187 protein-coding genes, 2 tRNA genes and 3 pseudogenes (2 of these 192 running past the window's edge) are annotated in these 230,686 nt (G+C 68.6%); 91 read left to right on the top strand and 101 right to left on the bottom strand.

Going from position 1 to position 230,686, the window contains the following annotated elements; all coding sequences use genetic code 11:
* The 7 genes from POL67_RS31230 to POL67_RS31200 all read right to left on the bottom strand — a co-directional run.
* Positions 1–168, bottom strand: the beginning of a protein-coding gene (locus POL67_RS31230) for a DUF4118 domain-containing protein (RefSeq protein ID WP_271923765.1). Its footprint begins 2,538 nt before the window's first position; 168 of the gene's 2,706 nt are visible here — the first part of the coding sequence; its start codon is at positions 166–168; its stop codon lies beyond the left edge, outside the window.
* Complete coding sequence (gene kdpC / locus POL67_RS31225; protein WP_271923763.1) at positions 165–746, bottom strand: potassium-transporting ATPase subunit KdpC; 582 nt, start codon at positions 744–746, stop codon at positions 165–167. The genes POL67_RS31230 and kdpC overlap by 4 nt, the downstream gene beginning before the upstream one ends.
* A gap of 12 nt (positions 747–758) precedes the next feature.
* Positions 759–2,834: a potassium-transporting ATPase subunit KdpB gene (kdpB, locus tag POL67_RS31220; protein ID WP_271923762.1), complete on the bottom strand. Its 2,076-nt coding sequence runs from the start codon at positions 2,832–2,834 to the stop codon at positions 759–761.
* 13 nt (positions 2,835–2,847) lie between these two features.
* Positions 2,848–4,593 carry a potassium-transporting ATPase subunit KdpA gene (gene kdpA / locus POL67_RS31215; protein ID WP_271923761.1) on the bottom strand — a complete coding sequence of 582 codons (1,746 nt, stop codon included), beginning with the start codon at positions 4,591–4,593 and terminating at the stop codon, positions 2,848–2,850.
* Complete coding sequence (gene kdpF, locus POL67_RS31210) at positions 4,590–4,682, bottom strand: K(+)-transporting ATPase subunit F (protein ID WP_271923760.1); 93 nt, start codon at positions 4,680–4,682, stop codon at positions 4,590–4,592. Before kdpF ends, kdpA begins: the two co-directional genes overlap by 4 nt.
* Positions 4,683–4,770: 88 nt before the next feature.
* Positions 4,771–5,019, bottom strand: a complete 249-nt coding sequence (locus POL67_RS31205; RefSeq protein WP_271923759.1) for a hypothetical protein — start codon at positions 5,017–5,019, stop codon at positions 4,771–4,773.
* 2 nt (positions 5,020–5,021) lie between these two features.
* Positions 5,022–6,188: an outer membrane beta-barrel protein gene (locus POL67_RS31200; RefSeq protein WP_271923758.1), complete on the bottom strand. Its 1,167-nt coding sequence runs from the start codon at positions 6,186–6,188 to the stop codon at positions 5,022–5,024.
* A 138-nt stretch (positions 6,189–6,326) separates the two neighbouring features.
* On the opposite strand from POL67_RS31200, the gene POL67_RS31195 reads away from it, so the two are divergent.
* A complete protein-coding gene (locus tag POL67_RS31195; RefSeq protein WP_271923757.1) occupies positions 6,327–8,255 on the top strand; it encodes a potassium transporter Kup in 1,929 nt (642 codons plus the stop codon).
* 63 nt (positions 8,256–8,318) lie between these two features.
* Here the strand turns inward: POL67_RS31195 and POL67_RS31190 are convergent, their stop codons facing one another.
* On the bottom strand, positions 8,319–11,486 hold the full coding sequence (locus tag POL67_RS31190) for a beta-propeller domain-containing protein (protein WP_271923756.1): 3,168 nt from the start codon (positions 11,484–11,486) through the stop codon (positions 8,319–8,321).
* Positions 11,487–12,402: 916 nt separating this feature from the next.
* On the opposite strand from POL67_RS31190, the gene POL67_RS31185 reads away from it, so the two are divergent.
* The 8 genes from POL67_RS31185 to POL67_RS31150 all read left to right on the top strand — a co-directional run bounded on the left by POL67_RS31185 (position 12,403) and on the right by POL67_RS31150 (position 22,351).
* Positions 12,403–12,867, top strand: coding sequence for a hypothetical protein (locus tag POL67_RS31185; RefSeq protein ID WP_271923755.1), 465 nt, complete (start codon positions 12,403–12,405; stop codon positions 12,865–12,867).
* 128 nt (positions 12,868–12,995) lie between these two features.
* Entirely contained in the window at positions 12,996–13,331 is a 336-nt protein-coding gene (locus POL67_RS31180) for a hypothetical protein (protein ID WP_271923754.1), read from the top strand.
* A gap of 1 nt (position 13,332) precedes the next feature.
* Positions 13,333–14,724, top strand: coding sequence for an efflux RND transporter periplasmic adaptor subunit (locus POL67_RS31175; protein WP_271923753.1), 1,392 nt, complete (start codon positions 13,333–13,335; stop codon positions 14,722–14,724).
* 6 nt (positions 14,725–14,730) lie between these two features.
* Positions 14,731–17,817: an efflux RND transporter permease subunit gene (locus tag POL67_RS31170; protein ID WP_271923752.1), complete on the top strand. Its 3,087-nt coding sequence runs from the start codon at positions 14,731–14,733 to the stop codon at positions 17,815–17,817.
* Between the two features lie 163 nt (positions 17,818–17,980).
* On the top strand, positions 17,981–19,399 hold the full coding sequence (locus POL67_RS31165; protein WP_271923751.1) for a tetratricopeptide repeat protein: 1,419 nt from the start codon (positions 17,981–17,983) through the stop codon (positions 19,397–19,399).
* A 200-nt stretch (positions 19,400–19,599) separates the two neighbouring features.
* Positions 19,600–20,259: a tetratricopeptide repeat protein gene (locus tag POL67_RS31160; RefSeq protein ID WP_271923749.1), complete on the top strand. Its 660-nt coding sequence runs from the start codon at positions 19,600–19,602 to the stop codon at positions 20,257–20,259.
* Between the two features lie 146 nt (positions 20,260–20,405).
* Positions 20,406–21,674 (top strand): c-type cytochrome, encoded by a 1,269-nt coding sequence (locus tag POL67_RS31155; RefSeq protein WP_271923747.1) that lies wholly within the window; start codon positions 20,406–20,408, stop codon positions 21,672–21,674.
* 107 nt (positions 21,675–21,781) lie between these two features.
* Positions 21,782–22,351 carry a cytochrome C gene (locus POL67_RS31150; RefSeq protein ID WP_271923745.1) on the top strand — a complete coding sequence of 190 codons (570 nt, stop codon included), beginning with the start codon at positions 21,782–21,784 and terminating at the stop codon, positions 22,349–22,351.
* A 3-nt stretch (positions 22,352–22,354) separates the two neighbouring features.
* Here the strand turns inward: POL67_RS31150 and POL67_RS31145 are convergent, their stop codons facing one another.
* The 8 genes from POL67_RS31145 to POL67_RS31110 form a co-directional block, all read right to left on the bottom strand.
* On the bottom strand, positions 22,355–22,723 hold the full coding sequence (locus tag POL67_RS31145; protein WP_271923743.1) for a VOC family protein: 369 nt from the start codon (positions 22,721–22,723) through the stop codon (positions 22,355–22,357).
* On the bottom strand, positions 22,711–23,508 hold the full coding sequence (locus POL67_RS31140) for a hypothetical protein (RefSeq protein WP_271923741.1): 798 nt from the start codon (positions 23,506–23,508) through the stop codon (positions 22,711–22,713). The genes POL67_RS31145 and POL67_RS31140 overlap by 13 nt, the downstream gene beginning before the upstream one ends.
* Before the next feature lie 8 nt (positions 23,509–23,516).
* On the bottom strand, positions 23,517–24,401 hold the full coding sequence (locus POL67_RS31135) for a phytanoyl-CoA dioxygenase family protein (protein WP_271923739.1): 885 nt from the start codon (positions 24,399–24,401) through the stop codon (positions 23,517–23,519).
* A gap of 78 nt (positions 24,402–24,479) precedes the next feature.
* Positions 24,480–25,544 (bottom strand): hypothetical protein, encoded by a 1,065-nt coding sequence (locus POL67_RS31130; RefSeq protein ID WP_271923737.1) that lies wholly within the window; start codon positions 25,542–25,544, stop codon positions 24,480–24,482.
* A gap of 18 nt (positions 25,545–25,562) precedes the next feature.
* Positions 25,563–27,227, bottom strand: coding sequence for a hypothetical protein (locus POL67_RS31125; RefSeq protein WP_271923735.1), 1,665 nt, complete (start codon positions 27,225–27,227; stop codon positions 25,563–25,565).
* A gap of 63 nt (positions 27,228–27,290) precedes the next feature.
* Positions 27,291–29,903: a bifunctional serine/threonine-protein kinase/ABC transporter substrate-binding protein gene (locus tag POL67_RS31120; RefSeq protein ID WP_271930916.1), complete on the bottom strand. Its 2,613-nt coding sequence runs from the start codon at positions 29,901–29,903 to the stop codon at positions 27,291–27,293.
* A 571-nt stretch (positions 29,904–30,474) separates the two neighbouring features.
* The gene (locus POL67_RS31115; protein ID WP_271923733.1) at positions 30,475–31,839 is read right to left on the bottom strand and encodes a restriction endonuclease; all 1,365 of its coding nucleotides are present in this window, start codon (positions 31,837–31,839) and stop codon (positions 30,475–30,477) included.
* Between the two features lie 121 nt (positions 31,840–31,960).
* Entirely contained in the window at positions 31,961–32,725 is a 765-nt protein-coding gene (locus POL67_RS31110) for a glutathione S-transferase family protein (RefSeq protein WP_271923731.1), read from the bottom strand.
* A gap of 27 nt (positions 32,726–32,752) precedes the next feature.
* Here POL67_RS31110 and POL67_RS31105 point away from each other — a divergent pair, with 27 nt between their 5' ends.
* Positions 32,753–33,943: a ferritin-like domain-containing protein gene (locus tag POL67_RS31105; RefSeq protein ID WP_271923729.1), complete on the top strand. Its 1,191-nt coding sequence runs from the start codon at positions 32,753–32,755 to the stop codon at positions 33,941–33,943.
* A gap of 31 nt (positions 33,944–33,974) precedes the next feature.
* Here POL67_RS31105 and POL67_RS31100 read toward each other — a convergent pair whose 3' ends face one another.
* On the bottom strand, positions 33,975–35,576 hold the full coding sequence (locus POL67_RS31100) for a glycosyltransferase family 39 protein (protein WP_271923727.1): 1,602 nt from the start codon (positions 35,574–35,576) through the stop codon (positions 33,975–33,977).
* A gap of 363 nt (positions 35,577–35,939) precedes the next feature.
* On the opposite strand from POL67_RS31100, the gene POL67_RS31095 reads away from it, so the two are divergent.
* The 3 genes from POL67_RS31095 to POL67_RS31085 all read left to right on the top strand — a co-directional run bounded on the left by POL67_RS31095 (position 35,940) and on the right by POL67_RS31085 (position 39,454).
* Entirely contained in the window at positions 35,940–37,445 is a 1,506-nt protein-coding gene (locus POL67_RS31095; RefSeq protein ID WP_271923724.1) for a sugar ABC transporter ATP-binding protein, read from the top strand.
* A complete protein-coding gene (locus tag POL67_RS31090; RefSeq protein WP_271923722.1) occupies positions 37,442–38,467 on the top strand; it encodes an ABC transporter permease in 1,026 nt (341 codons plus the stop codon). The genes POL67_RS31095 and POL67_RS31090 overlap by 4 nt, the downstream gene beginning before the upstream one ends.
* 153 nt (positions 38,468–38,620) lie before the next feature.
* Entirely contained in the window at positions 38,621–39,454 is an 834-nt protein-coding gene (locus POL67_RS31085; RefSeq protein ID WP_271930914.1) for a substrate-binding domain-containing protein, read from the top strand.
* A gap of 589 nt (positions 39,455–40,043) precedes the next feature.
* Here POL67_RS31085 and POL67_RS31080 read toward each other — a convergent pair.
* Together POL67_RS31080 and POL67_RS31075 are read right to left on the bottom strand one after the other, a co-directional pair.
* Positions 40,044–40,775: a tetratricopeptide repeat protein gene (locus tag POL67_RS31080; RefSeq protein ID WP_271923720.1), complete on the bottom strand. Its 732-nt coding sequence runs from the start codon at positions 40,773–40,775 to the stop codon at positions 40,044–40,046.
* Positions 40,776–40,826: 51 nt separating this feature from the next.
* On the bottom strand, positions 40,827–41,213 hold the full coding sequence (locus POL67_RS31075; protein ID WP_271923718.1) for a hypothetical protein: 387 nt from the start codon (positions 41,211–41,213) through the stop codon (positions 40,827–40,829).
* A gap of 783 nt (positions 41,214–41,996) precedes the next feature.
* On the opposite strand from POL67_RS31075, the gene POL67_RS31070 reads away from it, so the two are divergent.
* The 4 genes and pseudogenes from POL67_RS31070 to tnpC form a co-directional block, all read left to right on the top strand.
* Positions 41,997–42,674, top strand: coding sequence for a transposase (locus tag POL67_RS31070; RefSeq protein ID WP_271923716.1), 678 nt, complete (start codon positions 41,997–41,999; stop codon positions 42,672–42,674).
* Between the two features lie 753 nt (positions 42,675–43,427).
* Positions 43,428–43,889, top strand: coding sequence for a hypothetical protein (locus POL67_RS31065; protein WP_271923714.1), 462 nt, complete (start codon positions 43,428–43,430; stop codon positions 43,887–43,889).
* A gap of 120 nt (positions 43,890–44,009) precedes the next feature.
* Positions 44,010–44,168 (top strand): hypothetical protein, encoded by a 159-nt coding sequence (locus POL67_RS31060; RefSeq protein ID WP_271923711.1) that lies wholly within the window; start codon positions 44,010–44,012, stop codon positions 44,166–44,168.
* Positions 44,169–44,479: 311 nt separating this feature from the next.
* A pseudogene (tnpC, locus tag POL67_RS31055) lies at positions 44,480–45,082 on the top strand (IS66 family transposase); the annotation flags it as partial.
* 3 nt (positions 45,083–45,085) lie between these two features.
* Here the strand turns inward: tnpC and POL67_RS31050 are convergent.
* Positions 45,086–46,087: a helix-turn-helix transcriptional regulator gene (locus POL67_RS31050; RefSeq protein WP_271923709.1), complete on the bottom strand. Its 1,002-nt coding sequence runs from the start codon at positions 46,085–46,087 to the stop codon at positions 45,086–45,088.
* A 100-nt stretch (positions 46,088–46,187) separates the two neighbouring features.
* On the opposite strand from POL67_RS31050, the gene POL67_RS31045 reads away from it, so the two are divergent.
* The 3 genes from POL67_RS31045 to POL67_RS54335 are packed head-to-tail and all read left to right on the top strand — an operon-like array spanning position 46,188 to position 47,916.
* Positions 46,188–46,643, top strand: a complete 456-nt coding sequence (locus POL67_RS31045) for a VOC family protein (protein WP_271923707.1) — start codon at positions 46,188–46,190, stop codon at positions 46,641–46,643.
* A 60-nt stretch (positions 46,644–46,703) separates the two neighbouring features.
* Entirely contained in the window at positions 46,704–47,114 is a 411-nt protein-coding gene (locus POL67_RS31040; RefSeq protein WP_271923705.1) for a thiamine pyrophosphate-binding protein, read from the top strand.
* Positions 47,092–47,916: a transposase gene (locus POL67_RS54335; RefSeq protein ID WP_373372374.1), complete on the top strand. Its 825-nt coding sequence runs from the start codon at positions 47,092–47,094 to the stop codon at positions 47,914–47,916. The genes POL67_RS31040 and POL67_RS54335 overlap by 23 nt, the downstream gene beginning before the upstream one ends.
* 1,398 nt (positions 47,917–49,314) lie before the next feature.
* On the opposite strand, the gene POL67_RS31035 is transcribed toward POL67_RS54335, so the two are convergent.
* The 8 genes from POL67_RS31035 to POL67_RS31000 all read right to left on the bottom strand — a co-directional run bounded on the left by POL67_RS31035 (position 49,315) and on the right by POL67_RS31000 (position 57,463).
* Positions 49,315–49,803, bottom strand: a complete 489-nt coding sequence (locus POL67_RS31035) for a hypothetical protein (protein ID WP_271923703.1) — start codon at positions 49,801–49,803, stop codon at positions 49,315–49,317.
* 331 nt (positions 49,804–50,134) lie between these two features.
* Positions 50,135–50,272: a hypothetical protein gene (locus POL67_RS31030; protein ID WP_271923701.1), complete on the bottom strand. Its 138-nt coding sequence runs from the start codon at positions 50,270–50,272 to the stop codon at positions 50,135–50,137.
* A gap of 468 nt (positions 50,273–50,740) precedes the next feature.
* The gene (locus tag POL67_RS31025) at positions 50,741–51,904 is read right to left on the bottom strand and encodes a hypothetical protein (RefSeq protein ID WP_271923699.1); all 1,164 of its coding nucleotides are present in this window, start codon (positions 51,902–51,904) and stop codon (positions 50,741–50,743) included.
* A gap of 141 nt (positions 51,905–52,045) precedes the next feature.
* Complete coding sequence (locus POL67_RS31020; protein WP_271923697.1) at positions 52,046–52,444, bottom strand: hypothetical protein; 399 nt, start codon at positions 52,442–52,444, stop codon at positions 52,046–52,048.
* A 487-nt stretch (positions 52,445–52,931) separates the two neighbouring features.
* Positions 52,932–53,255: a four helix bundle protein gene (locus POL67_RS31015; protein WP_271923695.1), complete on the bottom strand. Its 324-nt coding sequence runs from the start codon at positions 53,253–53,255 to the stop codon at positions 52,932–52,934.
* A gap of 668 nt (positions 53,256–53,923) precedes the next feature.
* Positions 53,924–54,622 (bottom strand): hypothetical protein, encoded by a 699-nt coding sequence (locus POL67_RS31010; protein WP_271923694.1) that lies wholly within the window; start codon positions 54,620–54,622, stop codon positions 53,924–53,926.
* A gap of 86 nt (positions 54,623–54,708) precedes the next feature.
* Positions 54,709–56,262 (bottom strand): DUF308 domain-containing protein, encoded by a 1,554-nt coding sequence (locus tag POL67_RS31005; protein ID WP_271923692.1) that lies wholly within the window; start codon positions 56,260–56,262, stop codon positions 54,709–54,711.
* Between the two features lie 427 nt (positions 56,263–56,689).
* Positions 56,690–57,463: a helix-turn-helix domain-containing protein gene (locus tag POL67_RS31000; protein ID WP_308789594.1), complete on the bottom strand. Its 774-nt coding sequence runs from the start codon at positions 57,461–57,463 to the stop codon at positions 56,690–56,692.
* 117 nt (positions 57,464–57,580) lie between these two features.
* Between POL67_RS31000 and POL67_RS30995 the strand changes: the two genes are divergently transcribed.
* Positions 57,581–58,561: an SDR family NAD(P)-dependent oxidoreductase gene (locus tag POL67_RS30995; protein ID WP_271923687.1), complete on the top strand. Its 981-nt coding sequence runs from the start codon at positions 57,581–57,583 to the stop codon at positions 58,559–58,561.
* 93 nt (positions 58,562–58,654) lie between these two features.
* On the opposite strand, the gene POL67_RS30990 is transcribed toward POL67_RS30995, so the two are convergent.
* On the bottom strand, positions 58,655–59,197 hold the full coding sequence (locus tag POL67_RS30990; protein WP_271923685.1) for an RNA polymerase sigma factor: 543 nt from the start codon (positions 59,195–59,197) through the stop codon (positions 58,655–58,657).
* Between the two features lie 244 nt (positions 59,198–59,441).
* Here POL67_RS30990 and tnpB point away from each other — a divergent pair.
* Positions 59,442–59,771: pseudogene (tnpB, locus tag POL67_RS54330) on the top strand (IS66 family insertion sequence element accessory protein TnpB); the annotation flags it as partial.
* Positions 59,772–59,823: 52 nt separating this feature from the next.
* Here tnpB and POL67_RS30985 read toward each other — a convergent pair.
* The 6 genes from POL67_RS30985 to POL67_RS30960 form a co-directional block, all read right to left on the bottom strand.
* On the bottom strand, positions 59,824–61,683 hold the full coding sequence (locus tag POL67_RS30985) for a spermidine synthase (protein WP_271923683.1): 1,860 nt from the start codon (positions 61,681–61,683) through the stop codon (positions 59,824–59,826).
* 204 nt (positions 61,684–61,887) lie between these two features.
* Positions 61,888–62,448 (bottom strand): dihydrofolate reductase family protein, encoded by a 561-nt coding sequence (locus tag POL67_RS30980; protein ID WP_271923681.1) that lies wholly within the window; start codon positions 62,446–62,448, stop codon positions 61,888–61,890.
* 180 nt (positions 62,449–62,628) lie between these two features.
* Positions 62,629–63,756, bottom strand: a complete 1,128-nt coding sequence (locus POL67_RS30975; RefSeq protein WP_271923679.1) for a cytochrome P450 — start codon at positions 63,754–63,756, stop codon at positions 62,629–62,631.
* Positions 63,737–63,940 (bottom strand): hypothetical protein, encoded by a 204-nt coding sequence (locus POL67_RS30970; protein ID WP_271923677.1) that lies wholly within the window; start codon positions 63,938–63,940, stop codon positions 63,737–63,739. Before POL67_RS30970 ends, POL67_RS30975 begins: the two co-directional genes overlap by 20 nt.
* An 89-nt stretch (positions 63,941–64,029) precedes the next feature.
* Positions 64,030–64,911 carry an alpha/beta hydrolase gene (locus tag POL67_RS30965; protein ID WP_271923674.1) on the bottom strand — a complete coding sequence of 294 codons (882 nt, stop codon included), beginning with the start codon at positions 64,909–64,911 and terminating at the stop codon, positions 64,030–64,032.
* Positions 64,912–64,965: 54 nt separating this feature from the next.
* A complete protein-coding gene (locus tag POL67_RS30960; RefSeq protein WP_271923672.1) occupies positions 64,966–66,297 on the bottom strand; it encodes an NHL repeat-containing protein in 1,332 nt (443 codons plus the stop codon).
* A 119-nt stretch (positions 66,298–66,416) separates the two neighbouring features.
* On the opposite strand from POL67_RS30960, the gene POL67_RS30955 reads away from it, so the two are divergent.
* Positions 66,417–68,039, top strand: coding sequence for a cryptochrome/photolyase family protein (locus POL67_RS30955; RefSeq protein WP_271923670.1), 1,623 nt, complete (start codon positions 66,417–66,419; stop codon positions 68,037–68,039).
* 57 nt (positions 68,040–68,096) lie between these two features.
* A complete protein-coding gene (locus POL67_RS30950) occupies positions 68,097–68,342 on the top strand; it encodes a hypothetical protein (RefSeq protein WP_271923666.1) in 246 nt (81 codons plus the stop codon).
* 198 nt (positions 68,343–68,540) lie between these two features.
* On the opposite strand, the gene POL67_RS30945 is transcribed toward POL67_RS30950, so the two are convergent.
* Together POL67_RS30945 and POL67_RS30940 are read right to left on the bottom strand one after the other, a co-directional pair.
* On the bottom strand, positions 68,541–69,515 hold the full coding sequence (locus POL67_RS30945) for a quinone oxidoreductase family protein (protein ID WP_271923664.1): 975 nt from the start codon (positions 69,513–69,515) through the stop codon (positions 68,541–68,543).
* 53 nt (positions 69,516–69,568) lie between these two features.
* The gene (locus POL67_RS30940) at positions 69,569–70,456 is read right to left on the bottom strand and encodes a PAS domain S-box protein (RefSeq protein WP_271923662.1); all 888 of its coding nucleotides are present in this window, start codon (positions 70,454–70,456) and stop codon (positions 69,569–69,571) included.
* A gap of 222 nt (positions 70,457–70,678) precedes the next feature.
* Between POL67_RS30940 and POL67_RS30935 the strand changes: the two genes are divergently transcribed.
* From POL67_RS30935 to POL67_RS53785, 6 genes are all read left to right on the top strand, one after another.
* Positions 70,679–72,214: a phytoene desaturase family protein gene (locus POL67_RS30935; protein WP_271923659.1), complete on the top strand. Its 1,536-nt coding sequence runs from the start codon at positions 70,679–70,681 to the stop codon at positions 72,212–72,214.
* A 389-nt stretch (positions 72,215–72,603) separates the two neighbouring features.
* Positions 72,604–73,851, top strand: a complete 1,248-nt coding sequence (locus tag POL67_RS30930; protein ID WP_271923656.1) for a TolC family protein — start codon at positions 72,604–72,606, stop codon at positions 73,849–73,851.
* Positions 73,848–74,927 (top strand): efflux RND transporter periplasmic adaptor subunit, encoded by a 1,080-nt coding sequence (locus POL67_RS30925; RefSeq protein WP_271923654.1) that lies wholly within the window; start codon positions 73,848–73,850, stop codon positions 74,925–74,927. The genes POL67_RS30930 and POL67_RS30925 overlap by 4 nt, the downstream gene beginning before the upstream one ends.
* The gene (locus POL67_RS30920) at positions 74,924–78,061 is read left to right on the top strand and encodes an efflux RND transporter permease subunit (RefSeq protein ID WP_271923652.1); all 3,138 of its coding nucleotides are present in this window, start codon (positions 74,924–74,926) and stop codon (positions 78,059–78,061) included. The genes POL67_RS30925 and POL67_RS30920 overlap by 4 nt, the downstream gene beginning before the upstream one ends.
* Positions 78,058–78,750 carry a response regulator transcription factor gene (locus tag POL67_RS30915; protein WP_271923650.1) on the top strand — a complete coding sequence of 231 codons (693 nt, stop codon included), beginning with the start codon at positions 78,058–78,060 and terminating at the stop codon, positions 78,748–78,750. Before POL67_RS30920 ends, POL67_RS30915 begins: the two co-directional genes overlap by 4 nt.
* Positions 78,747–80,117 carry a sensor histidine kinase gene (locus POL67_RS53785; RefSeq protein ID WP_271923648.1) on the top strand — a complete coding sequence of 457 codons (1,371 nt, stop codon included), beginning with the start codon at positions 78,747–78,749 and terminating at the stop codon, positions 80,115–80,117. The genes POL67_RS30915 and POL67_RS53785 overlap by 4 nt, the downstream gene beginning before the upstream one ends.
* A 776-nt stretch (positions 80,118–80,893) precedes the next feature.
* Here POL67_RS53785 and POL67_RS30905 read toward each other — a convergent pair.
* Complete coding sequence (locus tag POL67_RS30905; protein WP_271923646.1) at positions 80,894–81,709, bottom strand: metallophosphoesterase family protein; 816 nt, start codon at positions 81,707–81,709, stop codon at positions 80,894–80,896.
* Positions 81,710–81,850: 141 nt separating this feature from the next.
* Between POL67_RS30905 and POL67_RS30900 the strand changes: the two genes are divergently transcribed.
* The 4 genes from POL67_RS30900 to POL67_RS30885 all read left to right on the top strand — a co-directional run bounded on the left by POL67_RS30900 (position 81,851) and on the right by POL67_RS30885 (position 85,935).
* Entirely contained in the window at positions 81,851–83,050 is a 1,200-nt protein-coding gene (locus tag POL67_RS30900) for a glycosyltransferase (RefSeq protein WP_271923644.1), read from the top strand.
* A 182-nt stretch (positions 83,051–83,232) separates the two neighbouring features.
* Positions 83,233–84,228 (top strand): PEGA domain-containing protein, encoded by a 996-nt coding sequence (locus POL67_RS30895; protein WP_271923641.1) that lies wholly within the window; start codon positions 83,233–83,235, stop codon positions 84,226–84,228.
* 23 nt (positions 84,229–84,251) lie between these two features.
* Complete coding sequence (locus POL67_RS30890) at positions 84,252–84,653, top strand: hypothetical protein (protein ID WP_271923639.1); 402 nt, start codon at positions 84,252–84,254, stop codon at positions 84,651–84,653.
* A 19-nt stretch (positions 84,654–84,672) separates the two neighbouring features.
* Complete coding sequence (locus POL67_RS30885; protein WP_271923637.1) at positions 84,673–85,935, top strand: type 2 periplasmic-binding domain-containing protein; 1,263 nt, start codon at positions 84,673–84,675, stop codon at positions 85,933–85,935.
* Positions 85,936–85,954: 19 nt separating this feature from the next.
* On the opposite strand, the gene POL67_RS30880 is transcribed toward POL67_RS30885, so the two are convergent.
* Positions 85,955–87,835, bottom strand: coding sequence for a serine/threonine protein kinase (locus POL67_RS30880; protein ID WP_271923635.1), 1,881 nt, complete (start codon positions 87,833–87,835; stop codon positions 85,955–85,957).
* 241 nt (positions 87,836–88,076) lie between these two features.
* Between POL67_RS30880 and POL67_RS30875 the strand changes: the two genes are divergently transcribed.
* From POL67_RS30875 to POL67_RS30855, 5 genes are all read left to right on the top strand, one after another.
* Positions 88,077–90,473 (top strand): alkaline phosphatase PhoX, encoded by a 2,397-nt coding sequence (locus POL67_RS30875; protein WP_271923632.1) that lies wholly within the window; start codon positions 88,077–88,079, stop codon positions 90,471–90,473.
* A gap of 4 nt (positions 90,474–90,477) precedes the next feature.
* A complete protein-coding gene (locus tag POL67_RS30870; protein ID WP_271923630.1) occupies positions 90,478–92,145 on the top strand; it encodes an Aq_1262 family (lipo)protein in 1,668 nt (555 codons plus the stop codon).
* 63 nt (positions 92,146–92,208) lie between these two features.
* On the top strand, positions 92,209–93,114 hold the full coding sequence (locus POL67_RS53780; protein ID WP_271923628.1) for a helix-turn-helix transcriptional regulator: 906 nt from the start codon (positions 92,209–92,211) through the stop codon (positions 93,112–93,114).
* A 26-nt stretch (positions 93,115–93,140) separates the two neighbouring features.
* Positions 93,141–93,818: a putative quinol monooxygenase gene (locus tag POL67_RS30860; RefSeq protein ID WP_271923626.1), complete on the top strand. Its 678-nt coding sequence runs from the start codon at positions 93,141–93,143 to the stop codon at positions 93,816–93,818.
* A gap of 103 nt (positions 93,819–93,921) precedes the next feature.
* Positions 93,922–94,812 carry an alpha/beta fold hydrolase gene (locus tag POL67_RS30855; protein ID WP_271923624.1) on the top strand — a complete coding sequence of 297 codons (891 nt, stop codon included), beginning with the start codon at positions 93,922–93,924 and terminating at the stop codon, positions 94,810–94,812.
* A 24-nt stretch (positions 94,813–94,836) separates the two neighbouring features.
* Here the strand turns inward: POL67_RS30855 and POL67_RS30850 are convergent, their stop codons facing one another.
* From POL67_RS30850 to POL67_RS30825, 6 genes are all read right to left on the bottom strand, one after another.
* A complete protein-coding gene (locus POL67_RS30850) occupies positions 94,837–97,311 on the bottom strand; it encodes an ATP-binding protein (RefSeq protein ID WP_271923622.1) in 2,475 nt (824 codons plus the stop codon).
* 297 nt (positions 97,312–97,608) lie between these two features.
* The gene (locus POL67_RS30845) at positions 97,609–98,727 is read right to left on the bottom strand and encodes an alpha/beta hydrolase (RefSeq protein ID WP_271923619.1); all 1,119 of its coding nucleotides are present in this window, start codon (positions 98,725–98,727) and stop codon (positions 97,609–97,611) included.
* 10 nt (positions 98,728–98,737) lie between these two features.
* Positions 98,738–99,514 (bottom strand): tetratricopeptide repeat protein, encoded by a 777-nt coding sequence (locus POL67_RS30840; protein ID WP_271923617.1) that lies wholly within the window; start codon positions 99,512–99,514, stop codon positions 98,738–98,740.
* Positions 99,515–99,601: 87 nt separating this feature from the next.
* The gene (locus tag POL67_RS30835) at positions 99,602–100,462 is read right to left on the bottom strand and encodes a hypothetical protein (RefSeq protein ID WP_271923615.1); all 861 of its coding nucleotides are present in this window, start codon (positions 100,460–100,462) and stop codon (positions 99,602–99,604) included.
* A gap of 253 nt (positions 100,463–100,715) precedes the next feature.
* Positions 100,716–101,177 (bottom strand): hypothetical protein, encoded by a 462-nt coding sequence (locus POL67_RS30830; protein ID WP_271923613.1) that lies wholly within the window; start codon positions 101,175–101,177, stop codon positions 100,716–100,718.
* A 522-nt stretch (positions 101,178–101,699) separates the two neighbouring features.
* Entirely contained in the window at positions 101,700–103,238 is a 1,539-nt protein-coding gene (locus POL67_RS30825; protein WP_271923611.1) for a PQQ-binding-like beta-propeller repeat protein, read from the bottom strand.
* A gap of 70 nt (positions 103,239–103,308) precedes the next feature.
* On the opposite strand from POL67_RS30825, the gene POL67_RS30820 reads away from it, so the two are divergent.
* Complete coding sequence (locus POL67_RS30820; RefSeq protein ID WP_271923609.1) at positions 103,309–104,307, top strand: YihY/virulence factor BrkB family protein; 999 nt, start codon at positions 103,309–103,311, stop codon at positions 104,305–104,307.
* 116 nt (positions 104,308–104,423) lie between these two features.
* Here the strand turns inward: POL67_RS30820 and POL67_RS30815 are convergent, their stop codons facing one another.
* On the bottom strand, positions 104,424–104,867 hold the full coding sequence (locus POL67_RS30815) for a gamma-glutamylcyclotransferase family protein (RefSeq protein ID WP_271923607.1): 444 nt from the start codon (positions 104,865–104,867) through the stop codon (positions 104,424–104,426).
* A gap of 131 nt (positions 104,868–104,998) precedes the next feature.
* Between POL67_RS30815 and POL67_RS30810 the strand changes: the two genes are divergently transcribed.
* The 5 genes from POL67_RS30810 (at position 104,999) to POL67_RS30790 (ending at position 114,423) form a co-directional block, all read left to right on the top strand.
* Positions 104,999–106,735 (top strand): hypothetical protein, encoded by a 1,737-nt coding sequence (locus POL67_RS30810; protein ID WP_271923605.1) that lies wholly within the window; start codon positions 104,999–105,001, stop codon positions 106,733–106,735.
* A complete protein-coding gene (locus POL67_RS30805) occupies positions 106,732–109,773 on the top strand; it encodes a hypothetical protein (protein WP_271923603.1) in 3,042 nt (1,013 codons plus the stop codon). Before POL67_RS30810 ends, POL67_RS30805 begins: the two co-directional genes overlap by 4 nt.
* A gap of 108 nt (positions 109,774–109,881) precedes the next feature.
* Positions 109,882–112,524, top strand: coding sequence for a DNA mismatch repair protein MutS (gene mutS / locus POL67_RS30800; protein ID WP_271923601.1), 2,643 nt, complete (start codon positions 109,882–109,884; stop codon positions 112,522–112,524).
* A gap of 335 nt (positions 112,525–112,859) precedes the next feature.
* On the top strand, positions 112,860–113,705 hold the full coding sequence (locus POL67_RS30795; RefSeq protein WP_271923598.1) for a serine/threonine-protein kinase: 846 nt from the start codon (positions 112,860–112,862) through the stop codon (positions 113,703–113,705).
* A gap of 172 nt (positions 113,706–113,877) precedes the next feature.
* A complete protein-coding gene (locus POL67_RS30790) occupies positions 113,878–114,423 on the top strand; it encodes a hemerythrin domain-containing protein (RefSeq protein ID WP_271923596.1) in 546 nt (181 codons plus the stop codon).
* A 39-nt stretch (positions 114,424–114,462) separates the two neighbouring features.
* Here the strand turns inward: POL67_RS30790 and POL67_RS30785 are convergent, their stop codons facing one another.
* Together POL67_RS30785 and POL67_RS30780 are read right to left on the bottom strand one after the other, a co-directional pair.
* Positions 114,463–114,960: a DUF2752 domain-containing protein gene (locus tag POL67_RS30785; RefSeq protein ID WP_271923594.1), complete on the bottom strand. Its 498-nt coding sequence runs from the start codon at positions 114,958–114,960 to the stop codon at positions 114,463–114,465.
* Positions 114,961–114,962: 2 nt separating this feature from the next.
* The gene (locus POL67_RS30780; protein ID WP_271923592.1) at positions 114,963–116,168 is read right to left on the bottom strand and encodes a zinc ribbon domain-containing protein; all 1,206 of its coding nucleotides are present in this window, start codon (positions 116,166–116,168) and stop codon (positions 114,963–114,965) included.
* 476 nt (positions 116,169–116,644) lie between these two features.
* Between POL67_RS30780 and nuoE the strand changes: the two genes are divergently transcribed.
* From nuoE to POL67_RS30740, 8 genes are all read left to right on the top strand, one after another.
* Complete coding sequence (nuoE, locus tag POL67_RS30775) at positions 116,645–117,124, top strand: NADH-quinone oxidoreductase subunit NuoE (protein ID WP_271923590.1); 480 nt, start codon at positions 116,645–116,647, stop codon at positions 117,122–117,124.
* A gap of 4 nt (positions 117,125–117,128) precedes the next feature.
* Positions 117,129–118,481: an NADH-quinone oxidoreductase subunit NuoF gene (nuoF, locus tag POL67_RS30770; RefSeq protein ID WP_271923588.1), complete on the top strand. Its 1,353-nt coding sequence runs from the start codon at positions 117,129–117,131 to the stop codon at positions 118,479–118,481.
* A complete protein-coding gene (locus POL67_RS30765; RefSeq protein WP_271923586.1) occupies positions 118,478–119,086 on the top strand; it encodes an NADH-quinone oxidoreductase subunit J family protein in 609 nt (202 codons plus the stop codon). Before nuoF ends, POL67_RS30765 begins: the two co-directional genes overlap by 4 nt.
* A complete protein-coding gene (nuoK, locus tag POL67_RS30760; protein WP_271923584.1) occupies positions 119,083–119,391 on the top strand; it encodes an NADH-quinone oxidoreductase subunit NuoK in 309 nt (102 codons plus the stop codon). Before POL67_RS30765 ends, nuoK begins: the two co-directional genes overlap by 4 nt.
* A gap of 1 nt (position 119,392) precedes the next feature.
* Positions 119,393–122,005 carry an NADH-quinone oxidoreductase subunit L gene (gene nuoL / locus POL67_RS30755; RefSeq protein WP_271923582.1) on the top strand — a complete coding sequence of 871 codons (2,613 nt, stop codon included), beginning with the start codon at positions 119,393–119,395 and terminating at the stop codon, positions 122,003–122,005.
* The gene (locus POL67_RS30750) at positions 122,002–123,864 is read left to right on the top strand and encodes a complex I subunit 4 family protein (protein ID WP_271923580.1); all 1,863 of its coding nucleotides are present in this window, start codon (positions 122,002–122,004) and stop codon (positions 123,862–123,864) included. Before nuoL ends, POL67_RS30750 begins: the two co-directional genes overlap by 4 nt.
* Positions 123,861–125,393: an NADH-quinone oxidoreductase subunit N gene (locus POL67_RS30745; RefSeq protein ID WP_271923578.1), complete on the top strand. Its 1,533-nt coding sequence runs from the start codon at positions 123,861–123,863 to the stop codon at positions 125,391–125,393. Before POL67_RS30750 ends, POL67_RS30745 begins: the two co-directional genes overlap by 4 nt.
* A 207-nt stretch (positions 125,394–125,600) precedes the next feature.
* Positions 125,601–126,608, top strand: coding sequence for a hypothetical protein (locus POL67_RS30740; RefSeq protein ID WP_271923576.1), 1,008 nt, complete (start codon positions 125,601–125,603; stop codon positions 126,606–126,608).
* Positions 126,609–126,610: 2 nt separating this feature from the next.
* Here the strand turns inward: POL67_RS30740 and POL67_RS30735 are convergent, their stop codons facing one another.
* From POL67_RS30735 to hemW, 9 genes are all read right to left on the bottom strand, one after another.
* Positions 126,611–127,756, bottom strand: coding sequence for a tetratricopeptide repeat protein (locus POL67_RS30735; protein ID WP_271923574.1), 1,146 nt, complete (start codon positions 127,754–127,756; stop codon positions 126,611–126,613).
* Positions 127,753–128,841: a histidinol-phosphate transaminase gene (hisC, locus tag POL67_RS30730; RefSeq protein WP_271923572.1), complete on the bottom strand. Its 1,089-nt coding sequence runs from the start codon at positions 128,839–128,841 to the stop codon at positions 127,753–127,755. The genes POL67_RS30735 and hisC overlap by 4 nt, the downstream gene beginning before the upstream one ends.
* A gap of 35 nt (positions 128,842–128,876) precedes the next feature.
* A complete protein-coding gene (locus tag POL67_RS30725; RefSeq protein ID WP_271923570.1) occupies positions 128,877–130,097 on the bottom strand; it encodes a hydroxymethylglutaryl-CoA reductase, degradative in 1,221 nt (406 codons plus the stop codon).
* Positions 130,098–130,248: 151 nt separating this feature from the next.
* Positions 130,249–131,157 (bottom strand): mevalonate kinase family protein, encoded by a 909-nt coding sequence (locus POL67_RS30720; RefSeq protein WP_271923568.1) that lies wholly within the window; start codon positions 131,155–131,157, stop codon positions 130,249–130,251.
* The gene (gene mvaD, locus POL67_RS30715) at positions 131,154–132,143 is read right to left on the bottom strand and encodes a diphosphomevalonate decarboxylase (RefSeq protein WP_271923566.1); all 990 of its coding nucleotides are present in this window, start codon (positions 132,141–132,143) and stop codon (positions 131,154–131,156) included. Before mvaD ends, POL67_RS30720 begins: the two co-directional genes overlap by 4 nt.
* Positions 132,140–133,177, bottom strand: coding sequence for a mevalonate kinase (mvk, locus tag POL67_RS30710; RefSeq protein ID WP_271923564.1), 1,038 nt, complete (start codon positions 133,175–133,177; stop codon positions 132,140–132,142). Before mvk ends, mvaD begins: the two co-directional genes overlap by 4 nt.
* A complete protein-coding gene (locus POL67_RS30705; protein WP_271923562.1) occupies positions 133,174–134,274 on the bottom strand; it encodes a polyprenyl synthetase family protein in 1,101 nt (366 codons plus the stop codon). Before POL67_RS30705 ends, mvk begins: the two co-directional genes overlap by 4 nt.
* Positions 134,275–134,329: 55 nt before the next feature.
* Positions 134,330–134,959 carry a tetratricopeptide repeat protein gene (locus tag POL67_RS30700; protein ID WP_271923560.1) on the bottom strand — a complete coding sequence of 210 codons (630 nt, stop codon included), beginning with the start codon at positions 134,957–134,959 and terminating at the stop codon, positions 134,330–134,332.
* Between the two features lie 259 nt (positions 134,960–135,218).
* Complete coding sequence (gene hemW, locus POL67_RS30695; RefSeq protein ID WP_271923558.1) at positions 135,219–136,448, bottom strand: radical SAM family heme chaperone HemW; 1,230 nt, start codon at positions 136,446–136,448, stop codon at positions 135,219–135,221.
* 338 nt (positions 136,449–136,786) lie between these two features.
* On the opposite strand from hemW, the gene POL67_RS30690 reads away from it, so the two are divergent.
* Positions 136,787–138,952, top strand: a complete 2,166-nt coding sequence (locus POL67_RS30690) for a RelA/SpoT family protein (protein WP_271923556.1) — start codon at positions 136,787–136,789, stop codon at positions 138,950–138,952.
* A gap of 6 nt (positions 138,953–138,958) precedes the next feature.
* Here the strand turns inward: POL67_RS30690 and POL67_RS30685 are convergent, their stop codons facing one another.
* Positions 138,959–139,555: a YkgJ family cysteine cluster protein gene (locus tag POL67_RS30685; protein WP_271923554.1), complete on the bottom strand. Its 597-nt coding sequence runs from the start codon at positions 139,553–139,555 to the stop codon at positions 138,959–138,961.
* Between the two features lie 97 nt (positions 139,556–139,652).
* Between POL67_RS30685 and amrB the strand changes: the two genes are divergently transcribed.
* Positions 139,653–140,891 (top strand): AmmeMemoRadiSam system protein B, encoded by a 1,239-nt coding sequence (gene amrB, locus POL67_RS30680; protein ID WP_271923552.1) that lies wholly within the window; start codon positions 139,653–139,655, stop codon positions 140,889–140,891.
* A 40-nt stretch (positions 140,892–140,931) separates the two neighbouring features.
* Here the strand turns inward: amrB and POL67_RS30675 are convergent, their stop codons facing one another.
* Positions 140,932–142,197: an FHA domain-containing protein gene (locus POL67_RS30675; RefSeq protein WP_271923550.1), complete on the bottom strand. Its 1,266-nt coding sequence runs from the start codon at positions 142,195–142,197 to the stop codon at positions 140,932–140,934.
* A gap of 305 nt (positions 142,198–142,502) precedes the next feature.
* Here POL67_RS30675 and POL67_RS30670 point away from each other — a divergent pair.
* From POL67_RS30670 to POL67_RS30660, 3 genes are all read left to right on the top strand, one after another.
* Positions 142,503–142,574: transfer RNA gene (locus POL67_RS30670), tRNA-Gly, on the top strand.
* Positions 142,575–142,605: 31 nt separating this feature from the next.
* Positions 142,606–142,677 (top strand) — tRNA-Gly (locus POL67_RS30665).
* 120 nt (positions 142,678–142,797) lie between these two features.
* Complete coding sequence (locus tag POL67_RS30660) at positions 142,798–143,964, top strand: AAA family ATPase (RefSeq protein WP_271923548.1); 1,167 nt, start codon at positions 142,798–142,800, stop codon at positions 143,962–143,964.
* A gap of 9 nt (positions 143,965–143,973) precedes the next feature.
* On the opposite strand, the gene POL67_RS30655 is transcribed toward POL67_RS30660, so the two are convergent.
* Positions 143,974–144,957: a pseudouridine synthase gene (locus POL67_RS30655; RefSeq protein WP_271923546.1), complete on the bottom strand. Its 984-nt coding sequence runs from the start codon at positions 144,955–144,957 to the stop codon at positions 143,974–143,976.
* 64 nt (positions 144,958–145,021) lie between these two features.
* On the opposite strand from POL67_RS30655, the gene POL67_RS30650 reads away from it, so the two are divergent.
* Entirely contained in the window at positions 145,022–145,375 is a 354-nt protein-coding gene (locus tag POL67_RS30650; RefSeq protein ID WP_136931847.1) for a cupin domain-containing protein, read from the top strand.
* Positions 145,376–145,392: 17 nt separating this feature from the next.
* Here POL67_RS30650 and POL67_RS30645 read toward each other — a convergent pair whose 3' ends face one another.
* Positions 145,393–146,238, bottom strand: coding sequence for a hypothetical protein (locus POL67_RS30645; protein WP_271923543.1), 846 nt, complete (start codon positions 146,236–146,238; stop codon positions 145,393–145,395).
* Positions 146,235–147,026: a hypothetical protein gene (locus POL67_RS30640; protein WP_271923542.1), complete on the bottom strand. Its 792-nt coding sequence runs from the start codon at positions 147,024–147,026 to the stop codon at positions 146,235–146,237. Before POL67_RS30640 ends, POL67_RS30645 begins: the two co-directional genes overlap by 4 nt.
* 233 nt (positions 147,027–147,259) lie before the next feature.
* Here POL67_RS30640 and POL67_RS30635 point away from each other — a divergent pair, with 233 nt between their 5' ends.
* From POL67_RS30635 to POL67_RS53775, 5 genes are all read left to right on the top strand, one after another.
* Positions 147,260–147,451: a ribbon-helix-helix domain-containing protein gene (locus POL67_RS30635; protein WP_136918444.1), complete on the top strand. Its 192-nt coding sequence runs from the start codon at positions 147,260–147,262 to the stop codon at positions 147,449–147,451.
* Between the two features lie 76 nt (positions 147,452–147,527).
* Positions 147,528–149,330 carry a translation elongation factor 4 gene (gene lepA / locus POL67_RS30630; RefSeq protein ID WP_271923538.1) on the top strand — a complete coding sequence of 601 codons (1,803 nt, stop codon included), beginning with the start codon at positions 147,528–147,530 and terminating at the stop codon, positions 149,328–149,330.
* A 49-nt stretch (positions 149,331–149,379) separates the two neighbouring features.
* Positions 149,380–149,991, top strand: a complete 612-nt coding sequence (locus POL67_RS30625; protein WP_271923536.1) for a hypothetical protein — start codon at positions 149,380–149,382, stop codon at positions 149,989–149,991.
* Between the two features lie 94 nt (positions 149,992–150,085).
* Positions 150,086–151,531 carry a M16 family metallopeptidase gene (locus POL67_RS30620; protein WP_271923534.1) on the top strand — a complete coding sequence of 482 codons (1,446 nt, stop codon included), beginning with the start codon at positions 150,086–150,088 and terminating at the stop codon, positions 151,529–151,531.
* Positions 151,528–152,808 (top strand): M16 family metallopeptidase, encoded by a 1,281-nt coding sequence (locus tag POL67_RS53775; RefSeq protein ID WP_271923532.1) that lies wholly within the window; start codon positions 151,528–151,530, stop codon positions 152,806–152,808. Before POL67_RS30620 ends, POL67_RS53775 begins: the two co-directional genes overlap by 4 nt.
* 37 nt (positions 152,809–152,845) lie before the next feature.
* Here POL67_RS53775 and POL67_RS30610 read toward each other — a convergent pair whose 3' ends face one another.
* From POL67_RS30610 to POL67_RS30595, 4 genes are all read right to left on the bottom strand, one after another.
* Positions 152,846–153,790: an RNA polymerase sigma factor gene (locus POL67_RS30610; RefSeq protein ID WP_271923530.1), complete on the bottom strand. Its 945-nt coding sequence runs from the start codon at positions 153,788–153,790 to the stop codon at positions 152,846–152,848.
* Positions 153,791–153,890: 100 nt separating this feature from the next.
* Positions 153,891–154,850, bottom strand: a complete 960-nt coding sequence (locus tag POL67_RS30605; RefSeq protein WP_271923528.1) for an aspartate carbamoyltransferase catalytic subunit — start codon at positions 154,848–154,850, stop codon at positions 153,891–153,893.
* Positions 154,847–155,386, bottom strand: coding sequence for a bifunctional pyr operon transcriptional regulator/uracil phosphoribosyltransferase PyrR (pyrR, locus tag POL67_RS30600; protein ID WP_271923526.1), 540 nt, complete (start codon positions 155,384–155,386; stop codon positions 154,847–154,849). Before pyrR ends, POL67_RS30605 begins: the two co-directional genes overlap by 4 nt.
* A gap of 61 nt (positions 155,387–155,447) precedes the next feature.
* Entirely contained in the window at positions 155,448–156,767 is a 1,320-nt protein-coding gene (locus tag POL67_RS30595; protein ID WP_271923524.1) for a hypothetical protein, read from the bottom strand.
* A gap of 114 nt (positions 156,768–156,881) precedes the next feature.
* Here POL67_RS30595 and POL67_RS30590 point away from each other — a divergent pair, with 114 nt between their 5' ends.
* The 9 genes from POL67_RS30590 to ribD all read left to right on the top strand — a co-directional run bounded on the left by POL67_RS30590 (position 156,882) and on the right by ribD (position 164,054).
* Positions 156,882–157,646, top strand: coding sequence for a YceD family protein (locus POL67_RS30590; protein WP_271923522.1), 765 nt, complete (start codon positions 156,882–156,884; stop codon positions 157,644–157,646).
* A 3-nt stretch (positions 157,647–157,649) separates the two neighbouring features.
* A complete protein-coding gene (gene rpmF, locus POL67_RS30585; RefSeq protein ID WP_271923521.1) occupies positions 157,650–157,841 on the top strand; it encodes a 50S ribosomal protein L32 in 192 nt (63 codons plus the stop codon).
* 193 nt (positions 157,842–158,034) lie between these two features.
* The gene (locus POL67_RS30580; protein ID WP_271923519.1) at positions 158,035–159,033 is read left to right on the top strand and encodes a beta-ketoacyl-ACP synthase III; all 999 of its coding nucleotides are present in this window, start codon (positions 158,035–158,037) and stop codon (positions 159,031–159,033) included.
* 77 nt (positions 159,034–159,110) lie between these two features.
* A complete protein-coding gene (gene fabD / locus POL67_RS30575; RefSeq protein WP_271923517.1) occupies positions 159,111–160,061 on the top strand; it encodes an ACP S-malonyltransferase in 951 nt (316 codons plus the stop codon).
* A 3-nt stretch (positions 160,062–160,064) separates the two neighbouring features.
* Entirely contained in the window at positions 160,065–160,811 is a 747-nt protein-coding gene (gene fabG, locus POL67_RS30570) for a 3-oxoacyl-[acyl-carrier-protein] reductase (protein WP_271923515.1), read from the top strand.
* A gap of 81 nt (positions 160,812–160,892) precedes the next feature.
* Complete coding sequence (gene acpP, locus POL67_RS30565; protein ID WP_136931833.1) at positions 160,893–161,141, top strand: acyl carrier protein; 249 nt, start codon at positions 160,893–160,895, stop codon at positions 161,139–161,141.
* Positions 161,142–161,196: 55 nt separating this feature from the next.
* Complete coding sequence (fabF, locus tag POL67_RS30560; protein WP_271923512.1) at positions 161,197–162,441, top strand: beta-ketoacyl-ACP synthase II; 1,245 nt, start codon at positions 161,197–161,199, stop codon at positions 162,439–162,441.
* A gap of 3 nt (positions 162,442–162,444) precedes the next feature.
* The gene (gene nrdR / locus POL67_RS30555; RefSeq protein WP_136931831.1) at positions 162,445–162,906 is read left to right on the top strand and encodes a transcriptional regulator NrdR; all 462 of its coding nucleotides are present in this window, start codon (positions 162,445–162,447) and stop codon (positions 162,904–162,906) included.
* Positions 162,907–162,923: 17 nt separating this feature from the next.
* Positions 162,924–164,054, top strand: a complete 1,131-nt coding sequence (ribD, locus tag POL67_RS30550; protein ID WP_271923509.1) for a bifunctional diaminohydroxyphosphoribosylaminopyrimidine deaminase/5-amino-6-(5-phosphoribosylamino)uracil reductase RibD — start codon at positions 162,924–162,926, stop codon at positions 164,052–164,054.
* Positions 164,055–164,131: 77 nt separating this feature from the next.
* Here ribD and def read toward each other — a convergent pair whose 3' ends face one another.
* The 3 genes from def to POL67_RS30535 form a co-directional block, all read right to left on the bottom strand.
* Positions 164,132–164,641 (bottom strand): peptide deformylase, encoded by a 510-nt coding sequence (gene def, locus POL67_RS30545; protein ID WP_271923507.1) that lies wholly within the window; start codon positions 164,639–164,641, stop codon positions 164,132–164,134.
* Between the two features lie 133 nt (positions 164,642–164,774).
* Positions 164,775–166,832, bottom strand: coding sequence for an ATPase, T2SS/T4P/T4SS family (locus POL67_RS30540; protein WP_271923505.1), 2,058 nt, complete (start codon positions 166,830–166,832; stop codon positions 164,775–164,777).
* Positions 166,833–166,941: 109 nt separating this feature from the next.
* Entirely contained in the window at positions 166,942–167,235 is a 294-nt protein-coding gene (locus POL67_RS30535; protein ID WP_271923503.1) for a hypothetical protein, read from the bottom strand.
* Between the two features lie 310 nt (positions 167,236–167,545).
* On the opposite strand from POL67_RS30535, the gene POL67_RS30530 reads away from it, so the two are divergent.
* Entirely contained in the window at positions 167,546–167,764 is a 219-nt protein-coding gene (locus POL67_RS30530) for a cold-shock protein (RefSeq protein WP_271923501.1), read from the top strand.
* A gap of 94 nt (positions 167,765–167,858) precedes the next feature.
* Here POL67_RS30530 and POL67_RS30525 read toward each other — a convergent pair whose 3' ends face one another.
* The 3 genes from POL67_RS30525 to POL67_RS30515 all read right to left on the bottom strand — a co-directional run bounded on the left by POL67_RS30525 (position 167,859) and on the right by POL67_RS30515 (position 171,564).
* Positions 167,859–168,761 carry a metallophosphoesterase family protein gene (locus POL67_RS30525; protein WP_271923500.1) on the bottom strand — a complete coding sequence of 301 codons (903 nt, stop codon included), beginning with the start codon at positions 168,759–168,761 and terminating at the stop codon, positions 167,859–167,861.
* Between the two features lie 32 nt (positions 168,762–168,793).
* Positions 168,794–169,702 carry a formylglycine-generating enzyme family protein gene (locus POL67_RS30520; protein ID WP_271923498.1) on the bottom strand — a complete coding sequence of 303 codons (909 nt, stop codon included), beginning with the start codon at positions 169,700–169,702 and terminating at the stop codon, positions 168,794–168,796.
* A 170-nt stretch (positions 169,703–169,872) separates the two neighbouring features.
* Positions 169,873–171,564 carry a PQQ-binding-like beta-propeller repeat protein gene (locus tag POL67_RS30515; RefSeq protein ID WP_271923496.1) on the bottom strand — a complete coding sequence of 564 codons (1,692 nt, stop codon included), beginning with the start codon at positions 171,562–171,564 and terminating at the stop codon, positions 169,873–169,875.
* Between the two features lie 413 nt (positions 171,565–171,977).
* Here POL67_RS30515 and POL67_RS30510 point away from each other — a divergent pair, with 413 nt between their 5' ends.
* The 3 genes from POL67_RS30510 (at position 171,978) to POL67_RS30500 (ending at position 173,803) form a co-directional block, all read left to right on the top strand.
* Positions 171,978–172,778 (top strand): hypothetical protein, encoded by an 801-nt coding sequence (locus tag POL67_RS30510; RefSeq protein WP_271923494.1) that lies wholly within the window; start codon positions 171,978–171,980, stop codon positions 172,776–172,778.
* Between the two features lie 152 nt (positions 172,779–172,930).
* Entirely contained in the window at positions 172,931–173,101 is a 171-nt protein-coding gene (locus POL67_RS30505; protein ID WP_271923492.1) for a hypothetical protein, read from the top strand.
* 234 nt (positions 173,102–173,335) lie between these two features.
* The gene (locus tag POL67_RS30500; RefSeq protein ID WP_271923490.1) at positions 173,336–173,803 is read left to right on the top strand and encodes a hypothetical protein; all 468 of its coding nucleotides are present in this window, start codon (positions 173,336–173,338) and stop codon (positions 173,801–173,803) included.
* Positions 173,804–174,131: 328 nt separating this feature from the next.
* On the opposite strand, the gene POL67_RS30495 is transcribed toward POL67_RS30500, so the two are convergent.
* From POL67_RS30495 to POL67_RS30480, 4 genes and pseudogenes are all read right to left on the bottom strand, one after another.
* Complete coding sequence (locus tag POL67_RS30495) at positions 174,132–174,920, bottom strand: STAS domain-containing protein (RefSeq protein ID WP_271923488.1); 789 nt, start codon at positions 174,918–174,920, stop codon at positions 174,132–174,134.
* 497 nt (positions 174,921–175,417) lie between these two features.
* Positions 175,418–179,056: pseudogene (locus POL67_RS54460) on the bottom strand (ATP-binding protein); the annotation flags it as partial.
* 370 nt (positions 179,057–179,426) lie between these two features.
* The gene (locus POL67_RS30485) at positions 179,427–180,467 is read right to left on the bottom strand and encodes an FG-GAP repeat protein (protein ID WP_271923486.1); all 1,041 of its coding nucleotides are present in this window, start codon (positions 180,465–180,467) and stop codon (positions 179,427–179,429) included.
* A complete protein-coding gene (locus POL67_RS30480; RefSeq protein WP_271923484.1) occupies positions 180,422–181,864 on the bottom strand; it encodes a ferritin-like domain-containing protein in 1,443 nt (480 codons plus the stop codon). The genes POL67_RS30485 and POL67_RS30480 overlap by 46 nt, the downstream gene beginning before the upstream one ends.
* A 293-nt stretch (positions 181,865–182,157) precedes the next feature.
* Between POL67_RS30480 and POL67_RS30475 the strand changes: the two genes are divergently transcribed.
* The gene (locus POL67_RS30475) at positions 182,158–182,601 is read left to right on the top strand and encodes a hypothetical protein (RefSeq protein WP_271923482.1); all 444 of its coding nucleotides are present in this window, start codon (positions 182,158–182,160) and stop codon (positions 182,599–182,601) included.
* A 13-nt stretch (positions 182,602–182,614) separates the two neighbouring features.
* Here the strand turns inward: POL67_RS30475 and POL67_RS30470 are convergent, their stop codons facing one another.
* From POL67_RS30470 to POL67_RS30455, 4 genes are all read right to left on the bottom strand, one after another.
* On the bottom strand, positions 182,615–183,154 hold the full coding sequence (locus POL67_RS30470; RefSeq protein WP_271923480.1) for an RNA polymerase sigma factor: 540 nt from the start codon (positions 183,152–183,154) through the stop codon (positions 182,615–182,617).
* Positions 183,155–183,463: 309 nt separating this feature from the next.
* The gene (locus tag POL67_RS30465; RefSeq protein ID WP_271923478.1) at positions 183,464–183,781 is read right to left on the bottom strand and encodes a GNAT family N-acetyltransferase; all 318 of its coding nucleotides are present in this window, start codon (positions 183,779–183,781) and stop codon (positions 183,464–183,466) included.
* A 198-nt stretch (positions 183,782–183,979) separates the two neighbouring features.
* A complete protein-coding gene (locus POL67_RS30460) occupies positions 183,980–184,552 on the bottom strand; it encodes a hypothetical protein (RefSeq protein ID WP_271923475.1) in 573 nt (190 codons plus the stop codon).
* A 184-nt stretch (positions 184,553–184,736) separates the two neighbouring features.
* Positions 184,737–185,057 (bottom strand): hypothetical protein, encoded by a 321-nt coding sequence (locus POL67_RS30455; RefSeq protein WP_271923473.1) that lies wholly within the window; start codon positions 185,055–185,057, stop codon positions 184,737–184,739.
* Positions 185,058–185,548: 491 nt separating this feature from the next.
* Between POL67_RS30455 and POL67_RS30450 the strand changes: the two genes are divergently transcribed.
* Entirely contained in the window at positions 185,549–186,016 is a 468-nt protein-coding gene (locus POL67_RS30450; RefSeq protein WP_271923471.1) for a hypothetical protein, read from the top strand.
* A gap of 83 nt (positions 186,017–186,099) precedes the next feature.
* Here the strand turns inward: POL67_RS30450 and POL67_RS30445 are convergent, their stop codons facing one another.
* The 5 genes from POL67_RS30445 to POL67_RS30425 all read right to left on the bottom strand — a co-directional run bounded on the left by POL67_RS30445 (position 186,100) and on the right by POL67_RS30425 (position 192,768).
* The gene (locus tag POL67_RS30445; RefSeq protein ID WP_271923469.1) at positions 186,100–187,773 is read right to left on the bottom strand and encodes an N-acyl-D-amino-acid deacylase family protein; all 1,674 of its coding nucleotides are present in this window, start codon (positions 187,771–187,773) and stop codon (positions 186,100–186,102) included.
* A 53-nt stretch (positions 187,774–187,826) separates the two neighbouring features.
* A complete protein-coding gene (locus tag POL67_RS30440; RefSeq protein WP_271923467.1) occupies positions 187,827–190,631 on the bottom strand; it encodes a hypothetical protein in 2,805 nt (934 codons plus the stop codon).
* Between the two features lie 218 nt (positions 190,632–190,849).
* Positions 190,850–191,518 carry a glutathione S-transferase N-terminal domain-containing protein gene (locus POL67_RS30435; RefSeq protein WP_271923466.1) on the bottom strand — a complete coding sequence of 223 codons (669 nt, stop codon included), beginning with the start codon at positions 191,516–191,518 and terminating at the stop codon, positions 190,850–190,852.
* Between the two features lie 15 nt (positions 191,519–191,533).
* Positions 191,534–191,926 (bottom strand): hypothetical protein, encoded by a 393-nt coding sequence (locus POL67_RS30430; RefSeq protein ID WP_271923464.1) that lies wholly within the window; start codon positions 191,924–191,926, stop codon positions 191,534–191,536.
* Positions 191,927–192,015: 89 nt separating this feature from the next.
* The gene (locus POL67_RS30425; protein WP_271923462.1) at positions 192,016–192,768 is read right to left on the bottom strand and encodes a 3-oxoacyl-ACP reductase family protein; all 753 of its coding nucleotides are present in this window, start codon (positions 192,766–192,768) and stop codon (positions 192,016–192,018) included.
* A 110-nt stretch (positions 192,769–192,878) separates the two neighbouring features.
* On the opposite strand from POL67_RS30425, the gene POL67_RS30420 reads away from it, so the two are divergent.
* The 4 genes from POL67_RS30420 (at position 192,879) to POL67_RS30405 (ending at position 196,955) form a co-directional block, all read left to right on the top strand.
* Positions 192,879–193,811, top strand: a complete 933-nt coding sequence (locus tag POL67_RS30420; RefSeq protein WP_271923460.1) for a LysR family transcriptional regulator — start codon at positions 192,879–192,881, stop codon at positions 193,809–193,811.
* Positions 193,812–193,882: 71 nt separating this feature from the next.
* A complete protein-coding gene (locus tag POL67_RS30415) occupies positions 193,883–194,761 on the top strand; it encodes a hypothetical protein (RefSeq protein ID WP_271923458.1) in 879 nt (292 codons plus the stop codon).
* 103 nt (positions 194,762–194,864) lie between these two features.
* Positions 194,865–196,163, top strand: coding sequence for a polyhydroxyalkanoate depolymerase (locus POL67_RS30410; RefSeq protein WP_271923456.1), 1,299 nt, complete (start codon positions 194,865–194,867; stop codon positions 196,161–196,163).
* Positions 196,164–196,175: 12 nt separating this feature from the next.
* Complete coding sequence (locus POL67_RS30405; RefSeq protein WP_271923454.1) at positions 196,176–196,955, top strand: 3-hydroxybutyrate dehydrogenase; 780 nt, start codon at positions 196,176–196,178, stop codon at positions 196,953–196,955.
* Positions 196,956–196,979: 24 nt separating this feature from the next.
* Here the strand turns inward: POL67_RS30405 and POL67_RS30400 are convergent, their stop codons facing one another.
* From POL67_RS30400 to POL67_RS30385, 4 genes are all read right to left on the bottom strand, one after another.
* On the bottom strand, positions 196,980–197,477 hold the full coding sequence (locus tag POL67_RS30400; protein ID WP_271923452.1) for an ArsI/CadI family heavy metal resistance metalloenzyme: 498 nt from the start codon (positions 197,475–197,477) through the stop codon (positions 196,980–196,982).
* Between the two features lie 48 nt (positions 197,478–197,525).
* The gene (locus tag POL67_RS30395) at positions 197,526–197,897 is read right to left on the bottom strand and encodes a type II toxin-antitoxin system PemK/MazF family toxin (protein WP_271923450.1); all 372 of its coding nucleotides are present in this window, start codon (positions 197,895–197,897) and stop codon (positions 197,526–197,528) included.
* Complete coding sequence (locus POL67_RS30390) at positions 197,863–202,554, bottom strand: hypothetical protein (protein WP_271923448.1); 4,692 nt, start codon at positions 202,552–202,554, stop codon at positions 197,863–197,865. The genes POL67_RS30395 and POL67_RS30390 overlap by 35 nt, the downstream gene beginning before the upstream one ends.
* 138 nt (positions 202,555–202,692) lie before the next feature.
* Positions 202,693–207,294 (bottom strand): sigma 54-interacting transcriptional regulator, encoded by a 4,602-nt coding sequence (locus POL67_RS30385; RefSeq protein ID WP_271923447.1) that lies wholly within the window; start codon positions 207,292–207,294, stop codon positions 202,693–202,695.
* A gap of 120 nt (positions 207,295–207,414) precedes the next feature.
* Here POL67_RS30385 and POL67_RS30380 point away from each other — a divergent pair, with 120 nt between their 5' ends.
* From POL67_RS30380 to POL67_RS30370, 3 genes are all read left to right on the top strand, one after another.
* Positions 207,415–208,119, top strand: a complete 705-nt coding sequence (locus tag POL67_RS30380; RefSeq protein WP_271923445.1) for a hypothetical protein — start codon at positions 207,415–207,417, stop codon at positions 208,117–208,119.
* A 34-nt stretch (positions 208,120–208,153) separates the two neighbouring features.
* On the top strand, positions 208,154–208,624 hold the full coding sequence (locus POL67_RS30375) for a Kazal-type serine protease inhibitor domain-containing protein (RefSeq protein WP_271923443.1): 471 nt from the start codon (positions 208,154–208,156) through the stop codon (positions 208,622–208,624).
* A 149-nt stretch (positions 208,625–208,773) separates the two neighbouring features.
* On the top strand, positions 208,774–210,834 hold the full coding sequence (locus POL67_RS30370) for a phosphocholine-specific phospholipase C (RefSeq protein ID WP_271923441.1): 2,061 nt from the start codon (positions 208,774–208,776) through the stop codon (positions 210,832–210,834).
* A 33-nt stretch (positions 210,835–210,867) separates the two neighbouring features.
* Here the strand turns inward: POL67_RS30370 and POL67_RS30365 are convergent, their stop codons facing one another.
* Positions 210,868–211,290 carry an STAS/SEC14 domain-containing protein gene (locus POL67_RS30365; protein WP_271923439.1) on the bottom strand — a complete coding sequence of 141 codons (423 nt, stop codon included), beginning with the start codon at positions 211,288–211,290 and terminating at the stop codon, positions 210,868–210,870.
* Positions 211,291–211,401: 111 nt separating this feature from the next.
* Here POL67_RS30365 and POL67_RS30360 point away from each other — a divergent pair, with 111 nt between their 5' ends.
* The 3 genes from POL67_RS30360 to POL67_RS30350 are packed head-to-tail and all read left to right on the top strand — an operon-like array spanning position 211,402 to position 214,430.
* Positions 211,402–212,472: a cation diffusion facilitator family transporter gene (locus tag POL67_RS30360; protein WP_271923437.1), complete on the top strand. Its 1,071-nt coding sequence runs from the start codon at positions 211,402–211,404 to the stop codon at positions 212,470–212,472.
* On the top strand, positions 212,429–213,805 hold the full coding sequence (locus POL67_RS53770; protein ID WP_506333375.1) for a hemolysin family protein: 1,377 nt from the start codon (positions 212,429–212,431) through the stop codon (positions 213,803–213,805). The genes POL67_RS30360 and POL67_RS53770 overlap by 44 nt, the downstream gene beginning before the upstream one ends.
* A 40-nt stretch (positions 213,806–213,845) precedes the next feature.
* Complete coding sequence (locus POL67_RS30350) at positions 213,846–214,430, top strand: hypothetical protein (RefSeq protein ID WP_271923435.1); 585 nt, start codon at positions 213,846–213,848, stop codon at positions 214,428–214,430.
* 20 nt (positions 214,431–214,450) lie between these two features.
* Here POL67_RS30350 and POL67_RS30345 read toward each other — a convergent pair whose 3' ends face one another.
* Genes POL67_RS30345 through POL67_RS30335 form a run of 3 tightly spaced genes read right to left on the bottom strand, consistent with a single transcriptional unit; the run spans position 214,451 to position 217,446 of the window.
* Positions 214,451–215,608: a hypothetical protein gene (locus POL67_RS30345; RefSeq protein ID WP_271923433.1), complete on the bottom strand. Its 1,158-nt coding sequence runs from the start codon at positions 215,606–215,608 to the stop codon at positions 214,451–214,453.
* 51 nt (positions 215,609–215,659) lie between these two features.
* The gene (locus tag POL67_RS30340; RefSeq protein WP_271923431.1) at positions 215,660–216,406 is read right to left on the bottom strand and encodes a LytR/AlgR family response regulator transcription factor; all 747 of its coding nucleotides are present in this window, start codon (positions 216,404–216,406) and stop codon (positions 215,660–215,662) included.
* Positions 216,403–217,446: a sensor histidine kinase gene (locus POL67_RS30335; RefSeq protein ID WP_271923429.1), complete on the bottom strand. Its 1,044-nt coding sequence runs from the start codon at positions 217,444–217,446 to the stop codon at positions 216,403–216,405. The genes POL67_RS30340 and POL67_RS30335 overlap by 4 nt, the downstream gene beginning before the upstream one ends.
* A 154-nt stretch (positions 217,447–217,600) precedes the next feature.
* Between POL67_RS30335 and POL67_RS30330 the strand changes: the two genes are divergently transcribed.
* On the top strand, positions 217,601–219,067 hold the full coding sequence (locus POL67_RS30330) for a B12-binding domain-containing radical SAM protein (protein WP_271923427.1): 1,467 nt from the start codon (positions 217,601–217,603) through the stop codon (positions 219,065–219,067).
* Positions 219,064–219,627: a M23 family metallopeptidase gene (locus POL67_RS30325; protein ID WP_271923425.1), complete on the top strand. Its 564-nt coding sequence runs from the start codon at positions 219,064–219,066 to the stop codon at positions 219,625–219,627. The genes POL67_RS30330 and POL67_RS30325 overlap by 4 nt, the downstream gene beginning before the upstream one ends.
* Before the next feature lie 27 nt (positions 219,628–219,654).
* Here the strand turns inward: POL67_RS30325 and POL67_RS30320 are convergent, their stop codons facing one another.
* From POL67_RS30320 to POL67_RS30285, 8 genes are all read right to left on the bottom strand, one after another.
* On the bottom strand, positions 219,655–221,109 hold the full coding sequence (locus POL67_RS30320; RefSeq protein WP_271923423.1) for a serine/threonine protein kinase: 1,455 nt from the start codon (positions 221,107–221,109) through the stop codon (positions 219,655–219,657).
* A gap of 10 nt (positions 221,110–221,119) precedes the next feature.
* A complete protein-coding gene (locus POL67_RS30315) occupies positions 221,120–221,824 on the bottom strand; it encodes a cellulose binding domain-containing protein (protein ID WP_271923421.1) in 705 nt (234 codons plus the stop codon).
* 9 nt (positions 221,825–221,833) lie between these two features.
* Positions 221,834–222,919, bottom strand: coding sequence for a tetratricopeptide repeat protein (locus tag POL67_RS30310; protein ID WP_271923419.1), 1,086 nt, complete (start codon positions 222,917–222,919; stop codon positions 221,834–221,836).
* Between the two features lie 355 nt (positions 222,920–223,274).
* The gene (locus POL67_RS30305; protein WP_271923417.1) at positions 223,275–226,709 is read right to left on the bottom strand and encodes a WD40 repeat domain-containing protein; all 3,435 of its coding nucleotides are present in this window, start codon (positions 226,707–226,709) and stop codon (positions 223,275–223,277) included.
* Positions 226,710–226,795: 86 nt separating this feature from the next.
* A complete protein-coding gene (locus POL67_RS30300; RefSeq protein ID WP_271923415.1) occupies positions 226,796–227,560 on the bottom strand; it encodes a hypothetical protein in 765 nt (254 codons plus the stop codon).
* 354 nt (positions 227,561–227,914) lie between these two features.
* Entirely contained in the window at positions 227,915–228,883 is a 969-nt protein-coding gene (locus POL67_RS30295) for a hypothetical protein (RefSeq protein WP_271923413.1), read from the bottom strand.
* A gap of 4 nt (positions 228,884–228,887) precedes the next feature.
* Entirely contained in the window at positions 228,888–229,982 is a 1,095-nt protein-coding gene (locus tag POL67_RS30290) for a DUF3696 domain-containing protein (protein ID WP_271923411.1), read from the bottom strand.
* On the bottom strand, positions 229,979–230,686 hold the 3' portion of the coding sequence (locus tag POL67_RS30285; RefSeq protein ID WP_271923409.1) for a DUF262 domain-containing protein. It continues 570 nt past the right edge of the window; only the last 708 of its 1,278 coding nucleotides appear in the window; its start codon lies beyond the right edge, outside the window; it ends in the stop codon at positions 229,979–229,981. Before POL67_RS30285 ends, POL67_RS30290 begins: the two co-directional genes overlap by 4 nt.

Here is a 230,686-nt window from a genome sequence, read left to right as displayed (position 1 = left end):
CTGCTCGATCGCCCGCTCCCGCGCGACCTGGAGCATGCGGTACGTCTTTCCGACGCCGGGGGCGAACCCGAAGAAGACGCGGAGCCGCGCGCGTTGTTCGCGCCCCTCTTCGGCGTGCGCCCTTCGGACGAGCGCGTCGGGATCGGGTCGGCTTTCGGGATCGGTCATGGATGAGCTGCCGCCTGGTCGAGCGCGAGGTTCAGGCGTAACACGTTCACGCGTGGTTCGCCGAGGACGCCGAGGACACGGCCCTCCACGTGCGCGTCGACGAGGGCACGGACGCGGGCCTCGTCGAGCCCGCGGGCCCGCGCGACACGGGCGATTTGGAAAGAGGCGGCGGCTGGCGAGATGTGCGGGTCGAGGCCGCTGCCCGAGGCCGTGACGAGGTCGACGGGGATGGGCGCGGCATTGCCCGGATCCGCCTCGCGGAGCGCCGTGATCCGTGCCGCGACGGCGTCCCGGAGCGCGCCGTTCGTCGGCCCGAGGTTCGATCCGCTCGACGCCGCCGCATTGTAGGGATGGCTCGGCGTCGCGGACGGGCGACCCCAGAAGTACCGCGGATCGTCGAACGGCTGCCCGATCAGCTCGGAGCCGATGACCCGCCCGCTTTCGCGAATCAGGCTGCCGTTCGCGCGTGCCGGGAAGGCCGCCTGCGCGACGGCGGTGACGAGCAGCGGATACAGCACGCCCGTGAGGAGCGTGAATGCGGCGAGCAACGTGATCGCGGGACGGAGGAGCGATTTCATCGTCGATTCCTTTCAGCCGACGCCGAGGGCCGCGAGCACGAGGTCGATGACCTTGATGCACGGGAAGGGCAGCACCACGCCGCCGAGCCCATACACGAGCAAATTCCGCCGCAGCAGCGCGGGCGCGGGCGCCGGGCGGTACCGGATGCCGCGGAGCGCGATGGGGACGAGCGCGATGATGACGAGCGCATTGAAGATCACGGCCGAAAGGATGGCCGTGGCCGGCGAATGCAGCCGCATCACGTTCAGCGCGCCGAGCGCCGGGTAGGTCGCGGCGAACGCGGCCGGGATGATGGCGAAGTATTTGGACACGTCGTTCGCGATGCTGAACGTCGTCAATGCGCCGCGCGTCATCAGCATCTGCTTTCCGATCTCCACGATGGCGAGCAGCTTCGTCGGGTTGGAGTCGAGATCCACCATGTTCCCCGCCTCCTTCGCGGCCTGCGTGCCCGTATTCATCGCCACGGCCACGTCGGCCTGCGCGAGCGCCGGCGCATCGTTCGTCCCGTCGCCGGTCATCGCGACGAGGTGCCCTTCTTGCTGATACGAGCGGATCATCGCGAGCTTTTGCTCGGGCGTGGCCTCGGCGAGGAAATCGTCGACGCCCGCCTCGGCCGCGATCGCCGCGGCGGTGAGCGGGTTGTCGCCCGTGATCATCACCGTGCGAATGCCGATGTGGCGCAGCTCCGCGAATCGCTCCTGGATCCCGCCCTTCACGATGTCCTTGAGCTCGACCACGCCGAGCACCCGCGCCCCGTCCGCGACGACGAGCGGCGTCGATCCCTGCTTCGCGACCTCGTCCACGAGCGCCTTCACTTCGGCCGGGAGGCTGCCGCCCTGCGCCTCGATGAACTTCGTGACCGCGTCGGTCGCGCCCTTCCGGATGAGGCGCCCGTCGAGATCGACCCCGCTCATCCGCGTCTGCGCGGTGAACGGCACGAACGTCGCGCCGAGCGCGTGCACGTCCCGCGCCCGCAATGCAAAACGCTCCTTCGCCAGCACCACGATGCTGCGGCCCTCCGGCGTCTCGTCGGCGAGGGACGAGAGCTGCGCCGCATCCGCGAGCTCGCTTTCTTTGACGCCCGGCGCGGGCAAGAAGGCCGTCGCCTGCCGATTGCCGAGCGTGATCGTGCCCGTCTTGTCGAGCAAGAGCACGGTCACGTCCCCGGCCGCCTCGACAGCGCGGCCCGAGGTCGCGATCACGTTTGCCTGGACCATTCGATCCATCCCCGCGATGCCGATCGCGGAGAGCAGCCCGCCGATCGTCGTGGGAATGAGGCAAACGAGCAACGCGCAGAGCACGGTGAGGCCCACGGGCGCGCCTTGCCCGGAGCTCGCGACGGCATACTTCGAGAAGGGCAGCAGCGTCACGGTCGCGAGCAAAAACACGATCGTCAACGCCGCGAGCAGGATGTCGAGCGCGATCTCGTTCGGTGTCTTTTTCCGTTTGGCGCCCTCGACCATGGCGATCATGCGGTCGAGAAAGGTCTCGCCCGCGTTCTCCGTGATGCGCACGAGCAGCCAATCCGAGAGCACGCGTGTCCCGCCCGTGACGGCGCTGCGATCCCCGCCGCTCTCGCGAATGACGGGGGCGCTCTCGCCCGTGATGGCGCTCTCGTCGACCGACGCGACCCCCTCGATCACCTCGCCGTCGCTGGGCAGGGTATCTCCGGCCTCGACCAGCACGATGTCGCCGCGGCGGAGCGTCGAGGAATCGACCTCCTCGCGCCGCGCGTCGAGCCGCGGCGCCTCCAGCCGCTTCGCGCTCACGTTCTTCCGCGTCTTCCGGAGCGCGTCCGCCTGCGCCTTGCCGCGCCCTTCGGCCATCGCTTCGGCGAAATTGGCAAACAGGACGGTGAACCAGAGCCAGAGCGAAACCGCAAGAATGAAACCGGCGGGCGCTTCGCCGCGTCCGGTGATCGCCGCGTGGAGGAAGAGCACCGTCGTGAAGGCGCTGCCGATCTCCACCACGAACATGACCGGGTTTTTGATCATGCGCCGCGGATCGAGCTTGCGGAATGCGTCGACGGCAGCGCGGCCGACGATGGCGGTCTCGAAGAGCGGACGAGCCTGGGTTCGGGTCGTCATGGGGGGGCTCCATTCACCTTGCAAACAGGGAGAGATGCTCGACCACCGGGCCGAGCGCGAGCGCCGGGACGAACGTGAGCGCACCGACGAGCAGAATCGTCCCGACGAGCAAAAGCACGAAGAGCGGCGTGTGCGTCGGCAACGTCCCGGCGCTCGCGGGGACCGATTTTTTACGTGCGAGGGACGCCGCAAGGGCGAGGACGGGGACGAGGACCCAGTAACGACCGATCAGCATGCAGAGGCCGATCGCCGTCGTGTAAAACATCCCGCTCACGGTCAGCCCGCCGAAGGCGGATCCATTGTTGTTCGCGCCGGACGAGAAGGCATAAAGCATCTCGCTGAAGCCATGGGCGCCAGGGTTTCCGAGGGCCGCCGTGCCTGCGGGCGTGGCGCTCGCGAGGGCCGTGCCGATGAGCGTGGCCGCGGCCGGGATCAGGATGACGAGCGAGGCCATTTTCATCTCGAACGCCTCGATCTTCTTGCCGAGGTACTCCGGTGTGCGCCCGACCATCAGGCCGGCGATGAACACGGCGATCACCGCGTACATCAGCATCCCGTAGAGCCCCGAGCCCACGCCGCCGAACACGATCTCGCCGAGCTGCATGAGCCACATCGGGACGAGCCCGCCGAGCGGCGTGAAGCTGTCGTGCATCGCATTCACGGATCCATTCGAGGCCGCCGTCGTCGCGGTCGCCCAGAGCGCGCTGTCGACGATGCCGAAGCGCGCCTCCTTGCCCTCCATGTTCCCGCCGGGCTGGAGCACGCTCGCGCCCTGATCGACGCCGAGGCTCGAAAGGATGGGATTTCCGTGCTGCTCGGCCGCCACCGCGACGAAAAGCAGGGGCACGAAGATCACGAGCATCGCCGCGAAGACGGCAAAGCCCTGCCGTTTGTCCTTCACCATCGCCCCGAACGTGAAGCAGAGCGACGCGGGGACGAGGACGATCGAGATCACCTCCAGCAGGTTCGTGAGGGCGTTCGGGTTCTCGAACGGGTGCGCCGAGTTCACATTGAAAAAGCCGCCGCCGTTCGTCCCGAGCTGCTTGATGGCGACCTGCGAAGCCGCGGGCCCGAGCGCGAGGATCTGCCGGGCGACGCCGGTCCCGTCGCCGGTGCTCGTCGGATCGAGCAGCTCCGCGACGTGATGCGCGGCGAACGTCTGCACGACGCCCTGCGACACGAGCAAGAGGGCGAGCACGAACGAAAGCGGCACGAGCACGTAGAGCGTGCTCCGCGTCAGGTCGACCCAGAAGTTTCCGATGCCCTCGGCCGTGCGCCGCGTAAACCCTCGTATCAACGCGACGAGGACGGCCATTCCCGTGCCCGCGGAGACGAAGTTCTGCACGGTGAGCCCGAGCATCTGCGTGAGGTGCGAGAGCGTCGTTTCCCCTGCGTACGCTTGCCAGTTCGTGTTGCTCGCGAAGCTCACGGCCGTGTTCCAGGCGACCTCCGGCGACACCGCGCCGAACCCGGCCGGGTTCACGGGCAAGAGGGCCTGGAATCGCTCGAGGCCGTACACCACGAGCAGGCCGAACAAATTGAAGAGGAGGACGGCCGCGGCATACCGAGGAAAAGGCATGTCCTCGTCGACACGAATCCCCGCGGCGCGATAGAAGAGGCGCTCGATCGGCCCAAACACGCGCGCGGCGATCTTCGCGTTCCCCTCGTACACGCGGGCCATGTACGAGCCGAGCGGAACGGCGAGCGCGACGAGCACGAGCAGGAAAAGCCCGCCCCGGAAGACGGCATTCTCGATCACGACAACTTCTCCGGATAGAGGAGCGCGAACAGGAGGTAGCCAAAAAGAAGGACGGCGAGCACGCCGCCGACGTTCGTCAGGGTCGCCATGGCGTCAGACTTTCTCGCAGAGCCGCACGAGGCCCCACGACACGAGGAAAAACGCTGCGGTGAGGGCCAGAAACACGGCGTCCATGGCTCAACTCCTCCCGCGCCGTCCGCGGCTGCGGAGGCGCGTGATGCAGGGGCCGAACAGGCCCTTCAGCGCGAAGAACGACATCAACATGCCGACCGAGCCCACGGCGCCCCAGGGCCCCGGCCGGCCGGCGTCGTACACCACGAGCAAGAGCCCGAGCCCGAGCCCTATCCAGAGGAGGCTCCTCTGCTCGGCGCTCCCGTCGGGATCTCGATCGACTCCAGCCGTTTCGTTTCGTCGGTAGGGATTCATGGTCAAAACCACGTCGTCGCGCCGAGCGTGACGGTGTCCTGTGTGTTGCGGTTCGGCACGAACGGCGTATCCACGCCATTTCCAGAGACGTCGCCGCTGAAATACATGTCTCCCGCCGCGTGATCGTGGCGGTATTCGAGCCGGAAGGAGGCTCGCTCGTGCGGGCGGACGTCCGCCGTCGCCGTACCGGACGCGACCCACGAGACCGGCCAGAAGAGCGCGGCGGCCGTGCCCTCGGCGCTGCTCGGCACGCGCTCGTGGAACACGTCCCCCCGCGCCGCGAGGAAGAGCTTGTCCGAGACGCGAAACCGCGCATAAAGCGCGCCCGCGATCCAGGCGCTCGTGCCAAACCGGTTGGGCTCCGTCCCGCCATTGACGTGCGCGAGGAACGAGAGCCGGTTCGTCGGGTGGACCGTGGCGTGCACGTCCACGAGGTGCCGCCACGCGCGCCCCTCGGGAGCGCCGCGGGGCCGCTCCACGCCCGTGAAATAGAGGAACGAGAGCGCGAGCTGGTCCGGCCGTGTATACGTGACCTGCGCGGAGAGCGATTTCTCCTCGTTGTTGTCGACGACGCTGTTCCAGCCGTTGTAACAGGCGACCGTCAAGGCCCAGGCGTCGCTCAGCGGATACGTGACGCGCGCGCCGGTGTGGTAGAACGGAAGCCCGAAAAACAGGTTCGAGCGGGAGAAGTTCCAGTTGTCGCGCACGGCCATCCCCTCGGGGCCGATCGGCGAGAGGAAGAGGCCGGCCTGGACGAGGAGCCCGCGCCCGAGATCAAACCGATACCCGGCGTACGCTTGCTGGACGTACTTCCAGAGCTCCGCGCCCGTGGCGTTCGTCCCGCTCGCGCCCGCGAGCGCCGGCTCGGCGAGGTAATACGTGCTCGGCGTGTGCCCCACCTGGAGCGTCACCAGGCCCGAGAGCCGCTGCACGTCCCAGGCCGCGGAGAGCGCGACATTCGAGAGCGTGAACGTATTGTGTCGGTTGTCGAACCCTCGGTAGTGCGTGATGCCATTCGAGGGCCGCTCGAAATTCCACTGGTAGAACGCCTCTGCATATCCGCCGAGCTGGAACGTGGCGGGGGCCTGGGCCTCGTCCGCGCGGGCTTCCGGGACGGAGCCGAGGAGCAGGGCCGTCACGCCGAGGACGGCGCGAGGAGCTGGGAACATGCCGGCGAGCTGCATGCACAGGGTATACGGCGTTCCGTGTCAGGGGGACGTCAAGGTCCCGCAGCCCCGTATCAAGAAAGTATCAAGATTGCCTGGGTGACGTCGGGGACTGCCGGAATGGGGTTACCCTCGGGCCCCATGACGATCGACCCCTCCCAGGTGCCATCTACGAGCGTGCATGCGCCGTCCGTGGCGCATGCAGCGCACGCAGCTCGCTGGCCGCTCCTCCTCGGCGCCCTCGGCGTCGTGTTCGGCGACATCGGCACGAGCCCGCTTTACGCCATCAAAGAATGCTTCAGCCCCGCGAGCACGCACCGGGTGGACGCCACGCCGGAGAACGTCCTCGGCGTCCTGTCGCTCGTCTTCTGGTCCCTCTTGATGGTCGTGACGGTCAAGTACCTGACCTTCATCCTCAAGGCCGACAACCAAGGCTCGGGCGGCATCCTCGCGCTGCTCGCGCTCGTCCCCCCGCGCAAGGACGGCAGCGCCATTGCGGGCCCGCTCGTGCTCCTCGTCCTCTTCGGCGCGGCCCTTCTTTATGGGGACGGCGTCATCACGCCGGCCATCTCGGTGCTCTCCGCGATGGAAGGGCTCGAGGTCGCGACGACGTCCCTCAAACCGGCCGTCGTCCCGCTGACCGTCGTGGTCTTGCTCTCGCTCTTTTTCGTGCAGAAACGCGGCACGGCGGGCATTGGCAACATCTTTGGTCCGATCACGCTGGTCTGGTTCGTGACAATCGCGGCGCTCGGCGTCCGCTGGATCTGGCTCGAGCCCTCGGTGCTCGCGGCGGTCGACCCGCGGCACGCCTTCGCGTTTTTCCTTTCGCACAAGACCCACGGCTTCTTGCTGCTCGGCGCCGTCGTCCTTTGCATCACCGGCGGTGAGGCGCTGTATGCCGACATGGGGCATTTCGGCCGGGGCCCGATCCGCACGGTCTGGTATGCGGTCGTCTGGCCGGCGCTGCTCCTCAACTACTTCGGCCAGGGCGCGTGCCTCCTCCGGAATCCCTCGGCGGCGGCGAACCCCTTTTATGCCCTCGTCCCCTCCTGGGCCCTCTATCCGACGGTCGCCATCGCGACCGCGGCCACGATCGTCGCCTCGCAGGCGCTCATCTCCGGGGCCTTCTCCCTCACGCAGCAGGCCGTCCAGCTCGGCTATTTCCCGCGCGTGACCATCGTCCACACCTCGAAGGAGACCGAAGGCCAGATCTTCATCCCCGAGATCAACCGCGCGCTCTGCGTCGCCTGTGTCTTCCTCGTGCTCTGGTTCCAGAACTCCAGCGCGCTCGCCGCCGCGTACGGCATCGCGGTCACGGGCACGATGGGCATCACGACGGTCGTTTATTTCGTCGTCGTGACGCAGCGCTGGAAGTGGCCGCTCTGGAAGGCGCTCCCGCCCGTCCTGCTCTTCCTCAGCATCGATCTCGCGTTCTTCGGCGCGAACGCGGCGAAGTTTTTCCACGGCGGCTGGTTCCCCATCGTGATGGGCGCCGGGATCTACGCCGTGATGACGACCTGGAAGACGGGCCGCCGCATCCTCGGCGAGGCCTTCAAGGCGAACCTCCTCCCGCTCGAATCGTTCCTGCGTGACGTGGAAGAGAAAAAGCCCCACCGCGTGTCGGGCACGGCCGTGTTCATGGCGTCGAACCCGCAGGGCACGCCGCCCGTGCTGCTCCACCATTTCATCCACAACAAGATCCTCCACGAGCAGGTCGTGCTCCTCTCCGTGGTGAACGAGCGTGTCCCCGAGATCGCGCCCGAGGCGCGCGTCTCCGTGGACGACATGGGCCACGGGTTTTACCGGGTGACGGCGCGGTACGGCTTCATGCAGACGCCCCACGTGCCGAGCGTGCTCGCCGCCTGCAAGGACCACGGCATCGACGTGGACCTCAGGAACACGAGTTATTACCTCGGCCGCGAGACCTTGTTGCCGACAGGGAGATCACGAATGATGAAGTGGCGCAAGGACCTCTTCGCGTTCATCTCGCGGAATGCCCGCCCGGCGACGGCCTACTTCGGCCTGCCGCCGGGCCGGGTCGTCGAGCTGGGAATGCAGATCGATCTGTGACGGGCGGGGCGCGGCGCTCGCGAACCCGGGCGGGCTCGCGAGCGTGCCGCGGGGAGAGCGTGATCAGTTGCCGGTCGAAAGCAGGTTGTGCGTGTCGAGGTCGGCCTCATGAATGCCGTAACGACCGCCCGGGATCAGCACCTCGTCGTCGTCGATGATCGGCCTGAGGTTCGAGCTGCTGTACGAGTACATCGCCGGGAAGTAGGCCGTGGAGGTCGGCGTCGTCGGATCGTCCAGGTCCGCCATGAGGACGCCGCCGTACAGGTAGAAGAAGGCGCGGCGCTCGGCGGCGCTGAGCAAGATCGCGTTTGCCGGGCGATTCACGGTCGACAGGACCTGGAACGTATCGTTGTTGCCGCTCCTCGGCTTGAGGATGCTGAACCGTTGGGAGTGGCTCGGGTACCACACGAGGTCGTGCGTGGCGACGGGCCTGTCGTCGTCGACGACCAGCTCGCGCACGATGCGGTTCGCGAACTGGTGCCTGTTTTCGAGCTCCGCCTTGTTGCTCTTGAGCTTCAGCCTCGAGACGGCGGTCTCGATGTACTGCGGGCCCCAGACCTGATCCCGCGTGAAGATCGTCGAGCCATCCTTCGCGAGGATCGTGCCGGGCACGTTGATCCCTGCTTCGAGCTTCGGCTGCGCGGGCTTCTTCAGTTCGAGCTTCTTCAGGAAATAACGGGCATGCGGCCGCGTGTCGCCCGCGACCTGCTCCGGCTTCTTGACGGTGATGTAGAGGTCGTCGTCGTGCCCGCTCATCGCGACGAACTCCTCGTCCTGCGCCGGCGTCACGTCGATCGCGGGCAGGATCGTCGGCTGCGAGGGGTTCGACAGGTTCACGAGCTTGACCTGGGCCTTTTGCCGGGTGTGCTCGCCTTCCGTCCCATACCAGGCGCCGTAGCAGTATTCATACACCTGCCCCTGCTCCGGGGTGATCGGCGTGCAGGTCGTCTCGTTGTTCGTGATGACGCATTCGGCGAAGCCGCCGTTGCAGGACAGGCTGCCGTTGACCTTCGTGCAGTTCTTCCTGCCGGCGAGGAAGCAGCCCGCCGCGCCGTTGCAGCTCGAATAGCTCGTGGGGTAGCTCGAGCAGATATCGAGCTCCACCGGTTCCGTGACCTGGCTCGTCTGGACGAATCCGAGGGTCTTGTTCCCGACGACGCCCGTGGCGATGTAATAAGCAGAGGCGTCGCTCGGCAGCTCCGTCGTGACGAGCGTACCACGCTCGACCGGGTGCTTCGGGTTCGAGAGATCCCAGACCTTGAGGGTCGTCTCGTAGGTCGGGTAGGAGAGCCACTTGCCGGACACGGCGACGAACAGATCATCCACCTGGTAATGCTGCGCGTTCGCCGGGACCTCGATCGTCGCCGCGGGCGTGCCGGTGTCGACGGGCTGGTTGTTCCGGATGATGTCGACCTTCGCCTTCGCGCTCGGATCGTACCAGTACCAGTAATCTTCGTTGTCCGGGCTGCGCAGGCGCGCGCGGTAATTGCCGTAGACCCAGACCTTCGTGTAATCCGGCGCCACGCTGAGCTCGCCGACCTTCTCGGGCGCGTCGAGGTTCGATTGATCCCAGATGCGGAGCTGCGTCTCGGACAGGTTCGCCCCGTTTGTCGCGTCGAGCTTGAACGTGCGACGGACCGAGTCGGGATGGTTCATGATGCCGCGACGCGTGATCGTCGACGCCGAGAACGTGAAGATCTGGACGGCGGACTCGTAGGTCCAGTTGCTCCAGGTGTCGTCCGTGTACTTGTAGCCGGCGAAGGGCAGGAGCACGAGGCCCGTCTCGGTCTCGCCCGTCGGCGCCTGCACGTTCACTGCGTTGTGGAGCACGCTGAATGCGCGGTGGTCCCAGTTCGCCTCGGACCAGTTCCAGCCGTTCTCATCGCCTTGCACCTCTTTGCGCGCGACCAGCGGGTTCGGGTTTTCGAGGTCCGTGATGTCGTAGAGGCTGACGGCGAGCTTGCGGCCGTTCTGCGTATCGACGCCGATGCCGACGAGGCGCGTGTTGTCGAACGCGGGCCGGAAGAAGTCGTTCCAGCCGGAGACGATGAACTCGCTCTTCTCCTCGGCGTGGCCGTTCGCATCGATCGAGAAGGCGTGGAACGGATCGACATTCCGGAACGTCACGGCGAACGCCCGATCGTCGAGGAAGATCGCGGCGAAGAGGTTCATGTCCGCGCCGAAGGGCACGGAGTCGACGGGCGTGACGTTGTCGAGGTTCGTCGCGTCGAACGTCTGGAGGTAGCTATGCTGGCCCCAGCCCCATTGCGGGCCCGAGAAGATCCGGAGCTGGTCGTTCCGGTAGTCCATGTGGAATTGCGACCGGATGTAGCCATTGACGGTCACCTCGTCGCGCTGGACCATCGTGCCGCCGTTGTCGGAGATGTCGATGATCGCGACGTCGCTCTGATGTTGCGACCACCAGTCCCTCTGGCGCGCCACGAGGAGCACCTCGTTCTCCGCGTGAATGGCCGAGACGTAGCCGCCGAGGGGCAACTCGCTCTTCTCCGTCAAGCCCGTCGGGCCGACGTCGAAGCTCTTCACCGTGCTGCCCATGACCCACTCCCAGTCGTTCTGGGCATTGATGAACCAGTCGTAGTAGCTCGACGCGATGAAGAGCGCGTCCTCGGTCGCGCCGTTCGCGTAGCGGCTCGTCTGGATGTTGCCCGGCACGGCGTGCTGCGAGAGCACGACGGGCTTTGACGGGTTCGAGATGTCGACGAGCAGGGCGGTGCTGCCCGAGAGTTGGTCGACTTCGAGGCTGTTCGGCCTGCCCTTGAAGCCGTTCCAGCCGTTCATCAAGAGGATCGCGCGTGTCCCGTCGACGTACATTTCGACCGGCGCGCCGGCCACCTGGAGCTGGCCGACGACCTTGGGCGCGGTCACGTCACTGACGTCGATCACCTGCAGGCCGCGATACGCGTTGAGGTTCAGGAGGGTGCCATTGTTCATGACACGGTAGATGTCGCCCTCCTCGAGCTCCTGCTCCTCTTCTTCCTCCTCCTCTTCCTCCTCTTCTTCCTCTTCCTCCTCCTCGCCCCAGTAGAACCGGTAGGTCGGCTCGTCGGCCGAGAGGAACGAGGTCGTCGCCTTTGCGGCCTCCTTGCTCTCGCCCGTATTCTCTTCCCCGTCGCCTGTATTCGTGGCGCATCCTTGCCCCGCCACGAACAGGAGCGCGGTCAAGAGACCCGCCGTTCGTGCCGTGGGACCACGATTCAAAAAGCTGCGCATCGATTCGTTCCCTTCTTCCTTCACACAAGATGAAGGAATAAAAGCATTCTTACCTAACCGACGCCTCCGGGAGGGTCAAGGCGCCTACGTGCCGCGCTCACACGCGCCGATGTGCCACCCTGTTGCACAAGCGGTTTGGGGGGGCTGCGTCAATCGCGGACGTTTCGACGGTTCGTACAGGTGTGGAAGAAAAAAACATCGCGGCAGGGCTGCGGCGATTTCGTGCTTTCACACGAAGGCATGTGCGCGCTCGGATGGGGCGGCGTTGCGTTCAGGAACCCGTCCTTGCGAAATCATCGCATGGGACACAGGGGAGGGACGTCACGCGGCGGCGCGTCGCTCCGGAATCGCGTGCGTCGATGCGACATGCGCGCGCGTGTCCCGATGGCCGCTGCGGCACGCGCGCGACGGGGCGCGTGCCGCTTGCGCGGTCGTCCTTGCATCGGCGCAAAGGCGACCGGGACATGTGCACAGCGGGGGATGCATCGGCGCAAAGGCGGCTGTGACGGTGGGATCGGAGCGCTTGCGTCGATGCAAACGCCGACAGGACCACGTCACGGCGGCGTTTGCATCGACGCAAGCGCTCCCGCGCCGCGGGCTCGACGTTCCTTGAACAGGTGCAAGGCACGCTGTGCAGATCGTTTGGTGTGCCTTGCACGCGTGCAACACCCACCGAGCGACCGCCCTCGGGCTTTTTGCGTGCATGCAAGGCGCGTCGCGCACCTGGCGGAGGGGCTTCTGCGCTCCGCAGCCGCTGCTTTTCTCGCTTCCGCTGCGGATGCGACGCGCGTGCAATGGGCCTCGTCCGGGGTCGACCGGCTTGCCCGCGTGCACGCGTGGCGGCACCTCTCCTTGCGTCCTCTCCCAGAAACGCGACCCTGGACGTGCTCTTCCGCCGCGGGTAGGCTCCCGCCCCGTGATGACGCGCCGAGCCCTCGCGCTCTCCACGCAGGCCCCTGGGCCTCGCCGTGTGTTCGCGGTGCTCCTCGTCGCCGTCGTCGCGCTCGCCGTGTTCTTCTCCGGCCGGAGCTACTACTTCTGCGTCGCGGTCCAGGAGGTCGTCGAGCACGCCTGCGAATCCGACGACTGCTCCGCCCACGGCGCGGAGGACGACCAAGGTCCCAGCGTCGGAGAAGACTGCTGCGAGGAACATCAGGTCGGCGAGTTGCCCCCCGCGCACAAGCGCGTCGAGCTGCCGCAAGTACCTCCGGCGCCCGTCACGACGCTCCCAGGCGAGGGGGTGCCGGCCGCGTTCGGCCCTCCGCGCGGATCCCGGTACCTCGCGCCATTGCCGCGGATCGTCGCTCGCCCCGCGCTCCCTCGTGCAGGACCACGCTCCTCGGCGGAGCGTTGCATCGCCCTTCAAGTCTTCCACTGCTGATCGGAGCCCCCGGCACCACCGGAGGAGGCTCCATCGATCGGTCGTTCCGGCGCGCGAGCTCGCGTTCTCGTGGCGCGCGCGGGGCGACATGTCCGCAGTTGGCAAAGACGAATTCGAAGAGGCTCATCATGATGCATCGTTCCCTGATCCTTCCGCTCCTCGCCGCCCTCTCCCTCGCCGCGTGCTCCAAGGACGTGGGCTCGACGGCCAAGCCCGAGCCGGCCGCGGCCGCGTCCGCGAAGCAGGACGGCGCCCACGCGCCGAGCACCGTCAAGCCCGGCTCGCACGAGGACTGGTGCGGGGAGCATGCGGTCCCCGAGTCGCAGTGCACCCGGTGCAACCCCGAGCTCGTCCCCGCCTTCAAGGCCACGGGGGATTGGTGCCCCGAGCACGGCCTCCCCGAGTCGCAATGCTTGAAGTGCAACCCGGGCCTGAAGATCGTTCGACCTCCCAAGGGGAGCTGACGTGCGTCCCCTCCTCGTGGCCCTCCTGGCGCTCCTCCTGGGGCTCGCCGGGTGCGGCCGAGATCCGAAGGCGTCGCCCGCGGGTCCCGCGAGCTCCACGCAGCCGGCGTCCGCGAAGGCGGACGGCGAAGGGAAGCTCTGCGCGCACGGCGTGCTCGACGTGGTGTGTCCCAAGTGCCACCCGAAGCTCGCGGCCGTGTTCCAGGCGAAGGGCGATTGGTGCGCCGAGCATGGCTTTCCGGCGTCGTTTTGCCCGGTCTGCCACCCAACGCGCGGCGGACGCCCCGCCGCCGACGTGAGCGGCAAGAGCGGAGGCAAGAGCGCCCCCGAGGCGGAAGCGCCCGCCGATGGGACCAAGGTCCGCTTCAAGACGAAGGAGACCGCGCGGCTCGCCGGCATCCAGACGGTGAAGGCCGAAGAGCGGAAAAACGCGGGCGGCATCCTCGTCACGGCCCGGGTCGTGTACGACGCCACGCGCCTCGCACACATCAATGCGCGGGCGCCCGGCGTCGTGCGGGCCATGAAGGTCGACATCGGCTCGCAGGTCAAAAAGAGGGATGCGCTCGCCGTCCTCGACAGCGCGGAGGTCGGGGCGGACCGCTCCAAGCTCCAGGCCGCGCGGGCGCGCGTCGGCATTGCGCAGAAGAACCACGAGCGGCTCGCGGCGCTCCAGAAGTCGGGCTTTAGCTCCGAAAAGGACGTGCTCGCGGCAGAGCAGGAGCTCGAAACCGCCAAGGCAGAGCAAGCGGCGCTCGCCACGGCGCTCTCCATCATCGGGGCGGGCGCCGGGGCAGGGGGTTCGTACACGCTCACTTCGCCCATCGACGGCGTCGTGACGCAGCGAAGCGCCACCGTGGGCAAGCTCGTCGGGCTCGAAGAGATGCTCTTCGAGGTCGTGGACACGTCCGCGATGTGGGCGGAGCTCGACGTCCCGGAGGCCGAGCTCGCGGCGGTCGCCGTGGGGCAATCCGTGACGCTCGACGTCGACGGGCTCGTGGGGCGCACCTTCCGCGGGAAGATCACGTATCTGAGCCCGCAGATCGACCTCGCGACGCGCACGGTCCGGGCGCGTGTTCCGCTGGAAAACGTGGATGGGGTGTTGCGAGGCAATATGTTCGGGCGGGCGCGTGTCGACGTCGGCGCGGCGCGCGCGAGCGTCATGGTCCCGGACGCGGCCGTGCAGCGCGCGAAGGACGTGCACCTCGTCTTCATTCGGCTCGCGGAGGACGAATACGAGGCGCGGCGCGTCGAGATGGGCCTTCGCGAGGGCAACCTCGTCGAGATCCGCAAAGGCATACGCCCCGGCGAGGACGTCGCGACGACGGGCAGCTTCCTGCTGAAGACCGAGACGTTGAAGGAGAGCATCGGCGCCGGCTGCTGCGACGCCGACTGAGAAGGGATGCTGAGTCGCATCATCACGTGGTCGCTCGGCCACCGCACCCTCGTCCTTCTCGCGACGCTCGTGGTCGCGATCCTGGGGGCGCTCTCTTTTCGACGCCTGCCGATCGACGCCTTCCCCGACACGACGCCGGTGCAGGTGCAGATCAACACCGTGGCGCCCGCGCTCTCGCCGCTGGAGATCGAGCGGCAGATCACGGCGCCGATCGAGCAAGCCATTGCGGGGCTCCCGGGGCTCGACGAGGTGCGCTCGATCTCGCGATTTGGTCTGTCGCAGGTGACGGTCGTGTTCGAGGACGGGACGGACATTTACCTCGCGCGGCAGGTCGCCATGGAGCGGCTGCAAAGCGTCTCGCTTCCGCCGCAGATCGAGCGGCCGACCCTCGGGCCCGTCGCGACGGGGCTCGGCGAGGTCTTCCATTACATCGTGTCCGGCGAGGACAAGAGCCTGAGCGAGCTGCGCACCGCGCACGACTGGATCGTCAAGCCGCAGCTCCGCTCGGTCCGCGGCGTCGCCGAGGTGAACGCCTGGGGCGGCGACGAGCGGCAGATCCACGTGGTCGTCGACCCCAAGAATCTCCAGCGCCGTGGCCTCACGCTCGCGGATCTCGCCGAGGCGATCGAGCACAACAACACGAATGTCGGCGGCGGCAGCCTCGATCGCGCCGGCGAAGCGACGCTCGTCCAGGGGATCGCCCTTGCGACGCGCCCGAGCGACATCGAGGACATGGTGATCACGGCGCACGAGGGCGTGCCGGTCCGGGTCCGCGACGTGGCGAAGGTCGTCGAGGGGCGCGAGATCCGGCGCGGCGCGGTGACGGCGGATGGGAAAGGCGAAGTGGTCCTCGGTCTCGGCTTCATGCTGATGGGCGAGAACAGCCATGACGTGACGAGCCGGCTCAAGGTGCGGCTCGACGAGATCAAGAAGAGCCTCCCGCCCGGGATCGAGGTCGCCACGGTCTACGACCGCACGGAGCTCGTGGACCACGTACTACGGACGGTTCGAACGAACCTCCTCGAAGGCGCGATCCTCGTCATCGCGGTCCTCTTCGTCTTCCTCGGCAACCTGCGCGCGGGGCTCGTGGTCGCTTCGGCCATTCCGCTCTCGATGCTCTTCGCGTCGAACCTCATGCTGCGGTTCGGGATCGCGGGGAGCCTCATGAGCCTCGGCGCGATCGACTTCGGCCTCGTCGTCGACAGCTCCGTGATCATGGTCGAGAACGCGACGCGGCGGCTCGCGGAGGACAAGGGCGCGCGGCCTGTGATCGAAGTCGTGCGGGAAGCGGCGCTCGAAGTGCGCAAACCGACGATGTTCGGCGAGCTCATCATCATGATCGTTTATCTGCCGATTCTTTTCCTCGAAGGGGTCGAGGGAAAGCTCTTCCGGCCGATGGCGCTGACGGTGATCTTCGCGCTCGCGGGTTCGATGTTGCTCTCGCTCACGTTGATGCCGGTGCTGGCGAGCTTCCTCCTGCCGCGCCGGATCGTGGAGCGGGAGAACGTGGTGGTGCGGGCACTTTTGCGCGTGTATCGACCGGCGCTCCAGTTCGCCCTGCGCCGGCGACGGTTCGTGATGGCCGCGGCCGTGGCGATGCTGGGCGGGGCCATGGCCCTCTCCACGCGGCTCGGCTCGGAGTTCGTCCCGCGGCTGAATGAAGGCGCCATCGTGGTCAATACGATCCGCCTCGCGGGTGTCTCCGTGGAAGAGTCGACGCGGTATGGCCTCCAGATCGAGAAGACGCTGCGGGAGAAGTTTCCGGACGAGATCGAGCGCGTCTGGACGCGCACGGGCACGGCGGAGGTGGCCACGGATCCGATGGGGATCGAGCTCTCGGACGTGTTCGTCACGCTCACGCCGCGGGATCGATGGAAGCGCGGGGCGACGCAGGACGAGCTCGTGCGTGCCATGCAGGGCGAGCTCGAAAGCTTGCCCGGGATGCGAATGGTGTTCACCCAGCCCATCGAGATGCGGGTGAACGAGATGATCGCCGGGGTTCGATCGGACGTCGGGGTGAAGCTCTTCGGGGAAGACTTCGAGATCCTGAAGGAGAAGGCGCGTGCGATCGAGGCGGTCCTGAAGGCGATTCCGGGCGCCGCCGACGTGGTGACGGAGCAAGTGACGGGACAACCGCTGCTCCAGGTCGAGGTGGATCGCGCGGCGATTGCGCGGCACGGGATTCCGGCGCACGAGGTGCTGGATGTCGTCGCGTCGCTCGGGACGCGTGAGGTCGGCCAGATGCAGGAGGGGGAAAAACGCTTCCCGATCACGCTGCGGCTCGACGATCGATATCGGACCGACGTCGAAGCTGTCGGGCGCATCCTGATCACGGCCGCGAATGGCACGCAGATCCCCCTTTCGAGCGTGACCCACCTGCGCCTCGTCGAGGGGCCTTCCTCCATCCAACGGGAGTGGGCCAAACGGCGGATCGTCGTGCAAGCCAACGTGCGAGGCCGGGACGTGGGTTCGTTCGTGCAGGAGGCGAGCACTCGCATCGACGAGAAGGTCGTGTTGCCGTCCGGTTATTACGTGCGTTATGGCGGCCAGTTCGAGCACCTCGAGCGCGCCCAGGGGCGGCTCCTCGTCGTCGTGCCCGCGGCGCTCGCGCTGATCTTCGTGCTGCTTCATTTCACCTACGGGCGCCTCCTCGACGCGGCGCGGGTGTTCACGGGCGTTCCGTTTGCCGCCATTGGCGGGATCGTCGCGTTGTGGCTGCGCGGGCTTCCGTTCAGCATCTCGGCGGGCGTGGGCTTCGTCGCCCTGTCCGGGGTCTCGGTCCTCGCGGACATGGTGCTCGTGTCGACCGTGCGGCAGCTCCTCGCGACCGGCATGCCCGTACGCGAGGCCGTCGAGCAGGCCGCGGAGCGGAGGCTTCGTCCGGTCCTGATGACGGCCCTCGTCGCGAGCCTCGGGTTCTTGCCGATGGCGCTCAACACCGGGGTGGGCGCGGAGGTGCAACGTCCGCTGGCGACAGTCGTCATCGGCGGGGTCCTCTCCTCGACGCTCCTCACCCTCCTGGTCTTGCCGGCGCTTTACGTGAGCTTCGGCGGCGGCAAACCCATGACCCCAAAGGCTTCGGATCCGGTATGAACACGAAAATGGCCGCGTTCTTGAAGGCAGAGCTCGACGCATCCGCCGCCGCCGAGTCCCTTCGCCCTTTCCGCGGCCGATGGGGGACTGACGACGACCTGAATTCGCTCGCGCTCGCGCTCGCGCTTCCGCTCCCGTCCCCCCTCGACTACCTTCGCGCCCGATGCAGCCGCTCTCCCCCGACGCCCTCCGCGAGGCCCTCTTCAACGCCGTCGACGAAGGCGACCTCGACCGCCTCTCCTCCCTCTGCGAGGCGCACGAGCAAGCCATCTGCGACGCCTTCCCCGGCTGGCGCACCGTCCCCGAGCCGTTTCGCGAAGGCCCGTCGCTGCGCTGGTACATCCAGGGCATGACCTCCGTCGCGCAGCACATGGCCGCGATGCGAGGGCGGCCCGAGCTCTTCGCGGCCCTCACCACCGTCCCCGAGGGCACCCAGGCCCTCCTCCGGCGCCTCGAACAGGCCCTCGCCGACATCGACGCCCTCGCCGCGGAGGGCCGGTATGCCGAGGCCGAGGTCCAGGCCCGCGCCGCGCTCGCCGAGACCGAGGGCTCCAAGAGCGGCCATCAGGCCATGCTCGTCGGCCGCCTCGGCGAGTGCCTCTTCCACACCGGCCGCGTCGCCGAGGCCCGCGCGCCCTTCGAGCAGACCCTCACCCTTTGCGAAGAGTCGGGCGACGACCAGGGCGCCCTCGCCGCCCTCTTCTCCCTCTTCGAGGTGCACCGGTACCTCGGCGAGACGGCCGAGGCCGCGGGGAGGGCCGAGCGAATCGCCTCCGTCCTCGACCGACTCGGCGACGCCGACGAGGCCCGCGCCTTCCGCCGCCGCGCCGAGCGTGTCCGGGCCGGCGAGCCCCGCTGCCGCGTCGTCGCCCTCGTCGACGGCAAGCCCGCCGAGATTGACGAGCTCGGCGGCCTCCAAGGCTCCGTCCAGTTCATCTACGAGCGCGATCGGCCCGAGCTTCGCGCCTCGTCCATCGCCACCGAGGAAGGGGAGCGCCTCGGCGCGGCCGGCGAGTTCGTCCGCGCGCTCGAAGCCTTCCGCCGCGGCGCCGTCGCCGATCGGCACGCCCCGTCGCCCGTCTACCAGGCCGGCGTGACGTGCCTCTTCATGGGCCGCGCCGCCGAGGCCGCGGGGCTCTTCCGCAAAACGGAAGAGCTCGCCCCCGGCTGGTTCCGCTGCCGGGCCTACCGCTTCCTCGCCGAACGGATCGCCGCCGGCGCCGTCGAACCGGCCGTCTTCGCCCTCGTCTCCGACTTCGACCGCCCCGACCTCGACCCCGCGGAAAAGGTCCGACGCGCCCGGGAGGCCCTCACGAAGGCCGACCTCGGCTTGCTCCACGTCGGCCTCGGTGACGCCCTCGCGGCCCAGCGAAAACCGATCGAAGCGCGCGCCGCCTACCGCCGCGGCCTCGACGTCGCCGAGGAGCCCGACGTCCGCACCCAGCTCCTCGTCAAGCTCGGCAACCTCGTCGACGACCCCGCCGAGCGCATTCGCCTCTACCAGGAGGCTGTCGTCCTCGACGGAAACCTCCTCTTCGCCGCCGTCGCCCGCCTCTCGCTCGCCTCTCTTCCATCGGCCTGACCTGAAAGATCCTGCCCCCGAGCGGCGTTTGTCGTTCAACGCTCAGGGCTTCGGGTCGCCTTCGGCGCCCTTCGCCCCGAACCCCGTGCTCGCGGAAGCCGGAACTTCTCGCAAAACTTTTTTCGTCGGCCGCTGTCACAGAAGAACCGCCCGCCCCGATACCCGGGTTGAACCGCTCGTCGCACCAGGAGGAGGTTTCGATGCTCACCATCAAGGGTCTCGCCGTTCGTTTCGCCCTCGGTCTCGCTGCCCTCGCCGCCATTCCGGCCGTGTCGAACGACGCGGCGGCCTGCGGCGACGTCTTCATCCCCGAGATCGACCACCGCATCCAGGGCCTCGCGAACGCCGAGAAGACCATGCGTGACGGCAAGATCGTGGCCTCGGCCCAGTCGGTCGTGCGCATGTTCCCCGAGATCCGCAGCATCAACCCGGGCCGGGACGGCATGCTCCAGCGCGCCCAGCGCACGCTCGCCGTCGCCCTCGTCCGCGCCGACGGCGGCATCGACCTCGACCCGACGTGGCGGGGCAAGTCGCCCGAGCAGCGCGCCAAGAACGTCGCCTGGGCCGTCGCGGCCCTCGAGCGGCTCCGCGAGCAGCGCAAGAACGATCCTTCCGTCGACACGGATCTCGGCGAGGCGCTCGCCAAGGTCGAGGGCCGCAAGGACGAGGCGCGCAGCTTGCTCCAGGGCCTCGCCGACCGTGACCTCATGGCCACGCCGCAGGGCTACGCCGCCCTCGGCCGCCTCCAGCAGGAGGCCGGCAACACGACGGCCCGTGACGCCGCCGTCCAGCGCTGCAACACGATGGCCAAGGACAGCTCCGTCTGCCAGGTGCCCACGAGCCAGGGGGGCCAAAGCTAGCAGGCTGTTGATAAACTTGCGGAGAGCCCTGGATCGTCGGTCGTCGTCCTCGGAATACTCTCGTATTCCTGCGTCCTCCTCCCTAGCTCCAGGGCGCTCGCGGCGTTTCTCAACAGCCTGCTTGTCCGCTCGAAAGGATGTCCTCCGTGCCCCGCGCGCTCGTCCTTGTCAGTCTAGTCCTCCTCCTTCTCGGCTGTCGCAAGGACGAGCGCGCGGAGGCACCTTCTGCCGCTCCTTCCGCGAGTTCGAGCTCCACCACCCTCGCGCATTCCGCCCCGAGCCCCGAGCCGCCGCTCGGCGACCCCGCAAAAGGGAAAAGCCTCGTCGCCAAGTTCCAGTGCAACCGTTGCCACGAGGGCACCGGCCTCGATAAACCCGCGCTCGACCAGGATTGCGTCCGCTGCCACCAGGAGATTCACGCCGGCACGTACCAGGCCTCGGCCACGTCGCTCGCGAAGTGGCAAAAGAGCATCGTCCATTTCCGCGAGACCCCGTCGCTCGCCAATATCGGCGGCCGGTTGCGCCGCGGCTTCCTCGAAACATTCCTCCTCGAACCACACGACGTGCGCCCGCACCTCGACACGACGATGCCGCGCCTCGCGATCACCCCGGAGGAGGCGCGTGACGTCGCCGCGTGGCTCACGTCCTCGGCGACGCCGGCCCCGGCGGTCGCGCTCGAAGGTGCCAGCGTCGAGAAGGGCAGCGCGCTCTTCGAGGCGAAGGGCTGCCGCCAGTGCCACGAATACTCTGGCGCGCCGCGCGCGGCGCTCCCGGCCGGCGTGGCCGATCTCGAAGGCAAAGGCGAGCGCATGGCCCGCGCGCTCGCGCCGGATCTGCGGTACGTCCGGGAGCGCATGGCCCCGGGCGAGCTCGTCCGCTGGCTCGACGATCCGAAGGCGCAGAAGCCCGACACGCTCATGCCGAAGACGCCGCTCACGCCCGACGAGCAGCGAGACCTTTCCGCTTTCCTTTTGCGCGCCGATCTCGCGCCCAAGATGGCCAAGATCATTCCGCCGCGCCTGCCGGTGCTCGACCGCAAGGTGACGTACGAGGAGGTCAGCCGCCGCGTCTTCCGCAACACGTGCTGGCATTGCCATGCCGAACCGGATTATGCGATCGGCGACGGCGGGCCTGGCAACACGGGTGGCTTCGGCTATCGGCCCCGCGGGCTGAACCTCGCCGAGTACGAGGGCATCCAGGCGGGGTACGTCGACGACAAGGGCGAACGCCGCAGCATCTTCTCGCCGATGCCCGACGGCACGCCGCGCCTCGTGTACGCCATGCTCGCCCGGTACCGCGAAGAGGCGGGACAAACCGATCCGGTCGTCCGCGGAATGCCGCTCGCGCTTCCGCCCGTCACGCCCGAGGACATCCAGCTCGTCGAGACCTGGATCGCGCAGGGCCGGCCGCAATAACGCCCGACTCCAGGGGCCGCCGTTCGTGCTCCCCGCGCACGGACGGACGGGCGCCACGCTTGCATGGGCCGAGGCGGAGCCGCGGGCTCCGGGGGAGGGGTTCATCCATGCAATGGCGGCATTTCATCACGCTCGGATTCGTGGGGCTCCTCCTCTCCTGCGCCTCCGAGGAGATGGGAACCGGAGACCCCGGAGAGGCGCCTGCGCCGCTCGACCCGCGGGTCGTGATCGGGCTGCGATTCGCCCCCGTGCCGCTGAACCTGGAGAACGCGGATCGGGCCCTCGTCGGGCTCGGAAGTTATTTCGTCAACGCCGCGTCCGGGTGCGTCGATTGTCATAGCTGCCCGACGTATCGACCCGGCGAGTCCCCGTTCACCGGCGGACGCGGACGCCTCGACGCCGCGCATTACCTCGCGGGTGGCGTGCCCTTCGGGCAGAACCTCAAGGCGCCGAGCCTCGCGCCCGACGCGAAGGGCTTGCCCGGCGGGCTCACGCGCGAGCAATTCATGTCGGTCATGCGCACGGGGAAGGATCCCGAGAACCCGGAGCGAATCCTCAAGATCATGCCCTGGGCCCTTTACAGGATCATGGCCGACGAGGACCTCCTCGCCATGTACGAATACCTGCGCGCCATCCCGCCCGCGCAGCCGGGCGCGTGCACCGGCCCGGGGCAATGAACGTCAGCCCGGCGTGTGCTCCAGAAGCTCGATGCGATTGCCGAACGGATCCTCCACGAAGACCCGCGCGATGCCGTCGAGCGGCTGCCCGTCGGCCACCGTCACGCCCGCGGCCCGCAAGCCCTCGACGAGCGCGGCGAGCCCCTCCACGCGCAGGCCTGGATGCGCCTTTCGCGCCGGGTGAAACTCGGCCTCCACCCCGAGGTGGATCTTCACGGCGCCCGCCTCGAACCACGCGCCGCCGCGCTTGGCCATGTCGGCCGGCTTCGGCACCTCCGCGAGCCCGAGGAGCTTTCCGTAAAACACGCGCGCCTCGTCCTCGCGCCCCGCGGGCATGGCGAGCTGCACGTGATCGATGGCTACGATGGGCATGAAAGGGTCCCTCCCTCGTCCTTGCTTGGATTTGGCTCCCCGAGGTGCCGCGGGAATTCCTTCACCGTGAGGAGATGCCGCGCCGCCGACATCGGATCCGTCGGCAGCCTGCAGAAGTACCGCATCGAGGTCCGGAGCGAGCCAAACGTGCGCTCGAGATCCTCCCAGTGGGCGCTTCCTTCCACGTTCGCGCGCAGGGGAGGGGGCGCGGCCGGGTCCTTGCGGAAGACGCGCACGTACGCGAGCAGCCGCGCGTGGTATTCGGGCTCCTCCACGATGGCCGCGATCGCCTCGCCCCGCGGATGTGTCCCGGCGATCATCGATTCGACCTGCCGTTCGAGCTCGGCGAGCCCGTCGTCCCACATCGTGAGCAGCTCCAGATCGTACCGCGGATTCGCGTGCACGACCTGCATCAGGTGGCCAATCACGTTGTCCCGGGTGCTGAAGAACCCGACGGGATCGGCGAGCGAGGCCGGCTCTTCGAGGAATCGCAGGATCTGGTGGAACGTGTAATCGATGCCGATGGTCTGGTAATACTCGGTCGACGCGGGCGAGATCCAGAACCGCAGCATGTCGATCGAGCCCACGACGAGCTGGATCCGCGTCGGCGCCGCGTCGAGGATCCCCGCTCGAAGGAGGCGCGCGAGCCGCGCGTCGAGCTCGCGCCCATTGCCGTACGCCGCCAGCATCCTGCCGAAACGTGCGATTTTCCCGGCGAGCGCCGCCGGGCTCCCTGCCGCGCGTGCGAGGAGCTGCAGGGATGAATCCGTGCGTCGCGGCGTCACGTGTTGCCTCAGAACCGCGCGAATCGCCGGAGCCGGAAGTACACCGGCGTCGGGCTGTTCTCGTCCTTCAGCTTCTCCGGCCCCTCCATCAGGGGCACGTACATCACGCGCCGCTGGCTCGCGTCGCCCGTCGCGCTCGCCTCCGCGACCCGATGCCAGATGCGGCCGTCGTGGATCGTCAGATCCCCCGCCTCGGCCACGAGCGCATACTCGGCCGGATCCGCGTCCGTATCCATGAAATGCGCCTTCCGCGTCAGCATCGGCCAGAGCCCCTGCTGGTGCGAGAACGGAATCAGCCGCACCCCGCCCTTCTCGATGGGCGAGTCGTCCAGGTAAAACCCGACGTTCAGGTACCGCCGCGGCATCTCGAAATAGAAGAGATCCCGCAGGCTGTCCGTATGCCAGCCGAGCCGCTTGTAGCTCGACCCCTCCTCGCGGCGGTAATGGTTGATGACGAGCCCGTCCCGCTCCCGCTCGCCGATCCGATACCCGGGCCCCGCGATCTCCAGGATCGCCTTGAAGCGAGGATCCTGCAGGAACGCGTGGAGCCGCTCGCCGAAGGTCGACGAGAAGCACATGCGCTGCACGAAGCCGCGGCCGTCCTTTCGCTTGCCGAGGATGAGCGGCACGCCGTTGATGACCGTCCGCCCCTCGGCGACGAGGCGCGCGTCGATGGCCTCGACCTCCTCGACGAGCTTGGCGACCTCGGCGCGCGGCAGGAAGCTCTTGAAGCGGATGAACCCGAACGTGTCGAGGAACTCGATCTGCTCCGGCGTCAGCCGCTCGCCGAGCTCGAAGCGCGGCATGTCGATGCAGCGGTTCATCGGCGGCAGCGCGGCCGCGCTCGTCGGTTTCGCCGGTGCCTCGGGAGCTTCGAAGGTCGTCGTGGTCATGGTCTCGGTTTTACCAAATTTCCGCCGCGAAGCCGCCCGCTCCCGTGTCACGAATCGGCCACCGTCCGGTTCGATGCTCTACGGCGCCGGCGGCGGATCCGGGATGCCCGGCGGCGCCTCGTCCGCAGCGACGATCCGACCGACGATGTTCCCTTCGCCCTTGCCGCTCGTCGTCGTGCCGAGGAGCACCGTGTCCGCCGCCAGCGTGCCCGTGCCGCGCAGCACGCCGTTCGCGTCCGGGGCGAACTCGGCCGTGAGCGTCACGTTGCGCAGCGTCACCGGCGGGATCTGCACGACGATGTCCGTCGGCGCCGTGGCGAACACGACCTTGCCGCCGGGCTGGTCCACGGCGCAGCCCTCGATCGTGAACGAGTATCCGGTCGGCGGCGTGCCATACGGCACGTAATCCGAGTGCTCGTCCACCGTGCCCGCGCGCTCGGATTGCGCGACGCACTGGGGCACGGGCAGGAGCCGGCAGACTTCGCCGGTCGCGCACGACATCGGACAAACCTGGGTCTTGTCGCGATCGGCGTTCGTGGCCTGCCCGCGCACGCGCCCCGTCTCCGGATCGACGTAAAACGCGGCCCAGAGCTGGACCTGCGTCTGCAGCGGCTTCTCGATGTCCGCGAGCAGGAAGTACTTTCCCGTCGGGAAGATCGTCGAGGGTTTGTCGCACTCGAGCTTGAACGCGTAGCCGAAGAGCAGGCGCTTGCGGGTCTTCGTGACGTGGCCCTCGACATCCGCGAGGCCCGACTCGATCACGAGCGCGAGCTTCGGGCCCACGGGCAGCGGCGCGCTCGGCTTGATCACGAGCGTCGCGTTGCCGTCCACGAGCTCGGCCGTGCCGCCCGACGTGAGGCTCGTCGTGAACGAGAAGAACTCGTCGGGCGTGCTCTCGGGATCGTCGTCCTCGTCGAGGAGGTTGCCCTCGACGTCGGTCTCGAGGCGGATGATCGAGACGTGGAGCGTCGTGGGATCCACGGGCTCGGAGAAGGCGAGGACGATCGGCGCCGACGCGTCTTCGAGCACGCCGTCCTCGGCGCCGACGATACGCGGCTGCGGGGGGCCATCGTAGAGCTCGCAGCCAGCGCCGAGCGGGGCCGCGAGGGAGAGCAAGAGGAGCGAGAGAGGAAGACGTCGCATGTCCGTGCTCCGCGAGACCTAGAAGAAAAACGTGGTGCGGCCCTGGACGAGGACGCTGCGCACGGCGTAGCCGTCCTCGTTTCGCAGAGCGTCGCCAGGGAAGAGCACCGCGCCCTCGAGGTCGAAGAGGAAGTGATCGAGGTAGCGGTAGGAGATGCGCCCGTCGAGCTCGGTGCCCCAGTAACGACCGGGCTTGCCGCCGGCGAAGTTCACGAGGTCGTCCTCGATCGTGAGGCCGTCGCGGGCGAGGAGCGAGTTGACCGGATCGACGACGGGCGAGGCCGCGAACGCGAAGAGCACGCCGCCGCGCAGCGTGAGGCCGCGGACGGGGCGGATGTCGAACTGCGGGAAGAGCGCGAGCGCGTTCGTGAAGGCGCCGCGGTTGTAGACCGAGTCCGAGGGAAAACTCGGGGCGCCGAGGCGGTTCAAGAGCTCGGTGCCCGCGGCCGCGACGCGCGCGGTCTGGAACGCGACGACGTGCTCGAAGAGCAAGAGGCCCACGTTCGCGTCCTCGGCGAAGACGAACTGCGTGAGCGGCGTGCGGTTGTTCGGATCGGCGTCACCCGAGGCGTAATCGAACTCGAGGTACGCGGTGTAAAGGGGCCGGTCGTAGCGCACGACGGCACGCGCGCCGCCTTGCAGGATGCGCTGATCGACGACGGGATCGTTCGAGATGTAACTGTTCGCCTGGGCGATCTCGCGGGTCGATCCGACGTTCATCGCGGCCTCGGCGGTGATGTGGAAGTCGCCGAAGCGGGACATCGCCTTCAGGCCGAAGCTGTTGATGCTGGAGCTGTTCGCGTCGTCCCAGCGATGCACGTAGTACGTGCCGAGGAAGAGGTCGCGGGCGGGGCCGAGCTTCGGCGCGAGGAAACGCACGGCCACGTCGAACTGCTGCACGTCGTCGGCGAAGAGCTGCACGCTGTCGGTGACCCAGCGATCGTAGGCGAGGGCGAGGATGAGCCCGCGGTTCTCCGAGGTGTCGCGCTCTTCCTTGGGCTTGAAGGCTTCGAGGGGCTTCGTCGCGAAGAGGACACGGTCGACGAGGTTGCCCTGGCGGCTGAAGCCGAAGCGGTTCGGCCGTCCATCGCCGTCCGCGGCCTGGATGCCGGTGCCGCTGTTCGCGGACTGGCGGCCCACGCGGAGCAGGCCGATCGGGAGCACGACGTCGCCGTAGGCCTTGCGGAACCGGATCTGCTCCTGCGAGCAGAGCGTGTAGCCGTAGTCTTCGGCGTTCAAAGGGTCGGTGCCGCGCAGGCCCACGCAGGGCGTGGTGACGTTGGGGCTGCGCGCGTTGATGTTCGTCCCGAAGTTCGGCTTGGGGCCGGAGGCGAGCGTGCCGTTGTCGCCCCAGAGCACGCCGTCGAGCATGTCGGCCGAGGCGTAGAGGCGCACCTTGTCGAGGTAGTCGACGCCGACGTCGAGGCGCAGGCGGTGCTCGATCCAGCTCACGCGCCGGTTCGACTCGCTGTTCAGCGCGATCGGGTTCACGTAGAGCAGGTTCGCGCGGTACTCGGCGCCGGCGCGGAAGCCGAACTTGTCGAGCGCATACCGCGTCCCCTGGCCCTTCGGATCCGGATCCGACCACGCCTCCGTTTGCGCGTGCGCGTCGCCCGTAAAGAGCGCGAGCGTGAGGGCGAGGGCCGAAGGGACCGAGGCGAGGAGGGCGGCGGGCGTTCGCATGGCGCGGGGGGATCCGCACGGTATCCGCACTCGGCCCGCACGCGCAACGGCTTGCCGCATCCGTCAGGGACAGCGCATCGCGCCTTCGAGCTTGCCGGTCTTCGCGCGGTAGACGAGGCCCGATTCGGCCGCGACGCGGCGCTTCGGATCGAGGCAATACACGGCGAAATCGACCGTGGCGTCGCCGGTCTCCGGGTTGAAGTCGAGCGAGGTCTGCGAGCCCGCGAGGTCGATATTTTTACCGCCGCGCAGGACCTTGATCGCCGAGTAGATCCCGCCCTGGCCGACCTCGACCGGCTCGCCCGGGGGCACGAGGCGGCGCACGGCGCGCGCGAGCCCGCGGCCCGTGATCGGCTCGTCGCCGAGCGCGAGCGCAGCGTACGCGACGGCGTAAAACGCGTCGTACGGGGCGCTCGTCGAGTCGTACGGGGTGACCTTGTCCGGGAAGATCTCGTTGTGGTGCACGACGAACTTCGCAAGCGCGGGGTTCACCGCGGCGTCGATGCTGAGCAGCCGGCGCGAGGCGTCGGGGCGCTCGGAGACGAGCTTGAAGAAGTCGTCGGACGCGAGCGAGCCCGACATGACGTAATGCGGCCGGAAGAGGCGGTTCTTCGGCCAGCGCCGTTCGAGCTCGACGAGGAACTGCGCGCCCGCGCCGGCCTCGAAGACGACGTGCGGCGCGAAGGCGCCGATCGACGTGATCAAGGGCGCGACCGCTTCATCGGTCTGCGCACCGGCGAGCTCGTCCTTCACCACGAACTGGCGCAGATCGTCGCCGTTCTCGGCGGCGCTCTTGCCGTTCCAGCGCAACACCGAGACGAGCTGGTCCGCGTGGCTCATGCCGGAGGCATTGTCCACGCGGACGATGGCCACGCGCAGCGGTTCGCCTGGTCGGAGCCCGGGGCGCTTGCGGATCTCCGGTTCGAGCACGTTCTCGAGGAACGCGGCCTTCGCGCCCGTCGACATGGTCGCGCTCGTGGTCACGCGCAAGACGAGGCGCGGATCGTCCGGCGCATGCGCGATGTCCGTGAGCATCGAGGCGGTGTTCGAGGCGAGCGCGAGCACGCCCTTCGGCAAGAAGTACGCTCGCGCGAGGTCGAGGACCTCCTTGCTGCGCGCAAAGCCGAGGACCGCGGGGACACCAACGTCGTCGACGAGGTGGGACGCCGCGCGCTCGGCCGCCTCGGTGTCGTCGCAGAGGACGATCCCGATCGGGCGTGGTTTCCCCGCACCACTCACGGGTGGCAGGCCGCCGGTGAGGCTCGCAAAATCGCGGCGGGCGAGGTCCACGGCGCGCGCGGCTTGCCGGCCGTACGTCGTGCCCTTTTTCTCGTCGTGCGGGTACATCGCGCCGATCCAGATCGTGCCGTCGTTCTGGATGTCACCCGCGTCGGCGAGGACGCGGCATTGATCGGTCTCGAGCGTGACGCAGGCGCCGCGATCCTTGCGGCAGATGGCGTGCCTGTCATCCCCCGGGGCCGTGCAGTCGGCGTTCGTCACGCACGTGTTCCGCGGCGTCGGCGGGGGCGGCGGGACGTCGGTCGGCGCGGTGCGGCTCGCCCGCGCCACGAAGAGGACGAGCAGGGTGGCGAGCATGCCGAGGCCCGCCGACATCATGAGCAGGGCGCGCGCCCGGGAAGGGTGCTCCTCGGTCGGACTCGACGAGAGAGGCTCGCTCACCGTGTTCTGCGGCGCGCCGTCCACAGGCGCAGCCGCCGGCGCAAGCGAGGGCGGGCGCGGCGTGCCTTCGTGTCCAGGGGGCACGTCGAGCACAGTCTCGACGAGCTCTGCCCGCGGCCGCGAGGCAACAACACGCCCCGAAGCAGGCTGGAGCGAGATGCGCCCCGACGACGAAGGCGCAAAAGCGAGGGCGCTGCCGCTGTGGCGAGGGACGACGGAGAGGGGCTCGCCGAAGACCGCGATGTGGGCAGAGCCAATCGCATCCCGCATCTCGCGCGCATCCTCGAACCTGTCGTGGCGCGAGTAAGCGAGGGCCTGGTCAATGACGCGGGCGACGTCGCGCGGGGCATCGGGCGCGACGTCGACGAGGCGCGGCGCAGGCTTGGTCGCCGTGCTCGCGAGGAGCTCGGTCGCGCGGCTCGCGTCATGCACGAGCCTGCCCGTGAGGAGCGTGAACATCGTCGCGCCCGCAGCCCAAAGGTCGGTGCGCGCGTCGATGGCGCCCCGATCCCCAAGGGCCTGCTCAGGCGGCATGTACGCAGGGGTGCCAGCGACGCCGCCGGGCCCGCCTTCCTCGTCGGCGACACGCGCGATGCCGAAGTCGAGGATCTTCAAGGCGCCGTCCGACGTGATGAACACGTTCTCCGGCTTGATGTCGCGATGCACGATGCCCTTGTCATGAGCAGCCGCAAGCGCATCACAGAGCGCATGGCCGATGACGAGGACCTCGCGGCAAGCAATCTTGCCGCCAGCACGTCTGCGGCGCTGGTCGAGGGTCTCGCCCTCGAGCAGCTCCATCACGAGGAACGGGCAGCCGTCATCCGAGACGTCATCATCAAGGACGCGCACCGCACCCGGGTGCTCGATCGAGTTCGCAACGTACCCCTCACGGACAAAGCGGTCGCGCTGGGTAACGCTGGCAGAAAGCTCCGGGTGAAGGATCTTGACGGCAACCCGGTGCCCGTTGCGATGCACCGCGAGATACACCGTCGCCATGCCACCCACCCCAAGCACACGCTCGATGCGGTACTTGTCCCGGAGCGTTCTGCCGACGCGACGTGCGGCGTGCTCTCGGGCAGAAGGCAGAGGCATGGCGAAACGGAGGATACCCGATCAGGGAATTTCCGGAACGGGAGGTTCGCCGCGATGCGCTACGTCGATGTCGAAGAGGGGTTCTCCGCCTCACCAGGGCGTCGCGCCGGGCGTCAGGGCGTCGCGCCGGGGCGCTGCCCCGGACCCCGCGGGGGGCTGTCCGCCCCCTCGACCCCGGACCAGGCACGGCCTGGACCGAGGCTGGAAGAACTGCGCGGTGCGCAGTTCTTCCAACGGGCCCGTGGCAAGACCATGGAGGTGCGTCTCAAGCTGGCAGCGGGCACGCTGCCGGCTGAACCTGCGGCGCTGCCGTGGTGGTTGGCAAGGTCGTCACGGGTCTTGACCCTGGCTGTTCGATGAACTGCGCGGAGCGCAGTTCATCGACCCCGCGTCCAGCGCTTGCGCTGGTCCGGGTCCCGGGGCGGACAGCCCCGGGTGGGGCCTGGGGCAAAGCCCCAGCGCGGCGCCTCTCCCATCAAGCAAGCTCGAGCAGAGTATCCACGACCATCCATTTCGTGCCGCTGCCGCCGCTGCCGCTTGGTTTGCCTCGCTGGCATTTTGCGCTTGGGACCATGCGCCGTAGACAGGAGACGATGCTTTGGGCGATGGGCTCGACGACGGCGCCGATCATTTCCTGGGGTAGTTCGACCCGGATCAAATGAGCGCCGCTGCCGCGGTTCTGGTGGGCGACCTTGGTCCCGGCGATTTGCCGTTCGAGCTCGGGGAGACGTTGCAGCTCGTCGTAGATGCGATCGGTGACGGCCGTGTGCTCCCGTGGTTCGGGGGTGGGTGTGCTTGCGCGCAGGAGGTCGATGAGCGCCTCGCGGACGGTCATTCGGGCTTTGCCGAGGTACTTCATCACGAGCTCGATGAGCTCGCCTCTTCCGATCACGCGAATGTCGATGCCGAGACGGCCTTCGAGGGCGGCGCACTTTTCCTCGAATGCGCTGCTCGTCACCTCGGCGGTCGTCACGATCACGCCTGCGTCGATCTTGTGCAGCTCCTTGGCTTGCTCGATCTGGCCGAGCGTCCGCTCGTCGTCGAGCAGCCCGTCGTTTTGCTTGATCTGGACGGCGACTTTGTATTCGAGCCCCAGCGGATCGCGCGTGTAGACGATGAGATCTGTCCCCCTCTCGCCGGCTCCGCCCCAATGCTCGACGCGCCCGCCCTCGTAGATGCACATGAACAGGTGATGTACGAGGTGCGCGAGCTCGTTGCCCTTGTATTTCGTCAGGATGTGCTTCCACGCCGCGTCGCGTACGGCTGTGAAGAACCCTTCGGCTTTTTGCGTCTCCGGGTCGGGCGTCCACGTATCCTTGCCGGACTCGATCGCGTGGACGAGCGCTTCCACGGTGGAGCCGAGTGCGTCGATCGACCACATCCTCGATGGGTTCCGCATCGTGGCGCGCAGCTCTGCGTCGACGTGGGTGTTCTCCGCCTCCACGCTGCCGACCTTCCCGCCGGGCGTGCGGATGGGATCTACGGCGATGATATGGCCGTAATCGGGCCCCTCCCGCCCGGGTGCGACGATGGGCGCGTACTCGTATCCGCCTTTCACGCGCGCCAGGGCCCATCGACCCTGATCGAGCAGGTTCGGGAGGATCAGCACGTTGCCTGGCTTCAGACCGTCGGGCTCGGTGTCGAGCAGGCGCCGGTTTCGCCAGACGCTTGCTTCCTCCTCGGTGAGCTTTTTTCCGGCGCGCACCTGGTCGCGCAGGAGCCGCAGATCGTGCTCGCGTCGCCACCCGAAGCCCTGGCGCAGGCGGCCCTGCTCGAGCTCCCGGGTGAGGAACGTGCGCTGGGTGCGATCGGTGCGAAGGACGAGGTAGCGGCGGGGCATGGGGGGACCGTGGCTCCGTCAACGGGAAGGGGATCCCTGCGAGCGTCTGCACTTTGACGTTACCATGCGCGCCGGTACGGGGGGTACGGCTTGTCACGCGGGACGGGTCAGGCGTCGACCTTCAAGCGCGCGCGGGGGCTCGGTGGTCCCGAAACATGCGCGCCACGAACTTCCCCGCGGGCAGCTCTTGCCAGGCGCGCATGTGCGAGCCGGGCTCCTGCGGCAGCGTCTCGATCGGGCAGAGCGGCGCGCCGTACTCCGGAGGGGCCAGGACCACCGCTGCGAGGCTCGCGAACGTGATGTCCGCCATCGTGAGCGTGTCGCCCACCAGGAAGGGTCGACCGTCTTCGAGCTTCTTGCCGACCTCGGCGAACATCGCCTCGATCTTGCGGAGCGAACGCGCGGCGCCGTCGGGTGTGATGCGCATGGCCTTGCGCATCGCGGGGCGGACGACGGGGAAGAAAACCGGGAGCAGGCGTTTCTCCAGCGCCGGCGCGTTTTGCTTGGCCGAGAGGCCGAGCACGAGGCCCTTGTCCGGCAGCATGTGGAAGTACATCCATCGCCGGGTGTGCGGCCCGAAATGCTCGTCGAAGTGATCCTCGAGCGCCTCGATCTCCCGGCGCTCGGCGTCGTTCGTCCCGTAGAGCTGCGCGGCGGGCGCTTTTTGAGCGGCCCACTTCGCGATGTCCGTCGAGTCGTTGATCGCGCCCTCGTCCGTGATGAGCGCGGGCACGCTGCGATGCCCGCCCGCGCGGCGCACGGCGAGCATGTGGAACGCGGGCAGGTGCCCGGACTCGCGGTAGGGGATGCCCGCGTGATCAAGCGTCCACCGGGCCTTCTCGCAGTAGTGGCTGAACGTGATCGTGACGAGCAGAGGACGTTGCATGGGCGCCTCGTCATGTATCATGCGGCGATGGACAGCTCGCTTATCTTTCGGAGAACACTCGCGTACCGCGTCGCGGCCGCGCTCGGAATCACGCTCGCCGCGCCTGTCGCGTTCGTCGGCTGCGGCGCGAAGGTCGTCGTCGACAGTGAGTCCACGGGCGCAGGCGGCGCAGGTGGCACGAGCAGCACCAACTCGACGACGGACGCGACGTCGAGCTCCACGGGTATCCCCGCGTGCGAGGGCACTGGAACGCTCACGTCGTTCCTCGCGTGCTTCCCTTCGACAGGCTTGACCTGCCCCTCGACGAACGAGGCCCACGGCGCCATCGCGGAAACCCTCGACATCTGCTCCTGCCTGCACTCGGTCGACGCTGGCCCGAAGCCCGATCCGAGCGGCAATGGCTTCTGCTGTTACGACACCACGATCGAGGTCGCATGCGCCGTCGGCCGGCCGCTCCGCGCCGAGGATGGCCCCGTGGTCGCGCCCGTCGAGGCTGCGCGGCGGGGTTGGTCCGACGAGCCGCTCGCGCCGAACGTCGAGGGCCTCTCCGCCGAGGCGCGCGAGGTGCTCGCGGAGCGCTGGATCCGCGACGGGCTCTTCGAGCACGCCTCGGTCGCCGCATTCTCGCGCCTCGCCCTCGCGCTGCTCGCGCACGGGGCCGACGCGTCGCTCGTGCGAGCCGCACATGAAGCCGCGCTCGACGAGGTGCGGCATGCGCGGCTCTCGCTCTCGCTCGCGGCGGCGTATCGCGGCGCGCCCGTCGCGCCCCGGGGTTTGCCCGAGGCGCTCTCGCTCCCGCTCGACGAGGGCCTCGTGGAGCTCGCGGTCTCCACCGTGATCGAGGGCGCCGTGGGCGAGACGCTCGCGGCGGTGCTCGCGGCCGAGCAGGCCGAGCGCGCGTCGGATCCAGCCGTGCGCCGCGTGCTCGCGGGCATCGCGGAGGACGAGGCGCGCCACGCAGAGCTCGCGTTCCGCGTCGTCTCCTTCGCGATTGCGGCAGGCGGGGCGCCCGTGCGCGACGCCGTCGCGCGAGCGTTCCGCGACGCCGCGGGCCGCCTGCCGTCGCCGCCCGCGGAGCCCCAGCTCGCGCCTGACGTGGCTGCGGCGCATGGCCACGTGCCCTGCGCGGACGCCCGCGCTGCCTTCGTCCGGGCGATGGACGACGTCGTGATGCCGCTCGGCCGCGCGCTCGTGGAAGCGGCGGTTCGAGAGGGTTGAGAGGCGAAGCGCGGGGCTTGGCCCCGCACCCCTACGGCTCCTGCTGCGCCTTTCGCGCCGGGGGCGGACCAAAGGGATAGGCCACTTGGCGGGGCCATAACGGCCCCTCCTTCGGGGCGAAGCCGAGTCGACCCTGGAGCAACCCCTCCATGCGCGCTGGGGTCATCATCGCTGCGCCGCCAGGGTCGTGGATCCAGAGGGAACGCTCCGAGAGCTCCGGCAGCCAGCGCTCCGGCGCATCCAGCAGCACCTTCGCCGGGGCCGCAAAGACGAGCGTGTCGTCAGGCAATTGCAACATCGCAGGGAAAAAAAGCCCACGCGAGCCCGAATCGAAGACGACCCGATCCACGCTCGCGACGTTGCGCCGGGCCTCGGCGATCCTATGGGCCTGCCGGATGCGCTGCCCGTCGAGCCAGAGGGCATTGCCCAGGAGAATCAGCCCCACGAGATACAAAAACCGCCGTATCGACGACGGCTGGAACGCGTGAAGGGCGCGAACGAGCAAGCAGGCGATCATGGGATGCGCCCAGGCGAGGTATTTCCCTTGCATCACCCAGGCCGGCGTTCGAAAGCCGAGGAAGGCGATCGTGGCGACTCCGAGCGAGACGGACAGCAGCAGAAAGACATGCTGCACCGGCGGTTCGAGGCGGGAGAACGCCGCGCGAAACGTCTCGTTTCGCCGCCGCAGCGAACGCCGCAGCCCGACCAAGCCCGCCGATGCGGCCGCCACCCAAAGGACCTGCTGGGCCAAACCCATGACGAAGAACGTGCTCGGCGCGGCGAACACGCTGGTGATTCGCACGAACAGCGCGTTCCAATCGAAGGGAAGGAGCTGGCGTTGCTGCTGTTGGAAGGACGCGAGCACGAGCTCGTGCATCGGCAGCATCAGCGCGGCGCCTGCCGCGAGCGCGCCGAGCGCCACGGCGAGGCGTCTCGGGTCCCGCCTCGCTTGCTTCAGGACGAGCAGGACGCCTGCCGCGCCGACGAGGATCGCGAACTGGTACTGCGTGAGCAACCCGAGCCACGTCACGAAGCAGAGCCACAAGGCCGAGCGAGGACGTAGCCGCGCGCCGTCCTCGAGAAAATCGAGCACGCTCCTGACGAACAAAATGCTGACCAAAGCGAAAAGACTGTATTGCCGCGCCTCGAGAGCGGCCAGAAGAGGGCCTGGGCTCACGCTCCACAACAGCGCCGCGAGCCCGGCCTTCCTTTCGTCGCCGAGGACGCGGCGGGCCAATGCGTACAGTGCGAAGATGGAAAGGATGTCGAACCCGAGGTTGACGAGCGGCCCCACCCACAGATGAAACCCGGCCCCGAGCAATCCAAGGTGCAGAAGCCAGAAATAGAGCGGCGGATGAATGTCATAACGACCGAGATCCTCGGCGATCGTGCGGAACACGAGCGGCTCGTCCGGCGTGAGCATTTGCTTCCACGTGGCCGCCGGCACCCAGGATCCCGCGGGCGGGAGCCCCTGAGGAACGGTGCGCGCGTAGTCCCCCTGGTGACCGGCTGCCTCGACGTAGCTACAAGCATCGTCGAATTCCATGTGCTGCCGCGTGAAGGCCGCCGGGAGATGTAAAGCCGCGTGCACGAGCAGCGCAGCCAAGAGCAGGCGCTTGGGCGTAGAAAGCATTTCAGACCCCCACGTTCACAAGCCATTCGATTTCTACGCGCACTTCCCTTACACGTCCGCACGGAGCACGTCAATCCCCCCACTGCGCCTCGCGGCCTCGCTCGCGTTTCTCCGTCGGCCGGATGCACGCAGACGTCGCAATGCACGTGCAGCATTGGCAAGGGTCTCCCCTCAGGTCGTACGACCTTGCGTCGCGGACCCGATCCTCCCCCCGTCTCGCTTCCTCGGTCGGCATACCGCCCTGGGCATTGCAGCGTCCTCGCCGCGCCGTGCCCTTCGCCCCTTCCGTACCGCTCCACCTCGCACTACCCTTCCCACGTCCGTATGGCTGAGCCCGATCGAGCTTCCGCCCCCGTCGTCCGCATGGAGCACATCTCCAAGCGATTTGGCCGGGCCACCGTCCTCGACGGGGTCTCGCTCGACCTCCACGCAGGCGAAGTCCACGCGCTCCTCGGGGAGAATGGCGCGGGCAAGAGCACGCTGCTCAAGATCCTCGCCGGTGTGTACACGGACCACGGAGGCTCGATTTCCCTCGACGGCCGGCCCGCTCGTCCCCGCTCCCCGGCGCACGCGGGCGCGCTCGGGATCGCCGTCATTCATCAGGAGCTCTCGCTCCTGCCGGCGCTCTCGATCGCGGAAAACCTCTTCGTCGAGCGACCGCTCGGTCGGTTTGGCTTCATCGACCGCCGGCAAGAGCGCGCCCGCGCCGCGCGGATTCTTGCCGAGGTCGGCCTCGATCTCGACCCCGACATGCTCGTCGAGCGCCTCTCGCTCCCCGAGCGGCAGCTCGTTGAAGTCGCGCGGGCCCTCGGCCGTGGCGCGCGGGTGCTCATCATGGACGAGCCGACGAGCTCGCTCGCGGGGCCTGCGATCGATCGGCTCTTCGAGCTCATCGCCGGCCTCCGCGCGCGCGGCGTCGCCCTCGTGTATGTCTCGCATCGCATGGAAGAGATCGAGCGGATTGCCGATCGACTCACGGTCCTGCGCGACGGCCGTGTCGTTGGCTCCGCGCGGGTGGGCGAGGTCCCGCTCGATCAGGTCGTCGCTTGGATGCTCGGACCGCGGCATGCGCCGGCCGAGGGGTTGCCGGTTTCACCGTCGACGCGTGAAGAGCGGCTCGCGGTCGAGGCGTTTTCCGTGGATTCGACCGACGGCGAAAGGCCCCTCGTCGATCGGGCCTCGTTCGTGGTGTTCGCGGGCGAGATCGTCGGGCTCTTTGGGCTCTCGGGCGCGGGCGCGAGTGAGCTCTTGCTCGGGCTCTCGGGGGCGCTCGGCGCGCGCGCGCGGGCGAAAGTGGTGCGGCTCTCGTCCGTGCCCGTGCGGATGGGATCCCCGCGCGAGGCGAGGGCGCTCGGCGTCGCGTTCGTCCCCGCGGACCGGAAAACCATGGGCCTCGTGCCTGGCATGACGGCCGAGCACAATGGGACCCTCGTCAAGCTCCCTGCGCTCTCGCCGCTCGGATGGCTGCGCCCGGCGCGCGAGCGCCGCGCGGCCCTCGCGATGGCGGCGGACGTGGGCCTCCGGCCCGAGGCCCTCGCCATGGACGCGGCCACGCTCTCGGGCGGCAACCAGCAAAAGGTCGTGCTCGGGAAATGGCTGCTCGAAGCGCCCCGCGTCCTGCTTTGCGACGAACCCACGCGCGGCGTCGACATCGGCGCGAAGGCCGAGATTCACGCAAAGCTCCGCGCGCTCGCCGCCGCGGGCGCGGCCGTCCTCGTGGCGGGCTCGGACGCGCGCGAGATTGCCGCGCTCGCGGACCGCGTCCTCGTGCTCCGACGAGGCCGGATCGCGGCCGACGTGGCGCGGGCCGAAGCGACCCCGGCCGCGCTGCTCGCCCTCGCCATGGGCCACGACGAGGCGCGCGCATGAGCGAAACCCCCCAAAGCCTCGAAACGCCCGCCCCGCGTTCGCCCGGAAAACCCGGTGCGTGGCACCACGCCTCCCTCGCGCGTGCCCTGTTCTCGCTCGCGCTCGTCCTCGCCCTCGGCGTCCTCTTCCCCGCGGAAGGCGCCTTCTTCCGCCTCGGCACGCACCAGGGCGCGCTCCGGCAGGCCTCGGTCGTCGGCATCCTCGCTTGTGGCCTGCTCCCCGTGATCCTCGCGGGCGGGATCGATCTCTCCGTCGGCAGCGTGCTCGGCCTCTCGGCCGTCGTCGCCGCGAAACTCAGCATTCACGCGGGCGAGCCGGCGTGGCTCTCCGTGCTCCTCGTGCTCGGGATGGGCGCCGCGTGCGGGGCGGCTTCGGGCTCCGTCGTCGCGTTTGCCCGGGTGCAGCCCTTCGTCGCGACGCTTGCGATGATGGTCTTCGCCCGTGGCCTCGCGAAGACGACGAGCGGAGGCACGAAGGTCGCGACGGCCGTCCCCGGACCGGACGGCGTCCTCCGGTACGTCGAGGTCCCGCCGCTCTTTCGCGCGCTCGACGCCCAGGTCCTCGGCGGCCACGTCGCCGCCGTCACGCTGGTCTTCCTCGCCATCGCCGCGATCGTGGGCGTCGTGTGCGCCCGCCATCGGCTCGGCCGGTACCTTTATGCCGTCGGGGGGAACGAGGAGGCCGCGCGATTGTCCGGGGTCCCCGTGCGCGCCACGAAGATCCTCGCCTACGTGATCTCCGGCGTCTGCGCGGCCGCCGCGGGCATTTGCCAGGCCGCGCAGGAGCAGCAGGGCGACCCCGAGGCCGGCGTCACCTACGAGCTCACGGCGATTGCAATGGTCGTCATCGGCGGCACGAGCCTCAAAGGCGGCCGCGGGGGCATGGGACTCACGCTGCTCGGCGTGCTGACCATCGGGTACCTCGACAAGATCCTCAGCATCAATGCCGTGCCGGAGGCGAGCCGACTGATGCTCACGGGCGCCATCGTGATTGTCGCGGCGGTGGCGCAGAAAAACACTTGAGGGGCGCGCGGAGGGCCGCCCGGAGGTCACAAGGATATGTCGCTCGATGGGCCTTTCTTCACACGTCGCTCGTTTCTCTTCACGTCCCTCGTCCTCGCCTCGGGCTGCGAGCGGGAACCAAAGGGACCCAAAAAGGCCCGGTTCGTGATCGGGATGTCGCAATGCAACCTCGGCGAGCCCTGGCGTGTGCAGATGAACGCCGACATCGCCGCCGCGGCCAAGGAGCACCCCGAGATCGAGGTGATCTTCAAGGACGCGCAGAACGACACGCTCAAGCAGCGGGCGCACGTGGAAGAGCTCGCCTCCGCGAAGGTCGACGTGCTCTTCGTGAGCCCCAAGGAGGCCCAGCCGCTCACCGAGCCGATCGGGAAAGCGTTTGACGCGGGCATCCCCGTCCTCGTGCTCGATCGGGCCGTGCTCGGGGAGCGGTACACGACGTTCATTGGTGCGGACAACAAGAAGATCGGGCGCGCGGCTGGCGAATGGATCAAAAAGGTCCTTGGCGGCAAGGGGAAGGTCGTCGAGCTGAAGGGGCTCATGACCTCGACGCCGGGGCAGGACCGGAGCGCGGGCTTTCGCGAGGCGATTGCCGGGTCCGAGATCGAGATTGCGTTCGAGGCCGACATGAAATGGCTCGAACCGGAGGCGCGCAAGGAAATGGATTCGGCGCTCGCGCGGCTGCCGAAGATCGACCTCGTCTACGCGCACAACGATCCGGGCGCGCACGGCGCCTACCTCGCGGCGCGGGCGGCGGGCCGCGAGAAGGAGATGAAGTTCGTGGGGATCGACGCGTTGCCCCACGAGGGCGTGAGCTACGTGGAGCAGGGGATCCTGGATGCGACGTTCCAGTATCCGACGGGCGGGCGCGAGGCGGTCGAGACGGCGTTGCGGATTTTGAAGGGGGAGCCGGTGCCGAAGACGATCACGCTTGGATCACGCCGGTTCACGAAGGAGGACGTGAAGAAGGGCGGCGAGATCATCGAGTGATGCTGCGGGGGGCGGGGAGGGGGCGCGAGGAAGGCATGCTCGCTGGGCTCGTCGGCAAGGGCCGGGGGCTCCGTCGACAGGCTCGCTGCGGTTGCTGGCAACGGTCGGGGGGGTTGTTGGCATGGTCGCCGTGGTTGCTGGCAACGGTCGGGGTCTTTGTCGAGATGCTCGCCGTGCTTGTCGGCAACGGGTGGGGTCCTTGTCGGCATGGTCGCCATGGTTGCCGGCAACGGTCGGGGGCTTGGTCGAGATGCTCGCCGCGGTTGCTGGCAACGATCGGGGGCTTCGTCGAGATGCTCGCCGTGGTTGCTGGCAACGGCTGGGGTCTTTGTCGACATGGTCGTCCGCGGTTGCTGGCAACGGTCGGGGGCTTGGTCGAGATGCTCGCCGTGGTTGCTGGCAACGGCTGGGGTCTTTGTCGACATGGTCGCCCGCGGTTGCCGGCAACGGTCGGGGGCTTCGTCGACGGGCTCGCTGCGGTTGCCGGCAAGGGCCGGATGCTCCGTCGACACAGCCCTTCCGACGTGCCGCCTCACTCGACCGTCGCGCCGTATTGCTCGGCGGGCGCGCCTCTCGGAGATGGATGCATTCAGGGGGCGCTGGTTTTGCCCTCGTCCTTTTCCCATTCATCGAGGGACGCCGGTCGTAAGTCCCTGGTGGTTTTCGCCAGTCCGATGATGGAATCGGCGAGCATATCGGCTACCGGCAACTCCACGCGAAAACGTCTCGCCACGGCTTCGGCGAGGTGCCGCCATTCTGGGGCGACGATCTGGTCAAGCTCCTCGGACAGCTCTGCCAACTGACGCAGGAGACCCCGCGCCAAAGGTAGATATCTGGGGTCACGATGACCGAGCGCTTCCTCCAATACGCCCAAAGCCTCGCGCGGCCGCCCGAGCGCATCCAGCGCCTGCGCGAGGTAGGAGGCCTGCAACCATCGCGCATCCACGGTTTCGAATCCAAGCGCCGCCCAGGCTCGACAAGCCTGTTCCGCCTCGGTGAACCGCTCTGCGTCGACCAAAATCGCACAGCGATGCATGGCGATGCTCCGCGCGAGCCATTGGTCATCGTCGAGATGACGGTTGGCTTCGAAGATCTCATTCAGACAAGCGAGCGCATCATCATATCGCCCCTGTGACGCCAAGGTTACGATTTCCATGAGGCGATCTTCGAGCGCGTCCCGAGCCGTCAGCCTCTTCAGGCAGACGGAACAAACCACCTCATCAATACCCGCGTGAACGTATGGCGCGGTCGCCTCTTTTTCGCGACAGTAGAAACAGAGCTGTGGAGGTGAATGCGTCATGAGTCGCTTTCCATGGACCATGGTCGTCATGAATCTCACGGTCGAGGACACTTGTCTTCGGGCCAGTATCCTTCATTTTTGCAATGTCGAAAGCATGCCCCACAATCTTACCCCCGCCGCGACCGTTGCCGTGACCGTCACGCCGACGGCGATCGCGAATGCCTCGATGATGACCTCGGTGAAGACGATCGTGACGACCACGACGGTCACGACCTCCCCGATCGGCCCCCGATCCGGCATCACCTGCTTGTTCGCCGACGCGGACGTTCGAAAGAGGCCCCTCGCGAGGACATCCTCGGGGAGCGTCATGCCTCGCAGGGCGACCCGCATGCAACCCCCGACGTCCGGATTGGGCTGGCCCGTCGTCTCCACCTCCACGACACGACCTTCCTGGTCGACCTTCACCGAGGCGTCGAGCGTGTAGTATCCGGGCTCGATGGTGCCGCGGAGCTCATCCACACACGCCCTGAGGCGCTCTGCGGTGGCTTCAGGGACGCGCGGCCGGCCATCGGGCACCGAAGGGCGGTAGATCTTGGCCGACGAGCAGCCAAGCGGTATGAGCGAGAGCGTCAGGCAACCGAGAAGGCCCAGGGCGGGGAGAACGATGGCAACTGCGTGTTCTGCGGCAAGGCAGCTCAAGAGGCCGATCATGCAATCCCGCGGTCCCGGGGCGGGGATACGACCACGGGACCGAAGGGGAAGCTCCAGCCTGCTTGGCGCTCAACGCATGCTTCAGAAGGTGGGCATCACCTGGCCCGGCTCGCCCGAACTCCCCGAGGAGCCGAAGCCAAGAGGTATCAACCCCTTTACGGGAAAGCCCATTGTACAGGCGAATCGTCCCACCAAATGAAGGCGCAAGCGTCCGCGGCTCAACAAACCTCGACGCACGGGAGCGGTTGCGGTAGCGGGCTTGGCAACGGGAATCTGTTTGTGTACCGTTCTTGAGGAACGGCGGGGGCAGGTCGAGCGTCAGGTGGGCGGTGGACCTTGCCAGGTGTGGCGACCGCCATGGCGGAGGGTGGCGGCCGCCAGGGAAGATCGGGGAAGTGCTCGGTAATCGGCGTCCCTTTCGTTTGGCATGGCGCGCGCGATGGGGACGCGCGTGGGGCCTTCCGGTTCGCTTTCTGCACTGCATGGCGACGGCGACCGCTACGAGCGGCATCGACCTGAGGAGACGGTTCTCTACCGAGTCGTGCGTTCGTATTGGGACTCGTTTCGGGAGCGCGTGCGTTTCCCGGAGCCGTGACAGTCATCCAGCGATTCGACTCGGCGCTGCGGCTGAACGTGCATGCGCATACGCTCGTGCTGGATGGTGTGTACGTGCGGCGCGCGGGTATGGATGGAGAATGCTTGTCGTTTCTGCGGCTGTCAGCGCCGACGGAGGGTGAGGTCCAGAATGTCGCCGAGCGGACCGCAAAGCGGGTGGCGGCGATATTGAAGAACCGGGGCCGCTCGATCGAAGGCCTATCTGGCGGTGAAGTGGGAGACGATATCGAGCCTGCGCTTATGGCTTGTTATGACGTGGCGGCGCGAGCGCCTGCGCTGCGCGTGGTGGAGCCGAGCCGAATACGTGAGGATGAGCGTGTAGCTGTCGTGATGGGTTTCAACGTCCACGCGGGAGCGGCGATCGATGGTCGGGATCGGAAACGCGTGGAGCGGGTGTGCCGGTACCTGGTGAGGTGCCGCCGCCGCGTTTTCATAGGGTGCGGTTTCACGGCGTGCTCGCGCCGAATGCGGCATTGCGAAGAGAAGTCGTTTCGTCGGCACGGTCATCGGCAGCGCCGAACGTCGCGCCACCCCGAGCGCCTTTGCAGTTGCCTCTATTCGGTGAGCATTTCGATGTGGACGAAGCCACCGGAGGAAAAGCGCGACGCAAGCCGTGGGCGTGGCTTTTGCGACATGTGTTCGCCATCGATGTGACAGCGTGTCCGAAGTGTGCGAGCACGATGCGGTGGCGAAACGTTGCGCTTACACCGGATGCGATTCGCGAAGGGTTGGCCCGCGCGGGGCTCTCGGCGCGTGGACCGCCGATGCGTAAGCGTGTGCCCCTGTGGCAACTCTCGCTGCCATTCCCGAAAGCGCACCGGCGAGAGCAGCCCTGAGGCGGCGCCTTCGGTGGACGTCTCGCGCTCGCTGTCTGCCGGCGCCGATGCGTACGTGTACCCGCAGTGCCAGAGAATTCGATGACGAGCTCGACTTTCCGCGCGAGGCCCACGCGTGGTGGCGTCATGCCGTAGTCGGGGATACGGCCGCGGCGGGGGCGGCGGGGCGACGGTTCCTGCTCGAGGGTGAAATTGGCTGGTTATTTGCCCTAAGCGCCTACCAGTTTTCCTCAACTTTCCCCGGCACGACCTCTCACCCCTATTCCTCTTACAGAACGTGGTGGAACCAGTAGAACCAGCAGTGACACGGCCGGTTCCGCAGGCCTCGCAAGCGGGATTGTTTACAAAGCTCGTCCACCAGAACCGTGCCAACGGCGGCTCCGCGGCGGGATTGTTTACAAAGCTCATCAGGGCGCCTCGGGATTGTTTACAAAGCTCATCGGCCGGCCGCGTGACGGCCCCCCGGAGGGCAGCCTGAGCCCCCTGGCTGACCCCTGAGAGCGCTCTCAGGTCACCGGGTGATGCCACGGCACGCTTGCCTTGGCGTAAACTACCTTCTAGTTTGCGACCCATGGGATTCTGGGACTGGGTCACCGGCAAATCATCTCGTCCGGGCTGGGTGTCGCGCATGCGCGAGGGTACCGTCGTCGTGGATTTTCGGCAGTTGCCTGCCGACACCATCGTTGCGGGAGCGGCATCGACGGCGAAGGCCGAGCTCGAGCGGGTTGGTCCGCCGTCCCAGATGGTCGTGTGGGTGATCCCCGTGAAGGTATTCGTCGAGCCGGCGCAAGGGTCACGCTTCATCACCGATCTCGCCAACGTGGGTGCCGTTCTGACCGACGCTGGCCAACCGGCAGCACAGGTCGCCGTGCTCGAGGGCACGGGCGGCGGGTTCGACGCGCTCGTGCACTTGCTCAAGTCGCTCGGCTTCGCCGTGTACAGTATTGCCGAGGGAGCCCCGCTGCCTGTCGTCGAGACACGGACGCCGAGCGGCAGGGTCGTGCGAGGTATGACCGGAAAGCCCGTCGCCTGACCGGAGCGACGCTGAGAGCCAACCGTTTCAAGGCCACAGAAGGTCCCTCGGATCGCCCGCTGATGAGCTCCGCCGAGGATTTCACGCAACAGCGACCCGGTCTGCGTCGATGTTCCGAGCATGGCTCCCAAGCTTGCTCTCGTCGCGGTCTTCCTCGCCCCAACCCTCACCCCGATCACCATCCCAAGCCCCGCGCTCTTCGGTCTCCTTTTCCGCCAGGAGGTCATCGCAGCGGGAGCGCGTCTCGTGTGGTGGCCCCTCGCCCAGGGGAAGGCCTAGCGTCAGCCAGGAGGGCTCAGGCGGCCCTGATGAGCTTTGTAAACAATCCCGGGGCGCCTGAGCCCCCGTGGCTGACCCCCTGAACCGGGACGGGTCAGGCTCGCTTGCTGGTCAGGAGGGCGAACCCTTCGTGGACCAGCTCCTCCAGGGAGCAGACCTCTAGCCACGAGGCCCCGCCTGATGAGCTTTGCGCCCGGCCTACCCGCCAGAGCGCCGGACGACAGCGCAGCGGCCTGCGTCGCAGCGGGCTCCATGGGCCGCGAGATCGACTTCCACAGGTGGGGGACCGATGCAGCTGAGGCAGAACAACCGACGGGTTCAGTGGCTACACCGCCTGCTTCGACAAAGGCGTGACGTCGGCGCAGTGCATGGCGCATGCCCGCAGGAAGTTCAACGACCTGTGGACCAACCATCGCAGCGAGGTCGGCCGCCAAGCGCTACGGTACCACCAGTGCCTGTTCAGAATCGAGCGCGAGATCGAAGAGCTGCCCAGCGATGAGCGACGAGGGATACGCCAGCGCAAGTCACGGCGGGTGTTGGCCGTCTTTCACCGCTGGCTGCTCGCGCAGCGCCAACTGGTACCGACCGGCTCGGCCACGATGAAGGCCATCGACTACAGCCTCAAGCGCTGGGGGCAACTCACCCGCTTCGTCGAGGACGGCGACGTGCCGATCTCGAACAACTGGGTGGAGAACCACATCCGGCCGATTGCCATCGGGCGATCGAACTGGTTGTTCGCCGGCAGCCTGCGCGCGGGCAAGCGCGCCGCGGCGATCATGAGCCTGCTGCACTCGGCGCGCATCAACGGGCACGAGCCCTATGCGTACCTCAAAGACGTGCTGGAGCGGCTGCCGACGCACCCGGCCAGCCGCATCGAAGAGTTGCTGCCGCATCGCTGGTCGCCCGTGCCCTGAGGCTCACGTGCGGACGGCCGTTCCGATCGGCCCTGTCTTGCCGGTCTGCGCGTAGCGCTCCGCGAGCGCCGCGAAGGCTGCCGCTAGCTCGGGCGGGCCGATGACCTCCATCGCCACCTCGAACCTTCCGAAGAAGGCGGCCAGTGAGCCCCAGGACCACGAGCCCGATTCGAGCGTGCAGGTATGCAAATCGACAGCGGTGACCTTTCCGTCGCCGGCGAAGGGAAGGACCGCGCGCGCTGGCAAGTGAAGGCGGACGGTGCCGCGGCATGCCCAGTCGTTGACATTCGATCCTTTGAACCGGGCGGAGACGAATTCCTTGACATCGCCGCCTGGCACCATGCGCGGAATGAACCGGGCACCGAGGGGGACGCTTGGGTGGACGCGGTCGACGCTGAAGAGGCGCCAGTCCTCACGGCCCAGGTCCCAGGCGACGAGGTACCACCGGCCGTGCGAGATAACCAGGTGGTGAGGTTCCACGCGCCGCGGTGGGCGCGGCTCGCTGTCATCGGCACCGTCACGGGGGGCGTAGTCGAAGTGAAGGGTCTGACGGTCGCGGATGGTCTGTGCAAGGGTCACGAGCACGTCGAGCGACGCAGTCACGGGGGCGGCATCACCGGGACGGCCGATGGCCGTGAGCTCTAGGGCGTCGAGGCGGTGCCGTAGCGGCGATGGCATCACCTGGCGGATCGTGCCGAGCGCGCGGATGGCAGCCTCTTCGATTCCCGCGCCGAGGGTCGTGGCCGCACGCAGTGCGATGGCCACCGCCACGGCCTGGTCGTCGTCGAAGAGGAGCGGCGGCAACGCATGGCCGGCGTCGAGGCGGTATCCGCCCTCAGGGCCCATGGTGGCCTGGATGTTGTAGCCCATGTCGCGGAGACGGTCGATGTCTCTGCGAACCGTGCGGTCGCTGATGTTGAGGCGGGATGCCAGCAGCGAACCTGGCCAGTCGCGGCGGGTCTGCAGCAGCGACAACAGGTAGAGCAGTCGTTCTGTCGTCGTCATGTTTTTTACTTTAGCGCATGTTTAGGACAGAAGTGGACCTACACGGATGGGAGACTGGCGTCATCGCGCCGATCAGGCCGACTTCATCCAAGGAGCAGAAATGTCCATCCAGACGACCACCCACCTCAACTTTCGTGGCGACGCGCGCCATGCGCTGGAGTTCTACCAGTCCGTCTTCGGCGGCCACCTGGTCATCAAGACCTACGCAGACTTCGGCATGCCGGCCCACGTGCCCGGCGCCGACAAGGTCGTGTTCGGTCTCATCGCCGCCGAGAACGGTTTCCGTGTGATGGGCTACGACATCCCCGGTCAGACCGAGGGTGGCATCGCCTCCGGCGGTTCGACCCGTCGCGAGAACGGCGTCACGATCACCGACCAGGCGCTCTTTGTCTCGATCAGCGCCGACAGCCTCGAAGAGATACAGCGCCACTGGAACGCGCTGGTCGTCGACGCCACGGTCGTGGAGCCGCTCGCCGCGTCGGCGTGGAGCGCAGGCTTCGGCATGCTCACGGATCGCTTCGGCGTGACCTGGACCGCCAGCGTCACCGCTTCCTGACTATCCGCCGTCGCGGTGCGGGCACATTGGGCCCGCGCCGCGACGAGGCCTTCTCCAGACATGACCCGGTCCAAGTCGTCAAGACGGGTTCGCCGGACGCTTACGTTGCACCTGGCACCCGGGCTAGCAAACGGGCTCGCCAACCTTCACAATGCCAAGCGTGCGCAGGTGCCGATGGTCAACATCGTGGGGGAGCACCGGCAAGGCCACAAGGCAACGGATTCGCCGTTAACCGGGGATATCGAGAGCTTGGCCCACACCATGTCTCACTGGGTACGAACGACCACGTCTGCAGACAACATCGCGGGAGACACGGCGGAGGCAATCAAGCAAGCTAACACGCTGCCGGGCCGCATCGCCACGTTAATCCTTCCTGCGGATACGGCCTGGACCGAAGCGAAGCCCTCAAGCTCATTTGAATTTAGTGCACCAACGCCGCGCGAAGCGTATGTTTGGCCTTTCGAGCGTTGAAGATGCGTTTCCCGGAGCCGTGACAGTCATCCAGCGATTCGACTTGGCGCTGCGGCTGAACGTGCATGCGCATACGCTCGTGCTGGATGGTGTGTACGTGCGGCGCGCGGGTATGGATGGAGAATGCTTGTCGTTTCTGCGGCTGTCAGCGCCGACGGAGGGTGAGGTCCAGAATGTCGCCGAGCGGACCGCAAAGCGGGTGGCGGCGATATTGAAGAACCGGGGCCGCTCGATCGAAGGCCTATCTGGCGGTGAAGTGGGAGACGATATCGAGCCTGCGCTTATGGCTTGTTATGACGTGGCGGCGCGAGCGCCTGCGCTGCGCGTGGTGGAGCCGAGCCGAATACGTGAGGATGAGCGTGTAGCTGTCGTGATGGGTTTCAACGTCCACGCGGGAGCGGCGATCGATGGTCGGGATCGGAAACGCGTGGAGCGGGTGTGCCGGTACCTGGTGAGGTGCCGCCGCCGCGTTTTCATAGGGTGCGGTTTCACGGCGTGCTCGCGCCGAATGCGGCATTGCGAAGAGAAGTCGTTTCGTCGGCACGGTCATCGGCAGCGCCGAACGTCGCGCCACCCCGAGCGCCTTTGCAGTTGCTATTCGGTGAGTGGACGACGCCACCGGAGGAAAAGCGCGACGCAAGCCGTGGGCGTGGCTTTTGCGACATGTGTTCGCCATCGATGTGACAGCGTGTCCGAAGTGTGCGAGCACGATGCGGTGGCGAAACGTTGCGCTTACACCGGATGCGATTCGCGAAGGGTTGGCCCGCGCGGGGCTCTCGGCGCGTGGACCGCCGATGCGTAAGCGTGTGCCCCTGTGGCAACTCTCGCTGCCATTCCCGAAAGCGCACCGGCGAGAGCAGCCCTGAGGCGGCGCCTTCGGTGGACGTCTCGCGCTCGCTGTCTGCCGGCGCCGATGCGTACGTGTACCCGCAGTGCCAGAGAATTCGATGACGAGCTCGACTTTCCGCGCGAGGCCCACGCGTGGTGGCGTCATGCCGTAGTCGGGGATACGGCCGCGGCGGGGGCGGCGGGGCGACGGTTCCTGCTCGAGGGTGAAATTGGCTGGTTATTTGCCCTAAGCGCCCGCGTATTCCGCGCGATGCGGCCGTTACCGAATTCGCAGACCATCGTCGTGCCAGCGACCGCAGCGTGCGAGAGTCGCGTCCCGCCGATGGCGCACCGGGCGGTCGGCCACCCGCGGCAGCTTCCTGGCCGCGCGTGAGGCCCTGCATGGCCCACCACGAGCGCCGCTCCTGCTGTTCACCGGTTGACCGCGCCGGCCTCCCGCGCCGCGCTCGGCCTCCCTTGTCGTTTGCCCGACGAGGAGTTCGTCTCGGCGTGCCCCTTGTCATTTGCCCGACGAGGAGTCCGAAGTGGCTCGCTTCGCGCGCAACTCCGGGCGAGCCCAGAAGGCGCTCACCGAGCTGCGCCGGCGATTTCCCGACGCGCCGGAGGCCGGCAAGGCCGGGGTACATGCTCGGCCGCATCGCCTTCGATCTCGCGGCCGACTACGATCGTGCCGCGCACTGGTTCTCGACCTACCTCGACGAGCATGCTGGGCCGCCGAGTGATGCGGCGGTTCGAACCGGGAGTGCACGAACCGCCGCCGGTGACGACGATCATGTCGAGCGCGGCTTCGGTCGCACCTCGAGGGCCCAACATGCACGACTGCGCCGATCCGCGTCGTCACCCGTGACGGAGCCTGCACTCCTCCTTCACGGCCGGAGACCCGGCCCGAAAGGAAGCGAGCCATGACGACCCCGAACGATTCCCTGGAACACGCCGCCGGTGTCGGGATCTCGACGAAGTCCACGGTGCATACTCCGACGCGCCGGCGCTCGCCAGCCTCGACTTCCACCACGTCAGCGTCCGCTGGTTGATGCCGGCCCTCGCGGGTAAGCCGTGCACCACAGCCCGCTCGACTTCCACACATCCACGTGGGCCCGCCAGCGCTCCTGAGTCGTCATAGGCCCCACTTTCTGCGCCAGAGCTCCACCTGCTCGCGGAGCGTCCTTGCGCTCGTCCAAGTTCTCGTCGTCGTCCATCCTCGAACCTCCGAGGCGCTTGGTAGCTCCTCGGGGCCGAGCCCGTCACGACGCGGTTCGCCGCACGGTTACGGTCGAAGCGAATCCACGGCGGGGAGTGGCCGTCTGGGAACACAAGCTCAAAGTCGTAGCGGTGGGGCCCACCGGCTTCGTCGTCAATTCGGGCGCTTCCATCGGTCGATGCCGATTCCCCCGCCCGAGTCGAACTTCGTGTAGCCCGCGGCCTTGCACGCGGCGTCGCGCTGCTCGCGGGTGTCGCCGAACGTCCAGGTGCCCTTCGCCGTCTTCTCGCAGGTGCTCTTGCTCTCGTCCGGAACACACTCGTCCGCGGCGCCGACGACGCAGCTACCCTGGCGCAATTTCGACAACGAGTACGCCTCCCCGGGCTTGTCGCTCTCCTGCTTGCCTTTCCCCTCGTAGCCGCGCGTACGGCAGAGGATCTCTCCGCTCTTCTCGTCGTCGACGTTCAGGAACTCGCCGCTCTTGCTCGCACACTCCGACTTCGAGAAGTTCACGTGGCAAACATCGATGTTGTCGGAAGAGGGCTCGGTGTAGGTGCAGACGCCCTTGGACTGGCAGCCGATGGATGCGATGGCGACCAGCAAGAGGGCAGGATGGAGAAGGATTGACGGATACGAGCTCATCGAGCCGGGAGGATACCGGCACTCGTGGAAATTTCAAAGTTCCCAGCGCTGACCCCCACCTCCTGCGCGCAGATCCCAGGGGCCGACCCAGTGGGCCGGACTCAGGCTCTCGCGGCGCTCCTACCCAGGCAGCCCGGGACTCTCCCCCTACCCCCCTGATTGACGTCACCTCAAGAGGTGGCGACGGCCTTCGGGGGCTCCCCGTTGGGAGCGGCGGTGTCTTTTGCGACGGGTGCGCTCGAGCCCGCGTCGTACATGGAAGCCAGTCGATTGAGCTCGGGCATCAGGATTGACTTGTCAGACCGGCGCGCCAGGCGGAAAGCCCTGTGGATCATGTCCACCAGCACGAGCACCGCCCGTCCGAGCGGGCCGCGCCAGCTTTGAGCTCCTCGAGCGCAGCCTTGTCATCATTGGTCCCGTTCTTCAACGTGTCGTCAATGAAGCGGGCGACGGCCTTCATGCCCGTCATCAATGCGTCACTTACATACGTAGTCGGGCTTTAGCAGGAGTCGGTACATTCCTTTGTCGCTGTGGTCGCATCGAAAGGACGAGAGCCGGCTTTTTCTTTCTTTGCATTGGGCCGGCGCCGATTACGGGGACAGCGCCTGGACTTCGCCGCTCTCGCCGTTTTGCCCGCGGCTGCTGCTCAGGCGGGAATCACTGCCAACACCGCCATCACCGAACGACCCGAAATTGAGTGTGCCGCCGACGTGACTCGGCGCCTGGCCGCCCACGTAGGCAATGGCCAGCGACGAGCCGCCGAGCCCGCCGCCAGCGTGACCGCCGTCGCCCCCGTAACCGCCGCCGCCGCCGACACAGCCGGGGTGCGTCCACCAGCGAACGGTACCCCTGGCTCGTGTGGGTCCAGAGGAGTCGTGAGCGCGCGGGAGCTTCCCACTGTGCTCGTCGATCTTGCCGTATCGCTCGGCCCAGCCGCTCACTTCGGGCAGGGCGGATCCGCCGGACACGAGTCGTTCGGCGGCTTGGGGAAGGTCTGTAGGCAGCGCGCGACATCGACGAAGGTGTTGGTCGCGGTGAAGTCGAGCGGATCGCCGGTCCAGCCGCGCACCACACTGTCGCGGGCGCTGTGCTCGATGCGGCTGTCCGTGAGGAACACCGAAGCCGGCTGCTGGCCATAGAACACCACCGCGCCGTGGTTGGAGAACGTGTCCTCCGACAGCGCGCAGTCGTAGCTGGAGATCCCCGAGTCGCCGCCGGCGTAGGCGATGGTGGTGTGCTCGATGCGGTTGTCGGCGGCGGGTGCGCCCTTGAAGGTGATGCCCACCCCGTCGCCCGGCGCCGGTGTGTCGGCCGCCGAGGTGAGCACGATGGGTCTCTCCGCGGTGCCGAGCGCGCGCAAGCTGCCGGTGGCGGCTTCGTCGGTGTCGTAGGCCTGCACCAGCAGCCGCGAGCCCTGCTGGAGGCGCAGCTGCACGCCCGGCTCGATGGTCAAGCTGCCGGGTGTGCGATCGTCGCCGCTGCTGCCGACCACCAGCATGCCGGCGACCAGATGATAGGGCACGCCGCGATCGTGCAGGGTGGCCTCACCGACGATCGCCGAGTTGCCGAAGCCCCCCTCCTCGATAGCGATCTCATCGGCCTGGTTGTCGGTGTAATGACCACTGGGCACGCTGCTTGCTGCACGTTGCCACAGGCGCAGCGGCGCCGAGCCACTGCCGGTGACGGTGAGCTCGCGCGAATCGTCGCTGAACGTGGCGTTTTGGCTCAGCAGCACGCCGAGCGAGGCCGAGCCTTCGATGGTCACGTGCTGCACGCTCGCCAGCGGCATCCGTCCCTGGGCCGAGTGCGGATCGCCGACCAGGACCAGGGTGCCGGTGCCGTCGATGCGCGAGTTGCCGAGCGCGCCGCCACCACGCAGCGAGGCGTGGGCCAGGCGTACACGGCCCGTTTCGGTGACGCGGAGGCTGTCCCAGGCGGCGGCACCGGCCCGCTCGAAGACGATGGGTTTGTCGGCGGCGCCCTCGGCAATCAGCTCCCCTTCGATCTGCATGCCGACGCGATCGGCGAAGCGCACCACCGCGCAGGGCTCGATGGTCAGTCGCTCGACTTTCCGCGCGAGGCCCACGCGTGGTGGCGTCATGCCGTAGTCGGGGATACGGCCGCGGCGGGGGGCGGCGGGGCGACGGTTCCTGCTCGAGGGTGAAATTGGCTGGTTATTTGCCCTAAGCGCTGACGCGGAGACCATCGAGATACGGCTGATCTCGATGAGAGATCGGTCCGTTCAGGGGCTCGGATACGACCAGCGCAGTGCTTCGGCGCTCGTGAAGCCGTAGCAGCAGTCGCTCGCCTCCTCGGGTATGAGCTCTGGCTTCAATCGACCTCCGTCGACGACGCCCGCGTAGAAGTAGTAAATGGTCCCGAGGAGCAGGAGCGCCTCCTGGCGGGTCGGATCTCGGAGCTCGACCTGCTGCAGATCGGCGGACGCAAGATCTGGAGCGCCGGTTACCGTGAAGGTGTTTTTCCAGGAACCCGACGGGAAGCCAGGGGGACCGTAGGCTTTTCCGACCGCGAACGCTTCCTCGATCACGCAACGATCCGCGGCGCTGCCGAGCACGAGCGTGAGCGTCATTTCGTGTCCGTAGCTGTCGGGCGCTCCACAATCGAGGGAGTGGAGATCCACCGGCAGATCGAGCTCGAGTCGGTGAGCGCTTCGTCGATGAGAGGCACCGTGCTCCTCGTAGACGCGAAACAACGGGAGCTCGTCGCAGGCGCTGGGCGAGCTCGAGGCGGCCTCTCGTGGAGGCGGCGGGCCGCCGTGAGAGCAGCAGGTCATGAGAGCGCCGAGCGCGAGAAGAGACGAACGGCTGCGCATGGTTTCGAAGACGCTCGCTGAGCGGACCCTATTCCGCTCGGCCGAGCTCGTGAGAGCAGACGTAGCAGCTCTTCCGAGAAGCCTGCACGGGATAGCCGCAGCGAGGACAGTTGCGCGAGGCGTCGAGGCGCCCGTCGAGGCCCCGCGCACTACGAATCCGCCTGAAAACCGCCTACGCCCGCCTGCACCTGGCCCGGAACCGCCTCGCGCTCTGCGCCCCCCGCTAACGCCTCCGCCCCCGCTCCCGCTCCCGCGAAAGCAGCGGGCCGCGGCGAGGCACGGCCCGCTGTGCGCCTCACCGCCGCGCCAGCCGGTACAAGGTGGCTATGATATGGTCGAGCGCATCGCGCAGGCCATCATCGACCGATTCGACGTAGCCCAGCGCTTCCGCCGCGTCCAAGCACGCGCGCACCTCCGCCGCCGAGCCCATGGCGGTATGCCACCGCGCCCGCACGTTCCGCCCCTGCGAATAGGCGCCTTCGTGCAGATTCAGCGGCACGCTGGTAGCTGCACGCCGTAGCTGATCCGCCAGGTTCGCATCTTTCCTGCCGATCTTTTCGATGACCGGCCGCAACCGCCGCAGCATTTCGATCGTGACGCTGTAGATCCTGAGAGCCATTGCATCCTCCTTCCCCGACCGGGGACCCTTGTCCCGGGCCCGCGCGCGGAGGGTGGTGCAAGGCTGCGAGGCGAAGCCTCGCACCGCGCGCAGCCGCCCGGAGCGCGAAGCGCGAGGACGGCGAGCACGGCTCGGCCTTGCGCCACCCGAGCACGCGGGCATGCTGAACGACCCCGGACGAAAGAGCCTGAAGGCGCGCCCCGGAAGCGGAAGCGGAAGCGGAAGCGGAAGCGGAAGCGGAAGCGGAAGCGGAAGCGGAAGCGGAAGCGGAAGCGGAAGCGGAAGCGGAAGCGGAAGCGGAAGCGGAAGCGGAAGCGGAAGCGGAAGCGGAAGCGGAAGCGGAAGCGGAAGCGGAAGCGGAAGCGGAAGCGGAAGCGGGAGCGGAAGCGGAGGCGGGAAGCGGGATCTGTTTGTGTATGGTGGCTCCGAGCCGAATAGGTAACGATGAGCGCGTGGCTTTTGTGATGGGATTCAATCTCCACACAGCAGCGGCGATGAATGGTCGGGGTCGAAAACGCGTGAAGCGTATCCCACGACCACGCGCAGGCCCCACGGGAGCGAGCATACCCATTGGCGAAGCTGTACCTCTGGCAATACGTTTTCGGTCAAATGGATGGCGCCATCGTTCCTCCGCCGCCCCAGGGCATGAAGGACAGAATCCACCTGGCCTATCTGCGGGCGAGCTGTCCCGCGCGGTAGATCGCCCGCGCCCACGCAAGCGCGAGCATGGAGAACGCGCCGACGCCGAACGCGAGGACGACCGGCCATACGCCGAGCGACTCACGGATCCCCGCGGCGACGCCGGCGGCGCTGGCGCGGCTGACGCGCTCGACGGAGCGATCCAGGCACTTCGCCGCGTCCCTGCCGTCGCACTCGGGGAAGAGCACGCCGAGCTCGCCCCGCACTCCGCGCGCCATGGATGCGGTCACCTGCTCTGTCGTTGCGGAGAGGCTCGTCGTGAGCGGCCCCTCGCCCGCGCGGCCCAGCTCGGCAGAGATCCCCTGCGAAAATGCGCGCGCCGCCTGGCCCGCGATCGACTCGACCGGCGTCGCGCTCTGCGCCTCGCGCCTGCCGCCCTCGCTCACGCGCTCGACGACGTGCGGCCCCCCTAATGCCGCGCTCGACGCGCCGAAGACGATGCCTGCCCCGAACGCCGCCGCGATCCGGTGGATTTCGGCGAGTCGCTGCGGCTGGCCGAGCTCCTCCGTCGCGCTGCCGATGGCGCGCCGTTTCACGCCCTCCGCCAGCTCCTTGATGCGCTCGTGATCGCCGATCTTCCCGGCCACCTTGCCTATCGCCCCCTCGGCTGCGCCCCGGCCCGCGCGCTGCGCGACGCCACACCCTGCTTGAGATACGAGGACGATCATCAGAGCATGTCTGCACAGAGAGGCGACGAGATGTGGAATACCCTTCATAGATCCTCTCCCGCTTTCCCCATCTCCCGCGCTCGTTTCTATCGGAGAGGCGCCGCCGAGGCGGGGTCGCCGGGTCGCGGCGGGACGAACGCCCGGATGAGTCCGGACTTCTTCGGCAATCTTTGCCCGAAGACGCCGGCCAGCATCTCCCCTAGACCGTAATAACAGAGGTATCCGGCAAGCACGTATTTGACCAGCGGAGCCGATGGCGGCCACAAGAGCAGGATGAGGCCGGCGATCATCAACCCGACGCCAACGATGAAGAGCCAACGCGAGTCGACCATTCCCTTGAACACCACCGACGCCGCGGCGCGCAGCGCACCCGAGATGAACGCCCAGATGCCGACCAAGACGACGAAGATCTCTGCCGCATAGCCGCGGCGGAGCACCACGAGCCCGAGCAGGATTCCAGCCGCGCCGCGTAGGCGGGAGAAGAGGCGCTTGATGGGTGCCTCGGGCCGCGCGGCCATCAGCGAGATGACCCCGTCGACGAGGACGTAGAGGCCGAAGGCCGTCACGAGCACGCGCCACCCCGCGGTCGCCCCCTGACCGATGGAGACGCTCAAGGTGCCGATACCTAAGGCGAACGCCAGCGCGCCCTGAGCGAGGAGGATCCACCGCGCCGGCTCCGGCTTCTTCGGCCTGGGAAAGAGCGTCTTGACGGCGAACCTGGCCGATTGAAACGGGTTCTTCACCGCGGGCGGCTCGGCGCGGAGCGGCTCGTCGGGCGCCACGACGGGCATCTCGTGCTCGATGGCGCGGCCGCTCTTCCACTCGAGATGACGAACGTGGCCGTCCGGCGAGATACGCAGGAAGTGGTTGAGAGGGCCCGTCCACGATCCGCTGTTGAAATACCAATCTCCGATTCGACCCACCTTGTGGGTGTGCCCGAGCACCACCACGTCGTAACCGCCTTTCTGGCGATTGGCGCGAACGCCGGCCACGTGCTCGCCGAGCCGATCCGGGTTCTGCGCTGGGGTCAGGGTCGCGTTGGGGCGCAGATCCTCGCGCGTCGCGTGCTTTTTCATGGCTCCGAGGGCGCACCTCCAGATCAACAACATCGAATCGCCGAACTGCTCGAGCACGTCCTCTGCGCTCTCGCCGCTCGGCAGCAGCGGAGAGCCGTTCTCGTCCTCGAAGACGCCGCCGAAGATGGCGAGCATACGGCCGAAACCGGGGTCGTCCCCTGCGTTGAAGGGATCGGTCTCGTGCCCGTGGCAGAAGAGGAATCGCCTGCCCGCGATCTCCCGCTCGAACGGCGTGCGCATGTGGGCGAACAAGGGATGAGCGAGGAGGTCCGTACCGGCGAAGTGGACGAGGTCGACGTCGTGATTGCCTGGCACATAGATGGTTTCCACGGCAGCCAGGTGGTCGAGCAGCTCCCGCCGCTTCACGAAGAGGCGGCTCATGTTCATCTGCCAGAGCTCGAAGAGATCGCCGAGGATGAAGAGCTCGCCTCCCTCGGCGCCGACGTGGTCGATAAACGCGCGCAGCTCTCCCGTCTTCTTGCCTGCCTCGAAGTTGTCGCGCGCACCGCCGTCACCGAGGTGCAGATCGCTGATGACGAAGATGTCCCTGGTTGCCCGATCCATCGCCTCGTTCCCCCCTCGGCAAAGCGACGATGCTGGAGCACGACCGACGTGAGCAGAGGGGGCTCGTCGGTGACGACGAGCGTGCTGTGCGAATGCTTGCGCACGAGCCCCTCCGCGACGCGGATGGCCTCACCCCAGGCCGTCGGAATCCGGCATCACGGAGTCGTCGAATGCCTCCTCCATGATCCTTCCCCGCTCAAGTGCCTAGGGCCCGCGAGCTATGGGAGCAAGCGGACGAACGCATGCGGCGGCGGCCTGCCTTTTGGCTTCCGAGCACGCGGGCAGAAGGGAAGAGCCCGGACGAGGCCGATGAATACGCATCCGGATGAGCGGGAGCGGGAGCGGGCTTGAGAGCGGGAGCGGCTGCGGAAGCGGAAAGCGGAATTTGTTCAACGGGTCCCTTGGGGTGCTGGAAGAAGAACGACGTTTACACCTCGGGGGCGCCGCGCAGAGGGCGTATCTCGCTTCCTCGCTCCAAGAATGCCGCTGGGGTGAGCCCGACGAGAGCCCGGAAGTCGGCAATCAGATGCGATTGGTCGTAATAGCCAGCGTCGGTGGCGATCCTCGCCCAATCGCCCGACGTCGCCGCCATTCGCAAGGCACGCTGCAGACGAACCGATCTCGCGAAATCCTTCGGTCCGATGCCGATGTTCTCCACGAACGCTCGACGGAGATGTCGCGTCGTGACGCCGAGTCGTTCTGCGACGCTCTCGACGCGCATCTCTTCTCCTTCCATCCATCGTGCCGCGCGACGCGCGAGCCGGGCCGATGCGGACTCGAAGTTTTGATGCGCGCGCACAGCGAACGCACGCGCGAGGCGGTCAAGCACCTCCGGCACGCCCCTCGCGCCGAGGAGCTCCTCGCAAAGATCTCGGCCCGAACGGCCCCAGATGTCTTCCAGCGTGACGAACGCGTCGCAAAGCTCGTTGGCGGCCACGCCGAGCAGCGGCGTCGACCAGCCCGGCTTGAATTCGAGCATCACGGCCTGCACGAAGCCAGTCGCATCCTTCAACATCGCGCGGGTCCGTGGCCCCACGACGCTCACGTCTCCCCGACGGCCCCTCTCGAGGACCCGGAAGATCAGCGCCGTCCTCCCATCGGGGAGACGATCGACGCGACACGCACCACCGCCGATCGGCGCTACGGTTCGAACGCTCGAGACGAAGCGCGAAAGCACCAAGGTCGGGTCGGCATCTGTCATCACGCGGGAACTCATCCGTACACGATCCGCCCGGGCTTTCAAGCCGACGCGGAGCGGAATGCCGAAATGTCCGATCCTTCCAATCCAAGCTCCGTGGCAAGGGATATGGAAGCTCGCATGACGCACATGCAACATCCCATCGGAACGGGCTTCACCGCCGCATCGACGACCGACGACGTCCTCAGGGGCATCGACCTGACCGGCAAGAATGTCATCGTCACGGGCGGCCACGCCGGACTCGGTCTCGAAACCACGCGCGCGCTGGCCAAGGCTGGCGCGTCGGTCACCGTCGGTTCTCGCGAGCCAGATCGTGCCGCCCTCGCGATCGCCGGGCTCGAACGTGTCGAGGCGAGTCGGCTGGACCTCGTCGACCCAACGTCCATCGACGCGTTCGCAAACCGCTGGCTCGCGTCGCATCGTCCACTTCACATCCTCATCAACAACGCCGCGCCGCCATCGCCCAAAGAGATCGTTCGCGACGCGCGCGGCTACGAATTACAATTCGCGACCAGCCATCTCGGTCACTTCCAGCTCACCCTCGGTCTCTTGCCGGCCCTGCGCGCGGCTCACGGAGCGCGGGTCGTCAACGTGTCGTCCGGCGCGCAACGCTTCGGCCACATCCGGTGGGACGATCCGAACTTTGCGACGGGCTACGACTCCCGGCTCGCCTATGCGCAGTCGAAGAAGGCGAACGTACTCTTCGCTGTCGAGCTGGATCGGCGCTATGCCAAAGACGGGATCCGCGGTTATGCCGTCCATCCAGGCGTCGTCGTCGGTACGAACCTGAACGCCTCGGCCGGACCGGAGGCGCTGCGGGCCATGGGGCTGATCGACGCGGACGGCAAGCCGATCATCGATCCGGGACGTGGGAAGAAGACGTTGCCGCAAGGTGCAAGCACGATCGTATTCGCCGCCACGAGCCCGCTGCTCGCGGAAATCGGCGGGGTCTATCTCAAGGACAACGACATTTCGTCGCTGGACGACGCGCCGAAGCCCCTGACCGCGGACAGCATCCCTTCCGACGTCGCGTCCCACTCCATCGACCCGCAATCCGCACAGCGGCTCTGGGAGTTGAGCGAGCGGCTCCTGAAGGCGTGAGCTCCGCGGGGGGGACGCCCGTGGATCTCGGCCGGAGACACGGGAACGGCAGCGGCGGCGGAGACGGGAGCGGGGGCGGGAGCGGGAGCGGGCTCAGGCGAGCGCGAGCGTTTGCAGGTGCCGTCGAGCGAGGGACAGGCGGGAGTAGGCGGTTTTCGTTTTGATGCCGAGCGCTTCGGCGATCTCCCGGACCGACCGACCCTCCAGGTACGGCATGACCACCGCCCGGATGCGCGGGCCGACCTTCCAGAGGAACCGCTTCAGCCGGAACCACCCATACATCGCCTGCATGAGTTCCTCAGGCGACGACGACGCGTGTTCCTGCGCGGGGCCGTCCTCCGCGAGCCCCGTGAAGACCTCTCGCTCGTGACGCGCAAGCTTTCGATAGTTGCTCGCACGGTTGAGCCCGATCACCACGAGCCACGGGCGGGCCTGCTCCGGCGTGAGGAGGCATTCGAGGCGGCGCCAGGCCGTGAGGAAGACCTCCTGGACGATATCCTCCACATCACGGAAAGGGATGGCCTGCGTGAGAAGGAGGCGGCGAAGGAAAGCGCGGTGTTCGAGGTAGAGCCGCCCGAGCAGGGCGTGCGCCGCCGTAAAGTTTGCCGGCGGAAGATGGAGCGGTATCGTTGCCATACTCATGACTCCGGGTTGCGCGGGGTTGTGGGGAGACGCCGGTCGGTGTTAGGTGCGCCGGCTGGCGTCGCTTCTTCTTGTCTCACGAAGCGTGGCGGAAGGCAATCTGCAATGTGAGATTGGTTCGTCGCGGGAGAACCCCACGATCCGCTGAGAATGGTGGAGCGGGCACCGCAATGGACGCCGTGATCCAGGCGAGGCGGCGGGCCGTCCTGGTGGAGGACGGCCCGCCGTGTGGTTCACGATGCGCGGCCCCCCCCAGGGTCGTCTTCCCCGCTCATCGAGGAGACGCCCACCGTTTCGCCGGAGCGCTCCGCCATGCTCGAGGTGTTCTGCCGCGGGGCGAAGTCATTCGCGTTTCGCCGGGCGCGGACCTCACCCAGCTCGGCCGCGTCGTCGCGGCGCTGCGCGGGGGTGCCGCGTGATTCCGGCGCGAATGGCGATCCACGTGGCGACCGAGCGGCGCGATTTGCGGTGTTCGTTCGATGGGCTCGCGGGTGTCGTGCGCGAGGTGCAGCGGGCCAATCCGCTCTCCGGTGCGCTGTTCATGTTCTTCAACAAGAGCGCGGATCGGGTGAAGATCCCCTGGTGGGATCGCACGGGGTTTTGCCTGCTCTACAAGCGGCTCACGGGCCCAATGTCTCCCTGGGCGGTTCTTGCAATGGCTGAACTTCGGGCACACTCTTCTCGATCGCGGCTATTTCGGCCTCGATCCGACGCCCATCTACCGAGTTCGGTTGTACCTCGAGCATATCGTCCTGCAGCAACGCGTACAGACGCGCCGTCGCGGTACGCGCTCCCTCTCCGCTCTCCTTTTGCCGCGCCTCTCGGTAGCCTCGCCGCGCGCAGCCACGCAGCGCGCTCACGAACGCCTTCGCGTCTTCGCTCGCGCTCGTGAATCGATCGATCCCGGCGGCGTTACCGGCGCGGTCGCACGCCTTCGCGATCACGAACGCAGACTCCGCCCGCACCGCCGCGCTCTCGCGTTCGATCTGCCTCTGCACGCGCGACACCTCCGCAAAGGCCGCGAGCTGTTCCGCGAACGGGCCGAGGTCGCGCCGCATGATCGCGAGGTACTCGACGATGCTCTTTCCGGCGGCATCGAAGTCATGCGCCCCGATCGCCTTCACAGCGCGGGCGGCGATTGGTGATAGCTTTGTTTTTTGCTTCGACCACGCAGAGCGATCGAACGTGAAAAGCACCTTGTCGACCACGAGATCGTAGAGCGCACCGCCAAAGGGCAGGCGGGGGTCGGTCGGGGCGTCCCCGCGGATCTCCTTCGGAACGCCACTCGCAGCGTCCGGGTGCACGACAGCGGCGAGCGCCGCGTCCCCCTCGACCGCGACAACCACGGACGAGAACCTCACGTCAGAGCGCTTGAACCCTCCGCCGCCGAGCAGATCACGGAGCGTCGCCTTCGTATCGCCGTCCGATCCGATATCTCCGTCGGTGGGCGCAGCCTCGCCGCTTGGCAGGAGCTTCGTGAGCGCATCGACGGCGGGGCCTGAGAGCCGATAGCGCTGCGCTCCCATCTCGTAGTGCGGCAAATCGATGCAAAGCGCTCCGTCCTCTCGTGTGCGCACCAGATAACCGAGCAATGTCACCCGGCGCGACGCTGGCGAGCCGGGTACAGCCGTGGCGGCCGGGCGCGCGTGCTCCGGCAAGGCTCCGGGGATCGGCCAGGCGGCGATCCCCTGCGGGCCAATCAGATTCGCCGGGGTCGCGGACGCGATGAGATAAAGATTCTGCTCCTCGTCCCCCACACCGCTACCGAATAGCTGCGAGAAGACGCGGATATCGCCCATGAGATGGGGCACCGCGGGGGAAGACGATCCGTGGGGCGAACCCCGCCAACGCGCGGCGATGAGCGTTGCGCTGCCGCTCCGCAGGCCCATCTTCAGGAGCGCATCGCGCGTGAGAAAGCGCCGCGGCGGCTCTTTCCCGTTGAATGCGTCGACGACGACGATATCGTACATCTTGCGGGCACGCGCGAGATAGTCGAGTCCATCGGACGCGGCGGCGTGCCCTTGATAGCCGAAAAACCGGCGCGCGAAATCGATGACGGCGGGCTCCAGCTCCGCGACCTCGACCTCGAGCCCCTCGGTCGCGAGCGCGGCGGCGGTCCGCCCGCTCCCGAGCCCAATGACCAACACGGTCCTCGCGTTTGGCCGGGCCGCGCGCACCAGCGTGACCAGGGGATCTGGGGACGCGACGATATCCCGCCTGCCCGCCGGCACGGCTGCTTGTACGACGCCGTCAATGGTCAGCAGCCGCAGTCCATCGCGCTCCTCGACGCGTACGACTCCCTGCGCGCCGGCCCCCTCTGCGAGCACGCCCGGCGGGAGCGTAGGAGCCGCGGGCGGAGGCGGCGAGTTCGGGGTCGACGCAGGTGAGGCCTCGCGCGCCGGAGGCGCACTGCCGGTGCACGCCGCAAGGAGCGCGGAGGCGAGCCAGGGGAGGGCGGAGGAGAGAGACCTGCGACGCATTGCGGAAACCTACCAGTTCCACAGGAAGATCACACGGCTTGCGTCGCGCTTTCGCCGGAGTGGCGTCATCCATATTGAAAAGCTCACCGAACAGAGGCAACTGCAAAGGTGCCGCGCCGTCCGCCTCGATGCCCGAGGCCGGCGAGCACGAGGCCCACGTCGAGCCCAAGGCCGACGAACTGGGGCCGGCGTCCGAACAGGAGGCTACCTTCTCGGCACATACCGCATCGCCACGGCCCCAGAGCTGAACTCCTGCCGGCCCACGAGTTTCAGATCGATGTACTTCGATAGGCCCGCGAAGAGCGTCGGACCGTGGCCGGCTAGCCTGGGCTGCACCACGAACTCGTACTCGTCGATCAAGCCCAGCTCCGCCAGGGCCAGCGGGAGCGTCACGCCTCCCACGTAGAGGCCCTTGCCCGGCTGCTGCTTTAGCTCTTGAACGGCCGTGGCCAGATCCCCGCGCAGGAGCTCCGCGTTCCAATCCACCCGGTCCAGGGTGCTCGACACGACGTACTTCTTTGCCGCGTCGATCGTCCGGGCGAACGGCTCCGTCCATGGGGGCATCCCGTCAGGCCTCTGACCCGTCTGCGCCATCGACCGCCACCCGGCCTCCATCATTTCGTAGGTTGTGCGGCCAAAGATGAGGGCATCGGCCTGCGCGAGGATTTCGGCCGCGTGACGATGCAACTCTTCGTCCGGGACCCCCGCTCGATGATCGCAGCACCCGTCCAACGTGACGTTGATGGAATACCGAAGGGGTCGCATCGGGTCAGCGTGCCACGATCGAGGTTGGATGGGAAGCGAGGAGCGGCACGTGCGGGGGCCGCACGCCAGCCTCATCTGCGGGTGCCGGCGTGAGCGACTCCAGCCCTCATCAGCATCGGCTCGATGGGCAAGCTGTTCCGCTTTTCCGCCAAGGCTTCCGAGCTCCCGCTGCGGCAGGAATCAACGGACGATCACGCGCACCGGAGAGCCGGGCAGACCCTGCAGCCCCACCCGCACCGGCTTCTTGGACACGAGCTCGAAGCTGTAGCGCCGCAGCAGCGTGCCCAGGACGAGCTTCATCTCGTACAGCGCAAAGGCGGCCCCGATGCAGCGCCGATGCTCGCCGCCAAACGGCAGGAATTCGAAGGGGGAATAGGTTCGCTCCAGGAATCGCTCGGGACGAAATACCTCCGGCTCCGGAAATACCGTGGGATCGTGGTGGGCCCAGATGATTTGCGCGAACACGCCTGCTCCGGCCGGCAACGCGCAGCCCGCGATCTGCATCGGCGCATTCAGCTTGCGTCCCACCCCCGGGCTGGGCGGGCGCAGGCGCAGCGTCTCGTTACACACCGCTTCCAGATACGGCGCCTTGGCCAGCGCCTCGGGCTCCGGATCCGCGCCCAGCGCCGTCAGCTCGTCCTGCAGCCGGCGCAATACGGCTGGCGCGTGTCCGAGAAAAGAGAGCGCCCAGGTGAGCGCGCCCGCGGTCGTGCTGTGCCCCGCGAAGAGCAGCGTGTGTAGCTGTTCGAAGATCTGCTGGTCGTTGAGCGCCGTCCCGTCTTCCTGGCGGGCTTCCAGGAGCAGACTCAGGATATCGGTGCGCTCGGCAGGCTCGGCGCGGCGGCGGGCGAGCTCCGGATCGAGGAAGTTGCGCAGGTCCTGAGTCGCGCGCAGCCTGTGCGCCCACGGGCCGAAGCCCCCGAACTCCCGGCGCAGCCAGGGAATCATGAGGGTGACGGTCAGGCCTAAGGAAAAGCTTTTGCGCAATGCCTCGAGCAGCTTCTCGAGGCGCGCCACCTCCGCCGGTGCAGTGACTCCAAACACGACGTGGATGATCGCCTGTAGCGAGATGGCATGCATGAGGTCCTGTGCCACGAGCTGCATGCCCGGCTTGAAGTCCTGGGATTGCTGCAAAGTCAGGTCGCGGATCTGCTTTCCGTACAGGCGCATGCGCTGCCCGTGAAACGGCGGCATGAGCAGCTTGCGCATGGCCGTGTGCCGCGCGCCCGAGAGCACGAACAGCGACGACTCTCCTAACGCCGCGGTAAAGCTCTCGGACAGCATCTGGTCAAGGGCCACCGGCGGCACCGCCGAACACGGAGCGCAGGCCCTCCACGCTGCCGGTGGCCAGCACCGGTTTGCCGTCCATCTTCGGGAGCGACATCGGATCGCCGTAGCGCTCCCGCATGCGCAGCGTGTAGCCGATCGGGTCCATGAGCCCCTGTATGTTCACCAGGATGTTGTTGGTGGGGCCTTTGGGCAAAGGGGTCATGGGGCGCGTTCCTTCGATGGTACTGCCGGCTCAGGCTCTCTAAATTGGCATCGTCAGATCCCGGTTGCCGCTTGCCGCTTCCGCTCCCCCTACCGCGCGAGCCGCGCCCGGAGGAACTCCCCGGCGCGCTCGATGGCCGCGATGCTCTCGCGTAGGTACGTCGGGAACCCGTGGAACCCGTGAATCATGTCCTCCCACGCGTCGAGCACCGCCTCGCCGCCCGCGGCGTTCACCTTGTCGACGAGCCTGCGTGCATCGTCGAGCAGCACCTCGGCCGTGCCCACCTGCACGAAGAGCGGGGGCAGCCCGCCGAGATCGGCGAAGAGCGGTGAGCTCGCGGCGGGATCCTTCCCCTGGAGAATGGCGCCGACCATCATGGCCAATCCGCGCGGATCGACGAGCGGATCGCCCTCGCCGTTCGTCTTCGCGGAATCGCCCGAACCCGTGAAATCGACCCAGGGGGAGAAAAACGCCGCGCAGCTCGGCAGGGGCAGGCCCGCGTCGCGCAGCGCGAGCAGCGTGGAGAGCGTGAGGCCTCCGCCGGCCGAATCCCCGGCGATCGCGATGTGCGAAGGCGCGACGCCCTGCGCGAGCAGCCAGCGATACGCCGCGACCGCGTCCTCGCGGCACGCGGGCCAGGCGTCCTCGGGCGCCAGGCGATAATCCACGGAGAGCGCGCGCGTCCCGGCGTGTTTCGCCAGGCGGTAGACCGTCTCCAGGTGGGTCTCGGGTGAACCCAGCATGTAAGCGCCGCCGTGCAGGTAGAGGATCACGCGGCTCGGATCGGCGCCGGGCGGCGTGATCCAGTACGCGGGCACATCGCACGTGGTGCGCTCGAGCCGCGCCTCGCTGGGCACGGGCGTGGCTTGCATGAGCGCCGCGAACCAGGCGCGCAAGTCGGCCGGCAGGGTGCTCTTGGGGGGATTCGATCGGAAAAACGTAATGAGCTCGGCGAGACCCGGGGTAGACATGCAGGCATGAGACGCCCGCGCGCCGGCGTCGTCAAGCCGGGGGCAGCATCAGGGTCAAAAGCGCACGACGTCCTTCGCCGGCCGCGCCCGCAGCACGACGTGGCGCTCGCCCTTGGCCGTGGTGTGTTTCGCCGCGATCCACACGTCGCTCCCGGAGGCCCACACCTCGCGCATTTCCCAGCGAGAATCGGGCTCCGGGACGGAGGCGTGCGCGGGCGGCGGGACCTCCTCCCATTCTCCGGGCGGATATCGCTTCCAGATCGCGTCCGCCGTGACGAGCCACAACGTCCCGTCGCCTGCCCCCGCGAGCGATCGCGCGGGCGCGCCGAGCTTCGGCAAGGTCTGCGCCTTGAACACGCCCCCTTCGAGCCGAAGCAGGTGGGCGCTCCCATTGTCTTCGGCGCCGAGCACCCATACGTCGCTCGGCCCCTGCGCCACGAGGGCGACGTGGTGCATCGACGCCGGCACGCCCGGCAGCACGTACACCTGGCCCGGCACCCCCACGGGCGCCTCCTCCGCCTCGCCGCCGTCCGCCCCGGCGTCCGCCGCGCCGCCCTCCGCCACGCCGCCGTCGAGATCCACGCCCTTTGCCTCGTTCGCCGCGGGCGCGGCCGCCGCGCTCGCGACGGCGGGCGCGACGCTCGCGCTCGCCTTGGGTGATGGCGCGCTCGTGGCCTCCTCGGCCCAGCGCACGACGACGTGGTGCTTGCCGGAGTCCCCCGTCCTGCAATGCCCCGCGGCGAACACCTCCCCGGTGGCGAGCGCCGCGATCTCCTCGATACGCAGCGATTTCGCGCACGCTTCGTCGTCGAGCCGCGCGCTCGGCAGGTCGGGCGAAGGTTCCTCCTGGTAAGGATCCACGACCTTGACCTTGAGTTTGCCCGAGGACGTCGACATGGAGAGGACCCTCCGTTTCGACCACGCGGCGAGGTGAGGCTTCCAGTCGTCGGCGAATGCCTTGAAGCTGCCTTTCGCCTGCTCCAGGCGGAAGAACGGATTCTTCACGGGCTCCTTCTCGATCTTCGGCGTCTCGAAGAGCACCCAGACCGAGCCCGGCAGCCGGCCCGAAAACCGCAGGATGTGCCCCTCTGCGGGCAGGCCGGACGGCATGGGCTTTTCGACGAGCTCGCCCTCGACGGCCGCCGTCGCCATCCGCGTGCGCCCCGCGTCCGCGATCACAATGCCCTCGGCGACGCCCGAGAACGTGAGGGGCTCCTTCGCCTCCAGCACCACCGAGAGCGGGCCCTTGGGCACCTCCGGGGCGGGCGTCGTCGCCGTGGTCGTCGCCGAAGGGGTCGGCGCGGGGCCCTTGTCGGTGTTGTTGCCGCAGCCGAGGAGAGCCGAAGGAACGAGCGCGCACGCGAGCAAGGCAACGAGGCCACGCATGCGGGCAAACTAATCGGTTTCTTCCTGAAAAGGAAGATGTCGCCGGGCAGCTTGACCGGGCCTTCGCAGAACCCTACGTGCCGCCGCACCCCCATGGCGCAGACGCGGGCTCTCATGACATGAAGCGTTTCCTCGCCGAGCTCCGCGCCGCCGCGCGGGACGAGCGGGGGCGCACCTTCGTCTTCGTCCCCTACGACCAGCTCTCGGACGCGATCGGCCCCCTGCGGGATCTTCCCCCCGAGCGAGCGGGCGTCCTGCTCGTCGAGGATCCGGCGAAGGCCGCGCGCCGCCCGTACCACAAGCAAAAGCTCGCCCTCGTGCTCGCGAACATGCGCCATTTCGCGCTGGAGCAAGCGCGGCGCGGCGTCGCGGTCCGGTACGTGGTCGCGGACTCCGGGTATGCCGGGGCCGTCACGCGCGCCGCCGCCGAGGTCGGACCGCTCCTCTGCATGGAGCCCGCCGAGCGCGAGCTCCGCGTGGATCTCGCGCCCGCCGTGGCGTCGGGCACGCTCCGGTTCGTTCCCCACGACGGATGGCTCACGACACACGACGATTTTCTCCAGGCCACGGGCGGGCGTCCGCCCTATCGAATGGAATCGTTTTACCGGTACGTACGGAGCCGGACCGGCCTCCTCGTGCACGACGGCCAGCCCGAGGGCGGGCGGTGGAGCTTCGACACGGACAACCGTCTCCCGTTCCGCGGCGAACCTCCCGCGCCCACGCCGCCCTCGTTCAAGCCGGATCCCATCACGGAGGAGGTCTGCGCGCTCATTCTCCGTCGATATGCCGATCACCCGGGCCACCTCGATCCCAGCGCGCTCCCTTCCACGCAGGCCGACGCCGAGGCGCTCTGGGCCTGGGGCAAAGACGCTGCATTGCCGCATTTCGGCCCCTTCGAGGACGCGATGTCTTGCGCGTCCACGAACCTCTTCCACACGCGCCTCGCCCCGCTCCTGCACCTCCATCGCCTGCTGCCCGCGCGGATCGTGCACGAGGCCGCGGCGCTGCCCATTCCGATCGCCAGCAAGGAGGTCTTCGTCCGGCAGATCCTCGGCTGGCGAGAATTCGTGCGGCACGTGCACCGCGAGACGGACGGGTTCCGGATCCTGCCCGATCTGCCCGAAGGAATGGCACGCGGCCTGAGCGACCCCAACGCGCCCGCCCTGCCGGACATGCTCGGCGCGACCGAGCCCTTGCCCGCGTGTTTCTGGGAGGGAGGCCCGCGCTCGGGGCTCGCCTGTCTCGATCGCGTGCTCGGCGACGTCTGGCGCGAGGGCTACAGCCACCACATCACGCGGCTGATGATCCTCTCGAACATCGGCACGCTGCTCGGCCTCTCGCCGCGCGCGCTCACGGATTGGTTCTGGATCGCATACACCGACGCCTACGACTGGGTCGTCGAGTCGAACGTGTTCGGGATGGGGACGTTCGCCGCCGGCGACATCATGACCACGAAGCCCTACGTCTCGGGCGCGGCCTATGTCGATCGCATGAGCGATTATTGCGACGGCTGCCCGTTCGATCCCAAAAAGACGTGCCCGCTCACCGCGCTGTACTGGGATTTCCTCGCGCGGAACGAGCCGATCCTCCAGAAAAACCCGTGCATGCTGGTCCCACTCCAGGCGCTCGCCCGGCGGCCGAGCCCGCGCCGGGAGGCGGATGCCCGCGTGCGCGAGGCCGTCCTTTCGACGCTCGCGCGCGGCGAGCCGCTCACCCCCGAAATCCTCCCGCCGACGCAGTGAACCAAGAGGCCCGCGAGCGTTGCCAGGGCCCGGATCGGACGATATACAAGGCCCCGCATGGAAAGCGCCTCGCCCTCGCCCCGCACCTCGCCGTCCACGCCCGCGTCGAGGCCGGCCGGCGGGAACTCGGGAAAGATCCTGGTCCTGTTCATCGTCGTCACGACGACCGCGATCGCCGGCACCATCGTGGGGATGCGGCTCTCCGTCCGCGCGAAGATGAACGCCGCCGCCGCCTCCGCGAGCGCCGCGGCCTCGGGCGCGCCCTCCGCAGGAGCACCCGCAGGGAGCGCCGCGCCGCGCTGAGAGGGGATTCCACAGGGGGCCGTGGCGCCGGGGCGCTGCCCCGGACCCCGCGGGGGCTGTTCGCCCCTCGACCCGAACCAGGCACGGCCTGGACCGAGGTTGGAAGAACTGCGCGGTGCGCAGTTCTTCCCACGGGCCCGTGGCAAGACCATGGAGGTGGGTGTCGAGCAGGCGGCGCTCCCCCGCACGTCCGACCCGTCAAACCACGAGCACGAGCTTCCCGGTGCTGGCGCGGCCGGCGAGGTCCCGGTGCGCCTCTGCCGCGTCTGCGAGCGGATACGTCTTGCCCACGATCACGCGCAGCGCGCCCTCCGCGGCTGCGGCGGCGAGCTCGGCGAGGGGCGGAGCGCAGAGCTCGCGGCGCTTGATCAGCGGCGTCATGTAATAGCCGGTGATGGACAGGTTCTTGTGCATGAGCCCGATCGGCTCCACGGTGCCGCGCACGTCCGCGGTCGCGGCGCCGAACACGACCATCCGGCCCATCGGCGCGAGGCAAGCGAGGCTGCGCTTGTACACGTCGGTGCCGCCCAGCATTTCGAGCACCACGTCCACCCCTTCCTTCACGGCCGAGCGAATCTGCGTGGCGAAATCGTCTTCCCGGTAGTTCACCACGAGATCCGCGCCGAGCGATCGCACGAGATCCGCCTTCGCCGGCGAGCCTACCGTGCCTGCGACGAACGAGGCCCCGAGCCGCCGCGCGATTTGCACCGCGAGCGTGCCTACGCCGCCCGCCGCCGCGTGCACGAGCACCTTCTCCCCGGGCGCGAGCCTGCCCGAGAGCGTGAGCACGTGGTGCGCCGTCAGGCCTTGCACCGGCAATGCCGCGGCCTGCTCGAAGGACAACCCCTTCGGGATGGGATAGACGCTGTACGCTGGCGCGACCATTCGCTCGGCATAGGCTCCGTCGCCGAGCGCCATCACCCGGTCGCCGACGCGGAGGTCCGTCACGCCTTCGCCGACGGCGAGCACCTCGCCGGCGGCTTCCATGCCGGGGATTGCCGGGAATGTGGGGCGGATGAAGTATTGCCCCTTCGTGAACATCGTATCGGCGTAATTGAGGCCCACGGCGCGGACGGCGAGGAGGACCTGGCCCGGCTTCGGCGTGGGCTCGGGTGCGTCCTCGACGCGGAGGACGTCGGGGCCGCCGAGGGCATGAAATCGAATGGCACGCATGGCGCGAGCCTAGCAGCATCGACCGGCTTGATGCTCGGAAGATCGCGAAGTCGTTACTTCTGGCGATGCGCTCGTAGTCCGAGCGCGTGGGACAGCGCCGCGGCGAGGGTCCCGAACGTGCGCAGGTTGGTCGTGTCGATCCCGAGGTCGACCATGGTCGACGCGATCGCAGGCCGGATGCCGGACACGAGGCAATCGCTCCCGAGCAGCCTCGCCGCGTGGACGAGCGAGAAGACGTGGGACGCCGTATTCGTGTCGATCTCGGCCACCCCCGTCAGATCCAGGATGGTCACGCGCGCCTGCGCGTGCACGATGGCGTCGAGGAGCTTGCTCATCATCATGCCCGCGCGCCCGGCGTCGATCTGGCCGATGACCGGCAGGAGGAGCACCCCCTCGGCGACTTGCAGGATCGGCGTCGAGAGCGCCCGGACCGCCTCATTTTGCGCATACAGCGCGGCCTCGGCCTGGCGGCGCTCGGCCATCTCCTGCTCGAGCTCCCGATACCTCGCCTCGACCTCGCGTCGCGAAGCGCGCAGCTCCTCTTCGAGCTGCTGCTGCTCGGTGATGTCGCGCGCCACGAAATAAATGAGCCCGTCCTTCGGCACGCTCGTCCACTCGATCCACCGGTACGCGCCGTCCTTGCATCGATATCGATTCTTGAAGGTCAGTACGACGGCCCCCTGGGCCATCCTGCTCACCTCGCCAAGCGTCGGCGCTTGGTCGTCCGGATGCACGAACGAGAGGAAGGGATGCATGCGCAGCTCGTCGCGCGTGTAGCCGAGGCGGCCCTCCCACGAGGGAGAGAGCTCCACGAAATAGCCCTCCATCGTGGCAATACCCAGGAGGTCGGCCGCCAGCTCGAAGAGGAGCCGGTAGGTGTCCTGCCTCGGTTCGTTTTTCTGGGATTCGGCCGCGACTTCGTGTCGTTTCTCTTCCACCATCGCCCCCGGTCTCCCCCGGTCTCCCCCGAATCCCCCCAAATCCCGGATGTTAGGCCGCCGCGAGAATTCCTGTCAAGCAGCCTCGCGCGGCGAGAAGCCTGCGCGCGAGCGGGGTACGTCCGCATACTGGGAGACCATGGCATGTCCGTGGACTCGATACGTGCGCATGATTCGTTTTCCTCGCCTCGACCGGCGGCCGGGTGTACCCTTCCGCGCAGCATCATGGCCTCGACGCGGCGCGCCCTCGTGATCGGAACTGGTACGGGCGGCCTCGCGTCCGCCGCCTTCCTCGCCAAGGACGGGTTCGACGTGCTCGCCCTCGACGCTGGCGCCGAGATCGGCGGTTACCTCGCGCCGTTTTCGCAGGACGGATTCGTCTTCGACCAGGGTCTGCACTACGTGGGCGCCTGCCGTCCGGGCCAGCTCGTGCACGAGCTCTTCCAGTCCCTCGGCGTCGATGCAGGCGAGCTCTTCCGCGAGCTCGATCCCGACGGATTCGACCTTTACCGATTTCCCGACCTCGATGTCCAGGTTTGCCGGCCCCTCGCGGCTTACCGCGAGCGCCTGACCGCCCTGTTTCCGGAGGAAACGAAGGGTCTCCGCCATTTCTTCGGTTTGCTCGACGGGGCGGCGCGGATGCACGACGCGCTCGCCCGGGGCATCCTCGGCCGTCCCGTCCTGACGGATCTCGTGGCGCTGACGGGCGTGCCAGCGCTCTTGCAATGGAGCCAGCGGCCGCTGCGCGAGCTCATCGAGCAAAGCACCTCCGACGAGCGCCTGCGCGCCGTGCTCGCCGGCCAATCCGGCGCGTGGGCCTTGCCACCCTCGCGCGTGGTCGGGCTCGCAGCGCTGCTCTACATGGCCCATTTCAGCGACGGCGCGTTCTTCCCGCGCGGCGGCGGCGGGGGCCTGCGCGACGCGCTCGTCCACGCAGCCGAAGCAAAAGGAGCGCAATTCCGCACGCGCGCCCTCGTCGAGCGTATCGAGACCGAGCGCGGCCGCGTGACCGGCGTCGTGCTCGCAGGAGGCGAGCGGATCGAGGCGGACATCGTGGTCTCCGCGGTGGATCCCACGATCACGCTGGGCCGGCTCGTCTCCGCTTCGGATCTGCCAACCTCGCTCCGGCGCAAAGCAGCCGTGATCGAGCCATCGATGGCGACGTTCCAGATATGGCTCGGCATGCGTCGGGACCTGCGCACATACGGGCTCGGCGCGCAAAACGTCTGGCTGTATCCGTCGTACGACGTCGAAGAAGGTTTTTCCGCGCGATTCACAGGAAAACTGCCACCGCGGCCGATGCTGTTCCTTTCGCCGACGTCGATCAAGGACCCAAGCGGCGCGCTCGCACCGGAGGGCAGCTCGTCGCTCGTGGTGCTGACCTACGTGCCACATGCGCGCTTCCGAAAATGGCAATCGCTGCCCGAGGCCGAGCGAGGGCCCGCCTACGCAGCCTATCGCGACGAGATCGCGCAGTGGATGCTGAAGGAGCTCGACGCGCGGTACCCAGGGCTCGTGGGCGACGTGGTCGTGCAGGCCTACGGCACGCCCCTCACAGCGGCAGATCAAACCCGCGCAACCGCCGGCGCGCCCTTCGGCCCAGCAATGACGCTCTCGCAATGGGGACCCAAAGGCTTCCGCACGCGCACACCCGTGACAGGCCTGTACCTCGCAGGCTCAGGGGTCTTCGGCGGCGGCGTGGCGCCATGCCTTCTGTCAGGGCTCGCAGCGTCGTTCATGGCAAAGCTCGCGCCGAAGTGAGCCGCGGAGCTGGGGCTTTGCCCCAGGCCCCACCCGGGGCTGTCCGCCCCGGGACCCGGACCAGCCAGGGGCTGGACCCAAGCTCGATGAACTGCGCTCCGCGCAGCTCATCGAACAGGCCCGGTCAAGACCGGCAACGACCCTGCCGCCGAAGACAGCCGCGCTGCTGCTTCTGCTGGCAACCCGGGTTCTTCGTCGGCCTGTTTGAAAAACTGCGCGGAGCGCAGTTTTTCAACCCTGGGTCCAGCGCCTCGCTGGTCCGGGTCGAGGGGCGGACAGCCCCCGCGGGGTCCGGGGCAGCGCCCCGGCGCGACGGCCTGCCAGCTTTCTGAGAATTCTCTCAGGATCCCCTCAGGATCTCTCGTGGGGGGTGGCGCTAGGGTCCGCGCATGAGCTTCTGGCTCGCGCTTCCGATCGCTGCGAATGTCGCGCTCGCGGCCACGACGCCTGCGAAAACACTCTCGTTTGACGAGGCCATCGGCTTGTCCGTCGCGACGCCTGATGTGCGCGGCGCTGAGCGCGCTGTGACCACGAAACATGCGCTTGGTGCGCGGATTTCGGGGATGACGGAGAACCCGCAGATCTATGTGCAGCCGGGGTTCCGCGTGTTGCCCACGCCGAACCAGGGCTTCGAGATTCAGGCGAGCGTGACGCAATCGTGGAACCTTGCGGGGTTGGCTTCGGCTCGCAAGGACGCGGCGCGGGTCGAGGAGGAGGAGCTCTCGGCGGGCGCGCGCGTGCTCGCGCTGACGCAAAGGCTCGATGCGGCGCGGGCGTGGATCGATCTTTGGGCGGCTGAGCGTGTGCTCGATGTTGCAGCGCGGGAGGCGGCGCTTGCGGGGGAGTTTGCGCGGCTCGTGGAGAAGGCGGCGCAGGCCTCGGCGGTGACGAAGGCGGATGCGGCGGATGCGCGTGCTTACCACGCGGAGGCGCGGCTTGGGGTGATTGGGGCGGAGGGCGAGGTGTTCGAACGTGGGCTCGGGCTCTCGCGGGTGATTGCTGCGGGCGTGGATCCGCTGGGCGCGCGTGGGGATTTGCCGGCGCCCGTGTTGCCTTCCGGGGCGGGCCTGCGGGAGGCGCAGAGGCGCGCGGCGATGCTGCCGACCGTGCAGCAGAAGGCGATCGCGGCCCGCGTCGAGCGCGCGCGGGAGGCCGAGGAGCGGGCTGCGCGCGGGACTTCGCTCTCGGTTGGCGTGTACGTCCAGCGGGATTCGCCTGGCGGGCTCGTGGGGTATGGCGCGGTTGGGCTCACGCTCCCGGTCTTTGATCGCGGCGAGCGCGAGCGCAGCGTGATGGCCGCGCGGGCGGCGCAGCTCGAAGGCGAGACGAAGCGCGAGGCGGCGAATGCGTCGGCCGATGTGGCCATGGGGATCCACGAGGTCGAGCACACGCAGGACATCGTGGACACGCTCGCTGGCGCGATCTTGCCGGCGCTCACGGAGGGGCTCGCGGCGCGGGTGCGGCTCTTCGAGGCGGGCGAGGGGACGATGCTGGAGGTCCTCACGGCGCGCAGGAACGTCGCGGCTGCGCAGGCTCGGCTCGAGCGCGCGCGGGCGGCGAATGCGTGGGCGCGCGTGAAACTTTGGCTCTGGCTCTCGGCGATGGATGACGGGAAGAAGCAGGAGAAGACGCGATGAAGGCGCGAGGGATGGGGGCTTTCGTGGCGGCGCTTTTCGTCGCCGCGTGCGCGCGCCCCGAGGCGGCGCCCGAGCCGGCTGCGGACGTGGGCGTGGGCCCGAAGAGCGCGGAGACGCCGTGGGTCGCGGCGCGCGCGCCGGGCGGGCTCTCGCTCCTCGAAGCGCCGGCTGAGCTCGTGCCGCCTGCGGGGGCGAAGGGCGCGGTGGTGCCGCCGTTCTCGGCGCGGATCACGAAGGTGCATGTGGAGCACGGCGAGCGTGTGGACGAGGGCGCGCCGATCGCGGACGTGGTGATGCCGGAGCTCGCGCGCGCGGCGGGCGCGTTCGCGGCGGCGGGCACGCGGATCGGGGCGCATGGCAAGCGCAAGGCGCAGCTCGAAGAGCTCCGGAAGGACGGGCTCGCGAAGCTCGCGGACATCGCCGAGGTCGAGGGCACGCTCGCGGACGCGTCGGCCGCGCAGCAGATGGCGCTCGCGACGCTGAAGATCGCAGGGCTGGGGCCGAAGAACGTGGCCGCGCTCGTGAGCTCGGGCGGGCTCGTGACACTCAGGAGCCCGGTCGCGGGTGTGGTGACCGAGCTCGACGCGGCGCTCGGCGCGTCGCGTGAGCCCACGGGCGCGCCGATTGCGCAGATCGAGGGCGCGGGCGTGGCGCGGATCGAGGCGCGGTTCTCGCAGCGGCCGCCGCCGGGCGCGCGCTTCGTCTTCGTGGGGCCGCTCGGGCACACCACGGCGCTCACGCTCCTGAGCGAAGCGCCGAGCACGAGCGGGCGGGATGGGACGGTGGCCGCGTGGTTCAAGCCCGCGGAGGTGATCGCCTTGCCGCATGGAACGCTGGGGAAGGTACGCGTCTCGCCCGATCCGGGCGGCATGGCGGTGGCCATCCCCGCGGCGGCGGTGACGCTGAAAGACGGCGCGGCCGTGGTGCTCTCGCGAAAGACCGGCGCGCCGCTGCCGGTGAAGGTGCTGTCGAGCTCCGGGGCGGATGCGCTCGTCGAGGGGGATTTGCGCCCTGGGGACGAGGTGGCCGCGGATGCGTCGCGCGCGCTTCCCACGCCCGGCGGAGACGTCGATTGATCCCCGCGCTGGTCAAGCTCTCGATCCGGCATCGGGGCCTCGTCGTGGCGGTGACGCTCGTCCTCGCCGTCGTGGGGGCCTTCCTCGGGCGGCGGCTCGAGCTCGACGCGCTGCCGGACATCACGAACAACCAGGTCCTCGTGCTGACGAGCGCGCCCGGCCTCACGCCCGAGGAGGTCGAGCGGCAGGTGACGCGGCCGATCGAGCTCGCGCTCGGCGGGCTTCCGGGCCTCGAAGAGCACCGCAGCTTGTCGCGGTACGGGATCTCGTCGGTGACGATCGTCTTCGACGACGCCGTGGATCCGTGGCGCGCGCGGCAGATGGTCTCGGAGCGCATCGGGGCGGTCGCGGGCGCGCTGCCGCCGGGCGTGAGCGCGCCCGAGCTGGGGCCCGTGACGGGCGGGCTCGGCGAGATCTTTCACTTCACGTTGAGCTCGCCGTCGCGCTCGCTCGCGGAGCTCTACGAGCTCTCGTCGACACGCGTGGCGCCGCTGCTCCGCGCGGTGCCCGGCGTCGTGGAGGTGAACCCCTGGGGCGGCGAGCGGCGTACGATCGAGGTCGTGGCCGATCCGGCGCGGCTCGCGCAGCGGCACATGACGCTCGGCTCGCTACGCGAGGCGCTCGAACGATCGACCGGCAGCGCGCCCGGGGCGAGCTTGCCGCTCGGCCGTGGACAGGCGCTTCTCCGTGCCGTCGCGCGGCCGAAGGATCCTTCCGAGCTGGGGCACGCGATCGTGTCGCCGCTCGATCAGGAAGGGCGCGCGGTGCGTGTCTCCGACGTGGCGGAGCTGCGCGTGGGCGGGCTGCCGCGGATTGGCGCGGCGACGGCCGACGGCCGCGGCGAGGTCATCTACCTGATGGTGCAGATGCTCCGGGGCGACAACGCGCTCGACGTGATGGATCGGCTCCACGCGCAGATGCCCGCGGTGCGCGCGGCGCTCCCCGAGGACGTCTCGATCCGGCTCGTGTACGACCGGAGCCACCTCGTCGGCAGCACGCTCCGCACGGTGGGCAAGAGCCTGCTCGAAGGCGGCCTGCTCGTCGGTGTGGTGCTCTTCGCGATGCTCGGGAGCCTGCGCGCGGGGCTGCTCGTGGCCTCGGCGATCCCGCTCTCGATGCTGGGGGCGCTCTCGGGCATGGTGGCGCTCGGGATCCCGGGCAACCTGATGAGCCTCGGCGCCATCGATTTTGGCCTCGTCGTCGACGGCGCGGTCGTGATGGTCGAACACGTCTTCCACGCGTCGCAGAAGGGGAATGCTCCCGCGGGAGGGCCCGAACGCACATCGTGGGTGAGCGGCGTCAGCGCCGAGGTCGCGAGCCCCGTGTTCTTCTCGGTGCTGATCATCCTGATCGTGTACCTGCCGGTGCTCACGATGACGGGCGTGGACGGGAAGATGTTCCGGCCGATGGCGCTCACCGTGGTGTTCGCGCTCTTCACGTCGCTCGTCCTGTCGCTCACGTACGTGCCCGCCGCGATGAGCCTCGTGCTCCGGCAGAAGGACGTGCCGGCGCGGGATCCATGGCTCGTGCGGATGGTGGAGCGGATCTACGGGCCCACGCTTTCGTTCGTGGTCAAGCGGCCTGTCCTCGTGGCCGCGAGCGCGCTCGTGCTCTTCGCGGCCGGCGTCGTGCTCTACGCGCGCGCGGGCAGCGAGCTCGCGCCGCAGCTCGACGAGGGGGATCTCGTCGTGCAGACGACACGCGCCCCCGACATCAGCCTGGAGACGGCGATCGTCGAGGCGGGCAAGCTCGAAGCCGCGGTGCGGAGGGTGCCCGAGGTGCAGCAGGTCGTCTCGCGCGTGGGCAGCCCCGCGGTCGCGACGGACATCATGGGCCTCGAACAAGCGGACGTGTTCATCACGCTCGCGCCGCGGGACAAGTGGCGGCCGGGGCTCGAGCGCGAGGCGCTGATCGAGGAGATCCGGCGCGCGGTGGACGCGGGCTCGCCGGGCGCGGATCCCTCGTTCACGCAGCCGATCCAGATGCGGTTCAACGAGCTGCTCGGCGGAGCGGTCTCGGACGTGGCCGTGAGCGTCTACGGCGCGGATCTCGTGGTGCTGCGAGAGCTCGCGGAGAAGATCGCGGCCGAGATCGCCGCCGAGAAGGGCGCGGCGGACGTGAAGGTGCTGGCGCCGCCGGACGTGTCGCTCCTCGAAGTCGAGCCGAAGGCGCTCGATGCGTCGCTCGTGGGCCTCGGCGTCGGCGAGGTGCTCGACGCGGTGCAGGCGGTGCGCAGCGGCATCGAGGTCGGCGCGACGTACGACGGGCCCCTCCGGATCCCGGTGGTCTTGCGGATCGGGGGCGTCGCGGGCGCGTTTGATCTGCCGAACCTGAGCTTGCCGACGGCGTCGGGCGGGCTCGTGCCGCTCGCGCGTGTGGCGAAGGTCGAGACGTTGCCGACGCCGGGCCTCGTGAGCCGCAAGGATGGCGAGCGGCGCATCGTGGTGGGCTTCAACGTGCGCGGCGCAGATCTCGGGGATCTCGTGGCGCGGGCGCGGGCGCGTGTGGACAAGGCCGTCGCCGCGCCGCGCGGCTACAGGCTCGTCTGGGGCGGGCAATACGAGACGTTCCAGGAGGCCTCGCGCCGGCTGCTCGTCGTGGTGCCGGCCGCGGTGGCGCTCATCCTCGCGGCGCTCTTCGCCGCGTTTCGCAAGGTGAAGCCGATGCTCGTCATCTTCACGAACGTGCCGTTCGCGTGCGTGGGCGGGATGGTGGCGCTCACGATCCGCGGCATGCCGGTGTCGATCTCCGCGGCCGTGGGGTTCATCGCGCTCTCGGGCGTGGCCGTGCTGAACGGCGTGGTGCTGCTCTCGCGCGTGCTCGCGAACGAGGCCGCAGGGCAGGATCCCGCGGCGGCAGCGGAGAGCGCAGCGCGGGCGCGGGCGCGGCCGGTGCTCATGACGGCGCTCGTCGCGGCGCTCGGGTTCGTGCCGATGATGCTCGCGCGCGGCGCCGGCTCCGAGGTGCAGCGGCCGCTCGCGACCGTGGTCGTGGGCGGGCTCGTGACCTCGACGTTGCTCACCTTGCTGATCGTGCCGAGCTTGTACGGCTGGATCGGCCGAGGCCGCCGCGGCACGCCGGCGCCAGCACCTTCCCCGCCGGAGGGCTCGTCCGGCGCTACGATGGCGGCGTGAAGCTCTTCGTGGTGGAGGACGAGGCCAAGATGGCCCGCCTGCTCGAACGAGGCCTCCGCGAGGAGGGCCATCAGGTGGACCTCGCGGCGAGCGGCACGGAGGCGCTCGAACAAGGCCTCGGGGTCGTCTACGACGTCATCCTCCTCGACTGGTCGCTGCCCGGGATGGACGGCGTTTCCCTGCTCCGGCGATGGCGGGAGCGCGGGCTCAAGACGCCGGTCCTCTTGCTGACAGCGCGCGGGACAGTGGGCGAGCGCGTGACGGGTCTGCGGGCCGGCGCGGACGACTACCTCGTCAAACCTTTCGACTTCGAAGAGCTCGTGGCGCGCCTGGAGGCGCTGCATCGGCGCGGAGCGGGGCACGAGGCGCTGACGCGGCTCGGGCCGATCACGCTGGACGCGCGGCGCCGGGTGATCGGGCGGGACGGCGCCGAGGAGAGCCTGACGGCGCGGGAGTATGCGCTCTTGGCGGAGCTCGCGGGCCACGTGGGAGAGGCGCTGACGCGGACGGAGCTGCTCGGCACGGTGTGGGGGACAGGGTTCGACGGCGCGCCGAACGTGGTCGACGTGTACGTGGGGTATTTGCGGAGCAAGCTCCGGAGCGTTTGCGGGGATGCGGTGACGATCCAGGCCGTGCGAGGCGTGGGGTATCGGCTGGCCGTGGCGAAGCCGCCGCGAGGCGAAGCGTGAGGGTCCGGGCGCGGCTCGTTCTTTTCGGTGCGGCGCTGCCGTCGTTCGTGCTGGTGCTCGCGGTGGGCGTGGCGGGCGTGGTGTTCCGCGGGAGCTTGCTCGGCGCGCTGGATCGGGCGCTGCTCGCGCAGGCAGCGGTGGAGAGCGTGAGCCTCTTCGACGGTCCGACGGGCGCGCCGCACGTGCACCTCGGCAAATCGCCGCTCGCGGACGACGTGCGCTCGTTCGTGCCGACGGCGGGGCTCTACGACGGGACGGGGAAGCTCGTCGCGCATTTCCCCGAGCATGGCTGGATCCCCGATCGGCCTTCCGCGAACGTGGGTTCGGAGGGGCCACGTCTCTTCACGCACCAGGCCTCCGACGGGCGATGGATGCGCTCGCTCGTGGTGGCGGTGCGCGCGCCGTGGGGCGAGCCGTACGTGCTCACGCTGGAGAGCTCGCTCGCGGAGCTCGACGCGACGATGCGGCTTTACTGGCAAGCGACGCTGGGGCTCGTGGCCGCGGCGGCGGCGCTCCTGTTCTTCTTGCAAGGGGTGCAAGCAGGCCGGATGAGCCGGCGCATCGGCGACATGACGGCGCAGCTCCCGGAGCTGCGCGGCGGCGCGCTCGCATGGCGCCTGCCCCCGGATCCGACGGGCGACGAGATCGCGGATCTGCGCGTCGCGCTGGCAGAGGCGATGGAGCGGCTGCGGGCCGCGCGCGACGCGCAGGAGCGGCTGATCGCGAATGCGGCACACGAGTTACGCACGCCGCTCGGATTGATGCGCACGGAGATGGACCTCGCCTTGCGCAAGGAGCGGAGCACAGAGGAGCTGAGGGAGGCGCTCGCCGGGGCGCGGGGCGAGGTGACGCGCTTGTCGAACCTGGCCGCGCGGCTGCTCGATCTCGCAGCGCTCGGGAAGGTGACGTGGGAGGCGAAGGCAGGGGATCTCTCGGCCGTGGTGCGGGAAGCGGCGGAGGCATGTGAAGGGGAGGCCGAGGCGCGCGGGGTGACGATCGCGTCCTCGCTGCCGGAGGAGGCGCCGGCCGCGTTCGAGGCGCAGACGGCACGGCAGGCGGTCGACAATTTGCTGTCGAACGCAATGGCCCATGCGCCGCGAGGGACGACGATCACGGTGGGAATCGAGGCGGCGGGAGAGGCGTGGCAGATCTCGGTGGAGGACGAGGGGGAGGGGATCCGCGCCGAGGAAGCGGAGCACATCTTCGAGCCATTTTACCGGGGAGCCAAAGCAAAGCAGGGGCAGGGGGCGGGGCTCGGGCTTTCGATCGTGCGGGAGATCGCGCGGCGGCACGGGGGAAGGGTGTATCTCGCGCCGAAGGAGGGGCGCGGGGCGCGGTTCGTTCTGGAAATGCCTCGGCAGGGGTGAGCTGCGCATGGAGCCGTCGCGCCGGGGCGCTGCCCCGGACCCCGCGGGGGGCTGTCCGCCCCCTCGACCCCGGACCAGGCACGGCCTGGACCGGTGAGGGAAGAACTGCGCGATGCGCAGTTCTTCCCACGAGCCGGTGGCAAGACCAGGGAGGAGGCTCTCGACAGGGGAGGGAGACGCCGCCCGCGGAGGGGACGCAGACAGGTCGGCAAGCAGGGGGATCGCCTCGGAAAGGGAGCGACGAGGGGTCCGCGAGCGGGAAGATCGCGTTGGAAGAGGCGCGACGAGGAGTCCGCGAGCGGGGAGGTCGCGGCGGAAGAGGCGCGACGCCAGGTCGGCGCGCGGGAAGATCGCGTTGGAAGAGGCGCGACGAGGAGTCCGCGAGCGGGGAGGTCGCGTTGGAAGAGGCGCGACGCCAGGTCGGCGCGTGGGGAGGTCGCGTTGGAAGGGGCGCGACGCCAGGTCGGCGCGTGGGGAGGTCGCGTTGGAAGGGGCGCGACGCCAGGTCGGCGCGTGGGGAGGTCGCGTTGGAAGGGGCGCGACGCCAGGTCGGCGCGTGGGGAGGTCGCGTTGGAAGGGGCGCGACGGGTCTTGACCCTGCAACCACGACGGCGACGGCGTGAACTGTTCCCTTGGTCTTGCCACGGGCCCGCTCGGAAGAACTGCGCATTGCGCAGTTTTTCCACCTTCGGTCCAGGCCGTGCCTGGTCCGGGGTCGAGGGGGCGGACAGCCCCCCGCGGGGACCGGGGCGGCGCCCCGGCGCGGCGGCCCCGTATCAAGCTGCCAGCGCCACGTCGGTCTCGGGCACGAGCCGCCCGTGCGTCGCCCGGTACAGACGCACCGTCGTCTCTCCATCTACCACGGCTTCGGCACCAAACACGCGCGGCGATGCGCCTGCCCGGATGGATCGATTCTCCGATCGATGCGCGTGCCCATGCGCCACGTGGAGCCGCTCGCAGCGCGCGAGCAGTGCGTCCATGGCCTCGGGCGCTTGCAATCCGTCGATCCAGTGCCACGCCGCGATCACGTGTTTCCCCGGCGGGTGATGTTGCGCCGAGAGGACCACCTTCCACGCGAAATGAGGATCCTCCGCGAGCTTGCCGAGCCGCTCGACGGCGCCTTGCTCGATGAGGCCGCTCGATCGGGTCACGGGCAAGGGCACGGCCGTCGAGATGGGGACGATCAGCACATCTCGGAGCTCGGTCGTGGCGCCGGGGCGGCTCGTCCTTGCATAGGCGCGGAGGGGGCCTTCGAGGGCACGCGTGAACGCCCGTCCGTCGTCGTAGAGATCGTGATTGCCGGGGACGAGCGTCACGCGCTCCGGCGAGAGCTTGCTCTCGGAGAGCACCTCCGCCAGGGCCTCGAACTGCGCGGACACGCCGTCCTCCGTCAGGTCGCCGGTGATGATGACGTGGTCCGCGTCCGTCATGCGCGCGCGTACGAGCGCGTCGAGCGCGCGTTCACGCCGGCGGCGCGCGCACGGCGATCGACCGAACGTCAAATAACGAAGCCTCCACCGCTCCATTCCGCTGCGGCTGTCGTGGCGATCTTCCAGCAAATGTAGATCCGTCACCTGCGCAATCCGCGTCATGGCGCCCGAGCATGCACGGGCAAGTTGACGATCCTGCGACGGCCGCGAAAAACCTCCGCGAAACCTCCGTCGCCAATCTTCACACGAGTAGACACCAGAATGTGACGAACGACCGCTAGCGTGGCCTCCCGAGGTGAAACGATGAAGAGCACGCTGGTGGCTCTCCTCGCGGGGGGAGCCCTCTCGTCGATCGTGATGACCGTGGCCTCGCAATGGGCCGCGCTGCGCATTCTGCGTCGGGCTCCCGAGAAGGAGCGTCCCACGCCGCCCATCACGATCCTGAAGCCGCTCAAGGGCGTGGACGATGGGTTACGGGAAAACCTGCTTTCCTTCGCGTCCCAGGACTACCCGACTTACGAAGTCCTCCTCGGCACGGAAGACGCGGACGACCCGGCGCTCGTCGTGGCGCGCGAGGTGATGGCGCGTTGTCCGCGCGCGCCGTTTTTGATCATCCATTGCCCGCGCCGGACGGGCCTGAACCCCAAGGTCAGCATCCTCGAAGCGCTCGCGGTCCGCGCGCGCCATGAACATGTCCTCATCTCGGACTCGAACGTGCGTGTGGGGCCGGGGTATCTGCGGGCGATGGCGGCCGAGCTCGCGGATCCACGCGTGGGGCTCGTGACGAGTGTCATCGTGGGCGCGGGGGAACGGACCTTCGGGGCTGCGCTGGAGAACTTGCATCTCAATTCGTTCATCGTGCGCTCGACGCTCTCGGCGAAGGTTTTCCTGGGGCACGCGTGCGTGATCGGGAAATCGATGCTGCTGCGGCGCGGGGATCTCGCCGCGGTGGGCGGCTTCGCCTCGGTGCGGGATGTGCTGGCCGAGGATTACCTGCTCGGGAAGGCGTTTCAGGAGGCCGGCTTTCGTGTCGCCTTGTCGACGGAGCCGGTGCGCACCGTGAACGAGCGCTGGCGCCTCGATCGGTTCGTCAGTCGGCATGTACGCTGGACGCAAATGCGGCGGCGTGTGCACGTCGGATCGTACTTGATCGAGCCGCTCTTCAATCCCGTCCCGCTGCTCCTCTTGCTTTCGGTCGTGGCCGGCGGCGTGCTCGGAGGGGCAGCGCTGCTCGGCGTGGCGCTGAAGATGGCCCTCGACGCGGCGCTCTGGTCACGCATGCGTGGCGCGCGGATGTCGTGGCGGTGTGCCTGCCTCGTGCCTTTCAAGGATGTGCTGGCGACCTGGACGTGGGTCGTCGGGGGCGTCCGGCGCACGGTGGATTGGCGGGGCAATCGGATGCGGATCGGGGAGGGCACGCGGCTCGAGCCGATGGAGGGGAACGCGAAGGTGAACGCGCCAGCGGAGGTCGCTCCGATGGTCGATCGCCGATGGGCCGCGTGAGCCGCGCCGGCTTTGTACGGAGCCTGCCGTGGGCGCGAAACCCGACGCGCCTCGAATGAAACGGGCGTGCAACGAATTTGTGACATTCGTGTGAGGACACGGATACGGGTCGGGCCGGTCTTGAAGTTTCCGCGATCGTTCATCTACCCTGAACGAACCACCCCGGAAGCCTCTGGAGATCGATGCGATCCTCGATTCTCATTGCCGTCCCCTGCGCTCTGAGCCTCGCGCTCGTGGCCCCGGCCGCGCTCGCCGCTGGCCCGAAAAAGCAGCCCACCAAGGAGGAGATGCAGGAAGCGCAGCGCCGCTACCAGCGGGGTCGGGAGCTTTACGAGGACAATGACTTCACGGCGGCGCTCGTCGAGATCCGCCGCGCCTACGAGCTCGCGCCGAGCTACAAGCTCCTGTTCGACATCGGCCAGATCTGTTATCAGCTCCCGGATTACCCCTGCGCGCTTCGTAGCTTCAAGCAATACCTCGACGAGGGCGCTAGCGAGATCAACCCGCAGCGCCGCGCGGAGGTCGAGAATGACGTCCGGAAGCTCGAAGGGCGCGTCGCGACGCTCAAAATCACCACGAGCCGGCCCGGCGCTGACATCCTCGTGGATGACGTGGTCGTCGGCAAAACCCCGCTCGACGTGCCCGTCCTCGTCGGCGCAGGCAAACGCAAGGTGACGGCGCGCGTGCAGGGCGCCGAACCGGTGACCCGCGTGATCGAGGTGGCAGGCACCGATGTCGTCGACGTCGCGCTCGACGTGGGCGCCGGGAGCACGGCGATTCCGCCTTCCTCAGGCGATGGGACGTCCGTGCCGGGCTCGGGGCCGCCGGGGGAGGACAAGGGCGCGGGGCGCAACGTGCCGGTCGTGCCCTGGGTCATCACGGGCGCGCTCGCCGTCGGCACGGGTATCGTTGGGGGGCTCGCGTTCCGCGCCAGCTCCAATTACCGGAGCCAGCTCGATACGTTTGGCACGACCCGCCCGACGCTCGACGAGTCGTATGGCAGCATGAAAAACCTCGCCATTGCGACGGACGTCTTGCTCGGCGCCACGGCGGTCGCGGGCGTGACTTCGTTGATCCTCACGCTCACGGCCGGACCGAAGGGTCCCGCGAAAGCCGCGCTCGCCCCCGTGCATGCCGGCGTCGGCCCGGGCAGCGTGTGGATCAAGGGCACCTTCTGAACGAAGCTCGTACGGGAACGAACATGCAAGAGAACAAGGCCCTCTCGCCGCATCGTCGCGGTCACCCTCCCGCCTTTGGCTGGCTCCTCGTGGCCTTCGTGTTGTTGGCGATGGCGGGGCTTGCGGGCGCCTGCAATCTCATCGTCGAAGGCGCGACGGATCAATGCACCACGGACGCCGATTGCAACAAATTCGGGAACGGTTCGGTGTGCCAGCAGGGCGTGTGCGTCCTCGCGGGGGGATCGAGCTCGAGCAGCGGCTCGGGCGGCGGGGAGGCGTGTTTCTCCGGCGAGCCCTCGAACGACGAGCAGTACCTCAACCAATGCACGGACGCCACGTGCGTCGAGTTCGACAATTGCGCCCGTCTCGGGCTCTGCGACGGCGCCGCGTTGCCCCCTCTCGTCGAGCCCACCCCCGTTCCTTGAGTCGTCCCGAGGCATGGTCATGAACGAGATTCGATTCCCCAGCACGAAGGCCATGCGTCCTCGCGCGGCCGCGCTCGCCCTCGGCCTCGCGGCCACACTCGTCGCGGAAGGCGCGTCCGCCGTTCCCACGAAAAACTGTTTCGACTCCGTCGAGCGGCCCAAGGTCGTCTACGTCGCCGGGTCGAGCGCCGTGAGCGGCTTCCTCGGCGTCATCCAGGGGATTCTCGCGGCCGAGGCCTCGCCCTATACCATCGTGTATCAGTCGCAAGGCTCCTGCACGGGCGTCTCGGCCGTCTATTCCGAGGACCCCGTCTCGCGGGTCATCAAGGACATCCCGGCCGCCGGCGGCAAACCGGCGAACTATGCCAGGTTCTACAACGCCGACGGCACGACCGAGGAGTGTTTCCTCGATCCGGCCGGCAATCCCGTCGACGTCGGCGTCTCCGACGTGTACGCCGGCACGTGCGATTTCGCCATGGCGCCGGCCGGCGTGCAGATCGCCGACTATCAAGGCCCCATCCAGCCGATGACCTTCGTGGTCCCGGCGCTCTCGACGCAAAAAGCCATCAGCGCGGAGGCGGCGTATATGATCTTCGGCACGGGCGGCCACATGGGCGCCGCCGCGCCGTGGACGGACCCCACCTATTATTTCGTGCGGAATGAGAGCTCCGGCACGCAGCAGATGATCGCGCGCGCCATCAATGTGCCTGCCGACAAATGGTGGGGCAAGGATCGCGGCGGATCGAGCGCCGTCCGCGATGGGCTGAAGATCCTGCTCGACGCATCCCTCGCCGAGCAGGCGATCGGCATCCTCTCGACGGACGTCGCGGACGATGTCCGCTCCGATCTTCGTGTCCTCGCGTTCAAGGCGTTCGGGCAGAGCTGCGGGTACTATCCCGATTCCACGCCATTCCTCTTCGACAAACGGAACGTGCGCGACGGCCATTACCCGATCTGGGGGCCTCTTCATTTCTACACCCGCGTCAGCGCAGGCATCCCGACGGAGCAGGCGGGCGTGCTTGTGACCCGCTTCGCCGCGCCCAAGCTCTCGAACGCGCTCGTCGAGGCGATCACGAAGAAGCACCTCGTCCCCAAGTGCGCGATGCGCGTCGACCGCTCCACGGAGATGGGCCCGCTGAAGACGTACACGACCGACTCGCGCTGCGATTGTTTCTTCGAGGAGATCGTCAACGGGAAAACGAGCTGCCAGGCCTGCACGCAGTCCTCGGAGTGCCCTTCGAGCGCGCCCGCCTGCAGCTACGGGTATTGCGAAGCGCCGTGATCGTTCGCGCTCGGCGCGGTCACCAGGGATTCTGGCCGTCGCCGAGCGAGCGCTTTTTCCCCGTCGTCGTGGCCGCGGGCGCGGCCGTATTGAACGGATCCGCATCGCCGAGCTTTCGCTTGGCGCGGGTGCTCGTCGCGGCGGGGGCGGGCGAGGGCGGTGGTGTGGGGGTCGCCGCCGGCTCTTCGGGCGGATCGTCGCTCGTCGTCGTAGGGGTTGCTTGCGCCGCGCCGCTCTTCGGCTCCAGCACGAGCTCGAGCTTCGCGTCCTTGTCGAAGGTGACGATCTGCGCGGCCGATCGATGATCCCGCGCCTCCGCGTGGACACGGTGGCTGGCTCCATCCGCGGGGAATTTGCCGGTGAAGGGGTTGGTCGGCAGGTGCGCGCCGTCGAGAAAGATCTCCGCTTGCGCCGGGATCGCGCGCACTTTGATCTCCACCATCGCCGTCCCTTCGGGCGTGTTGGTCGGAGCAACGGCAGCCGTTGCGACGGGCGCGGCCGACGGCGCCGGCTGCGGGGCCGCCTCGGTTTGCGTGGCCTCGGCCGACGAGGGCGCCGCATTCGGGCCGGGCGCCCTTGACTTCATGAAAACGAAGGCGCCCATCGCCGCGGCCAGGACGATCGCGGCGCCAAGGATCATGCTCCCTCGGTTCGACGCCGGGGCCGCCGCGACCTGCATCGTCGCTTCTTGCCCCTGCGAGGGCAGTGCCGCGGGGGGCAAGCTGTTCGTGCCTGGGATTCGCGCGTTGGATCCTGTCAGGCTCTTCGGATTCGAGCCCGAGCCGTTCAAGCTGTGACGCCCGGAGCCTCCGAGGTTCGGGATGCTCAGCGAATCGGGGGCCGCGTCGGGGGGGCCCGCGACGTCGGGGATCGCCATCCGCTCCCCCGATTGTTGCGCCTTCAGCTTGCTGATCTGCTGGTCGATCACCTTTCGGATGTCGGCCCGCTTGTCCCCGAACGCGGTCGTCACGTAGCGGCCCACGTCTTCGCTCGAAGTGCGGAGGCGAGCCTGATCCAGATAAGCGAGGATGTCCGCGCGCATCTCGGCGGCTGTTGCGTACCGCTCGGCCGGATCCCGGGCCATCGCTTTGGCGCAAATCCGATCGATCTCCTCGGGCGCGTTCGGATTCACGTCGTGGACGCGGGGGTACTCGCCCGTCGCGAGCCTGTGGAGCACCTCGATGTCCGAGGCCTTGTCCCAGAGCTTGCGGCCCGTGGCGATTTCCCAAAGCACGATGCCGAGCACGAAGACGTCGGCGCGCCGATCGAGCGGCTTGCACCGCGCCTGCTCGGGCGCCATGTACGCGACCTTGCCCTTGACGATGCCGGTGCGTGTCTCGCCCGAGCGCACCTCGGATTTCGCAATGCCGAAGTCGAGGATCTTCGTGTGCCCATCGTACGTGACGAGGACGTTGTGCGGGCTCGCGTCGCGGTGGACGATGTGGAGGGGTGTGCCGTCGTAGTCGGTGAGCTCGTGCGCGTAATGCAACCCCGCGAGCGCGTCCGCCACGATACGGAAGAGCAGGCCGGGCGGCGGCGGGTCTTTTTTCGCGCGGCTGATGATGCGGTTGAACGGCTGGCCTTCGAGGTACTCCATGGCCATGAAGTATTCCCCGTCGGACTCGCTCACCTCGTACGTCTGGACGACATTCGGGTGGCTCAGCCGCGCCGCGAGCCGCGCCTCGTCGAGGAACATCTCGACGTGATCGGGATCCTCGACGTAATCGCGCCGGAGCCGCTTCACGACCTGCAGCTTGTTGAATCCAGCCGGGCCGGGGACGACCGCGAGGTACACGTCCGCCATTCCCCCGTGACCGAGGCTCGCGATGAACCTGTACTTGCCTATGCTCGAATCGCCGTCGTGATGGGACAGGGGCGGGGCAGCAGACACGGACGACATGATCCGCTCCTTCCCGTGACGAAGCAAGTACGATTCCGTGGCGCGCGTTTTTCTCCGCGTTCGTTCATCGACAACGGTAATGGATCTCGCGTGTCACACAATCGTAACGTGATCGTCGGCAACGTGAAACGTGCGTATGCGTCACGCAATCGTGACAGGCTCCACGTCACGCCGAAACGGAGACGCGTCACCCTCGCGCGCGATCGTTCCGAGCGGGACGAACCAAGCGAGGTGCTTGCGAATGAAACGAAAGATCGCTGGAGCCGGGCCGCGTCATCTCCTCACGCTCGCGGGCGCCGGTGCGCTGCTCGCCGCAGCGCTCGGGGCTTGTGGGAGCGATGGGAAAGACGGCGCGAAGGGTCGAGACGGCATCGACGGGCAGGACGGCACGCAAGGGCCGCAAGGAGAGCCGGGGTCGCAAGGCCCGCAAGGAGAGCCCGGCGCGCCCGGGGAGCCGGGGTCGCAAGGCCCGCAAGGAGATCCCGGCGCGCCCGGGGAGCCGGGGTCCCAAGGGCCTACCGGGGAGGCGGGCATCAAGTGGCCCGATCCTTCACGGCCGCTCTCCGGAATGGTCGCGTTCACGTTCCTGGATGATCTCGGTACGGGCGCGGCGGATCTCGGCCAGTACGTGCGGACGCGGGTGGATCAGGTCGCGAAGGGCTCCTTGCCGCCCGGCGTGCAGTTCCCGCTGGCCAATGCGGCGACCGACAGCGTGCGTGCGATCGCAGGCCTCTCGGGAAACGTGGTCGTGGCCTGGCTCGATCCGCTCACCTTCGATCAGAGCCACGCAGCGCCGCGGTTCGGCGCGAACAACGATTACGTCGCGTTCTTCGGGGACGGCTGGAGCGACATCTCCGGCGCCGCGCCGCAATGGAACGGCAGCGGGGCCTCCGGCTGGATGTGGGTCAACCACGAATACATCTCGAACAACGCTCCGACGGCGACGACGGCGCCGGTGGGGCAACACCTGACGCTCGCGACGTACCTCCGGTCGATGGATGTGCTCGTGAACGACGTCACCTCGAACGAATGGTCCGAGGCGAGCCGCGCGACGTACGTGCAGGAGTCGAAGCGGCAGAACGGCGGATCGTGGTTTCACGTGGTGCAGGATCCGGCGTCCGGCGAATGGGAGGTCGATCGCGGGGCGAAGGCCGTGCGGTACGACTCGACGAGCCGCACGCTCCTGCACCTCACGGGCATCAAGACGGTGGCGGAGGATCACGACGATCAGGGCAATGCCCTGCCGCCCGGCGTCGTCAGCGGCATCATGGGGGATTGCTCCGGAGGACAAACGCCCTGGGGCACGGTGATCACGGCGGAGGAGAACGTTCAGGACTATTATGGCGACCTCGAATCCTTCTGGACCAGCGAGCAGAAGCTCGTCCTCGGGGCCGGCGCCGATCCCGGCGGGCCGATCACGTTCGACACGAAGGTGAGCCCCACGAGCGAATATGGCATGTCCCCGGATCCGCTGACGCACCACGCGCGGGATCTGTATGGGTACCTCGTGGAGATCGATCCGGGGCAGCCGGAAGGCGAATACGAAGGAAAGACCACGAAAGGCGTGGGGCACAAGAAGATCGGCGCGATGGGCCGCGCGCGATGGGAAAACGCGACGTTCGCGGTCGACGCGCAGTGGAAGCTCGTGCCGAACCAGCGCGTTGTCGTCTACGCCGGGGACGATCGGCGGAGCGGCCGCATTTTCAAGTGGGTCTCGAAGAACCCGTACACGGCCGGGATGACGAAGGCGGACACACGCGCGTTGCTCGACGAGGGGTCGCTTTACGTCGCGCATTTCGCGGGCCTCGACAACACGACCGGCGTCACGATGCTCGCCACGGGGCAGGCGCCGACGGAGGCGCAGCCGGGGACGGGGCAATGGATCCACCTCAGCACCACGAGCACGATGGTCGCGCCGAACGCGGCCGCGCTCGGCGAGCCCGGCAAGACGGTGGGCGCGGCCCTGATGGATATGGACTTCAATGGCCTCGGTGGCTTCCTGAGCGACGACGACGTGCGCCGCGCGCTCTTCACGGCCTGCGCGAAGGTCGGCATCATGGAGCTGAACCGCCCCGAGGACGTGGAGTACAACCCGAAGGATCCGAGCGGCACGCCCCGGCTATACGTGGCTTTCACGAACCACGGCCGCAAGACGCAGCTCGATCAACAAGGCAAGCTCATTGCTCCCGCGGAGCACGACGTGACCTCGCTGAAGCGCCCCGACGCGGTCGGAAACATCTTCGCGTTCCAGGAAGCAAATGCGGCCGATCCGGGCGCGTCGATGTCCTTCACGTTTTTCCGTGCGTGGGCAGGAACGAAAGCCGCGGGGCCGTACGACGCGGCAAACCCCGACAACCTCGTCATCGATCGGGAGGGCGGCGTCTGGTTCGGCACGGATGGAAACTTCGGCACGAACAAGACCTCGGACGCCGTCTATTTTCTCGACCTCGATCCGGCGCACGCGGCGGGGCAACCAGGGATCGTCTCGGCGACGTTTGGCAAGGCGTTCCGCGTCCTCGCCGTGCCGAGCGACGCGGAGGCCACCGGTCCGGCGCTCGGGCCGGACATGCGTACGCTTTTCGTGAGCGTGCAGCATCCCGGCGAGAGCGTGTGGAGCGTCTGGCCGAACGGAGGTTGAACCCATGAAGAGGACGCACGAAGTTCGCCCGGGATCGTGGCTCGCCGTCGGGCTTTTGTTGTCCCTCGTGGCGGCTTCGTGCGGCCGCCGCGAGGAGCGGGGTGCCGAGGCCGGATACGACCCGCTCGCGCGCGCCCGCGAGGCCGCGGGGCGCGTGCGGAACCCCGAGGCCTCGGTGCCACCGCTTTGTTATACCAAGACCCACGGCACCTCGAATCCCTGCTGGGTCTGCCACACGAGCGCCCACGGCCCGAACACGCGTTCGGACGGGGATCTCCAGGTGGAGTATTCGTTCTCCGAGACGGCTCTGAAGAACCATTACGAAAATCTGTTCGTCGACCGAAGGGCCGACATGGTGGCCCTCTCGGACGAGGAGATTCTCCGGTACGTCCGCGAGGACAATTATGGACCGCTCCGGCGCGCGCTCCTCGGGGCGCCAGGGTTCGAGGGTTACGTGCCGGACCTCGACCTCGAACGTGGCTTCGACGAGCAGGGGTTTGCGAAGGACGGGAGCGGCTATCGCGCCGTGCGGTACAAGCCCTTCCCCGGCGCATTCTGGCCGACGAATGGAAGCACGGACGACGTCTTCCTCCGCTTGCCCGAGCTTTTCCGCAAGGACATGCAGGGCGCCACGTCCCGCGCGATCTACATGCTCAACCTGTCGCTGCTGGAAGCCGCGATTGCCTCCGATCCCGATGCTCCGCCGGATCGGATCGATCGCAGGATCGAGCCAGTCGACGAGCGCCTCCTCGGGTTTGATCTCGACGGCGACGGGGCCCTCGCGCCGGGCGTCACGCGCGTGCGGCGTTTGCCGAAGACCTATGCCGGGGGCGCGTCGAGCGTCCCCCTCGAACGGGGGCTTTATCCACGCGGCGTCGAGTTCTTGCATTCGGTCCGTTACCTGGATCCCGACGCGCCCGGGTTCGCTGCGCGGCGAATGAAAGAGCTGCGATACGCGCGGAAGGTGCTCTCCCCCGATCGATGGGCGCTCCTGCGGGCGCAGGAGAAAGAGCTGGACGAAAAGGACGAGGGGCTCCTGCCGGTGTATACGGGATCGGCGATGAGCGGGCTGCGGAATGCCTTTGGCTGGCAGCTCCAGGGGTTCATCGAGGACGAAGCCGGGCGGCTGCGGCTCTCGACGGACGAGGAGCATCGCTTTTGCATGGGCTGCCATTCGAGCCTGGGTGTGACCGTCGATCAAACGTTCTCGTTCGCCCGCAAGGTGCCCGGGGAAGCGGGGTGGCGCGTGCAGGACATTCGAGGCATGCCCGACGTCCCGCAGCTCGGCCAAGCGGATCCCGAGGTGCTCGTGTACCTCCGGCGCGTCGGCGGCGGGGACGAGCTCCGGGCAAACGACGAAATGACGGGGCGATTCTTCCCGGGCGGCACGCTCGCCGAGGCCGAGGTGCGACGCGCGGCCCCCGGCGGCGATCGGGATCTCGCCTTCCTCCTGCTCCCGTCCCGCGCGCGGGCGCTCGCGCTCGACAAGGCCTATCGCGTGTTGGTGCGCGGGCAGCGCTTCGATCTCGGCCGTGATGCGCTGCCCACGCCCGCCGCGAACGTGCATGCCACCATCACGAACGGGTCGACGGGGCTCGAAGAGGCGAATCGGGTATACAGGGACGGCCGATTGCGGCTCGATTGGGGGGCGACAGCCACGAGCTCGAGGTAGGACCTCGGCGAGCCCCATGCAAAAGGGTACCGCTTCTCCGGCGCTTGCGATACCTTGCCGGCGGTGGACCTCCCGCAGACGCTCCACGTGCTCCATACCTCGCCGGCGCTCACCGTCGTGGATTTCACGTGTGGTTGCGGTCCACGCCATGCGGCCCCGGAGGAGGCCTCCGCGAGCACGGACTTCGCTTTCGTTCGTCGGGGCAGCTTTCTCAAGGAGAGCGAAGGCCGGAGCATTTGGGTCGATCCGCACCGGGTGCTCTTCCACAACACCGGCGAGGTGGGCCGGGTGCGGCACCTCGTCGACGGGGGCGATCGCTGCACCATCTTTCGCCTTTCGGAGGAGCTGACGCGTGAGGTGGTCGCGTTGCACGACGCCGCTGGCGCCGATCGGATCACGCGTCCTTTCGCTCTGCCGGATGCGCCCGCCGACAGCCGAACCTATCTGCTCCACCATCTGCTCGTGGCGGAGCTCGAGCAGGGCCCCGGCGAGCCGCTGCGTATTCAGGAGCGGACGCTGGATTTGCTCGACGCGGCGTTATGCGCGGCCCGAGGCAGCGCGCTCCGCCCGCGTCCTCGCGACGCAGCCACGCAGCGCCGCCATCGCGACCTCGCGCAAGGCGCGGCGGAGCTGCTCTCGCGTAACCTCTCGGATCCTCCGGACCTGGAACAGATGGGCCAGGCGCTGGACAGCTCGCCCTTCCACCTGCACCGGGTCTTTCGGGCGAGCACGGGCCTGCCGATGCACCGATACTTGCTGAGCCTGCGCCTGCGCACGGCGCTGGAGCGCCTGGTCGGCGGGGCGCGGGATCTGACGGCGCTGGCCCTGGATCTCGGCTTCTCCGACCACAGCCACTTCACGAACGCCTTTCGCCGCGAATTCGGGTGTAGCCCCTCCGCCGTGCGACGCCTCCCTTGGCCCACGTCGGCGCGCAAGATCCTGCAAGTCCGCACGCCGGCGGGGAGCTAGAGTCTTCGGCGTCGAGAGGAGGATCCATGATTGGTGGCATCAAGCGTGTGCAGGTGAGGGCGGGTTCGGAGGGCGAATTCGAGGCGGAGCTCCGAGAATTCACGGCGCTGGTTCGAGCCCATGAGCCGGGCACGCTCAGCTTCGACCTGTTTCGAGATGGCGCCCCCGGGCGTTACGTGGTCCTCGACCGGTATCGAGACGGCGACGCCCTGGCCGCCCACAACGGATCACCTTACGGAGCCATCTCGTTTCCGCGGGTCCGCGCATTGCTGGAGCGAATCGACGTGCGTTATTTTCCGGGTCATGAGCCAGGCGATACGCAGTACACCGCGGTGGAACTGACGCGCGCGCCGTGGGAGAAGGCTTTCCGTTTGGCCGCGGAGATTCGCCTGATGCCCCGCTGGGCCACGCGCTTCTGCCAGGAACTCCGCGAGGAGGGAGAAACGTTCGTCGTGCGCTCTTCGCAAGGTGACGTGCGCTTCCGCTACGAAGCAGACGCCGCTGCACGCGTGATCTGGCATTGCGCAGACACGGGCAGCGGAGAGCTGCGCATGCCCATGCGCGTGTTGCCGCACGGCCCCGGGAGCTTGCTTCTGTTCACCATCCAGCAGCCAGCCGGGTGCTCCGAGGCCGCCTTCCGCGAGCAGATCGAATGGGTGGATCAAGAGCTCGGTCAGTTGCGGGAGCTGGTCGAGGCGCCTTAGCTGCGGCTTGCTGGTTCCTTGGTCCCTCGCCGTCCTCCAACACGTTTTTCGCGCGGCGGTCAACAGCGAGGGCAGCCCGGGAGAAATCGCGTATACTCCGCGCATGAGCACCTCCCAGCGCCATGACGAAGGTCTCGAGATCCGCCACCGCACCGTCGACGTAGGCGAAGTGCGCCTGCACATCGCCGAGGCCGGCAGCGGCCCGCTCGTCCTCCTCCTGCATGGGTTTCCCGAGTTCTGGTATGCGTGGCGGCGTATCCTCCCGGCGCTCGCGCGCGAGGGGTTTCACGTGGTCGTCCCGGACATGCGCGGGTATGGATCGTCCGACAAGCCGGAGGGGATCGAGCCGTACGGCACCCAGCACCTCGCCGCCGATATCGCGGGGCTCATACGCGCGCTCGGCGCGCCGCGGGCCTCGGTCGTGGGGCACGATTGGGGCGCCGCCGTCGCGTGGTGCTTCGCCATGGCGCATCCGGAGCTTTTGGAGCGGCTCGTCGTGATCAATGGCCCGCACCCCGAGCGGATGCTGCGCGACGGGTTGCGCTCGCCACGGCAGCTCGCGCGAAGCTGGTACATGTTCATGTTCCAGCTCCCCGGGCTCCCCGAGCGCCTCATGAGCCGGGACAACCACGCCCTGCTGCTGCAGGCGCTCCGCGAGGAGGTGCGCGGGCCGAACGCGCTCGGCGCCGAGGAGCTCGAGCAGTATCGCGAGGCGTTCGCCGCGCCCGGCGCGCTCACGGCCATGATCAACTATTATCGCGCTGCCATTCGACGGAAGAGCCAGGTCCGCACGCATCGCGTCGATGCGCCGGTGCTCGTGTTATGGGGCGACGAGGACCGCCACCTCGGCCGCGAGCTCGCCGATCCGGGGGCCGATCTCGCGCCGGACGTGCGCATCGTGCACGTCCCCGGCGCGACGCACTGGATTCACCACGAGCGCCCCGAGCTCGTGACGTCCGAGGTCGCCGCATTTCTTCGGCACAAGGGCGCCTGAGCCCCCGCCGGTCGCTCGATCCGTCTATCGCCCGAGCGGCAACGTTACCGTGAACGCGGCGCCCTCGCCCGGCGCGCTGTGGACGCAGATCGTCCCGCCAAACGCCTGCACGATCGTGCGGACGATATGAAGGCCGAGCCCGAGGCCGCCATAACTGCGCTCCGAGACGGCCCGCTCGAAGCGACCGAAGATACGCTCGTGATCCTCGGCGCGGATGCCGATGCCCTGGTCCCGCACGGTGAGGCTGGCGGTCGCGGAGGCGACGCCGATCTCGATACGAATGGGCTTTCCAGGGCCATATTTCAGCGCATTCGAGAGGAGGTTGTCCACGACCTGCTCGATGCGGAGCCTGTCCCAGAGGCCGATCACCGCGGGCGGGGCGTCGACGAGGAGCGGCGCGTGCACCCGCGAGGCGTCGGGCGCGAGGCGCTGGCACACGTCGCGCACGACCTCGACGAGATCCACCTCCTCCCGCTCCACGGAGAGTTTGCCCGCCTGGATGCGCGTCGCGTCGAGCAGGTCCGTCGTGAGATCCGTGAGGCGCCGCATTTGCCGCTTGGCCACGTCGAGCACGCTCTTGACCGTGCGCACGTAGGGCGTGTCGGGCTGCGCCGCGGTCGCGCGCTCGAGGGATTCGAGCCGCAGGAGCAGCGGGGTGAGGGGCGTCTTGAGTTCGTGGGAGGCGATCGAGAGGAAATCGTCGCGGGCGCGCACCGCGTCCCGCAAAAGGGCGACGAGGCGGGTATTTTCGTAAAGCGGCCAGGTGATGTCCGCGACCTCCCGGAAGAGCTTGACCTCGTCGTCCGTCCATCGACGCGGCGCCTTCGTGTAGGCGGAGAGGTACGCGACCCACTCTCCATTCCGGAAGAGCGGCGCCATGAGGATCGAAGCGACGCCGTACCTGCCATGAATACGCTCGTACTCGGCGCACATCCGCGGGTCGGTGCGCGTGTCGTGGACGACGATGACGTGCCCCTCGCGCATCTCGGCGAGTGTCCCGCCCCAGACGTCGAGGGGAAACCGCTCCGCGTCGTGGGGCTTGTTCCCAACCTCGTATTCGCGGACGTGCACGACCTCCCGCGCGGCATGATCCACGAGCACGAGGCCCGCGCCACGCGCGCCGAGCCGCTCGCCGAGGCGCGTGACCGCGAGCCCCACGAGCCCCGCCGGATCCTCGTAATGCAAAAGCTCGGACTGAAGCGCGAGCAAGAACTCCCGGCGCTCCTCGAATCGTTTTTTCTCGGTGATGTCCGTGGAGATGCCTGCCACCAGGGAGGGCGCGCGGTCGGGGCCGGGGAGAGGGAATTTGATGGAGAGGTACGTATGGGGCCCGTCGGCCAGGACGAAGCTCTCTTCGACCTCCACGGGCATCCCGTGGTCGCGCACGAGCGCGTCGTGGACGTGGAAGACGGCGGCCGTTTCTTGCGGGATCACGTCGCGCTCGAAGGTGCCGATCAGCTCTTCCCGGGATTTTCCATAAGCGAGCTCGACGTGCCGATTGACGAGCACCAATCGGCCCTCCGCGTCCTTGATGTAGATGGCAGCGGGCGCGTGATCCGCGATGGCCTGGAGCTGCGCCTGGTGCTGCCGGAGCGCCTCGGCGAACGCCCGGGCCCGGTCGCGCTCGGCGGTCACCTGCGCCCGCGCCGCCACGAGGACGGCGCGCTCCACGCGATCTTCCTCGATGCGCGCCACGACCCCGGCCGCGAGGTACGCAAGGACGTGGAAGGCGACGAGCGTGAGGAGCACGAAGACGGAAAAGGAAAACGTGAGGCTGTAGAGCTCCGCGTAGTTCCCGAGGCGCAGGAGGACGGCCAGCCCGAGTGGCAAGAGCGTGGCCACGAGGAGGAGCCTGCGGAGGAGGACGCCGCTCGATCCGCCGCGCAAGAGGGCCGCCAGAATGCCCCGCTCGGGCGTGAGCGCGAGGCACGAGAGGCCGATGAGCAGCGCCGCGAGGGCGCTGGGAACGGCCATGCCGATCATGCGGGTGACGCCGAGGAGGACCCGTGCGCCGTGCACTTGCCCCACGAGCGAAAGGAGCGCGAGCAATCCCCCGATCGCCGCGCACGGGGTCGTGATGGCCCGCGCGCGCCGCGAGCCCCTGGACAACGAGAGGCACGCGAGCGCCGTGAGGGTCGCGACGACGGCCGTGTACAGCGACATCCGGCCGGGGAAGGGGGCGGGCATGGCGTGCGCTGCGCCTTCGAAGAGGAGGCGGTCGAAGAGGACCACGCCGGTCGCATATTCGAGGAGCGTCGAGAGCGTGATGACGAAAGAGGCGGTCGCGAGTGCGGTGGCCGGGAGGGAGCTCGGAGCGTTTTTCCTTTGCCGGGCCACGCTCACGGAGAGCACGGCGAGCGCCTGGAGGATGAGCGCCACGGCGGTGACCGGCATCATGGGTTGATGGCGGGGCAACCAGGTGCGGAGCCTGGGGACGTCGAGCGTCCATCCGGCGAGCGCGCAGACGGCCACGATCACGACCGCGACGCCGAGAAACAAGGCGAGGCGAGCGGCTGAACGGGAAATCGAGGCGCCATCCAACACGGCCTCCGGAGGGGCACGCGGGTCCGCTGGAGGAGCTCGGTCGAGCTCGGATGACATAAAACCCAATTTACAAACTATCAACGCAGAATGTCAGAGCAATCGCCGCGTCTCGGGTGTGAATACGGCGAAGCGCTGGGGACGTGCGTACGGTTCCGTCCTGCTCGTCCGCGTGTTCTTCGGTCGTTCCTCGGTCGTTCCAGAGCGCGGCGGCTCGTTTGGCGGGGATGCTCGCCGGACGCGCGGGACGCGCTGTCACGGCGCGCCGAACAGCGCCTTCATGACGTCGGGGAAACGGCGGTTCCAGGAGATCTCGTCGTGGGCGCCGATCGGATCCTCGTACCAGAAGAGCTCTTTGCCCTCGACGTACCCATAGGACTGTTTCAGGAGCGCCACCATTTCGATCCCGCGCTTCGTCGCGGCCGCCTCGATCGCCTCGTTGTGGAAGCCGCCCGTGCGGATGAGGCCCCAGTCGATCCAGAGCCGCGGCCGGATCGCCGGGTCTTCGAGCGTGCTCGCGAGGGTCGTCACGAGCACCGAGCTTTCGAGCGGGCCGCCTGGGAAGTTTCCGCCGAAGACCGGGTCGAGCCCCGCCCAGAACGAAGGCGAGAGGCAGCCGGCCTTGCCGAACCGATCCGGGCGACGGTTCGCCATGTAAAACGACGCGAGTCCGCCTCGCGAGGAGCCGAGGATGGCCGTGTTCGCCGGCTCGGGTTTCGTGCGGTAAGAGGTGTCGATCCAGCTTTTTACGTCGTCCGCGACGTACGCCGTGTATTCGGGCAGATCGCAGCAGGGCTTGCCGTCGCCCATGTCGAGGTGGCTGTACTCGCGCTCCCGCTCGATCGGGTGGAGGGCGACGACGATCACCGGGGGGATCGCTTTTTCGGCGTACAGCTCGGAGAGGCGCTGATCGACGTCCCACGTGATGTTCCCGGGCCCGCCGGGCCAGAACGTCGTGTGTCCGTCGTTCATGTACACGACGGGATATCGCGCGTCGGTCTCGGCGTACGCGCGGGGCAGGTAGACGTGCACCTTGCGCGGGGCAAACCCCGCGGGGCCTATCGTGAGCGCGTCGTAGGTGTGAAAATACCCCGAAGGCTGGGCCTCGTCGTGCTCCCAGCCATTCTGTCCACCGAGCGTGAAGGGTTTTGTCGGTAGCGGGACGATCGGGCCCCCACCGCCACTCCCGCCGCCGCCACCGCTTCCGCCACCGCCGCTTCCGCCGCTGCCACCGCCACCGCCACCGCTTCCGCCACCGCTACCGCTACCGCTCGAAGCGGTGTGGCTCGCCGTGGGGTTTTCCGTATCTGAAGCGGGCGTGCAGGCGAGCAGCCACGCGAGGGTGGCGAGGGGGACGGCGGCGCGGGGGGTCACGGGGCGGGGCTCATTTCTTCGCGGCCTTCATGATCTCGCCGATCTTCTTGCCGAGCTCGTCGAGCTGCTTCTTGTACTCGTCCATCTGCGCCTGGTGTTTGTCGGCGCGGGCTTTGGCGTCGTCCTCCTTGGCCTTGTCCTTGGCCGTGACCGCCTCCTCGCCCTCCTTCGTCGCGGCCTCTTTTTGCAGCCGCTCGTGCTCCATCAGCTTGCCGATCACGATCCGCTTGTTCACGTACGTGCCGGAGTCGGCGGGCTCGAGCGCGATCACCTTGTCGTAGTACTCCGCCGCCTTCTTGAGGTGCTCCTCGACGGGCGGGGCCTTCATGTCGCGGGCGCCGCCTTTTCGCGCGGCGAGCTCGCCCATCCACTTGAGGGACCCGAGGTCGTTCGGGTTCAGCTTGATGGCCTCGACGAAGTTCTTCTCGGCCTTGTCCATCTCGTTCTTGGACATGTAGATGCCGGCGAGGTTCGCGTAGACCTCGGCCTTCTTCGCCGCGTCGGGCTTGAAGTCGAGCGTCTTCAAGATCGCCTGCTCGGCCGCGGCCATGTCGCCGGCTTCCTTGTGGCTGAAGGCCTTTTTCTCCCAAACCTTCTCCTGCTTGGGATCGGCCTCGAGCGACTTGCCGTACTCCTCGGCCGCCTTCGTGAAATCGCTGGCGGCGAGGAACTCGTCCCCCTTCTTCAGGTGCTCCTGGGCCGGCCCCTTCGGCCCGTCTTCACACGCCGGAGCCCCGGCAAGCATGAGCGCCCCGACGAACCACAGGATCTTGGTACGAATCTTCATGCGTGACCCCTCAGGGCGAACGAAAGCCCCACCTCGTTCGCTACACCTCACGCGCCTCGCCCACAAGAGGTTTTTCGCAAACATCCCTCAAAGCGGGCGGTCGACCATTTCGACCCAGCGCGTCGCGCGGGCCTCGCCGCGCTCGCGCGCCGCCACGAATTCCGTCCGCGCGCCGGTCGCGTCGCCCTGGAACAGGCGCACCATCCCCGATACCCATCGCTGCTCGGCGGTCCTCTCGCCGCTGCCGACGAGCCACGAAGGACCCCACTCGGGCGCGTTCTCCCAGAATCCCGCGGCCGTGATCGCGGGATCCTTCTCCCACACCTCGACACGCGGTAGGTCCTTCCAGATCGCATGGCAAAGGATCTGAAAGCCCATGAAAGGGAGGAAATCGTCCTTGCCGCGTAACGCGCGGAGCTGCTTTCCGAATGCGCCGTCGAGTCCCTTTTCGCGGCCCGCGAGGATCGATACCTCCGAGATGCAGAGGTTCTCCGGCAAGAATCCGTTCACATACGAGAGCATGCGCGGAGCGTCCTCGCGGCTCATGACGAAACGCGCGACCCCGACGAGCGGCATCAGGCGCGCAGGATGCGGCAGGGCCCGATCCACGCGGCGCGCGACTTCGAGGATCTGCTCGGCCATCGCGTACTGCACGAACTCGAGCACGTAGCCGCCGTAGCCCTCGTCGAGGAAGATGCCCGCGTCCGGATACCGCGAGACGGCCGTGACTTCGCCCGCCGCCCCGGTCTCCGCCACGACGGCCTTGGCGAGCGCGATGCAGTCGAAGACGCGGTTCTCCTCGGTCTCGGGCATCCACGCCCAGAACTCGGGCTTTACGTAGGAGCTGCCGACCCCCGCGGCCGCCGCGAGATCCGTCAGGTTGTTGTCCTGCTCGCCCGTGGCGTACTTGTAGGAAAAGCCATCGGTTCCGCTGATGTAACGGCCCATCGCGTGCTCCTCGTTCGGGGGGGAACGAATATCGAGAGGGGCGGGCGGCGTCAAGGAGGCGGCACACGTGCGCGTGGACGAGGGCGCGAACCAGGGGGCGAGATCCTCCCTTGCGCCCGTGAGGCCACAGCGGTGCCTCGCCCCGGGGTCCGGCCGATCGGCGGGGAAGCCCATTCCGTTCCGCATGGAGGGCGCCATGTTGAGGTTGGACGCTCGGCATCTCGCGGGGCGCGGGGAGCGTCGTGGATGCCAATCACTCGTCGGATCCGTCGTTGTCGCGTGGCGGCGGCGAGCGTTTGCGGATCGCTTGCTTGATGCGAGCGAGGTAGGGTTTGTGGCTTTTGAAGGCGCGGCGGACGTGACGGGTGAGCTCTTTGCGCGTCGCGATCTCGGGCGTCTCGCCGCGAGCATCGGGCTCGAGGTGCGTCCTGCCGTCAAAGCCGGTGAAGAAGACGACGCCGTCGAGGGCCTCGGCGATGGCCTGGGCGACGACCTCGCTGAGGCTCCAGCCGGCGGGGCGCACGGCGACGAGGGAGGCTGGCTGGTAGCCGACGATGGTGGACGCGTAGTGCATGAGCTCGGGATCATCGTCGTTCCATGCGTCGAGCGATCCTTCGTCGATGTTGTTGTTGCCGTCGTAGGAGAGGGAGATCGACCATGGGTCCTCGCCGGGAGGGAATGGGCGGCGGCCGGCGATGAGGAGCTGAAGTGCCATGCGCGGAACCTATCACGGGGCCGTGTACAGGTGCGAGTGGTGGTGGTTCGGAACATCTGGCGGATGAATTCACCTGACAAGCCCGCGGTGCCCGGAGGACACGACCGGCTATGGCAATCGCTCCAAGGACGGCATTCGCGTGGGGGTGCCGTTCGAGGACAAGCGGGGAGTGGCGCGTCGACGAGGACACGAACCGAGCGCCGATCGTGTCCTCCTGGGTCGACAAGGACGCGAGGGGCGTCGGGATCCTGCGCTGGTTGACCGACGAGCACGCGGAGGGAGGTCCGATCGCGTCCTTGTCAGCTCACAAGCCCGCGCAGGGAGCCCGGTTCGTGTCCTGGAGAGTGTACCAGCACACGTGGGGACCTCGGATCGCACCCTGGTGCGTTGACAAGGGGGCGGAAGGAGCCGGGTTCGTCGGGTGGTCAGAAGGCCAGGAGACGCGACGAACTCGGATCGCGTCCTTGCGTGTCGACGGGCGCGGGAGGGGCCGGGGGGCCGTGCGCAGCCGACGAAGAGGCGTCAGGGCGCCGCGGCTTTCCGCGCCACGAGCATCACCTCGCCGACCTCGGCGCCCTTCTTGACCCAGCGGTAGAGCAAGAGGCCCCCGGCGAGCGTGCTGCCGGGCATCGCGGCGAGGCTTCCGTGGGCCGTGAGGACGGGCGCGAGCTTGTCGCGATCGAGCACGGAGAATCGGTCGCCGCCGCTGACCGTCACGAAATCGGAGAACACGTGCAGGTTTGGCAGGGGCGCGACGACGCGCGCCCGTTCCTTGCCGGCGGCGTCGTACGCCACGAGGTTTGTGTTTTCGAGGTAAAATCCGCCGCTCGGATCGTCGTGGACCGTCGTGCCCGCGGGGACGTGCACGGTTGTGGTGACGGCGCCGTTTGCAGGGTCGAGCAAGAGAAGGTCGAGGGGTGGGTCGCCGTTCGTCTCGACCGCATAAAAGGGGAGGTGGGTGCCGCGCGGGACGGCGAACGCCCCCGGGCGGACCTTGGCGCGCCAAACGGGTTTTCCGGTCTGGATGTCGTGAAGGAAGGCCTCGTCCTCCGCGAACCGGAAGAGCCCGGGGGGGTTGTTGATCCAGGCGAGGAAGCTCTTCTGGACACGATCGATGTTCGCCTCGGGCGGCGAGGCCCAGCGACGGGCGCCGGTCTCCGCGTCGAAGACCGTGACTTCTTCGGCCGAGCTCACGAGCCAGAAGAGCTTGCCGTCCGGGGAAAAGCTCGGGTCGTCGCGGGGGGGCTCGCCGGGCGGGCTCGGCGTGCGATATCGGACGGCGCCGGTCTTCGCGTCGAGGCCGAGCAAGACGAGCGGGTGCGAGAAGCGGCCGACGGTGGGCTTGGTTTGGTCCTCGACGATGACCACGCTCGTTCGTCCATTGCCCCCGACGAGCGTGGTGCCCCGGCCGAAACAACCAGAGCTCGGCGTGCCGTCGGGATCCCACTCCTCGATGTGGGTTTTTTCGAAGGAGGCTTTTTCGATGGGAGCGAGGGTCTTGCAATCGACGATCTGGAGCGTGCATTCGCAGGCGAACGCGCACGCGGCGCCGCGCGTGACGAGGGGGCAGTTGCCATTCGGCGGCACGCGCGTGGGCGTGTCGTGGGCGCCGGTCGTCGGATCGACCGTGACGAACTGATCCGCGGCCCAATAGAGGACCTTGTCCCCCCGCAGCCCGAGCGTGTGCCGGCCGCGCGCGGCTTCGGGCAGGAGTTTTTGGCGAAATCGGAGCGCCCCGGTTTTCGTGTCATACCCGGCGAGCGTGACGAAATCGGGCTCGATGAGGATCGCGGTATCCCTGGCGATCAAGGCATCCCATGCAGGGACGCGCAGCCGGACCTCGATGTCGCCGGTGATCGTGCCTGCGGGCGGCGGCGCTTCGGGGGCCGGCGCGGCTGCTGGATTCGGCGTCGATTTCGCGGTGCTGGCCGCGGGCGTCACGGGGGGCGCGGCGGAGGCGATGGGCGCGGGGGTGTGGCCGCCGGGGTCCGGGGGATGGGACGCGCAGGCGGCTGTGAGAAGGGCGGGGCCTGCGAGCCATGGGGGGAATCGAGCGGGCACGGCACGAAGAATACAGGAAGCCCGTCGGGCTGGGAACCGTCCGGCATCCGGCTTGCCCCGGGGAGAGGTCATGCGGAAGCATCTCCCGCTCGGTGTGCAAAGCCGGTCGCGGCGCGCGCATGCGCGCTGGCGCAGGCCCTCCCGTGCCGATCGTGGAGACGAGCGCCGGACGCTCGTGCCCTTCCGCCGCTTGATCCGGCCCGGCGTAGGGGTTCGGCGCTTCATCAAGGATCTCTATAACGAGTTTCGCGAGGACCAGGTCTCGACGGGGGCGGCGGCGCTCGCGTATTTCTTGATGCTGTCGATTTTCCCTGCCGCCATTTTCCTCCTGAGCCTGCTGCCGTATCTGCCGATTCCGGACCTCGAGCCGGCGATCATGGACCTCTTGGGGGAGCTGATGCCGACGCAGGCGGCGGAGCTCTTCACGACCACGATTGATCGGGTGCTGTCCGAGCGGCGCGGCGGGCTGCTCTCGGTGGGCCTCCTGGGTACGTTATGGGCTGCGTCGAACGGGCTCAACGCGGTGATCCAGCAGCTCAACGTGACGTACGACGTGCGCGAGACGCGGCCGTTCTGGAAGACGCGGGGGATGTCCGTGCTGCTCGTCCTGCTCTTCGGCGCGCTCGTCGTGACAGCGTTCGGGCTGATCGTGTTCGGTGGGATCTTGCAGCGCGAGGTGGCGGAGCTCATCGGCTGGAGCGGCGTGCTCTTGAAGCTCTTCTCCGCGTTCCGCTGGATGGTGATCCTGGGCTTTTTGCTGACGGCGTTCGCGGCGGTGTATTATTTCGGGCCGAATGTGGAGCAGCGGTTCCGGTTCATCTCGCCGGGCGCCGTGTTCGGGGTCGGGGTGGTCATCCTCGCCGCCCTCGGTTTTCGGTTTTACGTGGAAAACTTCGGGAAGTACGAGGCGACGTACGGGAGCCTCGGCGCGGTGATCGTGCTCCTTCTTTGGCTCTACGTCGCAGGAATCGTGATCCTCCTCGGATCCGAGGTGAACTCGCTGCTCGAACACTACGCGCAAGGCGGCAAGCGCAAAGGAGAACGCCAACTGCCCGGCTCAAATTCCTGATCACATCGACCGCATCGCGGTCGATGTACCTTCGGTCCAGGCCGTGCCTGGTCCGGGTCCAGGGGTGGACAACCCCTGGTCGGGGTCCGGGGTGGAAACCCCGGCGCGACGTTCCTTTACGAACGACGACCGGCCCAGCGGACGACGGGGCCTGCGCCTCGGCCGCCGCCGAGGCTCGTGGCGCCTCGGCGTTTGCGCCAGTCGCCGGCGAGGATGCGGCGCCGGCCTGCGGATTGCTCGGGGGCGACGGTGTAGGCTTGGGCTTCGCGACCGTCTGCGAGGCGGATCGGGAGGCGCTGGTTCAGGACGGGGTGGCCGCGGAACACGTCGAGCGCGGCGAGGGCTTGGGGGTCGAGGGCGTAGAGTTCGCCTGTGACGGCGACCATGCCGCCGGGGACGAGGGCGCCTGTGGGGCCGAGGTCGACGAGATCGTAGGTGGGGGTGGTCGTTGCGGGGCCGAGGGGGCGTGCGGCGGCGAGGCGTGTGTGGAGCTCTTCGCCTTGCATGAGGCTGTCGCACACGAAGAGGACAATCTCGCGGTTCGTCGGCGGCGCGGCCATGGCCGGAACGATAGACCACGGCGGTGGAGACGCAAAGCCCCGGCGTGGGGCGCGTCCCGGGCGGGATACGTGCGAGGCAGAGGCCCGGCGCCTTGCTCTGCAGGGACCGGCAAACTAGGCTGCGCCGCGCCATGTCGCCCGAACCTGTCTTTCGTCGCCCGAGCGCCGCGGGCTCCTTGCCACGCCGGGCGCGCTTTGCCTCTGCCGCGCTGGTCCTCGTTGCCTCGGGCCTCGTCGGCGCCTCCGGTTGCTTCGCGGTCGCCGACGGCCTGCCGCCGCCCCTCGACGCGTTCTACTACCCGACGGGCCTCGTGGTTTCGCCCGGACGCACTGCGCTCTACGTGGCGAACTCCGATGTCGACCTGCAATACAACGGCGGCACGGTCTTCGCGCTCGACCTCGTGAAGCTTCGGGCCGACACGAGCAAGCTGCGGCAGGCGATCGTCGACGCGGCTGCGAGCTCTGCGGGGGGCGACGAGCCGATGCGCGCGGCTTGCAACACGCTGGGCGTCGGGCGGAACGACAACACCACGCTCTACCCGGGGCCTTGCGCGCCCGTCGTGCTCGCTCCGTACCAGCAGGGCGGCAAAGTCGTGACGATCGGCGCCTTTGCTTCGGATGCGGTGATCGCGGTCAAGCCGAACCCCTGCGAGGACGGCCGCGGCGCCCGCCTCTTCGTGCCGGTGCGCGGCGATCCCTCCGTGACGTACTTCAACATCACCGACGATCGCGAGATCTCGTGCGACGGCGCGCCGCTGCCCGCCTCGTCGCCTTGCGGGGCCACGATCTGCCTCGACTGCGGCGCGACGTCGTCGGGCGGGCGTTGCTCGCGGGACTTCCTCGTCGGCCGTGATCCCTCGGACAGCCAGCGCGGGCTCACGCTGCCTGTCGAGCCTTTTGGCATCGCGGTGGACGATCGCAGCGAGTCGATCGTGGTCGTGCACCAGACCGAGCAGACGGCGAGCCTCGTCGTGAACCGGTGGGAGAGCGAGCCTGTGCTCGAGCACTACCTCACGAACCTGCCACCGGGGCCGACGGACGTGGCGAGCTTCCCGATCCCGCGGTTCGTCGAGGAGAACCGGGCCACGGTCGACTACACGCCCGCGTTCGGGGTGAGCTTTCGATCGACGGCGGTGTTCGACGTGTTGCGGTACAACGACGACGGCGGATCGAGCCCGGCGCGGCCGTTCGTCACGCGGAACGCGTCTGTGCGGATCGGGGCGACGGCGAGCTCGACGGACTCGCGCGGCGTCGCGGTCGACGGGACGAAGCGGCGGGCGTGCGAGGACACGTGCCCGACGGGCGCGGCGCGAAACGGCTGCCTGCGGGCTTGTGCCGAGGACAACCCGCTCGGGATCTACATGGCGAACCGCGCTCCGGCGGCGCTCGTGATCGGGCAGGTCGAGACGAGGTTCACGGAGCGCGAAGGGCCGAACGGGCCGGAGGTGACGGGCGCGTTCGAGGAGGTCTCGTTCCACGACTCGGTGCCGCTCGCGTTCGGCGCGTCGCGCGTGAAGATGGGACAGGTGATCGGCAAGGATGGCCTTCCTGCGTGGCGCGTCTTTGCGGTGACGTACGATTCGGGCCTCGTTTTCTCGTATGACCCGGCGTCGCGGCGCGTGGACAACGTCATCAAGACGGGCCGTGGCCCGCACGCCCTCGCGTTCGACACGGAGCGGATGCGGGACGAGGCGGGGAACCTGGTTCTCGACGCAGAGGGCAAGCCCATCTGGTACTCGACGATGTACGTCGCCCAGTTCACGGATTCGTACGTCGGCGTCGTGGACCTCGACATGCGGAATCAAGCCACGTTCGGGGCCCTGTACATGACGCTCGGCAAACCGGTGCCGCCCAAGGAGTCACAATGAAGCGGCGTATTTCCCATTCCCCCCTCGGCGGTCTCGCGCTCGCCGCGCTCGGCTTGCCCCTCGCGCTCGTCTCCAGCGGCGGATGCCAGACGCAGACGGTGCCGACGGCGGTCCGCGCGCTCGAGCGCTCGGGGCGCGTGTCGTTCCTCTGCCTCGGCGCTCCGGGCGTCGGGACCACGCCGGCGCTGCCCTTCGAACGATGCAGCGGCACGCGGTTCGCGACGCCCGACGCGTACGCCGTGGCGAACGGGGTGACGACGCAGCCGCACCTCTACGCGCTCGTGACGCAGACGACGCGCGGCGAGGTGGCCGTGGTCGACATGAGCACGAAGGTCGACGCCGTGCTCGACTCGAATCCGCGCGTGCCCGGCGCGAACTTCCTGCCGATCGGCGCGCAGCCCGTCGACATCGTGAGCACGAACGGCAGCATGGCGGCGTTCGTCGGCGTGGCCGAGCCCGGCCGTGCGGGGATTTTTGCCCTCGCCGCGAAGGACATCCGCGTGTGCGACACCTGCGCGCCGAAGTCGCTGTCGAGCTGGCCTGCCTGCGCGCTGCCCGGCGCGCCGGGCGAGATGCTCGTCGTCTACGATCCGAAGAACGACGCGGACGAGGTCCGCGCGCGCTGCGATGACACGACGTTCGCGAAGCCGCGTGATCCCGAGCCCGATGGGGCGGGCGGGTACCTCGTCGACCTCACGCAGGAGGGCCTCGGACGGCCCAAGCTCGTCGTGACGATCCCCGATCAGGGCGCGCTCGCCGTGATCGACGCGCAGACGCTCTTCGACGTGGAGCGCGAGGCCGACGGCACGCCGAAGAAAGATCCCGAGACGGGCGCGTTCGTGTACGTGCACGCGCCGGGTTCGTGGAAGGAGTGCCCCATCGATCGCTGGGTGCCGCTCACGGTGGATCTGCCCGTGCAGAGCCCGCCCGCGTCCCCGCCGACGGGCGCCGCGTGCGTCGCGCCCCCCGTGACTCCGCCCGCGCCGGCGCAGGCCTACGATGCGCGCCCCGCGGGGATCACGCTCTCGGAGGAGCGGCTCTTCGTCGGCGACATCGACGCGCCGGTCGTCCACGTGCTCGACATGAAGACGCCGTGCGAACCGATCGAGCGCGAGCCGCTCTTGCCGACGTCGCTGCGCGAGCCCGCGCGGGTCGTGACGACGAGCCAGATCGCCGCGTCGCCGACGCTCGCGGGTTCGCTCGATCGGTTCCTCTACGCGGTCGACGATCTCGACGGCAGCGTGATGGTCTTCGACATCGCCGAGGACGCGACGTCGCGCAGGCCCGTCACGCGGCCCCACCCCGAGTGGACGCCGGGGCAGGCGCCCGATCGCGTGGAGTTCGGCGTGCCCGTGCAGGATCTCGTGATCATCGAGCGCGACAACCCGCAGCCCATCCCGAGCACGGGCGTGGCGCCCGAGGGCGTGCGTTGCAATCCGGATCCGGATCTCACGGTCTGCACGTCGACCGCGACGTCGTGTGATCCCGAGACGCTTTACCGGACGAGCGGGACCTACGAGAGCGGCGCGGGGCCGACGCGCATGCGCGGGGCGTTCGCGTACGTGGTGCTCGGCACGGGGCAGATCGCGATCGTCGACATCGACGATTACGACGCGTTTTGCCGCGCGCCGACGAAGTACACGTATCTCTACGGCTGCCCGCCTCCCGGCGCGCCGGCGGGCCTCGCCGACGAGGACGCGCTCGCGAGCACGGGCGAGGTCTCGTGCAACGTCGTCGTGCCGCACACGCCGCGCAGCGCGAACTACATGCGGACGTCGGAGCGGACGGGCCAGAACCAGCCCGGCCTCTCGGGCTTCCCCTTGCTTTACAACAACCAGGGGACGCTCCAGGCGACGTTCGATCTCGACGCGCCGCTCCTTCGGGCGACGGTGCCCGCGCCCAAGGACGCGAGCGAGACGATTCCGCCCGTGCATTTCACGCTCGCCGTGGGCGGGACGCTCCGGGTGATCGATCAAAAGACGGGGCTCACGACGAACTCCGGGGATCTCGAGCACACGGTCGCGATGAATCTCGAGGATCCGCGCGCCCAGTCGACGAGCCAGACGTTCACGATCACCTACGAGGGGGCGCTACCGGGTTTTGCCGGGAAAGCGGCCCGGCTCGATCTCACGGGCGGGCCTGTGGCGTCGCTCTCCGACGCCGCGAGCCGCTTCTGCGATTCGGGCGTGCTAGGGCAGCGCGCCTGGGAGGAGATCCTCGCGAGCGAGGGCGACGCGAACGCCGCGGCGAATGCGAAGTCCTTCGCCGATTACGTGCAGATCGGCTCGAACATCCCCGCGGAGGACGACATCCACTGGAAGAGCCCGGAGACCCAAGGGGTCTGCACGTTCCAGCAATGCAAAGCGACGTTCGGGCCGGCGGAGCTGCCGCGGCAGGCGCGCGACATCACGATCGTGGAGGCCTATCAGGATCGCCTGGAGCTCGGCGCGTCGCGCGGCGGGGCCGCGCCAGAGCTCATCGAATGCTGCTTCCCGACGCTCGTCGGGTTCAATGTTCGCGTGGGCGGGCAATGGGCCGTGACGGGCAACGCCTCGGGCTTTTTGCACCATGTGATCTCCACGCCGGAGAGCGTCGGCACGACGCCGCTCGGGGCTTGCCGCAATTCGTGTGACCCGACGCTCGCGCGGCAAAACGGCCGCGTGCGCGCCGTGCCCCACGGCACGGTGGTGAAGGACGGAGACCCGCTCGCTTTCATCAATCCGTTCTTCCGCATGGCCATCAACGATCCGGCGCCCGACAACGAATTCGACTCGGTCCCGGACGACAAGAGCACGATGGCCGACGACGCGCGCGCCGCGGCGATCAACGCCCCGCCGCGCGATACGTTCTTCCAGTTCGCGACGCAGGGCTCATTCCGCCCGCTCATTCTGAACCTCGCCTCGGCCACGACCGAGATCCAGCCCCAGGCCGTCACGTTCGTCCCCTCCACGGGCGAGCTCGCCATCACGGACGGCTCCCTCGAAGGCCTGATCCTCCTCTCGGCCAGCCGCCTCGACATCACGCGCCAGTATTATTGACCGGGGTTCGTCCCCGGACCCTGAACGCCTGTCGAGGTGCAGGGTTTTTCCGGGGCGCCCTGGACAAACGAAGCGGACCCACCGGGCAAACCATGGTAAGGGGGGGCCGTGCAAGCGCGGAGCAACGGCAAGAAGATCACCCCCGTGATGCGGCAGTACGAGGAGGCGAAGGCTGCCCATCCCGACGCAATCCTGTTTTTCAGGATGGGGGATTTCTACGAGATGTTCCGGGAGGACGCCGTCATTGCGGCGCGCCTCCTCGACATCACCCTCACAAGCCGGAACAAGGGGAATCCCGACGAAGAACCGATGGCCGGTGTGCCCCACCACGCGGCCGCCGGATACGTCGCCCGCCTGCTCGCCTTCGGGCACAAAGTGGCCATCTGCGAGCAGATGGCCGATCCCGCGACGGTAAAGGGGATCGTGCCACGCCAGGTGGTCCGCGTGATCACGCCGGGGCTCGTGACCGACACGGAGCAGCTCGACGCGCGGGCAAACCACTACCTCGTCGCCGTGGACAGCGAGTCCGGCAATGCGGAACGCGGGATTGCGCTGCTCGATCTTTCGACGGGAGAGCTCTCGGCCGGGACCATTCCGGATCTCGCATCCTTGCTCGCGGAGCTCGCCCGGTGCGATCCGCGGGAGGTGCTCGTGGGCGGGGGGCTCGACCCGGACGTGAAGAAGGGCGCCGGGCTCGCGGCGCCTCGGGCGGTGCTGCGGGACGACGAGCCGCTCGACGATGGAGACGTGGTGGCCACGATCGACGGGGCGGTGGCGGAGCCGATCGCGGCGGAGGCGGCATCGACGCTGCCGCTCTCGGCGCGGCGGGCGGCGGCGCGGGCGCTCCGGTTCGCGCACAAGTGCACGCCGGGCAATCCGCTGCCCGTGCGGAGGATCGCGCCGTACGACCCGACCGCCACGATGCGGATCGACGAGACGGCGCAGGTGCACCTCGAGCTCGTGCGAGGGGCGGACGGGTCGCGGAAGGGGACGTTGCTCGAGACGGTGGACGCGACGGTGACGCCGGCGGGGGCGCGGCTCCTGCGGCGAAGGCTGCTTTCGCCGCTGCTCGACGTGGCGTCGATCCGGCGGCGGCTCGACGAGGTGCAGGCGTTCGTGGAGAACCCGCGGGCGCGGGGGGATCTGCGGGAGGCGCTCGCGCGTGTCGGTGATCTGGAGCGGCTCAGCGTGCGTACGGTGCTGCGCGAGGCGACGCCGAAGGATCTCGGCGCGCTCCGGGACGGGCTGCTCGCGGCGCCGGCCGCGGTGGCGGCGACGCGGGCGATCGTGGACACGGATGGAGAAGCGCGCGAGCTCTTCGGCGCGGAGGTCGACACGTTGCCCGAACTCGCGGCGAAGCTCGCGGCGGCGTTCGTCGACAGGCCGCCGGCGCTCGCGCGAGAAGGCGGGTTCGTCCGGGAGGAGTACGACGCGGAGCTCGCGACGCAACGCAGGCTCGCGCGCGGCGGCGCCGAGGAGATGACGAAGCTCGAAGCGGAGCTGCGAGAGAAGACGGGCGCGGGCTCGCTGCGCATCCGCTTCACGCGGGTGTTCGGCTGGTACATCGAGGTGACGAAGACACACCTCGGCAAGGTGCCGCCGGACTTCCGGCGCAAGCAGACGGTGGCCGGCGGCGAGCGTTATACGAGTGATCGTCTCGACGAGCTGGCCGACGGTCTGGAGAACGCCGAGTCACGCGCGCTCGCGCGGGAGACGGACATCTTCGAGGGGCTCGTGCGTCTCGTGGCGGAGAACGCGGAGCGGATCCGCAAGCTCGCGCGGACGCTCGCGTCGTGGGACGTGGCGGCAGCGCTCGCGGACGTGGCGCATCGGCAGGACTACGTGCGGCCGGCGGTGGACATGGGCGAGGCGCTCGTGATCGAGGGCGGGCGGCATCCGGTCGTGGAGCGCCTCGCCGCGGCGGGTCGCTTCGTGCCGAACGACACGACGCTCGATCTCGGTGGCGACAGGCTCTGGCTGCTCACGGGCCCGAACATGGCGGGCAAGTCGACGCTGATGCGCCAGGTCGCGCTCATCACGATCCTCGCGCAGGCCGGGAGTTTCGTCCCAGCGCAGGCGGCGCGGGTGGGCGTCGTGGATCGCGTGCTCTCGCGCGTGGGCGCGAGCGACAACGTGGCGCGCGGCGAGAGCACGTTCATGGTCGAGATGCGCGAGACGGCGACGATCCTGCGCGACGCGACGCGGCGATCGCTCGTGATCCTCGACGAGATCGGTCGTGGCACGAGCACGTACGACGGGCTCGCGATCGCATGGGCCGTGGCCGAGCACCTCTATGACGCGGTCGGCTGCCGCGCGATGTTCGCCACGCACTACCACGAGCTGACGGAGCTCGCGCAGCACGGGCCCGGCGTGGCGAACTGGTCGGTCTCGGCGCGCGAGCACGGCGGCGACGTGGTCTTCCTGCACAAGCTCGTGCGAGGGCCGGCGAGCCGCAGCTACGGGGTCGCGGTCGCCAGGCTCGCGGGCGTGCCCGAGCCGGTGCTCGCGCGGGCCAAGGCGATCCTCGCGACGCTCGAAGCCGGCGCGCCGCTGCCCTCGGGCAAACACGCGACGATGCGAGGACGCACCCGTCAGGGCTCGGTGCAGCTCGACCTGTTCGCGAAGGCGAAGCCCGACACGGATGCGGCCGCGCCCGTCCTCGAAACGCTGCGCGCCGTGGAGGTCGAGCGTTTGACGCCGCTCGACGCGCTCACGTTCGTCGCGCGCCTGAAGTCGCTCCTGCCCTCCTGAACACGCCAAAAGCGGCCGCGGGAAAAAGCAAGCGATCCGGCTCTGCGGGTGCACGGGCCTCCTGGACCTGTAGCCGGGACGTGTGCTGACCGTCCATCTTGCGCCGGGGAACGTTGAGGACGGTCCTGATCCGAGCCGGGCAAGGTGCGGATGCACTTTTCGGGTGATTCCTGACGGGGAGCGTGCAGAAATGACCTGCTGCCCCGATCATGACGTCTCCGAACTCCACCCAAGGATTGTCCCGGGACCTCCTCCCGACGAACGACGCCCCGTTCCCCGGCCCTAAGGGGGATCAGGGAGTTCCGTACGTGCCGGGCCTGGTGCTTGAGGGCGTCGTGGCCGAAGGTGGGATGGGGCTCGTGTACGCGGCCCGCGAGATCTCGACGGGCCGGCGCGTGGCGCTGAAGACGCTGCGAGCCTGCTTCGCGAACGACGAGGGGGTGCACGCACGGTTCGAGCGGGAGATCTCCTTCACGCGTCGGGTCGTTCACCCGAACGTGGCGCCGGTGCTCGGCCACGGGCACATGAGCGACGGGCGGCCGTACTACCTGATGGAGCTCTATCGGGGCCGGACGCTCGGGGCCGTCGTGCGCGAGGACGGGCCGCTGTCGATCGGGCGCGCGCTCGAGATCACGGACCGGATCCTGGCCGGGCTCGAAGCCGTGCACGCGGCGGGGATCGTGCACCGGGATCTCACGCCGGAGAACGTCCTGCTCACCGAGGAGCCCAGCGGCGAAACGCGGGTGCTCCTGCTCGATTTCGGGTTCGCCCACGAGCCGGGTGTGGACACGGGGGACGGGGTGACGGCGGACAGCCGCGGCGCGCTCGTAGGGACGATCCGGTTCATGTCGCCGGAGCAAGTGACACGAGGTCGCGCGATCACAGCGCAGAGTGATCTGTTCGCGACGGCGCTGCTGCTCTACTACGCGGTGTCGGGGAAGCTGCCCTTCCGGGGGGAGGGGGACCTGGACGTGGCGGTGGCGACGGTGCGCAAGGCGCCGGTGCCGCTGCGCGCGGAGCTTCGGAACGTGCCGCGCGCGCTCGACGTGCTCCTCTCGCGCGCGCTGGCGAAGCACCCGGACGCGCGGTTCTCGGGCGCGGCGGAGATGCGGCGCGCGCTCTCCGGATTGAGGCGCCCGCGCGCGAAGGCCGCCGGGGCGGCCGCGGCACTCGCAGGGTAGGAGATCACCCGCCACGCGGCAGCGGACGGCGCATCGAGCACGCCGTGCGCGCCCGCCATGGGCCCGCTCCTTGCCATAGACGCCCGCGCTGCGCGGCTTTCGCTCACGGTTCCGCCCGCGGGGCGCATAGGCGGAGATCGCCGCCGTAGCGACGGCTTGGAGGAGAGGGCTCATGGATGCACTCGATCTGTTGGAGCAACAGCACCGCGACGTCTGCGCGCTGCTGTCGCGGCTCGTGGAGGCGTCGCCGGTCGGCGCGGGGAGCGAAGAGGCGTTTTACGCCGCGCTCCGCGCCGTCGAGGCGCACGTCCGCGTCGAGGAGGCGTACGTCTACATCGCGTGCGCGAGCAGGCTCGGCGACGACACGCGGGTGCGCGAGGCGCGCGAAGAGCACACACGGATCCTCGACGCCGCGCGTATCGCGCTCGCGATGTCGCGCTCGGCGCCGCAGTTCGCCGCGGTGATCGCGGCGCTGCGCGAGCGCTTCGAAAAGCACGCGGACGTCGAGGAGGACGTGGTGTTCCCGAAGCTCAAGCGCAGCCTCACGGACGAGGAGCTCGACGTGCTCGGCGAGGAGATCGAGCGCTCGTACAACCGGCTGCTCGCGGGCGCGGACGAGACGCGCACGTTGAAGACGCGTCCGTCGGAGGACGCGTCCAGGGCGGAGCCACGCATGCGCCGAGGGATACGTGGACCGGCGCCGCGCGGGGCGATCTGAGGCGCGGAGTTCCTTGGTGGACCAACGAACGCAGCCCGGCTACACGGCGACCGGGCCGCCGAAGGCGCCGAAGAAGCGCGCGAACCAGACGGCGATCATGGCGACGGCGAGGACGATCGAGCCGAGGGTGACGAAGCGCGTCTGCTGGAACGCGAACGTGTACCAGCGGCCGTGGCGCACGTAGTTGTAGCTTCCTTGCAGGAGGAGGAGTGCGACCACGGGGACGACAGGGATCACGAGCGGGTGGAAGTGGATCGCCTCGCGGAGATCTCCCGTGGCGAGGGCGAGGGCCGCGCGCGTGAGGCCGCAGCCGGGGCAAGGATGGCGCGTGATCAGCGCGAACGGGCAGAGCGGGAAACGCACGGCGACCGCGACGGCAAACGCGGCGCCGACGAGGGCGAGGCGCGCGGCGCGGCCGAGCGCGGATCCTTGCGGTCGTGGTGGGGAAAGACGAGGGACGGGGGAGGGGTACGGGGCGTGAAGAGGGACCGGGGCGGCGACGGGTTCGTCCGCGCGTCGCCCCGGTTCGTCCTGCACGATCAACCCGCGTTCGGATCCCAGACCTGGTTCAGGTCCTTCGCCAGCGCGTAGGGGAAGAGCAGGATGTACATCACGAGGCTCTCCGACTGCGGGTTGCGCGAGCCGGCCTGCTGCTTCGCCCGCGCCACGAGCTCCGGCAGCTTCAGGATCATGAGCAGGTTCAGGATCGGGACGAAGAGGTGCCACGTCTGGAGCGACTCGTCCTTCGTGTAGGCCTTGAGCTCGTTCAGCATGCCGTAGCCGCCGAAGAGGTGGTACATGCCGCAGCAGAAGAGCGTGCCGAGGAGCGCGGTCGTCGGGTTGCGCGTCGTTCCGCGCATGCCGCCCATGCCGCCGCCTGGCGCGCCCATCATCGGGCCGCCCATGCCCATCGGGGCGCCCATCGCGCCGCCGGGGTACTGGCCAGGGGCCACCATGGCGCCCGCGGGAGGCGCGCCGTACGCGCCGCCCGGAGGCGCGCCGTAGCCGCCGGGAGCGCCCATCGCGCTCGGATCACCGGGCGGCGGGCCGTAGGCGCCTGCGGGCGGAGGAGCGCCGTACCCGCCCGCAGGGGGCGGAGGAGCGCTGTACCCGGCGCCTGCAGGGGGAGGAGGAGCGCCGTACCCGCCTGCAGCGGGCGGAGGAGCGCCGTACCCGCCCGCAGGGGGCGGAGGAGCGCCGTAGCCGCCCATGGGTCCGCCGGGCGGAGGTGCGCCGAAGCCACCGCCGGGGGGCGGGCCCGCCGGGGGCGGGAACGCGCCGGGCGAGGGCGGCCCCGGCGGCACGCCGGGCGGGTTCGGCGAGGGAGGCGTGAAGTTCGGGATCTGATCGATCGCGATCGTGCTCCCGAGCCCGCCCTGCGGCTCGAATCCGCCGGCCCCAGGATATCCCGGCGGGGGCGGGGGCGCGGCCAGCGGCGGGGCTGCCGTCGGGCCGAGGCCCGCGGGCGGCACGCCGATCACCGTGCCCGCGAGGCCCTGATCCCCCAACGTCGGGCCGCCGGGCGGCAGTCCTGGCGGCGGCGGCGGCGCAGCGGCCGGCAGCGGCGCCATCGGCGGCGGCGGCGCCAGCGGCGGCATGGCCCCCGCGGGCGGCGTCGGGGGCTGCTGGCTCATCAGCATCGTCCCCTTGAACTTCGGCGCGGCGGCTCCTTTCAGGTTGAAGCCGCACTTCGTGCACGTCGTCGCCGTCTCCGAGTTTTGTGTCCCACAATTCGGACAGAACACGAACCACCTCCCGAGGCGCCGTGCGTCATTCGATCCAATGCGAAGGACGCGCGGCGGCCGGCAGCGTAGTGGAGGTCCGCTCCACTTCTCAAGCACAACGCAAGGGGTCGTCAGAGATCGATCGCGTGACGCACGTGAGATTGCGAGCGAGCAAACGCGCGCGCGGCGAGGGCAAGGCGCGTCGCTCGCATGAAACGACGCCCCGCTCGGGTGTGCTCGGGCGCGCCGATGCGCGTGGGAAAAGCAGAAAGATTCGGCATGGCGAGCGGCGCGCCTTGACACAACCGGGGGTCGCTCACTAGCGTGCGCGCGCCTGCAGAAGGGGCCCGAGCGAAACGCGGGCAAAACCCTTCGGGCGGCTCGTTCTCCTTCCGGTCTGGCTCGTGGCCCGACGGAGGGGCTCGAAGTCGAGCACGAAGATTACGTGCTCGCTTGCCGCCGCCTCGATCCACCCCTAGCCCTGCTGGCGAACGAACATGACGAAGTTCGCATTGTCTCCCGACCGCGAGAAGCACGTCGAAGAAATCCTCTCGCGTTACCCGAACCGCCAGGCGGCGTGCATCCCCGTCCTCCATCTCTGCCAAGAGCAGAATGGGTGGATCTCCGACGACGTCGTCGCGTGGGTGGCGGCTCGGCTCGACCTGTCGGCCGCGCACGTGAAGGGCGTGGTGACGTTCTACACGCTCTTCAACAAGGAGCCCGTGGGCAAGCACCAGGTCTGGGTCTGCCGGACCTTGAGCTGCGCGCTCCGCGGGGCGGACGAGATCCTCCACCACTGCGAGAAGCGCCTCGGCATCCACGTCGGGCAGACGACGAAGGACGGGAAGGTGACCTTGCGGACGGCGGAGTGCCTCGCCTCGTGCGGTACTGCGCCGATGATCCAGGTCGACAAGGACTACTACGAGAACCTCACCACGGCCGAGGTCGATCGGATCCTCGACCGCCTCATCAAGTGACCCCATGCTGCGACAAACGACGTATCTGACGAAGCGGTATGGCGTCCCCGAGGGGTGGACGCTCCCCGTGTACGAGCGTGACGGGGGCTATGAACAGGCCAGGCGCGCGCTCTCGATGCCGCGGGAGGCCCTCGTCGAGGAGATGAAGGCCGCGAACATCCGCGGCCGCGGCGGCGCCGGCTTCCCGATGGGCGTGAAGTGGAGCTTCATGCCGTGGCCCCCGAAGCCGGAGAAGCCGCACTACCTCGTCATCAACGCCGACGAGGGCGAGCCCGGGACCTTCAAGGACCGGACGATCATGGAGCTCGATCCCCACGCGGTGGTGGAGGGCTGCATCATCGGCTGCTTCGGCATCGGCGCGCACGCGGCGTACATCTACGTCCGCGACGAGCTGCACCTGTCGAAGGCGCGCCTCTGGGGCGCGATCAAGGAGGCGCGCGCCAAGGGCTACCTCGGCGCGAAGCCCTTCGGGATCGACTACCCCGTCGAGGTCTATGTGCACACGGGCGCCGGCGCGTACATCTGTGGCGAGGAGACGAGCCTCCTCAACTCGCTCGAAGGCAAGCGCGGCGAGCCGCGGCTCAAGCCGCCGTTCCCGGCGCAATCCGGCGCGTTCGGCATGCCGACGACGGTGAACAACCTCGAGACGATCGCAGCGGTGCCGGTGGCGCTGGCGATGGGCGGCGACGCCTTCTCCAAGCTCTCGGATCTGCACGATCAGAAGGATGGCGGCTGCCGGCTTTACGGCGTCTCGGGTCACGTGAACACGCCCGGCGTCTTCGAAGCGTGCGTGGGGCTCACGTTGCGCGAGCTCATCTACGACCTCGGCGGCGGCGTGAAGGGCGGCGAGCTGCTCGGCGTGATCCCCGGCGGTTCGTCCTGCCCGATCCTGCGGCCCGACGAGACGGTGAACGCGCCGGATCCCAAGTCGCCGCTGCACCGCTGGCACGGCAAGAACGTGCTCGACGTGCCGATGGGCGTGGAGACGTACCGCGCGCTCGGGACGATGCTCGGCACGTGCTGCGCGATCGTGCTGAACAAGAACACGGACATCGTGCTCGCGATGCACAACCTGATGCGGTTCTACCGCCACGAGTCCTGCGGCCAGTGCACGCCTTGCCGTGAGGGCAGCGCGTGGCTCTTCCGCATCCTCGATCGGATGGTGCACGGCGAGGCCACGATGGAGGAGCTCGATCGGCTCCACGAGATCGCCGACAACATCATGGGCAACACGATCTGTGCGTTCGGCGAGGGCACGGCGATGCCCGCGCTCGGCTTCTTGCGCAAGTACCGCAAGGAGTTCGAGGAGCACGTGCGCACGAAGGGCAAGTCCGGGACGGGGAGGCTCGCGCTGTGAACAAACTCGAACTCGCGTTCTTCGGCCTCTGCTCGGTCATCGCGCTGCTCGGCGCGATCGTGACCGTGGGCGCGAAGAACCCGATCCGCGGGGCGATGGGCCTCCTCTCGACGATCATCGGGATCGCGGGTCTCTACCTGATGCTGGCCGCCGAGTTTCTCGCGGCGATCCAGCTCCTCGTGTACGCGGGCGCGGTCGTGATCCTCTTCCTGTTCGTGATCATGCTCCTCGGCCCGTCGGCGCAGTCGAAGCGCGACGCGCGGGGCGCGGTGGCGCGTTACGTGGGCGCGGCCGCGATGCTCGTGAGCGGGCTCGGCGCGATGGTGCTCGTGATGCGCACGCAGTCGGGCACGCCGACGGCGCTCCCGGCCGCGCCGCCGCAGTTCGGCACGATCGAGTCGATCGGGCACGAGCTCTTCTCGACAGCGCTCGTGCCGTTCGAGCTCTCGGGCGCGCTGCTCCTCGTGGCCGTCATCGGCGCGGTCGCGGTCGCGCGTGGCAAGCAGGTGGATCCCACGCTGCTGCCCGCGGCGGACGCGAAGCCGAGCCAGGCGCCCTCACCCAACGCACGCACCGCAGGCCAGACCAAGGAGGCGAGGTCGTGACCGTCCCGCTCGAGTACTTCGTGATCGTGGCCGCCGTGCTCTTCATGACGGGCGCGGTGGGCTTCCTGATCCGACGCAACCTACTCGTGCTCCTGATGAGCATCGAGCTGATGTTGAACGCCGTGAACCTCACGCTGGTCGCCTTCAACCGCCAGCACGTGGGGGGTCACACCGGGCAGATCTTCACCTTCTTCATCATCGCCATCGCCGCGGCGGAGGCCGCGGTCGGCTTGGCCATCGTCCTCGCGTTCTTCCGGCTCCGCAGCACGGTGCGCTCGGACGACGCCGATCTCCTGAGGAACTAGCGTGGAAGCCCTCAAAGCTCAGTTTCCCGCAACGAACTTCACGCTCCTCGCGGTCGTCCTCGCCCTGCCGCTCATCGGCGCCTTCGTGAACGGCGTCTTTGGCAAGCGGCTCGGCAAGGCTGGCGTCCGCCTGATGGCCCTCTCGGCCCTCGGCGGCTCGTTCATCGCGGCGCTCGCCACCTTCCTCCTTCTGCCGAAGGGGGAGGGCGGCGGCACGCTCGCGTGGACCGCCTGGCGCTGGTTCTCGTTGAACGGGCGGATGGGACAAACGGTCCCCATCGACGTCGCCTTCAGCGTCGACGCGATGAGCGCGACGATGATGCTGGTGGTCACCGGCGTCGGGTTCCTGATCCACCTGTACTCGAGCGAGTACATGGTGAAGGACCCGGGCTACCACCGGTTCTTCGCGTACTTGAACCTCTTCTGTTTCGCCATGTTGACGCTCGTCATGGCGGACAACATGGCCGTGCTCTTCGTCGGCTGGGAGGGCGTCGGTCTCTGCAGCTACCTCCTCATCGGCTTCTGGTTCGGCGAGGAGAAGAACGCGACCGCGGGCAAGAAGGCGTTCATCGTCAACCGCATCGGCGACTTCGGTCTGCTCGTGGCGATGGCGATCCTGCTCTACTACACGGGATCGCTCCGCTTCGCGGAGATCAACGCGAACGCGCGGAACCTGCTCGATCCGGTCACGATCTGGCCCTTCGGCAACCTCCCCATCGAGTCGCAGTGGGACGCGGCGAACCCAGGCGCGAACGCGGCGTACAAGGCGATCGTGCACCTGTTCCTGCCCGAGAAGGGCGTGCAGGTCTACGCGTCGACGCTCGTGGGCCTGGCGATGTTCCTCGGCGCCGCCGGCAAGAGCGCCCAGATCCCGCTCTACGTCTGGCTGCCGGACGCGATGGCGGGCCCCACGCCGGTCTCCGCGCTCATCCACGCGGCCACCATGGTGACGGCGGGCGTCTACCTCGTCGCGCGCACGTCGGCGGTGTTCCTGATGTCGCCGGCCGCGATGGCGACGGTGGCGGTGCTCGGCTGCGCCACGGCGATCTTCGCCGCGTCGATCGGCCTGTTCCAGCACGACCTGAAGAAGGTGCTCGCCTACTCCACGGTGAGCCAGCTCGGGTTCATGTTCATCGGCGTCGGCGTGGGCGCGTTCTCCGCGGGCTTCTTCCACGTCTTCACGCACGCCTTCTTCAAGGCCTGCCTCTTCCTCGGCGCCGGCTCGGTGATCCACTCGATGCACGCGCGGATCCACGACACGGACAAGTCGCAGGACATCCGCAACATGGGCGGCCTGAAGAAGTTCATGCCCATCACGCGGTGGACGTTCCTGCTCTCGTGCTTCGCGATCGCCGGCGCGCCTCCGCTCTCCGGCTTCTGGTCGAAGGACGAGATCCTGTGGCGCGCGTTCTCCACGAAGATCGTCGCGCCGGAGGTCGGCCGCATGGAGCCGCTCTGGACGTGGCCTTCGTGGCTCGGCCAGGGGATCTACTGGGTTGGCGTCGTCGCCGCGACGATGACGGCGTTCTACATGTTCCGCGCCTACTTCCTCACGTTCCACGGCGAGTTCCGTGGGTGGAAGATCGTCGCGGGCTGGAAGGAGCCGAAGCACGGCCACGGCCATGACGATCATGGCCACGACGATCACCACGATCACCACGACGACGGCACGCCGCTCGAGGGGCCGAAGCCCCACGAGTCGCCGCTCGCGATGACGCTCCCGCTCATGGTGCTCGCGTTCTTCGCTGTCTTCGCGGGCTTCCTGATGGCCGAGCCGATCCACATCGAGCCGCTCGGGCACATGCTCTCGCCGGTCTTCACGCGGGCGCACGATGTCGTCGTGCTGCGCGCCGAGGGCGTCGAGAAGCTCATGTGGCCGATGATGGGCCCCGGCGTGGCGGCGTTCCTCGGCGGCACGGGCGCGGCGATGGTCGTGTACCTGAACAAGGGCGGCGCGCCGGAGGAGTCGTTCAAGAAGGCGGCGCCGGGCCTCTACAGGCTCATCTACGACAAGTGGCGGATCGACGAGCTCTACGACGCGGTGGTCGTCGGGATGGTGGACGCGCTCGCGGACATCTTCACGGCCGCGGACAAGTGGCTCATCGACGGCGTCCTCGCGAAGCTCACGGCGGCGATCGTCGCGTTCTTCGGGACGGTCCTCCGCACGTTCCAGACCGGCCGCGTGCAGGTCTACGGCGCGGCGATGGCCCTCGGCCTCGCGGGCGTGGGCTTCTTCCTGGTCCGACCCCACGCTGACGCGACGGTCGACGATTCGAAGCTCCGCTCGGCCGGCGAGGTGGTCATCTCGGCGGCGCCCGGCCCCGGCTACACGTACCGCTGGGAGGGCACGGGGACGGAGCAGAAGGACTTCGGCGTGGTTCGCGAGGTCCGCATCAACGTCAATCCCGGGGAAACGAAGGACGTCAAGCTGCACGTGCGCAACGCGTTCGCGCAGGAGGCGACTCACTCGTTCCCGATCACGCGGCCTGGCCGCGGCTTCCCGTCCTCCGCGGCGCCTGTCCCGCTCGTGCCTGGGACGGTGGTGCCGGCGGGCGGCGGTAGCATTCCTGCGAAGGACATCCCCGGGCTCATCAACCCGCGAGGCGCACAATGAGCCCGCTCGATCTCATGTTTCAGTACTGGCCTGCGATCGGCGCGGGCATCCTCGGCGCGCTCGTCCCGCGGGGCGACGCGTCGACGAAGCAGCGCGCCGGCCTGGGTCTCATCACGGCCCTCACCACGCTCTTCGTGATCTGGCTCTGGCCGACCGAAGGCGCGGTGGAGGCGGCGAAGGTCCCGGGCGAGTGGCCCCACCTGCTCAACCTGCTCATCGTGCTGCCCATCGTGGGCGCGGCGGCGGTGCTCTTCATCCCGCGCCAGATGCTCTCGCTGCTCCGCGGCTTCACGTACGTGGTGCTCGGCATCGGGTTCGTCGCGTCCCTCTGGCTGCTCACCGTCCCGATGACCGCGGGCTGGCACTTCCAGTACATCAAGGACTGGATGCCCACGCTCGGCATCCGCTACCACGTCGCGATCGACGGCATCAGCCTGTGGCTCGTGCTCCTCACGACGTTCGTCACGCCGATCGCGGCGTACGCGTCGTTCGGCTCGATCAAGACGCGCATCAAGGAGTTCTGCTTCGCGCTCCTGCTCCTGCAGGGCGGGATGATCGGCGCGTTCCTCGCGCTCGATCTCTTCCTGTTCTACGTGTTCTGGGAGCTGATGCTCGTGCCGATGTTCCTCATGATCGGCATCTGGGGCGGCGCGGATCGTGTGAAGGCGGCGATCAAGTTCTTCCTCTACACGATGGCCGGCTCGGTGCTGATGCTGGCCGCGATCATCTACCTCGTGTGGACGCACCAGAAGCTCACGGGTGACTTCACGTTCGACTACCTCGCGCTCTCGCGCGTGGTGCTCCCGAAGAGCGCGCAGCTCATCTGCTTCTGGGCCTTCTCGCTGGCGTTCTTCATCAAGGTGCCGATGTGGCCGGTGCACACGTGGCTGCCGGACGCGCACGTGCAGGCGCCGACGGGCGGCTCGGTGATCCTGGCCGCCGTGATGCTGAAGCTCGGCACCTACGCGTACATGCGCTTCTCGATGGGGCTCTTCCCGGGGCCGGCCTCGAACCTGTCGGCGAACCTGGCGGGCGTGGCGATCCTGGGCGGCATCCTCTACGGCGCGCTGGTCGCGTGGAAGCAGCGGGACGTGAAGCGGCTCGTCGCGTACTCGTCGGTCGCGCACCTCGGCTTCGTGATGCTGGGGCTCTTCAGCGCGACGCCGATGGGCATGCAGGGCGCGGTGCTCCAGATGGTGAACCACGGCGTGTCGACGGGCGCGCTCTTCCTCCTCGTCGGCGTCATCTACGATCGGCGCCACACGCGTGAGGTGGACGAGTTCGGCGGCCTCGCGAAGGTGATGCCGCTCTACACGGTCGTCTTCCTGATCGTGACGTTCGCGTCGGTCGGCGTGCCGGGGACGAACGGGTTCGTCGGCGAGTTCCTCGTCATCATGGGCACGTTCCTCTCCGAGCGGCTCGGCAAGTTCGCCGGGATCCACACGGTGGGCGCGGCGGCCGGCGTGATCCTCGCGGCGGTCTACATGCTCTACGTGGTCCAGAAGATGTTCTTCGGTCCGCTCACGAACCCGAAGAACAAGCACCTGCCCGATCTCACGGTGCGCGAGTCGCTCGCGCTCGCGCCGCTCGTGCTGATGATCTTCGTCATCGGGTTCTTCCCCTCGATCTTCCTCGATCGGATGAAGGAGTCGATCCTGCTCCACCACAACCAGTACAAGGTCGTATCGGGCCAGGCGATCCTGTTCGCGGACGAGCGTGACGCGAAGCTCCTGCCCGAGGACACGTTCTCGCCTGCGTTCCTGAAGGGCATGCCGAAGAAGGTGCAGCCCGAGGAGCCGGCGGCGGGCGGCGAGGGTTCGCAGGCGGCGCTCGGCGGTGAAGGGAAGGTGGCGCAGTGAATACGGGGCTCTTCCTCGGTCTGTCGCCGCTGCTCATCGTCAGCCTCGGCGGCCTGCTCCTGATGGTGGCGGAGGCGTTCTCGAAGCGCCGCGTCGACGAGACGTCGGACGACAGGGACGCGGGTCCCTCGTCGGAGCTCTCGCTCGGCACGGCCGTGACGCTGCTCGCGGGCGCGGTGTTCGCCGCGGCGATCTGGTTTGTGGGTCCCGAGAAGCTCGAGGGCGCGTCGTTGGTCGCGCCCTGGGTGATCGTCGACCGCTTCACTCTGTTCTTCGAGTTCGTGCTTTGCCTCGGCGGCGCGCTCGCGGCGCTGCTCGCGGGCGGCTACCTGCCGGAGCATCGGCTCGATCGCGGCGAGTTTTACCCGCTCATCATCTTTTCGACCGTGGGCGCGATGATCCTCGCTGCGGCGGGGGATCTGCTCTCGCTCTTCCTCGGGCTCGAGACGATGTCGCTCGGCGTGTACGCGATGGTCGGCTTCCGCCGTGCCTCGCTGCGCAGCACCGAGGCCGCGGTGAAGTACTTCCTGCTCGGGTCGTTCGCGGCCGCGCTCCTGCTCTACGGCGGGGCGTTGCTTTACGGCGCGACGGGGCACACGGATCTCGCGGGCATCCGCGAGGCGATCGCGAACGCGCAGCCGGGCAAGGGTCCGAACTTCGCGCTCGTGATCACGGCGGCGGTGCTCATCATCGTAGGTCTCGCGTTCAAGGTGAGCGCGGTGCCGTTCCACATGTGGACGCCGGACGCCTACGAGGGCGCGCCGACGCCGACCACGACGTACATGGCCGTGGCCGTGAAGTGCGCGGCGTTCGCCACGATGCTCCGCGTGCTCATCGGCGGGTTCGGCGAAGGCGGGCTCGAGTCGTGGGCGGCGGGCTGGCCTCCGGTCGTCGCGCTGCTCGCGGTGCTCACGATGACGGTGGCGAACCTCGTCGCGGGCCAGCAGGAGTCGGTGAAGCGCATGCTCGCGTACTCGAGCATCGCGCATGCGGGGTACGTGCTCGTGGGTGTCGTCGCGACGATGCGCGCGGGCGGCGATGCGCAGGGCAGCGTGATGTTCTACCTGCTCACGTACACCGTCTCGACCGTCGGCGCGTTCGGCGCGCTCATCCTGATGGGCAGCCGCGGCGCGGAGGCGGTGAGCTACGAGGATCTCGCGGGCGTGGGCAAGCGGCACCCGGCCGCGGGCTTCGCGTTCTCGCTCTTCCTGCTCTCGCTCGCGGGCGTGCCGCCGACGGCGGGCTTCTTCGGCAAGCTCTACATCGTCAAGGCGTCGATCGGCGCCGGGCTCTACCCGCTCGCGGTCATCCTGCTGCTGAACAGCGTGATCTCCGCGTACTACTACCTGCGCGTGATGGTCTACATGTACATGCGCGAGCCCGCGCCTGGTGCGCCCATCGCGAAGCCGATGCGCTCGGGGTACGTCGCGACGGCGCTCGTCGTGGCTGGCGTCCTCGTGCTCGTGCTCGGCCTGTGGCCGACGACGTCGCTGCAGATCGCGGTCGAGGCGGCCCTCGCCACGCGTTGACACCGCGGGGCCTTCGGGCTCCCTTCGCTCTCCTCGCTTCCTCCCTCAGACAGGTTCCTTGCCCCGGCGGCGGCTGTTTTGCAGCGTCGCCGGGGGTATGGCAACGAGGTTGACATGATCCGACAACTCAGTTGGCAGGGTTTGCGGCGGGCTCCCTCGAAACGGCTGCGATCCAGCGCGGCGCAGGGCTTGCCCACGCCCGGGGCGATGAACCGAACTTCGATGGCCTGGCTCCTCGTGGTCCCGTGCCTCGCTGCGCTGGGCTGCCAGAACGGCGCCGCGCCCACGGCCAACGACGCGAAGCCGACGACCAGCCAGCAAGCGACGCCGGGATCCGCTGCGCCGCAGGCTTCGGCGGCGCCTGCGCTGAAGGGGCCGATCCCGAACGGCATCGGTCGCTCCGACGCGGACATCGCGAAGGTCGTGAACCCGAAGAACGATGCACCGTATGAGGGCCCCAAGGCCACGGTGCGCGGCACGGTGCGCATCAAAGGCGATGCGCCGCCTGCGACGAGCTTCAAGTTCCCCGCGGGCAAGTGCGGCGAGGCCTCGGCGACGTACGGGAAGCTCTTCCGCGTCGGACTCGAGGGCGCAGCGGCCGACGTGCTCGTCGCGGTGACGGGCTACAAGGGGTTCGTCCCGGCACGCGAGGAGGCCGCGAAGATCACCATCCACGGCTGCGCCTTCTCGCGCCGCACGATGGCGCTCACGTTCGGCCAACGCATCGAGGTCGCGAACATCGACAAGATCGAGAGCTACATGCCGTACGTCGACGGCGCGCCGAAGAAGGCGGTGCTCGTGGCCGTGCCGGGGGGCTCGCCCGTGAAGCTCTACACGTTCGAGCCCGGGCACTACATGCTGCGCGACGAGCTGCCGAACCCGTTCCTCACGGCCGACGTCTACGTGCTCGCCTACGCGACCCACGCGATTACGGGCCTCGACGGGCAATACGAGATCCCCGGCGTCCCCGTCGGCGGTGAGGTGCGCGTGAGCGCGTTCCTCCCGTCGATCGACAAGGTCGTCGAGCAGCGGATCACCCTGAAGGAAGGCGACAACACGCTCGATCTGACGCTCGAGTACGACGCGACGAAGGATGATCCCGAGGTGAGGCGAAAGGCGGCGGAGGAGAAGAGGGCCGCGGACGAGAAGAAGGCCGCGGACGAGAAGAAGGCCGCGGACGAGAAAGCTCCTCCGGAGAAGGTCGAAAAGAAGTAGCGCTACGCGCCCTTGCTCGAAGGCGCGAGCAGTGCACGCACGCGCTTGCGAGCGGCTTCGAGCAGCGGATCGGGCGAGGGTGCGTCGCGGGAAACGAGGTCCGATCCGGCGAAGGCGCGCGCGGCGTCGCGGCCCGCACGCCTTCCGAGCAGGTCGGTGAAGAGCAGGCGCGCGAGCGAGGAGGGCGCCACGGTGGGCGTGTCCTTCGGGGCGTCGAGTGCGGTCGCGAGCAGGGCCGTGTCGCCCGAGAGATCCGCGGCGACGGCGAGCGCGATCCGCGCGGAGCTCGACGAGGGATCGGCGCCGAGGACGAGCTCGGCCTGATCACGCGCGAGGCGCGGAAGGCCAAGCGCCGCGGCACGCACGGCGAGCTCCGGCGCGGGCAGGCGGGCGCGACGCGCGGCCTTTCGCGCGGCGTCGAGGTCGCCGGCGCGGAGTGCCGCGTCGACCTCGGCGAGCGGGGCGAGCGCTGGCACCTCGGCTGCGACGCGCGTCGCGAGGCGAGGCGCTCGCTGGCGCAAAGCGCGCGCCGCTCGCTCGGCCGTCAGCGCATCGTGAAGGCGCAACGCGAGCTCGTAACGAGCGAGCCATCCCTGTACGGAGGTGGGCCGCTCGATGACGAGCGCGTCGAGCGTGCGTTCGGCGTCCGCTGCGCGCCCCGCGCGTTCGAGCAGCGAGGCGTAGAGCAGGACCGCCTCGTCCTGTCCGGGATCGAGCGCGACGGCGTGTGCGGCGTGCTTCAGCGCCTCGGCGAGGTGCCCCGTGTCGGCCGCGCAGCGCGCGCGTGCGCGGGCGAGGGGCTCGTACGTCGGGTCGAGCTCCTCGGCGCGGGTGAAGGCTTCTCCGGCGAGAGCGCGCGCGTCGGGGCTCGCGCACGAGGCCGCGCCGAGACGCGTCCAGACCTCGACGCTCTTCGCGTCGTTCTCCGCGGCGCCGCGGTAGAGCATGATCGCGAGCGGCAGATCGCCGTGCGCCTCGGCCTCCGTGCCGCGCGCGTAATACGCGTACGCCTCGTACGAGATGAACCGCCCCTGCGTGGGCACGCCGTCGATCACGCGGATCACCGTCGGATCCCCGCAACCCGCCGCGAGGCCGAGCAACGTGATCGCGGCGGCGAGGATCGCTGCCGAGCCGCGGCGTCGGATCATGTCAACCTCGCGATCGCTTCGAGCAACCTGTCGTTCTCTTCGCGGGTGCCGATCGTGATGCGCAGCCGGTTCGCGAGGCGCCCGCCGCGCGCGTGAAAACTCCGCACGAGGATCTTGGTCGCCGCGAGCCCCTCGAAGACGTCCTTCGCCGGCCGCATCGTTTCAACCCAAAGGAAATTCGCGTCGCTTGGCGCAACCCCGAAGCCGATCCGTCTGAGCTCCCGCCCGATCCGTTCGCGCTCCCCGACGATGTGCGCGACGACGTGATCGATCTCGGCGCGGAGCTCGCGCAGGACGAACGTGGCGGCGCGCTGCGAGGGCGCGGGGAGGTTGTAGGGCTGGCGCACCTTGTCGACCTCGCGGACAAGCTCGACAGGCCCCACGAGCCAGCCGATCCGCAGCGCCGCGAATCCAATCTTGGAGATCGTGCCGAGCATCGCGACGTTCGGGTACACGTGGCGGAGGTGCGCGATGCTCGCGGGCGCGAATGCGACGTAGGCCTCGTCGAGCACGACGAGCGCGCCTTCGGCAGCCTCGATCACGGCGCGGATCCGATCCTCCGACATGCGGTTTCCGGTCGGGTTGTTCGGCGTCGCGAGGAACACGATGTTCGGCGTTCCGGCCTCGATCGCCGCGCGCATCTGCGCGACGTCGAGATCCCAGCGCTCGTCGAGCGGCACCTCGAGGACGCGGATGCCGCGCGCTGCCGCGCTGAGCCGGTACATGACGAACGTGGGCGACGGCGTGAGGACCGTCGCCGCGTCGGCGCCCGCGCGAGGTTGCGAGAGCGTGGTGAGCAGAAGCGCGATCACCTCGTCGGAGCCTGCGCCAACGAGGATCTCGTCCGGCGTGGCGCCCACGTGCGCGGCGATCATCTCGCGCAGCTCGGTCGCCCGTGGATCGGGATATCGCTCGAGACCGCCCGCCGCGAGCGCCTGCGCCACGCCGGCGCGCGCGTTCGAAGACAGCAGCGGCGGGGCCTCGTTGCCGTCGAGCCGGATCTCGTAGTCGCCCGTGTGCGGGACGTACGCGGCGAGGTCCGCGAGCTCGGGGCGGAGCAGGTGAGCGAAGCGGGGCGCGGTCATGCGAGGGCACCTCGAGATCCGCGCGTCGGCGCGAATCAGCGCGGCAGCTTAACCTCTCCCGCGGCGGGTGGCTCGCAAGCCCCGGATCCGTTCGTCGTTCGGGGACCACGCTCCGCGGGCCCGCCCGTCGCCCGGTGGTGCAGCGCCATGTGGCCACGCTGGATCCCTTCGGTCGAGAGCGCCCGGAGGGCCGACAGGTTCGTCGCGAGGCCCGTGGCGGCCGCGACGGCGGCGAGCTCTGCCGCGGACGTCACGCGGAGCAGCGCGAGCGCGAGGCGGGCGCCCGGATGCGCGCGCAGGGCGCCGCCGACGATGCCGAGCGCGAGGGGGAGCGCGAGCTGCCCTTCGAGGGCGCGCTCGTCGTCCGAGAGGCGCCACGTGGCGAGCGGGCGGTAGCTGCCCTCGCGCGCCGCGTAGGCATGCGCGCCGGCCTCGACCGCGCGCCAGTCGTTGCCGGTCGCGAGCACGACGGCGTCGACGCCGTTCATGATGCCCTTGTTGTGCGTGACCGCGCGGTAGACGTCGCGCTCGGCGAACGCCGAGGCCTGCGCGATGCCGCGGGCCGCGTCGAGCCCGGACACCCGCGTGCTTGCGAGCTCCTCGACGGGCAAACGGACGCGCACGCGGGCGACCCGCTCGTCGCAGTAGTTCGAGAGAATGCGCAGGCCGAGCGTCCCGCGCGCGAGCTCGGCCACGCGCGCGCCCACGGCCTCGGCGACGGTATTCACGAGGTTCGCGCCCATCGCGTCGAGGCAATCGACGTGCACGTGGACGACGATCATGCCGCCGCCGAGATCACGCACGGAGGTGCGGCGCGCGCCGCCACCGCGCGCGACGAGGTTGCCGATCGCTTCGTTCGCCCGCGCGACGAGCTCCGCGGCCGCGCCCTCGATCCGCGCGAGCGCGCCCGCAGGATCGGCAACGTCGTGCACCTCGATCTGCGCGATGACGATCGAGGGATCGATCTCCGCGACGAACCCGCCGGCCTTGCGCGCGCGCTTGGCGGCGTTCGACGCAGCGGCGATGACGCTCGGCTCTTCGATCGCCATGGGCACGAGGTAGTCCTTGCCGTTCACGCGCACGCCCGGCGCGACGCCGAACGGCAAGGCCAGCGTGCCGAGGGCGTTCTCGACCATCGCGTCCGCGGTCGACTCGTCGAGGCCGCCCGATCGAAGCGCGTGTTCGAGCTCCGCGGGCGCGAGGCCGACGAGGCGCGCGACCTCGGCGCGTCGTTCGAGGATGGAGAAGTGGCGCAACGAGGGGAGGGGAAGGGGAGGGTCACTGTGCATGGTCGCTCGGAAGGGATAACGCGCCTCCATGCGCATGTTCCGTGGAGACTCGGCGCAGCGAGGGTGATGAGGCGCGGGAGGATCGGTGGGGGAGGTCGCGACGGCCCGCTCGGGTCGTTCAACCGACGGAGAGCCCCGGGGGGCCGATGCGCGTGTCGAGGGGTTCGAGGCTTCGTGCGGCTGCGCGCGCGCGGAAGGCTGCGGACGAGGGCGCCCGTCCGATCCAGAGGGCGATGTCGCCGCCGCCGGCGCCGCTCGGGCCGAAGCTCGCGCCTTCGGCCCGCGCGAACGGGCGGAGCTCGGCCACGTCGTCCACCACGATGGGAGCGCCGGCAGCGCGACCGAGCTCCGCGAGGGCGTCGAGCTGCGCCGTGATCGCTTGCACGAAGCCAGCGGCGTCTTGCGCTTCGAGGGCGGCCTGCGCGCCGTCCGTGAGCTCGTCGAGCAGGCGCCGGTACGTCGCCGGATCCGTCGCGCGAAGGCCCTGGACCTTCTCGACGAGCGCGCTCGTCGAGGCTGCCGTGGGGCACGCGAAGACCTCGAGAACGACGCCTTTGGGCAGCGTGAACGGCACGAAGTCGAGCGCACCTTCAGGCGCGAGCCGGCACGCCACGATCCCACCAAACACGCTCGAAGCGACGTCGATGCCGCTGCCGCGCGGTTGGGCTTTTCGGTGCGCGGCGAGCGCGAGCGGGAAGACGGCGCGCCGCAGCGCGACCTCGTCCCCGATCGTCGCCGCGAGCACCGCGCCGATCGAAGCGACCGTGATCGCCGCGCTCGATCCGAGCCCGAGCTTGCGTGTCGTGCCGTCGGGCATCGGCGCGCGCAGGGCCGACGCGTCGAACGCGGGCGCATGATCGAGGATGCCTGCGTCGATCGCCGCGCGGACCTCCTCCGTCACGAGCTCGCTCGTGCGGCTCGCGTCTGCCACCACGTACCGATCGACGGCCGCGACGAGCGCGGGCGCTCCTTCGAGGACGGCATACGCCCCCGAGACGACGATCTTGCCCGGCGCTCGCGTGATCACGTTCGATCCAGGAGCCGCGCGCCCTCACCGGGCGACGCAACGATCGTTCGTTTGACGCCCGGCACCTCGGCGAGTGCGGCCGTCACGCGCGGCTCGTCCTCCGGCGTCGTCAGAACCTTTACGTGAGGACCTGCGTCGATCGTCGCGTACGCGAGCAGCCCACTCGCGCGGAGCCTGCGCACCTCTTCGAGCGCCTCCACCGTGCCGCCGGTCCAGTAGAGCAGCCCCGGCCGCGCCGCGATGCTGGTCGCGTGCATGGCGAGCGCGCTCTCCTCGGCCGCAACGCCGAGCGCTTCGAGATCCCGCCGCAAGATCGCTTCGCGCACGCGGGCGCAGAGCGCAGGCGCGGACGCAACCCACGCCGGAAAGTACGGACTCGTACGAACCGTGTGCTCCATGCCGTCCGTCGATCCCACGGCCTTCGGGCCTTCCCGCGTCACGGCCACGACGACACGCAGCGCCAGGTGCTCCGGCGGCGCGATCGGGATCGCCGCGAGATCACCCTCGCCGGGGCTCCCCACCGGCAGCTCCACGAACCCGCCGAACGCCGAGCGCGCCGCGGAGACCGAGATCCGCCGCGCGAGATCACTCACCAGCGTCGGATCCGTGTCGAGCCCCGCCGCGCTGAGCGCCGCGAGCGCGAGCGCCGAGAAGCCCGACGCGCTCGACGCGAGCCCCGAGGCCGTGGGGAAATCGTTGCCGCTCTCGACGCGCGCCCGTGCCGAGATCCCCGCCGCACGACGCACCCGATCGAGGAGTTTGATCACGCGACCCCGCGCGATCTCGTCGGCCGGCGCGCCGCCGAGCAGGAACGTGTCCTCCGTGAGCGCCGGATCGAAGGCCACGGTCGTCGTCGTGGCCATGCCCGCGAGCGTCACCGAGAGGCTCGGGACCGCGGGTTGGTTCACGCCGTCCGCGCGTTTGCCCCAGTATTTCGCCAGCGCGATGTTCGGATGCGCCGTTGCTTTCGCCGCGCGAATCGTCAAGACAAACCTCCTTCGGCGCCCGGCGTCTCCGAGCGCCCGCCCGCGCCGATGCGCGCACAAAAACCTTCGTAGTGGCCCTCGGCGCTTCGCCAGGCGTCGAGGATCCGCGCGGCGCTCTCGGCCTCGCGCGCTTCGTCTCTCGTGCCATCGCTCCGGAACGAGGGCGGCACGAGCGCGATCACGCACCCGCCTCCGCCGCCGCCCGTGAGCTTCGCGCCGAGCGCGCCCGCGGAGCGCGCGAGCGCGCAGAGCTCCTCGAGCTCGCTCGTCGAGACGAACAGACCGGAGAGCACGAGCTGGTTCATGTTCATGAGATCGCCGAGCGCGCGCATGTCGCCGGCCTCGATGGCGAGCACCGCGTTACCCACGATCGACGTGATCGCGTCGATCGATCGCTTCACCAGCACGGGATCCTTCGCGTGTTGCGAGGCGATGAGCTCGACCGTCGTCCGCGTCGACGACGGGTGCCCCGTGGATCCAACGCACAAAACGAGGTCGTGGCGCGGCGTGATCGGCCGTGCGCCCTCCGCGCGCGTGAACCGAAAGATCCCGCCTCGGGCCGCCGCCGTCGCGTCGATGCCCGAAGGGTTGCCGTGAAAGATCCGCTCCCACGCGGCCGCGCGCGAAAGCACACGAGCCTCGATCGCTGCGTCTTCCTCGGGGCCGGCCTCGCCGCTGCGTGCGAGCACCTCCGCCGCGCGCGCGATCGAAACGGCCAGCGCCGCCGAGCTGCCGAGCCCTCCGCCCGGCGGCAGCTCGCAGCGCGCCTCCACGTGTACGGGCGGAATCGCGGGGGCGACCTTCAAGAGCGCCGAGAACGCTCGCCCGAGATCGTTTGACGACGAATCATCTGCGACGACCGTGCCGCCTCCGAGCTGGAGCGTGCTCGGCCCACTCGGCAGACGCGTCACGATGGCGCGCGCTCCGCGATCGAGGCCGGCTGCGATCGCGGGCGACCCGTACACGACCGCGTGCTCGCCGAACAGGATCACCTTCCCCGACGCGGCGCCCTCGGCGCTCGCCTGGCCCGTCACGAGCACGCCTCCGACCTGGCGGGACGAACCCGGAGTGCCTCCACCACGCCGGCGAGGATCGCACGCGCCCCGGCCGACACCGGCATCGACGCGACCTCCTTCGCCGCGGCGTCGCAGAGCGACCGCTGCCGCTCTTCCACGGCCCGGCGCGCGCCCGACGTCACGAGCGCCCGCGTCGCCGCCGCGATTGCCGCCGCGTCCGCGTCCGCTCGCCCGTGCGCCCCCGCGAGCGCGCGCCGCTCGTCCTCGTTCGCCAGCCGATCGGCTTCGGCCACGAGTGACGTGCGTTTGCCTGCGACGATGTCGTTCCCCACCGGCTTGCCCGTCTCCGCGTGATCCCCGAAGGTCCCGATTAGATCGTCGCGGAGCTGGAACGCGATGCCGAGCGGCGCCGCGAACCGCGCGAGCGCTGCGTGGAGCTCCGGCGATCCGCCCGCGAGCGCCGCCCCGATGCTGAGCGGCCCGCGCATCGTGTAGCTCCCGGTCTTCAGATCGTGCATCGCCTCGACGTCCTCGGCCTTGCCGAGCACGTCGATCTGCTGGCCGAGCACCACGTCCTCATGGATCCGCATGAACACCTGCAGCACCTGGAGCCGCCGCTCGGCCGGCAGCCCCGCGATCGACACGAGCGTCTCCACCGCGAGCCCCCACGTCATGTCGCTCGCGAGGATCGCCGACGTGGCGCCGATGTGCTCGCCGCCGAGCTCCTTGGCGAGCGCCGCATGTACGCTCGGACCGCCGCGCCGCGTCGGGTCCCCGTCCATCCAGTCGTCCTGGATGAGCAGGTAACTCTGCAGGAGCTCGAACGCGACGCCGGCGTTGATCGCCGGTTCGAGCGCGCCTTCGCCTCCGGCGGCGATCCAACCGGCGGCGATGAGCCCTGCGCGCACGCGTTTGCCGCCCCGCAGGGAGAGATCCCGCGCCGCTTCGAGCATCGCGGCGATCGCAGGCCCGTACGAGCGCGCCCGCGTGATCTTCTCGTCGAACCGCGCGGCGATGCGGCGCTCGATCTCGGGCTTGATCTGCGTGAGCAGCGCGAGGAACGCGTTCCCGTTCGTGGCGGGCTCGGCCGTCGTCGGGGAGATGCCTTGGTTCATAGGGCGCGCGAGCGTAGGAGCCGTACCCGGGTCGGTCAATGGAGGGCCAGGCGCGTCATCGCCCCCGACGCGCATGACGCGCGAGCGCACTGCGGAGAGGCCCACGATCACGCGCACCCGCTGTCACCGGATCGACCTCTGCGAGCAGCACTACGAGCGCCCGCGAGCGCGCTCGGGCTTCCTTGTGCGCCGCTGTGTCGCCGCGCGCCTCCGCGAGCGCCTCCATCCGCCGGCTCGTCGCGAGTGCGGCCGGCAGCGCGGAGAGCGCCACGTACGTCGCATACAGACCTTCGAGCGCTGCCTTGTGATCCGAGACGAACGAGAGCGCTGCCTCGAAGTCCACGGCGGCTTCGCGCAACCTCCCGAGGCGCCTGCGTAAACTCCCTCGCGCCGCGTGTCCTTCTGCGAAGCCCGCCACGCGCTCGAGCCCCGCCGTGTACACCCGCTCCGCCTCCACCACGTCCCCCGTGGCCTCGTGTCGCGCCGCGAGCGCGAGGTAAGCCGGCCCGTACGTGGGATCGAACGAGATCGCTTCGAGCAGCCGTCGCGTCGCGGCTGCGCCGTCCCCTCGCGCCGCGTGCGCCTCGCCTTGCCGCACGAGCTCCGCGGCTTGCTTCGTTGCCCAGCTCGTCGCTTCGTCGGATTGCCCGCGCGCCTCGCCTGCGAGCGCGACGACGAGCGTCACGCATCCGAGCGTACTTGCGTGGCGTGGAACCTTTCGGTGCACGAGGATCGCATCGTAGCCGGGGCCGTGGGCACGCACATCGCTCGTGTTTCCTCGCCGCACGGATCCTTCAGGGCGACGTGCCCCACCTGTCGTACCCAGCCCCCCGGACGACGTCTCGACGTGTGGCCCACGAGCTGCTCACGGGCCGATGGCACTTCGAGGCCGAGACAGCTTCGAGCGTTTTTCGTGCAATCGTTGGCCCTCCAATGGACGGACCTCAAAACAATTCGGCTGCAATGCCGTCGGCGAGCACCCACGCGTCCCGCGGTACCCGGATCGTCCCTCCCTCGATCGTGAGCTTGCCCCGCTTCACGAGCCGCTCGGCCGCCTGCCTCCGCGACGGCGTCCAGGCATCGGCCCCGACCTCCGCTGCCGATCGTTCGAGGTCGAACCCCTCCCGCAGCCGCAGGCCCAGCATGATCCGCTCTCGCAGCCGCGTCTGCGGATCGAGCGGCTCCTCGCTCTCGACCTCGGCTTCGCCCGCGAGCGCGGCTCGCATGTACCGCGCCGGATCGATCGGGTTTCGGTACCGCAGCGCGAACCCCTCGTGCACCCCGGCGCCTCGTCCGCTCACCGTGCCGAACGCCGCGCAGCCGAGGCCCACGTAGTCGTGCCCGCGCCAGTAGCCGAGGTTGTGCCGTGCCTCGTGCCCCTCGCGCGCGTAGTTCGAGATCTCGTAATGCCGGAGCCCGGACGCAGAGAGCGCCTCCTCGATCGCGAAAAACGTCTCGGCCACACCGTCCTCGTTCGCGATGGGCAGGCGCCCTCGCCGCGACAGCTCACCGAACTGCGTCCCCGGCTCGATCGTCAGGCTGTACGCCGACACGTGCGTCACCCCCGTCTCGGCTACGCGCCGCGCCTCCGCGGCCGCCTCGCGGGGCGACTGCTCCTGCGTGGGCCCGCCCGCGAGGTACTTCGGACCGGCCTCCGGCGCCGGCACGGCCACGCCGTAAATGAGATCCGCGCTCACCCGCGGAACGCCTGCCCGGATCGCCGCCCGCACCGCGTCGAGGCCTCCGTCCGCGTCGTGGAGCCGCCCGAGGAAGCGCAGCCGCTCCGGCTCGAGCCCCTGCACCCCGACGCTGAGCCGGTTCACGCCCACGTCGACGAGCGCCCGCGCCCGGTCCTCGTCGAGCGAGCTCGGGTTGCACTCGACCGTCACTTCCACGTCGACGTCCGCGCGTCCCGCCGTGGCGGCTCGGATCCCGGCGAGCACCCGCCCGAGCGCCTGGGGCGCCCAGAGCGATGGCGTGCCACCCCCGAAAAACACCGTCGCGAGTGTCCGCCCCTCGAAGGCGCCGGCCCGACGTTCGAGCTCGGCGAGGATGGCGTCGGCGTACCGCTCATGTTCGATTCCGTCCCGTTCTTTTGCGAACGAAACGAAATCGCAATACGGGCACTTTTTCAGGCACCACGGGAAGTGGACATAGACGCCGATCGGCTCCATGGATTTCTACGTGTGTGGAGGTCTCTAGGGCTCCCGGGTGTCACGGGAGAACTCGGGCGCGAGGACGCACGTCAAACGGGGCAGGAAGGACACGCCTCGGCCCCGAAGGCCGCGAGGACCCCTTGGGCGCGAAAGCGCCCGTGCGCAAGTTGATGCAGGTCGTTCGTGGAGGAAAGGTCGAGGAGGTTTCCGCATCTGCCCGCTGGACAGCCGTGCCCACGGGCGCTCGAAGACGGAAGAAGCGGAGCGCGTGAGCCATGGTCAGCCAATTGCCGGGCGAAACACGGGGTGTTAGCTTGAACGTTCAGGACGGTGCCCTGGCACCTTCCGCACATCGTATGGTGACGTCTCAAGAGCTGATCGAGCGGGTCCAGGCGTATCAGCCTGGGGCCGACGTCGAGCTCATCGCCCGCGCTTATGACTACGCCGCCGAAGCGCACAAGGGCCAGATGCGTAAGAGCGGCGACCCTTACTTCTCGCACCCGGTCTCGGTCGCCGGCATCATCATCGAGCTGAAGCTCGACGTGGCCAGCATCGTCGCGGGGCTGCTTCACGACGTCGTCGAGGACACGCTCGCGACGCTGTCGGACATCGAGCGAGAGTTCGGTCAGGAGGTCGCGTTCCTCGTCGACGGCGTGACGAAGCTGTCGAAGATCAACTTCGCGTCGAAGGAAGATCGGCAAGCCGAGAACTTCCGGAAGATGCTCGTCGCCATGGCGCGCGACATCCGCGTGCTCCTGGTGAAGCTCTGCGACCGCCTCGACAACATGCGGACGCTCGAGCACATGAAGCCCGAGGCGCAGGACCGCATCGCGCGCGAGACGATGGAGATCTACGCGCCGCTCGCGAACCGGCTCGGCATCGCGCGGTTCAAGAGCGAGCTCGAGGATCTCGCCTTCAAGTACATCGAGCCCGAGGCCCACGCCGACCTGTCGCAGAAGGTGCTCGGCACGAAGGCCGAGCGCGACAAGTACATCACCGACGTCTCGAAGATCCTGGCGGGCAAGCTCGCCGAGCAGGGCTTCGCCGCCGACGTGACCGGCCGGGCGAAGCACAACTACTCGATCTGGCGGAAGATGCAGTCGCAGCAGTGCGACTTCGACCAGGTCTACGACGTCATCGCCTTCCGCGTGCAGGTCGAGACGGTGGCCGAGTGTTACGCGACGCTCGGCGTCATCCACTCGCAGTACACGCCGGTGCCCGGCCGCTTCAAGGACTACGTCGCGCTGCCGAAGCCGAACATGTACCAGTCGCTCCACACGACGGTCATCGGCCCGGGTCGCGAGCGCATCGAGGTGCAGATCCGCACGCACGAGATGCATCGCGTCGCAGAGCAAGGCATCGCCGCGCACTGGAAGTACAAGGAGCGCCACTCCGGCGGGCTCGACCCGAAGGACGCGGCGCGCTTCGGCTGGCTGCGCCAGCTCATGGAGTGGCAGAAGGAGCTCAAGGATCCGCACGAGTTCCTGGACAGCGTGAAGGTCGACCTGTTTCAGGACGAGGTCTACGTCTTCACGCCGAAGGGCGACGTGCGCGTCTTCCCGCGCAACGCGACGCCGATCGACTTCGCCTACGCGATCCACAGCGAGGTCGGTGATCACTGCTCGGGCGCCCGCGTGAACGGGGCGATCGTGCCGCTGCGCTCCAAGCTTCGGAACGGCGACGTCGTCGAGGTGATGACGAACCCGAGCCAGCAGCCGAGCAAGGACTGGCTCGACTTCGTCACGACGAGCCGCGCGCGCTCGCGCATCCGCAGCCACCTGCGCGCCGATCAACGCGAGCGCTCGCTGAAGCTCGGCCGCGAGCTCCTGGAGAAGGAGTTCCACCAGCGCGGGATCAGCATGGCGCGCCTCACGAAGAACGAGGCGGAGGTCCGCAAGCTCTGCGAGCACTTCAACGCGCAGACGTTCGACGAGCTCTTGATCGGCATCGGCTACGGCAAGCACAGCCCGAAGGCGATCATCGAGTTCCTCGCGCCGCCGCAGGGCAACGACAAGGAGTCGCTGCCGCCGCCGTCCCTCAAGGAGAGCCGCATCGAGTCGCTCGTCCGCAAGGTGACGGGCCGCGACAACCACGGCATCCGACTGAACGGCATCGACGACGTGCTCGTCCGCTACACGAAGTGTTGCAACCCCCTGCCGGGGGACGAGATCGTCGGTTTCATCACGCGCGGCCGCGGCATCACGGTGCACCGCCGCAACTGCCCGAAGGCGCTCGACACGGATCCGGAGCGCCGCGTGGAGATCTCGTGGGACGCGCGGGCGAAGATCAACCGCCCGGTGCAGCTCCGCGTGATGACGGCGAACCGGCCCGGCATCCTCGCCACGGTCGGCCAGACGTTCCACGAGCAGGGCATCAACATCAGCGAAGCGACCTGCCGCGCCGGCGACGACGGCCGCGCGACGAACACGTTTACCTTCCTGTGCTCGGACCTCGCGCAGCTCAAGGGCGTCATCCGGCAGCTCCAGCGCATCCCCGGCGTGATGGCCGTCGAGCGGACGTAACGTTCTTTAGCGTCTGCGTCGGGGGCCGGGCCCCGAACTCGTGCTCGTGACCGCGAGCGCGCGCGTGAGCGGACGCCCGAGGTCTCCCTCGGGCGCGTGTCGCGCAGCGAGATCCTTGATGCGGCGAACGAAGGTGTTGATGGCGCGTTGATCGACGCCCGCCGGCGAGGTCGCGCGCTCACACCAGTAGGTGCGGCATCCGAACGGACGCGACGAGTAGATCGCGCATCGTCCGTTCTCGTCGAGCAGCGGGCAGACGCGCTCATCGACGGTGGTGAGGCGACGCTTGCCACGCGACGTATCCTCGCTACTGGCGAGCGGCGGCGGCGTGCGGCCGAGCGCGCGCGCGCCGCCTCGTGCCGCGATGGCGCGTTGCACGAGGGCGAGCTCGATCGACGTGACGTACGGCTCGCGCCCCGTGACGCCGAACCGACAGCACTCCGTGGACGCTGGGCACGTCTGCTCCGCGAAGGATGCGTCCACCTCGCGGTAGATCGCCGCGAGCTCGTCGAGCAGGCCCGCGAGCGTGCGCCGATCGTCGTCCTTCGTGGTGCTCGTGCGAATCGATGCGTGCGAACGATCGGGCGACTTCGTGGGGGGCATGGATCGATCGCCCGCAGCATACGCGCCGACGCCGCCGTGTTCCAACGCATGCGCCTCCCTTTGCGTGCAGCGTGCGGGCGCTATTCTGCGCGGTAACATGCCGAAACCGCACGCGTACCCGCGGCTGCGGCCGATCGAGGCCATCTTCGTCCCGCACCCGACGTTCGGCAAAGCGCTCATGCTCCGCGACGGCGAGGGCATCGCTCCGAGCCCGATCGTGATCCGCGGAGACCTCGCCCCGATCGTCTCGTGCATGGACGGCACGGCTTCCCTCGACGGCCTCGCCCGCCGCGCGAGTCGCATCACCGGCCGCATGATCGACGTCGCGATCGTCTCGCGCATCGTCGCCGACCTCGACGCGGCCTACATGCTCGAGACGCCACGCTTTCAGGCGCGACGACGCGAGGTCGTGGCTGCGTTCGCCGCCGCGAGCGAGCGGCCCGCGCACCACGCGGGCGGCGCCTATCATCGTGATCCCCAAGAGCTCGCTCGTTACATCGAGGAGGCGTGTCTCGGGAAGGCGCCGCGCGGCAACGGAGCATCGCAGGGTCGCCTCGTCGGCCTCTGCGCGCCGCACATGGACCTCTGGCGCGCGGCGGTGGGGTACGGCCACGCATACGGCGCGCTCGCCGATGCGTTACCTCCCGAGGTAGACACCTTCTTCCTGCTTGGCACGTCGCACGCGCCGATGCGCCAGCCCTTCGCCGTCTGCGACAAACGTTTCGCCACGCCGCTCGGCCCGCTCGAGCCCGACCACGACGCGCTCGCGTTCCTCGCGGCGCATAGCCGCTTCGACGTGCGCGAAGACGAGTACCTGCACAAGGGCGAGCATTCATTGGAGCTGCAAGGAATCTTCCTACGCCATCTGCTCGGCGATCGCCCTGCGCGGATCGTGCCCGTGCTCTGCGGCCTCGGCGACGCGCAGGCGAGGGGACGTGATCCGCGGGAGGATGCGCGCGCCGAGTCGTTCCTCGCGTCGCTCGCCGAGCTCGTCGAGCGACGTGGCGCGCGCGCCTTCCTCATCGCGGGCGCCGATCTCGCGCACGTGGGCCCGCGCTTCGGGGACGCGCGGCCGCTCGACGCAGTCGAGCGCGACGGGCTCCAGGCTCGTGACGCGGAGTCCATCCGCCTCATGGTGGAACACGACGCGAGCGGATTTTTCTCGCAGGTCGCCGAGGATCTCGACACGAGGCGCGTGTGTGGCCTCGGCCCGATCTACACGGCGCTCCGGGCGCTACCAGGGGCCGCGACGGGGCGGCTCTTGCATTACACGCAGTGTGTCGATCCGGTGGAGGGATCGATCGTCAGTCACGCGTCCTTGGCGTTCGTTGCCTGAAGGGCCGTGACCGAGCACGGCCCTCGGATCGAACGAAAGGTCAGCTCCGTGAGAACTTGCGCCGCGCGATGTCGAGGCCGAGGCGCTCGGCTTCGCGGTAGATCGCCTGGCGCGACATACCGAGCGAACGCGCGGCCGATGCGACAGAGCCGTTCGCGCGCGCGAGCGCATCTTCGAGACGCGCCCGGGCGAGCGAAGGATCCGTGGCGGGCGGCAGCGAGGGCTTCGTGCGGCTCGCTCGCGCGAGCGACGACGCGATCGACGCGGGAAGGAGCGCGCCGTCGGGGCCCGCGACCTCAGCCGCGGAGACGAGCGTCGCTTCGAGCTGCGGCACGCCGCCCGGCCAGCCCGCGCGCACGAGCGACTCGAGCAGCTCCGGCGTGATGCGCGAGAGCTCGATGCCGCGGCGCTCCGCGATGTCCTGCACGATCGCCGCGATGTCCTCACGGCGATGCTCGAGCGGCGTGATCGTGACGCGCTTGCCCGAGAAGAGCGAAGCGAACCACGGCGCGAGCTTGCCGTCGCCGACCGCGCGATCGAGCGGTTGCCCCACCGTCGCGATCACGGACACACCGCTCGTGCGGCCGACCGCGTGCGCGATCTCGAGCTGCTGCGGGCGCGGCAGCCGATCGGCGTCGAGCACGACCCAGGTCATCGGGCGAATGCCCGCTGGAATCGTCGGCTTGCCCTCGGCGCGGCCGTCCACCGTGACGATGTCGCCCACGCCTTCGCGCACCGCGGCGGCGAGCTTCGCCATCGTGCGCTTGCCCGTGCCGGGCCCGCCCTCGATGCACACGCACGAGCCACCCTTCACGAGATCGAGGATCGGATCGATCCAGTCCTTGCGCTGCCGCGGGCCGTGAACGAGCGGGCCCGTGCGCATGACCGCGCCGCCGTATGCGCTGAGATCACGCTCGACGAACACGCCGATCCGGCTGCCGAGCCGCACCACGTCGCCGTGGCTCAGCCCGATGCGACGCGCGCGCACGCCGTCGACGAACGTGCCGTCGGGCGTGCCGAGATCCTCGACGTAGCAACCATCCGCGCGGACGCTGACGCGCGCGTGCTCCGCCGCGATCCCCGCGCCTTCCACGTGCGCGTCACGTGACGCGCTGCCGATCACCGCCCCGTCGGTGAGCGTGATCGGCGAGAGCTCGCCGTTGAAACCGATGAGCACGAGCCCCCAGCCGCTTCCGTCACGCCGTCCCTTCGCGAAGACGCCCGACCGGTGCTCTTTTTGTGCTTGGCTGACCGCCTCCGCGTTCGAACCGGAGTTGATACGCAAAGCAGCTTGCTGTTCGTTCATGTTTCCCCCCATCCATGCGGAGCACGCGACGGTGCCCCATCCGCCTGTGCTGCAACCCCCAACGGCCGGCTCTTCGGCCAGGCCGTCCGATGCAACGGTTGAAGAAGATACTCTTGGAATTCAAAGAGGCAACTGTCTGGGGCGCAGGGCTTGACAGTTTCCAAAGTGCCGAGTAGGAATGGCCTCGCTGCTGACGAGGCGCGCCTCGGCACGCAGTAGGGCCCTCCTCGGGGACCTCCCGAGTGATTCGGGAAAAACCCGAACAGCCCTTCGGCATCGCGCTCGTGAAGGCGATGGCGAAGTTTGCGGGAGTAACTCAGTGGTAGAGTGCAACCTTGCCAAGGTTGACGTCGCGGGTTCAAATCCCGTCTCCCGCTCTGAAAATTAGCAGTTCCTTCGCAGCACCCTGCGGGAGTAACTCAGTGGTAGAGTGCAACCTTGCCAAGGTTGACGTCGCGGGTTCAAATCCCGTCTCCCGCTCCGCAGTGTAGAGAACACGAAAGGCCGGCCGCACGAAACTGCGGGCCGGCCTTCGTGTTTCGAAGGCCCCGGGCACAAACGCGGCCGGACCGCGCCCCGTTGTGATACGCCTCCTCGGCGATGCCGCCTGCGCCTCTTCACGAGCGACTCCGCCAGCTCGCGAGCACCCTCGAACGACAGTTCCTCGGCAAAGACGAGATCATCCGGCTTCTCATGATCTCGGTCGTCGCAGGCGAGCACTGCGTGCTGCTAGGTCCGCCCGGCACGGCCAAGAGCGCCCTCATCCGCTCCCTCTCGGAGCTCATGCAGGCGAACTATTTCGAGTACCTGCTCACGCGCTTCACCGAGCCGAACGAGATCTTCGGGCCCGTCGACATCGTCGCCTTCCGCGAAGGCACCTACCGCCGCAACACGCAGGGCATGCTCCCCGAGGCGGAGGTCGTCTTCCTCGACGAGGTCTTCAAGGCGAACAGCGCGATCCTGAACTCCCTGCTCACACTCCTCAACGAGCGCAAGTTCACGAGCGGCGGCAAGGTGATGCGCTGCCCGCTCATCAGCGTCTTCGCGGCCTCGAACGAGGTCCCTGGCGACGAGACGCTGAACGCGATCTTCGACCGCTTCCTCCTGCGCGTCCACTCGGACAACCTCGACGCCTACCACTTCAGCGAGCTGCTCCAGCGCGGCATCCAGCACGAGATCCGCCAGATGTCCGGCGAGCCGCTGCGCCCCGTCGTCACCGCCCGCGAGCTCGCCGACCTCGGCAAGAGCTTCGGCGGCCGGATGAATTTTTCCGACACGTTCCTCTCGGCCTACAAGGGCATCGTCTTCCAGATCCGTGCCGAGGGGATTTCTCTCTCTGATCGTCGCGTCGTGAAGATGCTCAAGCTCTTCGCCGCGAGCGCCTACCTCGACGGGCGCAACACCACCGACGCGAGCGACTTTTTCGTCCTCAAGCACATCTGGAACAACCAGGACCAGGCCGCGATCCTCGAAGGCATCGTCCAGCCCGTGCTCGAAGCATTCTTCCGCGAGCACCCGGATCGCCGCCGCGTCGGCGCGCTCGGCGTCGGTGTCGACGCGCTCGCCGCCGAGATTGATCGCATCCGCCAGCTCCTCACCGGCGGCACCGCGCTCGGCGACGTGCAGCTCTTCAGTCAGCTCAAGGCCCTCGGCGAGATCAAGACCGCGCTCGCCGGGATCACCGATCCGCGCGCCCGAGAGCTCGAGAAGCGCGTCGCGCAGCTCCTCGAAGCTTCGTTCCGCAGCGGTCGCTTCGCGCAGATCTGACGCGCCGCCTCAGGTGGGCCGCTTGCGCTCGCGCGGCGGCCCGCTCGTCCCCCGCTCGCGCGGCGGCCCGCTCGTCCCCCGTTCGCGCCGATCCGCAGGCCGCGCGCGTCGCTCCTCGCGTGCGCCTTCTCGCGTCGTGTGCCCCACCCGCGGCCGCTCGCCGCGTTCACCGCGCTCGCCTCGATCGCGGGGTGCTGCGCCGACGTGCGCGCGGGGCCTCTGCTGCTTCGCGCGCTGTGCAGGCATCTGATCCACGGCCGGGCGCACGCGCTTCGGCACGCCGAACTCCTTGCGGATCGCGAGCAGCTCGTCGACCGTGAGCAACCGCCACTTCCCCGGTAAGAGCCCCTCGGACGTCACGCCGGCAAAGCTCAACCGCGCGAGCCGCATCACGGGGAAACCCGTCGCCTCGCCCATGCGTCGGATCTGCTGGTTTCGACCTTCGCGCAGGGTGATCTCGAGCCAGGTCTTGTCGCCCTCGTGCCGCAGGATGCGCACGTCGGCCGGCAACGTCTTGCCGTCTTCGAGCTCGACGCCCGTGCGCCACACGTCCGCGTCGCCTTCATCCATCAAGCCACGCACTTTGAGCACGTACGTCTTGGGCACGCCGCCGCGCGGATGAAGCATGCCGTTCGAGAACTCGCCGTCGTTCGTCAACAGGAGGACGCCGCTCGTCGCGAAGTCGAGGCGACCGACGGGATAGACGCGCGCGCCTGCGCTGCGCACGAGGTCCGCTACCGTGGGCCGACCCTCGGGATCGTGGAGCGTCGACACGACGTTCCGCGGCTTGTGGAGCACGAGGTAGACCGGCGACTCTGCCGTGAGGCGCTTGCCATCCACCTCGATTTTGTCGCGACGCGGGTCGGCCTTGGCCCCGAGCTCCGTCACGACACGCCCATTCACCCGGACCCGCCCTGCCGTGACCAACTCCTCCGCTGCGCGCCGGGAGCTCACCCCGGAACGGGCGATGATCTTCTGCAACCGCTCTTCCATCCGCCGACTCGCCTCCAGCCCGCTTCGCTTCGCTCTACAGCCCGGCTCGTGATAAGCACGCTCCATGCGCCGCGTCGACAAGCCGTGGGGACACGAGCTCATCTGGGCGGAGACGTCCCGCTACGTGGGCAAGTTGCTCCACATCCGGGCAGGCGAGCGTCTGTCCCGTCAATACCACCGGGTCAAGGAAGAGACACTCTTTCTCCAGTCGGGCGAGATGGACCTCGAAGTAGGCCCGAAGGAGTCGCTCGAACGTCGCCGCATGGTGAAGGGCGACGTCTTCCACGTCCTGCCCGGGACGATCCACCGCATGATCGCCGTCACCGACGTGGATGTGATCGAGGTGTCCACGCCCGAGCTCGACGACGTCGTCCGCATCGAGGACGTCTATGGCCGCGAAGGCACGAGCGCTCCCTGACCATGGTCCTCGTCGCGCTAGGGCTTCTTCTTCTCGCCCTTGTCGGCCTTGTCGTTGGCCTTGTTGTCTTTTTTCTCGGCCGACGGAGCTGAGCCCTTCGGCTCGCCTTCGCGCTCGTCGCCGTCCTTGTCGGCGTCGGCCTTCTCGGCTTCGCGCTTCTCGGCTTCGCGCTTCTTCGCCTCTTCTTCCTTCTTCCGCTCGGCCTCCTCGGCACGGCGGCGCGCCTCCGTGTCGTGATCCCAGCGATCGACCCGCTCGTCGGCGTCGAGGTCCACGCCCATCCGCTCGAGCTTTCCCTCGCGGTAGATCTCCCAGACGTCGGGCTTGCCGTCGCGGTTCTGGTCGCGCTTGATGCGCGAGAGGCGGCCCTCCGAGTAGCTCTTCCACTCGTCGGGCTTGCCGTCGCGATCGTTGTCGAGCTCGACCTCGGCGAGCTTGCCGCGCGAGAACGTGATCCACGTGTCGATGCGACCGTCGTAGTCGGTGTCGCTCTCCTCGTGCACGCTCTCGCCCTTGTCGTTGTAGCGGCGCACGACGTCCTTCACGCCGTCGAAGTTCGTGTCGACCTCGCGGCAGACGAGGATCTTCTTCTGCGACTCGCCCACGCCGACGAGAAGGTAAACGCGGCGGACGTTCGGCTTGAGCGAGCCAGGCCCCGCGATCTCGCTCGCTTCCCGATCCTTCCGACCCTTCCAGTCGCACATCGAGCGATCGTCGACGGGACCGCTTGGTCCTCGGAGCGCGGCGCGCTTCGGCGTGGTCTCGCCGGTGAACGCGTTCGTCGTGGTCGTGGGCGTGCTCGCGCACGAGGAGAGCGCGAGGAGAGGGCCTGCGAGTGTCCACACGATCACGCGGCTCGTCATCGGGGGCTCGTTCCACCTGGCTGCGGTGCGATGGGCACGCCCCCCGGCGGCATCGGGGCGGGCGCGGTCGGGAGCGGCGCCGCGCCCGAGGGCCGCGGCGCGGGAGCTTGGGGCTTGGGTGGTGTCGCGGCCTGCTTCGCGCGGGCTTCCGCGCAGAGGTCGAGCACCGTCTCGGGATCGGGTTTGCCGTCGACGTTGCGATCGGTCGCGACGAGCGCGCATCGATCGTCGGTCGGATCGTTGAAGGCCCACCACTGATCGATGAGCCCGTCGCCGTCCGAGTCACGCTCGCGTCGGACGAGGCGGCCGCCCTCGTAGTAGTCCCAGGTGTCGAGCTTGTCGTCGAAGTTGGTCTCGCGTTCCTTGAGGAACACGGCGCCGTCGCGTGAGCTCACGATCTCGTCGGCCCGCCCATCTCTGTCGTAGTCCGACTCGCGACGGCGCTCGCGGCCCGCGGGGTCGTAGTAGATGAAGACATCGATGGCGCCGTCGAAGTTGAGGTCGAGGACGCGGCAGAGCTCGCGACCCGCGGCGTCGGGCACGCGGGTCATGTCGGGCTTGCCGTCCCCGTTCGCGTCGAAGCGCTGCGCGTTCGCCGCGGCCATGTCGCAGGCCTCGTGCTTCACCTCGGTGTCACGCTCGGCGCCGGTGGGAAAGGTGGGCGGCGTGCTGGCCGGATCGGCCGAGGTGCATGCGGTGGCCCCGATCGCCGGCAGCGACGTGAGAAGGACCGCGACGCCGAGCGGGCGCGCCCAGCGGAAAGGACATGGAAAGCGGCTGGATTCCAAGCGTTCGAGGCGAGTCTAGACGCACCGCGATACCTTCCGCAAGGCGAGCGGGAGGCCGATGCCGTGCTCGTGCTCCTGCATCTGACGCGCGTTTCCGGAGACTCCCGAGTCTTCCTGATTGACAACACACGTACCGGCATCTAGGGTAACGCCTTGTCAGTATCCCCTCGGAGTCCTGGGGGCGCGCCGTCCGCATCCGGCGGGCGACGTGAAGAGCGCAGGGCCGGCGTGACATGTCGCGAAAGAAAGTCTCGACGACCATCTACATCACGCCCGAGCAGGCCGAGCGCCTGAAGCTCCTGCACGACCGGACGAAGGTGCCGATCGCGGTCTACATCCGCGAGGGGATCGACATGGTCCTCAAGCACTACGAGCACGTGCTCCCGGGACAGATGAGCCTGGAGACGACGGTCCAGAAGAAGTAACTGCCAGAGCCCGTGGCTTTCGTGCGCGTGACGCGCTAGGAGCACGCGGCCGTCGCCTTGCCGGCCTCACGGAAGTATGCCCGCCGATCCCAAGCTCATCCGCAACTTCTCCATCATCGCGCACATCGATCACGGCAAAAGCACGCTGGCCGACCGCATCCTGGAGGCCACGGGCGCCCTGTCCGATCGCGAGAAACAAGACCAGTTCCTCGACAAGATGGAGATCGAGCGCGAGCGCGGGATCACCATCAAAGCGCAGAACGTACGGCTCGAGTACGCCGCGAAAGACGGCCAGAAGTACCGGCTGCACCTCATCGACACGCCCGGACACGTGGACTTCAACTACGAGGTCTCGCGCAGCCTCTCGGCCTGCGAGGGCGCGCTGCTCGTCGTGGACGCCTCCCAGGGGGTCGAGGCGCAGACGCTCGCCAACGTCTTCCTCGCGCTCGACAACAACCTCGAGATCATCCCTGTCCTGAACAAGATCGATCTGCCCTCGGCAGACGTCGACCGGACGAAGCGCGAGATCGAGGACGTCATCGGCCTCGACTGTTCGAACGCGATCCTGGCGAGCGCGAAGACCGGCATTGGGATCAAGGACATCCTCGAGGCGGTCGTGGCCCGCATGCCAGCGCCGAAGGGCGACGCCACGGTCACGCCCCGCGCGCTCATCTTCGACAGCTGGTACGACAGCTACCGCGGCGCCGTGGTCATGGTCCGCGTGGTCGAGGGCACGCTCCGCAAGGGCCAGAAGGTCCGGTTTTTCGCGACCGGGCGCGACTACGAGATCACCGAGATGGGCGTGTTCGCCCCGCACGCGACGCCCATCACCGAGCTCGGCCCGGGCGAGGTCGGGTTCATCGCGGGCAACATCAAGAGCGTCACCGACACGAAGATCGGCGACACGGTGACGGACGCGGTCCACCCGACGACGATGCCGCTGCCCGGCTTCAAAGAGGTGAAGCCGATGGTCTTCGCGGGCATCTTCCCCACGGACTCGGCCCAGTACGAGGACCTGCGCGACGCCCTGTCGAAGCTCCAGATGAACGACGCGGCGTTCGTCTACGAGCCCGACACATCGGAGGCGCTCGGCTTCGGCTTCCGCTGCGGCTTTCTCGGCCTGCTCCACATGGAGATCATCCAGGAGCGGCTCGAGCGCGAGTACAACCTCGACCTCATCACCACGGCCCCGAGCGTCGTGTACCACGTGTACATGAACACCGGGGAGATGAAGCTGATCGAGAACCCGGCGCGCCTGCCGCCGACGCAGCACGTCGACCACCTCGAGGAGCCGATCTACCGCGTGACCATCCACGTGCCCTCGTCCTACGTGGGCGCGGTGCTCGCGCTCTGCCAGGACCGGCGCGGCGAGCAGAAGTCGCTGCAATACGCCTCGTCCGACCGCGTGATCATCACGTACGACATGCCCCTCAGCGAGGTGCTCTTCGACTTCCACGACAAGCTGAAGAGCGTCTCCCGCGGCTACGCCTCGATGGATTACGAGCTCGTCGGCTACAGGCCGGCCGATCTCGTGAAGCTCGACATGCTGGTGAACGGGGATCCGCTCGATGCCTTGAGCGTCATCGTCCACAAGGAGAAGGCGTTCCAGCGTGGGCGCGATCTCGCCGTGAAGCTGAAGGATATCGTGCCGCGGCAGCAGTACGAGGTGGCCATCCAGGCGGCCATCGGCTCGAAGGTGATCGCCCGGACGACCGTGAAGGCGATGCGCAAGGACGTCACGGCCAAGTGCTACGGCGGCGACATCTCCCGCAAGCGCAAGCTCCTCGAGAAGCAGAAAGAGGGCAAGAAGCGCATGAAGATGGTCGGCAGCGTCGAGATCCCCCAGGAGGCGTTCCTGGCAATCCTCAAGGTCGACTGAAGCGCGCGCCCTCTACCGTCCGCGACCGAGCCTTCGTATAAGGCGCGACATGTCGGTCGCTCGACGCACTCTCCCACTCTGCCTCCCGCTCCTCCTCGTGCTCGCCGCCTGCGACGAACCGGCCTCGACAAAGGGCACGTCGTCCGCGGCGCCCTCGGCTGAGCCGCCGCCCGCGGCCGAGCCGCCGCCCTCCGCGACGACTCCGCCGGCGAAGGCGAAGATCGAGATGCCGCCGCGGCCCGTGCCGCTCGGATCGGCGGGTCCGATTCAGCCGAGCGCTCCGCCGGATCAGCAGATGATGGCGATCCAGTACACGATCGCGATGGTCACGCCGCGCGGCACCGATCCCCTCGTCGACAAGGATTACGTGGAGCGCACCTTGAAGAAGCTCGAAGCCGCGGTGCGCACGGCCGACAAGGGCAAGACGCCGCCGAACCCGGTGAAGGCGAACAAGGGCAACCGCAAGCTCGAGGTCGACATGGGCAAGGGGTGCAACGAGCGGGTGCCCGAGAACCTGCTCCACCAGCGAGCGGGCTCGTCGCTGAAGGAAGCCTACGAGGCCGGCGTGCTCGTCATCTCCTGCCACGACGACAAGTGGGAGTGCCATCAGTCGACGCGGATCCCGGAGGACGTCCTCTGCCACGCGGCGCCGCGCCGCTGAGGCACGTCCGCCCCTGACGAGGGGGCCGCATCGTCCGCGCCCGCGTGGCGCCTGGCCGCGCTCGAAGGCGCGATGTGGTAAGGGAGAGCGGCAGATGCATACGGCCCTCCCGAATCTCCGCTCGCGCGTCCGGAAAGGTCCGTTCGCCGAGCTCCTCGCCGAGCTCAACCGCAACCGGACCCGCCTCGCAGAGGCCGAGCACGACGCCACCATCTCGTTCGGCCCAACCATGCGCGTCGAACGTTTCGTCCTGGGCAACGGCCTGCGGGTGCTGATCCTGCAGGACAACGCGGCGCCCGTCGTCTGCGTGCAGACGTGGTTCGGCGTGGGCTCGCGGCACGAGCGCGTCGGCAAGACGGGCATCGCCCATCTCTTCGAGCACCTCATGTTCGGCGAGACGGAGACCTCGGCCCACGGCGCGTTCGATCGCACCCTCGAAGAAGCGGGCGCCGAGACGAACGCCGCGACGTTCCTGGACTGGACGTACTACCACACGAACCTGCCCGCCGAGGCGCTTGAGCTCACGCTGCGGCTCGAAGCGGACCGGATGTCGCGCCTCGTGTTGCGTGATCCGCAGGTGGCGAGCGAGAAGGAGGTCGTCGCGAACGAGCGGAGGCAACGCGTCGACGACGACGTGGACGGCGCGATCAGCGAGGTCCTCTACAAGGAGGCGTTTCGCGAGCACGGCTACGGGCATCCGACGATCGGATGGATGGACGACATCCTGGGCTTCACGACCGACGACTGCGTCTCGTTCTACCGGACGTATTACGCGCCGAACAACGCGGCGATGGCGATCGTTGGCGACGTCGACATCGGTCAAGTGCTCCGGCTCGTGCAGGACAACTACGGCGGCCTGCCGTCTTCGGTCCTGCCGGTCGAGGATGTGCGACCCGAGCCTCCGCAAACCGTGGAGCGTCGGATCCAGATCACCAAGCCGACGCCGACGCACAAGGTGGCGATCGGGTACAAATCGGCGGCGCTCGGGGACTTCGATCATCCGGCGCTCGTGCTCCTGAACGAGATCCTCTTCGGAGGGCGCTCCTCGCGGGTGCATCGCGCGCTCATCCAGGATCAGGAGATCGCCACCGACGTGCGAGGCTGGGTGGGCGCGTTCCGCGATCCATCGCTCTACGACGTCTTCTTGTCGGCGCGCGGTGAGCACACCGCGGAGGCGCTCTGCGCTGCGCTCGACGTGCTCCTCGATCGGGTCCGCGTCGAGCCGGTCACGGAGGAGGAACTTGAAAAGGCCAAGGCGCGCGTCGAGCTCGCGGTGCTGCAGGGGCTCGAGACGGTGAGCGGCAAGGCCGAGCAGATCGGGTTTTACGAGATCGTGCTGGGCGATCCGGCGGCGCTCTTCGAACGGCTCGCGGCGTACCGCAGGGTCACCGTGGGAGACCTCCTGCGCGTGGCGCGGCGTTACCTCGCGCGCTCGTCGAGGACGGTCATCGAGGTCGCGCCCGACGGATCGATGGAGAGTGACGAGGTGGACGACGAAGAGGCGGAAGGCGAGGGGAGCGAAGAGGAGGTGGCGTCGTGACGAACGTCATCGTCGAGCCGAGCCCCGCGTTGCCTATCGTCAGCGTCGTCGTCGCGTTCCGCTCGGGATCGGCGCACGACCCCGTGGGCCGCGAAGGGCTCGGGCGCACCACGGCACGCATGCTCCGTCGCGGTGCCGATGGATGGAGCTCGGAGAAGATCGAGCAGACGATCGACCTCCTCGGCGGTGAGCTCGGCGTGGACGTCTCGCCGAGCTCGAGCACGCTTCACTTCGAGGTGATCCGGCGTTCGCTCGATCCGTTCGTGGACCTCGCATCGACGTTGCTCGCGCGGCCCTCGTTCGACGAGACCGAGCTCGCTCGGCTGAAGCGTGAAGCCGAGGCCGAGCTCATCGAGTCACGCGACAGCGACGGCTCCTTGTGCGCGCGCGCCTTCCGCCGGACGCTCTTCGCCGGTCATCCGTACGGCCGCCGCGTTGCAGGTTGCATTCCCGCGTTGCGTGCGATCGAGCGCGCCGACGTGGTGTCGTTCTATGGGGCGCACTACGCGCGGGAGAACGCGATCGTCACGATCTCGGGAGACGTCGACGTGGAGGAAGGCCACGCGATCGCCGAACGCTTGCTTTCCGGACTCCCGGCCGGCGCACGTATCCCGGATCCCGTGCCGCCGCCGGCGCGGAGGGCCGGCCGTCGGCTCGTCTTCGTCGACAAACCGGAGCGAACCCAGACGCAGATGATCGTGGGAGGACTGGGGACGCACCCGAATGATCCCGATCACGTCGCGCTCCTCGTGGCGAACACGGCGTTCGGAGGGACGTTCACGTCGCGGCTCATGCAGGAGGTGCGGGCGAAGCGCGGCTGGTCGTACGGCGCGTCGTCTCGTGTCGGCTTCGATCGGCAGAGGGACGCGTTCACGATGTGGACGGCGCCCAAGGCGTCGGATGCCGCGGCCTGCCTCGCCCTGAAGCTCGAGCTTCTGCACGCGCTCCGCAAGGATGGGATCACGCGGGACGAGCTCTCGTTCGTCAAGAAGTACCTCGTTCGCTCCCACGCCTTCGAGGTGGATACGGCGAGGAAACGGGCCTACCAGAAGCTCGAGGCCGCGCTCTACGATTTGCCTGAGGGATACCACGACAAGCAGCTCGAGCAGATCGAGGCCGTTACGCTGGACGAGGCGAACGCCGCGATCCGCGAGCGTCTGTCGGAGGATGACCTCGTGGTCTCGGTCGTGGGAACGTTCTCGCAGATCGGCGATGCCGTCGCGAAGTCCGTCCCGCGGCTGCAGGAGACGCAGGTCGATCCGTTCGACCTCGAATGATCTGGCGCGCGGGTGTGTGACCCGCGCGCCGCTCGCTTCACGACGGGAAGACGATCCGCGGGTAAGACAGCTCCCGCACGGGGACGGCGCAGGGATACATGACGGGCTGATTGCGACGGCGTGAGGCGCGCGCCGCGTGTGACGGTTGATGCGCATACGCGAGGAGCACCTCGCGCACGCGAAGCAGATCTTTGGGCCGCAGCGGGCGTGGCGTCGACACGGCGAGGCTCGACGCGGCGAGCGCGCGCCCTCGCCGGAGCGCTTCTGCGCGCGCGAGCTTCAGCCGAGCGTAAGCCGTCTTGAGCGGGACCCCGAGCTTCTCGGCGATCTCCGGCATCGTCTGCTCTTCGAGGTCGTGCAGGACGAGAACCTCGCGGAGCTTCGGGCGCATCCGGCCGATGAGCTCGCGGGCGAGCGCCTGCTCTTCGCCTTCCAGGAGCGCGGACTCGGCCGCGAGGGCGTCGCTCATCGGCTCCGGTGGCCAATCGGCCACGAGCGGCTCCATGCGGTGCCGTGCGAGCTTTCGGTAGTTCGTCGCGAGCTGCATGGCGATGACGAACAGCCAGGGGCGCGCCGAGCTTGCCGCGTCGTGATCCTCGATCCGCCGCAAGGCGACCGAGAAGACCTCCTGTGCGATGTCGTCGGCGTCGCGGGCGGGCACTCCGTAACGCTCGACGGTGCGCAGGACGAACTCCCATTCGCGCGCATAGAGCTGCTGGAATACCTCGTCACGCGGAGGCAGGGGCCCGGAGATGAGCTCTTCCGCGAAGGGATACCGAACGGGAGGATGCAGCGGATCCAGAGGGACGGCGTCGGGAGACAGCGGCGGGTCGCCTTCCGGACACCAGGTGGAAGGGGATGTCGGTGCCGGCGGGGGCGACGCGCTACGGCGCTTGCCCGCTGCAGGAGTTTCACTGGACGAACTTGCGCGTGGAGCTCGTTTTCCGCTTGCGCTGCGGGGACGCTCGTCGGGCCTTTTCATGGTTCACCGCCCCGAGGCGCAGCTCGCGTGATCGACGTTGCCCGCGCCTCTCGAACGGTTTGTCCTGCGGGTGGCAGGGAGCGTCAATGGTCATCCGCGCTCACGCGCCAGCGGTGGGCTCCCCCTCGGCCTCCGTCGCGAGCATCCACAAGACCGCCATTCGTACGGCGACGCCCGCTTCCACCTGATCGAGGATGACGCTGCGTGAGCCATCCGCCACGACAGGGTCGATCTCCACACCTCGGTTCATGGGCCCGGGGTGCATCACGATCGCGTCGGGCGCGGCGAGCGCGAGTCGCGTTTCGTTGAGCCCGAACTTCCTGCTGTACTCGCGGGTGCTCGGCAAGAACGTGCCCGCGAGGCGTTCGCGCTGCACACGGAGCATCATCACGACGTCGGCGCCTTCGAGCGCGGGTTCGAGTCGATCATGCACCTCCGCGCCGAGCGACTCGGCCGCGGGTGGAAGGAGCGTGCGAGGGCCTGCGAAGCGCACCGTGGCTCCCATTTTCCGAAGCAGAAGCGCGTTCGAGCGCGCGACGCGGCTGTGCAAAACGTCGCCGCAGATGGCCACGACGAGGCCCTCGATCCGTCCCTTGCGACGTCGAATCGTGAACGCGTCGAGCAGCGCTTGCGTGGGGTGCTCGTGCGTCCCGTCGCCCGCATTGACCACGGCGGCCTTCGTGCGTGAAGCGACGTAGTGCGGCGCGCCCGACGCTTGATGCCGGATGACGAGGACGTCCGGGCACATCGCTTCGAGGTTCTTCACCGTGTCGAGGAGCGTCTCGCCCTTGACCGCGCTCGACGTCGACACGCTGATGTTGATGACGTCCGCCGAGAGCCTCTTGCCCGCGAGCTCGAACGAGGTCCGCGTGCGCGTGGAGGGCTCGTAGAAGAGGTTGATCACCGTCTTGCCCCGGAGCGTCGGCACCTTCCGGACGCTGCGCCGCGAGACGTCGAAGAAGCTCTCCGCAGCGTCCAGGATCGAGAAGATCTCGGTCCTCTCCAGGGCCTCGATCCCGAGCAGGTGGCGGTGCGGATATCGCGCGCGTGGTGTTGTCACGTTCCCCCCAGGGTGGATGAATCTTCGATGGTGGCCCACGCGCCGTCGTCCTTCTGCGTGACCTCGATCCTCTGTCCGGGGCCGAGCTCGACGCGGCGCACGGTGTAGTCCGGGTGGATGGGCAACTCGCGGCCGCCGCGGTCGACGAGCACGCAGAGCTCGATGCGGCGCGGGCGGCCGTAGTCGAGCACTGCGTCGAGCGCCGCGCGGATCGTACGGCCGGTGTAGAGGACGTCGTCGACGAGCACGACGCGTTTGCCGCGCACCTCGAAGGGGATGCGGCTCGGGCCGATCTTGGGGTTCGGCAGGGCCGTCGCGGCATCGTCGCGGTAGAGGGTGATGTCGATGGAGCCCGTCGGCGGCGCTTCACCTTCGAGCTCGCGGAGCAGCGCGGCGAGCCTCTCCGCGAGGGGCTCGCCGCCGCGCCGTATGCCGATCAGCGCGAGGTCACGGACGCCACCGTGCTCGGCGATTTCGCCAGCGACGCGGCGGAGACCTCGGGCCACCGCGACCGGATCGAGGAGGACTTCGGACATGGCGGGGACGAGCTACCACAAGGCCGACGCGGTGTCCCCGGGCCGCGCGGGGTCCGTCACGTCAATCGGGCTGGTGGAGAATTTTCTGGGTCGGATCCACGAAGTAGAACCGACCATACGCGGCGCGCTGGAAGGTGATCGCGCCGAACGCGTTGACGAGGACGGAGACCAGGGCGAACGTCCAGAAGAAGCCGCCGAGCCGCCTCCTGCCGAGCGCGAGGAGCGCGAACAGGAACACGGCGAAGTCGTTGGAGAAGCGGTAGCCGAACTGGATCCAACCACTGTTCTGGTAGAGCAAGCTCGGCAGCGCGACGCATGCGGCCGTAAGCGCGACGGCCCCGTACGAAGGCGGCGTGCGCCTCGGCCAGAGCACCCACGCGTAGATGGGCGTCGTGACCCAAAGCGCGAGGCCGTGCGCGTTGATCTGGAACGGCGCGCCGCTCGTGCCCGTGTAGGGCAGGGACGTCAGGATCACGCCGAGGTTCCGGCCGAGGTAGTGGTACGAGAAGAGCCCCCACCGCTCGATGCGCGCTCGCCACGTGATCGCCAGCAGCCGGTGGCCGAACTCGAACGGATCGCCGAACCGCGCGGCGTTGTACCAGAGCAGGACGCCGAGCACCGCGGCGGCAGGCGCCGCGAAGAGCGCGATCCTTTTCGCGAGCGCTCGCGCATCCACGTCCGCGAGGCGCACGCGAGCGCTCGCGCTCGAGTTCGTGCTCGCTCGGACCGCCTCGTACACGAAGAGAGGGAACGCGAATCCGAGCGGCGTGCGCGTGGCGAACCCGAGGCCGATCGCGAGCCCCGCGAGGATCGGGTGCGCAGCGCCGACGGACGCGAAGAGGTAGAGCGCCGCGAGCGCTGCGCCGACGACGTGCGCGACGAACCAGACCGTGCCTTGCACAGCGGAGAACCAGTACACGGTGCCGAACGCGAACAGCAGCGAGAGGAGCACGTTCTCCCGCTCGGATCGTCCCGTCCTGCCGGCGCGGGTGAGCGCGTCGAGGCCGAGGTATAGGAGCGCCGGCCCGAGGCCCGTGAAGAGCGCGAAGATCTGACCGTCCCGAACGCGATCGACGCTGCCCGCGAGCTTGACCGCCGGCAGCAAGAGGACCGCGGGGAACGGCGGAAAGCTCACGTAGTGCTTGCCCTCCCACACGACGAAATCGTTGTTCCCCGTGTACGCGGGAGGAGGTCCGCCGAGGTCCAGGCGGCCGTGCAGCCACGCGTTGGCGAGCAAGGCGAAGTGATTGTACGGCGTGTGCGTCGTGAGCCGCTCGCGCCCTGTCGTGGCGAGACACACGACCGTGACCAACGTGTAGATTGCCGCAGCAAAAAGCCACCTTCGCGATCGATCGTCGGGCCGTTCGAGCGGGCGGTCCATGCGTGCTGGGCGCACCCTACCATGGCCTTTGCCGGTCGAAGCTGCGCCGGGCGGCTTGCGAGCACCCCGACCGTGCGCTAGTTGCTCCCGCCTCGCGCGGCCGAGGCGAACCTCATGGCTGCCGCGACCTCGCACTCGTCCAAGGAATCGATCATGCCGCTCTTCGCCATTCCCGCCGGAGACATCGACGCCGCTGGTCGCTCGATCGCGGCGGACCTGCCCGTCGCATGGCTCGACGAGCAGCTCAGCGACTGCGACATGCGTGGCGCCGAGGTGGGGCACGTCTCGGGGCGGATCTCGCGCTCCGGCTCCGACATCGTCGTGCGCGGGCGCGTCCACGCCGTCTTGCAGGCGCCGTGCGCTCGTTGCCTTGAGACGACGAAGCTCGACGTCGACGCGGAGATGTCGCTCCTCCTCAAGCCGGCAGCGCCTGCCGTGCTCGCGCAGAAGGCGGACGAAAAGCGCGCCGCGGCGCAGGCAAAGAAGGCGGCGGGGGGAAGCTCGAAGACCGAGACAGGCACGGGCAAGCGGGCGCCGAAGGAAAAAGAGCTGCCGGAGTACGAGTTTTCCTCGGACGAGGCGGAGGTGGACGTCTACGACGGCGAGACGGTCGTGCTCGACGGGTTCATCCGTGAGGCGATTCTGCTCGAGATGCCGATCTTCCCCTTGTGCTCCGAGGCGTGTCCGGGTATCCGTCCCGCCTCCCCCGAGGCCGTCGAGGGTGGCGCCGAGCCGCCCATCGACCCCAGGCTCGCGCCCCTCGGCGCTTTGCGCGCCGCGCTCTCCAAGGCGAGCGGCTCGCGCGGGCCGAACGATGATCAAGGAGCCGCGTCCGGCAGTGCCGACGCGTCCCAGCAGAAGAAGACGAAGAAGGAGTAGCCCGTGGCCGTCCCGAAGAGGAAAACCACCCCGAGCAAGCGCGACATGCGGCGCGCGAACCACGACAAGGTCACCCCGGTGCAGGTGGTTGCCTGCCCGAACTGCGGGGAGGCGGCGCTTCCGCACCGCGCCTGCGGCGCCTGTGGTTTCTACAAGGGTCGCAAGGCGAAGGCCGTCAAGGCCGCGACCACCTGAGTCCATCGCATCTCCCCGGCCTGCCCGTCTCGAAGGGAACCCGCTCCACGAAGGGCGAGGCTTCGAGATGGGCTCGCGCCAGGCACCACGTGCGTGCATGGATCTTGGCGCTCCTTGATGAATTTCACGGAGACACAGGCCTTGGTCCATCGCTCGAACACGCGCCGCCTCGGCGCCCTGCTACCTTGTCACCATGAGCGCGCTCCCCACACCGAAGAGTCGCATCCTCGGGACTGGCCACTACGTCCCTGAGAAGGTCCTCGCCAACGTCGACCTCGAGAAGATCGTCGACACGTCCGACGCTTGGATCGCGGAGCGCACCGGCATCCGGCGCCGGCACATCGCGGCCGAGAACGAGAACACGAGCGACATGGCGGCGGCCGCTGCGCGCCGCGCCCTCGAGTCGGCGGGGCTCAACGCCGCCGACATCGACATGATCATCGTCGGGACGATCAGCGGCGACAGCCCGATGCCCGCGTGCGCCGTGCACGTGCAGCAGAAGCTCGGGGCCGACAACATCCCGGCCTTCGACGTGTCGGCCGCGTGCGCCGGGTTCATCTACGGGCTCACCATCGCCGATCAGTTCATCGCCACCGGGGCGGCGCGCTGCGTCCTCGTGGTCGGCGTCGAGCTGCTCTCGAGGCTGCTCGACTGGCAGGATCGGACGACGTGCGTCCTCTTCGGGGATGGCGCGGGCGCGGTCGTCCTCGGGCCCTCGGAGGGAGACGGCCGGGGCCTGCTCTCCACGCGGATCTTCACCGACGGCTCGCTCGCGCATGCGCTCACGATTCCAGGCGGCGGCACGGCCGAACCGCTCACGGAGGAGGGCCTCGCGAAGAAGCGCAACAAGGTCCACATGATGGGGCAGGAGATCTTCCGGACCGCCATCAAGAACCTGACGAGCGCGTCGACCGCGGTCCTCAAAGCTTCCGGGCTGACGAGCGCCGAGCTCGACTGGGTCGTCGCCCATCAGGCGAACCTGCGCATCATCACGCAGGTCGCCGATCGGCTGAACTTCCCGATGGAGAAGTTCGTCATCAACATCCAGGAGTACGGCAACACATCGAGCGCCTCGATCCCCATCGCGCTCGACGAGGCCGTGCGCGACGGGCGCATCAAGTCCGGGCAAAACGTCCTCATGTGCGCCCTCGGCGCCGGGATCTCCTGGGGCGCCGCCCTCGTGCGGATGTGACGCGTTTCCCCGCGTCTCCGCCGATCCTTTGACTGCAAAACATTTTCTCGCGACGTAACACCACGGAGTCCGCGTCGATGCAGCGAAGCACGAAGGTCGCCTGGTTGTTCCCTGGTCAAGGCTCGCAGGTCGTCGGCATGGGCAAAGAGCTCGCTGCGACGTCAGAGGCCGCGCGCCGCACGTTCGAGCGCGCGGACGCCGCGCTCGGCGAGCCGCTCTCCCGGCTCTGCTTCGAAGGCCCGATGGAGGAGCTCACGCTCACCGCGAACACGCAGCCCGCGATCGTGGCGGCGAGCGCGGCCATCGTGGCGGCGCTGCGCGAGCGTCACCCGGATCTCGCGCCGCCCGTGTTCGCCGCGGGGCACTCGCTCGGCGAGTACAGCGCCCTCTGCGCCGCGGGCGCGATCGAGCTCGAAGACGCCGTGCGCCTCTGCCGCCTGCGCGGCTCCGCGATGCAGGCCGCAGTGCCGCCGGGCGAGGGCGCGATGTCGGCGATCATGGGGCTCGACGCCGAGGCGATCGCGGCGATCTGCGAGGAGGCGGCCGCGGGGGAGATCGTTTCGCCGGCGAACTACAACGCGCCGGGGCAGGTGGTGATCGCAGGGCACAAGGACGCGGTAGCTCGTGCGGGGGAGCTCGTGGTCGCGCGTGGCGGCAAGGCCGTGCCGCTCAAGGTCAGCGCGCCCTTCCACTGCGCGCTCATGCGGAGCGCGCGTGACGCGCTCGCGCCTGCGCTCGAGCGGGTCGTGATCCATCCGCTCGTGTTCCCGGTGATCGCCAACGTCGACGCGTCGCCGAACGCCGATCCCGGGCGGGTCGCCGAGCTCTTGCTCGGGCAGATCGACGGCGCGGTCCTCTGGTCCGCTTCGGTCGAGCGCATGGCGGCCGAGGGCGTGACGCACGCGCTCGAGCTTGGGCCTGGCAAGGTGCTCGCCGGGCTCGGGAAGCGAATCGCGAAATCCATCAAGGTGCTGAGCGTCTCGGATCCGGCGGGGATCGACGCGGTGCCTGCATTCCTGGAGGCTTGAGAGATGTTCGGTCTGAGCGGCAAGGTCGCGCTCGTGACGGGCGCTTCACGGGGAATTGGTCGCGCGACGGCGGAGGCGCTCGCAGCGCAAGGCGCGTACGTCGTTGTCAACTACGTGCGCGGTGAGGAGGAGGCGCGTCGCGTCGTGCAGGCGATCGAGGAGCGCGGAGGCAAGGCCGAGGCGCTCGGCTTCGACGTGGCCGACATGCAGGCCACCGACGAGGCGATCGCGGCGCTGGCGAAGCGGCTCGGCCGCCTCGACATCCTCGTGGCGAACGCGGGCATCGCCGTCGACAATCTCGTCCTGCGCGTGAAGGAAGAGGAGATCGATCGCGTCTTCGCGGTGAACGTGAAGGGCGCGATCGGCTGCGCGCGCGCGGTCATCAAGCCGATGATGCGCGCCCGCACGGGCCGCATCGTGTTTCTGTCGAGTATCGTCGGTGAGATGGGCAATGCCGGGCAGGCGGTCTACGCCGCGTCGAAGGCCGCGCTCCTCGGCCTCTCGAAGACGCTCGCGCGCGAGTACGCTTCACGCAGCATCACGGTGAACGTGGTCGCGCCCGGCTTCATCGACACCGACATGACCTCGTCGCTCGGGGCCGAGGTGAAGGAAGGCATGCTGAAGGCCATTCCGCTCGGTCGCACCGGAAAGCCGGAAGAGGTCGCTGCCGCGGTGGCCTTCCTCTGCTCGGATGCTGCTTCTTACATCACGGGCGAGACCATCCGCGTAAACGGCGGCATGTACATGTAAAAAGCGTTTCGCACGCCACGAAGGTGGTGCAAAAGCTCGAACGATGGGTTAGGAGGGGACCGCTTTTTCCCGGAGGACGCCATGGCGGAAGGTCGCGACATCTCGGCCGAGGTCAAACGGATCATCAAGGAACAGCTCGACGTCGACGAGAAGGACATCAAGCCCGAGTCGACGTTCATCGACGACCTGGGCGCAGATTCGCTCGGCCTCGTGGAGCTCGTGCTCGCCTTCGAAGAGGCGTTCGAGATCGACATCCCGGACGAGGACACGGAGAAGATCCGGTCCGTGCAGGATGCGATCGACTACATCAATTCGCACATCAAGAAGTAGCGCCCGAGAGCCCTAGCGAGGGCCTCGTCCCCGGTCCATCCTGGGCGAAGCGAGTATGGAACGCGTCGTCATCACCGGCATCGGTCTCGTCACCCCGAACGGCATCGGCACCGTGGAGACGTGGCGCTCCGTGCTCGCGGCAGAGTCCGGGATCGGGCCTATCACCCTCTTCGATGCGTCGCAGTACTCGACGCGCATCGCGGGCGAGGTGAAGGGGTTTGCTGCGGAAGACTTCATCCCCAAAAAGAAGGTCCGCGAGATGGGCCGCTTCGCCCATCTCTCGGTCGCGGCCTCGCAGCTCTGCCTGAAAGACGCGGGGATCGAGTTCACCGACGAGGAGCGCGAGACGTGCGGCACGTTCATCGGCGTCGGCCTCGGCGGACTCGAGAACCTGTACCAGTACGCGCAGACGCTGCTCGAAAAGGGGCCCTCGAAGGTCAGCCCTTACTTCATCCCGCAGGTCATCGCGAACCTCGCCGCCGGCCAGGTCGCGATGGCCCTCGACCTCAAAGGGCCGAGCTACTGCAACACGAGCGCGTGCGCGTCGAGCGCCCATTCGATCGGCGAAGCCTTCGAGTGGATCCGCCGCGGCCGCACGCACCTCATGGTCGCAGGCGGCACGGAGGCGACGATCACGGGCCTCGCCGCCGCGGGCTTCGGCGCGATGTTCGCGCTCTCGCGGCGCAACGACGAGCCCACGCGGGCGAGCCGGCCGTGGGACAAGGGCCGCGACGGGTTTGTCATGGGCGAGGGCGCCGCAACGCTCATGCTCGAGTCGCTGTCGCACGCGAAGCGCCGCGGCGCGAAGATCTACGGCGAGGTGACCGGCTATGGCGCCACGTGCGACGCGTACCACCTGACGAAGCCCGCGCCGGAAGGCGAGGGCGCGCAGCGCGCGATGAAGCAAGCGCTCGTGGACGCAAAGCTCGCGTCGACGGACATCGAGTACATCAACGCGCACGGCACCTCGACGCCGCACGGCGACCTCGAGGAGGCGCGCGCGATCGTAAAAGTGTTCGGCGAGCACGCGACCGGGCATGGGCTTTGGGTGAGCTCGACGAAGTCCGTGACGGGGCACCTGCTCGGCGGCGCGGGCGCGGTCGAGGCGGCTCTCTCCGTGCTCGCGCTCCAAGATGGCAAGGTCCCTCCCACGGCAAACCTCGAGGAGCAGGATCCCGAGTGCGTGCTCGACTGCGTCCCGCTCGTCGCGCGGGATCGCCGTCTTCGGAACGTCATGTCGAACTCGTTCGGGTTCGGGGGCACCAACGTTGCGCTCGTGTTCTCCCGCTTCGAGGGCTAGGCGATGAGGTGCCCGTTCTGCGGGCACCTCGAGGACAAGGTCGTCGAGTCCCGCGCGCCCGGGTCGGGTGATGTCGTGCGCAGGCGCCGCGAGTGCGCCGCTTGTGGTCGTCGATTCACGACGTACGAGCGCGTCGAGGACGTCCTGCCGACCGTCGTGAAAAAAGACGGCCGGCGTGAACCGTTCGATCGCGCCAAGCTGATGCGAGGTCTCCGGACCGCCTGCAACAAGCGGCCGGTCTCGGTGGACCGGCTGGAGGTCGTGGTGGACGCGATCGAGCGCGAGGTGCAGGAGTCCGAGCGGCGCGAGGTGACGAGCGCGGAGCTCGGCGAGCGGGTGATGAACCACCTCCGCGACCTCGACGAGGTCGCCTACGTCCGTTTCGCCAGCGTCTACCGCTCCTTCCGGGACGTGGACGAGTTCCTCCGCGAGCTTGGCAAGCTTGTGAAGGCGAAGGGCCCCTAGTAGATCCGGGCTGACCCATGACCACTGTCCCCGACTCCGATTTCGATCTCGCCACGATGCGCCTCGCGCTCGAGGAGGCGAGGAAGTCCCAGCCCTCGCCGAATCCGCCGGTCGGGGCCGCGGTCGTCAGCGAAGCGGGGGAGGTCGTCGCGACGTCGTACCACGTGCGTGCCGGGGAAGAGCACGCCGAGACCGCAGCGCTGCGCCGCGCCGGTGAGGCCGCGCGTGGCGGCACGTTGTTCGTCACGCTCGAGCCCTGCAACCATCACGGCCGCACGCCGCCTTGCGTCGACAACATCCTGCGGGCGGGCATCCGCCGCGTGGTCATCGGTTGCCTCGATCCAAACCCGAACGTCGAGGGCGGGGGCGCGGCGCGGCTCACGGAGGCGGGCGTCACGGTCGACGTCGGCGTTGCGGGCGCCGAGGCGCGCACGCTCATCGCGCCGTGGGCGAAGTTCATCACGACGGGCATGCCCTACGTGTCGCTCAAGCTCGCGCTCTCGCTCGACGGGCGCATCGCGACCCGCAGCGGCGCCTCCAAGTGGGTCACGGGCCCCGAGGCGCGCGCGAAGGTCCAGGAGCTTCGCGCGCAGCACGACGTCGTTGGCGTCGGCATCGGGACGGCGCTCGCGGACGATCCGCGCCTCACGGTGCGCACGCCCGGGCTCGCCGAGCAAGGGCGTTGCCCGACGCGCGCGGTCTTCGACACGCACCTGCGCTTGCCGCTGCACAGCCGGCTCGTGCAGACCGCGCGCGAGGTGCCGACGTGGGTGCTCACGGGCGAGGACGCGCCCGGGGCGAACGAGCAGGCGCTCGCCGATGCAGGCTGCGTGGTGCTGCGCGTGCCGAACTCCGCGGAGGGCCGCGTGGAGGTGTCGGCGGCGCTGCGCGTCCTCGCGGCGCAGGGCGTGGTGTCGATGCTCGTGGAAGGCGGCGCCGAGCTCGCGGGCAGCCTGCTCGCGGCGCGGCTCGCGGACGAACTGCACGCGTTCATCGCGCCCATCTTGCTCGGGCCGCGCGGCCGTCCTGGTGCGGTTGATTGGGCGGGTCCGGACACGCCGAGTGAGGCGCCGCGGATCGTCGATCCTCGCTGGGCGCTCTGCGGCCGCGACGCGTATGTCAGCGGGCCGCTCTCGTTTCCTCGTTGACGCGTTGACTCGTTGCGCGGTGAGCCCCCCTCACCCTCGAACCCCTCTCCCGGCGGGAGAGGGGAAGTGACGTGACGTCAGCTCGTCGCGTCGGCGCGCTTCTGCATCTTGCGCTGGATGATGCGCTTCTTCAGCATGCCCACGCGATCGATCATCAGCACGCCGTCGAGGTGATCGTTCTCGTGCTGGATCGCCACCGCGAGCAGGCCATCGGCCGTGAGCTCGAACGTCTTGCCGTCGCGGCCCTGGGCGCGCACGCGGACCTCGGTCGCGCGCTTGATCTCCTCGCTCACGCCGGGGAACGACAGGCATCCCTCGGCGCCCACCTCTTCGCCGTCCTTCGACAGGATCTCCGGGTTGACGAAGACCATGAGGTTGCTCGGCTCATCCTCGGCGGCGATGTCGATGATGAAGATCCGGTGCGGCTCGCCGATCTGCGTCGCCGCGAGGCCCACACCCGGCGCGGCGTACATGGTCTCGGCCATGTCGTCGATGAGTCGCTCGAGCTCGGGCGTGATGCGCTCGACCGGCAGGGCCTTCTGGCGAAGGCGAGGGTCGGGATAATGCAGGATGGTGCGGATGGCCATGATCGCTTCTCGTTGCCCTTCGAACCGCCCCTGCCGCTACGTCACCAGCGGCAGGACAGCGCATACAAGGTAGCCTAGTCGAACCTCGTCGTCCTGCCGAGACTCGTCAAGACGCGCTCGGCCCGCCGATGCTTTACTTCGCGCGTCGGAAGATCGCCGGATCGACCGGCGTCCCCCGCGCTGCCAGATCCTCCACGAGCGCCGGCACCACGCCCGTCGGGTGCAGGCTGCCCTCGATCGCCCCGCCCGCGGCGGTCCGTTCGATCAGGAACGTGAAGACGTCCCGCGCCACGAGCGCGCCGCCTTCCACCCGCAGATCCGCGACCCGCATGAGCCGCGCGCGACCGTCGCGCAGCCGGGCCACTTCGAGCACGAGATCGAACGCGCTCGCCAGCGCTTCCCGCGCTGCTTCCACGGTCGTGCCGGGGCGCGCCGTCACGAGATCGGCCGTGAGCCGAGCGAGGGCATGGCGCAACGTCGGCGCGCGTGTCGCCGCGAGCACGCTGCCTGCGCCTTCGCCGAGGGCACCGACGAGCTCGGAGGCCGCGGGGCCGGCGAGCGCGCCGATCACGATGCGATCGGGACGCATCCGCGTGGCCACCCGCGACGCGTTTGCCGCCGCATCTGCGCTCGGGCCGAGCGCGATGGGCAGCGCGTTCGTGTGGTTCACGGGGATCTCGTCGTCGTCTTGCAGCGAGACGACACGCTCCTCCGCGCCGAAGCTCTGCGCGAGCGCTGCGACGAGCGAGCCGTGTCCCGAGCCCATCGGGCCCGCCACGAGCACGTTCGCGCGCCCGGCCATGCTTTGCGACAGCAGCGTTGCCACGGCCCGCGAGAGCAGCCCCGCGCGCACGAGATCCTCCAGCGTGCTCGCCTCGATCCGCTGCGGCTTGCGCAGCACGACGAGCAGCCCCTTCGCGCCTGGCGCGGCCGCGACCCCGAGGATCCGAACGCCCTCCGGCGCGACCACGTCGACCGCGCCGGAGCCTTCGAAGGGCGCGCCTGCGCGGACGAGGAGCCGCCCGAGCGCCCGCGCTGCGGCCTCCTCGCTCGTGAACGGCATCTCGCCTGTCGGCGTCCTGCGGCTCTTGCGGAATGCGACGAGCCGCGTGTTTCCCTGAACGTGGATCTCCACCACGTCGTCGTCGGCGAGCAGCGGGCCGATCGCGCCGAGCTCCAGGAGCTCGCGCCGCGCATCCACGGCGAGCTGCTCGATGCCCACGCCATCCGGCACGAGGCCCGCGGTCTTCATCACCGCCACGCGCTCCTCGATCGCCGCCGTGATCATCGTCGCGAACGTCGACGAGACGGCCGCGCCTGCGGCGAGCGGGGCGAGATCGATCCCCTCGGCCACGCGCTCCACGAGGGTCACGAGCGCGGCGCGGTGCGCGGCCGTGGGGCCCGGCGTCGGCTCCGAGTTCGTGCGATTTGCCGGGGACGGAGGCACCGCCGTCGGACCGGGCGGGACCGCGTGCCGCGGCGGGAACGCCTGCGCGAAGGCTGGCGGGAAGGGGCTTTGGGGCGGCGCGGGGATGCTCGACGCCGTCGGCCGCGGGCCTGCGCTCAGCGTCGGCGGGCCGGCGGCGGTATGCGGCGGCAGCGGCGACAGCGCGGTCGGCGAGAGCATCGAGGAGCCGCTTGGCTTCGTGCTTTGCGTCGGCCGGGGCACGCGCGGCGGGGCCGGCACGGGGACCGGCGCCTCGTCGGGATCATTCTCGAGCGGGAAGTGGCTGACCACGTCGGCCACTTGCTCGCCGGTGAGCACGTTGTCGCGGGGTTTGGCAGGGACGGCCGAGGGTGGACCGCCGGGCGACGAGAGCGGGCCGTCCATCGAGCCCATCTCGGGCATCGCGTTGAACTCGCCGCTCGGAATGCGCCCGCCGGCGAGCTGCGCGCCGGGGCCCGCCTCGACGCGCAGGACGAAGTCGCCGATGTAGATCTTGTCGCCCTCGCGGACGATCGTCGCCTGCCCGATCTTGCGGCCGTTGACGTACGTGCCGTTCGTGCTCTTCAGGTCGGTGACGATGAAGCGACCGTCACGCAGGACCAGGCGCGCGTGCCGCTTCGACACGTTGCCTTTCGGCAGCATGAGGTCGTTGCCTTGCACGCGGCCGACGTTGATCTCCGCGCGATCGAAGGCTTCTCGGCGCTCGGCGCCGCCCTTCTCGCTGATGATGACCGAGAAAATCATTCCGCTCGGGCGGCCTTGCGGGATGGATCCCGGGCCACGCCCGGCAATACGAGCAAGCCCCGAGGAGCCTGTCAACGAAGAGGGGACGATCGCGCGTAGGCGGGGCGGATCAGCGCGGCTTGCGGGCGGAAGCGGACGAAGGCGGGAGGGAGCTCGGCTCGCCGTTTTCGCGCCGGTCCTTCATGTCCCCGGCGACGAGGGAGAGCAGCTCGCCGGCGACCGACATCACGTCCTCCTCGGCGAGACCTCCCTGGCGCATTTCGCGGTAGATGGTCTTTGCGAGGATGCGGAGCGCCCGCGGATCGCGGGAGGCGTGTTCATAAGGGCGGGGACGCTGCGTCGCGTCACCACTCCTCTCGGAAGCGGCGCCCGTGATCTCGGCTTTGGGGGTGGGGAACTCCATGCCGGTCGCCCCTTGCGATGGTCGTGCCGAAGCAAGGGGCACCGATTTTCGGTCATTTCCCGGTCATATTTTTCTCGGGAAGCGAACGCCTTTACGCATGTGCGTCACGCGCGGCGCGTTTTTGATTTCGCAGTGTGCGTCAGGCGCGGGAGGTGTGCCTGCGTGCATCCGACGGGTGGCACTCCGCTTGACGGTCGGACGAGCGGACGTCTACCTTGGCGCCGCTCGACCGGGGGCGCGTGCGCTGGATACGCGCGGAATCGTGGGGATCGACGGCGATCGGCGAGCAGACCGTGAAGTTGGAGGAGTTATGGCAGTAGGTAAAGTCAAGTGGTTCAATGACGAGAAGGGCTGGGGATTCATCAAGCAGGACACGGGCCCCGACGTCTTCGTCCACTACTCGCAGATCCAGCAACCGGACGCGGGTCGGAAGCGCCTCTTCGAGGATGAGACGGTCGAGTTCGAGATCAAGGAAGGCCCCAAGGGCCTGCAGGCCATCAACGTGATGCGCCTCGCCTCGCCCGCGTGAGCTGAGCGGATCGTCCACCCGGCGCCTCGGACACTCGAACCGTCCGCAGGCGCCGGGGTCGCTTCTGGCTTCCCTCCTACGCCTCTCGCCCTGCCTATCCCTTCGGAATCGGCACTTCGGAGAACGTCTTCGTCACGGGATCGAGCTTGCACGAGGTGATCGCTCCGATCGCCCCGGAGGCGTCGTCGATCTCGTACAGGTTGAAGCCCGCCATGCGCTCGTCGCTCTCGTGCAGGAGCGACGCGCTCGTCGCGCCGACCACGTCGATGTGGCCCCGCGCCGTCGGCAGCGTGCGGTGGATCCGCCGGTGCAGGTGGCCATGCAGGAGCAGGCCTCGCTCGACCTCGCGCAAAAGCTCCGCCTCTTCCTTGGCGTCGTAGAGCCCTTCGAGCAGCGTCTTCGCGAGCCGCGGCGGGTTGTGCCACGGGTGGTGCTGGAGCAGGATCGGCGTGCGTGAGCGCACCTCGGGGTGGGAGAGCACCCGCGCGAGGGCGCCCCGCTGCTTCGGGCGCAGCGCGCCGGCGGCGACGAGCGGCGGCCTCGGCACGGCCGTCGACAGGCCGATGAGCGCGACCGGGCCGCGCAGGCGCACGAAGGGGAAGGGGCCCGGGATCTCGGGCAGATCGGTCCCGAGGTAGGGCTCGAAGTACCGGAAGAAGCGCTTTCCGCGGAAGGCGCCGCGCGTGTAGCTGTCGTGGTTGCCCGGGACCATGCTGATCTGCTCGGGCGAGAGGCCGAGGTCCTGCTCGACGAGCTTCTTCGCGAGCTCGAACTCGACCTCGAGGGCGAGGTTCGTGACGTCGCCCGTGATGACCACGTGGTCGACGCCGAGCTTCCGGATCTCCGCGGCGACGGCCTCGACGGCGAAGGGCTTGTGGACCGACTTGCGGTGGAAGCGCAGGTTCATGTAGCCCGTGATGCGCTTGTTGAAGAGGCGCATCGGCACCGCGCCTTCGAGCGAGAGCAGGTGCAGATCCGAGAGGTGGGCGATCTTCACGCGCCCACTATGATCTCGCCGGGCGCCCTTCGCTACGCGTCGCGGGCACAACGGAACCCGCGCCAGGGCCTGCGCATGGACGGCAGGTCGTGCTGCCGCGACGCCGCGCGCAAGAACGGCCGTCCATGCACGTAGCCGCCCCCCCGCAGGACCCGCTCCTCCCCCGACGACGGGCCGCGCGGGTTCATCACGCTCCCCTCCTGGTACCGGGGGGCGTAATAATCCGCGACCCATTCTTCGACGTTTCCCGCCATGTCCGCGAATCCGTCCGGCGTCCGGCCGTCCGGGAACGAGCCCGCGGGGGCGAGCTCCAGGAAGCCGTCGGTGGGGTCGAGCTCGTCCCAGGAGAGCTTGCCGTGGTTCACGATCACGCCGTTCCAGAGGTTGCCCCACGGGTAGCGCCGGCCTCGCGCGCCCCGCGCCGCGCGCTCCCACTCCGCCTCGGTCGGCAGCCGCCCGCCCGCCCACGTGCAAAAGGCGACGGCGTCGCCATAGCTCACCATCACCACCGGCAGCTCCGGCCGATCGAAGCGCGCTGCCCCCGAGGCGTACGGCGGCTCCAGGCAATGGCCCGCGGCCACGCAGCGGCGGTAACGCGCGACCGTGACCTCGGTTCGATCGATCCAGACGTCCGAGAGGTAGACCTCGTGGGGCGGGTATTCATCGCCGAAGATCTGCTCGGGGCACTCGCGGCCCATCGGCTCCAGGGTGCAGAGGGTCTGCGCGTGCGCGACCTCGGAGGGCGTCGAGCCCATGGTGAACGTCCCCTCGCGGAGGAGGAAGGCCTCGGGCGCGGGGTTTTGCAGGGTGACGATGCCGGCCTTCGTGTTCGCTTGTGGCGCGGGGGCCGAGGGCGCCTCGGGGGGAGGCGGAGGCCGGGCGGCCCCGCCGGACGGGGCGAGCACGAGGAGCGCGAGGGTGGCGACCGTCGCGGGGCGCATCGAAGAGAGGCGTAGCACCGGACGCGCCGATCGCCCGCGCGGACGCTCAGAGGGGGTTCCGCAGGCGTCGCGAGCGGCTCGATGCTAGGGAGGCCGAGCGAGGCGTACACTGTACGTCGAGCGAGGCCGACCGACGCGTCGAGCCGCGCAGCAGCCTGCGGAACACCCTCTCAGGGCGCGAGCTTGGCGAGGGCGAGATCCGCGGCGCCGCCCGAGAGCGGGCCCTGACCGAAATCGACCACGCCCGAGGTCTGCGCGGTGACGAAGATGCGGCCGGCGGCGTCGGTGGTGATCGCGGTGATGATCTGGTCGTCCTTGTCGCCGAAGGGCGTGGCTGAGATGACGCTGCCCGACGTGTCGTACCGCGCGACGAACGCGTCGGAGGAGGACGCGCCCCCCTGCGCGTTGAGCGAGATCCCGCCGAAATTCGCGTCTTTCACGAATCCGCCCCCGACGATGTAGCGGCCCCCGGCGCCAATGGCCACGCCGCCGGCGCTGTCGGCCTTCGAGCCGCCCATGAGGAAGCTCCGCACGTGCCCGCCGCTCGGCGAGAGCTCCAGCAGGAAGACGTCGAGGTTCTGCGCGGTGAGCGCATTGCCGCCGAAATCCACGGTCCCGCGCACGATCCCGCTCACGACCGCGTTGCCCATGGCGTTCATGCGCACGGCGTAGCCGCGCTGCGGATCCATGTCGCCGAATCGCCGCGCGTAGCTGACGCCGCCCGTCGGATCGAGCTTGGCGACGAACAGATCGAAGCCGCCCGCGCTCGTGAGCTTCGTCTCGCCGAAGGTCATGCTCCCGCGGAAATCCCCGGTGATCACGGCATTGCCGCCCGCGTCGACCGCGATCGCGCGGCCGTTTTGCTCCTCGCCGTCGCCATAACGCTGGGCGCGCACGGGTTTGCCGCTGCTATCGAGCGTCAGCACGAAGACATCGAAGCTCCCCTCGCTCTCGAGCAGCCCGGTGCCGAAATCGACGCCGCCGGAGAAGCTCCCCGTGACGAGGATCTCGCCGGTCTTCGTGACGGCGACGCCGCGCGCGACCTGGTCCTCGCTGTTGCCGAAACGCCGGCTCCAGAGGTGATCGCCGTCGGTGCCGTCGTACTTGGCGACGAAGACGTCGTAGCCGCCCTCGCTCTGGAGCGTGTTGCCGCCGCCGACGCTCATCTGCCCGAGGAACTCGCCGATCACGACGATGTTGCCTTGCGGGTCCTCGGCGACGCTCCACACGGCCTGATCCTCGGCGCCGCCGAGCCTGCGGCTCCAGATGTGCTCCCCCGAGGCGCCGTCGAGCTTGGCGATGAACCCGTCGTAGCCGCCCGAGCTCGTGAACGTGTTGCCACCGAAGCTCAAGGTGCCGGGAAAACGGCCCACGAAGATCGGGTGCCCGCCGCTGCCGGTGATGAGCCCGAGGCCTTCGCCCGTCCCGAACCTGCGGCTCCAGAGGTTGTCGCTCCCGCACGTTGGGGTCGCGCCGTCACAGTCCTCGTCCTCGGACGTGGTGCAGTCCTCCTGCGAGGGCAGGACCTCGCCCTCGCAGAGCCCGAAGCCTGTCCCCTGGGGGTTGCACGTGCGCGTGCCGCCCTTGCAAACCCCCACGCCCTCCGTGCCCGCGGGGCCGCCATAACAAGGCTCGGTCACGTTCGGCTCGCAGGACGCCGCGCCGCCGCCTTGGCCATCGCTCCCGCCTTGGTCGCCGCTCCCGCCCTGGCCGCCTTGGTCGCCGCTCCCGCTCGCGCCTCCGACGCCACCCCCGCCGCCGTTGCCCTGGGAGGTCTCGGTCGCCGATTCCTCCTTCCCGCAGCCGTACGCCGCAACAACGCCGAGGAGGAGCGAGAGCGCAGCAAGACGAGAGGGTATCATGGAAGCTCAGAATAGATCGAATGCGTGGGGCCATGAAATGGCAAACGATGTGGATCTGAAGGAGAGCATTGTTCCGACTTGTGTTGTGGCTGGCTGCGTGCAGGTCGGTTGGAATGGTGGCCAGGGCGGGAGGGGCGCCGCGGGGGTTCAGGGGCGTGGGGGGCGAAGGATGGGCCATCGCACGCCATCGCTGCTGCTTCCGCTTCCGCTGCTGCTTCCGCTGCCGCTTCATTACGCGTGTACGATCACGCGGCGCGGCTGCGTTCGTTCGAGATCGCGGCCGAGTCGCAGGATGAGCTGGCCTGCGATGGCGGGACGAAGGGTTGATCCCGGCTCGAAGCTTGGGTTTCCACCGAAGACGTGATAGGCAGCACTGTGTGTGCTTGCATCAAGCGCATGTATGTCGAGGTGTCATGAAACAACGATGGTTTGCAGGTGTTCTCTTGTCGGGCCTGATCATCGGGGGTGCGATGGCCTCGTGCTCCAGCAGCGGTACCGGCGGCGATCCTGGGGAAGGCGGGGGTGGAGAAGAGCCGTGGGGCAACGCGTCCAGCATGTCGAGCGCGGGTCCCGGGTCTGGCGGGAGCGGCGGGCAGGGGGGCCAATCGAGCAGCGTCGGGGGCGGGTCGAGCTCGAGCTCCGGGTCGGGAGGCGGCGGAGGTAGCTGCAAGCCGGGCGGCCAGCCTTGCCAGGCGTTCAACGAATGCTGCAGCGGCACCTGCGCCAACCAGATCTGCACGGATTGCAACGACGTCGGCGAGGCATGCGGGCCCGGCTGCTGTGTGGGCTCCTTCTGCTACGCGCAGGTTTGCAAAACCAACTGCGCGCAAGACAACGAGGATTGCACGCTCGCATCCCAGTGTTGCTCGAACATCTGCCTTCAGGGCAAATGCGCGAAGTGCGGGGGACCCCAGTCGTTCTGTTTCCAGAGCTCCCAATGCTGCCAGGTCGATGGCCTGGCATGCGTGGTGGAGAGTTGCTGCAAGCCGGCAGGCACCTCGTGCAGCGGCTCTGGGCAATGTTGCTCATATCATCGTTGCGAGGCCGGCGCTTGCTGCGGGACGGCAGGTATCGCTTGTGACGCCCAGAGCGATTGCTGCGCCTCGGACGGCCTCGTGTGCCAGGCCGGAAAATGCTGCCTCCCTGCCGGCGCTGCGTGCTCCATCCCCGGCAATTGCTGCAGCGGCCAGTGCACGAACGGGACGTGCCAATAGACGCCCCGCAGTCGTCACATATGCTCGGACCCACCACGCGTCCACGCGCATGAGGCCCCAGGCGAGGATCCCGCAGTGGAGGGAGTCCCCGCCCCGATCCACCATCAAGCGGCAAGCACCAGGCGAAGACGCGACGAAGCATGGCCCTCGGCATGAACGCGCCCCGAGCCATCCCCGCGGCGGTGAGCGGGCATGCGTTCTTCCGGTCGATCCTTGTGCATGGCCAGGATGGAGCCGTGCAAGGGATTTCGGATGGCGGGCCGATCCTTCGCCCCGCGCTGGCCGATCCTTCGCCGCGTGATGGCCGATCCTTCGCCGCGTGATGGCCGATCCTTCGCCGCGTGATGGCCGATCCTTCGCCGCGCGCTGGCCGAGCTTTCGCCGCGCGGTGGCCGATCCTTCGCCGCGCGGTGGCCGATCCTTCGCCCCGCGGTGGCCGATCCTTCGCCCCGCGCTGGTCGATCCTTGGCCAACCCGGGGCGAGCGATGCCCACCACAACTGGCTCGCAATGCCAAGCAGGGATGAGTAACCTGCCCCTGAAAGCGAGGAACCACGCATGGACAACAAAGTCGGCGACGCGCTCTTGACGCCCGAGCAGCACATCCAGTTGCTCGCGCAATTGAAGGCGATCGTTGAGAAGCTCAGGGCGCACGGGATCACGCTCACCGTGGACGAACGCAAGCGCACGCTGCGGCAGCGCAGAGGCGCGGAGCCACACATCCAGCGGGTGATCGAGCTGGCGAAGAAGTACAACGTCTCGCTGAAAGCCATCCCGCTCGCAGGGCTCGAGAACGACCTCGTCCTCACGAAGCAACTCCTGCCGATCGAGGAGGAACTGCGCGTCGCACTGCAGCTCGCCGAGGACACGGGCACGCAGGCGGGGTCAGAGGCGTGGGAGGCGTTCCTCGCGTATTACGGCGTGCTGTCGTCCATGGGGGAACGAATGCCCGATCTGGCCGCCGAACTGCAGACAGTGGTGGACTTCATGGCCACCGGGCCGCGGAAGAAGGCGCAGACGACCTGAAGGCATGCGCGGAGCGGGGGGCGCGGGCGCTTCCGTTTGCGCTCCCGCTTCCGCGTGCAGCGGGCCGCCCACCGAAGGACGGCCCGCCTTGCGCCTTACCGCCGCGCCGACCGGTGCAAGGTGGCGATGACGTGCTCCAGCGTATCACGCAGCCCATCATCCCATTCGAGGACGTGGAGCCGCCCGCTCGCTGAGCCAGGTTTCTTGGAGGCATCGGGAGCGGGAGCATCCATGGGCGTCCTTCGAGCGGGACGACGAAGGCGTGGTGAGCCGTATTCAAAGCCGCGAGACCGGCGAGGTTTTCACGATTCGCAGCCAGTTCGTCATTTCACCTCCGCGTCGAAAATCCCCCTGCACCCTCCGACCGCATATACGCGCGCAGCGCGTCCCGCAGCGTCGCCCGCGTCGTCAGCTCCTTCAGGCCCGCGTCGAACGCCACCATCGTCTGCGCAACGGCCGCGCGAATCCCCGTGATCACCACGCTCGCCCCGAGCAGCCGCGTCGCGCCGACGATCCGCATGATGCGCTCGCCCGTCTCGGAATCGACGCTCTCCACCCCCGTCAAATCAAGGATCACCTGGCGGCACGAAGCGGAGCCAATCCGATGCAGCACCCGCTCCATGATCTCCTCGCCCCGCCGCGCGTCGAGCACCCCCACCAGCGGGACCGCGATAACCCCGTACCAGACCTCGATGATCGGCGCCGACAGCGCATGGATCACCTCCTCCTGCTGGCTGATGACCGCGCGCTGGTCGAGAGCCTCCTGCTCCCTGCGCTCCTGCTCGGCGCGACTCAAACGAACGAGCGCCTCATTCGCGTGCCGTAGCTCCGCCGTCCGCTCCTCCACCTGCCGCTCCAGCTCCCCATACAACCGTGCATTCTCGATCGCGATCGCAGCCTGCGTGCAGATGAGCCCCACCACCTCGACCCGCGCAGGCGTGAATGCTCCCCGCGCGAGGTCATTCTCCAGATAAATCACGCCCGAAAGCCGACCTTTGCCGATGATGGGCGCAGCCAGCGCCGAGCGCGGAGGCGCGTCCACGAGGTAAGGGTCGAGCCCAAAGGGGCCATCCTGCGCGCGATCCTCCAGGAGCACGCTCTCACGCGTGCGCGCCACGTACGCGAGCACGGTCGCAGGCAGATCCGAGCGTTGCCGAGATCTCGCTCGATCGCCGTCGATGCAGGCGCGTCTTCCTCGCCAAACGCGCGCTGCTCCGCTTCGACGACGAGGCTGCCATCCCGCAAAAGGAGCAAGACCCCTCGCCGCGCGCCGGCGTTCTCCAGCGCCACGCGCAAGAGGGCGTCGATCAGTCGGGGCAGCACAATCTCGCCCGAGATCGCTTGCGCCGCCTTGAGCACCGACCCGATGTCCAGGGCGTCGGCCGAAGGCGCAGGCGTGCTCGGCAAGGGCGCGTCGAACGTCTCGTCGCGCGCGACAAGCTCGGGATAGGCGCGGGCGAGGCGGCGCGAGGCAACGGTTGCGCCCCAGCGGGCATAGAGCCGGCGCGCCTCGCTGAGGTGAGCGCGCGCGAGCGTCGTTTTCCCGGCGTCCATCCAGTGCCTCGCGCACAGCTCGTTCGCGAGCGCCTCGTCATGGATGTAGCCGCCGCGATGCGCGAGCGAGATCGCAGTGTCGTAGAGCTCCGCCGTCACGAACCTGTCTTCGCCGCGGGCGCGGGCGAGCTCGGCGCGAACCAAGGCCGCGCGGGGGGCGAAGTTTTCCGGACAGATCTCCGCCCAAGCATCGAGCTTCTCCGCGTAGGCCGCGGCGCGCGAGAGCATGACCGCGCGCTCTTCAGGCGCGGCGCTCGTCGAGGCGCGCGCGAGCGCGAGGGCCGCGTAGGCGCGGAAAACAGGCGTGCCGTGCCAGACCGCGATGCTGACGAGCTCGGGGTTCGACGCGAGCACGACGCGCGCCGCCTCCTCGAAGGCGCCCTGGAAGACGAGCAAAAAGACGATGTAGAGCTGCGCGAAGAAGAACGCGCTTTCGTTCTTGATCCGGCGACACGCGGCGATGACCTCCTCGATGTCCACGAGGGGCCCGACAAGGCGGCAGGGGTCGTCTGTCTCGACCGAGAGGTTGTAGGCGATCTGTCCGGCCGCGCCGGCCATCCAGGTGATCGCGTCGAAGCGGTCGAGCTTGCGGATCGGCTGGTAGCTCTTCGCCTCGGCGATGATGTCCTCGATGGGCAAACCGCGCATGAAGCTGTTCGTGACGGCGTTGACCGTGTTGTAGAACGACCAGATGTACTGGCCTGTCTCCAGGCCCGCGTCCTTGCCCCTGATCAACGTGTCCCAGCAAGCGCTGTAGCCGTCTCCCCAGTACTGGACGAAGCCACCCCACATGTTGCGGATCATCGCTTCGTTCTTCTTGTCGCCGAGCTTCTCGCCGAGCCTGACAGCAATGCGGCCAAGCTCGTAGCCAAGCTTGATATGCCCGCGGACGCACAAGAGCATGCCGAAATTGATACAGCCGTAGGTCGTGCTTCGCGACAACCCGTGACGGTAGGACAGCTCGAGGATCTTGGCGATGCTGATGCTGAAGTTGTTTGTCGCGAGGAAGTACGTCGGCGCGAACAGCTCCTCCAGGACCTGGAGCAGCGCGGCGATCTCGGGGTCCTCGAGCGGCGGCAGGTCGAGGAGCGCTTCGGGCGAGCGCTCGACGACGAGGTCGAGTGTCACGCGCATCTGCTCCTCGAGCGTCGCTTCGTCCGGGAACGCGGGCAGGTCGAGGCCGAAGGAGTGCATCACCACGAGCCCCTCGGCGAGCGCCGCCGGCAGGTCGTTCTTGAGCACCTGCGCTTTCATCTTGAGCCGCAGGATCTCGGTTCGAGCGAGCCTCGTCGTGGCGCGCTCGAGGGCCTCTCCGAGCGCGGCGAGCGCGTCATCGTGATGGCCGAGCAAGGACAGCGTGACGCCGAGCTTCCTCGCGTAGGCGAGGCGGAGTTGATGCTTCGACGTCCAGGCATCTTCGGGGAGGCATTGCAGGCCGAGTTCGAGGAAGCTGCGCGCGGCGCCAAACGCGGCGGATTCTTCGGCTCGCGTGGCGGCGACGAGGTTCATTCGGGCGAGCGTCTCGCGTTCGTGTGGATCGTCGATGAGCTCGAGCGCGCTGTTCAGGTGGCCGACCACGTCGAAGAGGTTGCGGCTCTCGGACAAGGGCGTGCTCTCGGCGAGCAGCCTGCCGATGCGCAGGTGGAACGCAGGCCGGCCTGCGACCGGGATCATCGCGTACGCGCCTTCCTGGACCTTGTCGTGAGCGAAGCGGTAGCCGTTGCGGCCCGGGATGATGAGCCCTTCAGCGGCGGCGGGCTCGAGGCGGCCGTAGGCCTGTTCGGGCGTACATTCGAGCACGGTGGCGAGCACGCCGAGGTCGAACTCGCTCCCGATGGCGGCGGCGAGGCGGAGGGCTTCCTGCGTGGTTTGCGGCAGGCGGGCGATGGTGCGCACCATCAGATCGACGACGTTTTCGCTGTAGGCGAGCTCGTCGAGTCGTTTGAGGTCCCAGGAAAACCCCGTCCCGGGCTTGAAGGTGAGCACGCCGTGGTCGCCGAGCGAGTGCAAGAAGCGGCGGACGAAGAAGGGGTTGCCGGCGGTCTTTTGGAGGATGGCGTCGGCGAGCGGGCCGGTGTCCGAGCGCCGCAGGCTGTCGCTGAGCAAGTCGACGATGTGACGACGCTCGAGCGGGCCGAGGACGATGTCGCAGACGGAGAGGCCTGCGCGTTTGTCCTCTTCGAGCGCCGCGATGAACGGGTGGGCGGGGGAGACTTCGTTGTCGCGGTAGGCGCCGCAGAAGAAGAACGACTCGAGGGAGTCGTCGGCGAGCAGGGCGCGCAGGAGGTCGAGGCTCGCGAGGTCGATCCACTGCAAGTCGTCGAGGAAAAACACGAGCGGGTGGGCCTTGCGCGCGACGACCGAGACGAACTGCGCGAAGCATCGGCTCAGGCGGTTTTGCGCCTCGACGGGTCCGAGCCCGGGCACGACTGGCTGCGGGCCGAGCACGTGTGCCATCGAGGGCAGGACGTCGCAGATGACCTGGCCGTTTTGTCCGAGCGCCTCGAGCCATGCGCGCTGCCAGGCTTGGATCCGCTCGGTGCTCTCCGTGAGGATCTGCCGCACGAGGCCGTCGAAGGCCTGGATGATGGCGCTGTAGGGGGTGTCGCGGTTGAACTGATCGAATTTGCCGCTCGTGTAGTAGCCCTTCGCGCGGGCGAGTGGCTTGAGGATCTCGTGCACGAGCGAGGATTTGCCGATGCCCGAGTAACCGGAGACGAGGACGATGGAGCGTTCGCCGCCGAGCGAGCGTGTGAAGGTCGAGGTGAGCGCGTCGATGTCGCGCTCGCGACCGTAGAGCTTCTGGTGGATTCGCAGCCCGCCTTCGTGGTCGTGCTCGGCAGGCGTGAAAAGGGAGATCGTGCCGAGGGTCTTGAGCTCGTGGCTACAGCGGCGCAGGTCGGCGAGCAGGCCTTCGGCGCTTTGGTAGCGGTCTTCGGCGTTTTTCTCGAGCAGCTTGAGGATGAGACGCGAGAGGGGCTCGGGCACCGAGCTGTCGATGTGCGCGGGGGGTTTGGCCTGAAGGGCGAGGTGCGCGTGGATGAGCTCCATGGGCTCGCGGGCTTCGAAGGGGCGACGACCGGTGAGGGCTTCGTAGAGGATGATGCCGAGGGCGTAGAGGTCGGCGCGGTGGTCGACGCTGCGGTTCATGCGGCCGGTTTGCTCGGGCGCGGTGTAGGGCAGGACGTCGTGGAGGACCTCGTACGCGTAGAGTCGCTCGTGTGCGCGCGTGACCTCGGCGTCGACGCCGAAGCCGGTGAGCTTGAGCGCGCCTGCATCGCCGACGAGGATGTTCTGGGGGCGGACATCGCGGTGGGTGATGCCGCGTCCGTGCAGGGCGGCGAGGGCTTCGGCGATCGCGGTGGCGATGGCGAGGGCCTCGGAGACGGGGAGCTTGTTGCCTGGGCGCGCGGCGAGGGTGTGGGTGAGGGTGTGGCCTGGGAAGTGTTCGCGTATGACGATGAGGCTGTCTTCACGCGCCTCTACGCCGAGGACGGAGACGAGGCTTTGCGAGCTGAGCTGCGCGAGTTGCGCGTACTCGTGTTTGAATCGCGCGATCTCGGCGCTCCGGGCGCGTCCGATGGACAGGCTTTGGAACACGACGGGCAGGCCGTCATGCACCCGCCGCGCGCGAAATGTCTTCGCGAACGGCGTTACTTCGACGCGTTCGAACGCTGTATACCCTGCAATGTCGAGCATCAAGAAGACCACCGAAGAGTGACCGAGGAAGCGTCTCGGGCAGGTGGGGGCGATGCCCTCCGCTCGAGCGAAACAACGAGCCTACCAAACTTTGCAGGATGGGGCGTTGAAGTCGTTGCGCCATTCAAGGCGTATGCTGGGCTACGTGCCCCGCAGCGTCGGCGCGTGCGGCCGAGGAGCGCTGGTGAAGCAATGGGAGGCGGAAGCGGGAGCGGAAGCGGGAGCGGAAGCGGGAGCGGGAGCGGGAGCGGGCGTGCCCTTCGGGTCGAGCGGTTACGGGCACTTGGCCGCGTTCGGACGGAAACCCCGACAGATTCCGCCTGCCGCCTCTCGCTTCGCGATCTCGCAGAGCGCCGAACGGTTCGGCGCGTTAGCGCTTCGAGGTGCGGCGCCGCAGGGCGAGCAAGCCGAGCGCAAGGAGGCCGAGCGAGGCTTGCGCGCTGCTCGGGGTGGACGAGCCCACGCGGCAGCCGCAGCCGCCGTCGTCGCTGGGCGCGTTGCCGCCGGAGCCGCCCTCGCCGCCGGTCTCCGAGCCACCTGCGCCACCTGCGCCGCCATTGCCACCTGAACCGCCTGCGCCGCCATTGCCACCGGAACCGCCTGCGCCGCCATTGCCACCGGAACCGCCATTGCCACCGGCGCCGCTGCACGCCGCGTCTGCGCAACAAACGCCTTCCGTGCAGAACCCGCTCGCGCATTCGTCGGCGGTCGCGCACGCCTCGCCGTTCGATTTCCGGAGCACGAACGTGTAGGCCGAGCCCTGGTTGTTGTTCATGCCGATGTCGTCCGAGAACGCCGTCACGAGCGCCGTGTCGCCCGACAGCGCCACCGCCACGCCGAAGTTATCGAGTTGTGCCCCGTCGCTGGCCACGAGCTTCGATTTCTCGGTCCACGTCACCCCGTCACGGGCGAAGAGGTACGCCGTCCCCAGGCTCTGCATCCCGTTGATGTCGCGCCCGGTGGCCCCGATGAGCAGCGTGTCCCCCGACAGCGACACCGCACCGCCAAAGGCGTCGAACGGTGCCCCGTCGCTGGCCACGAGCTTCGCGTCCTGGGTCCACACAGAGCCGCTGCGCACGAACACGTACGCCGCACCTTGCTTCTCCTGCCCCCCGACGCTGGCTCCTGTCGCCCCGACGAGCACCGTCTCCCCCGACAACGCCACCGACCCGCCGAAGGCGTCGCTTCCGGCTCCGTCATTCGCGACGAGCTTCGCCTGCTCGGTCCAGACGCCTCCGCTACGCACGAACACGTACGCCGCACCTTGGTCCAGGTTCGCGCCGATGTCGGCCCGGGCCGCCCCGATGAGCAGCGTGTCGCCCGACAAGGACAACGCGGTCCCGAACTTATCCCGAAGCCTCCCGCCTACGCCTCCGCCAGGATGCCCTGCCAAAGCACATCGAGCAGGCATGCCGCCTCGGCAGGCCCCGGCAAACCCGCCGCGCGGGCCACCTCGGGGGCCGGGGCGCGCGTCGTCGACGCCGCGAGGTGCGAAAGCGCGTCGGCCTGCGCCTGCTGGACATGCGCCCGCTCCTCCGGCCCGAGCCGCTCCATCGCCCAGACGTGGACCTTCCACGACAGGGTCGCGTGCCGCGCCTCGTCGGCCGCGATGTCCCGCATCGCCGCCGCGAGCTCGGCATCCGCCGCGCGCCGCGCCTGATGGGCCCCCACGAGCGCCCCGAACGTCTCGCGCACGCAGCCCTCCACCGCGTTCTCCAGGGCGAGCGCGAAGAGCGCGCGGAGCGGCAGCTCCTCCACGCACGGCGGGACGGGCGCGCCGCCGCCGCGCGCCCGCGCGAGGGCCGAGACCACGTCCGCGTGCCGGACCTCGTCCTCGGCCGCCCTCCGCGCCTCGTCCACGAGCGACGCCGGCGCGCCGAGCGCGGAGAGCTCCGCCGCGAGCCGCTCGAAGGCGACCACGCTCGCCGCCTCCAGGTGCGCGGCGCGCGCGAGGAAGTCTCCGAGCAGAGAACGCCCCTCGTCCGTGGGCGCGCTCGTGAGCCCGGCCGGGACACGCCCGATGCACGCCGAGTCACGCCCGATCTCCTCGGTGCGGACCTCCTGGACCTCGCCGCTGCGCCAGATGCGCAGCGTGTATCGCGTGGTGATGATCGGCGCGCAGTCCCTCGTGATCTTCGTGGCCGTCACGAGGAAGCCGTCCGGCGCCGCGCGCACGGTGGTGCGCTCGGCATCGGCGCAGGTGAGGTCGTATCCCATGGCCTCCACGAGCAGCAGCGCCTCGTCGGGCGTGTCGATCGGGCCGAGGAGCGCGCGGATTTCCGGGACGCCGACCCAGCGTCGCACCTCGTCGCCCGCCGTGGTCACGACCGACGTCTCGCTGCAGAGCTGCAAGCAGCTCGTCGCCCGGAAAGGCTCCGGGTGCATGCGGATCTTCTGGTGGCATTCGCGGGTCGTGGCCGTCGTGCAGGCGGTGCCCACCTCGCTGACGACGGTGAAGTCGGAGCGCGTCCAGCGTTCCGGGCCCTCCTCGTTGGGCGGGAAGCCGCTGAGGGTGCGGATGGCGAGGGAATCGAAGCGCCGCGCGGGCGAGAGGCCTTTCGCCGAGATGGGGAGGTACGTGCCGGGCGCGCAAGGCACTCCGCGGGCCACCTGCGCGCTTCCCGTCTCATCGACGGCGTCCGTATCCGCGGGCTCCGCGAGCGCCTGCGTGGGCTCGGTCGTGCAGCCCTGGGCGAGGAGCCCGGTCACGAGGGCGACGCGCTGGGCGCGCTCGAAGATGCGCGCGAGCCATGATTCCACGGATTCATTGGGATCCGGGTTGCAATCACGCAGGAATCGATGGGCCATGAGGATCTCCCGAGCCCGCGCGTGCACACGGCGAACGGCTCGACCGAATCCATGGCAACACGCATGCCGCGGGCGTGCTCGTTCGTGGTTTTGCCTGTTCCCCGGCGTTATCCCGCGTGATGAGACCACGCATGGCCAATACGCTCCTTCATCCGTGGTTTCCGTGCTCGCCGTCCCCTCGTCCGCCGCCGCGGGGGGCGTCGGAAACGGGAATGGAGGCGCGGGCGGAAGCGGAGGCGGGAGCGACGCTTCTGGTTGGATTTCCCGCGGTACGACGACAAGATGGCTCCGGGGTGGGCACCACCGTCGAAGGCACGTTTACCGAGAGCGATGAGACGATCCTGCGATTGGTGGCGAGTTCGGGCCCGCCGTGCCAGATCTCGGGCTCGCCGTTCTTCACGTACTCCCATTATGCCTACGTGGAGGTGTTCAATCCGAACGGTCAGGGCGCGCGGGTCGAGATGGGTGTCGATCCCGCGCTCGACCAACCCTTGGATCTGCCGCTCGTCGCGGCCTACACGGCGCCGCCGGTCACGGAAGCCGAGCGCAAAGCCTGCCTCACCGGCGCCGAGGTCTCCTGCACCGGAGGCAGCGCGGCCCATGAATCGTGCCTCACCGGGAGCCACGCGCCCACGGTCCCCGCCGGCGGATCGATCTGGATTTACGTCGGTAACTTCGCCACGGCGGACCCGGCCGTTTCGTTCGTCCTGTCCGCGAAGATCCTCGCGCTGCTTTGAGCGGGAGCGGTCCTCACGCGAACGAGAGCATCTCCAACCGCTCCCGCGCGAGACGCAGGCGACTGTAGACGGCCTTTACCTTGATTCCGAGCGTCGCCGCGATTTCCGGGACCGACCACCCCTCCAGGTACGGAATCACCGCTTCCCGGATGCGCGGCCTCATCTTCTCCAGAAATCGCTTCAGTCGGAACACGCCGTACATCGCGTGCAGAACCGTCTCCGGCGACGTCCCGTCCTCCTGCTCGGGAAGATCCTCCGCGAACCCAGCGAGAACCTCACGCGCGCAACGCGCGAGCTTGCGGTGATTGCGCGCATGGTAGAGGCCGATCACCGCAAGCCACGGGCGAGCCTGCTCCGGCGTGACCAGGCACGAGAGGCGGCGCCATACGGTGATGAAGACCTCTTGCAGAACATCCTCCACGTCGCGCGGAGGAACGGACTGGCTGAGAAGAAGGCGACGCAGAAAAGCGCGGTGTTCCAGGTAAAGACGGCCGAGCAAGGCGTGCGACGCCGAGAAGTTTGCCGGCGGCGGATGGACGACTATCGTGACCATTAGCAGCCTGTGGAATTATCGTCGCGAGCGCCCCGAAGCTAGGGCGACGGAGCGAGGAATCCTGAAGGATTTCGAGCGATGTCGACCGACGATTCGGGGCGCGCAGCAGATAAGTCCACAGGCTGCTAGCCTCGATAAGACGTCCCGCGGAAGACGGTTCGTTCGTGGCGACGACGCGCCGGAGTTCCCGTGTTCCGATGGTGAACCGAATCGACGGTCGTGCGCATTGCGCAGGGGGGAAGCGCGCTTGTCTGCCCAACGACCAAGCTGTGCCGTGGGCGCTCCGTGCCCATCGGCACCAGCGGCTTGTTAGCCGGCTGTGCCAAGGTCCTTCTCGAAGCAGCGGAACTCGCCTTTCCGAAAGCGAACGCTGCCGGCATCCCGGTAGCCGAGCCGCTCGTACAGGCGCAGCGCCCTCGGATTTCCGGTGAACGCGTCTAACCGGATGCTGCGATATTCCGACGACAGCGCCCGCTGCTCCGCGAATCGCATGAACACGCGTGCGATCCCCTTTCCTTCCATCGCTGGCTGTATCATGAGCCGATGAATGACGGCCACGCGACCTGCGGCAAATTGCCACGCAACCTCACTGTATTCCGGATCCTGATTCGAGTTCGATCGTGACAAGGTCTGGGTACATCTCGTCCCACTGATCGATACCACGGCTTCGCATGTTCTCGACGCAGGTACGCAGAAGCTTGAATAGGACGTCGACATCGTTCGGCGCTGCTCTACGAATCGAAACAGCAAGCGCTGGGTGCGTTGCCGCGCTCTGATTCCCTTGGCCCACGGTCGTGCCTCGTTCCTGTCCGGCTAACATGCGGGTCACCCGCGGCGCGCCCTGCCGACCGGAGGGAGGCTGGGCGCCCCGTCGGGTGCAGCCGCGGGTTGGGCCGCCCTACAAGAATTTGCTCCCACGGTGTCGCTCATGCGAGCAAAGAGCTCCTCCATCGCGAAGGCGATCGCGTACGCCTGCCGAGCGCGCTCGGCAAGCTGGGGTTTCTTACCGGCGATAAGAGCGATCATCTCGGGATCGGGATCGCGAGTCTCCCAAGCGGCGCGTCCGGAGAACCCGCCCTGCGGATCGCTGCCCTCCCACGTCAACGTGCCGAAGTGCTTGGTCGTAGAGCTTCCCCCGAGTTCATGTTCGGGCCTGAGCAGCGCTTCGCATACTTCATATGCCCACTTTCTGGCCGTCTGGTGGCTGAGAGGCTCGACGATCGAGCGCCCCCCTCGGATGACGTCAACTCGGGCCTCGTGCTCCGACCAGACGAGATCGATCGCGCTGCCACCCTCGCTGAAGCAAGCCGAGAAGCCGGTTTCGAGCCGCATACGACCCGCGGGAGCTCCCTGGAGCCGCATCAAAGTGGACAGATCCGAATGTTCGCCAATGGTCATGCCGTGGGTGCCTCGAAGCCGTCACAGTTGGAGCAACTCACGCGCAATACTAGCACGACTCTGCCATCATCACCCACACCTTCATATCGGCACGAGCGCCCGCACCGTCGCTCCGCACCGCGCGCATCTCAGGGGCGCAGCAAGCCTTTGAATCAGTCGCCGCCGGATCTCCGGTAGCGACGGTTCAGGCGGCGGGCCGCTGCGCCCAAGCGTTTTCTTCGAGCCGCGTCTTCGGCTTTCCCTTGCCGTTCCCTTTGCCTTGGCACCCGTCCTTCGTTTGCTCGCACGGGACCGCGCTCACGAGCGGTCGCCCTTGCCGATGCTGAAGCTTCGGCAGCGCCCCGCCCCGATCCACCATCGTGCATTGCGCGTCGACGCACTTCGGCGGATGCACCTCGTCCCGCTTCGGCAACGTGGACGTCGACGGCAAAAGCGGCTCGTTCGAGAGCACGCCCTCGGGTGGAGGCGGCGAGGCCCGCGGGCTCGTAGGCGGACGCTCCGGCATCTTTTTCGCGCCGGGTGGAATGGCGTTGGCTTGCTCGTCTTTTTGAACCGGCGGAGGCTTCGAGCCCTCGGACGCCTGGGCCGGCGCCGCTTCCTTCTTCTCTTCGGGCTGCGCCTTCGCTGCGTCCTTCCCCGGAGCCGGCTTCGGGCGCGGCGGCGGCGGGGGGCATGCGTTCTTCCCGTCGATCCTTGTGCATGGCCAGGATGAAACCGTGCAAGGGATTTCGGATGGCGGGCCGATCCTTCGCCGCGTGATGGCCGATCTTTCGCCCCGCGCTGGCCGATGCTTCGCCCCGCGCGGACCGATCTTTCGCCCCGCGGTGGCCGATGCTTCGCCCCGCGGTGGCCGATGCTTCGCCCCGTGGTGGCCGATGCTTCGCCCCGCGGGGGTCGATCCTTGGCCAACCCGGGGAGAGCGATGCTCGCAACAACTGGCTCGCAATGCCAAGCAGGGATGAGTAACCTGCCCCTGAAAGCGAGGAACCTTCACGCATGGACAACAAAGTCGGCGACGCGCTCTTGACGCCCGAGCAGCACATCGAGTTGCTCGCGCAACTGAAGACGATCGTGGAGAAGCTCAGGGCGCACGGGATCACGCTCACCGTGGACGATCGTAAGCGCACGCTGCGGCAGCGCAGAGGCGCGGATCCGCACATCCAGCGGGTGATCGATCTGGCGAAGCAGCACAACGTCTCGCTGAAATCGATCCCGCTCGCAGGGCTCGAGAACGACCTCATCCTCACGAAGCAACTCCTGCCAATCGAGGAGGAGCTGCGCGTCGCCCTGCAACTCGCCGAGGACACCGGCACGCAGGCGGGGTCCGAGGCGTGGGAAGCATTCCTCGCGTACTACGGCGTGCTGTCGTCCATGGGCGAACGAATGCCCGACCTGGCCGCCGAGCTGCAAACGGTGGTGGACTTCATGGCCACCGGGCCGCGGAAGAAGGCACAGGCAACCTGAAGGCGTGCGCGGAGCGGGAGGCGCAGGCGCTTGCGCTTCCGCTCCCGCTCCCGCTCCCGCTTGCGCTCCCGCTCCCGCTCCTGCTACCGCCGCTCCGCCCCCGCAAATCGGAGCGCGCGTCCCCCGCGACCCGCCGTCGCCTTTCCTCCCTCGCGCTCGACCACGCCCCCGACGACCACGAACCGCATCCCCTCGGCCAGCCGATGCGGCGCCGTGAAGCTCGCGCGCTCGTGGATCTCCCCCGGCGAAAACACCAGCAAATCCGCCCCGCACCCGTCCCGCACGCAGCCGCGCTCGCCTTCGAGCCCGAGCGTGCGGGCGGGCAGATCCGACATCTTGCGCACGGCTTCCTCCAGGGAAACGAGGCGTTGTTTTTCGACGAGCTCTTCAATCACCCGCGCGAACGCGCCAAAGCCACGCGGATGCCGGCCGCCGCCGCCGCCGTCGGTGCCGACCATGACGAAGGAATCAGTGAAGAGGCGCGCCATGACGGCTTCGTCCATCACGAAATAAGCGGCCTCGGCGCCGTCGGGCCCGACGTCGATGAGGACGTCCTCGAACGGGATGCGGCGCGATGTGGCGACCTCGTCGAGTGTCCTGCCGGCGAACGCGCCCGTCCCGAAGAGCATTGCCCCGGGGCCATTGCGTTTCTCCACACGGGCGCGCAGGAAGGCCGCGAGCTCGTGGCGGCGGCTCCGCAGCGCGTCGGCATAGGAGGACGGCGGGCGCGCGAAATCGGGGAAAAGGACGGCGAGCGAGGTGTAACTCGCCGTGTATGGATACAGGTCGGCCGTGACGGAGAGGCCCGCGGCGCGGGCTTTTTCGATGTGGGCGAGCAGGCGCTCGGCGCGGGCGGCGCCGCGGCCGAGGACGATCTTCATATGCGCGACGTGCGCGCGGGCCTTCGCCTTGCGGCACATCTCGAAGAGCTCGTCGAGCGAGGATTCGACGCGGTCGTCGTCCTCGCTGCGGAGGTGGCTCATGACGACGCCGCCGCGCGCGCCGACGGGCTCGGCCAGGGCGACGAGCTCGTCCATCGAGGCGCCGCGGCCCGGATCGTACTCGAGGCCGGTGCTGAGGCCAAAGGCGCCGTCATGGAGGGCCTGGGCGACGAGATCCCGCATTCGTTGAAGCTCAGTGGGCCTCGGCTTCGTCTGGAGGGCGGCGCCGACGAGGCTGCGCACGGTGCCGTGTCCGACGAGGGCCGCGACGTGGACGCGGGGCCTGCCGGCGTCGATTTTCGCGAGCCAGGGGCCGATCCGCGTGGCCGGGCTGCGGCCGTCCTGGCCAACGACGAGCGTGGTGACGCCCATGGCGAGGGCGTATTCGACGTCGCCGAGGGGAGCGCCGTGGGAATGGGCGTCGATGAAGCCGGGCGTGACGACGGCGCCCGCGGCGTCGAGGGTGCGCTCGGCGCGCACGGAGGGGTCGACGTCGCCGACGAAGGCGATGCGATCGCCGCGGACGAGGACATCGGCGCGGTGGCGAGGCGCGCCCGAGCCGTCGATCACGTGGCCTCCGCGGACGGCGAGGCGGAAGACCTCGTCGGAGCGGAACGGCGGCGGCGGAGGCGGGGGCGGCGGCGGCAGCGCTTGTGGCGGCGGGGAAGCGAGCGGGAGCGTGTGCGGCGGCGGCGGCGCGGGCGGCGGCGCTTCGGGAGGCGGCGGCGTGGACAGGGGCGGCGGCGCGGGGCTGCAGGCCGCGAGCCACACGAGGAGCGGGAGGGCGGGGAGGAGGAGCTTTTGCAGGCGCGGCATCGCGGGGGCCGGGACGACTTTTGGAAGGCCCCCGCGAGGTTGTCAACACGCGCTCAAGGCGTGCTCGTGGGATCGGCCGGATCGCTGCCTGCGACTTGCTCGTCGCCGTCGAGGAAGCCGTCGAGATCGCGGTCGATGCCCATACGGACACCCGAGCCCGGAGGCGCGCAGGTATACGTGATCGCCTTGCCGCCCGCCGTCAGGACCGACTCCATCAGGGCCCTCGCGACGGGCGAGACCGAGGCGCGATCGACCAGGAATTGCCCGCTGCCGACGTACACCAAGCCAATCTCGTTCACGAGCCGGCCCTTGACGACGAGATCACACTCGCCGGCGTCGGCGCGCGCGATGAGCAGATTCACCCGACCCGACGTGACGGCCTGGTTGCTCGCGGTGAGCGTCACCTGTTGGCCCACGATCGGCGCCATGTTCGATTCGAAGGCGAGCTGGTATTGCACCATGTCGAGCTTCGCCTGGTTGCCCGCCGGCGTATTCGGGATGCCGGCCGGGTTTGCCGGGACCTCGTCGAAGCCGCTGACGAACGTGAAGAGCTCGGGCACGGCCCCGTCGTGGTTGAGGCCGAAGCCGCGGACCTGGTCGCCGAGGAACGGATCCGGCGGACGATTGCCGCTCGTGAACGCGGCGCCGAACATGCCGACCTTCGTGTACGCGTTGCGCAGGTGCGGGACCTTGAGGATCTGCGTCGTCGCGTCGAACGAGCCAAAGCCTGCGGTTCCGAAGAAGCCGGGGAAGGCATCGCCAGGGTTTGCCCCGGGATCGACGCGGTGGCACGTTTCGCAGGAGCCCTGGGACGCGACGTTCTGGGTGAAGAAGAAATCGCGGCCGGCTTGTTGCGAGGACGTGAGCGAGTTGTCGAGGTTGCGGACCGGGTTCGGCGGATAGGTGACCTGGAGGATGAAGTCCGTGAACTTCTGCAGTTGCTCGGCGGAGAGCGTCGCATTGCGGCCGAGCAGGTCCACGAAGGCCCCGTTGAACTTCTTGAAGGCCGCCTCCTCGTCGAAGGTCCCGTCGTCCGGCTGCGACGAGGCCTCGTCATTGCCGCCCGTCCGGTCGCCGCGCCAGTGCATCGGCCCGTGGTTCGACATGCCGCGCAGGCTTTGTGTCGTCATCGGCCCCTTCATCGGATGGAAGTCGGGGTTCTGGCCGAAGAGCGGATCATCCGTGCCGAAGACGGGGACGAGCTCGGGCTTGACCGGGACGAACGGGCCCGGGTTGTTCAGGACAGTCCCATCGGGATTGCCGAGATCCCAGGCGAGGCTGTCCAGATCGCCGAAGACGTGACAGCTCCCGCACGCCGCTTCGCCGTTGCTCGACGACAAGCGCGCGTCGTAAAGGAAGGCCCGCCCCTGGACCACGCTCTCGGGCTCCGGGCTGTGCATCGACACGTGCCCGATTTCCGTCTTCGTCGTGGTGTTCACGACCGCAATCGAATTGTCGAAGCGGGTGAGCACGTACAGGCGCCCGCAGTCCTCGTCGAGCACCATGCCCGTCGGCCCGCCGCCGGTGAGCTCGATCTGGTTCGCGGTGCTCGGCACGAACGTGTCGTTCTCCAGCGCGGCCGTGTTGTACACGCCGATCTTCGACGAGGCGAACGCCGCCACGTAGAGCTTCGTGCCGTCGCTCGACACGGCCATCCCGACGGGCTGCGAGAGGGTCTTCTGGTTCACGGCGGCCGGGGCCGGATACACGTCGTAATCGATGTGCTTGTTCAGGTGGCGCGGCGCCGCGTTGCCCGACCCGAGCACCGTGATCCGGCTCTCGTGCAGGTGGCCACGCAAGGTCTCGCCCGCGTACGTGCCTGGGCCCTCGAAGCGCAGGTCGTTCCGGGCCTCGGTGTTGCTGACGTAGACCTTCCCGTTCACCGGGTTCACGGCCATGTTGTAGAGGATCGTGCCGACACCTGTGTAATAGCCGGACGAACCGGAGAGCTGGCGCGGAGGATTTGCGTTCGCGTCGATCACGAACACGTCCTTGTCCGGCAGGGAGAAGCGCACCGTGCTGTCCCAGGAGCGGCCGACGACGTCCTTCCAGTGCTCGCCGTCGTGCTTGACGATGATTCCGACCTCGGGCGCGGGCACGCCCTGGAAATTCGTGTTCGGCCCCGGAACGCCGCCGGCCGCCTCGCCGCCGTCGGGGACGGCGAGGTCGCTCAGGGCCGTGGTGCGGTTGCCGGAGTGGAAGGCCGCCGCATACACGCGCGAGCCGTCGGGCGTCACCGCGAGCGCGCGGGGCGTATCGCTGAAGAGCGTGAGGATCGAGAGGGGATTGCCGCCGAGCGTCGCGCCCAGGTTTCCGGCGTCGAAGACCCACACGTCGGCGCGGCCCACGCCGGGCGTGGTGAGCTGCGGATTGTACGGCACGTTCTGGCCGCGATGGGCTGTGGTGATGAATGCGCGGTTCTTGCCGGGACCGCCGAACACGATGTCGCGCGGCTCGTCGCCGACGAGCAGCGTCCGCACCACATTGCCATTGTACCCGAACGGGCCGATCTTCACGATGCTGATGCTGTCGGAAAGATGATTGACCACCCAGATCTCGTCGTCGGATCGCGCGGCGACCGCGACTGGCTCGAGCCCCACCGGCACGGAGCCGCGGTGGGAGAGGCCGGAGGGCTCCACGCGGAAGATCTCGAGGCGATTGTCCGGCGTATTGACGGCGAACAAGAACTTCTTGTTTGGCGAGAGCGCGACGGGCCGGACTTGCCCGCTTTCGAAAAGCGTGTACGGCGTCGCGGCGGACGCCTCAGCGCCCACCGAGAGGCCCGCGAGGAGGGGCGCAACGGCGAGAATGGAGAGGAGCGGGCGACGAAATGGACGGATCGCCGCCTGGGGGCGCATGACCGGCATGGGACCTCCGTGCACGAAAAGGAGTGGCTCATCGCCAGCGGGCAATGAGTCCAAAGGATACTTTGGGGACCTTATCCGGCGTTTCCAGATTTGTAAAGGTCCAGATGTGCCGGAACTCCGTCTTCTCGCTTGCAGGCAAAATTCCGACGTCGGCTCAGGGACTTCCCCACCTTTGTCGGGGTGATCCTGATTACCGCGACGGGTAAGTCTCAACGCTTCAAGGGAGCACGGACACGTTCCAGGTAGGTCACCAGGGGATCACCGTCCACGAGCAGCGGCACGGTGCCGATGGTCTCGACCCACAACAAGACGCCGGCCAGCATGAAATCGGCATACCCCGGGTTTTGCCCCGAGAGGAACGGCTGGCCCTGGTGGGTGAGTGTGAGCCGCGCCGGATCGAAGCCCGCGCGCATCACGTCGAGCCGCGCCTCGCGGCCGGCGGCGGCCTCCTCCAGCGTGCACCCGAGCCTCGCCTCGCGGCTCGCGCGGAAATAGGCGTGATCCTTTTCGAGGAGGAGGTCGTGGATGTCCTTCACGTAGAATCGCACAATCGGAAGGAGCACGCTGGTGTACAACCAGGCATCGAGGAATCGGCAGAGGCCACGCTCCTCCGGCGAATGAAAGAGCGGCGGCCGATCGGGGTAGGCCTGATCGAGGTAATCGGCGATGGCCCACGAATCCCCCACGACGTGCGCCCCGTCTTTCAGGATCGGCACCGTCTTGAAAGCGCCGCCTTCGAGGGCCTGGATGTCGGTCATCGCCACGGGCGCCGTCTCGAATGCGAGGCGCTTGTGCGCGAGGGCGAGCTTGGTCCGAAAGCAGAAGGGGCTCGGGCGTCGATCACCCTGGGCGACGAGGTCGTAGAGGAGAATCGTCATGGGATGCTCTCCGCGTCACGCTTCCTGCTGGGGGCGCCTTTGCTTTTTCTTTCGGCGCCTGGGCCTGGGTTCGGCGGTCGAGACCAGCACCACCGCCGGATCCCGGTAGGGGCCCAGGTCCCCGGGCGCGGCCGGAGGCTCGTACGTCACGGGTCGCCCCGCCGCGTCGACCACGAGCGTGTGATCGTCGGGCGGCCCGATCGTCTCGCGCCAGGGCTCGGTGGGCATGTAATCGGCGGGCGCCTGTCCCATCAATCCCGGCACCGGGATGGCCCCGTGCGCCGCGCGTCCGATTTGTGCTCCGAGCTGTCGCGTCTCCTCGGGGATCTCCTTGCGTCGCAGGCGCGTGATGAACGTGTACACGCCAAACACGAAGACCAGAAAAGCGAGAACGACGAGAATGTCCATGTTCCCCCACGCCGGTCAACCCACGCCCCGATGGGGGACTCTACACGGATCTTCGGGGGTTGGATAGGGAGGAAGTGAGAGGGAAGGAATCAGGCCGTGAACCCGCCGTCGGCCATGAGCTCGGCGCCCGTGATGAAGGCGGCTTCGGGGCTCGCGAGATACGCGACGGCGCTGGCGATCTCCTCGGGGCGACCATAACGACCGACCGCGAGGCCCGGGCCGACGATCTTGGAGACGGGGCCCGTGGCCGGGTTCATGTCGGTATCGGTCGGGCCGGGATGCACCGTGTTCACGGTGATGCCCCGCGGCCCGAGATCTCGCACGAGGCTGCGGTTGAAGCCGGCCACCGCGCCCTTCGTGAGCGTGTAGACAGAGGCGGTCGGGAACGCGGCATAACGCGCCATCGAGCTGCCGATGTGGAGGATCCGGCCGCCGGGCTTCATGTACCGCACCGCTTCCTGCGTCGCGACGAACACGCCGGTGATGTTCACCGCGATCATCCGCTGGTAATCCTCGAACGTGATCTCGTCGACGGCGCCGAGGATGCTGATGCCAGCGTTGTTGACGAGGATGTTGATCCCGTCGAACATCTCGACCGTCTTTCGCACGGCGGCACGCACCGCGTCCGGATCACCCGCGTCGGCCTGGATCGCGATCGCCCGCCCGCCGGCGGCCTCGATCGAATGAACGACCTCTCTCGCCTTTTCGGGCGAGGCGCTGTAGGTGATGGCGACGGCCGCGCCGTCGCTCGCGAGGCGCTTGGCGATGGCCGCGCCGATCGAGCGCGAACCGCCGGTGACGAGGGCAACTTTGCTGGCGAGGGGGAAGGTCGTGGGGGTCATCTCGAATCACTCCGTGAAGCGTTGACGGGGGTAGATATCGCACGCGGATTGATTCATGATTAGGCAGAAGTCGTTGGTTTTATTTTCAATTGTTCGTTGAAGGTCAGGGCATGGAGACGCTCGTCAACCTCGAATCGTTCGTTCGCAGCGCGGAGCATGGGAGCTTCTCGGCGGCGGCGCGCCGGCTCTCGCTGACGCCGGCGGCGGTCAGCCGGAACGTGGCCATGCTGGAGGGCAACCTCGGCGTGCGGCTGTTCCAGCGGAGCACACGAAAGCTGACGCTGACCGAGGCCGGCGAGCGATTCCTGCATGCCATCCGAGGCAACCTGGAGGAGCTCCAGGCCGCGATCGTCGACGTTACGGCGGGCGGAGGCGAGCCCGCGGGGGTCCTCAAGGTCAGCATGAGCCCGACGTTCGGGATTCAGTACATCGTGCCGCTGCTCCCGGCCTTCCTCGCGCGCTATCCACGCATCCGCGTCGATTGGCATTTCGAGAACCGGCAAGTCGATCTGATCGCGGAGGGGTACGACGCGGCGATCGGCGGCGGGATCGAGCTCTCGCCGGGCGTGGTCTCGCGTGTGCTCGCGCCCGCGCACATCATCGCGGTCGCGTCGCCCGCGTACATGAAAGGCCGCACGAAGCCCGCGGATCCGGAGGGGCTTGCGGATCTCGACGGGATCGTGATGCGGTCCCTGCGCACGGGCCGGGTGCGGCAGTGGGTGATGCGAAACGCCGCCGGCGAGGAAGTGCCGGCGCGACCAGCGGAGACGATCGTGCTGAACGATCCTGCGGCGATGTGTCGCGCGGCAGTGCTGGGGCTCGGCGTCACGCTGATTGCGGTGCCCGATGCGCTGCCGTACCTGGAGAGCGGCGCGCTCGTGCGGCTCGTGCCGCGCTGGTATGCCGACGCCGGGCCGATCTCGCTTTATTGCGCGAATCGCACGCTCCTGCCCTCGAAAACGCGGGCGTTCATCGACTACCTCGTCGAGGCCTTCCGCCGGGATCATCTGGCCGAGCGATTCGCGGGGAGCCTCGGCACTTGAGCAAGATTCCGACGCAACTCCCTCGCGCTCGGAGTCGGCTTCTGTGCTCGCATTCTGGATCGCAGGAAAATATGACGACGCTTCTTCGTTCTTCGCGCCCCTGGTTTTTCGTTTCGACGCTCCTCTCCGTTGTCTCGGCGGCTTGCGGGCCGGATGCGCCGCCTGGCCCCGGATCCGGCGGCGGGGGAACCGGCCAAGGCGGCGCGGGCGGGATGGGCAGCAGCGTGAGCAGCAGCGGCCCGGGAACGGGCGGCGGCGGCGGCATCGGTCCAGGGACCGGCGGCAGTGCTGGCGAGGGCGGCAGCGGCGGTGGTGCCGGCGGCGGCGGTGGAATCGGCGGCAGCGGTGGTGCCGGCGGCGGCAGCGGTGGCGCCGGCGGTTGCGAGCAGCAGATGGCGTCTTGCCAGTACAAGACGGATACCGAGCTCGACAAGCAATCGTTTCGTCAGATTGCCGGCTATCAGTGCTGGAATCCGAGCACCGGGTGGGCGTTCGTCCCGACCCAGACCTGCGATTACGCCGAGGAGTGCAAGGCGGACGTCGGAATGGAATCCGTGTGCGTCTCGTGCGGCCCCCTGGGCGAGCGATTCGCGCATCGCGACGTCGACGGCCAGCTCGCTGAAGATTGCAAGGGCTGCAAATGCAGCGGCGGCTGGACGGTGTACGGCTGTTATGCCGAAACCGCGACGTACGGCGCGCCGTGGGCCGACGTCGTCTGGCAGCAGGGCTTCGAAGTGATTCGTTTCGCCCTGCTCGGGAGCGGCGAGGTGAAGTCGCTCGCGGGCCCCAACAAGCAGATGTCGATCCAGAACCTCCAGGTGAACACCTTCGAGATCCAGCCGAATGGCTTGGTGGATTTCGAGATCGACGCCCAGGTGATCCACACCGACAACTTCCAGCAGCAGCACACCTGGGACATGCAGGCTCGCGTGGTCCGGATCTGCAAGTGAAGGAGAGGCTCGCCCTCCTGCTGCGCCGCAACACAAACGGTCCGTAGGGCCAGAAAGTCCTTGATCTTCACGACGGTCGAGTTATGTTGCGGTGCAACAAGTCGTGCGCCCTCCGCTCCTCTCCTCCGCCGCGCAGTACCTCAGGCCGCCGAAGATCTACCACCTCTACGAGCTGCAGCGGACGCTGCTCGAGCCGCTCGCGCACATCGCCGGCGTCTCGGCCGAGGCGCTCCGGCACCCGAGCAATCCCCTGTCGAAGTTGCCCCACGTGCGGGCGCTCGGCGCGAGCCAGGCCCTCTTCCACCGCCTCGGCAAGCGGTACCCCAAGCAACCCTGGGGGATCGACGAGGTCAAGGCCCGCGGCGTCACCGTCTCCGTCGCCGAGGAGGTCGTCGTCGCCGAGCCATTCTGCAAGCTCCTTCATTTCGTGCGTCGATCCGAGGAGCCCGAGGTCGCGCGCCGCCTCGCGGCCGATCCCAAGGTCTTCGTCTGCGCGCCGCTCTCCGGACACCATTCCACGCTGCTCCGCGAGACGATCCGCACGCTGCTCCAGGACCACGACGTGTACGTCACCGATTGGCTCGATGCGCGCGACGTGCCGCTCACGGAGGGAATTTTCCATCTCGACGATTACGTGCACACCGTCATGCGCTTCTTGCGTTTGCTCGGGGCCGGCTCGGTCCACGTCGTGTCCGTTTGTCAGCCGACAGTCCCCGTCCTCGGCGCCGTTTCGCTGCTCGCGCAGGCGGGCGAGGAGACGCCGCGCTCGCTCACGCTCATGGGCGGGCCCATCGACGCGCGCAAGAGCCCGACCGAGGTGAACCTGCTCGCGACGCGGCACCCGTATTCGTGGTTCGAGAAAAACATGATTCACAAGGTCCCTGGTCCCTACGCGGGCAAGGGGCGGCGGGTCTATCCCGGGTTCCTCCAGCTCACGGCGTTCGTGATGATGAACCCGACGAACCACTGGAAGGCCAGCTTCCGCTACTGGATCGACGCGCACAAAGGTGAGTCCGGCGCTGCCGCGCGCGAGACGCACGAGCGGTTTTACGACGAGTACAACGCGGTCCTCGACATGGACGCCGCGTATTACCTGGAGACGGTGAGGGTCGTGTTCCAGGAGTTCGCCCTCGCCCGCGGGGTATGGGACGTGCGCGGCGTGCGCGTGAATCCGGCGGCGATCAAGAACACGGCGATCTTCACCATCGAAGGCGAAAGAGACGACATCTCCGGCCTCGGACAAACGGAGGCGGCGCACGCGCTCTGCGCGGGCGTTCCCGCGGCGAAGCGGCAGCACCACGTGGCCGAGGGCGCCGGTCATTACGGCATTTTCTCGGGCCGGAAGTGGCGGGAGCACGTCTATCCGAAGGTACGCGACTTCATCCGCGCGAACGGCGGCTGACGAGGAAGGCCGATGTTCCACGGCAAGACGGCGCTCGTCACGGGTTCGACCAGCGGCATCGGCCTCGCGATCGCAGAGACCCTTGCCGCGCGGGGCGCGAACGTGATCCTGAACGGCTTCGGCGCCGTCGAGGAGGCCCGCGCGTCCGTGTCGAAGCGCGCCGATACGGGCGTGCGCGTCGGCTACTTCGGCGCCGACCTGAGCCTCGCGGCGGACATCGAAAGGCTCGTCGCGCACGCGAACGCGGAGTTCGGCGGGATCGACCTGCTCGTGAACAACGCGGGGATCCAGCACGTGGCGAACGTCGACGAGTTCCCCGTCGACAAGTGGGACGCGATCCTCGCGATCAACCTGACGTCGGCCTTTCATACGACGCGGCTCGTCCTGCCGCGCATGAAAGAAAAGAACTTCGGCCGCATCGTGAATGTCGCGTCCGTGCACGGTCTCGTCGCCTCGGCCGGGAAAGCGGCCTATGTGGCGGCGAAGCACGGCCTCGTGGGCTTGACGAAGGTGACGGCGCTGGAGACGGCGCGCATCAACGTCACGTGCAACGCGATATGCCCCGGCTGGGTGTTGACGCCGCTCGTGCAAAAGCAGGTCGACGACAGGGCCGCGCGCGACGGGATCTCGATCGACGAGGCGAAACGCTCGTTGCTCGCTGAAAAGCAGCCCTCCAGCGAATTCGTGACGCCGGAGCGGCTCGCCGAGCTCGTGGCATTTCTTTGTGGTGAAGCGGCGTCACAGGTGCGTGGCGTCGCGTGGACGATGGACGGCGGCTGGACGGCGCAGTAAGCCGGGCGTCACGACCCTCGCGGATCACTCGGCCGTCTTCGGACCACAACAAGACGACGCCGAAGGCTTCACGTCCGGCTTTTGCGAGAGGCCGACGGGCGTGGAGGACGCGCTCGTGTCCTTGTTCAGGGCCGGAGACGCACCCATGACGGCGGCGTCCGCCTTCACGACGAACACCTCCCAGGAGTTCCCGTCCGGATCCTCGATCCACACCTTGTCCTGCACCGCATAACAGCAGGACGTTTCTTCCTCCGTCATCGTCCGGAGGCCCGCGGCCTCGAAGCGAGCCTTTGCCTCCACGACGTCGTCCGTGCTCGCGACCTGGACGCCGAAATGGCTGGCATTGACGCCCGTGCGGGGAGCCTCCTGCATCGTCAGGTTGAGCAAGGGGACCTCCAGATCGAACTTCGCATATCCGGGACGCCGCTTCGTCGCTGCGACGCCGAACGCTTTCTCGTAAAAGGCGACGGATTGGTCGATGTTGGTGACGTTCAACGACACGTGAGGCTTGAGGACGTTCATGGGCGTCTCCTTGCTCCTACCATTGTCGACCCCACAAGGGGAGGGGAGCTACCGATGGAAGAACGACGTTTGCTGAAATCGCAGGCCCGCGAGAATCTGCTCCACCCGCTCGTCGGAGAGCGCCCCGATGCGCTCGCCGAGGCGTGCCTTCTCCACCGAAGAGATTTGCGACACGACCACGACGCTCCGCTTGGGCAGGTTGCCTTCACCCTCGTCGAGCAGCACGTTTCCGGGCTCGTGGGCGCGGTGCAAGTTCGACGTCAATGCACATACGACCACGGTATGGATGCGCGAATGGTTGAAGAGATCGTCCTGCACCACCACATGCGGATGAAAGTAACCCGGGACGGACCCGCGGGATGCATCCGGTTCGATCCAGAATAAGTCACCTCGATTGATCGGCGCTGGACCCGTACCCATGCCCCTTCCTGTTCCTGCGTACGCGCCTGCGCAAAACGATGCCCAGGGCCCATGCGATCAGCGCGCTCGGCGCGAGGGACTCCGCGCGGGGCGCGCCCGCGACCTTGCATCCGCAACCCTCATCACCCGTGGAATCACGCCCGCCGGAGCCGGAAGAATCGCCGCCGACGCCGCCCGCGCCGCCCGCGCCAGGATTCGAGCCGCCCGCGCCAGGATTCGAGCCGCCCGCGCCGGGATTGGAGCCGCCGGCGCTGGAGCTGCTCGCGCCGCCGCCGGTACCGGAGCTGCTGCTCGATCCTGCCTGGGCCATGGGCTCACACCATTTCATCGCGACATTGCACACGTAGCCCGGGGCGCACGCCGTGTCGTCCGTGCAGCTCGTGGCGCATTTGTTCGCGACGCATGCATATCCTTCCACGCAGCTCGCCTGCGTGCCCGGGGCGCACGTCCCGCTCCCATCGCATTGCGAGGGGTTCGTCTGCGTGGTTCCCTCGCAGGAGCCCGCCGCGCACGGCGTGCCCGCCGCATACATCGCGCAATCGCCGGCCCCGTTGCATTGCCCGTCGAGCCCGCAGCTCGAAGGCGGCTGCGCCGCGCACTCGTCGTCGGGATCCGTGCCCATCTTGATGGGCTGGCATTGCCCGTCGGCCCCCTGGCCTTTCTTGGCGGCCGTGCAGGCCTCGCAGGAGCCCTCGCAGGCCGTGTCGCAGCAGACGCCGTCGACGCAGAAGCCCGAGCTGCACGCGGCGCCGGTCGAGCAGGGGACGCCGGGCATCCCCGGGGGCTTGCAGGCGCCGCCGATGCAAAGGGTGCCGGACAGGCATTCGTTGTCGTTCGCGCACGGATTCTTGCACGATCCCGCCGAGCAAACGTAAGGCGCGCACTCCTTCCCCGCCGGGTCGGACACGCACTGGCCCATGCCATCGCAGATCTGCCCCTTGACGATGGTCCCCTGGCAAAGCGAGGCCCCGCAGGAGGTCCCCTGCGCATGAAGCTGGCAGGCCCCCGCGCCATTGCATTGGCCATTTTGCCCGCAGCTCCCGGCAGCTTCGAGCGCGCATTCATTCTCGGGATCCGTCCCGCTCGCGATGGGCCCGCACACGCCGTTCGCGCCGGCGCCCTTTTTCGCCGTGGTGCACGCCTCGCAAAGGCCGGTGCAGGCCGTGTTGCAGCAGACGCCGTCGACGCAAGCGCCTGATTGGCACCAGACGTCGCTCGTGCAGGCGGCGCCGTTCGGCTCGAGCTCGCCGCAGACGCCGCCGACGCACACGTTGCCCGCCGTGCAATCGGCGTTCGCCGTGCAGGTCGTGTTGCACGCCCCCGCCACGCAGGCATACGGCGCGCAGCTCGTGGCGGTCCCTGCGGCTGCGCACGTGCCCATTCCATTACACGTGTTCGACTGCGCGGAATCCCCCACGCAGACCGCTCCGCATGGCGTGCCCTGCGCGTGGAGCTGGCAGGCGCCCGCGCCATTGCAGCTCCCCGTCGTGCCGCAGGAGCTCGCGGCCTGGTTCGCGCACTCGTTGTCCGGGTCCGAGCCCATCGTGATGGGGCCACATTCGCCGTCGAGGCCGCCACCCTTCTTCGTCGCCGTGCAGGCCACGCAGGCGCCATTGCACCCCGTGTCGCAGCAGACCCCGTCGACGCACGATCCGCTCGCGCACTGGGCGCCGGTCTGGCAGGAGACGCCGTTCACGCCGAGCGTCGGATCCGAGACGAGGCGGGCCCAGACCCGATCGGCGCCATGAGGCTGCGCCGTGTCGAAGCGCTGGTAGACGAGCAGCGCCTCCTTGGAGGGGCCCGCGGCGATCGCGGGGGTGAGCTCGTTTTGCGCCGGATCATTCGCGAGGACGATGCCCGTCGTGTCCGTCACGACCCCGCCGGGCGTGAGGCGCGCGCCGTAGATGTCCTGGCGGCCGCTCACCGCGCGGTCGTCTTGCCAAACGACCCAGTATTGCGTGCCGTCCCAGACCGCTCGCGCCGTGCGTTGCGTGTTCGCCGCCGTGGAGATGCCGATCCCCATGGGATCGAGCACGGCGCCGGTGCTACCCACCCGCGCGCCACGAACGTCGCTGCTCGTGTACCACGCGACCAGCCATTCGACGCCATTCGACGTGACGGAGGGCTCGTACTCGGGCGCGGAGGTGGCAGCGACGTTGATGGCGAAGTTGCCCGTGTCGAGCACGGCGCCGGCCGGCGTCAGGCGCGCTGCCGCGACGTCGTACCCCATCGCCCCGGGCCTCGACCAGGCGACGAGGTAGTTCGTCCCATTGTAGGCCACCGCGGGCGATGAGCCGCCGCCCGTCGAAATTTGAATACCCGAGCCATCGAGCACCGTCGCGGCCGGGGAGACGCGGCTCGCCCAGATCTCGGCATTCACGGCGTCTTGCCATGTGACGAGCCAGTTCGTTCCATCCGACGAGACCGCGGGCGTGCTCTGGCTGCCGGTGGCAGTCGCGATCGGCAGCCCCGACGGATCGAGCGCGCTCCCGGTGCCGCTGACGCGCGTGGCGTAGACGTCGTCGTTGCCGGCGCGGCCATCGGTCCAGGCGACGAGCCAATCGGTGCCGAGCGAGGCGACCGAGGGAGAGTATTCGCTGCCCGTGGCCTGCGAAATCGCGATCCCGCTCGGATCGAGCACCGCGCCGCTCGTCGTCAACCGCGCCCCATAGATGTCCGTCGTCGTGCCCGGACGTCGGTCCTCCCAGACCGCGAGGTAATTCGTCCCGTTGTAGGCCACGGCGGGGCGCGCTTGCGCGTTCGCCGCGCGGGAGAGGAGCTGGCTCGTCGCGTCGACCTTGGTGAACGTGTTCGAGACGCGCAGCCCGAAGACGTCCGACGGGTTGGCGGAGCTCGCCTGCCGGGTATCCGTGAAGGCGAGGAAGAAGTTCGTCCCGTCGTGCGCCGCCGCCGCCATCGAGCTCGAGCCGGGCTCGGCGATGAGGGCCGTCTTCGGGATCGTCACGTTGCCGAGCGAATCGACGAACAGACCGTAAATTTCGTTGCTCGTCGTCCCGAACACGCCATAGCCATTGCCTGCGAAGGCCACCGAGAGGGCGGAGCTCGACTCCGCGAGGTACTTGCCGGAGCTCGTATCGAGGATCGCACCCGCATTCGTGATGCGCTGGCCATAGATGCCGCTGTCCCGCCACACGGCGAACCAGTTCGTGCCATCGGAGGCGACGTCGAGGTCGCTCGTCGTGCAATAGGAGCAAATCGTGAGGTTCGACGCGTCGAGCACCGTGCCCGAGGGCGAGACGCGGCGGCCGTGGACGTAGCTCGTGCTCGCGTTGAGGTTGTCGAACACCACCAGATAGTTCGCCCCGTTGAACGCGATGCTGATGTCGTCGATGTAGGTATTGCTGGACGCGAACGTGAACTCCGGGGTCATCGTCCCATCGGGCGCGATCAAACGACCATAAAGACCGTAGCTGCGCCTGTAGGCGACGAGGTGGTGCGTGCTGCCGAACGCGACGGCCGCCGGCCCCTCCCCACCCATCGCGCTCACCGTGGCGACCGGGATCCCGTCGGGATCGAGCACGGCGCCGCTGCTGCTCACGCGCGCGGCGTAGATGTCCCCCTGGGCGTCTTGCCGCTGGTCGGTCCACGTGACCATCCAGTTCGTCCCATCGAAGGCGATGTCGGGCTTCTGCTGGATGCCGGCTGCATTGGAGATCACGATGCCGGAGGTATCGAGGATCGTCCCTGTGCTCGAGACGCGAACACCATAGAGATCATCCGTGCCCGTGCGCGCGTCACGCCAGACGACGAGGTAGTTCCCGCCGCCGTAGGCGACGGCCGACTCCGTTTGGGTCCCGGCTGCGCCACCCTGGATGACCCCATCGATTCCGAACTCGGGCCCGATGACCGGGTCGAGGACGGCTGGAAACGCGCCTTCGTCGAGCGCCCGCTCCGGGACCCGCAAGACGATGTGCCCCGCCTCGAAATCGACGGGCACCGAAGTTTTTTGCCCGCGAGCGTCGATCCACGTCGCGACGCCATAACGCACGCCGAGCCCCGTCGCCGGATCGACGAAATGAAGCCCCGTCTCGGTTTCTTTCGTGAAGATCTCCCCCGAGACCGCGATCCGGACCTCGAGATCCCCGCGACCCTCGGGCTTTTTCGCGAACGAGAAGCTCTGCTCGACGCCCTGCTCGGTGTTTTCGAGGTGCTCGACCACGTCGCCGTGCGTGATGGCGACACGCGCGCTCGGATCGAGGTCCGCTCGCGCGTCGCGCGCGCCCTGCAAGGATACGCCGCCGCGCTCGATCGACGTCAGGGTGGCGACGAACGCGGCGCCTTTCACCGCATCGCGCCCTGAGTCCTCCTCAGTGGGTTGGTACGGCGCGACCTCGAACGAGCGCGCATCCGCGCGTACGGCATACGTCGTGTGGCCCCCGCGGAACGAATCTCCTTCGGGGCGAAACGCGAAATGGACGCGTCGCATGACATCGCCGAGCCCGAGTTGCCCCGCAGCGGACGCCGGGGCCTGGCTCGGGGGCGCCTCCGTCGCCTGCGCGCCGCCCTCGGGCCGCTCTGCGGTCGTACACCCGAGCGAGGCACTCACCAGCGTGAACCACAAGGCCGTGCGCGCCGTGCGCGGCCGCGATCGAACCAGGGACCCGGGGGAGCAGGACGCGCGCAAAACCGTAGACATGCCAGTTTCCTCGCAGGATGTTGGCCCGCCCCGGGCCTTCGAACCGAGGCAGGCGCCGATCTCGCTCGCATCTGGCGGCAGGTAAGCCAGCGTGTCAACCGGAATTACGCGCTGCGGCGATGCTTTGCGCAACCGGGATCACCTGGGTCGCGTGATGCCATAACGTTCGAGGCGACGATAGAAGGTCGCTCGTGGAATGGCGAGGGATCGTGCCGCCAGCGCGGCATTCCAGCCGCTGTCGGCGAGCGCGCGGAGGATGACCTCGCGCTCGGCGTCCCCGCGCGGCCGCTCGATCCGCCGTGAGGGCCAGGGCCGTGCGTCGCCGAGGCCGAGATCCCCGGGCCGGATCACGTCGCCTTCGGCGAGCACGATCGCCTTCATGAGCACGTTTTCGAGCTCGCGCACATTGCCGGGCCAGGAATGGGCGAGCAGCACGCGCATCGCCGACGGCGTGATGCGCGGCGCTGGCCTGCCGAGCTCCCGGGACGCGCGCGCGACGAGGTGGGCCGCGAGCTCCGGCAGGTCTTCGAGCCGGTCGCGAAGGGGCGGCAGCGTGACCTCGACGACGCCGACGCGGTAATAAAGATCCTCGCGAAAGCGGCCGAAACGCACCTCGGCCCGGAGAGCGCGGTTCGTCGCGCAGACGAGCCGAAAATCGACGGGGACCGTCGTGTCGCTCCCGAGGGGGCGCACCACGCGCTCCTGCAGGACGCGGAGCAATTTGGCCTGCACTTCGAGCGGCATTTCGCCGAGCTCGTCGAGGAAAAGCGTCCCGCCCGACGCCGCCACCATGAGGCCCGCGCGGTCGCGATCCGCGCCGGTGAACGCGCCTCGTTTGTGGCCAAAGAGTTCCGCTTCGAGGAGGCTCGCCGGCAAGGCCGCGCAGTTGATCCCCACGAAAGGGCCTGACCGGCGCGGGCTCGCGTCGTGCACGGCGCGCGCGACGAGCTCCTTGCCGGTGCCGCTCTCCCCGAGGACGAGCACCGGGAGTGGTGACGCGACGACGCGGTCGAGCGTCGCGAGCACGCGGCGGAGGGCAGGGCTGCGGCCGACCATTCCCCGATCGTCGTGGCGATGGTCGAGCGCCTCCTGCTTCGCGCGCACCTCGTCGCCGAGGCGTACGATCTCGGCGGCCTGGAGCCGCGCCAGCTCCTCGACCTTGCTGCGCTCGGCTTCGAGCTCTTCGGTGCGGCGCCGGAGGTCGTCGATGAGGCGCGCGCGCCGGAGGACCAGCGCGACATGATCGGCGAACCCGAGGAGCAGGTCGATGTCCGCCTCGCGAAACCGCGCCTCGGTGAAGCGATTGTCGAGGTAAAGCGCGCCGATCACGCCGTCGGGGGAGCGGATCGGGACGGCAATGACGGAGCGGAGGCGCATGGCGTGCACGGAGGCATTGTCCCGGAAACGTTCGTCCTCGCGCGCGTCGGCAGTGCAGACGGGCAGGGCCGTCCGCATGGCCTTTTCGGCGATCGAGCGGCTGTACTTGAGGTGGCTCTTGCCGATCTGCTCGCGATCGACGTTGCGCGCGGCCGGCACGTGCAGCGCCCCCGAGCGCGGGTCTTCGAGCACGAGGAAGCCTCGTTCGGCGCCCGTCAGCTCGATCGCGGCGTCGAGCGCCATCACGAGGATGCCGCTCGCCTCGTCGGTGCCATTGAGCTTCCGGTAGAGGTCGAGCAAGCGCGCGAGTTTGTCCGCGCGTCCCTGCGACGCGTCGGCGACGTGGCGCGGGACGGGCGCCCGTGTTCGCCGTCGTGGATGGGCGAAAAATGCGCTCCGAAGCTCCGGCGCGAGGCCCGAGGCGGCCTCCTCCCACAGCGCGTCCGCGCGTGCGCGGAGCGTCGAGGCGCGGGCGCGTTCGCCGGTATTGTCGAGCGCGGCGGCGAGCCGGCTCGCGCAAACGGCGACGAGGTCGGGCTGCCCTGCGCGATCGGCGGCGCTGAGCGCTTCTTCGAGCCGATGCAGCTCGCCGGCAGGCAAACCACGCAGGCGGTCGAGCTCCGCCCGCCCGAGGGCTTCACGTGCGGCGACGTCGGGCGCCTCGCGCGCCTCGCCGGCCACTGCATCGAGGGCGCGGGCGCTGGCCGGGAGGTCACCGGCGGCAAGCTCGATGTCAGCGCGTTCGAGCGCGACTTCGGCCGCCTCGCGCGCCATGCCGAGCTGGCCGAAGGCCACGCGGGCCCGCTCGGCGGCGTCGCGGGCGAGCGCGAGATCCCCGAGGCCCCATGCGTTTTCCCCCGCTGCCGACGCGGCCGCAGCGGCAATGGCCGCAAGCCCGGTGGCCGTGGCCTCTGCCTCGGTTCGTGTCGCGGTGCGGAGGCCGCGCTCGAACGCGCCGACGTCGGCCCATAACTTCGCGAGGTTCGAGGCGAACAGCAGGCCGATGTCTTGCTGGCCGAGCGCGCGGCTGACCCGCGCGCCGCGCTCGTAGGCGTCGAGGGCCTCCGCGAACCTGCCGAGCTGGTGGCACGCGGTGCCGAGGTTCGAGCACGTCCGCGCGATGGCGTCGCTCAGGCCGTGCTCCTCCGCGATCCACAACGCCTCGCGGTGGCCGGCGAGCGCCGCGCGGACGTCGCCCGCGCGGTAGTCGTGAATGGCGCGGTAGCTCCGTGCGCGGAGCAAACGCCGCGGCGAGCGCTCGGTCGCGGCCGCCGAGAGCAGCTCCAGGAAATGGCGTGCCGTGCGGAGATCGCCGAGGTGGGTCGCGGCGACGACGAGATCCTCCAGCAGGTCGGCACGCACGTCGTCGTCCGGCAGCGTAGGCGCGGCTGCGAGCGCGGCCTCGGCGACCCCGCGCGCTTCTGCATGGCGCCCGAGCCGCGTGAGCGCACGTGCTTCGAGATCCGCACGCCGCGCCTGTCCCACGTCGTCGAGCGGCTCGCGCGCGGCCTCTGCGAGGACCGTGAGCGCCCGCTGCGCTTCTCCCTGCTGCGCGAGGCAACTCGCGAGCGTGAGGAGCGCGCCGCCGCGCCGCGCCCCTTTTCGGAGGCGTGGCAACCTTCGTTCGATCGCCTCGCGCGCGCGGGCCGGATTGCCGGCGAGCTCGATGACTCGCACCGCGAGGTGCCACGCCTCATCGTCGGCGTGTTCGGCGTCGAGCACGGCTTCTGCCGCGCCCCGGAACGCGCGTGGATGCTTCACTGCGTCCGCCCTGTGCTCCGCGAGCCGACGCGCGGACTCGGCCCTTTGTCCCGCGAGCGCCCAGTGCTGCAGGGCCTGTCCTGCCGCCTGGATGCGTTCTTCGGCCGACGCTGCGGCATCGGCCACGCGTGCGTCGAACGACGCGGCGATCGCCGCGTGGGCCTCGCGGATCGCCTCGTTTCGGGCGGACCTGCCCTTCGCGACCGCACGATCGAGCTCGCCCTCTGCGACGCTGCCGGCTTGGATCTCCGCGACGACGTCGGCGATCGCCGCGGCGTGACCGCCCGTGGCCGCGCAGAGCTCCGCCTCGACGCCGGAGAGACCCACGTCCAGCATCCATTGCTTCACCGCGTGCGCCGGGAGCGGCCCGAGCCCGATCACCTCGCAGCCGGCGGGTGCGCCGCCCAGGAACATGCCCGTTGCGTGATCGATTTCGGTGACGACGACGAGCGCCGGATCGGCCGGATCGAGCGACCGCGCGAGGGCCGAGAGCGCTTCGCGGTCGTCGTCGGGCAGGAGGTGAACGTCGTCCACGAGCAGCGCCACCGGTGTGCCCCGACGAACCAGCCGATCCCGCGCTTCGAGCGCGGCGCGCAGGCCGCCTTCGGCATGAGGCGCGGAGGTGGCGCGCTCCACGAGGGATCCGAACGGACGCCGCGTCGTGGCGAGGGCTTCGACGGTCGCCACCCGCGTCTGCGCGATCCACTTGAACTCGCGCAGCAGCCGGCTCCTCCCTGCGCCTTCGGGGCCCCGGACGACGGCCACGCGTGGCCCGGCGAGCCCTGCTTCGAGGCGATCGAGGAGCGCGACGAGACGGCCGAGCTCGGCCTCTCGGCCCACGATCCGCGGCGCATCCCGCGGCGGCACGCGCACCCACGACGCGTGCCCGCCGAGCGCTTCGATGACCTCCTCCGCGGAGGCGGGACGCGCGGCGGGATCCGGGTCGACGAGCCGGCTCGCGAGGCGCTCCACCAAAGGCGGCAGCTCGTGCCCGCGCGCGAGCTCGCGCAGCGTGACGCCGACGGCATAGAGGTCGCTGCGCGCATCGGCGCGCTCGCCGCGGAGAACCTCCGGTGCGATGAAGCGCGGCGTCCCGCTCGGCGCCGCTGCCCTCCCGAGCCGGCCGGCGCACGACAGATCGAGCAGCACGCCGCGGCCACGCGTGTCGACGAGCACGTTCGCAGGCTTGAAATCGCCGTGCCTGAGCCCGAGGTGATGCAGGAACGCGAGCGCGGAGAGGGCATCGACGAGCGGCGCGCGGAGCGCTTCGAATGCAAGCGCCGCCCGATCGAGCTCGCGCCCCTCGACGACCTCGGTCGCGAGGTAGTGCAGCGCAGCGCGCTCGCCGTCCCGCGGCAGCGACCCGAAATCGAGCACGCGGACGAGGTGCGGGTGAACGAGGCCGGCGAGATAACCGAGCTCTGCGCGGAGCGCCCACTCGTCCTCCGCGCGCCGCAGCACCTTCAGCGCGACGTTGGTCTCGAGGACGAGGTCTTTCGCGAGGAACGTCCGCGCGAGGCCGCCCTCGCCGAGCGTTGCGATGATCCGATAACGGTGGGCGAGGATCTCTCCCTGGACGACCAAGACCGCGAAGTGTCCCATACGTGTCTCAATGTCTCAAGGAGACACTTGCCGGGAGGGGGCCCCCTCGTTGCCCTTCGCAAATCCGCATGTTTTCTGCGTGGCGTGACCTTGGTACGCCGCCTGCTAGGGGGCCCGCGCATGATTTCCGGTCGCGTGGTTCTTCGTCTGCTTGCTGCGTCGTTCGCGCTTGGGGCGTGCCTCGTGAGCCCCCAGCCGACGCCTCCCGAAGAACCCACGCTCTTCGCGGATCTCATCTCGCCCGGTGGGCCCATGGACATGTCGGAGACCGTGCGTTTCAAGGGCGAGCCCGGCGCGGCCGCGCCGCCCGAAAGCAACGTCGTGGTCACGAACCTGGACACGGCGGACCCGCCGTTCGTGGCGAAGGTCGCCGCAGATGGGAGCTTCGACCTCACCGTTCCCGGCGCAGAAATGCATGAATTCCGCGTCGAGATCGTGGGGCCGGGCGGCGGCCGCTCGAACCCCGTCGATCTCGTCCTGAGCCCCGGCGGCGCCACGTTCCAGCCGGGTCCGCGGCCGCTCTCCGATTGCCTCGTGATCGAGCCCGCGCTTTCCCTCTCGTTCCCCGGAGCGGGCGCGACGGAAAACCTCGTCGTCCGCAATGAATGTCCGGACGAACTCTCGTTCCTCGCGCCGCGCCTCCGCCGCGGGACCGCCACATTCGGCTTCACGCCGACGGAGCCGTTCCTCCTCGCGCCGGGGGGCGCCGAGACGATCACGGTCGACGTCGACACCCCGGCGGGCGAGCGCGTCGACGTGCTCTTCGTCGAGACGACCGGCGCCGTTCGAGATCGCCGCCCCCTCACGCTCTTCGTCATCCCCTGAACACCCAAGCGATTCTTACAGAAGGAGAACCCCCATGTTTCGATCGAATACGCCCACCGTCCTCGCGCTCGCGCTCCTCGTGTTGCCTGCCTGCGGAAGCAGCGTCGATTCGGGCGGCGAGCAAACGGGCTACACCAAGGACGAGGCCCGCGCGATGAACGGCGTCACGAAGGAAGGCACCGACGTTTGCGCCCTCGAAGGCTGGTACGACGACGGCACGTGTGACGACTTCTGTGTGGTCGACGACGGCGACTGCGTGGTCGTCGGCGACACGTTGTGCAGCGAAGAAGCCGGCATGCCGTGTGAAGAAGGGTTTTTCTGCGACTTCCCGATCGACACGATGTGCGGGGCGATCATCGATCAGCTCGGGACCTGCAAGCCCACGCCCGAGGCGTGCGACCACAACTACGATCCGGTGTGCGGCTGCGACGGCCAGACGCATGCCAACGCGTGCACTGCGAACGCCGCCGGCACGAGCGTCGCGTCGGCGGGGAGCTGCCCCTGACCTCGAAACGACGGCCTCGACATCCGGCCCGCGACGCCTCGTGGGCCGGAATGTGACAGGTTCGCGAACGCGCGGCGCGGATCCGCTTCGGCCTTGAGAACTCCACCAGCCGGGATAGTCTCGCGGGACGTCTTGGTGGGAGGTCTTTCGTGTCGAAGCTGAGCAGGCGTTCCTTTCTTCAGATGAGCAGCCTTGCCGCGGGCGGTTGGGTCTTTCCGGGCTGCATCGAGAAGGCGGTCGAGATTCCGGCCCACGTGAAGACACGCTCGATCATGGACGTCGAGCACGTGGTGATCCTCATCCAGGAGAACCGCTCGTTCGACCACTATTTCGGCACGATGCGCGGCGTGCGTGGCTTCGGGGACCGGTTCACCATTCCCCTGGCAGAGGAGGAGAGCGTCTTTCGGCAGCGCAGCGGCGCGGAGGTGATTTTGCCCTATCACCTCGATTCGACGGCCGGCAACGCCCAGCGCGTGGACGGCACGCCCCACAGCTTCGTCGACGGACACGAAGCCTGGGATCACGGCCGGTACGGCCAATGGCCCGCGTGGAAAGCGCCGCAGTCGATGGGGTATTACAAGCGCGCCGAGCTCGAATTCCAGTTCGCGCTCGCCGAAGCGTTCACGGTCTGCGACGCGTACTTCTGCGGCGCCCACACCAGCACGAACCCGAACCGCCTTATTGCGTTCACCGGCACCATCGACAGCCTCGGCCAGCACGGCGGCCCGGCCATCGACAACTCGCACGACTTCCTGGGCGCCATCGAAGCGGGATACACCTGGAAGACGTACGCCGAGCGGCTCGAAGAAGCGGGGATCTCGTGGCTGGTCTATCAGGACTATGCCGACAACTTCTCCGACAACCCGCTCATCGGCTTCCAGACGTTCCGACAGGCATTTTTCGAGGACCAGGAATCGCCGCTCTTCAAGAAAGGCATCTCGTCGAGGCTTTCGAACCAGAACCTCGATGGATTTCGGGAAGACGTGCTCGCGGGGCGCTTGCCGCGTGTCTCCTGGATCGTCGGGCCGGCGGATTATTCCGAGCATCCGGGCCCGTCGAGCCCCGTGCAGGGCGCCTGGTACGTGCAGCAGGTCCTCGAGGCGCTCATCGAGAATCCCGAGGTCTTCAGCAAAACGGTTCTTTTCGTCACGTTCGATGAAAACGACGGCTTTTTTGATCACGTGCCGCCGCCTTGCGCTCCCTCGCGGCGTGACGACGGCGTGCTCATGGGAGCGAGCACGGTGGACGATACGGGAGAGCGTTATGATGACACGCTCACCGAGCCGCTCGGAGGTCACCCGCACGGGCCCGGCGTGCGTGTTCCCATGTGGGTCGTCTCGCCGTGGAGCCGTGGCGGGTTCGTCTGCTCCGAGACCTTCGATCACACGTCGATCCTGCGCTTCCTCGAAGCTCGATTCGGCGTGAAAGAGACCAACATCAGCCCCTATCGGCGCGCGATGTGCGGCGACCTCCTCTCGGCGTTCGACTTCGTGACGCCGAACGACGAAGACCTGCCCGAATGGCCGAGCCTCACGCAGGAAGAGGCCGATGCCCTTCGTGCGGAGCAAGAGAAACTCGCGCAGGTGACGGTGCCGACGGGGGAAAACGGCTCGCTCCCGCAGCAGGAGACAGGGACACGGCCGTCACGCGCGCTGCCCTACGAGATCGATGTCCGGTGCGTGATCGACGGGGACGAGGCCGTGCTCTCCTTCGTGAACACCGGCAAAGCAGGGGCCGTGTTTCACGTGTACGACCGGCGCGCGCTCACGGAGATCCCGCGGCGTTATGCCGTGGAAACGGGCAAATCCCTCGAAGGGCGGTGGCCGGCGACCGGACAGCAATATTCGCTCTTCGTGCTCGGGCCGAACGGTTTTCATCGTGATTTCGTGGATGCCGGGTCGCAGGGCGGGATCGAAATCGAGACGATGTACGACGTGGAGGGGTCACGCCTCGGGATTCGCTGCAAGAATACGGGGGGGGCCATGCGCCGTTTCATCGTGACGCCACGCGCGTACACGAAGGAGGGCGCGACGCTCGACGTCGACCCGATGGGCACGGCGGACGCGTGGTTCGACGTGTCCACGAGCGGCCGCTGGTACGACTTCTCCGTGACCGTGGAGGAGGAGGCGCCTTTCAGCCGTCGTGTCGCGGGGCGCATCGAAAATGGGGAGCCGTCGGTCACCGATCCGGCGATGGGGACGCCCGGGTGAACGCGGCGAAGGGGGCTCTCGCCACCGCCGCGGTCATGGGCGCGGCGGCGGCGGATCGCGGAAGGGTAAGAGGTGCGCGCGGGCCTGGGCCTCCGTCTTGAAAAAAGCGAGTTCGAATGGGAAAGCGCCAGGGGCGAGCGCGCGGCCCGCTTTGACGACCATCGCCGCCACGATTCCGAGCGTGAAGCTCGTGCCATGCACGGCGATGGCGCGGTACGGATACGGACGAGCGGCCCGGGCGAGCCTCGACCGCGCATCGGGAGGGATGCCTCCGAGGTCGCGCATGTCTGCGAGGAACGCGAACGTGCCGTAGCGGTCGCCGAGCTCGTACACGAGGCTCTTGTAAGCATCAACCTCCGCGACATCCAAGGTGCCGTGCATCTCCATGCACAGGAAATCCGGGGCCTCCAACCATAAGCGTTGCTTCCCGCACATCCACTCGAGCGGAGGGCTCATCCCGCCTTTGTACGCAAACAGAGCGCCCCGCGTACAGCATTTTCCTTCCTCGTGCCGGCTGGCGTGGCTTGACCGGGAGGTCGTCCCGCGCTGGGATGCAGAGGAACACCGATGGCGACCCCTTCCTCCTTGCCCGCCGTGATTGCCGCGCTCGCCGCGAACGCGCTGGTGACGCTCCTCAAGTTCGTGGCCTTTTTCCTGTCCGGCTCGGGCGCGATGCTCTCGGAGGCCATCCACAGCGCTGCGGACACGGGCAACCAGCTCTTGCTCTTCATCGGGCTGAAGCGCGGCGCGCGCCAAGGCGACGAAGAATTCCCTTATGGATACGGCGGCGAGCGCTTCGTGTTCGGCTTGCTCTCGGCCGCGGGCATCTTCTTCATCGGCTGCGGGGTCACCGTGTACCACGGCATCGAGGGGCTGCGTGATCCCCACCCGACCTCGGTGAACGTGGTGACGTTCGTGGTCCTCGGCCTCTCGTTCCTCATCGAGGGGGGCGCGCTGCTCTTCGCCGTTCGGAGCATCGCCGCGCAGCGCGGGAGCATGCCTTTCGCCCGGTACGTGCGCGAGAAAGCGGATCCCGCGTCGGTGGCGATCCTGCTCGAGGACGGCGCCGCCGTGCTGGGCCTGCTCCTCGCCGCAGGCGGCATCATCGCGTCGTACCACACGGGGAGCCCGGTCTGGGATTCGATTGCGTCCATCCTCGTCGGCTTGCTCCTCGGGTTCGTGGCGATCCACCTCGTCACGCAGAATCGTGATTTGCTCATTGGGATGGCCGTCCCCGACGGCGTGGAGGAAACGTTTGTCCGCGTGCTGCGCGAGCGGCCCAGCGTCCGCGGGGTGCGTGACGTGAAGAGCCGGCGGATCACGCCCGAGCTCTACAAGCTCAAAGCCGAGGTCACGTTCGAACCGGCGTTCCTCGCAGCCCGGCTCGATCAGGCGTTGCCCCCGCAGCCCGGCGCGCTCTCGGGCGCGGAACGCGAAACGACGCTCCGGACGGTGGCGGATGGCGCCCTCCGCGCCATCAGCGACGAAATCGACGCCATCGAGGTGGCCGTCCGCGCTGTGATCCCGGAGGCGGGGCACATCGATATCGAGGTCGACCATCACCTCGAGGAGCGACGCGCCGAAGCGACGCACGATCACGCGCCTCGTCGGGCGCCGGACGCTCAGATGTGGGATTGATCGGCTCCCTCGAAGGAGGCCGCCCATCGTCCCCGAGCTTTTCGTCATCTTCGCGCTCGTGCTGGTGAACGGCGTCCTCGCCGGCGCCGAGATCGCGGTCGTGGCCCTGCGGGGCTCGCGGCTCGATCAGCTCGTGGCCGAGAAGAGCAGGCGCGCGCGCGCCGTGAAAGAGCTCCGCGACGATCCCGAGCGGTTCCTCGCCACCGTGCAGATCGGCATCACCGTCATCGGCGCGCTCGCGGGCGCGTTCGGCGGTGCCACCTTCTCCGAGGATCTCGCGCCCGTGCTCCGGCGTGTCCCCTTTCTCGGAGATCACGCGGACGCCATCGCGCTGGGCCTCGTGGTCGTGCTGATTTCCTACCTCTCGCTCGTCCTCGGCGAGCTCGTGCCCAAGTCGCTCGCGCTGCGATACGCGGAGAAGTATGCGCTGCTCATCGGGAGGCCGCTCCTCGGCCTCTCTCGGCTCACGCGCCCGCTCGTCTGGTTCTTGACCGCGAGCTCGAACGTCGTGCTCCGCCTCGTCGGGGACAAAACCACCTTCACCGAGGCGCGGCTCTCGCGAGACGAGCTGCAGCAGCTCGTCGGGGAGGCGGCGAAGGCCGGCTCGGTCGACCCGAGCGCAGGCGAGATCGCCGCCCGCGCGCTTGATTTGCCCGATCTGTCTGCGGTGCAGGTCATGGTCCCGCGCCCGCGCGTGGTGAGCCTGCCGCACGATGCGCCGCTCGACGAGGTGCGCCGCATCGTCGCCGCGCATGGGCATACACGAATGCCGGTCTACGAAGGGGATCTGGATCACGTCATCGGTTACGTAAACGTGAAGGACGTCTTCACGCGCGCCTCGGGCGAAACGCCATTCACCGTGAAGGAGGTGTTGCGACCCCCGTATTTCGTCGGCGAGACCATGCGCGCGGTCTCGCTCCTCGACGCGATGAAGAACCGCCGCACGCAGCTCGCCATCGTGGTCGACGAGCTCGGCGCGACGAGCGGCATCGTCACGCTCGAAGACCTCGTCGAGGAGCTCGTGGGCGACGTCTTCAGCGAACACGAAGCGCCCGAGCCGGAGCTCGTACGGCGCGAGCCGGATGGGACGTTCCTCGTCCTCGGCAGCGCGCCGGTGCACGATGTGAACCGCGAGCTCGGGCTCGACTTGCCCACCGGCGAGGGTTTTTCGACCCTCGCGGGGCTCGTCCTCGATCTTGCGCGAAGCATCCCCCCAGTCGGGGCGCGGCTCGAGACGCCGGACGGGACGAGCCTCGAGGTCGTCGAGGCCACCCCACGACACGTCAAAAAGGTGAGAATCAGGCGGCCCGTTCCCCTGCAGCAGACGCATTGACACCCGTGCCCTACACGGAGACGCTCGTTCGTGAGGTCACATGCGAACCCACGGAGCTTGTCTGGCATCCCTTCTGACGACCCTCGCCGCCACCACGGCCGTCTCCGCCGCAGAGCCGGCCCCGCCGATGGCGGCCTATGCCCTCCCGTCCGTCGAGGGGTCACGCGAGGTCTGGTACGGCTGGCAAACCCTGACGATCGCCGGCGCCTCGCTCGGCGTGGGGACCGTGCCGGCGGTGGTTTTCGGCGTGCATCCTTATGTCTGGCCGCTTTCGCTCAGCGGAATGGTGTTCGGCGGGCCCATCGTGCACTGGAAACACGGGCGGGTCGGCAGGGGATTCGCCGTGCTCGGGATGAACATCGGGATCACGGGGACCGCCCTCGGCCTCTCCCTGCCGGTCGCGTGCATCTTCGAGAAATGCGATGGGTTTTACCTCGAATACGGCATTGCCATGAGCTACCTGGGCGCCCTGATCGGCGTGGCCATCGACGCCGCAGCGCTCTCGACCTACGAGGCCCCCACGCCGCGCACGGCCCAAAGGCCCCCGCGCCTCGTCGACTCGCTCGCGCCGGTGATCGACGTTCGGCAGGGGCACACGGTGCTCGGCGTGGCAGGCGCATTCTGAGCAGGATCCATCGGCTCGCCTCAGCGCGGTGACAGGCAAGCCAGGATCGCGTCCCTCGAAAGCTTCACGGCGTTCTCCGGCGCGTTCGTGGCCCCCGTCGCGAGCGCATCGTCGAGCCTCGCGTAACAATCGCCGCCCACGCGCTCCGGGCCAAACCCCGCCACGTAGGTGATTCCCGTCGCGAGGATCTCGGCCTCCTGCGCCGGCAGCGCCACGGTCTGATACCCCGACGTGTCGGCCCAGTATCCTTCCACCCAGTAAAGCTCGCCGGGGATCCACGCTCCCTCGACCCAGTGCCCCTCGGTCCAGACGTCCACCCATTGCCCCGGGTCGCAGACCGTTTCGTAGATGTCGACACAGTCCTCTTCGTAATGCCCCGGATCACACACGGACTCGGAATACCCCGTGTCCACCCATTCGTCGGTCCACTCCACGCAGTTGCCCTCGTCGTCGTACGCGGAGCAGTAGCTCTCCCAGTAGCCATCGTCGACCCACACGTCGTAGCAGGACTCCTCGACCCAGTACGTGTCACACGCCGTCTCGACGTATTCGTCGTAGCAGGCGCCTTCCTCCCACACGGACTCGGAGTATCCGTCGACCCAGAGCTGCTCGTAATACCCGTCCGAGCGGGCCCACATTCCCTCGACCCAGGCTCCGCTTTCGATCCAGACGTCCTGATAGGCATGCTCCGACGCGGTGAGCACGAGGTAGAGGGATTCCCATACGATCTCCCCCGTGGGCTCCATCTGTATCTCATCGGGGAAGTTCATGGAGCGAACGGTGCGGTTCCAGGCCGCGATGGCCTCGTGGTCGCTCCGAAGCACCCGGTCCGCCGCCTGCCCGAAGATGTCCACACGGCTCTGCTCGGCGCCGTCGATCGGCGCCATGACATCCGCCGAGAGCAGCCCGATCGAGAGAAAGGCTTCCACCTTGTCCCACGTCGTTCCGACGGCCACGACCTCGTCGGGCCCCGGACCCTCGTCCACGCGACGCGCAAACTCGACGTCGAGCGTGCGCGCCTGGTCGCCGCGCGTGCCCCGGGACATCGTGTCGTCCATCATCTGGTCGAACGCGGCGAAGAAACCGTCGCTGTACTGGACGGGCGGCGGCTCCCGATTCGCGACGCAGCCGCTGAGAAGGGGGACCATCAGCACCCAAAGGGATCGAAGCGAAGTCATGGTAGCTCCTTGCAGGGTATCGCGAAGTGTCGTCCTGCGCAGCAGCGAGGATCAATCCTCGTCGCCGCCCGCCCCGCGCGTGATCCCGAGCGCGCGGCGAAGCTCCCTCGCCGCCTGGCGAGAGACCTCGACCGCTTGGCCGTCCTTCATGCGCGCGAGGTAGCCGCCCGAGGGCGTGGGTTCGAGCAGGCTCACGTGTTCGAGGTTCAAAAGCGCGCGGCGGTGGACGCGGACGAAGGTGTCCGCGGGCAGGCGTTCCTCCAGCGCGGCCAGCGAAAGAACGGTGAGCACGCGTCGCCCGCCGACCGCGATCGTGACGAGCGCGCCGTCGAGCTCGGCGAAGGCGATTTCGGCGGGATCGAGGAGCAACACGCCCTCGCGGGTCTCGATCGCGAGCCGCCGCGCGGCGGGACGAGGGGCGTCTGTTTTTGCAGCGTGGACGACGCGGCGAGCGCGCTCGATGGCGATCTGCAGGCGCCCGGCCTCCACGGGTTTGAGCAGGTAATCGACCGCGCCCAGTTCGAATGCGCTGACGGCGTACTCGGCGTGCGCGGTGCAGAAAATCACGTAGGGCCGCGGCTCGGGCAACAAGCGGAGCGCTTCGAGCCCGCTGAGGCCGGGCATCTCGATGTCGAGCAGGATCACATCGATGCCGCCCCGCCCGAGGGCCGCGCGCACGGCGTCGCCGCGATCACACTCGCCCGCGACGGCCACGCCCTCGATCGCGCCGAGCAGCCGAAAGAGGCGCGCCCGCGCGAGCTTTTCATCGTCCGCGACGAGCACCCGCAACGTCGTCACGAGCTCACCTCCGGCAGCTCGAGGTCGACCCGCGTGTGGTCGCCTTCGCCGCGTATCGAGAGGCGCGCGCGCCCGTCGTAGGCGAGCGCGAGCCTTCGCTCCACGGTGGGCAGCCCGTCGCTGCCGGACCTCGGGCCCGTGTAGGGGCCTGGATTCGAGAGTGTGATGCGGAGCGCGCCTTTCGTGCATTGGATCGCGAGGCGCACCTCTCCCTTGTGCCCCGCGCCGGGGCCGTGTTTCATCGCGTTTTCCGCGAGCGGCAGGAGCACGAGCGGCGGCACCGGCCAGGGCGAGGCGTCCGGATCGATCTCCGTGACCACGGTGAATCGCGACGGATCGCGCAGGCTGAAGAGTTCGAAGAGTGTATGCACGAGCGCGAGCTCCTGCTCGAGCGGCCACCATTCGGCGCGCACGCCGGCGAGGACCGCGCGCAGCATCGACGCCAGGCGCAGCACGGCCTGCTCGGCGACCGCGCCATCGACGCGGCACCACTCGGCGATGGCGTTCAGCGTGTTGAAAAGGAAATGGGGATCGAGGTGCGCGCGCAGGGCGAGGAGCTGCGCGCGCTCCGCCTCGCGTGCGAGCTTCTCGGCGCGCTCCCGCTGGGCGACGAGCCGCGCTTCGAGATCGATGTCCCGACCGAGCCCCCAGCCGCCGACCCAGTAGAGCGCGAGCGAGCTGAGCAGGTTCCACGGGGCGGTGAGCAAGCTCGGCGGTAGGCGGAGCCAGCGAGGGATCACGCCGCCGATGCCGAAGACCACGATCACGCCGAGCGCCGCATAAGCGAGGATGCGCAGCAGCGTGGGGCGATCGGCGGCGATCACGCGCCACGAGACCGGCGCGAGCAGCGTGAACGAGGCGCAGAGCGCGACGCCGACCGCGAGCGAGGCCGAGCCGCCGGAGCGCGCCTGCGCGATGAGGAGCGAGACGAACACCACGAGGATCGGGACGAGGCGGCGCGGCGCGGCGAGGGCGCGGAGGGTCGCGAGCGCGAGGGGCTCGGAAGGCTGCTCGGATCCGGAGGCCACGTTCGCCGTCATTGGCGAAGGTGATAGCTGATCTCACGACACGGCGGAACGTGCGACCGCTCGGCACGGCTCCGCGACCGCTCGCGCCCCACGGTCGACCGTTCACGCACCTTTGCGCGGCTCGCCCGGCTGCCGCGGCTATCGTCGTGTTCCCAGGAGACCCACGATGAAGGTGAGGATCGTCGTCGATTACGTGCCCCGCTACCGTCACGGTCATCAATGGCACTTCGTCCCGCCCGTGACGGGGATCCACCTCGCGGCGATCACGCCGTCCGAGCACGAGGTGGAGGTCATTCACGAGCAAGTGCGCCCCGTCCCCGTCGATACGACGCCGGATGTCGTCGCCCTCTCGTTTTTCTCGGGATTCGCCCGCCGCGCGTATCAGCTCGCCGATCGTTACCGTGCGCTCGGCGTGCGTGTGGTCGCCGGCGGCCCGCACGTCTCGTACTGGACCGAAGAGGCCCTCGAACATGTCGACGTGGTCGTCACCGGCGAGGCCGAGTCGGTGTGGCCCGAGCTTTTGCGTGATCTCGAGCGGGGAACACCGCGCCGCGTGTACCGCGGGGAGCCGGCATCGCTCGCTGGATTGCCGACGCCCCGGTACGATCTGCTCGAAGACCGCTTCCTCGTCCCGCGCGTCCTCCAGGCCACGCGGGGCTGTCCCTTCACGTGCAGCTTCTGCACCGTGCCCGATTTGAACCCGGGCTTCCGCGTGCGTCCGGTGGACGACGTCGTGCGCGACATCGCGACCACGCGGTTCCCTCGTTTCTGGCAGGACAAGGTCGCCTGGTTCTGGGACGACAATCTCCTCGTCCAGCGGCGCTGGGCCAAGGAGCTGCTCCGCGCGATGGTGGGCCTCGATCGGTGGTGGCTGACGCAGGCGTCGATCGACATCGTCAAGGATCGCGAGCTGCTCGACCTCATGGAGCGATCCGGATGCATCGGCATCTTCCTCGGCATCGAGAGCCTCGACGAGGCGGATCTCCGCAGCGTCGACAAACGCCAGAATCGGGTGCGCGAATACCGCGACGCGATCGAGCGCCTCCACGACCGGGGGATCTGCGTGATGGCCGGCTTCATCTCGGGCTTCGACGATCAAACGCCGGAGGCGATCGTCGCGACCGCCGATCGCCTCAACGCCGTGGGCGTGGACGTGCCCTTCCTGAGCGTGCTCACCCCCTTCCGCGGCACACCGCTTTACGACGAGTACCTGCGCGAAGGCCGGATCCTCACGGAGCGCGACTGGGGCCATTACACCGGCTACGGCGTGGCCTTCCGACCCGCGAAAATGCGCCCCGACGAGCTGCTCACGGCGCACCGGCGGCTCTGGAACCGCGCCTTCTCGCCGGCGCTGGTGATGGATCGGCTCGCGCGTGGAGCCCGGCAATTGAGCCGCGGCGGGATGATGCTGTCGGCGGCGATGAACGGATTTTACGGACTGAAACAGCTCATGGGCAATGAGCCGGCATCGCCGCCCATCGACGGAGAGGGGCGGATCGTGCACCCCGATCCGAGGGAGGCGCCGTTACGGCTGTCGCAACTCGGCGTGCGGCGCGCTGAAAAGAAGAGCGCCGCGGGACGTGAAGAAGCGCCCTCCGCGGCACCCATTGCCAGCGCGGCAGGCCTTCGGTGAAGCGCCAGCCGCCCTCCCGACGAAGAAAGATCGCGCTCCTGAGCTTCGTGCTCGGCCACGTCTTGTCATGGGCGGCTTATGCCTTCGACGGCGCTCCTCTTCACCCGCCGGTCGATGGCGTGTCGCCCGCGCGCATTCCACCCTCCTTTGGCGCGCCGCGCGACGGCCGGCGTTCGCGCCATCAAGGCATCGACATCCTCGCGCCCCGTGGCACGCCGGTGCGCAGCGCCGCGTGGGGGGTGGTGGTGGAGATCGAAAAGCAGCCGCGCGGCGGGAACGTCGTCTTCGTGGCCGGTCGTGGGGCACTGCTTTTCTTTTATGCGCACCTCAATGGGTACGCCCCAGGGCTTCATGTCGGGCAGGTCGTCTCCAAAGGAACACTCCTCGGCTACGTGGGGGACAGCGGGAACGCGAATGGTGTCCCTCACTTGCACTTCGAGGCGCGCCCCGCCGCGACGCTCTTCGCGCCCATCGATCCTCTGCTCTTGATGCGACCGCGGCGCGCGGCACCGGCCGAGCGTATCTTCGCCGCGCTCGCGACGATTGCGGAGCCGCGGTGAGGCGCGCGCCTTTCAGCCCATGAACAGCTAAAGCTCCTGCGGGCGATAGATCGGGCCCCCGCCCGAAGACTTCGCGGTCGCCGTCGGGGGCGCGCTCGGATCACGCTTCGTCGTCGTTGCGGCCTTTCCCGTGTTCGACGAAGAGGGCGCCGCCCGCGCGGACTCCGCCGCGGGAGGCGCGGGCGCCGCGGAGGCGCTCGGCGGGGGCGCCGGTGTGATGGCTATGCTCGGCGTCGGCGCGATCGTCGGGGGATCCACGGACGGCACCGGCTGCGACAACACCACGGGCGCGCCTTCGTTTGTCCTCGGCGCACGAAGTATCCAGAAAGCGCCGCCGGCGAGTGCGACGGCCGCGACGCTCGCCATCACGAGCGGCGCCGTCCGCATGCGCCTGCCACGGCTCTCGTCCGGCGGCACGATCACGGCCGACGCGCTCTCCGAGGACTTCCTGTCGGGGGAGCTCGCGGCCGGCGCTCGCCCGGAGAGGGGATTCTCGATGCGCGTCGCGACCTGCGCGGCCTGGCCTTCCGTGTTGCTCTTCGCGCGCAGATCGACCGGCGGGGTCTGGATCCCATGGGCCCGGACGAACGAGGCCACGGCGCGCGGCGTGGCGATTTTCATTCCCATGCTGCGGGCGGCTTCGTCCAGGGCTTCGGCGAAATCGGCCGCCGTGGAATATCGATCGTCCGGGTTTTTCTCGAGCGCGCGCATGCACACCGCGTCGAGCGCCTCCGGTACGTCGGGGTTCACGGAGCGCGGGGAGGGCGTCTCGCTCGCCACGACCTTCGCGAGCATCTCGGCCTCGCTGTCGCCGCGGATGAGCCGCTGCAGCGCCATGAGCTCCCACAACAAGACGGCGGCCGCGTAGACGTCCGTCCGCCGATCGACCGGCAATCGCCCCGCTTGCTCGGGCGACATGTATCCGATTTTGCCCTTGAGCTGCGAGCCGTGGGTCGTCGAGATACGCGCCTCGGCCCGCGCCACACCGAAATCCGTGATCCTCGCGACGCCGTCCACGCCGAGGAGGACATTCTGCGGCGATACGTCGCGATGCACGAGGTGGAGGGGTTTGCCCTGCGCGTCCGTCAGCTCGTGCGCGGCGTGCAGCCCGGCGAGCATGTCCAGAAACACGCGGAGCGCGATCTCGAGCGGCAGCGTGTTCCCTTGCTTCTGGAGGGCGCGCAGGAGCTGCTGCAAGGAAGCTCCCTCGATGTACTCCATCACGATGAACACGCCTCGATCGTCCTGCTGGACGTCGATCGTGCCGACCACGTTCGGGTGGCGGATCTGCGCGGCGAGGCGCGCCTCGTCGAGGAACATCGCGACGAACTCGGGCTCGTCGGCGAGGTGCGCGTGCATCGTCTTGACCGCCACGAGCCGTTCGAAGCCGCCCATGCCGCGGGCGCGCCCGAGGTACACGGTCGCCATTCCGCCCGATGCGATCAAGTGCAGGATCTCGTACCGCCCTCCGCGCAGATCCATCGTGCTCCCCTCAAGGCTCGTTTCCCCAAACGAGCACACCCTTCGAATAGAGCGTGACCTTCGACCACTCGGCGAAGTCGACCTTCATCGGATCGAACGAATAATCGTTCGTCTGGTTCACGGTCGTGAAGTTCTGCGTGTGCAGGCGCGCCTGGATCTCCCCGCTGTTGTCACCGGCGACGAGCACGCCGGCGTCGGGCGTGAACGATATCGTGAGGTACGTGTCGGCTTTCACGCCGGTCGCCACGCCGAACGTCCCCGAAGTGTGAATGCAGTTGAACGGGGCGAAGTCGCAATCGTAGATGAAGTTCGCCCCGCCGTCCCTCGTGAACCAGTAGCGGATCGTGAGGTCGCTCAGCGGCACGGTGTCCTGCGTGTCGTTCACGATCTTGAAGTGCGGCTGGACCTGGATGTCCTCGGCCTTCGCGTTGGCCGTCTTGTATTGCAACCGAAGGCCGCCCGGAGGCGGGCCGCCGCCGCCCATGCCGCCGCCCATGCCACCGCCGCCCATGCCGCCGAGGCCCGCGCCGCCCGCGCCGGCATCTCCTCCGGCGCCGCCCGTTCCGGGACCCGTGGCCCCGGTCCCGCCGCTGGGGGCGAGCCGAGGATCGTAGCCCTCCCAATCGAAGCTACACGCGCTGACGAAGACCGCGGCGACGGCGGCGACGGCGAGCAGGGGAGACGACGCGGGACCACGCCTACGAATCGAACCCATTTCCCCCTCCTAAAAAGCTACCGTGCAGTGAAAGCCCGCGCGCCCCGGGGACATCGTGAAACCCGCGCCCACGGCGGGGCCTTCGGGCGAACCGAAGCTCGTGCGTGAAGGCTCCGAGGGCGCAGCTCCGCGACCGGCCGACGGCCCGCCGAGCCAGAACATGAGCCCCCCGCCGACGAGCCCTGCTGCGCCCAGGGCGAGGCTGACATTGGCGGCCGTGGTCAGCGCCATCCCGCTGTCGACGACGTCGGCATATTTCAGCTCGGTACAGCGCGCGGCGTGGCACTCGTCTTCGAGCGTCGCGAACCGGCTCCGGGCCATGAGCCCCGTCACGCCGAAGACCACGAGCCCCGCGACACCCACGCCCGCGAGCGCGATTCCCGCCGTCCGCACGGCGCCGCCCTTCCGGACCTCGTCGCCGGCCGGCTTCGGGACCTCCACGCGCACCGGGCCCTTCGGCTCGACCTTCTTGGGCGGCGGCTCCGGGAACACCACCGTCACCTGCGCGCTCTCGCCCGCCTGGACCGCCTGCTCCCGCCGCTCGACGCGTCCGTCCGTATGGGTCGCCGTCACGACGACCGTCCCCGGGTCCACCGCGACGGGAACGCCCCGTTTGTCCGGCGGTAAACGTGTGCCATTGACCGTCACGTCGACGCCCGCGGGATTCACGAGCTCGACGACGAGTTTTCCCACCTTCGACTCGAGGAGCGCGACGTGCTTCGCGGCGGCGTCGCGGGTCCGCACGTATTTCGGCTCGGTCTCCGCGCGCTTCGTGGCCTCGTGCAGCGTCGCGGACATTTCCTCGTAGGCCTCGACCGTCCTCCCGAGCGCGACGAGGCAGGTGCCTATCATGATGCGCGCGTTCGGGCTGCCTGAAGCATTGTAGGCGTGGCGAAACCCAATGAGCGCCTCGGCGAAGTTGCCTTGATCGAAGAGCTTTTGCGCTGAAGTGTAAAGATCCTGCGCGGATGGAGTGCTTTGGGTTTGGCCCCCCGTCGCGGCGTCTCCCTCCCCCCGGGCGATCGCGGGCGTCGCCGTGCAGAGGAACAGGGCGACCACGAAACACGGGATCACGCGATTGCGGGTGCAGCTCATTGGCCTCTCCCTCGTGCGTGGAAGCTGCGGCGGTACGTGCACGGGAGGGCGAGAAGCGCGCCCGCGGCCGCTCGAAGCCAGAGGCGCTCGGTGGTAGGTCCCCCCGGATGCTGCGATCACGCGCAGCGTCCCGCCTGTCTCCCCGCAAAACCCCATCGCCGAGGCCACGCTACATGAAAGGTTCGCCCATCGCGACGGCATTGATGGTAAACAAACATTTTTTACTGTAGGCGGGCATCACGCGCGGAGGCGGGAGCAAGCGCGGAGGCGGGAGCGGGGTGGGGGGCGAAGAGCAGCCACGCCGGGGTCGTCGGCGCCCGCGCGACGCCGAAGGTTTTGCGCAACGGGGCTCCGGCTAGAACCCGTCGCGATCGGTCGCCGCCAGCAAGATCGAGAGCCCGCGCTTGGGCCCGCCATTGATGTCCGGGGGCATCTGCCGCAAGACATCGACCACCGCCGCCCACAACCCACGCGTCGCGGCGGCGGTCAGCAGCGGCCCGTTCCGATACGAGCGCATGCCCTTGCTGATCGCGATGAACGCGCGATGCGCGCCGGCGAGGTCGCCGGCCTCGGCCATCACCGAAACGGTCTCTTGGAGCGTGATGTCCGGATAGGACGCGCCGCGGGCCGCCTCGATCGCCTGGTCCAAAAGCGCGGTACTGACGTCCGCGAGCCCACCGCGGAAGGCCAGCGCCGCCATGCGCTGGACCAGCTTGTGGTCCTTGGGCATGACCTCGCGGGCGCGCGTGAACCAGTCTTTCCATTCCGGATGCGTCGGGTCGAGCGCGCTGAGCACGCCCACACGCACCTCGTGCATCTCGGGCTCCGTGGGCGCGACCTTTTCGAGCTTCGTCGCCACGTCGAGCCGCCCGAGCGTCGTCGCGGCGGCGGCGAGGTGACGCAAAAAGTCGCGGTTCCATTGCTCGCGTAGCTTCGGCGCCGCCTTGGCGATCGTCGGGAGGTGCTTGCCGGCCCGCTCCGGCGCCACGCGCGCGAGCCCCAGCAAGAACTCCGCGCAGCTCGCGTATTTCGGCACGAGCTGCTTGGCGATCGCCGCTTCGGCGCGCGCCGCCTCGCCGGCGGCAACCATTTCCGTGACGAGACGGAGGCTCGCCCGGGTGGTCGAGAGCCCGTCGAATTCGTCGATCCACGCGACCGCCGCGTCCCACGCCTTCAGCGCGAGGAGCCGCGAGAGCCCGCGGTCGAGCAGCTCGAATTCGTTGTGCGCGTCGCGCGCTTTCATTCGCGAAACGAGGTGCGATAGCTCCTCCGCCGACGCGCGCGGGCAGATGGCCGAGAAGGCGGGCCTCGTCTCGGTCCACGACGGTTTTTCTTCGCAGCCGGCGATCATGTCGATGGCCTCGCGGATCCGTCCGACCGCGCAGAGCGCTTCGGCGACCACGCGGCGATTCTCGCCCGGGTTGTCCTCGGGATCGACCGTGGCGATGGCCAACGAAAGGAGCTTCTCGCCGCGGGCCGTCTCGCCGAGCAGCACCCAGCCCGCGCCCATCATCGCCCGCGCCGGCAATGGGTTCTGCTGCTTGGCCTCCTTTTTCGTCAAGAGCTTCTCGGCCTCGCCGAGCCAGCGGCGCAACGCGGCCGTCTGCGCGTCGGTCAGCGGCGGGCCCTTGCGCCACGCGAGCGCGGCCACCACGGCCTCGGCGCGGGCGCAGGCCGCGTGCCACGGGTTTTTCCAGGCCGACCAGCCGCCCGTGCCGTCGAGCGCCGCCGCGGCGCGGTCGAACAGGCCGAGCGCCATCGTCCGCTCGGCCAAGGTTCGCCGATATTCAGATTCGAAATGGGGGTTTTCGAACTTCTTGACGGCCTCCTCGACCAGCGCCGCGATGTCGTCGAGGGAGCCCCCTTCCATCGGCCATTTCGCCTTCGGCGTCCGCGCGGGCACCTTGCCCTTCTTGCCGAACTTGCGCTTGAACGACGCCGGCGCCGCGGGATCGGCCGCCGCCGCCGCCGCGTCCGGCCACACCTTCGCCTCGCCCCAGCGCCACGGCCACGCCCATTTGCGATTGACGATCCACGTGATCTTGGCGTCGACCTCGGCCACGGTGGCGCTTGCGTCGAGCGGCCCGATCACCACGCCTTCGGGGAGCGCCGCGGCCACCCGCTCGCCGTCGAGCGGGAAGGCCGGGTTCCAATCCCAGGTCGAACCGAAATCGTCGCCGTCAAGTGAAAGCGGGCTCTCGCCGCTGGCCTCGACCGCCGGGCGGAACCGACCGATCTCCGCCCCGTCGCGCTCCTGCAAGAAGGCCAGCCCTTTCGTCGTGAGGCTGACGAGCACGCCGTCCCCGTAGGACACCCCGCCGCTCGGCTCGGCGATATCGAGCACGCGCACCGGCGTCTCGCCGAGCTCCCACACCTGCAGGCGCCCCGCCGCCGAGATCGCCGCCGCGCGGCCGTCGGGGCGCCACGAAAAGCCATACGTCTCATCGGTCCCGGGCGCCGGCAGATCGGGGCTGTAGCGATACGTGCCGCGATCGTAAAGGAAGATCCCCGGCGCCGCGCCCCATTCGTTCTCCGGTTGCACGAGCGCCGCGAGCCGCGCGCCGTCGCGTGAATAGATCAGCGACGCGGCGCCCACGTGCATCGGCACCTTCCCGTTCGGCAATCCCGTGCGCGCGTCGTAATAGACGATGCCAGCCGGGTGCATCGCGAATTCGCTGCCGTCGGGCGAGAACGAGACGGGCGGGTGCGCCTTTTGCTCCCACAAGATCTTCCCGGTCTTCGCGTCGAGCGCAAAAAGCTGCGACCGCCCGCTGTAGCCGACGATGCGATCGGGGTGCGACCAATCGAGGCCGCTCATCGGCTGAAGTCGCGGCTCGGAGTTCGGATCGTTCGGGGCCGCGCGGCCGATCGATTCGCACCAGCGCGGCTGCGGCCGCCGGCCGACCAGCGGCACGATCGCCCCGAGCGCCAGATTCGGGCCCCAGCAGGCGATGTACACATCACGGTTGTTCGACGACCACCCCCACGACGGCGGCCGGTTCCATCCGTCGGTCACGTAGGCGCACGAATCGGGCTCGCCGGACTTGCCGAACGGGTCGAAGCTGCCGACGCCATTCGTGTCGAACGCGAGGCCGACGCGCTTGCCGTCGGGTCGCCATTGAAGACATCCGCCGTAGTCGGGCCAACCGACACCGCCGCGCACGCGCAACATGTTCACGCAGCGCCCGGCGCGCACGTCCCAGATCTGCAAGACGCCGCCGTGATCGTAATCGTCGCCGACCCACGAGCCGGTGGCGAGGAAACGCCCGTCGGGCGAGAGCTCGCACTCGCTGACCTCGACATCGTGCCCGTGCGCGTGCCCCAGCGTCGCCTGCGGCCGGATGCGCGCCGTCGCGGCCCGGTGGGCCGCCGTGATCCCGTGCGCGGCCTCGTGGGCGTACAAGACCTCGCGCAGCGCCGGCAGGTCGCGGTCGGCCTCGAAATCGTCCCACGGCAGCGCCTCGATCGCGGCGGCGAGCGAGGGCCCGGGCGCCTTCGGATCGAGCGCCGCGAACGCCGACGACGCTGCGCGTGCCTTTGCCGGTTTTTTGCTTGTCCCGGCGAGGAGCGCCATCAGCTCGTCCTCGCCGAGGACGGTGATCCCGAGGCGACCGGCCGCGTCGATTTTGCTGCCGGCCTTCTCGCCCGCGAAGAGAATGTGCGTGGATTTGCCGACGCTGCCGCCGATCTTGGCGCCGAGCGCCGCGAGCTTCTTCTCTGCCTCGGCGCGCTTCAACTTCGAGAAGGTGCCGGTGAGGACCACGGTCTTGTCGCGTACGTCGAGGGACATCGGTTATGGATGTACACGTTTTTGCGTGTACCATCCATTTCCGAATGAGGAAGCCGCGGCCGCCGTCCTGCCGCCTACGCGTCGCGTCAACCTGCCTGCGGCGTGGCCGTGTTCTCTTTCGTATCGCCGCTTTGCCGCTTGACCCGCCTGGAGCCGAGGGCGGGCGCGTGTTCTTCCCAATCCTCCTCGTGGAAATAATGGGCGACAACCTGAAGGCGCGCGTGGGCGCGTACGAGCAAGGTCGCGAACCGGTTCCGGAGCTCCACGGCCTCGGTCGGGCCCGTCGAGGGTTTGGGCGGGGCGTCCGCCGGCCGCAGGTTCGCGACGAGCCAGGAGCCGACCTCGGCGGTCTCGTTGATTTGCGCGTCGGTGATGGGCTGTTTGCCGCTGATGGCCGCGGCGTGTTTGCGGAAGAGGGAGGCGAGGGAAACGCAATCCTCGGCACGATCGCGCAGGCCGCGCCCGGCGGCGATGGCGTCGACCTCGGCCTGGGGGACGATCCCATTCTCGGCGAGGCCCTTGGCGACGGACAGGAGTTTTCCGCGCAGGTCGCGCGCAAGGGAAAGCTTCGCCTGGACGAGCGATTCGCTCGGCGCCTCTTGTTCGGCCGCGAGGGCGGCGTACTTCGTGGCCAGGGCGAGCTCGGGGAGGGCGAGCAGGGAGGCGAGGTCGATATGGGGCAAGTGGGCGGGGATCAAGGCCTGGTGATCGCGGACGACCTTGATGCCGGTCGTGATGTTCACGAGGGCGAGATCCGGGTCGAGGCGATAGGGGAGGACCTCGGAGGCGGGGAGGGCCTTCGCCGCATGCAGGTGCTTTTCGTAGGCTTTTTGGAGATCAGGGTCGGCCATGAAGGGGGCTCCGGTGAAATTTGAGCGATGAAGTGTGGGGGACTGTACATGGTGCCTCGTCGGGGGCACAAGGGGTTCGGGTGAGGGAAGGCACGTTCAGAACAGGATTTGAGGAGAGGGACGGTGGAGGGAAGGAGGATGAAAGATGGTTTACAAGATGGGACGCAGGAGGGAGGCAGGGATGAAAGATGGTTTACAAACGAGGACGGTCGAGGGAAGGGGAGGTGAGAAGGGGTTCTGATGGGGAGCGAATGGCGGGGAGGGAAAGCAGAGATGGTTTACGAAAGGCGAGGGGGGGGAGGGAAGGGGCGGTGGTGGCGGTGGTGAAGAGCGGGCGTGGGCGACCGTTCCTGCTCATGTCTGCAGGTGGGCATGAAAAATGCCGACGAAAAGCCGCCCTCCGGCCACGTCCTTATCGCCGGGATGAAAGTGAATGCGGTCGGTCGTCGGTTTGATCTTCGTATGCCATTCGCAGCGCACCGGACGACCGATGCCAACGGGGACCTTGCTCCCGGCCACGAGGACATGGTCCACGCTCACGTCACGCTCGCGCATGGCCTTTCTGTTGTGGCGAGTCAGATCGCTTTCCCGGCTGGCGTCGACGTGATGGCTGCTGTTCAGGAGCTTCTGCGTTTTGTCGGGCTGGTGGTCCGCCTGCTGGTAGATCGCCTGGAAATGGTCGTTGAGCACAGCGAGGTGCTGCGTCACCTCGGGGCGCACGTCGCGATAGCTGGTGGTGAAGCGTGAGAATTGCGCGCTCAAACCGGGGGCGAATGCGATGTCGGGGAAGGCGTGGGCAGCGTTGGCCATGTAGGCGTCCTTGTCCAGGTCTTCCAGTTCGAAGAGCGAGCGGTAGAAACCGGGAAGCATCTCGCGGGTGGTGAGGAAATGCATCGTTGGCGCGTCGTCGCCTGCTCGCACCTTCGAGAGGCCCAATGGATCCGAACGCAGCCCGAGACAGAGACATGCGGCGCCGTGTCCCTTGTCGAGGAGCGCATGAACGAGGTCGACGGTCGTGACCTCGATCGGAGCGATACCTGTCGGTGGAGTCCATTCCACACACCGATTGAGCGCGACCTGGAGAGCCCGTAGGAGGAGATGCTCGACCTTCAGCTCGGTCGAGGGGCGAAAAAGAAAATCGTAAAGCGGTAACCCGGGAGCGATCTCGATCTCGTAAAGATCCTTCGGGAGGACGATCGGCTCTCCCTTGTTGCGGCACGCCTCGATGAGCGCGATGAAGTCCTGGAGTCGTTCCTCCAGGGTGTCGACGGGTGGAGGGGCGTCGAGTCGGAAGCTCGCCTCCTCGACGAAGAAGCGGGGCAACGTCTCAGCCACGGCGACGCGCCTCCAGAATGGCGGCCATGTCTTTCTCGCTTTGGTCGAAAAAACCTGCCGGCCATACCGAGAGCCCGCCGCGGGCGTTCACCGTGATCGCCTCGGCGCGCTGCCTCTTCCCGTCGTATCCGTGGAAGTACTGGATCAGAACCTGATCGTGGCGCAGGGGGTGGCTGGTGTCGACGGTCGCGAGAAGGATGCCATTCAGGACGTGATCGCTATGCGTCTCGACCAACACCTGGACGCCCGCCGCTGCGAGCATGCCGAGGAACCGGCCCATGCGAGATTGACCCGCAGGGTGCAAATGGGCCTCTGGATTCTCGACGAGGAAAAGCGCGCCCGGTCGGGCGAGCAGGCCACTGACGATGACCGGGAGGGCGTAGCTCACGCCGAATCCGATGTTCGGCGGGCGGAGCCACTCGGTCATGAGCCCGCCGCGCTTGAGGCGGATGGCGCTGATGTTCGTGCCCGGAAAGGTGGTCGCCCGGAGCTCGATCCCCGGCGTGATGTCGCTCAGCCATAGCTCGACCTGCTTGCCGAGCTGGACACCTACCCCGGCCGTGCGGGGGTGGCGTAGCTCTTCGCGGACGCGCGTCAGATCGAGCTCGGCGAGGACCTGAGCGGTGAACTCGCCACGCACGCCGACGTTGCGCACGTTGCTTGCCGTAGGGTCCATCTCCAGCGTGTCCCGCGGCCCCATGCGCTCGGCGTCGAGGTACGTGAGGTCCATGGGGGTAAGACTGGAGGGGCGCTTCGTGATGTGCAGGACGAAGGGCTCATTCTTGCGCTCCTCGAGCTGGAAGACGTGCGTGCTGCCATCGTCGAGCGAAAGCTCGATGTCGACGCTGGTCCGCGCTTCGCTCGTCTGGCAGAGGACATCGAACGTCGTACCCAGGTTGAGGAAAAAAGGGCCGTTCAGCCGGACGTGATCGGCTGGTGTTTCGAGGGCCTGCTGGGCGAGCAGGAGGCTTTGAAGCAGCGAGCTCTTGCCGACTCCATTTGCACCTGCGATCACGGTCAGGGGGCGGAGTTCGATGCTCTCGTCCTGGAAGCACTTGAAGTGCTGGATTCGCAGGTGCGAGATCACGGCTTCGCCTCTTTGACGATCTTCCGTGCGGCCTCGAACCTTAGCTTGACCTTCGCAGGGTCACCGGTGGCGGCGCTGATGGCGTCGATGTATCTAGCGTCGCCGGTCATTTTCTTTCGAGCGGCCTTCACGATCGACGCTTGCCGCGGCTCGAGCTCCTCCCAGGTGGAGTCGGCGAGGACGACAGCCCAGCTCTCGAAGAGAGGACGGTTGATGGGGTTCTTGCCCTCTTCGCTGAGGCGCCACTTTCGAAAGGCACGGTCGCCAAAGAGTTTCTGTGCGACCCTCATGGCGTGCTCGAGATCGACGGCGAGTTCGAGGAGATCCTTGTCGGTGATTTGATTTTTATCGTCGAGCCGTTCGGTTGTTCCGGTAAGAAAATCGTCCATCGAGTTGCTTTCGCCGTACTGGTCCAGGTCGTCCCGGATGAGGCGGAAAGCGCAGAAGCGCAGGATGGCCTCACGATCCGCCATCCGAAGGTGATTCGATAATGCCCAATCCGTAGCCTCGCCGAAGGCCACGGAGGCGTCGTTGGCTTTCTCGTAGACCTTCTTGGGGAGCACACCACCCAACGCCTTGTACTCTTCGAACGGGAGCATGCCGTTATCGCGCAGGTAACGATAGCCACCCGTACACGCCTTCAAGAAATCGCGCGAGCGCGGCTGGCTCATGCAGTGGCGGATCTCCTGGGCTTTGAGGGGTGT

The sequence above is a fragment of the Polyangium mundeleinium genome (genome assembly GCF_028369105.1).
Classification (GTDB): Bacteria; Myxococcota_A; Polyangia; order Polyangiales; family Polyangiaceae; genus Polyangium; species Polyangium mundeleinium.
This window is presented reverse-complemented; position numbering and strand designations above follow the sequence as displayed.

Bases quoted from the DNA above. Each gene is read 5' to 3' on its own strand.
- POL67_RS30860 (WP_271923626.1), top strand. From the start codon at position 93,141: ATGATTGGTGGCATCAAGCGTGTGCAGGTGAGGGCGGGTTCGGAGGGC.
- POL67_RS31145 (WP_271923743.1), bottom strand. From the start codon at position 22,723: ATGCCCATCGTAGCCATCGATCACGTGCAGCTCGCCATGCCCGCGGGG.
- POL67_RS30415 (WP_271923458.1), top strand. From the start codon at position 193,883: ATGACGACGCTTCTTCGTTCTTCGCGCCCCTGGTTTTTCGTTTCGACG.
- POL67_RS31125 (WP_271923735.1), bottom strand. From the start codon at position 27,227: ATGCGAACGCCCGCCGCCCTCCTCGCCTCGGTCCCTTCGGCCCTCGCC.
- POL67_RS30900 (WP_271923644.1), top strand. From the start codon at position 81,851: ATGAAGAGCACGCTGGTGGCTCTCCTCGCGGGGGGAGCCCTCTCGTCG.
- POL67_RS30950 (WP_271923666.1), top strand. From the start codon at position 68,097: ATGGAAAGCGCCTCGCCCTCGCCCCGCACCTCGCCGTCCACGCCCGCG.
- POL67_RS30515 (WP_271923496.1), bottom strand. From the start codon at position 171,564: ATGATACCCTCTCGTCTTGCTGCGCTCTCGCTCCTCCTCGGCGTTGTT.
- POL67_RS30375 (WP_271923443.1), top strand. From the start codon at position 208,154: ATGTTTCGATCGAATACGCCCACCGTCCTCGCGCTCGCGCTCCTCGTG.
- POL67_RS30405 (WP_271923454.1), top strand. From the start codon at position 196,176: ATGTTCCACGGCAAGACGGCGCTCGTCACGGGTTCGACCAGCGGCATC.
- amrB (WP_271923552.1), top strand. From the start codon at position 139,653: ATGCCGAAACCGCACGCGTACCCGCGGCTGCGGCCGATCGAGGCCATC.
- POL67_RS30425 (WP_271923462.1), bottom strand. From the start codon at position 192,768: ATGACCCCCACGACCTTCCCCCTCGCCAGCAAAGTTGCCCTCGTCACC.
- POL67_RS30890 (WP_271923639.1), top strand. From the start codon at position 84,252: ATGCAAGAGAACAAGGCCCTCTCGCCGCATCGTCGCGGTCACCCTCCC.
- POL67_RS30875 (WP_271923632.1), top strand. From the start codon at position 88,077: ATGAAACGAAAGATCGCTGGAGCCGGGCCGCGTCATCTCCTCACGCTC.
- POL67_RS30965 (WP_271923674.1), bottom strand. From the start codon at position 64,911: ATGTCTACCCCGGGTCTCGCCGAGCTCATTACGTTTTTCCGATCGAAT.
- POL67_RS30360 (WP_271923437.1), top strand. From the start codon at position 211,402: ATGGCGACCCCTTCCTCCTTGCCCGCCGTGATTGCCGCGCTCGCCGCG.
- fabF (WP_271923512.1), top strand. From the start codon at position 161,197: ATGGAACGCGTCGTCATCACCGGCATCGGTCTCGTCACCCCGAACGGC.
- POL67_RS31190 (WP_271923756.1), bottom strand. From the start codon at position 11,486: ATGCGCAGCTTTTTGAATCGTGGTCCCACGGCACGAACGGCGGGTCTC.
- fabG (WP_271923515.1), top strand. From the start codon at position 160,065: ATGTTCGGTCTGAGCGGCAAGGTCGCGCTCGTGACGGGCGCTTCACGG.
- POL67_RS30580 (WP_271923519.1), top strand. From the start codon at position 158,035: ATGAGCGCGCTCCCCACACCGAAGAGTCGCATCCTCGGGACTGGCCAC.
- POL67_RS31110 (WP_271923731.1), bottom strand. From the start codon at position 32,725: ATGCAACGTCCTCTGCTCGTCACGATCACGTTCAGCCACTACTGCGAG.
- POL67_RS30535 (WP_271923503.1), bottom strand. From the start codon at position 167,235: ATGGAGTTCCCCACCCCCAAAGCCGAGATCACGGGCGCCGCTTCCGAG.
- POL67_RS30740 (WP_271923576.1), top strand. From the start codon at position 125,601: ATGAACCGAACTTCGATGGCCTGGCTCCTCGTGGTCCCGTGCCTCGCT.
- POL67_RS30705 (WP_271923562.1), bottom strand. From the start codon at position 134,274: ATGAACCAAGGCATCTCCCCGACGACGGCCGAGCCCGCCACGAACGGG.
- POL67_RS31180 (WP_271923754.1), top strand. From the start codon at position 12,996: ATGATGCATCGTTCCCTGATCCTTCCGCTCCTCGCCGCCCTCTCCCTC.
- POL67_RS30650 (WP_136931847.1), top strand. From the start codon at position 145,022: ATGCGCCGCGTCGACAAGCCGTGGGGACACGAGCTCATCTGGGCGGAG.
- POL67_RS30985 (WP_271923683.1), bottom strand. From the start codon at position 61,683: ATGCGTCGCAGGTCTCTCTCCTCCGCCCTCCCCTGGCTCGCCTCCGCG.
- POL67_RS30790 (WP_271923596.1), top strand. From the start codon at position 113,878: ATGGATGCACTCGATCTGTTGGAGCAACAGCACCGCGACGTCTGCGCG.
- POL67_RS30385 (WP_271923447.1), bottom strand. From the start codon at position 207,294: ATGGGACACTTCGCGGTCTTGGTCGTCCAGGGAGAGATCCTCGCCCAC.
- POL67_RS30655 (WP_271923546.1), bottom strand. From the start codon at position 144,957: ATGGAAGAGCGGTTGCAGAAGATCATCGCCCGTTCCGGGGTGAGCTCC.
- nrdR (WP_136931831.1), top strand. From the start codon at position 162,445: ATGAGGTGCCCGTTCTGCGGGCACCTCGAGGACAAGGTCGTCGAGTCC.
- POL67_RS30420 (WP_271923460.1), top strand. From the start codon at position 192,879: ATGGAGACGCTCGTCAACCTCGAATCGTTCGTTCGCAGCGCGGAGCAT.
- POL67_RS30305 (WP_271923417.1), bottom strand. From the start codon at position 226,709: ATGTCCCTCGACGTACGCGACAAGACCGTGGTCCTCACCGGCACCTTC.
- POL67_RS30885 (WP_271923637.1), top strand. From the start codon at position 84,673: ATGAACGAGATTCGATTCCCCAGCACGAAGGCCATGCGTCCTCGCGCG.
- POL67_RS30510 (WP_271923494.1), top strand. From the start codon at position 171,978: ATGAAACAACGATGGTTTGCAGGTGTTCTCTTGTCGGGCCTGATCATC.
- POL67_RS30430 (WP_271923464.1), bottom strand. From the start codon at position 191,926: ATGGACATTCTCGTCGTTCTCGCTTTTCTGGTCTTCGTGTTTGGCGTG.
- POL67_RS30820 (WP_271923609.1), top strand. From the start codon at position 103,309: ATGCGGAAGCATCTCCCGCTCGGTGTGCAAAGCCGGTCGCGGCGCGCG.
- POL67_RS30675 (WP_271923550.1), bottom strand. From the start codon at position 142,197: ATGAACGAACAGCAAGCTGCTTTGCGTATCAACTCCGGTTCGAACGCG.
- POL67_RS31095 (WP_271923724.1), top strand. From the start codon at position 35,940: ATGGAGCACATCTCCAAGCGATTTGGCCGGGCCACCGTCCTCGACGGG.
- POL67_RS30335 (WP_271923429.1), bottom strand. From the start codon at position 217,446: ATGACGGCGAACGTGGCCTCCGGATCCGAGCAGCCTTCCGAGCCCCTC.
- POL67_RS30595 (WP_271923524.1), bottom strand. From the start codon at position 156,767: ATGGACCGCCCGCTCGAACGGCCCGACGATCGATCGCGAAGGTGGCTT.
- POL67_RS30530 (WP_271923501.1), top strand. From the start codon at position 167,546: ATGGCAGTAGGTAAAGTCAAGTGGTTCAATGACGAGAAGGGCTGGGGA.
- POL67_RS31165 (WP_271923751.1), top strand. From the start codon at position 17,981: ATGCAGCCGCTCTCCCCCGACGCCCTCCGCGAGGCCCTCTTCAACGCC.
- POL67_RS31000 (WP_308789594.1), bottom strand. From the start codon at position 57,463: ATGACAGATGCCGACCCGACCTTGGTGCTTTCGCGCTTCGTCTCGAGC.
- POL67_RS31010 (WP_271923694.1), bottom strand. From the start codon at position 54,622: ATGATCGTCCTCGTATCTCAAGCAGGGTGTGGCGTCGCGCAGCGCGCG.
- POL67_RS31065 (WP_271923714.1), top strand. From the start codon at position 43,428: ATGGGATTCTGGGACTGGGTCACCGGCAAATCATCTCGTCCGGGCTGG.
- POL67_RS31205 (WP_271923759.1), bottom strand. From the start codon at position 5,019: ATGAATCCCTACCGACGAAACGAAACGGCTGGAGTCGATCGAGATCCC.
- POL67_RS30380 (WP_271923445.1), top strand. From the start codon at position 207,415: ATGATTTCCGGTCGCGTGGTTCTTCGTCTGCTTGCTGCGTCGTTCGCG.
- hisC (WP_271923572.1), bottom strand. From the start codon at position 128,841: ATGACCGCGCCCCGCTTCGCTCACCTGCTCCGCCCCGAGCTCGCGGAC.
- ribD (WP_271923509.1), top strand. From the start codon at position 162,924: ATGACCACTGTCCCCGACTCCGATTTCGATCTCGCCACGATGCGCCTC.
- POL67_RS31115 (WP_271923733.1), bottom strand. From the start codon at position 31,839: ATGCCCCGCCGCTACCTCGTCCTTCGCACCGATCGCACCCAGCGCACG.
- POL67_RS30455 (WP_271923473.1), bottom strand. From the start codon at position 185,057: ATGCCGGAGCGTCCGCCTACGAGCCCGCGGGCCTCGCCGCCTCCACCC.
- POL67_RS30485 (WP_271923486.1), bottom strand. From the start codon at position 180,467: ATGCCTGCTCGATGTGCTTTGGCAGGGCATCCTGGCGGAGGCGTAGGC.
- POL67_RS30805 (WP_271923603.1), top strand. From the start codon at position 106,732: ATGAAGCGGCGTATTTCCCATTCCCCCCTCGGCGGTCTCGCGCTCGCC.
- POL67_RS30320 (WP_271923423.1), bottom strand. From the start codon at position 221,109: ATGGATCTGCGCGGAGGGCGGTACGAGATCCTGCACTTGATCGCATCG.
- POL67_RS31120 (WP_271930916.1), bottom strand. From the start codon at position 29,903: ATGGCGACGGTGTATCTCGCGGTGCATCGCAACGGGCACCGGGTTGCC.
- POL67_RS30645 (WP_271923543.1), bottom strand. From the start codon at position 146,238: ATGACGAGCCGCGTGATCGTGTGGACACTCGCAGGCCCTCTCCTCGCG.
- POL67_RS30840 (WP_271923617.1), bottom strand. From the start codon at position 99,514: ATGAAGATTCGTACCAAGATCCTGTGGTTCGTCGGGGCGCTCATGCTT.
- POL67_RS31035 (WP_271923703.1), bottom strand. From the start codon at position 49,803: ATGAGCTCGTATCCGTCAATCCTTCTCCATCCTGCCCTCTTGCTGGTC.
- POL67_RS30590 (WP_271923522.1), top strand. From the start codon at position 156,882: ATGGCTGCCGCGACCTCGCACTCGTCCAAGGAATCGATCATGCCGCTC.
- POL67_RS31170 (WP_271923752.1), top strand. From the start codon at position 14,731: ATGCTGAGTCGCATCATCACGTGGTCGCTCGGCCACCGCACCCTCGTC.
- POL67_RS30990 (WP_271923685.1), bottom strand. From the start codon at position 59,197: ATGGCAACGATACCGCTCCATCTTCCGCCGGCAAACTTTACGGCGGCG.
- POL67_RS31160 (WP_271923749.1), top strand. From the start codon at position 19,600: ATGCTCACCATCAAGGGTCTCGCCGTTCGTTTCGCCCTCGGTCTCGCT.
- POL67_RS31025 (WP_271923699.1), bottom strand. From the start codon at position 51,904: ATGACGCCACCACGCGTGGGCCTCGCGCGGAAAGTCGAGCGACTGACC.
- POL67_RS30330 (WP_271923427.1), top strand. From the start codon at position 217,601: ATGAAGGTGAGGATCGTCGTCGATTACGTGCCCCGCTACCGTCACGGT.
- POL67_RS30855 (WP_271923624.1), top strand. From the start codon at position 93,922: ATGAGCACCTCCCAGCGCCATGACGAAGGTCTCGAGATCCGCCACCGC.
- POL67_RS30830 (WP_271923613.1), bottom strand. From the start codon at position 101,177: ATGGCACTTCAGCTCCTCATCGCCGGCCGCCGCCCATTCCCTCCCGGC.
- POL67_RS30480 (WP_271923484.1), bottom strand. From the start codon at position 181,864: ATGGCCCATCGATTCCTGCGTGATTGCAACCCGGATCCCAATGAATCC.
- POL67_RS31030 (WP_271923701.1), bottom strand. From the start codon at position 50,272: ATGACGGGCATGAAGGCCGTCGCCCGCTTCATTGACGACACGTTGAAG.
- POL67_RS30345 (WP_271923433.1), bottom strand. From the start codon at position 215,608: ATGACTTCGCTTCGATCCCTTTGGGTGCTGATGGTCCCCCTTCTCAGC.
- POL67_RS30470 (WP_271923480.1), bottom strand. From the start codon at position 183,154: ATGGTCACGATAGTCGTCCATCCGCCGCCGGCAAACTTCTCGGCGTCG.
- POL67_RS30835 (WP_271923615.1), bottom strand. From the start codon at position 100,462: ATGGGCCGTTACATCAGCGGAACCGATGGCTTTTCCTACAAGTACGCC.
- POL67_RS30925 (WP_271923654.1), top strand. From the start codon at position 73,848: ATGAAGGCGCGAGGGATGGGGGCTTTCGTGGCGGCGCTTTTCGTCGCC.
- POL67_RS30620 (WP_271923534.1), top strand. From the start codon at position 150,086: ATGCATACGGCCCTCCCGAATCTCCGCTCGCGCGTCCGGAAAGGTCCG.
- POL67_RS31050 (WP_271923709.1), bottom strand. From the start codon at position 46,087: ATGACGACGACAGAACGACTGCTCTACCTGTTGTCGCTGCTGCAGACC.
- POL67_RS30960 (WP_271923672.1), bottom strand. From the start codon at position 66,297: ATGCGTGGCCTCGTTGCCTTGCTCGCGTGCGCGCTCGTTCCTTCGGCT.
- def (WP_271923507.1), bottom strand. From the start codon at position 164,641: ATGGCCATCCGCACCATCCTGCATTATCCCGACCCTCGCCTTCGCCAG.
- POL67_RS31195 (WP_271923757.1), top strand. From the start codon at position 6,327: ATGACGATCGACCCCTCCCAGGTGCCATCTACGAGCGTGCATGCGCCG.
- POL67_RS31130 (WP_271923737.1), bottom strand. From the start codon at position 25,544: ATGCGACGTCTTCCTCTCTCGCTCCTCTTGCTCTCCCTCGCGGCCCCG.
- POL67_RS30540 (WP_271923505.1), bottom strand. From the start codon at position 166,832: ATGATTTTCTCGGTCATCATCAGCGAGAAGGGCGGCGCCGAGCGCCGA.
- POL67_RS30520 (WP_271923498.1), bottom strand. From the start codon at position 169,702: ATGCGCCCCGCGACGGTCGCCACCCTCGCGCTCCTCGTGCTCGCCCCG.
- POL67_RS31135 (WP_271923739.1), bottom strand. From the start codon at position 24,401: ATGACCACGACGACCTTCGAAGCTCCCGAGGCACCGGCGAAACCGACG.
- POL67_RS30690 (WP_271923556.1), top strand. From the start codon at position 136,787: ATGGTGACGTCTCAAGAGCTGATCGAGCGGGTCCAGGCGTATCAGCCT.
- POL67_RS30905 (WP_271923646.1), bottom strand. From the start codon at position 81,709: ATGACGCGGATTGCGCAGGTGACGGATCTACATTTGCTGGAAGATCGC.
- POL67_RS31080 (WP_271923720.1), bottom strand. From the start codon at position 40,775: ATGGTCCATGGAAAGCGACTCATGACGCATTCACCTCCACAGCTCTGT.
- POL67_RS30625 (WP_271923536.1), top strand. From the start codon at position 149,380: ATGTCGGTCGCTCGACGCACTCTCCCACTCTGCCTCCCGCTCCTCCTC.
- POL67_RS31060 (WP_271923711.1), top strand. From the start codon at position 44,010: ATGGCTCCCAAGCTTGCTCTCGTCGCGGTCTTCCTCGCCCCAACCCTC.
- POL67_RS30635 (WP_136918444.1), top strand. From the start codon at position 147,260: ATGTCGCGAAAGAAAGTCTCGACGACCATCTACATCACGCCCGAGCAG.
- POL67_RS30500 (WP_271923490.1), top strand. From the start codon at position 173,336: ATGGACAACAAAGTCGGCGACGCGCTCTTGACGCCCGAGCAGCACATC.
- fabD (WP_271923517.1), top strand. From the start codon at position 159,111: ATGCAGCGAAGCACGAAGGTCGCCTGGTTGTTCCCTGGTCAAGGCTCG.
- POL67_RS30945 (WP_271923664.1), bottom strand. From the start codon at position 69,515: ATGCGTGCCATTCGATTTCATGCCCTCGGCGGCCCCGACGTCCTCCGC.
- POL67_RS31045 (WP_271923707.1), top strand. From the start codon at position 46,188: ATGTCCATCCAGACGACCACCCACCTCAACTTTCGTGGCGACGCGCGC.
- POL67_RS30895 (WP_271923641.1), top strand. From the start codon at position 83,233: ATGCGATCCTCGATTCTCATTGCCGTCCCCTGCGCTCTGAGCCTCGCG.
- POL67_RS31150 (WP_271923745.1), top strand. From the start codon at position 21,782: ATGCAATGGCGGCATTTCATCACGCTCGGATTCGTGGGGCTCCTCCTC.
- pyrR (WP_271923526.1), bottom strand. From the start codon at position 155,386: ATGTCCGAAGTCCTCCTCGATCCGGTCGCGGTGGCCCGAGGTCTCCGC.
- POL67_RS30300 (WP_271923415.1), bottom strand. From the start codon at position 227,560: ATGGCCGACCCTGATCTCCAAAAAGCCTACGAAAAGCACCTGCATGCG.
- POL67_RS31085 (WP_271930914.1), top strand. From the start codon at position 38,621: ATGTCGCAATGCAACCTCGGCGAGCCCTGGCGTGTGCAGATGAACGCC.
- POL67_RS30610 (WP_271923530.1), bottom strand. From the start codon at position 153,790: ATGAAAAGGCCCGACGAGCGTCCCCGCAGCGCAAGCGGAAAACGAGCT.
- POL67_RS30440 (WP_271923467.1), bottom strand. From the start codon at position 190,631: ATGCGCCCCCAGGCGGCGATCCGTCCATTTCGTCGCCCGCTCCTCTCC.
- POL67_RS30935 (WP_271923659.1), top strand. From the start codon at position 70,679: ATGGCCTCGACGCGGCGCGCCCTCGTGATCGGAACTGGTACGGGCGGC.
- POL67_RS30460 (WP_271923475.1), bottom strand. From the start codon at position 184,552: ATGACCATTGGCGAACATTCGGATCTGTCCACTTTGATGCGGCTCCAG.
- POL67_RS30815 (WP_271923607.1), bottom strand. From the start codon at position 104,867: ATGGCCGCGCCGCCGACGAACCGCGAGATTGTCCTCTTCGTGTGCGAC.
- POL67_RS30930 (WP_271923656.1), top strand. From the start codon at position 72,604: ATGAGCTTCTGGCTCGCGCTTCCGATCGCTGCGAATGTCGCGCTCGCG.
- nuoF (WP_271923588.1), top strand. From the start codon at position 117,129: ATGCTGCGACAAACGACGTATCTGACGAAGCGGTATGGCGTCCCCGAG.
- POL67_RS30400 (WP_271923452.1), bottom strand. From the start codon at position 197,477: ATGAACGTCCTCAAGCCTCACGTGTCGTTGAACGTCACCAACATCGAC.
- POL67_RS30390 (WP_271923448.1), bottom strand. From the start codon at position 202,554: ATGTCTACGGTTTTGCGCGCGTCCTGCTCCCCCGGGTCCCTGGTTCGA.
- POL67_RS54335 (WP_373372374.1), top strand. From the start codon at position 47,092: ATGTTTGGCCTTTCGAGCGTTGAAGATGCGTTTCCCGGAGCCGTGACA.
- POL67_RS30810 (WP_271923605.1), top strand. From the start codon at position 104,999: ATGTCGCCCGAACCTGTCTTTCGTCGCCCGAGCGCCGCGGGCTCCTTG.
- POL67_RS30660 (WP_271923548.1), top strand. From the start codon at position 142,798: ATGCCGCCTGCGCCTCTTCACGAGCGACTCCGCCAGCTCGCGAGCACC.
- POL67_RS30395 (WP_271923450.1), bottom strand. From the start codon at position 197,897: ATGGGTACGGGTCCAGCGCCGATCAATCGAGGTGACTTATTCTGGATC.
- POL67_RS31015 (WP_271923695.1), bottom strand. From the start codon at position 53,255: ATGGCTCTCAGGATCTACAGCGTCACGATCGAAATGCTGCGGCGGTTG.
- POL67_RS30450 (WP_271923471.1), top strand. From the start codon at position 185,549: ATGGACAACAAAGTCGGCGACGCGCTCTTGACGCCCGAGCAGCACATC.
- kdpF (WP_271923760.1), bottom strand. From the start codon at position 4,682: ATGGCGACCCTGACGAACGTCGGCGGCGTGCTCGCCGTCCTTCTTTTT.
- POL67_RS30315 (WP_271923421.1), bottom strand. From the start codon at position 221,824: ATGGGTTCGATTCGTAGGCGTGGTCCCGCGTCGTCTCCCCTGCTCGCC.
- POL67_RS30685 (WP_271923554.1), bottom strand. From the start codon at position 139,555: ATGCCCCCCACGAAGTCGCCCGATCGTTCGCACGCATCGATTCGCACG.
- POL67_RS31040 (WP_271923705.1), top strand. From the start codon at position 46,704: ATGACCCGGTCCAAGTCGTCAAGACGGGTTCGCCGGACGCTTACGTTG.
- hemW (WP_271923558.1), bottom strand. From the start codon at position 136,448: ATGGAGCCGATCGGCGTCTATGTCCACTTCCCGTGGTGCCTGAAAAAG.
- POL67_RS30995 (WP_271923687.1), top strand. From the start codon at position 57,581: ATGACGCACATGCAACATCCCATCGGAACGGGCTTCACCGCCGCATCG.
- POL67_RS30940 (WP_271923662.1), bottom strand. From the start codon at position 70,456: ATGGTGGAAGAGAAACGACACGAAGTCGCGGCCGAATCCCAGAAAAAC.
- POL67_RS31105 (WP_271923729.1), top strand. From the start codon at position 32,753: ATGGACAGCTCGCTTATCTTTCGGAGAACACTCGCGTACCGCGTCGCG.
- POL67_RS30365 (WP_271923439.1), bottom strand. From the start codon at position 211,290: ATGAGCCCTCCGCTCGAGTGGATGTGCGGGAAGCAACGCTTATGGTTG.
- POL67_RS30435 (WP_271923466.1), bottom strand. From the start codon at position 191,518: ATGACGATTCTCCTCTACGACCTCGTCGCCCAGGGTGATCGACGCCCG.
- POL67_RS30970 (WP_271923677.1), bottom strand. From the start codon at position 63,940: ATGACCCCTTTGCCCAAAGGCCCCACCAACAACATCCTGGTGAACATA.
- POL67_RS30880 (WP_271923635.1), bottom strand. From the start codon at position 87,835: ATGTCGTCCGTGTCTGCTGCCCCGCCCCTGTCCCATCACGACGGCGAT.
- acpP (WP_136931833.1), top strand. From the start codon at position 160,893: ATGGCGGAAGGTCGCGACATCTCGGCCGAGGTCAAACGGATCATCAAG.
- POL67_RS30505 (WP_271923492.1), top strand. From the start codon at position 172,931: ATGAACGCGCCCCGAGCCATCCCCGCGGCGGTGAGCGGGCATGCGTTC.
- lepA (WP_271923538.1), top strand. From the start codon at position 147,528: ATGCCCGCCGATCCCAAGCTCATCCGCAACTTCTCCATCATCGCGCAC.
- POL67_RS30870 (WP_271923630.1), top strand. From the start codon at position 90,478: ATGAAGAGGACGCACGAAGTTCGCCCGGGATCGTGGCTCGCCGTCGGG.
- POL67_RS31005 (WP_271923692.1), bottom strand. From the start codon at position 56,262: ATGGATCGGGCAACCAGGGACATCTTCGTCATCAGCGATCTGCACCTC.
- POL67_RS30310 (WP_271923419.1), bottom strand. From the start codon at position 222,919: ATGAGCTGCACCCGCAATCGCGTGATCCCGTGTTTCGTGGTCGCCCTG.
- kdpB (WP_271923762.1), bottom strand. From the start codon at position 2,834: ATGACGACCCGAACCCAGGCTCGTCCGCTCTTCGAGACCGCCATCGTC.
- kdpC (WP_271923763.1), bottom strand. From the start codon at position 746: ATGAAATCGCTCCTCCGTCCCGCGATCACGTTGCTCGCCGCATTCACG.
- POL67_RS30445 (WP_271923469.1), bottom strand. From the start codon at position 187,773: ATGCCGCGCCTGCAAAAGCTCCTCCTCCCCGCCCTCCCGCTCCTCGTG.
- POL67_RS30735 (WP_271923574.1), bottom strand. From the start codon at position 127,756: ATGATCCGACGCCGCGGCTCGGCAGCGATCCTCGCCGCCGCGATCACG.
- POL67_RS30980 (WP_271923681.1), bottom strand. From the start codon at position 62,448: ATGCGACCCCTTCGGTATTCCATCAACGTCACGTTGGACGGGTGCTGC.
- POL67_RS31090 (WP_271923722.1), top strand. From the start codon at position 37,442: ATGAGCGAAACCCCCCAAAGCCTCGAAACGCCCGCCCCGCGTTCGCCC.
- POL67_RS30750 (WP_271923580.1), top strand. From the start codon at position 122,002: ATGAGCCCGCTCGATCTCATGTTTCAGTACTGGCCTGCGATCGGCGCG.
- POL67_RS31200 (WP_271923758.1), bottom strand. From the start codon at position 6,188: ATGTTCCCAGCTCCTCGCGCCGTCCTCGGCGTGACGGCCCTGCTCCTC.
- nuoE (WP_271923590.1), top strand. From the start codon at position 116,645: ATGACGAAGTTCGCATTGTCTCCCGACCGCGAGAAGCACGTCGAAGAA.
- POL67_RS30350 (WP_271923435.1), top strand. From the start codon at position 213,846: ATGCGAACCCACGGAGCTTGTCTGGCATCCCTTCTGACGACCCTCGCC.
- POL67_RS30955 (WP_271923670.1), top strand. From the start codon at position 66,417: ATGAAGCGTTTCCTCGCCGAGCTCCGCGCCGCCGCGCGGGACGAGCGG.
- POL67_RS31100 (WP_271923727.1), bottom strand. From the start codon at position 35,576: ATGCTTTCTACGCCCAAGCGCCTGCTCTTGGCTGCGCTGCTCGTGCAC.